Here is a 230,686-nt window from a genome sequence, read left to right on the forward strand (position 1 = left end):
TTTATGATAAACTAGGAGTATTTTCTTCTCCAAGAGTTTGGTGGATGTTTCATGCTATGAGATTCAAAAACATTGCAGTTTTAGATGGAGGATTTCCAGCCTGGAAAAAAGAAGGTGGAGAAACCGAAGAAATGGAACTGAAAGAATATCCAACTGGAAATTTTGAAGCAAAATATCATTACAGTTCTTTTTGTGATAAAAATTATGTGAAAGATACAATTGACGAATTAATGATTACAACTTGTGATGCTCGTCCAGAAGGTCGTTTTTGCGGAACTACACCTGAACCTAGACCAGGATTGAGAGGTGGACATATTCCAAATTCTGTAAATATTCCTTTTACTTCTATTATTAAAGACGGAAAAATTGTATCGAAAGCAGAATTAGAAAAAGCATTTGATGGAATTTCTAAAACACATGAACTAATTTTCTCATGCGGATCTGGAGTTACAGCTTGTATTCTTGCACTTGCTGCAACTATTTTAGGTTATGAAGACATTACAGTTTACGACGGTTCTTGGAGTGAATGGGGAATTCCGAGTGAATTGCCAGTCGTAGAAGGAAAATAATGTTTTTTATAATGGATATTTTTTAAGAAATTTGCCGCTTTTTAAAATCGAGAATATGTTCAGTAAAGAGGAATCGAGAAGATTAAAACAAGAATTTTGGACTTCATTTGGAAAATCATTTCCAAGAAAGTGGATTTTATATAATACAAAAATAAAAGATGTTGCTTTCAAATTTTATTTTGACAGAAAATCTGCGATGGTTGCTCTAGATATCGAATGTAGAGATTTAGAATCTAGAATTCGTTATTATGAAAAATTCGAATCTTTCAAGAAAATTTTGGAAGAAGATTATATCAAAGGTTTGATTTTCGAAGATTGTTATGTTTTAGAGAACGGAAAAGAAATTTCTAGAATTTATATTCAGAAAGATCATGTTTGTATTCACAACAAAAAAACATGGCAAGAAACAATGGAATTCTTAAATGAAAACATGGAAAAGTTTGAAGAATTCTATTATATGTTTGAAGACGTTATAAAAGGATAATTTCCTGTTCCCCTCTTGAGAGGCAGGGCTGTCAAGTTCTAGTTTTATTTATCGATTTTTGATGATCGCTGGCGCGAGTTTGTAACTCGTGACCACACAAATGCTAGAAACAATGGGCACACTTTACAAAAGTGCGCCAGGTTTTTAATTAAAAAATTAGGAGAACCTGACAGCCCTGCTCTTGAGAAGGGCTAGGGGGTGTGTAAATATTTTTTTCGCTAAAAATTGCAAGCATTTTCACATAAATACAATATTTTAAAAATCCTCTTAAGCTTTTGGTTTAAGAGGATTTTTTACAAACTATACTTCACTTTAAACATGATAATTCTTGACATAATATATTCTCTTGCATTAGATGATGAAAGTAAAGTCTGAAAATTTTGTTCTCTATATTTTGTATCTAAAATATTTGTTGCATTTATCTCAAAAGCCCAAGCTGAATCTTCTTTTTGGTATTCTAAATTCGCATTCAGTACAGAAAAATTATTAGAATCATCCAAAACAGAATTTGAAACCGAATTAATACTATAATTTGCTTTAAAATTAAAAGATTTCAAGAAAAAATAATCTAAATCAAAACTCCATAAATTAGTAGAAATCGTTGTTTCAAGATTCGATTTTGCAAAAATTCGGTTTGTAAGAAAATTCACATTCAAATTTGGATATTTTTTAAAATTACTTCTCAAACTTGCTCCGTAACCAAAACTTTTATTTTCATTCTTAATTTTTTCTTCATTGATAAAACTATTATAAACATTATACCCTAAGTTTCCATTTATACTTGAATTAAATTTCCACAATTTAAAATTCAAACCAGCCGTACCATTCAGATATTCATAATCATAAGAAGTAAAATTCAGACTAGAAATATAATCGATTCCTTGCATTTCGAAGAAATTTAAAAATGCTTTTTCCTTTCGGATATAATTCATCGAAGCATTCATTAAAAATGCTTTTTGAAAATTATGTTTCGAATATCTCCATTTAAAATTATGAGTTATTTGATTTCTCAAGTCCGTAACTCCTCTAAAAACGGAATTAAAATTCCGCAATTGATTTCTATTTGAAAGTTTGGAAACATCCAAGAAAAAAGAAGAAGTTTTATAATCAAAAATCATTTTTTGATTTCTTGGCAACGTATATTTTATATTCAAATTTGGCAGAAAAACCAAAGGCTGCTTCGTTGTTTTGTTCGAATAATTTTCAACTTCAAAAAAATGTTTATGAATAAAAATAGAAGGTTTGAAAATAAAATTATTTATCAAAAATTTATATTCTAAACCTAAATGTACATCCAGATTATTTAGCTTGGTTTGATTATCAAAATTTGCATCAAAAAAATCATGAATCGAATTATCTTCTAAAATTTGATACGTTTTTGTTTCAAAATTACTTCTTGTATTTTCAATTCCAAAAGTTGTGTATAAATGCTGTTTATTTGTCAAAATCCAATAATGTTTCAACCTAGAATAAATAGAAATTTTATTAGTTTTCAGATCATTTCTCAAATCAGTTCTTTCTTCTTCTATTACCGGAATAAAAGAATTAAAATCATAATTCTCTGAATTCCAAAATTGATCATTTTTAGCATTTTGATAATCTATTTTTGTAATCCATTTTAATTTATGTTTGGATTTAAAATCTTTATAAAACTTAAATTCATTCGCCCATTTCAGGTCTGAGTTTTGAAGATTTGAATTCAAATTTGAGTTTGTTTCACCAAAATTTGTATTTAAATTTTCTTGATTCTCAGCATCAAAATATTTTAATTTAGAATGATAATGAAATTCTGTATATGGATTCGAAATATATTTCAGTTCTGCTTTTCCAATCGCAAACAAATCTGAGTTTTCTAAGCTATTTAATCTTTTCTCTAATAGATTATTCGAAAAATATTTATTTGTATTTTCTTTTCTGCTTAAACTGTTCGATTTTGAAAAAATTCCATAAGTATTCAAATCTGTTTTTTCACTCAATTCTGAAGAAACATTGAAGGAAGCAAATTGATAATTATTTTGATAAAAATCCTGATTTTGTAGGCTTTTCGTAAAAGATTCGTTGAAAATAGAACGTTGTAAATTTTTATCTTCCATAATTCTCAAACGTCCTCCTTCCAGATTAATATAGTCCAATAAAGTAAAAGATTTTGATCCAGAATTATTAAAATCTATAATGGAATTCACCCTAGTTTTCGGGCTATAATAAAATAATTTAGGTTGTATCTCATATTTATTTTCTATTCCAGGCCCTGCTTCTATTGTTCCAAAATAAAAATTCTTTTTATTCTTTTTCAACTTGATATTCATCACTAATTGTTCCGAATCTTCAACATTTTTTAAAAACGTTACTTCATTATAATTATCCAACATCGTAATACCAGCAACAGCATCTGCTGGTATATTATTCACAGCTATTTTGCTATCTCCTGTAAAAAACTTTTTTCCTTCAACTAAAACTTGATTAACTTTTTTTCCTTTTACAGTAACATTCCCTTCCTTATCTACATTGACCAAAGGAAGTTTTTTCAACACGTCTTTCAGCTTTCGTTCCGAGCCATCTGTATAAGAATCTGTATGAAATGAAACGGTATCTTTTTTCTCAATTACAGCTTGCGTATATTCTAGTTTCACCTCGCCTAATTGCTCCGAAAGTTCTTTTAAAACAATGGTTTGAGTTTTATTTTTAATCGTGTTTAATGGAAAAGAATGCTTTTCATAACCTAAGAAAGTAACATTGATTGTATAATCTATTTTAGATTTCAGATGTAATTCAAAATAACCTTTTTCATCTGTAATGGTAAATTTTGGAGAATCTTCTTTACTCTCCGTATAAACTGTAGCAAATTCTAAAGGGTTTTGAAGCGTATCTCTAACAAAACCCTCTAGTTTTATTTGTTGTCCAAAAGAATAAATTCCTATAAAAAGGAAAATAGCTAAAAATATTTTTTGCATCAAATTTACATTTTCTTCAATAATTCAGTGAAGAACTGTTCACTTTCCTTATCAAATTCTTCCCTTGACACTTTCCTTCCTTTTGTAGGTTTATTGATTTTAAATTTTGGTGTTTTTTTATAAAACTTAATCTTTGTAGCAATAAAATAGATGTCTCCACTTTGAGATTCTAAAACCAAACCTGGAAGCTCATCATATCCTGCTGGTCCGAAAGATCCAGGGATTTCTGGTGTAAACCAAACAATCATTTTTACTTTTTCACGCTTCAAACCTTCTTGTGGTTTTTTAGAATCAAACACTGCTGCCATTTTAGTTCCAATAGCTTTGAAAGCTGTATATCCACTAATTACTTTTTTTTCATTTGTAATTTCCCATTCCCAAGATTTCATAGGTTGAGAAATTATAAGTAATTCTCCTCTATTTTTATTTTGATGTAATTTCTCTTTAGTCTTCAAATTTTTATAAATATTTCCTCTACCGCCACCTTTTGTAATTATCCTACGATTACCTTCTTCTACTGCTAAAGATTTATCAAAATAAAAAATAGATTCTTGACCTATAACTTTTAATATATAATCGTATTCATAATAGATTTTTGGAGGATTAGTAGATAGGTCGTTTTCTTTTTTTTCACCCTTTTTATAAATTACTTCAAAAGAAGCATTTTGAGAAAAAGAATTATTTATAAACAAGACTATCAACCCGATAAAAAGAAATGTTTTTTTCATGTATTTTTTTTAGAAACATAAATCTATAAAAAATCATCGACTTTTCAACAGTAAATTTTCCAACTCCTCCAAGCCAGAAAAACCAATAAATAATCCCTCATTTCTTTCATCTATTTTATTATTGGAAAAGTATTGACTCCAACCTTTTTCGTTTTGATAACAGAAGGTTTTCTTTTGATATTTTACACAAAATCCTAACTCAATTAAAGTTCCGGAAGCTCCGCCAAAGGCTAACACTAAATCTGCGGAACTTATGATGATTGAGTTTCGCATTTCGCCTAAACCTGTTCGGATGGTGATGTCTAAAAAATCATTAGCTAATTTTGTATCTTTTTCTGGGAGAATTCCTACAACTTTTGCTTTTCTATTTTCGTTTTCAAAAACACCTTTAGAAACTGCTTCCATCACGCCGCCTTTTCCTCCATTTAGAATATTGACTTCATATTTTGAAAGCATCTTTCCTACTTGGTAAACAAAATCGTAAAGTTCTTTGGAACATAAATCTTGATTTACACCGATTATTGCAATTTGTAGATTTTTCATTTGGTTGTTTTACGGTAAGTTACAATTTATCTGAAAACTGCGCTAGGGATAGAGGCATTTGTTGGAGCTCTTTTGGCTGCCTGCATTTTTGCAGCCAAAAAGCGACTGCCGAAAGCCCGACATTTTTTCTTTTTTGGCAAAAAAAGAAAGGAATGGAGCGCCCTGATTATTTTGAGTATCCTGTTTCTATCAAATTAGTTTTTGGAATTTCTAATTCTTCTAACAATTGATGGCATTGTCTTTTCAGCTCTTCATTAGTGAATTTATTTTGAAAATCCATCGCTTCTATTTCTAGATATTTTTCTTCATTCGGAAGTAAATCCAAATGTATTTTTATGTTTTTTAGAATGTAAATCTTCCTTCTTTTTTCAATTATGGCAAGTTTCTTATGTTTCTCAAACAATTCTTTTATTTGTTCTTTACTCGGATTTTTATCATATCTGTACACGATAGTTTTCTCAGAATCTTGTTCTTTAATCCTTTGATAATGTGCAATTACATTTTCGATATTTCCAAGTCGAAGTTTCAATTTCCCGCTATCTCCCTGAAAATATTGATCTTTTTGAAAATCTTCTCCTTTATATTCTGCTTTTAAATATTTTAATTTCTCTTCGATTTCTGATAAAGAAGAAATTTTAGCTTTTACGGTAAAGTCTTTATAATTTAATTTTTGCATATTCCTAAAATAAAAAAGGCTCTGAAAATATTCAAAGCCTTTTTTTTATGTTTCATTTCTTTATATGATTTTATTCTTCCGAATCATCCAAAAGTTGGTGTTGGTAAGCTCCTATATCGGGATTTGCGGTACGATCCACACCTAAAATATCAAATGGAACTTGCTGCGCTGTTTGCTGATCTGCTTTGTCCACTACTGGAGAATCTTGCCCGATTACCAATTCGTTTTCATAAGGATCTTTAAACATTGGTTTTTCGTTGAAAATATTATCTTGATAATGTTCAAGGTCTGAGAAATTATATTCTGGAATTTCAGCATAATTCCCTCCAACATCGTTGAACTGAATTAAATTGTTCTTGAAATTATATCCAAATAATGTTTCCTCTACTCTATCAACAATCAGTTCAATATTACTACTTCCAGAGATGATACAGTTTGTGAAATTTGCTTCGTATAAATCTTTTGCAATTTTCGTTTCTATTCCATTTTCTACCACTGTATAATAATTATTGACTAAAACTGCTGGAAATTGGCGCAGACCACTTCTCCAATAATTTGCGAAAGTACATTGTTTGAAATTATAAGTTCCTCCGATAGTTGCTGCTAAAGAAGCATTTCCACTATTATTAATCACAAGGTTTTCTCCAAGAATATTCGCTTCTCTTGCTAAAATTCCGTAGTTGGTATTGTTGTAAATCTGTGTGTTTTTAATAGTTAAATTAGGATCCACTCCGTTTCCGTTAGAATCAATCAATAGTCCGATTGTTGCATTTTTAATCACTGTATGATTAATCTGGTTATCCTGACTTCCTTCTCTTAGCCAAATTGCTCCCCATTGTCCTGCAACATCACTCAAAGCTGGCTCAAGACGATCTCCTTCAATCATAATTTGATTTTCTAGAGTTCCGTTCATGTGCACAGAAGCTTGATTAGAAACCATCAGACCCGAGTTGGCGTGGAAATGAATTTTCGCTCCTTCTTCTACTGTAAGATTTCCACCTTCAGGAACTGCTGCATAACCGTAGACAACATAAGGTTTTTCATCATTCCAAGTAGCATTTTGATCTAAATAAAAACCTTGAATACTTATTTCTTCTCCATCCGCATCTGTTCCGATTGGAATTGTTTCAATCATTCCTTCTGCATTTTTAGAAGGATAAAGGAAATGTGCATCTTGTACAAGCGTCACCAATTTCACATCTTGCTGAAAAGCTTGGCTATCAAAAATAAGAGAATCGGTATAAATAGGGTCTGTTACTGCGTTATAATCAATTGTTGTTTCGATAAACACGAAAATACTGTCCTTTGCTAGGATTTCTATATTTTCAAAACTTTTTCCTGGAATTCCGTCTACATTAATTCTATAGTTTGAATTTTCTCCTCTTCCTAAGCGAATTGAAGGAATAAAAATATCTTCCGAACTATTATTGTAAACTTTAAGATTGTATGTACTAGAACCAATATTTGTAAAAACAGTATCTAGGTAAACGGTGTCTTTTGAAAATCCTAGTCTACTATTATTTTGAACTGTCTCAAAATCTTTTCTACAAGAACCCAAAAACAATAAAGATATAATGGCTAAAAAAGCAAAAATTTGTTTCATATGAATATAAGTTTCATAGCTATAAACTATGTAAGGTATTTTTTATTGTAAAAATTACAAAAAGAAATCACATTCCTTGAAGTAGTGTAGAATGAACTCATTTAAACTTTTTAACTCAAAATTCGTTTAAACGAGTTCAATGTGATTTCTGTGTATATCTTAATTATCTTTTCTTTAATTTGATTTCGAAAAGCTTATCCCAACGTTTTCCAGTAACAAACAGACGATCATTTTCTTTATCATAAGCAATTCCGTTTAATACATCGTCTTGCTTGTCTTTGATATTCATTTTCTCTGCTAATTTTGTCATGTTTGCAACAGCTTCAATCGCTCCAGTTTCTTCATTAATAATAAGAATAGAGTTTTGTTGCCAAACGTTTGCATAAATTTTTCCTTTTACATATTCAAGTTCGTTGATTTTTTCAACTTTTCTTGTATTTGTATAAGCTTCAATATATCCTTCTTCTTTTTGGTTTTCTCCATTTAAGAACCAAATCTTCTCTGTTCCGTCTGATTTGATTAATTTCTTTCCGTCATTTGTTAATCCCCAACCTTCACGGCTTTGTCCATACTTAAAAGTACCTTCTTCTTCAAAAGTTTCAAGATTACGAACAAATCCGATTCCTTTTTTCCAAGTTAATTGGAATATTTTGTCATTAAAAATTGTAATTCCTTCTCCAAAATACTGTTTAGGTAAATCGTATTGTTCTAAAACTTTTCCTGTTTTAAGCTCCACTTTTCTTACAGAAGATTCTCCATACTGTCCAGTTCCTTCATATAAGAAACCATCTCTATATTCTAAACCTTGCGTATATGCTTTAGGATCGTGAGGGTATACATTTACAATTTCAAAATCCATTACTAAAAACGGTGTACTACTTAAGAAATAAGCAGTATTTACTAATTTTTTAGTTTTATTTTCATAGAAAACTACTGCCGAAATAGCGTGTTTTCCAAGCTTATATCCATTAATATCTACTAGCGTTGAAGTTCCTTTAGCCATCGGTAATTTTTTACCATCAATACTAAATTGAACAGAGTCAACAGGTTGATTATTCTCTTCATTTATGCTTAAATTTAACGCTTTATTCGTTTGTATTTTTTTCGGTGCAGTAAGTTTAAATTTATATTCCTTTGTACATGAAGCAAATAGCATTGCAGCTACTCCAACAGTAAATAAATATTTAATAGACATAATTTATTGTGTGTTAATCTTTTGATTTTAGTAAATAAAATTCTTTTTATTTGTTTGTCGTTTCAAAAATATGATTAAATTTGCAGTCTGAAAAATAAATATACACTTAAAAACGAGTTCAGATGAAAAAAGGTATACATCCAGAAAACTATAGAATGATTGCATTTAAAGATATGTCAAATGGAGACGTGTTTTTAACTCGTTCTGTTGCTAACACAAAGGAAACTATCGAGATTGATGGAGTTGAATATCCTTTGATGAAATTAGATATCTCGAGAACATCTCACCCATTCTATACTGGTAAAACGAAACTTATTGATACTGCAGGACGTATTGATAAATTCAAATCTAAATATGCTAAGTTTAAAAAATAATTTAAACTTTGATAACTTATTACAGAAAGCCTTCAGTTTTGGAGGCTTTTTTGTTACTTTAATTTAAAAGAGATTAAAATTATCATATTTTCAAAAAAATGCGATAATTTTACATATACATTGGTTTTATGATTTATGTCATAAAACTGACTTCTTATAGGTCGTACCTTTACAACGTGAAAACTAAAAGACTACATAGCATCCTTTCTATCTTTATATCGTTTAGTATTTTATTCTACTCGATACAAAGCGCTATTATCATTAGTTCTTTTTATTTAAACCAAGAATACATTGCAAAAACCCTTTGTATTCAGAAAGACAACCAACAAGGTTGTAACGGAAAATGTCATTTAATGAAAACCTTAAATGATAATTTTCAACAACAGGATTTACAAAATCCGGAGCAAGAAAAAAATGAAAACTTTCCTGTACTTCGAATGCAACTTCCAGAAGTAATGGAAATCACTTTTCACTCTATTATAAAAAATACTACCAAAACATTTTTCTCTAAGAACAATTCTTGGAAAAACTGTTTACTTCTAGTAGATATTCCACCTCCAAAAGTTTCTTTAGCATAATATTTACTTTATCACAATTTTGATATTTCTATGTTTGTTATAAACACTCATATGATACGATATATTCAAAATTCAAACCTTTACAACCTTTATTGTGTTTATACAAACTAAAGTCGGACTTGTGTACGTAAATATTTTAGATCAAAAAGGCAGCATAAAACTGCTTCAACATTAATTTAAAAATAATTATCAGGTCAAAAATTTGTTGACAAAAACATTTATTGACTTCATGGAATTGATCTGCCTTGTTTTAAAAATTACAAACATTTTAAAATCAATTTCTTAATCTAAAATTATAACCTAAAGAAACTAAAATCATGAAAACGTTAAAATATATATTCCCGATCTTATTCAGTATTTTTTTCATCGCTTGTTCAAATGATGATGATGACGCAACTATAATTCCACCAAACACAGATGATTCTGTAGAACATCTAATGTTGGCTACTACTATTACAAACGATACACACGAAATTGAAGTTTATACAGAAGACGGAAAAATTCACCAAGGTTATACAGAATTTACTTTCAGACTAAAAGATATCGCTACAGAAACTTACATTTCTGATGTAGATTTTTCTTGGACTCCAGTAATGCAAATGCCTTCTATGCAACATTCTTGTCCTACTTCTTCAATTACAAAAGTTGCGGATTCTAAAGCACTCTATACTGCTTACGCTATTTTCCAAATGACTGGAGAAAACGGAATGGGTTGGACATTAAACTTTGAGTATACTACAGGAGGAGAAACTTTTGATGCTTCAAAAGAAATCAACGTAAAAGCTGCTACAAAGAAAAATGTTTCTGTTTTCATGGGAAGTAATGGAACTAAATACATTTTAGGTTTAATCCCTGCAAAATCAGAAATCGGAATCAATGATTTGACTTTAAGTTTACACAAAATGACAAGCATGATGCAGTTTGATGTAATCGAAGATCATTCTATTACTTTAGATCCAAGAATGCCTGCAATGGGAAATCATTCTTCAACAAATAATGTAAACCCTGTATTTGATGCTGCTTCAAAATTATACAAAGGAAAAGTTTCTTTAACAATGACTGGTTACTGGACTTTAAACTTCACTGTTTCTGATGCAGATGATACTTTAATCGCAGGAAATGAAATTACAGAAGACACACCTGAAAGTTCTGTAATGTTAGAAATCGAATTTTAATATTTAAATAAACGCTGCCCTTTTTATCATTTTTCCATCTAGAAAATCCCAGTTTTTTAGATGGAAAACTAAAGGGTGACTACTACAAAACTAATCTGAAAAAATTCAGAAATCATGAAAGCAATAGTAAGTATATTTCTTTTGCTAGGTTGTTTCTACACTAGTTTTTCTCAAGAACAAGAATTTTCAAAAGATTCTATTATAGAATTGGACGATGTGATTGTGATTGGAAAACGTAAATTCAACCACCAGAGATATGAAAAACCACTAGCTTCTCTAGATGAATATTTAGAGAAATCTCGCAAAGTTTCGATGATTAAACGTGGAAATTATGCGTGGGAACCAACATTGAACAGCATGACAAGTGATCGTCTTTCGATTACAATTGACGGAATGCAAATCTTCGGAGCTTGTACAGATAAAATGGATCCGATTACTTCTTATGTAGATATTTCAAACTTAAACGAACTTCAAATTCATTCTGGACAAAAAGGAACCGAATTTTCAAATGCAATTGGTGGAGGAATCAATATGCAATTGAAAAAAGGAAAATTTATCGGAACTGGATTTGGTGGAGCAATTGATTTAGGGTATGAAACCAATGGAAATGGAAAAACAACTGGAGCAGAATTAGATTATTTTGGTGATAAATTCTATTTTAAAGCAAATGGAATGTATCGTGATTATGATAATTATGATGCTGGAGGAAATAAAGAAATTCTGTATTCGCAGTACAAAAAATATAATATTGCAATCAACACTGGAGTGCAAACTTCGGAAAATGGTGTTTTAGACGCTACTTTTATTTATGATGAAGCAAACGATGTTGGATATCCTGCACTACCAATGGATGTTTCTTTAGCGAAAGCACTTATTTCTTCTTTGAATTATACACATAAATATGACAGAGAAGAAGGAATTCTTTCTTGGGAAACAAAAGCATATTACAATACAATTACACACATAATGGATGATTCTGCTCGTCCAAATCTTCAAGTTCGTATGGACATGCCTGGTTGGAGTTCAACATATGGAGCTTATTTTAAATTGAAAGGAAAAAAAGGAAAACATAATTGGTTAGTAAATGCAAATACTTTCTACAACAGAGCTGAAGCAGAAATGACAATGTATGTAGACGGACAAATTCCGATGTATATGGTTACTTGGCCAGATTTAAGAACTTTTGATAAAGGAATTTACGGAGAAGATATTTATCAAATCAATAAAAATAGTTCTTTACAATTTACAGGACGAATTGCACATCACACAAATGAAATCAAAGACGAACAAGGTTTTAAAAGTTTAGAGATTTTTTATCCTGGTTTAGAAAAAACTAGAAATCAGATGTTATTCAGTTCTGGAGTGAATTATACTTTAAACAAAAATAATTTCACTTGGAATCTTGGAGCTGCGTATGGAGAAAGAGCTGCAAACACGAGTGAAGGTTATGGTTTTTTCTTGTTTAATAGTTATGATAATTTTGATTATATCGGAAATTCTGATTTGGCAAAAGAAAAATCTGTAGAATTGAATTTCAAAACTGTTTATGAGAAAAATAAATTCTCTTTAGGTTTTGAAGCTTCTGGTTTTCAAATTTATGATTATATAATAGGTGTGGTTGATGAAGATTTGAGTCCGATGACACTTGGAGCGAATGGAGTTAAGCGTTATACTTCTTTGGAATATGCGAATTTATTTAACGCAAGTATTTTCACAAAAATTCCTTTGTATAAAGGTTTAGATTGGGAAGGAAATATTACATATTCTTATGGAGCTGATAATGATGGAAAAGCACTTCCGTTAATTAGTCCAATTTCTATGAAAAGTAAATTTTCTTACCAATACAAAAAACTTGGTTTAGAATTTTTAACAAAAGCCAACACAGATCAAGTTCGATTTAATGAAGCTTATGGAGAATCACAAACAAAAGGTTTCGTAGTTTTTGATTTAAATACTTCGTACAATCTTAAAATAAAAGAACAAAACATCTTCTTGAAAGCAGGAATCGAAAATATTTTTGATAAAGAATATACAACTTTCGCTGATTGGAACTCTATCCCAAGAAAAGGTAGAAGTTTCTTTATGAATATTTCTTATAAGTTTTAAAAGTATTTCTAAATAGTAATACAACAATTTAAAATTAAAACAATTAACCTGTTTTTTATGATTAAAAATGTTTATCGAAATTTAATCGACCTATTTTTAAAATTATAAAAATACAAGTCTTGATTTTTTTGGTTCGTTTTTTTATCAAGAAAAAAATGAATGAAGAAACTATTAAAAACATTTCTTTGCTTAAAAAGTGTGTTGTTTATTCTTTGCCTTAATACAACACACTTTTTAAAAATATATTAATCACAATACTTTTTCTTAAAAATATTAGATAAAAGAATCATTTCACTTCTACTCTATTCTTTTATTTTAAAAACCTTTAAAAATCTTAATTTTAAGAAAAATTATTAAAATTTTATCTTAACCTTTTTTAACGAAAACACTAACAGTTAGGAATATTTTTTGATTAAATAAAACACTGATAATCAACAATAAAATCTCTATCTTTAAATATATAAAGATTAAAAGGTCTTTTATTTTTACTTTTATGATTTATATCATATAATTGGCACTTTATCCATTCTAACTTTGTAGTGTTCTAAAGCCAGAGAAAATTTAGAATTCAGTTATAAATGTAAAACAATGAATTTGTTCATTGAAACTTCAAACCAATAAAAATGAAAAGTGTAATTAAAATCACAACATTTTTGAGCATGCTACTACTAATTATTAGCTGTGGCTCAAAAGAGGAAAAAAAGACACCTGTAGAATCTAAACCTGTAAAAACAGAAAAACCTGTAAAAATTAACACTTCTGAAGAAGGTACGAATCTACACTATAAAGGAGTTGGAGAAATCAAATCAGTTGAACTAGGAGCAATTGATCAGAAAATGGCAGAACAAGGAAAAGAAATCTTCACAGCAAAATGTTCTGCATGTCACAAAATCGGAAAGAAATTTATCGGACCAGATTTACAAAACGTAATGAAAAGACGTTCGCCAGAATGGGTAATGAACATGATTTTGAATCCTGAAAAAATGACGAAAGAAGACCCAGTTGCGAAACAATTATTGATGGACTTCAACGGAGCTCCAATGGCAAATCAGAACTTGACAAAAGAAGAAACAAGAACTGTTGTTGAATACTTTAGAACTTTACAAAAATAGAATATAAAGTAAATATTATGAAGAAAATAAATGGTTTAATCGGTTTAGTTATTGCAGGTCTCGTGATGTTAACGAGTTGTAATAACTCTGAATCTTCTCCTAAAAAAAGTGGAGGAGCTTTGAAATCTTCAGCTGCTGAAAAAGTATATGTTGCTCCGGGTGAGCATGATGAATTTTATGCTTTTATTTCAGGAGGATTTAGTGGACAACTTTCTGTTTATGGTTTACCTTCAGGAAGATTATTAAAAGTAGTTCCTGTTTTCTCACAAGATCCAGAGAAAGCTTGGGGTTATAATGAAGAGACAAAACCAATGTTGAATACTTCGCATGGTTTTATTCCTTGGGATGATGCCCATCACCCAGACATTTCACAAACGAATGGTCAAGTAGATGGTCGTTATGTTTATATCAATGCCAATAATACACCTCGTATTGCAAAGGTAGATTTATCAACTTTTGAAACTACAGAAATTATTGAGGTTCCAAATAGTGCAGGTAATCACAGTTCTTCTTTCGTTACAGAAAACTCTGAATATGTTGTAGCCGGAACTCGTTTCTCTGTTCCTTTCCCACAAAGAGATATGTCTATTAAAGATTACAAAGGTAATTTTAAAGGTGCTTTATCATTCATCAAATTAGATGAAGAAGATGGAGGAATGGATTTAAGTTTCCAAATTATGATGCCAGGATTTAACTATGATTTATCGCACCCAGGACGTGGAAAATCTCATGGTTGGTTCTTCTTTACAACATATAATACGGAGGAAGCAAATACTTTATTAGAGGTGAATGCATCTCAAAATGATAAAGATTTCATCGCTGCAGTAAACTGGAAAAAAGCAGAAGAATATATCAAAGCTGGAAAATTTAAAACTGTTCCTGCAAACTATGCACACAACGTGTATGACGAAAAAACACATACTGCAACTTCTACAATGAAAAAAGAAGTTAGAATTTTAGATCCAGCAGAATGTCCAGGTTTAGTTTATTTCTTACCAACTCCAAAATCTCCTCACGGATGTGATGTAGATCCAAGTGGTGAGTATATCGTAGGTAATGGTAAATTATCAGCAAACTTAACTGTGCACTCTTTCACAAAAATGTTGAAAGCTATTGAAGATAAGAAATTTGATGGAGAAGCTTATGGAATTCCAATCTTAAAATTTGAAGATGTTTTAGCAGGAGTTGTAGAACAACCAGGATTAGGACCATTACATACAGAGTTTGATGGTAAAGGAAATGCTTATACTACATTCTTTATTTCTTCAGAAGTTGTAAAATGGAAATTAGATACTTGGGAAGTTATTGACCGAAAACCAACATATTATTCAGTTGGACACTTAATGATCCCAGGAGGAAATTCAAGCAAACCATTTGGTAAATATGTGATTGCGATGAATAAAATTACAAAAGATAGATATTTACCAACAGGACCAGAGGTTACACAATCTGCACAACTTTATGATATTACGGGAGAAAAAATGGAATTACTTCTTGATTTCCCTACAATTGGAGAACCGCACTATGCAGCAGGTATTCCAGCAGATTTAGTAAAACCAAGATCTAAACAATATTTCCCATTAGAAGAAAACGAGCATGAATATGCCGTGAAATCTGAAGCAGAAACTAAAGTTGTTCGTAAAGGAAATGAAGTTCATATTTATATGACAATGATTCGTAGTCACTTCGCACCAGATAATATTGAAGGTGTAAAAGTTGGAGACAAAGTTTATTTCCACGTAACAAACTTAGAGCAAGATTACGATGTTCCTCACGGAATCAGTGTAATTGGAGCAAACACTTCAGAGTTATTAATTATGCCAGGGCAAACAGAAACATTTGTTTGGGAACCTAAGCAGGTTGGTGTTTGGCCATTCTATTGTACAGACTTCTGTTCTGCACTTCACCAAGAAATGCAGGGATATGTTAGAGTTTCGCCTAAAGATTCTGACATTGACTTAAGCTGGACTCTAGGAGAATAAATTAAAATTCAATCTCAAGAACTCTGGAAACAGGCGGTAAAACGCCGCCTGTTTTCTTTAAAATGATGTTATTATGAAAATCTCAAAACTAATGATGATTCTTGGAGCAATCTCCATTTTAGGATTATTCGTTTTTCCTCTTTGGAGAATTACATTAGAAGCTCCTCAATATCCAATTCCTTTGGCAATGGATATCTACATCAATGATTTTGCGGATGTTCATCCACATGATATTAAAAACATCAATTTGATGAATCATTATGTTGGAATGCAATATATCCCAGAATCTATTCCAGAGTTTACCATTTTCCCAATCGTTATTGCAGCGATGTCTATTTTAGGAATTGCTGTAGGATTTATCGGAAAGCACAAGTTATTCTTAGCTTGGTTTATTTTGATGCTAGTTTTAGCACTTGCAGGAATGTATGATTTCTATTTGTGGGAACACGATTACGGTCACAATTTAGATCCGCATGCAATTATGAAATTTACGAATAAAGATGGTTCCATTATGGGATTTCAACCTCCTCTTTTTGGTTCTAAAGACATTCTAAACTTCAAAGCGCATTCGTATCCACAACTTGGAGCAGCTTTCTTAGCAGTCGGAATGGCATTATCTTTCTTTTCTTTTTTTGTTGGAAAGAAAAACAAATAACGATTAGATGATGTAAAAACTCGTTTAAGGTTTTAAAGCTCAATTCACCCTTGATTTTTAAACATTAAACAGTTTTTATTAAAAAAATAAATCACAATAAACTATAAAAATAACTTTTATTAGAACTAACATTTTAAGTCTTATAAATAAAAGTTTGAAAAACACACCCCTTGCCCCTCTCAAGAGGGGAATTTAAAAAAGGAAAAAATTGAATTGTGATAATTGTAAAAATTTAAAGTGAAAAGTGATGCGAATATTAATCATAAGTTTAGTCATGTTGTTATTTATTTCTTGTGAAGTAAAACAACAACCAATCGAATATGGAAGCGATGCTTGTCATTTTTGTAAAATGACCATTGTAGACAAACAACACGCTTCTGAACTTGTTACAAATAAAGGAAAAGCTTATAAATTTGATGCTATCGAATGTTTGGTTAATTATATCAATGAAGGTCAAATTTCTTCAGAAGATTTCGGACTTTTATTAGTTTCTAATTATCCAGAAAAAGATCATTTGGTAGATGCAAAAACTGCTACTTATTTGATTAGTGAAAAAATCCCGAGCCCAATGGGATATAATCTTTCTGCTTTTGAAAAGAAAGAAGATGCAACTGCAATGCAAAAAGCAAAAGGAGGACAAATTTTTACTTGGAATGAATTAATTGAAAAAATTAAATAACCAAGTTTTCTAGAATTGTTTTATCGCATTTTGAAAACATTTTTTTTATGGAATTGTGATAAAATTATAAAGCATTTTTTAAACGAATTAATACGGATAAAGATGAAAAATAAACGGAATGCTTTTAGGAAACTTACCATACTTTTTATTGGATTATTTTTTCTAAATCAATTTTCAAGTTTTGCTAAAACCATTGAAGTTTGCGAGTCTTGTGAGAATAAAAGTATAAAAGAAGCTGTTGCTATTTCGGAAGCAAATGATACTATTTTGGTAAAAAAAGGAACGTATCATGAATATAATATTGTCGTAGATAAACCGCTGACAATTATCGGAGAAAATTATCCAATAATTGATGGTGATTTAAAAGGAGAAATTATCACTGTAATTTCAGATAACGTTACGATTGACGGGCTTTTTATTATCAATGTAGGAACAAGTTATACGGAAGATTATGCAGCAATTCGAGTTCGAAGAAGTAAGAACTTTTTGATTCAAAATGTTGTTTTAGAAAGACTTTTCTTCGGAATTTATTTAGAAAAATCTAGAGATGGTAGAGTTTATCACAATAAAATAATTGGAGATGCAAAAGAGGAATATAATTCAGGAAATGGAATCCAATTATGGTATTGTAAGAATATAGAAATCGAGCATAATTTTATAGAACATGTTCGTGATGGAATTTACTTAGAATTCTCTGATTTCTGTACCATAAAAAATAATGTAAGTACACTAAATGTTCGTTACGGATTGCATTTTATGTTTTCGAATGATGATAGTTATGAAGACAATACTTTTGAAAAAAATGGAGCTGGAGTTGCGGTAATGTTTTCCAAACGAATCAAAATGTTGAACAATTCTTTTAGGGAAAATTGGGGTTCTGCTTCTTATGGTTTATTGTTGAAAGAAATCAATGATGCAGAAATTTCAGGAAATACTTTTGAAGAAAATACCATTGGAATCAACATTGAAGGATCCAACAGAGTTTTATATGAAAAGAATACTTTCTTGCAAAATGGTTGGGCTATCAAAGTTCGTGGAGCTTGTTATACCAATACTTTTACCAAAAATAATTTCTTATACAATTCTTTCGATGTTGCATATAACAGTAAAGTAAACGACAATGTTTTTGATAAAAATTATTGGAGTAATTATACTGGTTATGATTTGAATAAAGATGGAATTGGAGATGTTCCTTATCGTCCTGTGAAGTTGTTTTCTTATATCGTAAACGAAACTCCAGAAACGATTGTTTTACTAAGAAGTTTATTCATTGATTTGATTGATTTCTCAGAAAAAGTTTCGCCAATATTCACTCCAGATAATTTAGTAGATAAAAACCCTCTAATACGAAAAATGCCATGATAGAAGTTAGAGATTTACACAAGAAATTCGCAAAAAATAGGGTTTTACAAGGTGTAGAACTTTCTATTCCTAAAGGTGGAATTTTCACCGTTCTTGGACCAAATGGTTCTGGAAAAACAACTTTGATTAAATCCATTCTAGGAATGGTAATTCCAGACAAAGGAACTATCGAAGTTTTTGAACAAAATATTAAAAATAATGCTGCCTATAGAAATCAGATTAATTATTTACCACAAATTGCCAATTTCCCGAGTAATTTAAAAGTAAAGGAATTAATCCGAATGATTAAAGATTTAAGAAAAGATAGCGCAGATGAGAAAGAATTAATCGCTCTTTTCAAACTAGAGCCCTTTCTGAATAAAAAACTCGGAAACTTATCTGGAGGAACAAAACAAAAAGTAAATTTAGTTTTGACTTTTATGTTTGATAGTCCATTAATTATTCTGGACGAGCCAACTACAGGATTAGATCCGATTGCGCTTTTACACCTGAAAGAGCTGATTAATAAAGAAAAAGCGAAAGGAAAAACAATTATGATCACAAGTCATATTATGAGTTTTGTAGAAGATGTTTCAGACGAAATTGTTTTCCTTTTAGAAGGTGTTATTTATTTCAAAGGATCAATTCAGGCCTTGAAAGAAAAAACACAACAAGAAGATTTTGAACACGCAATAGCAACCATTTTAACAGATAATCATCATGCTTAAGATATTAAAATATAGTTTTTTTGACCTGATACGAAGCAGATGGAGTTATGTGTATTTCGCATTTTATCTGTTATTAGGTTTTGTTTTATTGTTTTTGAATAACGATTTATCAAAAGCAATCATCACATTAATGAATGTGATCATCATGCTTGTACCACTTATCGGAACTATTTTCGGAGTGATGTATTTTTATAATTCCAAAGAATTCACAGAATTACTTTTAGCACAACCACTAAAACGAACATCCATTTTTGTTGGGCAATATCTTGGGGTTGCAATTTCTTTAGCTTTAAGTTTAGCTTTAGGTTTAGGAATTCCGTTCGCTATTTATGGATTATTTGCCTCCACAGCAATTTGGAATTTTACCTTATTACTCGTTACGGGAGTATTTTTAACCTTCATATTCACAGCTTTGGCTTTCAACATTGCACTTTCTAATGAAAATAAAATCAAAGGATTCGGGTATGCAATTTTGATGTGGTTATTCTTAGCTGTGATATATGATGGGATATTTTTGATTTCTTTAATCATTTTTCAAGACTATCCGCTTGACAAACTATCCTTAGGAATGTCGATGCTAAACCCAATCGATTTGTCTAGGATTCTAATTTTACTAAAATTAGATATATCTGCACTTCTTGGTTATACTGGAGCAATTTTCAAAAAATTCTTCGGTTCCAACTTTGGAGTAATTATTTCTTTTTTAATGTTATTTATCTGGGTTGCATTGCCGATTTTGAGGATAGTTTTCAAAGCGAAGAAAAAAGATTTTTAGTTTATAAAACCTATTTTATAGTTTGATTTATTTTATTTTCTGATAACATTCAGAAAGACTGGTGCGAAAATAGTCTGAAACTTTCGGGTTTCAGACTATTTTTATTTTTAAAACTTCGTTGCTGGAGTCGCATCTTGAATAATTACAATTGCATCATAACCTTCAATAAACTTTTTAAATCTAGGATTTTCTAAAGCAGAGAATTCTGGAGTATTCGTGATTTTACTCAAATCAACGTACGTATATTTTGAATCAAAAACATCATAAAAATATTCCATCTGTTTTATTTTCTGAAGTGTTGTATTAGGCATAACTTTCAAGGGGCTTCCAGTTTCTCCTGTAATACAAATCACTGCTAAATGAAAAGATTTTTTCTTATTTTCTTTTGCATATTCAAACATTTGCTGCCCGATATCTTCGTTTTTATTACAATGATTTGCCCCAAAACGAAATAAAACCTTTTTACGATTAATGTGTTCCTTATAGTTATTTTTCAAATTCAATTTTAAATCTGAAACTCTCATTTCATGACTTTTTGCCCCACCTCTATAGATATTATTACTTCGATCTAATTTTTCAAAAAAAGAATTTTCCATTTTTTCTTTTTTCATATAATCATAATCCTTCACAAAAGTTTCTGAAATCAAATAAGGCATCGCTTGTTCTCCTTTAATCATTTTATCAAAACCTTGCTCCCAATTTTTAATTACAGTAGCATAAAAATCTTGAAGTTTCTCATCACTCGCATTTTCCTTATGATATCTATAAAGTGTAATATCACTCAAAGCTGAAATTTGATCTAAACCTAGAAAATCTACTTTGTTTTTAATTAAATTTTTCAAAAGCTGAAAATCTTCTTTATGCGAATAAAAAGAAATATTATTTCCATTTTCTTTTAACCAAACATTCAATTTATTTTCATCAGAATTTTCTATTTTTTCTTGTAAAACATCCGCCAGCATAGGCGAAACTTCCATCACAAAAGTTTTGTATTTTCCACGTTTTTGAACAGCATCAATAAATTCTGGAACCTCAGCATTAAAATGACTTTCACCAATCATAAAATAATCGGTTTCTTTTATTTTTTTCTCTAAGGTTTTCCAACCTTCTCCTTTGAATTTACCATCTGATTTTTTTTCAATTACAAAGCTATTTTCAAGGAGTAATTTTTTAAAATTTTCATTTTGAGCAAAAGTCAAAATTGGACACACTAAAATTGTAAGAAATAGTAGTCTTAAATAGTTGTTTTTATTCATTTTTTAGGTATTAAGTTTATATATTTAAATATAGTCTTAAAAACAAGTTACTTATAAATACTTTTTTAACACATTTTAAACTTTATTATGACTTACATTTTAAACCAAAACCAATACTTTTTATTTCAATCCTCTTTCATTTAATGATTTTTATATTTAAATTTAAGGTACTTATTTAGTACAACCTCATTTTATTTACACATTGTCTTATCGAAATATTTCGATTTTCTTTTATATAATTTAAATGAGATGAAGATGCATGTTGATTTTGAGAAAATAAATTATCTAAAAAAAGTAATTTCTCTACTCTTATTATTTTTTATAATCACACCAATATTTGCACAACAAAAAAAGAAAAATCCTTTTGAATTCTTTCTAGATTCAGAGCATAAACGTTGGGTAAAGATTGGAATGTATACACAATTCTGGGGAAGATATATTGATCTAAACCCTGGAAGTGCTATTGATGGTATAGAAAAGAAAGATATTTGGGATATTTCTATTCGTCGTTTTCGTCTTGGAGCACAAATGCAAGCTACTGATAAATTGTTTTTTGTTTTAAATTTTGGAACAAATAATATCAATCAAAATCTAAGAAAAGGAGCTAGTTTAAATATTCTTGATTTAAATGTCACTTATGAACTTAATGATTATTTTAATGTAGGTTTAGGAAAATCTAATTGGGATGGTTTATCTCGTTACACTTCTAGTAGTACGAGTTCTTTAATTGTTAGTGATGCGATTTCTGTTACGGTTCCCGTAAATGGTGTTTTAGATGATTCGGACAGAGAATTGAATGTTTTCTTTAAAGGAAAAGTAAAAAAACTAGATTATCGTTTGGCACTTTCTAAAGGTTTTTACACAGATAACGAATTTGAAAATGAACCAAACCCTATTGGAAATATTGCGAATTTCACAGATACTAAATCTAGATTTAAACTTTCCGGTTATTTCAAATATGAATTTTTAGACCAAGAAAGTAATAAAACTGCAACAAGTCCTGGAACGTATTTAGGTTCTAAAAACATTATGAGTCTTGGAGCTGGTTTTAGTCATTTGGGAGATGGACTTTGGTATTATAATAACGATAGACATATCACTTATGTAGACATGCAACTTTTTGCTGTAGATTTCTTTTTAGATTATGTGGTAAATAAAAGAAAAAATGCGGTTTTCACTTCTTATTTGGCTTTTTTCAATTATGATTTTGGTCCAAATTATGTTCGAAGTGTCGCTGTGAATAATCCTGTAAATTCAAGTTTAGGAAATGTTACGCTGAACGGAAGTGGAAATGCCTTCCCAGTGATTGGAACAGGAAATACTGTCTTTACTCAATTTGGTTTTCTAATACCAAATAAAAATTATCCAAACCAAAAACAACAGCTACAACCATATGTAAATTTTCAATTTTCAGACTTTGAATATCTAGCGGATGAAATGATTTATTTTGATTTTGGAATTAATTGGTTAATCAATAAACATAATTCAAAATTTACTCTAAACTTTCAGAATCGACCAATTTTTGTTGAAAGAAATAATGAACGTGTGGAAGATGAAAGAAAATGGAGTGTTTTGCTTCAATATCAATTTAAAATTTAATCTTTATAAATTATTAACCATATTAAAGCGTGTTTTTATTTATTCATCAATACTACAGATATCATTTAATATAAAAAAGATTCTATAGAAATCTTAGTGGGAAATTTCAAAATAGCGCTGTTTGGAATTTATCATTAATTCAACATAAAAACTACTTACTGTTTATCATCAAAAATTAATTAAGAGCACCTTAAAATAGTTTCATAAAAAAAACTATATTTGGTGAAAAAAATAAATGATATCTTGAATAAATTACATTTAAAATTGCTTAAAATATAATTCTCTATTCTAATAAGTAAATTTCTTAATTGAATTAATACTTATCTAAAAATATATCAAAATTGTTTTTTAGCTTATGAAAAGTAGCTTTTCAATATATAATATTGCTTAAAAGGGGAAACAAATTCTTAACGAAATATACTATTAATTCATTATTTTAAAAAATAAATTTTATGAAAAAACTATTAATTTTTTCTTTGCTTATTATTTCAAATTTTGTTCTAGCACAATCCGAGTCTACAACAAATTTAACCGTAAAAGAAAGCATCGAATACAAGGAAAAAATAAATTCTATTGACATCTTAGCAATACATACTTCTGAATCAGGAAAAACTGCAATTGCTAGAAATGGAAAGAAGAATATTTTTTTTGATATTTTTGATAATAATCTTAATAAAACCTTTTCTAAGACTATAAAAAGCAACCGAAAAGAAAAATATGTTGGTGATTTATACTATAATAATCAATTAAAACTTTTCACAGTATATGCACCGAAAAAAGACGAACGTATTTTATATTGTCATACATTAGATTTAAATTCTACTTCTTATACAAAAACTGTTATTTTTGAAACTACTGTGGAAAAAAAACAAAATTTATTTGGTTCCAGAAAAAATCATAATACTTCTTTTTCTTTATCTCCAAATGGTAAATATTTTGCAATTGCAACAGATAACATTCGTAAAAACAAAAACTCTTACACAATTCGTGTTTTTGATGCAAAAACTGAAAAACTAATTTATACAAAAGCTTACCAAGAAGATATTGAACGTTATTTTATTCATAATGATTTATTTATTGATAATGATGCAACTACTTATTCTTTAGGTAAATTATATTTAAACGATCGTGCTAAAGAAAAGTCGAAAGGAGAGGCAAATTACCAATATATCCTAAATAAAATCTCAAAAGAAAAGAATGAAGAATTAGTAATTGATTTAAAAGAAAAATATATCCAATCTTTAAAAATTTTTCAAGTTAAGGAGCAACTTCAATTGTATGGTTTTTATTCAGAATTAAAAGCTAATCGAATAAAAGGAGGTTGTAGTTTTATAATAAACAAATCGAATCTCAGCTTACAATCTTTAAAATCAAAAGATTTACCTAAGAAAGTTTATGAGGATTTATATGGTTATAGAACAGCTAAAAGAAAAAATAAGAAAAAGAAAGAACTTAAAAACTTTTATATTGATTATATATTGAAAGATAGTAAAGATGGTGTTTATTTAATCGCAGAAGAATTTTTTACTACAACTAGATATGTTAATGCGGGTGTAACAGCAGGAGGATATTATGAAACGATATATCATTACGACGATCTTCTAATTTTAAAATTTGATTCTGCTGGAGATTTAGCTTGGGGTAGAAGTGTTTTTAAAAGAGCTGACACACCTTCTTATAATGCTTTTTTAAAAGATGAAAAATTACACATTATTTTAAATTCTGGTAAAAATTTATCCAAAAAGAAAGATGGAAGAACAAAAATATCTAAAGGTTTTTTTGAGTCTTCTGCTTTGTATGATTTTGAATATTCATCAGACGGTAAAGTTTCTTATAATAAAATACAAGATAATAAAGGAAAAAAATATTATACTCCTTATTATGGAACATACCAATCCGAACGTTTTGTAATGATGAATTCTAGAAAAAAGAAAAAAACTTTTATGATCTTAGAATAAGATATTTGAGTCTGTTTAAATTTGAATAAATCGTTTTCTGCTTTTTATTACTTTTGAAACATCTGTTTTTAAAAAGAAATTTAAACAGACTCTTTCAATAATCATTCAACTTTCTTAAAAATTTACAACATTTCTCATTACATATGAGGGCGTTTTTTTATCATTCCTCCTTTTGTATCTTTTACACTATTCATAACAATAAAAGCATTCGGATCAATTTGATTTATTTCTCTTTGAAACTTGGATACTTCCAGCCTAGTAATCACAGTATATAAAATCGAAACTTCTTTATTTTCTTTGCTATAACCACGAACTCCTTTATAAATCGTTACAGCACGTTTCATTTCATGAATAATATGCGTTCGAATTTCTTCACTATGATCTGAAATAATAGTAATTCCAGTATATTCTTCTATTCCTTCTAAAATAAAATCAATTGTTTTAGAAGCTGTCAAATAAGTCAAAATCGCATAAAGTGCAATCTCAATAGAAAGCACATAAGCTCCAAAACCGAAAATCACCACATTAAAAATCAACACAAAATCACTAATTTTCATATTGAATTTTCTACTTAAATAAATTGCCACAATTTCAGTTCCGTCTAGCACAGCTCCTCCTCGTATGGAGAGTCCAATTCCTAAACCGAGAAAAAATCCACCAAATGCTGCAATCAGAACTTTATCTGAAGTAACTACAGGATAATGGATAAAATGAATAACGGTAGCTAATGTAACAATAGCAATTATACTCTTTATAGCAAAAGTTCTTTCGATATGGAAAAATGCCAAAATTATAAAAGGAACATTCAATAAAATAAGATAAAGTGAAACAGAAATCCCTGTAACTTCTTTTAATAAAAGTGAAATTCCGGTTACCCCTCCATCAATAAAAGAATTTGGAAGTAAAAATCCTTCTAATCCAAATCCTGCAGAAAGAATTCCAAGAATTATAAAAGTAGCATCCGTTAAAAAGCATTTTAGTTTGTATCGAACTTTTGACATTTTTTCTTTTGGGTTTTACTTAAAATTACAAAGAATCTATTTCTCTAAATATTAATTACTTATTAAAAAAGTATTCCAGCATTATATTTTGTATCTTATTATTTCCAAATTATTTTCTCATGAAACGAGATCCAAAATTTATTATCGAAGGTCCAATCAATAAAGTTTTATTCAAACTTACTTGGCCTATGGTTTTTGGTATCATGGGAATCTTCATCTTCAATCTTATTGATACTTTTTTCATTGGTAAACTAGGAGTAGATAATCTCGCTGCAATTAGTTTCACTTTTCCAGTAGTTGCTTTTGTTGGAAGTGTTGCTATGGGAATTGGAATTGGAGCTGCAGCAATCGTATCTAAAAAATTCGTTTCCGAACCGAGAGAAGAAGTTCGAATTTTTGCTTTTGAAACCATACTTCTTGCTCTTTTTGCTGTTTTTATTGTGATGATTATTGGTTTAAATACTATAAATCCTGTCTTTAAATTGTTAGGAGCAAAACCAGAAGAATTAATTCTAATTAATGACTTTATGTCTATTTGGTATTTTGGCACTATTTTTTTGGTAATTCCTCTTGTGGGAAATGGAATTATTCGTGCTACAGGAGATACTTTCACACCAGGAATTGTAATGATGGTTTTTGCAATTTTCAATGCCGCTTTAGATCCTTTTCTAATTTTCGGGATAGGTCCTTTTCCAAAATTAGGAATCAAAGGTGCTGCAATTGCAACCGTTTCAAGCCGAGCAATGATTTCTATTTTTTGTCTATATCTTTTAATCAAACGAGATAATCTTCTTCATATTCATTTTCGAAGTTTTTCTAAAATATTAAATACTTGGAAAAAGATTTTCAGTATTGCAGGGCCATCAGCTATTGGTTTAATTATAACTCCTCTTTCTATTGCAATTGTTACTAAAATTATTTCTGTTTTCGGTAAAGAAGCTGTTGCAGCTTTCGGAATTGTTTCTAAAGTGGAATTATTTGGTTTAATCTTAATAACTGCACTTTCTTCTGTCATGACTATTTTTACTGGACAAAATTTCGGTATGCGAAATTGGAAAAGATTGGAAATTGCAACAAGAAACACCGTAATTTTCTCTCTAATTATGGGAGTATTCTTATTGATTTGTTATAAAATTTTTGCTAGAGATATCGGTAAACTTTTTAGTACAGATACGGAAGTTGTAGAAATCACTGTGCAATATTTTGGAATTGTTTCTTTTAGTTATGGTTTTCAAGGAATTTTCCAACTGAGTTCAGCAATTTTTAATGGTTTAAACAAACCTCTCAATTCTCTTTCGATTGTAATCATTCGAATGATTGTTTTATACGTTCCTCTTACCTACATTCTTTCTAGATTAATTGGAATCAAAGGTATTTTCTGGGGAGTTTTTGGAGCAAATATTCTGGTTGGAATTGTAAGTTATATTTGGATTAAAAAATATATTCAAAGACAACATAACCTTAGCTAGTTCCTATTTTCTCCAACATTCCTTTGAAAATAAATCCATGAAAAGGCAAAACACTGTACCAATACAATCTTCCAGAAATTCCTTTTGGACGAAATGTTGCTGTTTGATGTAAAATATTTTGATCACAAACTTTAAACTCTAGCCAAGCTTCTCCTGGAACTTTCATTTCTGCAAAAAGTAATAATCTTCTTTCTTCTTTGTTTGCATAAATTACTCGCCAGAAATCTAAAGTATCTCCCGCATGTAATTCTGTCGGATTTGTTCTTCCTCTACGAAGTCCAATTCCTCCGACCATTTTATCCATAAAACCACGAATTTTCCACAACCAATTTCCGTAGTACCAACCATGCTTCCCTCCTATTTTCCAAATATTTTTTACAACTCTATCTGAATTATCAATTTCCATTTTTCTTTTATCTACAAAACAACCAAAAGTTGGAACTTGCACATAATTAGAAATATTTTCATTGAAAAGTCCGCTAACTAAAGAATCTTTCCAACTAGAAATAATATGCTGTTGCTCAATTCTGTCAAAAGCTAATTGAATTGCCTCTTTATAAGTCAAAGGTTTTATTCCAAAATAATCCAAAAGATTTAATTGATCTGGATTACAAACAACCTCTACTTTCATACTTTCCACCAAATTCACCGCAAGATTATAAGAAGTAGAAGTCACAAAATACAACCAATAAGAAGAAAGTTTTGGTGTCATTACAGGAAGAATTAAAATATATCGTTTTAACCCACGAACTTCTGCGTATTGTTGCAACATATCTTCATAAGTCAAAACTTCATTCATTCCTACATCAAAACTTCCATCATAGACTTTTTCACATAAAATACATTTTTGCAAAACTGTCAACATATCACGAATTGCAATTGGTTGCGATTTCGTTTTCAACCATCTTGGAGTTACCATCACAGGAAGTTTCTCTACCAAATCACGAATAATCTCAAAAGAAGCACTTCCTGAACCTATAATAATTCCAGCTCTTAGTGTTGTGAGATGAAAAGTTCCTTGATTTAAAACTTCTTCTACATGTTTTCTAGAAATCAAATGTTTAGAAAGATGTTTTTCATTAACAATTCCACTTAGATAAATTACCTGTTCACATGAAGTCGTATTGATATAATCTCTAAAATTTTCCGCAGATTGAATTTCTAAAGATTCGAAATCACCAGAAGTCGCACTCATCGAATGAATCAGATAAAAAGCAACATCAATATCTTGTGGTATTTGTTCTAAAGACTTTTTATCTAAAAAATCAACTTCAATTATTGTCACTTTTTCATCATCTACTTCTTCGTAAGGAAAACGATTTTTATCTCGAACCGTACAAATTACTTCATAGCCGTCTTCTTGCAAAAGAGGTAAAAGTCTTTTTCCAATATAGCCTGTAACACCTGTAAGTAAAACTTTTTTCATAGTTCTAGCTTTTTGATTTCTCGTTTAAAGTTAGAATAAATCTTAAGATTTTTTAGCTAAAGAAAAGTGAATTTTAAAAGGAAGGAAAGTTTAAAGCAAAAAAAAAGCGTCCCGAAGAGATATACGGGAAGCTTTCCATTGGCCTTAATAAAACCACGACATTATAAAAAATGCCAAAACAACACAACTAAACCGCTAATTATTTTGCGGCCTACAAAGATACGCTAATTTTACTAAGTTCCAAACATATCTCAAACAAAATTGAATCTCAAGTAGTTATCTTAATTTAAAAATGAACTTTTTCTAACGATTTATTAATTTTCAACTCATTTTGCGTTCAAAAAACACATAACAATAAAGTTTAAGTGTTAATTTTTTAAATATAACATAAAAATAAAGATTGTGATATTTTCACATATTTTGATACTTTTTTAATAAATCACAAAATACTTTCGAATTTTACACTCTTTATTATTTTATTACATCGTATATTTGCCCCTTATAAAGTTAAACGATTTTAAAAAATAGGCAAAAATGCAATTATCAGAACAAGAGATTGTAAGAAGAGAGTCACTTCAAAAACTTAGAGACTTAGGAATTGATCCGTATCCGGCGGCAGAATTTAAAACTACTGCATACATTAAGGATATCAAGGAAAATTTCGAAGGTTTTGAAGGAAAAGAAGTTGTTCTTGCAGGTAGAATGATGAGCCGTAGAATCATGGGGACTGCGTCTTTTGCAGAGTTAAAAGATTCTACAGGTCGTATGCAAATTTATATTAACAGAGATGAAATCGCTCCGTCTGAAGACAAAACACTTTACAATACTGTATTCAAGAAATTAATGGATATGGGAGACATTATTGGAGTAAAGGGTGAAGTATTCAAAACGAAGGTTGGAGAAACTTCTGTTAAGATAAAGGAATTAACTCTTTTGTCTAAATCGTTACGTCCTTTACCAGCTGTAAAAACAGATGCGGAAGGAAAAGTACATGATGCATTTTCTGATCCAGAATTGAGATACAGACAACGTTATGTAGATTTAATTGTAAATGATCACGTAAAAGATACTTTCATCAAAAGAACAAAAATTACAAACGCAATGCGTCAGTTCTTTAATGAACGTGATTATTTAGAGGTAGAAACTCCTATTTTACAACCAATCCCTGGTGGAGCTGCTGCTCGCCCATTCGTAACACATCATAATGCTTTAGATATTCCTTTATATTTAAGAATTGCGAACGAATTATACTTAAAAAGATTAATCGTTGGTGGTTTTGATGCTGTTTATGAGTTTGCGAAAGATTTCCGTAATGAAGGAATGGACAGAACACACAATCCAGAGTTTACTGTAATGGAACTTTATGTTGCTTACAAAGATTATAACTGGATGATGGGAATGACAGAAGAATTATTAGAAAAAGTAGCTGTAGAAGCAACTGGTAATTCTACTGTAAAAGTTGGAGAAAACGAAATTAGCTTTAAAGCACCTTATCCAAGAGTTCCTATTTTAGAAGCAATTAAAATCCATACTGGGTATGATGTTGCAGGAATGAATGAGGAAGAACTTCGTGAGGTTTGTAAAAAAGTAGATATTCCTGTAGATGAAACAATGGGAGTTGGAAAATTAATCGATGAGTTATTCGGAGAGAAATGTGAGCACCACTATATCCAACCAACATTCATTACAGATTATCCAAAAGAAATGAGTCCTCTTACAAAAGAGCACCGTTCGAATGATAGATTAACAGAGCGTTTTGAGTTAATGGTAAACGGAAAAGAATTAGCAAATGCTTATTCTGAGTTAAATGATCCTATTGACCAAAAAGAGCGTTTTGAAGATCAATTAAAACTTTCTGAAAAAGGAGATGATGAAGCGATGTTTATCGATCAAGATTTCGTTCGTTCATTAGAATACGGAATGCCTCCTACTTCTGGTATCGGAATTGGAATTGACCGTTTAGTAATGTTAATGACGAACAACGCATCTATTCAAGAAGTATTATTCTTCCCACAAATGCGTCCAGAGAAAAAACAAATCACAGTAGAATTAAAAGAAAATGAAAAAGTAGTTTTCGATATTCTTCAAAAAGCTGAGGAGAAAGTTTTATTAAACGAGTTGAAAGAACAAGCTGGGTTGAGCAACAAAGGTTGGGACAAAGCAATGAAAGGTCTTTCAAAACAAAACTTAATTAAGGTTTCTGTAGATGGAGATGCTAAATTTGTAGAAGTTACTGCATAATCCATTTTAAATTATAAAATTAAAGAGTAATCATTCATTTGGTTACTCTTTTTTTTGTCATAAAACTAAAATATTTACGTCTAAAGTAAAATGTTTATATTTACACCCTGATTTTTAGTTAACACCCACACGGAATACTCATTATTAAACTAATTATTATTACATGAAAAAAATTACCCTTTTGATTACTCTTATATCTTCATTTGTTTTTGCTCAAGATCCCACGATTACGGGTTTTGTAGAAGAAACAAGTTTGGATAATCTTACAACTTACGTTCGAGAATTATCTGGAGAAGATCCTACAACAATTTATGGTGAAAACGTTACTATAGAACATAGAGTTAGTAATTATAACAACAATTTATCTGCAGATTATATTAAAGAAAAATTAGAAGATACAGGACTGACTGTTACGGTTCAAAACTATTCAAACTCTGGAAGAAATATTTATGCAACACAATTAGGTACTGTAAATCCTGATGATATTTTTATAGTTTCTGCACACTATGATTCTGTGTCTTATTATTGTGCGGATGACAATGCTAGTGGAGTTGCTGGAGTTTTAGAAGCAGCTAGAATTTTAGCAGATCAATGTTTTGAAAATACAATTATTTATGCACTTTGGGATGAAGAAGAAATCGGTTTAAAAGGAAGTGAGCATTTCTCGGATTATTTCTTTTCTCAAAATAAAAATATTGTTGGAGTTTTAAATATTGATATGATGGGATATGATGGAGATAATGATAAAGTTTTCGACATCGATATTAATAATAACGCTGTTTCTGGTCAAATCAAAGATGATCTTATTTCTTTAGTAGACACTTACAATTTAGATATTACTCCTTTAGTTGTAAACCCTGGAACTTACGCAAGCGACCATGCTTCTTTTTGGGCTAATGATTACGCAGCTGTTCTTCTAGGGGAATCTTGGGAAAACGATGATATCACTCCAGGTTACCATTCTTCACAAGATAGAATTTCTTTATTCAATATGCCTTATTTTCATGAAATGGGGAAATTAATCACTGCTTATTTGGCTACAAAAGGTATTTTATGTGAAGAAGATAATTCAGGTGGAGATGGCGATGGAAACGGCGATGGTGATGGTGACGGAGACGGAGACGGAGACGGAAATGGTGATGGTGATGGTGATGGTGATAACGTAAGTGTTGGAGAATTAGAAGATGTTAAAACTATTTTCTATCCAAATCCTACAAGAGATTCTTTTGCTATGGACTTTAAAACTGAAAAAGATAGAGAAATAAGTGTTTTTTCTATTACAGGAAAAGTAGTTTTAAATTTCAAAAGCAATCAAAAGCATCTTGAAATCAACTTAGAAAACCTTGCATCTGGAAATTATATTATTCAGATAAAAACTACAGATGGTAAGAAACTGAAACTTTACAACATTATTAAAAACTAATATTGTAAACAAAACTTCTAAAACAAAAAACTCATTCTAATTAAAGAATGAGTTTTTTTATATCGTTTAAGTTTTTATTTAACTTCTTGCTAAGAAATCAACTACCAATTTAGAAACTACTTTTTCTGCTACTTTCGCAACTTCTTGTACTTCTTCATGAGAAACTGGTTCTACAAGACCTTCTACTCCTAAATCTGTAATTACAGAAAGCCCCATACATTTCATTCCCATATGTTTTGCAGCGATAACTTCAGGAACTGTAGACATTCCTACAGTATCAGCTCCCATTAGCCTTACCATACGGTATTCTGCTGGAGTTTCAAAAGTTGGTCCTTGTAAAGCAAGGTACACTCCTTCTTGTAATTTCACATTATTTTCAATAGCGATATCTCTTACTAATTGTGCCATTTCTAAATCATATGGCTCATGCATATCTACAAAACGAGGTCCAAAACGTTCGTCATTTGCTCCATTCAAAGGATGTTCTGGCATCATGTTGATATGATCTGTAATTAACATTACATCTCCAACTTTAAATCCAGTTTTTACACCTCCAGATGCATTTGAAACAATCAGTTTTTCTATACCTAAATATTTCATCACACGGATTGGGAAAATTGTATCACTCATTTTCCATCCTTCATAATAATGAAATCTTCCACGCATTGCTAGAACTTTCTTTCCTCCTAATTCTCCAAAAATCAATTCTCCATGATGTCCTTCAACTGTAGACACTGGAAAGTTTACGATTTCGTCATAAGGAATACGTTTTTCTATAGAAATAACATCTACTAAGTTTCCTAATCCTGTTCCTAATACAATTCCAAAATCAGGTGTTGTAATTCCTTTCTCTTGTAAAAACTTAACTGTCTCTTGTACTTTCTCCCACATAATCTAAAATGAGTTTGTTAAATATGTCTTCTCGACTAAAAAAAGTTGTTTTGATAGGTATATAAAATACCTTCTCAAGCTTAACAAAGATACGAACATAATCTTTTTCTGTTGTTAAAATAATCTTTTTTTCTGTCGGAATATCATGATATTTCTCATTGATTTTCAATATATCATGATCCGAAAAATGATGATGATCAGGAAACTCTATATGGTGTAGTTTGACTCCTTTTTTTTCTAAAAAAGAAACTAAAGGTTTTGGTTTTGCAATTCCTGTGACTAAAACAATTTCATAATCTAAAATGTCTGAAAGTTGTATTTTTTCCTCTTGAGAAACCAATGTTTCATCATAAGAAATTTTAGAGAAAAACAATTCCTGATTTGGCTCCAGTTTTAGTTTTTGCTCTATTTTTTTCTGCTCTTCAAAAGAAAGATTTTCGGGACACTTTGTAACGATAATAGCTTTTGCACGTTTTGCTCCACTTTTATATTCACGAAGATTTCCAGCAGGAAGCATAAAATCTTGCGAATACAAACTATCATACGAAGTTAATAAAATATAAAATCCAGCGTTCAACTTTCGGTGTTGAAAAGCATCATCTAATAATACAATTTCAGTTTCAGGTTTTTGCTTTTTAATTTCCTCAATTCCATGTACACGATTTGCATCTACTGCAACCGTAATATGTTGAAATTTTCGAAAATATTGATAAGGTTCGTCTCCAATCATTTCAGCATTTACAGTAGCGTCAGCCATGATAAATCCTTCGGTAGTTCTCTTATACCCTCTACTTAAAACTGCTGTGTGATAGGAATCTTTTAGTAAACGAATTAAATATTCTATCTGTGGTGTTTTTCCTGTTCCTCCTACACTAAGATTTCCGACTACAATTGTAGGAAAATCAAAGGAAGTCGATTTCAAAACTCCAACATCAAAAAGTTTATTTCTAACGGAAGTTACCCCTCCGTATAAAATAGAAAATGGAAATAATATTTTTCGTAACTTTTTCATGTGGCGAAAATACGAAAAATTGAGGTAGAATTATTTTCTTTCACAAGGGTTTTATGGAACTAAATTAAACTTTTTCAATCAAAATTCGTTTAATCCATGTTTATCACTGACTTGTAATAAATTTTAACCTTAACTTAGACTATACTTATTTTTTCTTTCATTATCAGATAAATTTGATTCAGTTCATTTTAAACAAAAGAAAATCAATAGAATATTTTTCATTTTTAACTTGAAGACGAAATTTCACATAAAATCTATTGTTAAAAACATTCAAACTTTAAGACTATTTTTAAAAACTTCTACTTTTCTTCCTAAAATTATAATAAAAAAATAGTGTTCTTAAATTGAGAACTACGATAAAAAAGTATCTTTACGAAAAATAAATAAATCCCAAATTGAAATAAGATAATTTTTCTATTTGGATCATATTTCATTTCCAGATAAAATTTTTAAATATGATTTTAATAGCAGAAGGAGGTTCAACTAAAGTAGATTGGATTGCTTTAAATGACGAAAAAGAAGAGATTTTCCGCTTACGCACAGCAGGATTAAACCCAACCGTATTTTCTAGAGAAATAATTGAGAGTAGAATCGTAAATGATTTTCAATTAGTAAAAGATCGAGAACTTGTCAAAAAAGTATTCTTCTACGGTGCTGGTTGTGGTACGGATACTCCAAAATCTGTTTTGAATGAAATATTAAAGGGTGTTTATTATAATGCTGAAATTGTTATTGGAGATGATATGCTAGGAGCAGTTTATGCAGCATCTCAAGGGCAAAAATCGATTGTTTGTATTTTAGGAACAGGATCTAACAGTTGTTATTTTGATGGGGAAAATGTAGAGCAAAATGCAAAGTCTCTAGGATATATTTTGATGGACGAAGCCAGTGGAAATTATTTTGGAAAACAATTAATTTGTGATTATTATTATCATCGAATGCCAAAAGAAATTGCCGAAAAGTTTGAACAAGCTTATAACCTAGATGCTGATTTTATCAAATATAATCTTTACAGCCTTCCAGACCCGAATGCTTATTTAGCTTCTTTTTCTAAGTTTTTATTCGAACATATTGAAAACTCCTACATTAAACAAATAATGTTAGACGGTTTTGAAAACTTCTTTATGTGTAGAATTCTTCCTTATACTCATGCACATTTAGTTCCAATTTATTTCATTGGTTCTATTGCTTATTATTTTCAAGATGTGTTGGAAACTGTTGCTAGCAAATACAATCTTGAAGTAGCAGGAGTTATTCAAAGTCCAATTGATGATTTAATCACTTATCATAAAAACGAATTGTTATAATTCATTTTTAATTAAAGGAATAATTCTTTCTAAAGCCATACCTCTAGAACCTTTTATCAATATTAATTTATTTTCTAATGTTGATAAAAGCTCTCTATTTTTAGTTTTAAAACTATCAAAATCCTCATATTTAAAAATATTTTCTGAAGACAATTTTGTACCCGAAAAATGTTTTCCCAGTAAAAATATTTTTTCAAAATTATACTCAGAAATTTGTTTTAAAATCTCTTCATGCTCTTCTGCTGACGTCTCTCCTACTTCAAACATATCTCCTAGAAAAACAATTTTTGAACTTCCATTTAACATAGAAAAATTCTCCAAAGCAACTTTCATACTAGAAGGATTTGCATTATAAGCATCAAGAATAATTTGATTTCCATTGATTTCAAGAATTTGAGAACGATTGTTTGTAGGAACATATTTTTCAATAGCTGTTTTCATTAAAGAATTTTCAACTTTAAAATAATGTCCAATAGAAATAGCCGCTGCAATATTTGTATAATTATAGATTCCAATCAAATTACTTTGAATTTCTACACCTTCTAGCTCCAATTTCACAAATGGAGTCAGTTCTTTAAAAATCGTCTTTGGAAGATCGTTTTCAGAACCAAATAATATTCTTTCTATTCCTTCTGATTCTTTCATTTGTCTTTCAATAGAACTATTTACAAACAAAAGTCCATTCGTTTCTTTGATATATCTATAAAGTTCTGTTTTCCCTTTAACAACACCTTCTAAACCACCAAACCCTTCAAGATGTGCTTTTCCAAAATTTGTAATATATCCAAAATTTGGTTTTGCTATTCTACACAAGAAATCTATTTCTTTTTGATGATTCGCTCCCATTTCAACAATTCCAAGCTTAATTTCTGGAGTCATTTGAAGAAGTGTAAGAGGAACACCAATATGATTGTTTAAATTTCCTATAGTAGCATGTGTCTTATATTTTTCAGATAAAACAGCATTGATTAATTCTTTAGAAGTAGTTTTTCCATTACTACCTGTTAGACCTATAATCGGGATTTTTAATTGCTCTCGATGATAAGTTGCAAGCATCTGAAGTGTCTCCAAAACATTATCTACTAATATTGTTTTATCAGAAGAAGCGTATTCTTTTTCATCAACAACAGCATAAGAAGCTCCTTTTTCCAAAGCTTCTATTGCAAACTTATTTCCATTGAAATTTTCTCCTTTTAAAGCAAAATAAATACTATTCTCTCGAATTTTTCTAGTATCCGTGTCCACCAGAAAACTCTCTTTATATAATTGGTAAAGCTCTTCTATTCTCATAATAACAAAAATAAAAAAAGCCTTACGTTTTGTAAGGCTTTTTTTGAATGAATTGAAAAATTCTAAATATTATTTCTTGTTAGGTCCTTTAGTTCCTTGGTGATAAGGAGTTTTACTTGTCTTAGACATTGGTCCTAAACGGTCTGTAGCACAACGGAATCCGATATAGTTATCAGCCATATACTCAGGTAAGAATCTTCTTTGTCCTGGATCTAACCAATACTCTCTATCTTTCCAAGATCCTCCTTTAATTACTCTTGATTGATCAGAGATTAAAGTATTTCTCTTTTCTTTATCGTAAACGTGAGATCTTTGTCCTTCTTCGTCAACTTCACTAGGAATGATTGGGTGGTTATACATTCTAGGCATAGCCTTTCCTTCTCCTTTGAAGTCCTCTTCAGTTTTGTCATAGTGCTTAGTAGAAGCTAAGTCTCCATCTTCAACATCTACGTTGTAAGACTTCTCATAGTTATTTCTCATGTAAGCATCATCTTTAGTAACTGGTACATACTTTAAAGCTCCAGGAATATCTTTAGCAACGATTTTTCCGTTATCTAAAGTATCATACTCCATGTTTTCGTAGTCTACCATTACTACTTTACCTTCATCATCAATTTCTTTCTTAGTGAAAATGTTTCCACGGAAGTAGTTGAAGTCACTTGCTTCACCATCAATAATTGGACGGTAAACATCAGCAACCCATTCAGCTACGTTTCCTGACATATCATATAATCCGAATGCATTTGGAGGGTAGAATTTTACTCTTTGTGTAATATCTGCCTCATCCGAACTCCACTCTGCACGTCCAGAATAATCTCCTTTATATTGCTTAAAGTTGGCTAACTGATCTCCGTGTCCTCTTCTATTTTTATTTCTTGTATATTTTCCACCCCAAGCAAATTTCTTTCTTTCCTTAACGATGTTATACTCTCTTGATTCTACTAAAGATTTAGCAGCATATTCCCATTCTGCTTCTGTTGGTAAACGGAATGAAGTAGATAATACTCCATCTGAAACTTTAGCATGTCTTCCTACGAAAGATCCTTTAGCAGGTCTTTTCTTAAGTTTTTTGTTTGATGGTAATCCTTTTTTGTAAATAGTAGAATCTCCGTCAAATAACATCTTTGGGTTTGCTAAATAAGTTTCTGTAACGAAGTGGTTTTTCCCTTGAACTTTCATAGAGTCTCCTCCATATAAATCATCTAATAAACCTTTGTCCATTAAGATTTTTTCGTTCACACGGTCCGTTCTCCATTTACAGTATTGGTTTGCTTGAATCCAACTAACTCCAACTACTGGATAATCCGCATAAGATGGGTGTCTTAAGTAGTTTTCAGTTAATAATTCGTTGAATCCTAATACATGTCTCCATACTAAAGTATCAGGTAATGCAGACTTGTAAATGTGTTTATAATTTTCTTCTGATGGCGGGAATACTATTTCTAACCATTCTAAGTAGAATAAGTATTCTGCATTTGTTACTTCGGCTTCATCCATATAGAATGAACGAACTTGCTGTTGTACTGGAGTTGTGTTCCAGTCAAACATTACGTCATCCTGAACAGAACCCATTGTAAATGTACCTCCTTCGATAAGAACCATCCCTGGAGGAGTTTCTTGTCCTTTGTAATTTTTGTGAGTTGAGAATCCACCATTTTGTTTATCCTTAGTGGTCCACCCAGTCAATGAAGTACTGTTATTACCAGAATTCTCTTTACTTTTACAGCTGAATAGCGATGCTGCCAAAACAACTGCTAGAAGTAATTTCGATCTTCCAACTAAATTTTTCATATTCATTTCAACATTTAAGGTTTTATTATAAGTAGCGCAATTTACACTAAAAAAATTTTTTTCCAAGAATTTATCTTAATAAAATGTAAAAAAAATTAACATTTATATAGTTAATAACGATTCAATAAATTCTTTATTATGTAAATTGTTCCATATTTATTTAACGATTTTATTGCTAATTTCGTATATGCTAATTTTTTAAATAAATAGTATTTTTTTATTATTCAAAATAAATATCAGCCTTCAAAAATGCATAAATACTAGGATTTCAACTTATTTTTTAATTTATTTTTAGCTTGTTAATTTCTTACTAAAAGATTTTTATCCTAATTATATTTCTTTTAAAAACAAAGAAAACATTTTACAGAAATAGCCTAAATAGATTTTTTATAGGTATTTCAATTTATAGGTATAAAAAATTTAATAATAAATATATATTTGCAATGATTTAATTAAATAACATGTTTTCCCTAGCTCTTTAGGTGAAAATATTTCAATATTAATTTAGTTATTAACTAATAATAAGATTGTTTTTTTTTCGTTTGCTTTACTATGATAAACAAAAGATTTTTTTTACTTGTACTGTTTTTTTCAATGCTTCAATTGACTTTTGGTCAAAACTTTGAAAAAAAAGATATTAACTTGGAGTGGCAAGATAATTATCAAGTTACCTATTCTAATAATTTTAGTTTCAGAACCTCAATCGTTAAAGGTTTTTCTGTTGATTCAGATTTTCTTCCTAATTATTTTAAGCAATGGAAAGTTGCAGCAAATCAGGAAGTAGACGAAGCTTCTTTATCAAATATCTCTTACCAAACTATTGACCCAAAAAGTTTAGGTAATGTAGATTTAAATAAAATTCCTGAAAAAGCATCTTACGAATTAGTTTGTAAAAACCGAAGAAACGAAACTTATCTTATTTTCAATTTAACTCCGATTGTTAAACAAAATGGAGTTTATAAAAAAATCACCTCTTTTTCTATTGAATATAAATTGAAAGGTAAAAGACAAAGAAATTATCGAAACTCAAATACTTCTAATTCTGTTTTAGCAAATGGAAATTGGTATAAATTCGCTATTGATACTTCAGGAGTTTTTAAACTTGACAAAGGATTTATCGAAGGTTTAGGAATCAATTTAAGTGGTGTAGATCCTAAAAATATTCGTATTTATGGAAATGGTGGAAACATGCTTCCTAATACTGTTGGGGATTTTAGACATGATGATCTTCAAGAAAATGCCATTTTTGTAAGTGGAGAAAATGATGGAGTTTTTAATAATGAAGACTACGTTTTATTTTATGCACAGGGTCCACATAATTGGAAACATACAGAAATAGCGGAAACAGAAGAAAATGAAGCTTTTATTTCTTCAAACCATAAACAAAATATTTATTCTGATTTTGCTTATTATTTTATCACAGTAGATCAAGGACAAGGAAAAAGAATCACAACTTTACCTGAAATAACTCAGAATGCTTCTACTACTATTTCTTCTTTTTATGATTTTACTTTTTATGAAAAAGAAAATTATAATATTGCAGCATTAGGAACAGTATGGTTAGGAGAACCATTTAATATAGAAGACAATCAAACTTTTAATATTCCTTTTTCAAACATTGTAAATGATGTAAGAGTTCGAGTAGCGATGGTATCTCAAGCTCCTAACAGTACGCAAGCTAGAATCAAAGCAAATGATCAAAGTCTTTTTAGTTTAAGTTTTGGGAGTACTACTTCTAATATTTATGCAAGAGAAAAAGTTAATAGTAAAAATATCAGTACTAGTGGAAATTCTGTTTCTGTTGCAATAGAATATAGAAATGGAGGAAATCCATCTGCCAGAGGATATTTAGATTATATTGAAATTTCTGGTCTTAAAAATTTACAAAGTATCGGAAAACAATTTTCTTTCCGAAGTTTTGAAGCAAAAAACACGAATGGAGTTGTAAACTTCCAAATACAAAATGGAAATAACATTACTGCAGTTTGGGAAGTTTCAGATAATATAAACCCTCGTTTAGTTCCTATCAATAAATCAGGAAGTACTACAAGTTTTAAAGCTAATGGAAATTCTCTTAAAGAATATGTTGCTTTAGAAAACGATGATTATTACTTACCTACACCGATTGATAACCCACAAGTTGCAAATCAGAACCTACATAGTTTAGAAAATATTGATTATTTAATAATTACTTCTAAAGAACTTGTAGGACAAGCAGAAAGATTAGCAAATCATCATAATACAAATAGTAACTTAAGTACTATTGTGGTTCCTCTTCATCAGATTTATAATGAATTTTCTTCAGGTTCTCCTGATATTACAGGAATTCGTGATTTTGTAAAATTCTTATATGAAAATAATAATGGAACGAATAAACTAAAATATTTATGTCTTTTTGGAGATGCAAGTTATGATTATAAAGATCGTATTCCGAACAACAATAATATCGTACCTTCATTTGAATCTACGGAAAGCTTCAGCTCTAATACTTATATTTCTGATGATTATTATGCAATGTTAGATGATGATGAAGGAACGGTTGATTCAGAAGGAAGATTATCTAAAAATGATCAAATTGATGTAGCTTCAGGTAGATTTTTAGTAACAACAGTAGAAGATGCTAAAAACAGTGTGGACAAAACTTTAAAATATTATAGTGTAGAAGCTTTTGGAAAATGGAGAAATGACATCACTTTAGTTGCTGATGATATTGACGATCCTAATTGGGAAGATCGTTTACAAGGAAGTCAAGAATTAATTGCAAAAAAAATTAGCCTTCAAAAACCACAATTTAATATTAAAAAAATATACGCTGATAGTTATAAACAAGAAATTTCTTCTGGTGGAGAGAGGTACCCTGATGTAAACAAAGCCATAACAGATGCTGTTGAAAAGGGAAATTTATTTATCAATTATTTCGGTCATGGTGGTGAAGACGGATGGGCACATGAGAGAATTCTAGAAATAACGGATTCAAACAATTTAGAAAATCCAACTACATTTCCTTTATTTATTACTATTACTTGTGAGTTCACTAAATTTGATGACCCTGAAAGAAACACTGCTGGAGAATTCACTTTTTGGAATAAAAATGGAGGTGCTACAACTATGATTACTACAACTCGTTCTATCTCTGAACCGGCAGGGAGAATTTTAAATGAACGAATTGTTGATAAACTAACACAAATAGAAGAAAACGATTACACTATTTCTGAAGCTTTAATTGCTTCTAAAAACAGTTATACATACTCAGAAAGATATTATACGTATTTCATTGGGGATCCTGCGATGAAACTGGCAGTTCCTAAAACAGATATTCGTATTACAAAATTAAATGGAAAAAACATTGATGAAGAGTTCGATACTTTAAAAGCTCTTTCACATCCAAAATTCGAAGGAATTGTAACAGATGAAAATGGAAATATTTTGTCTGATTTTAATGGAGAACTTTATGCTACTATTTATGATAAAGCTTTAGCAAAAACAACGTTAGACAATGATCAACATGATATTTTTATGGAATATGAAGCAATTGAAAGTAAAATATTTACTGGAAAAGTTTCTGTTCAAAATGGAAAATTCAATTTAGAATTTATTGTACCAAAAGATATTAAAATTTCTGAAGGAACAGGAAAACTAAGTTTCTATGCTCATAATAATCAAGAAGATAAAACTGGGTATAATTTAGATGTTATTGTTGGAGGTGTGGATGAAAATGCACCTGAAGATAATGAAGGACCTCAAATTAAACTTTTCATGAACGACGAAAGCTTTGTAAGTGGAGGAACAACAAATCAAAGTCCATTATTTTTGGCTTTACTAGAAGATGAAAACGGAATCAATACATCATTTACTGCAGTAGATCATGATATTGTTGCTTTTATTGATGGAGATCAGAATAACCCTATCATCTTGAATGATTTTTATGAAACGGAATTAGACAGTTATAAAGAAGGACGTGTTAGATATCCTTTCAAAGATTTAGACCCAGGACCACATACTTTAACATTAAAAGTTTGGGATACATATAATAATTCGAACGAAGCTTCGTTGAATTTTGTGGTGACACAAGACGTTAACCTTTCTTTAACTAATGTTTTGAATTATCCAAACCCATTTGTAAACTATACAGAGTTTTGGTTCACACATAATAGGCCAAATGAACAATTAGAAACTCAAGTACAAATATTTACAGTTACTGGAAAATTAGTAAAAACTATCAATCAAGTAATTCAAACAGATGGTTTCTTGGCTCGATCTATCACTTGGGATGGTTTAGATGATTTTGGAGATAAAATAGGAAAGGGTGTTTATGTATACAAACTTAAAGTTAAATCACTGGAAGACGGTAGTTCTGCAGAGAAATATGAAAAACTAGTGATACTTCAATAAAAAATTAGATATTTGTTAAGATTAAATCAATTTACTAAATGAAAAAAATATTATTATTCACAGCATTATCTATCCTTGGAGGAAAATTATTTTCACAAGAAATAGATACTAATAAAGAACCAAATCCAATTACAACTGCAGCACCATTTTTATTAATTACTCCTGACGCAAGAGCTGGAGGTATGGGAGATGTTGGTGCTACAACTTCAGCAGATGCACAATCTCAGTTTCATAATCCAGCAAAATATGCTTTCTTAAAAGATCAGTTTGCTGTAGGAGTTAACTATACTCCTTGGTTAAGAGAATTAACAGATGATATTTTCGTAGGAGCTATTGCTTTCGGAAATAGAATTAATGAAAGATCTGCTTGGTCTGCAGGTTTAAGATATTTCAATTTAGGAGAAATCCAATTAACAGATAATATTGGTGCTCCTCAAGGAACATCCAAAATGAACGAATTAGCTCTTAGTGGTGCTTACGCTCTTAAGTTGAGTGAAAAGTATAGTATGGGGGTTGAATTAAAATATGTTCGTTCGGATTTAGGTGTACAATTAACGCAAGGAAACGAAATAAAAGCTGTTAATACATTTACAGTTGGAGTTTCAGGGTACTACCAATCTGATGAGATGCACTTAGGAGATTTCAACGGACGTATTAGAGGAGGATTTAATATTTCAGATATTGGACCAAAAGTTTCTTATGTAGATGGAGGTCAAGAAAGCTTTATGCCAGCTAATTTAAAGTTAGGTGCAGGTTTTGACTTTATCTTAGATAGCTATAACACAATTGGAATTAGTTTAGAAGCTAATAAATTATTAGTACCAACTCCAGATCCAGCTGATCCAACAAAATATGATGATACTGGATTTTTCGAAGGAATCATTAAATCATTTGGAGATGCTCCAGGAGGATTTAGCGAAGAGTTGAAAGAAATCACTTATGGTGTTGCTGCTGAATATTCTTATGATGAGTTATTCTTATTAAGAGCTGGATATTTCCACGAAAATGAATTAAAAGGAGCTAGACAATTTTTTACAACGGGATTAGGATTTAAATTTAAATCTACAAATCTTGATTTATCCTACTTAGTAAACGCAGGAGATGTTGCAAATCCATTAGAAAATACGCTAAGATTCTCTATAGCATTTAATTTCGGTAACTCTTACGAAGATTAAAGAAAAGATTAGTAAATTTGTTCTATAAATTGTATAGACGATGAAACAAATACAAATCACAACTTCGGTTACGGTTTTTGAGAATGTAGATGAGCTACCAAATGATGTAAAAGAGCTGATGAACAAGGCTGTAGAAGCAAGAAAAATTGCTTATGCACCTTATTCGGATTTTGAAGTAGGCGCGGCTTTATTATTGGAAAATGGAGAGGTGATTACAGGAAATAATCAAGAAAATGCAGCTTATCCTTCTGGAATTTGTGCTGAAAGAGTAGCTGTTTGGAAAGCTTCTTCAGAATATCCAGATGAAAAAATCCTGAAAATCGTATTAACAGCGACATCAAGAAAATCTAAAAACACTACTCCTGTTGCACCTTGTGGAGGATGTAGACAAACGCTTTTAGAATACGAACAAAAACAAAACGCACCGATGGAAGTGTATTTTATGGGAGCTGAAGGAGAAATTTATAAGACAAATTCTTTAACAGATTTAGTTCCAATTGCTTTTGGAAAAGCTTTTTTGTAAGATGAAAAAAGACATTCAAAATAGAGAAGATTTATACCTTATAGTAAGTCAATTCTATAAAAAACTATTAAATGATGCAGAAATGCATCATTTTTTTTCTGAGATTGTAGAAAATGATTCTTTAGAAGAGCATTTGCAAGTCTTGGTAGATTTTTGGGATAATATTTTATTCTACTCTAATACCTACAAGAAAAATGCAATGCAACCTCATTTAGAAAAAAATAAACAATTTCCGTTTGAACGTAAACATTTTCAAAAATGGTTGGATTTTTTCAAACAAACAGTTGATGAAAATTTCGAAGGTGAAAATGCACATATCATCAAAAATCGAGCAACTTCTATTGCAACTGTAATGGAAATTAAAGTTTCTCAAATTAGAGATCAAAAAGAAAAAAAATAACAAAAACCTCCTACTCTATCTCAGATTAGGAGGTTTTTTATTTTTAATCGATTTTATCCTATTTAATTTCTTCAGATTTATATTTTTCTTCTCAAATAATCTGTTGATTTTGAAAATAAATTGACAAAAAAAATATTCTTACAAATAAGTAATCTAAATCTTCTTTTTTATATTTCATTGAAAGATTACATATAAAATACTTAAAAAATCCACGATATTTTCATTAGTAATTCTTAAAGAAAGTTAAACATAAGTTAAACACTTTCAGTTATTTGCATTCAAAAATCATTATTACATACCTTTACAACAAGTTAAGATGGTCGGTCATATAATTTATCATAATAGCCATCACATTTTATATTCCTTTACAATATCTAGTGTGATATATTAAGTTTTTATTAAGTCGTAACCTATTTGTTTATATTTTTTTATAAAAAGTATTTTTCATATCCTCAACTATTTATTTTAATTAACACCCCCGACCATCTTTTTTAACTCAACAATTTATGATTCAATTTCTACACTAATTATAAATTCAGCTAATCTTTAAAATTTCATAATCAGCAAAAATCATGCAGTCTTTCTTTTTACATAAAAGATGACCTACCTTTCAAAATAAGTAAACCTCTATTCTTCTAATTATAGAGTATTAATTTAATTACGTAAGTCTTAAAATACAAGCAATTAAAACTAAATAAATATTTTTTTAATCAAAAAGAGGTTGCCCATTACAGACAACCTCTTTTTTTTCTATTAAAAATAACGCTTTATAGCTTTTCAATATTTTCAATTAATACATCCATGAATTTTTGAAGTGGCTTCTTTACCATCATCGCCATCATCGGATTAAAATCTCCTTTGAAGAATAATTGAACATCACTTGAATTTGCATCCACACTTTCAATAGCTCCTATTAAAGAAAAAGAAAGTTTACTGCTTGCTGCTCCTAAAACAATCTTTTCATTTGGAGTTTGTTCATTTAATACTAAACGAATTTCTGGCATCCCTTTCAAACAAAAAAGAAAAGAATCTCCATCTACCTCAAATTTCTCGATATTTTCAGGCATTAATTGCTCAAAGTTTTTTAAATCTGTCAAAAAGTTAAAAATCTCTTCTTGACTTTTTTGAGCCGTAATTTTTTTAGTTTGTAATTCCATAATTGCTTTTTAAAAAATTATTGATTCCAAGTACTTGGACTAAATCTCCATTTTGTTAAAGCTTCTTTTTCTTCAGAATTAATGTAGTGATTATCATTTGCCAATTCTAATAAATGGTCATAATCGCTCAATGTTGTAAGTTCTACATTAGCTTCTTTAAAATTCGTTTTAGCAATATCAAATCCATAAGAAAAAATAGCTACCATACCTTTAACTGTTGCTCCTTCATTACGAAGTGCTTCTACGGCATTTAAACTACTTTTCCCTGTGCTGATTAAATCTTCAATCACAACAACGTTACTTCCTTTTTCTAAAAATCCTTCCACTTGATTCTGACGTCCGTGTTTTTTTGGTTCAGGACGAACATATACGAAAGGAACATTTAAAAATTGAGCAACCAAAACTCCCATTGCAATTGCTCCTGTAGCTACACCAGCAATCACATCTGGTTTACCATAAGTATCCTCAATTATTTTAGCGATGTTTTCTCTAATATAGTTGCGAATTGGGGGAAATGATAAAGTTGTTCTGTTATCACAATAAATTGGAGATTTCCATCCTGAAGCCCAAGTAAAAGGCTCTGACGGTTGTAATTTTATTGCTTTAATTTGCAATAATAGTTCTGCTGTTTTTTTTGCTGTATCTTTGTTCGAAATCATAATGCAAATGTATAAAGTTTTTGTCAATGACTATCCAATTATTTTGACAGATAGTGTAAAAAATTCCGAAAATTCTGACATGATAATCATGAACGAAAATAATGTTCATGAAGTTATTCAAAAAATGTTTAACAACGAAGCAATCGAAGCAACTTTTTATTGCGAAAATCTAGAAAAAGACTGGAAATTATTTCAGAGTTTCTTTAAAATCGAGAAAGCTGCTGGCGGAATTGTTAAAAATGAAAAAGATGAAATTTTATTTATCAAAAGATTCGATAAGTGGGATTTACCAAAAGGAAAAATTGAAAAAGGAGAAACACAAAAAGAAGCTGCAATCCGAGAGGTTGAAGAAGAATGTGGAATAGAAGGTTTAGAAATTTTAAACCAAAACAAAACTACTTACCATATTTTCTCAAGAAAAGAAAAATTAATATTAAAAATTAGCTACTGGTTTGACATGAAATCTTCTTATGATGGGAAACTTACGCCACAATTGGAAGAAGATATCACAGAAGTTATTTTTAAAAATTCTGCACAAAAAGAAACGGCATTGAAAAATACCTATGCAAACATTCGACTTTTATTTGAATAATATTTTTTAATCGTTAATAAACTGATAAATATCTAAATAACAAGTTATTAAAACCCCGCTTTTATTCCTTGGTTTTAATTATAACTATACTTTTGTTATTCACAATAATAGCTGTATTTTTGCAGTCTTTTTGAGTAAAGAATTTTGAATAAAGGTATGACAGAGTTTATTAGAAAAATAACGCCAAACACAAAAGATGATGTTCTTGCAGGAATTACGGTTTCCTTGGCAATGGTTCCGGAAGTTGTTGCTTTCGCTTTTGTGGCACAAATTGATCCAATTGTAGCATTAACCGGTGCATTTATCGTTGGAATTATTACAGCAATCCTTGGAGGTAGACCAGGACTAATTTCTGGAGCTGCTGGGGCAGTTGCCGTAATTTTTGTTGACATGATTGCAAAAGGACATGCAAAAGGTTTAGCTTTTGAAAACCCAATTGACAATATGGGATTCCTGTATCTATTCGGAGCAGTTATCTTGATGGGACTTATACAAATTGCTGCCGGATATTTCAAACTTGGGCGTTTTGTTCGTCTAATACCTCACCCTGTGATGCTTGGTTTCGTAAATGGTTTGGCAATTGTAATTTTCCTTGCGCAATTGAATATGTTTAAACATAAGGTTCCAAATACAGACCCTGATGTTTTAGGTAAATTCCAAGATGTTTGGATGCATGGAACAGAATTGTATACAATGGCTGGATTGGTATTACTTACTATGGCGATTATTTTTGTTTTACCTAAAATTACGAAGAAACTTCCTGCTGCACTTACAGCAATTGTGGTTACAAGTTTGGTTGTAAAATTTGGAAATATAAACGTGTCTACTGTTGGTTCTTATATTATTGAAGGAGGAGGAACAGGATTAAAAGGTTCATTCCCTACTTTCAATACAGAACTTTGGGATAAATTACCTGTTAATTTAGATACTCTATACTTTATTCTTCCTTATGCCTTTTTGGCAGCGTGTGTTGGTCTTATTGAGTCTTTAATGACAATGAACTTAGTAGACGAATTAACAGAAACAAGAGGAGATGGAAATAAAGAATGTATTGCACAAGGTGTTGCAAACGTGACTAGTGGACTTTTCGGAGGAACTGGTGGTTGTGGAATGATTGGGCAAACGATGATTAATATCAACTCAAACGGACGTGGAAGACTGTCAGGAATCATGATGGCACTTACTTTGCTATCATTTATTTTGTTTGCTGATGGAGTAATCGAACAAGTTCCTATTGCTGCCTTAGTTGGAGTAATGTTTATGATGGTAATCGAAACATTTGCTTGGTCTAGTTTACGTATTATTCGTAAAATTCCTATGGCAGATGCTTTTGTTTTAATTGCAGTTTCTGTAATCACGGTTATTTTTGACCTTGCTATTGCGGTATTTGCTGGAGTTATCATTTCTGCATTAGTTTTTGCTTGGGAAAATGCTAAAAGAATTCGTGCTCGTAAGGTTTTCAAGGAAGATGGTACTAAGGTGTATGAAATTTGGGGACCACTTTTCTTTGGATCTGTAACGGCGTTCAACGAAAAATTTGATATTAAAAACGATCCAGAAAAAGTGGAAATTGATTTTATCGAATCAAGAATTAGCGATCATTCTGGAATCGAAGCTATCTATAATTTAGTAGAAAAATATGAAAAAGCGGGAAAAGAAGTAAAATTAAAACACTTGAGCGAAGAATGTAAAGAACTTCTTTGTAAGAGTAATATGAAATTTAATCAGATTATTATGGAGGCAATCGATGATCCACGTTATCATGTAGTAGCGGATCCGGAAGAATTTGCCAAAAAAATATAGAAAAGAAAATGAGATTTTTAAGATTATACTATGAATATTTGAAAAGGACTGGGCTTTTTACTTTTTTAAGAAAAAACTTAAAGAGTCTACTTATTGTTGTTGCTATTGTTGTAGGAATATTCTTCATTATTGAAAAATTTGTTATCACAATGAAAGAAATTTTTCAATTAATTGTAGATAATGTTTCTGATACATTGGTTTATGTGATATTTACAGCGTCTGAGACGGTTCTTGGGCTTATTCCACCTGATCTATTCATTATGTGGAGTAAAACGCAAGGAGAAAGCATTGGAGTCAATCCTTGGTTACTTGTAGGTTTCTTAGCAACACTTTCTTATTTAGGAGGTATTATTGCTTATGCAATAGGAATGAAGATTGAGCATATTCCAAAAATACATTTCTGGGTAACTAAGAAATACAGTGAACTTTTCACAAACCTAAAAAAATGGGGAGGTTTCTTTATTGTAATTGCTGCATTATTACCAATTCCATTTTCTATGGTTACACTAATTTCAGGTATTACAGGTTATTCGTTTAGATGGCTTCTAATCCTAGGATTATTCCGATATGTGAGATTTTTTGTCTATGCAATTTTCTTATTCCAAGCGGTATAAGATTTTGCATCTTTTTATATAAATACACGAAGAAGAAAGCACTCTATTTTTAGAGTGCTTTTTTTATTTTTAAACATAAGCTCCAGAGGAATATGTCAATTCATAACTGTGCGTATAAATTTCGAATACCACACCAAACGGATCTTCTACATAAACCATTTTAAAAGGTTTATCATTTGGATAATATTCTCGGATTGGCATTCTTTGCTTCCCTCCTGCTTCTACAATTCTTTGCGTCAAACTTTCAATATTTGGGTCTTGAACACAAAAATGAAAAAGCCCTGTTCTAAAAGGATTAAAATCTGCTTTCCCTTCTGTTTGCGGGAATTCAAAAAGCTCAATTCCTATTTTGTCTGATGTAGAAAGATGTGCAATTCGGAAACTCTCCCAATCTTCTCCAAAAACATCAATACACATTTTACCGATTGCTGTTTCAGTTTCTTTTTCGACGGTTTCTGGCCCCATTAATAAATACCATCCCATTACTTTTGTGTAGAAAGAAATTGCTTTGTCCAGATCTGGAACTGTAATTCCTATATGTGAAAATGCTCTTGGATAATTCATCTTATCAGTTTTTAAAAAAATTTAAACTTATTTAAGTTACTAAATTTCAAAGACTAATCCGATTTTTAATTTTATTCTCCAGCAAAACTTTTTTTTAAAAAAATAATCATTTTCTATGTTGAAAGTTTTTTTATTCAGATGTACTTTTAGCTTCTTCAGCAGTAATATCTTCTTCAGTAAATCCAATAAAATTTCCTTTAAAATCAACTAAGCCTTTACGTTTCCCAAACTCCACATGAGCTAGTTTCCTTCCAGGATAGATCTTTATTTCGTCAAAAAGAAACTTTATAATAATATTTCCTTCTCCATCAATAGATCCGTATTTTCTTTTTCTGTCTTTTGTTGTTAAAAACACTTTAGTAACACCATTTTTATTAAAATCTTTAATATAACCAAATTGTGGTTCAATTATAAATTCTCCTTTTGTATTAATAATCCCCCATTTATAATCTAACTCTACTTTAGCCAGACCATCTTTATCAAAACTAAATGCCCCATCATATTGAAGAGGAATTACCAACTCTCCTTTTTTATTTATAAACCCCTTTTTTTTATTAATTTCAACAGCAGCGTAAATACCATCTCCAAAACCATAAGCCGAATCAAATTGAAACGGAATTTCTACTTCACCTTTTTTATTCATATATCCAAATTTACCATTTTTTTGAATTGGTACTAAACCACTACTATCAAACGGATAAGGATCACAATAATCTAATTCTAACGGTTGAATAATATTTCCTTTATCATCTATATAACCAAAATAGCCATTTTTAGTAATTCGTGCAATATTTGAATTTCTAAAATCTGTAACTGTTTCATAATATGGCTGAATAAGAACATCTCCTTTCTTATTTATCAAACCTACTCCTTCTTCACTCCAAATAACCGTATATTCATCATCTCCAAATTCTTCTGCATAATCATATTTAAAATCTATAACCACCTCCCCTTTATCATTAATAAAGCCATATCTCCCATTCAATTTAACACATGTTAAATCATTTACACCAAAATTCATAATACTATCGTATATTATATCAAGTAGTATTTCCCCTTTAGCATTAATAATTCCCGATTTTAAATCTCCATAAGAATCTCTTACTTTAACTTTAGTATGTCCTAATTTACAATATGTACTATCAAATTGATCTACAAAATCATATTTAGGTTCTATAACTATTTCTCCATATGTATTGATAAATCCTTCCTTATTATTTACTGTAACAGAAGCTAAATCGGATTTATAAAACTGCCCCATATATGCATAAGTAGGTTCAAGAATAATTTTTCCTTTTTCATTCAACAATCCCCACTTATCATTTTCTTTTACTCTAAATATATCTGGAAAATCATCAAATTTTATTTTTTCATATCTTGGTTCAAGAATAACTTCTCCATCACCATTTAACAATCCCCATTTATCATTTTCTTCACATATAAAAATATTTAATGAATTAATATATTCTACATTTTCATATTTGAGTTCAATAATAATATTACCATTTTCGTCAACAAATCCATATTTATCATTTAAAGCAACTTTAATGCAATCTGGATTTTTATCATACCAAATATTATCATATTCTGGTTCAACAATAACTTTCCCTGAAAAATCCATTAATCCAAAATAATTATCTTTTTGAATCTTTGTATAGTTTCCTGGTTTTAGAATTTCTTTGCTTATATAATCAAATTGTGGCTCAATTATTACATTTCCTTCAGCATCCATATAACCATACTTATAGTTTTCGTCATTAAAAACAAATAAACTTTTAGAATCTTGAGAATAGGAAATTAAACCTTGTAAGATTAAACAAAGTAAGATATAGTTCTTCATAGTTTTTTTTTAAAATTTTAATTCAATAACAGATTGCGATTATTAATCTGCTTTTTTTTAATTTTTTTCAAATATAGAAAATATATCATTTAAGTATTTTAAAAACTCTTTCAAACAAAAAAAACAGCATCTCAAAGCAAGACACTGTTTATTTTATTAATCTTAAAAGATTAAATATTTAATCAATATAAGACATTAATTCTTCTATATTATTTTTTCTAATCAACGTAGCCGCATCATCTCCTATTTCTAAATCATCCGATCCTTCTGTAACTTTAATATCTGTTCTAGCTCCTTTTTCTAAAAGTATTTTTGCTGTATCTATTTTTTTATTCCAAACAGCATATAACAAAGGAGTTCCTTTCGACTCATTTTCTATATCAATGTTTGCTCCAGAAGACAAAAGCATTTCACAAAACTTCGTATCTCCATGATTTGCTGCAATATGTAATGGTGAATTTCCTAGGCTCGTCTGAAAATTATAATCTGCCTTATTTTCTAATAACAACTGAAGCATCTCCTCAGAAATATTGTTACTTGCTGCCAAATACAAAGCTGTTGCTCCATTCGAGTTTACATAATTAATATCTGCTCCATGTTTCAACAAAACATCAATAAAACCAACAGAATCTGTTACCACTGCAATCTGAAAAGCAGTATAATTATAAGCTGTTTCCAAATTCGGATTTGCTCCTCTAGACAGTAACAATTCCAAAATACGTGTATGTTCTTGAAAACTTGTATTTTCCTTTTCTGTAGTAACCCCATCAATAGTTTCTGTAATCGTTACATTATTACTCCAAGAAATAGCATATCTACATAAATAATCCAAAGCAGTCTGTCCATTATTGTCTTTATGATGAATATCAGCTCCATTATCTAAAAGTAATTTTACAACCTCATCAAATCTTCCAATACAAGCTGCCAACAAAGCATTTGTATTTATCGTATTTCCTTTGTCTATTTCTGCACCATGGTCTATCAAAAGCTGAACAGCTTCTAATTTTCCTTCTCTTGCAGCAGTCTCAATCGGCGTATAACCTAAATCTCCTTCATTGTTTAAATTAATATCAGCTCCGTTTGCTATCAAGCATTCCATTACATCTGTATAATTACAAGCGGCCGCTAAAGTAAGAGCCGAACGATCTAAACTGATAAAAGAATTTACGTCAAATTCCTTTGATTCGATAAGTTTTATTATTTCTTCTATATCTCTATAGAGTACTAAATCCACAACTTTATCTTCAATTGTTTCCATATTATTATTTTGATTTTAAGTTTTCATAGTTTGTGTTTTTTAATAGAAATTTTAAATCTATCTAATTCCTTTTAAAAAGAATTTTAAAAAACAATTCATCCAAATATATAAATAACAATCAATTAGTTAAAAGAATAGTCAAGATTTAATTTTAGCGTTGTTTAATCTTTTTTTAAAAGAAAAATTCACATAAATCAAAACATTTACATCTTTATTCATTTTCAACAAGGGGAACTAACAATTATATTATACAAAAGAAGACTATAGGACTAAACTAAAAGATTGTGCAACCATACAAAATGACATTACAAGTAAGAAACTACAAAACACAAAAAAACCATTCCGATAACTCAGAATGGTTTTTCATTTTTTTCAGAGCCTGTTTAAAATTGTATCAGAATTTATTTTAGAACTTATTAAATTGCTATTTTGAAGGCTTTTTTAGAGTGCATAGCATCGCTATGGACGAGAAAAAAGACAAAAAAGAGCTTTTAAGAAGCATCTGAAATTTTTTGATATAAATTTAAACAGGCTCTTATATAGATAAATTAAATTATTCTAGAATAATTCAGGATATTCAGTTGGGTTAGCTTCATTCATGATTGCATAAACAGCTTCAAAAATATCCTCGTGAGATGGCTTACAGAAATAATCTCCATCACTACCATAAGCAGGTCTGTTTGCTTTCGCTGCTAAAGTAGTTGGCTTACTATCTAAGAATCTATAAGCATTTTGGTTCTCTAAAATTTCTTGTAATAAGTATGCTGAAGCTCCTCCAGGAACATCCTCATCAATTACCATTAATCTATTTGTTTTCGCAATACTCTTCACAGTATCGTGATTGATATCAAATGGTAATAAAGATTGTGCATCAATAATTTCAGCCTCAATTCCATATTGCGCTAATTCTTGTGCAGCTTCTTGAACGATTTTTAAAGTAGATCCGTAAGAAACTAAAGTAATATCAGAACCTTCTCTTACAGTTTCTACAACTCCGATTGGTGTTCTTAATTCTCCTAAGTTTGTTGGTAAATCTTCTTTTAAACGGTAACCGTTTAAGTTCTCCACAATTAAAGCTGGCTCATCAGTTTCTAATAAAGTATTATAGAATCCAGCAGCTTTTGTCATGTTTCTTGGAGTTAAAACATACATTCCTCTCAATGATCCTAAGATTGTTGCCATTGGAGAACCTGAATGCCAAATTCCTTCTAAACGGTGTCCACGAGTTCTTACGATAAGTGGTGCTTTTTGCTTTCCAGCCGTTCTATAACGAACTGTAGCTAAATCATCACTCATAATTTGTAAACCATATAATAAATAATCTAAGTATTGAATCTCAGCAATTGGTCTTAAACCTCTCATTGCCATTCCAATTCCTTGACCAATAATTGTAGCCTCACGAATTCCTGCATCTGCCACACGGAACTCTCCATATTTTTCTTGCATTCCTTCTAAACCTTGGTTTACATCTCCAATTTTTCCAGAATCCTCTCCGAAGATTACTACTTCAGGGTGTTTTTCAAAAATTGCATCGAAGTTATCACGCATTACAACACGAGCATCAACAGACTCTCTAGTTTCTCCGTAAGTTGGTAATACCTCCTCTACGTTTAAAACTCCTGTTTCAGTTTCGTTGTATAATTCGCTACTATATTTTGCTTGATTTACAGCTTTATAATTTGCAATCCAGTTGATTAAATTAGTTCTTTCCGCAGTATTTTCAGAACGAACATAACGTAAAGCTTTTCTTGCAGTAGAAAGAATATCTTTTCTTGATGGCTCTACAATTGCATTTAAATCATTTGCTAATTTAGCGATGAAGTTTTTACTTTCACTGCTATCTGCTAAAGCATTAATCACAGCAACTGCTTCTGCTCTTTCTTCTTTTTGAGGATTAGAAAACGCAGCCCAAGCATCTCTTTTTGCTTTAGAAACGATTTTCTTCGCTTCTTTTTCCATCGCAATTAACTCTTCTTCTGATTCTACTAACTTAAGAACATCTTTCTTTCCGTTAGCTTTCTCAAACTCAAGAATCCATTTACGCATTTGTGCAATACAATCGTACTCAGCTTCCCAAGCTAATCTTTCTGTAGATTTATATCTTTCGTGTGATCCTGATGTAGAGTGTCCTTGTGGTTGTGTTAACTCACGAACGTGAATCATTGCAGGAATGTGATTCTCACGTACAAAAGCTGAAGCTTTTTGGTAAGTTTCAACTAAAGTAGCATAATCCCATCCTTTTACAACAAAGATTTCATATCCTTCACCTTTCTCATCTCTTTGGAAACCTTTTAAAATTTCCGAAATATTTTCTTTTGTAGTTTGGTGTTTTGCGTGTACAGAAATTCCATACTCATCATCCCAAACATTGATAATCATAGGTACTTGTAAAACACCAGCAGCATTGATTGTTTCAAAGAATAATCCTTCACTTGTACTAGCATTCCCGATCGTTCCCCATGCAATTTCATCACCATTTTTAGAGAATTTAGTGAATCCTTCTTTTAATCCATCAATATTACGATACATTTTAGAAGCTTGCGCCAATCCTAATAAACGTGGCATTTGTCCTGCTGTAGGAGAAATATCTGAACTAGAATTTTTTTGGCTAGTAAGCTCTTTCCAAGAACCGTCTTCATTTAAACTATGAGTAGCAAAGTGACCTCCCATTTGTCTTCCTGCTGACATTGGATCTGCTTTGATATCTACGTGAGCATATAATCCAGCGAAGAATTGTTGTGGAGTTAATTGTCCGATTGCCATCATAAAAGTTTGATCTCTATAATAACCAGAACGGAAGTCTCCATTTTGGAAAGCTTTCGCCATTGCTAGCTGTGGTACTTCTTTTCCGTCTCCGAAAATTCCGAACTTTGCTTTTCCAGTTAAAACTTCACGACGCCCTAAAAGACTACATTCTCTTGAGATAAGAGCTGTTTTATAGTCGCTTAAAACTTCGGCTTTGAAATCGTTAAATGAAATTTGTTCTTTCTTTATAGTTGAAGATTTTGATGACATAATTTTAATTGCATTAGTGAATAGGGCAAATGTACTATTTTTGAGTCGGAATTAAAAATTGTTTAAAAATTCGAACTATTTTCAGGTTTTTATGAATTATGTTCAACTAAAACTCAATTTTAATAAATTAAATTTAACAAAAACCAAATATCATTAATTATTAATAAAAGCCTCTTCGGAAAAAATTGATAATTTTATTTGGTCGAATTGTTAAAACATAGCGAATTCTTGAAGCATAGCCATGTTGTGCTACTTCCCATCCATTATTTGAATAAAGTGGAAAATAAATCTCTAAGATATTGTGTATGAAATTCAAACGAATTCCATTATCATGTGCAAAAAACACTTTTTCATTTTTATTTTTCAAAAATCCAACATCCTGATAAAACTCTACCCAACGCCATATACCAAGGCTTCCATTCATCGTAGCCATCCACTGATTGGCAAAATTCTGTTCTAGTTTTGATTTAAATCCTCCTTCCGCAGGAATGTATTGTTGACTAAAGAAACCTGTAGATTCAGAACGTCCGAAATAATTGTACTGAAATAAATAATCTGTTGGCCTATCCAAAGCAAAGCTAAAATAATCCGTATGTGTATTATTTTTCAAAAAAGCTCCTGCATATAATCTAAAATCAAAATAATGATTGGTTTCTGACAAAAAACGATAACGAAGATCTAAAGATGTTTTTGCAAAATTATCCGCCAATTGAAAATTGATATTATAACGTAAATCTTCGATAAGTTCCGGTTTAGAAAAAGAATATCCTGCACTAAAAACATTGTATTTATAAGACTCCGGATCATCTTCTAAAACTGGTCCTCGTTCTTTGTCTACAATCACATAGCTTGCATAGAAATTTCTACTCCCAACATCTCTTAAACTTTTTCGTTTTAATTCTATATTTACAAAAGGTGTCAATTTTTTATAAGACAATTCGGGCGCATAATTAAAAGACGAACCTCCTACTCCAAACGAATAACGATAAATATTAGTTTCTTCTGGATAGTATTGATAAATAGCCGATGCAGAACCAACTAATGTATTACTTTTAGTAGCATATAGTGGTGAAAATTTGTACAAGAAATTCTTTTTCAAAATGGCTCCATTACTAAAAGAAGCCCCAAGAGAAATTCCGTCATAATAGTTATATTTAATATTCGGTCTATAGAAAATTTCATTATAATATGGATCTTCCACATCTTTAAAAAGTCTGAATTTAATAGGTCTATTGAATAATTTTGGTTTAATATTTTTCCAATTATCTCTAGAATTCAACTCAGGATATAAAAATTCATAATTCAAGGCAATTTTATCAAAATCTCCCTTTGGAATTCGTACCGTTTTGATAGAATCAACTCCAGTTACCCAAGTTTTATATTTTACTTCTTTATTTTTCACACCATATAAAGCAAGTGGTGCAGTAAATTTTCGTTTATTTTTAATTGTTACTTCAAGAGAATCTCCTACAACTTTTACTTTTTTAATGGTAAAATCTATCTTTTCTTTTGTTTCCAAATAAGTTTTAAAAAACCAATCTAATTTTTTATCCGTTCTATTTAAAACCAATTTTTTAAAATCAGAAGTCTTAGATTTTTTTAAATAATTTTCTTCAAAATATTCTTGAATGCTATTTTTCACAATATCTTTTTCGATATAATTATCCAAATATCTTAAACCTAAACCTGCTTTGTATTTATTAACAATTTTTCGATTAAAATTTGACAAAGAATCTGCTCGCATTTCCAAAGGCTGATCTAGGTTTTTTCGAATTGTGAACTGATATACAAAAGAATATTTATCATTAAAAGAAAGCTTTGAAATATTAAAAGTTCGAACTCCCCAAATTTTAGAAATATTACCAATTGCTTTAATTTCTGGATAAAATTTATTTATATATTCCATCATCAAATAAATCTGAATTCCATCGGCAAGCCAATAATCTTCACGTTTATTAACCAAAACAGTATTCTGAATATATGTTTTACTCAAAATTTTAAAAGACTCAATATCCCATTCAAACGTATTGGAAAATGGTGTCAGAAAAGATGGTAATTGATTAAATCCATACACAGGATTTTTCTGATAAGAAATCTTATTCAACAACATTCGATCATTCGGATATTTTCCTAAATATTCTTCCAAAAAAGAAATAGAACGATTTAGAACAGATGTTTTCAATTGCATGTCTTTCAACTTTGAAGGAAGATTTGTAACCACTGTCACCGAATCCGTATGATATTCTTGATAATCTTGGTTTAAATTAATATTTAATTGAATATCAATTCTATTCTCGCCACTCAAATGATAGGTAGTATGTTCTGGTTTAATCTCTACGGTTCCATTTAAATCTGTATTTAAATTATAAGCATTTGGCACCGTAAAATTGACAATATAATCAGCATAATCCATATACAAATCATCCATATTCAAATTATTCATCAAAATCCAATCATGATTTTCATAGATAGCCGGAACTAAATACCAATAACGAAGATTGAATTTATTTCTTCCCCAACCATAATCTGTAAACTTATCATCTGGTAGTTTTACCTTATAAGTAAAGAAAATAGAAATCTCCTCGTTTGGAAGTAACGGTTTAGGCAATGAAACTTCCAAAATATCTTCATTATCTTTCACTTCTTTCCAATGTAAATCCATAAAATCAGAAGAAATATTATTGATTTTTGTATATCCTAATTCCGACTTTGTAGCAAAATAAAATTTACGTTCATAATCTTCTAAAAGACGATCCGAAAGAGGTGTTTTTTTACTACTAAAACTATTTGGCCAATTGTGAAAAAATATTGTTTGAAGTGTATCTGAAGAATTGTTTTTGTATAAAACTTTTTGCTGAATATTGATTTCTTTCTCTTCTACATCTAACAAAGCATTTATTTCTATTTGATTCTTTTGTGCAAAAGTTCCCGAACAAACTATAAGGAAACAGCTCAAAAGGAATAAAAATCTAATCTTAAAGTACTTCATTAGTTGTATTTTTTTGTAGGTCTTTTCTAAAACTATTAAAGTTTTAATTTATTATCTAAATTTTAATTTTCTATCGTTTTAATTTACAAAAAATATTCCAAAAGCTATTTTACAATTCAATACCTTAAGTTTTTTTTAAGGTTATTTTTTCTATTCGTTTTTCCACAACAAATTAATGATTACTCAAATATCTTCATTTTTGATAGATATTTTTTATTTTAGTCAATATTTTAAATTACTTAAAAATATGATAGAAGAATCTTTGTTGGAGAAATATGGAGCAGAAAAAATTTTAATTGAAAAAGGTGATTTTTTGTTTAAAAAAGATGGTCATGCAAATTTCTTTTATCAAGTTGCTAGCGGAGAAATTAAAATGAATAATTTCAATGATGATGGAAAAGAATTTATTCAAGGAATTTTCAAAAAAGGAAGAAGCTTTGGAGAACCACCACTTTTTAGTGATCGAATTTACCCAGCAAATGCCGAAGCTCTTGTAGATAGTTATGTTTGGAAATTGAGTAAAGATGCTTTTTTTGATTTATTATTTTCCAACCCAAAAGTACATATGGAAGTTACAAGTACTTTAGCAAAAAGGCTTCATTATAAATCAATGGTCCTTTCTGAAATTGCTTCACAAGACCCGGAACATCGTATTCTAAAAGTGATTGATTATTTCAAAATTCACATTGATAAAACACCAAAAGACGAACTTTATAAAGTAAAAATGTCTCGACAACAAATTGCAGATTTAACGGGGCTTCGTGTAGAGACGGTAATTCGAGCAATTAAAACTTTAGAAAAAAAAGGCTTAGTAACTATTGAAAATAGAAAAGTATTTCGATAATTTAAAATCTTCATAAATTCGTATCTTGCACAAAATTTAAAACAAATGACGAAAATACATAAGCTTAGACATTTTTTTGAACAACATGGTTTCGATGTTTCTTCAAGATTTGCAGACAGACTAGGATTAAAGGTTACAAATGTTCGTTTGTTTTTTATTTATATTTCTTTCGTTACACTAGGAGCATCTTTTGCTATTTATATGACATTAGCTTTTCTTTTAAAACTGAAAGATTTGATTTATACCAAAAGAAAATCCGTTTTCGATTTATAATTCACTCCAATTCTTCTTATCTTTAGTAAGATAATACAAATATTAGCCATTAATTCTTTAAAAAAATAACCATTGTTGCTATGCATGCTGTATTTAAAACCAAATTACAGAAAGCAATTTTTTTACTATTCTTAGTAATAATTATAGGTGTTTTAGGTTTCATCTATTGGGCTAATTATTCATTTATCGACGCTTTTTATATGACCATTATTACAGTTTCTACTGTAGGTTTTGGAGAAGTTCACCCGATGGATGCCGATGATAAATTATTTACAGCTTTTCTGATTCTTATTAGTTTAACTGTTTTTGGATATATTATTTCTGTATTGACGGAATACATTGCTAACGGAAAATTTTTAGAAGACATCAAAACAAAAAAAGTGGAAAACCAAATTAAACAACTTGAAAATCATACAATAGTTTGCGGATATGGAAGAAATGGTAGGCAAGCTGTGGAAAAATTAAATCGATTTAAGGAACCTGTTTTAGTAATAGAGAAAGATCCGGAATTGATAAAAAAATTGGAAGAACAAAAAGTTTTACACTTAATTGGTGATGCTACAGAAGATGATATTTTAGAAAAAGCGAAAGTTCAAAATGCTAAAAACCTTATTGCTTCGCTTCCTACAGATGCTTCAAATTTGTATATCGTTCTTTCTGCAAAACAAATAAATCAAAAATTAAATATTGTCAGTAGAGCAAGTTGTGATTCGGCATCGAAAAAAATTAAAATTGCAGGTGCAAATAATGTTATTATGCCAGATCGCTTGGGTGGAGATCACATGGCTTCCCTGATTGTTACTCCAAATGTGGTTCATTTTATTGATAATTTGGCAATTGAAGAAGAATCGCATTCTAATGTAGTTGAAATTCCTGTAAAAAAATTACCTTCTGAATTTATTGGAAAACAATTAAGAATCATTAATGAAAAAACAAAATGTACAGTTATTGGTTATAAAGTAAATGGAAATGATTTTATTGTAAATCCAAATTCTGAAATGCTAATGAAAGAATCAGATTTATTAATTGTTCTTGGACAACATGATCAATTAGAAAATTTATATAATTTGATAAAATAAAAAGCCACTATTTCTAGCGGCTTCTTAAACTATTTAATAATGTTTTTTTCTTAGTTATTTCCAAAAAGTTTCTGTGTCTTTAAACTGATCTAAACCTTTATCTTCTGTTTGATACATATAGCTTTCAGGAAGTAAATCTTTTAAATTTACTGGAGATTCTAAATATTCTTTGTAAACATTCTCTTTAACTTTTAAAGATGCTATTCTTTCCTTTACAAATTGTTTTTGTAGATCGGAATTCAATCCATTTAAAGTTAAATAATAAGTAGCTTCTCCTTCTTTTCCTAAAATCACTCTATAGACTTCATTAATATCTACTGAATTTTTGTTTTCAAAATCTTCAATGAATTTATAAAGATTATAATCGTGGTTTAAGTCTTTTGGACAACATACAGAACCATAGGTTTCTTGATATCGAATAAGTTCAGCATTATTAGCTACTGATTTAGATGATTTACAAGAAACCATAAGTCCTAAAAATAATATTATTGAAAATATTTTGTTCATTTAAAAATTATTTTGAAATCATTACTTTGTCTGCGTAATATTTATCACCAGCAAATACTTTTACAAAATACATTCCATTTTTCAATGAAGAAGTATTTACGATTTCTTCAACTTTTCCGTTCACTCCTAATTCAAATACCATTTTTCCAGTTATGTCAAACATTTGAACTGTGATATTCTCAGAAATGATTTCATTATTCATTTTAATATATAAATGATCTGCTGCTGGATTTGGATATAAATCAAATGCTAACTCAGAAGAAAATTCATTTACAGATACATTATTTTCATTTTTAATGTCTTCAATAACTTGAGGATCAATTTTATCTTCTTCATAGTAAGATAAAACAGTTTCAATATAAGATCTCATTACATCTGTTTGACCTTCAGAGAACATATACATACAAGCGTCATTAGAATAATCCATGAAGTTCATCGTCATATTGATACTACCACATTGATTTACCACTGATGGACATCCATAAGTAGCTGAAGACGCCGATGGTGTATCAGAAATTCCATCATCATTAGAACATCCTCCTTGGTTACCCCAAATGTGTGCTAAATTAAAATGATGCCCTAACTCATGAGTTACTGTACGACCTAAATTAAAAGGAGCTGAAGAAGTAAATTGTCCACAACCTACTGTATTATCTCCAAATGCAAAAGTATTCATTACAATTGCATCTCCTTGTAATGGATTTCCTCCAAGAGGAGAGTAACCTAATAAACCTGCATTAATTGGTTTTACTAAGAAATTTAAATATCCTGCCCAGTTTGTATCACTATCTCCACCATTTCCGAAGTTATAACCAATAGTAACTGCTGGATCTCCTTCTTCTAAATCTGGATCTAAATTTGGATGATTTTCAGTTGCAAGTACAAATCTTACATTAGCTGAACCTGTAGATGAATTTGGATAGTTATCTTCTACATTATCCCAGTTTGAAATGTCAGCATTTGTCCCATTGAAATCGTTATTTAAGATTTCCATTTGTTTTTCTGCTAATTCAACCAAACAATCCCTATTAGATTCTGAACCTGTTGGAAAATGAACAGCAACTGGAATAATTAAAGTTTCTTCATTTCTTCTAGAAGATTTTTGTAAATCTAAGTTTTCAATAAATCTTGCTTGAATTTCATTATGTTGTCTTGCGTACTCCTCATTCTGCATTCTTTCTTCCATATATACATTCGTACCACAACGATCAACTTCTTGTGCAATTGAATTGAAACCTAAAAGAGCTATTAGCCCTGTAAAAAGTAATTTTGTTTTTTTCATGGAGTTTATCTTATAAAAATTGAGAGCACCAATATAGTAATAATAATACATTATTAACATATATATAATGTTTATTATACGAAAAACTAAAATATACTATCATAAGTTTATATTTTTAATCTTAAAACAACTTTTTAATAGTATTTTATTCATAATTAAAACTACAAATTATTAAATAAAATGAAATTTGAAAGTAGAAATATGATTATATATTATACATTTTAAAAACTAATGTATATTATATCACAAATATTAACAAATAGAATAAAATGAGTATTTTTTAAGAATTAATTTTCTCAATATACTCTTTTATCTCAGCATTTTCATAAACTGTTGGGAAGACTATTTCTAAAATTTTGGATTCTTCAGAGTTTAGCTCCAAAGCTTCTTTAAGATAACTTTTAGCAACAATTTTATTTCCTGCTAAAAAATAAACACCACACAAACGAATAGATACTCCTGAATTATCTTTCAGATACTTTTGAGATTTTAATAAAATTTCTAAAGCTTGGTCATACTCTCCAATAAATAAAAGTACATCTGCATAACCTAGCCAGATTTCTTCAGTGTTATCTCTTAAATCAATACATTTTTGAAAAGCAGTAATTGACTCTTCATAGAAGTTTAATCTTAAATTAATCTCCGCATATTTTCTCCAATACTGGGTAGAAACTTCATCTAATTGTAAGACTTTATTTATATAAAAAAGTGCCGTTTGAAAATCTTCTTTATGCGAAGCTAGTAAAGCCAATTTAAACCAACCTTTATCAGAAAGTGGATCTTGTTTTACTGACTTTTTAAAATATTGATACGCTTCTTCTAATTTATCAATCTGAATATAACACTCTCCTATTCTGTAGAAAGTAAATGCATTTGGTTGATCTAATTCAACAGCAATTAAATAATTATTAATTGCTACATCATATTGTTCTAATTTTTCAAGAGTTTTCGCTTTCTCGATATAACCTCCAACGAAAAATTCGTCAATAATCACAGCGTAATCAAATGCTCGTAACGCTTGCTTATATTCTTTTAAAGTAAAATATTGCCTACCTAATTGATGCCAAGCAATCTCAGAATAAGGTTCTTTCTCGATAAAATCTTTCAAAAACTCTACTGCTTCTTTATGCTTTCCTTGCATATCAAAACAATAAATTACATTGTATAAAGAAGGGTAATCTTCTAAGTCTTCATCCAAACATTTGATAAAAAACTCTCTTGCTTGGTCAAATTTATCCAGGTGTAAATATTCGATTCCTAATAAAGAAAAAATATCTGCTGGATCATTAGAATATTCCAATCCAATATGAAGATATTCTATAGCTCTTTCGTGCTTAAATTGGTTAGATAATAAGTTTGCTTTTAAAATGTAGATTTCTTCATTCTTTGGCTCAATAGCATAAATCTCTTTTAAAATAGCATTTGCTTTATCAAATTGCTCTTCAAAAATCAACGTTTCTGCCCAAAGTAAACGTAAAGGAATAGAAGCTGGATGTTGCTCTAAAGCCATCTGAATTGCTTTTTTTGCTAACATCTTTTTACCTGCGTCAAGATAATAGTGAACTATCTCTTCAAACTCTTGAGAGTCGAAAAAATAAATTTCATTAGTCTTTAACATGGATTCAAATTTACTTAAGGCCATGTTATTATTTTCATTAGGCATTTGCTTCATAAAGCTTCACTTATCTTCTTGTAAAGGTAATTTATCTATTTTAGTGTTTTACGCAAATTAAGATTTCTTTTTAACAAAGTAATTAACAAAAATCTTATATTTGCTTTCCAAACAATGTTTGGAACAATTATGAGTCAAAAATTATTACTAAACTCAAAAGAAATACATCTAACTCTTCATCGATTAGCTTGTCAATTAATCGAAAATCACGGTGATTTTTCTAACACTGTTCTTATCGGAATCCAACCTAGAGGGATTTTCCTAGCAGAACGAATTGCAAAAATACTAAAAGAATCTTACCAAATCAAAAATATTCAACTGGGTCAGTTGGATATCACTTTCTACAGAGATGATTTTAGAAGAAGAGACGAACCTTTAAAAGCAAATCAAACCAATATCGACTTTGTAGTAGAAGATAAAAACGTTGTATTTATTGACGATGTTTTATTTTCTGGAAGAAGTATCAATGCTTCTCTTTCTGCGATCCAATCTTTTGGAAGACCGAAAGATGTCGAGTTAATGGTATTAATTGATAGACGTTTTAGTCGTCACTTGCCTATTCAACCTACTTACAGAGGACGTCAAGTAGATGTAATTAATGAAGAAACTGTTGTAGTAAACTGGAACGAAAACAACGAAGAAGACGCAGTTTATATTACCCATAAAAAATAAAAAATGAGCCAACTAAGCACACAACACTTACTAGGAATAAAACATTTAAAAGAAGAGGATATTAATTTGATCTTTGAAACTGCTGATCATTTTAAAGAAGTTATCAACAGGCCAATCAAAAAGGTTCCTTCTCTAAGAGATATTACTATTGCGAATTTATTTTTTGAAAATAGTACGAGAACGAAACTTTCTTTCGAATTGGCTGAAAAACGTCTTTCGGCAGATGTAATCAATTTTTCTGCTTCGCAATCTTCAGTAAAAAAAGGAGAGACACTTATTGACACGGTTAATAATATTCTTTCGATGAAGGTAGATATCGTTGTTATGCGTCATCCAAATGTTGGAGCAGCAGACTTTTTATCAAAACATGTAGATTCAAGAATTGTTAATGCTGGAGACGGTACACATGAACATCCTACACAAGCTTTACTAGATTCTTATTCTATTCGAGAAAAACTAGGAACTGTAAAAGGAAAAAAAGTTGTTATTGTCGGAGATATTCTTCATTCTCGTGTAGCACTTTCTAATATTTATGCCTTAAAACTACAAGGTGCAGAAGTAAAAGTTTGTGGTCCTACTTCTCTAATTCCAAAATACATTAAAGAACTTGGAGTTGGTGTAGAAACAAACTTAAGAAAAGCCTTAGAATGGTGTGATGTTGCAAACATGCTTCGTGTACAAAACGAAAGAATGGATGTAAAATATTTCCCAACAACAAGAGAATATTCACAACTTTTCGGAATTAATAAAGAATTATTAGATTCGTTAAACAAAGATATCGTAATTATGCACCCAGGCCCTATCAATCGTGGTGTTGAAATCACTTCTGATGTTGCCGATTCTAAACAATCAATTATTCTTAATCAGGTAGAAAATGGTGTTGCAGTTCGTATGGCTGTTATCTATCTTTTAGCTGAACAAATCAAAAGAAACTAGTCATGAAGTTAAATAAAACAGAAAAATACACAGAAATAACGTCTGAAACTACTGCTTTTTCAGATTTTTATGCTAATTTTACAAAAGAGTGCCCCAAAACCGAAAATGAAAATACAATTATTAACCTTCTTGCTATTGAAAATATAGAAATCAAGGATATTAATTTATTTTTAGAAATTGCGGAAAAACACCACGAAAATGGCACATCTTTTGTGGTTATTTCCAAAGATTTAAACATTGATGATTTACCGGATGAAATCAACGTTGTTCCAACATTAATCGAAGCTATTGACGTGATTGATATGGAGGAAATGCAAAGAGATTTGTTGAACATGTGATTTTCATCTTAATTTTTTTATAAAAATAGAGATATGAAAAAAACATTACTTTTACTTATATTTTTACTAACGACAGTAACTTTTACTTTCGCACAAAGCGGGCGAAATGAAGTTGCACAAAATATGTCGGTAAACCCACCTGCTTTTTCGAAAGTTGTTGCGTCGCCAAATCCATTGGTTGACAAAACTACGATTACGTTTACAGCTACTAAACGAGAAAAAATGGAGTTTATTGTAAAAAATCTTCTTGGAAGAACTGTTTACAAAGAAGTTCTTTACACAGAAGTAGGAACAAATCGAATCCCTTTTTCAAAAGATGATTTGAAATCAGGAGTTTACCTTTACACTCTTAAAACTTCAGATCAGTCTGTTTCAAAAAGAATTATTATAAAATAATGAGTTTAAAACTTACGATTTTAGGATGCCATTCTGCAACACCAAAAGTAGAATCGCATCCTACTTCTCAAATACTTGAAATAAAAAACCACCTATTTCTTATTGACTGCGGAGAAGGAACACAAGTCCAACTTAGAAAATACGGAGTCAAATTCTCAAAAATCAATCATATTTTCATATCACATCTTCACGGTGATCATTTCTATGGTTTGGTTGGTCTTATCTCTACTTTTAGTCTTTTAAATAGAAGAACGGAACTTCATGTTTATGGTCCGAAAGGAATCAAAGAGCTTATCACCATGCAATTGAAAATGTCTGATTCTTGGACAAATTATCTTTTGATTTTTCACGAATTAGATTCTAAAGAAAGTGTTTTGCTTTTTGAAGATAAAAAAGTGGAAGTTTACACCATTCCTCTAAAACATAGAATTTATGCAAATGGTTTTTTGTTTAAAGAAAAAACAAATGAAGAACGTAAGTTAAACATGACAGAAATCAAGAAGCATAGAGAGATTGAAATCTGTGATTATCACAATTTAAAACGTGGTAGAGATTTCAAAATGGAAAATGGAGATATTATTCCAAATTCAGAACTTACTTTAGATCCTCCAAAAAATCTAAGTTATGCTTTTTGTAGTGATACAATGTATTTTCCACCTGTTATTCCAATCATCGAAAATGTAGATTTATTATATCACGAATCTACTTTCTTGAAGAAAGACGAGGAAGTTGCAGAAAAAACAAAACATTCTACTGCCGAACAAGCTTCTCTTATAGCAAAAGAAGCAAATGTTGGTCAACTTATTCTGGGGCATTATTCTGGTCGTTATAAAAACCTAGAACTTTTTAAAGAAGAGGCACAAGATAATTTCGAAAATGTAATTTTGGCAGAAACAGGAAAAGTTATTGAGTTAAAATAATGCTTCCAAAGCTTTTTCTGTTGTCGGATACTCAAACTCGAATCCTGCATCCATAATTTTTTCGCAAGAAATTCGACTTCCCTTTAAAACCAAATCACTCATTTCGCCCAAAGCTAATTTCAACACAAAACTTGGAACATTTGGAAAGAAATATGGTTTATGAAGTTTCTTTGCTGCTTTTTTATTAAATTCATCTGAAGTGATAAATTCTGGAACAACCGCATTGAAGCTACTATGCAAATTTTGATTGTCTAACAAGAAAAGATACATCTTACATAAATCTTCAATGTGAATCCAAGGAAAATACTGTTTTCCATTTCCTAAAGCAGAACCAACCCCCATTTTAATTGGTTTAATTATTTTTTCTAAAGCTCCTCCTTTTTCACTTAAAACTACACCTGTTCTCACACAAACTATGCGAATTCCAAGTTTTTCAAAAGGATGAATAGCTTTTTCCCAAAGCGTACAACAAGTTCCTAGAAAATCTTTTGATGGCAGATCATTTTCTTTAAAAATATGCTCAGAAGTAATAGAGCCATAATAACCAATTCCAGAAGCAGAAATCATAGTTTTCACTTTATTTGGAAATTTCTTAAACGTATCATACAAAAAATTTGCAGTCTGCACTCTACTATCTATAATTTCCGCTTTTCGTTTTGGTGTCCATTTTTTATCAGCAATTCCACAACCAGCTAAATGAATAATTACAGTAATTTCTTTCAGAATCTCGACATTTTCGATTTCTTGTTTTTCAACATTCCAATAAATCGTTTGATAATCTGATTTAGCATTCTTATTTCTTGTCAAAATATAGATTTCATGTCCATTTTCACTCAAAAGTTTTGCTAATCGATTTCCAATAAGTCCCGTTCCTCCAGTAATTACAATTTTTTCCATTAATTTTTCCAACTATTTTATTGCTTTGATTAAAATATCATAAGGATATGCAATATACTCCGCCCAATATTTCTCTCCAAATTTTTCTTTTCCTTCTTTAGAAATTGTCAATGGAATCCACTTGAAAGACTTAAATCCAACTTCTTTAAAAACCTTCTCATAAATCCTTGGATTCATAAAATAATCTGTAATAAAAATTCTTCCATGATGATCTGGAATAATCTCAATATTCACAGGACTACCATTTATATAATCGTCTTCATCCATTATTATTTCTAATTTGTAGTTTTTATAACGGTTTCGGATATATCCTCTATGGTGAAAATTAAAAGTACAACTCAAGAAAATTCCATCTTCCTTTAAGTTTTCATAAATAACCTCAGCAATTTTTCTTACCTCATCTTCCGTTCTAGCATGATTTAAAAGAAATATAGAAGTAACCATATCAAATTCTTCCAATTTCCCTAAACTTTTCACATTCTTTTCTATAAATGTAACGTTTTCTACTTCTAACATCCTTTTTTTTCGGTTTGCTAGATTAATCATTCTTGGAGACACATCTACACCAATTACTTTTTCAGCTTCGTGTTTTTGAAACAAAAATGCATAATGTCCAGTTCTACAAGCTAAGTCTAATATTTTTTTTCCTTGTATATTTCCCAAATGCATTAAAATAGAAGGTTCTTCAACGTATTTTCTTGTAGGTATTTCGAGCGAAAAATCATACATAATTTCTAACTCTCGTTCCATGGTAGTGTTTTTCATTAGTTAAGATTTAAATTTATTTTAATTTACTGATTTTAAATCTCTTAACCTAAATAATAAAAACAAAAAAACCTACTAAAAATAGTAGGTTTTTCATATACAAAACTTAAACTTCGATTAGAACTATCAAAATCTATTTTTTAAAAACAATATTTATTTTCTTTAATTATTTTTTCTGCAACTTGTCTTTGTAATGCAAAAATATTTGGTTCGTTTACATATTTTGTAAATCGTTTTAAACCTAGAAGTAATAATCTTAAATCATCTCCTTCTGCAAAAGAAATAATCGCTTCTCTTCCACTTCTTTTTGTAGTTTCTACTGTGTGGAATAAATTGATTTTTGCCATTGCAATTTCAGCATCAAAATTCTTATCTGGATTTTGTTTTATCGCTTTTTCTGTTCTTAAAATGGTTGATTCAGCCATATAAATCGTCATCATAATATCCGCAGCTGCCATCAGAACTTGTTGCTGTTCTTCCAATTCCATTCCAAAAGTTTCTACAGCTTTTCCAGCAACCATCAAATAAGCTTTTTTCAATTTTTCTAAAATCTCTTTTTCTTCAGAGAAAAGTTCCGAATAATCTGGAGTATCAAAAGATGGAATCTCTAAAAGTTCATTCGCAACATTCATCGCAGGTCCCATTAAATCAACTTCTCCTTTCATTGCTTTTTTCAACAACATTCCAACTGTCAACATTCTGTTGATTTCATTCGTTCCTTCGTAAATTCTAGAAATTCTAGCATCACGCCAAGCAGATTCCATCGGAGTATCTTCTGAGAATCCCATTCCTCCAAGAATTTGAATTCCTTCATCCGTTATAAATTGAATCGCTTCTGAAGCATATACTTTTAACATCGCACATTCAATTGCATATTCCTCCGCTCCTTTCAATTCTGCTTCTTGATGTGATTTACCTTCAGCAACTAAACTATCAATCTTATCTTGAATATATTTTCCTGTTCTATAAACTCCAGATTCACTAGCATAACATTGTGTTGCCATCTCTGCTAGCTTCTGTTGAATTGCTCCAAAATTTGCAATTGCAGTTTTAAACTGTTTTCTTTCATTTGCATAATTTACAGCATTCGTAATAGTTCTTCTTCCAGCTTCTAAAGTAGCAACTGCTAGTTTAATTCTTCCAATATTTAAAGAATTCAAAGCTATTTTAAACCCTTTATTTCTTTCTGAAAGCATATTTTCTACAGGAACTTTTGTTTCACTAAAGAAAACTTGTCTTGTAGATGATGCTTTAATTCCTAGTTTATGTTCTTCTTCTCCTAAAGTGATTCCATTCGGATTTTCTGAATCATAATCAATAATAAATGCAGAAAGATTTTTATCATCTTCTATTCTTGCAAAAACAATCATCACATGACAAAATCCTGCATTTGAAATCCACATTTTTTGTCCTGTAATAGAATAATACGTTCCATCTTCAGACAAAACAGCTTTTGTTTTTCCTGAATTTGCATCACTTCCTGAGTCAGGTTCTGTCAGACAATAAGAACCAAACCACTCCCCTGTTGCTAATTTTGGAACGTATTTTTGTTTTTGTTCTTCCGTACCATATAAAATGATTGGCATTGTTCCAATTCCTGTGTGAGCTCCAAAAGCCGTACTAAACGAACCTGTTGCTCCAGAAATGAAATCACAAACCAAAAGTGTAGAAATAAAATTCATTCCCAATCCTCCATATTCTTCAGGAACAGAAACTCCTAAAAAACCAAGTTCTCCAGCTTTTTGCATACATTCTTTTGTGAATGTATAATCTTTGTTTTCAAAACGATCTTTATTCGGCCAAAGTTCTCTGTCTACAAACTCAGTTACCGCTTCTTTCATCATTCTTTGTTCTTCAGTAAACTCATTTACTGTAAATATGTCGTCTATTTGAGATTCTTTGATAAGATATTCTCCACCTTTGATAATGCCACTCATGATTCTATATTTTTTAGGTTTTGAAAAGTTTTAGTCTAATAATTCATAAATTCCTGCGGCTCCTTGCCCAGTTCCTACACACATTGTCACCATTCCATACTTATTTTTTCTACGTTTCATTTCGTTGAAAAGTTGTATCGAAAGTTTAGCTCCCGTACATCCAAGTGGATGTCCTAATGCAATTGCTCCTCCGTTTACATTTACAATATCTGGATTCACTCCTAATTCTCTAATAACAGCCAAAGATTGTGAAGCAAAAGCTTCGTTTAACTCAATCAAATCAATATCATTTAGAGACATATTTGCAATTTTCAATGCTTTCGGAATTGCTTTCAATGGTCCAATTCCCATAATACTTGGCGGAACACCAGCAGCAGCATAAGAGACCATTCTTGCAATTGGTTTTAATCCCAATTCATTTACCATTTCTTCACTCATCACTAAAGCGAAAGCAGCACCATCACTCATCTGTGAAGAATTTCCAGCAGTTACACTTCCTCCTTGTGCAAAAACAGGGCGAAGTTTATGTAAAGCTTCTACAGAAGTATCTTTTCTCGGACCTTCATCCACTTCCATAGTATAAGTTCTGGTTTGTCTTTTATCCGAGCTATCCACAAAAATTTGTTCGATAGTAATTGGTGCAATATCATCAACAAATTTTCCTTCTTTCAAAGCATTTAAAGCTTTTTGATGTGAATTGAAAGCAAATAAATCTTGATCTTCACGAGAAACATTGTATTTTTTTGCAACAGCTTCTGCTGTTAATCCCATTCCCCAATAATAATCTTCATGTCCTTCTTTTGCAGCTTTATAATCTGGAACAGGTTTATAACCTCCCATTGGAATATAACTCATACTTTCAGCTCCTCCAGCAATAATACAATCTGCAAATCCTGATTGAATCTTAGAAACAGCCAGACTGATTGTTTCCAAACCTGAAGCACAATATCTATTTACAGTCATTCCTGGAACATCGTCGATATCTAATCCCATCAAAGAAACCAATCTTCCCATGTTTAGACCTTGCTCTGCTTCTGGCATTGCATTTCCAACAATTACATCATCGATTCTTGTTTTATCTAATTCAGGAACTTTACTCAATAAATATTGAATCGTTTCCGCAGCCAATTCGTCAGGTCGTTTGAATCGAAACAAACCTCTAGGAGCTTTTCCAACGGCTGTTCTATATGCTTTTACTATATATGCAGTTTTCATTTTCAGCTTAAATTTTAGTTACGTAATGGCTTTCCTGTTTTCAATGTATGTTGAATTCGCTCTAATGTTTTTCTTTCTGTAAGAAGTGAAAGGAAAGCTTCTCTTTCTAGATTTAATAAGTATTGCTCTGAAACTTTTGATTTTTCAGATAAATCTCCTCCAGACATTACATAAGCAAGTTTATTTGCAATCAATTTATCATGTTCAGATGCAAAATTTCCTTTTTGTAAACTATCTGTTCCAACCAAGAACATTCCTAAAGCTTGTTGTCCAAGAACCTCCACTTTTTCTGGTACTGGTTGTGTATATCCATCTTCTAACATCTGTAAAGCATAACGTTTTGCAGTTGCTAGCTGTCGATCTTTATTTACAACAATAATGTCTTTATTTTTTTGGATATAATTAAAATCTTGTGCTTCATAAGCAGAAGTTGCAACTTTTGCCATCGCTATATTGATAAAACTTTCTCTTAAACGATTTAGTTGCACATCATCTTTTTGGAACAATTCTGAAGTTCTTCGAACCATTTCTTTTGTTCCTCCTCCAGCTGGAATTAATCCAACTCCAAATTCAACTAAACCAATATAAGTTTCTGCAGCTGCAACAACTTTGTCAGCATGTAAAGTCAACTCACATCCTCCTCCAAGTGTCATTCCATGTGGAGCTACAATTGTTGGTATAGAAGAATAACGAAGACGCATCACCGTATTTTGGAAGAAACGAATGCTATAATCCAATTCGTCATATTCTTGCTCAATTGCCATCATAAAAGCCATTGCTAAATTTGCTCCTACAGAAAAATGCTGCGCTTGATTTCCTAAAATCACAGCTTCATATTCTGTTTCTGCTAAATCAATCGCTTTATTAATTCCTTGTAAAACTCCAGCTCCAAGTGTATTCATTTTTGAACGGAATTCTAAGTTTAAAACTCCATCTCCTAAATGTTGGATTTGTGCTTCTTTGTTTTCCCAAATCGTTTTGGTTTCTCTTATATTATTTAAGATTAAGAAACCTTCTTGATTGGCAATTTTCTGGTAAGATTTTGATTTAATATCATAGTATTTCTTTTCTCCATTTTCTACAGAATAAAAAGAAGAAACACCAGAAGCTAACATATCGTTTACCCAATTATTTGGTGTAAATCCTTCTTCTTTCATCCAAGCTAAAGATTTTTCTACACCAACTGCATCCCAAAGTTCAAATGGTCCATTTTCCCAACCAAATCCAGCTTTTACAGCATCATCAATTCGATAAAGTTCATCTGAAATTTCTGGAATTCTATTGGAAACATAAGCAAATAACATCGCTAGAGTTTTTCTAAAAAACTCTCCTGCTTTGTCTTTTCCTTTCACTAAAATTGGAAATCTTTCTAAAACATCATCAATATTTTTCGTAAGCTCTAGGGTAGCAAATTTTGCAGATTTCTTTGGACGATATTCTAAAGTATTTAAGTCTAAAGAAAGAATCTCTTTTTTCCCAGCTTCATTCGTTACTTTCTTATAAAATCCTTGTTTTGTTTTTGAACCTAAAAGATTTTTCTCTACCATTTTATGGATGAATTCTGGCACTTCAAATAAATCTGCCATCTCATCTTCTTTCACATTGTCAGCAATTCCTTTAATTGTATGCACTAAAGTATCTAAACCAACAACATCAACTGTTCGGAAAGTTGCCGATTTCGGACGACCAATTAATGGCCCAGTCAACTTATCAACTTCCTCGATTGTCATATCCAAATCTTTTACAGTTTTCAGAATACTCATGATTCCAAAAACTCCGATTCGGTTTCCAATAAATGCTGGTGTATCTTTTGCTAAAACAGAAGTTTTTCCTAAAAATTTATCTCCATAATGCATCAAGAAATCTACAATTTCTGGTTTACACTTTGGACTTGGAACAACTTCAAATAATCGTAAATATCTTGGGGGATTGAAGAAATGTGTTACTGCAAAATGTTCTTGAAAATCTTCACTTCTTCCTTGACTCATCAAATGAATTGGAATTCCTGAAGTATTTGAAGTAACAATCGTTCCTTTCTTTCTATATTTTTCAATTTGTTCAAAAACAATATTTTTGATTTTCAATTGCTCTGTTACCACCTCAATAATCCAATCTACTTCAGCAATTTTGTGCATATCATCTTCCGTATTTCCAGTTTCGATACGCTCTGCAAAAGATTTATGATAAATTGGAGATGGGTTTGATTTTAAAGCATTTTTTAAGTGCTCGTTTACAATTCTGTCTCGAACAACTTTATCCTCCAAAGACTGACCTTTTTTCTTTTCAATCTCGGTAAGCTCTCTCGGAACTATATCTAACAACAACACTTGTACACCAATATTGGCAAAGTGACAAGCAATTCCTGATCCCATTATTCCTGATCCTATAATTGCAACTTTCTTTATAGATCTTTTTTTCATAAAATGGTTATTATATGGTGATAAGTTTTTTTATAATTATTCATCGAAAATTAATTTATCTACAATCAATCGATTTATTTCTTCGGAAACTTCAAAAAAATGTTTCAGCTTTTCATCTGAAATATGTTCTTTGATTGTATCATTAAATTTTAAAACATACGTTTTGGAAAGCTCTCTTTTCTCAACTCCCAAATCTGTTAACTTGATTAAAACACTTCTTTTGTCTTTCGGATTTTTTTCTCGAAAAATCAATTCTCTTCCTTCCATATCTTTTAATGTTCGAGAAAGACTTGTTGGTTCCATTCCTAATTTTGGTCCCAAATCCGTAGATCGTGTTCCGTTATTTCTATCGATACTTAACAACACAAAAGCAGTTGTCATGGTCGTATCATACTTCGAAGCTTGCTCATTATACATCTTACAAAGCGACTGCCATGTAGTTCTGAGACAATAATCAATAGTTTCTTCTTTTCGCATAGTTCCAAATATAATAAAAAATTACTATGCAAGCATAATAATTTTTACACGTTATTTTAATAGACTGTTAAACCCTATCCTAAAATTTTGTTAATAACTTAAAAATACTAAAATCATTTTTCATATCATATTAATTTTCTATTTTTAGAAAAATACAAAAACCGACGCCTATGTACAATTCGAAAATTACAGGATTAGGATATTATGTTCCTGACAACATAGTAACAAATGACGACTTATCCAAAATGATGGATACAAATGATGAATGGATTCAAGAAAGAACTGGAATAAAAGAAAGAAGATGGATCAAAGAAGGAAGTGAAGATACTACTGCAACAATGGGAGCAAAAGCTGCCAAAATTGCGATTGAAAGAGCAGGATTAACAAAAGACGATATTGATTTTATTGTTTTTGCTACTTTAAGCCCGGATTATTATTTTCCAGGTGGTGGAGTACAAATTCAAGATATGTTAGAGATGCCAACTGTTGGTGCTTTAGATATCCGTAATCAATGTTCTGGTTTTGTTTATGGAATTTCTGTTGCAGATCAATTTATCAAAACTGGAATGTATAAAAATGTTTTAGTTATTGGTTCAGAATTTCATTCGGGAGGATTAGATAAAACTACAAGAGGAAGAAATGTAGCTGTAATTTTTGGTGACGGAGCAGGAGCAGCAGTTTTATCTAGAACAGAAGATAATAATAAAGGTGTACTTTCTACACATTTACATTCGGAAGGAAAATATGCTGAAAAATTAATGGTAAAAGGTCCAAGTATCAGACATTGGGTACCAAAAATTTTAGAAGAAAATAATCCTGAAGATATTTCTTATTATCCATATATGGATGGACAATTTGTTTTCAAACATGCAGTTGTTCGTTTTTCTGAAGTAATTATGGAAGGATTAATGACCAATAATCTGAAACCTACGGATATTGATATGTTGATTCCACATCAAGCTAACTTGAGAATTGCACAATTTATCCAGAAGAAATTCGGATTAGGAAATGATCAAGTTTTCAACAACATTATGAAATATGGAAATACTACTGCAGCATCCGTTGTAATTGCATTAACAGAAGCTTGGGAAACTGGAAAAATTAAAGAAAATGATTTAGTAGTTCTTGCTGCTTTCGGAAGTGGATTCACTTGGGCAAGTGCTGTGATTCGTTGGTAATTTTTACTAGAAAATAATATTAAATAGAAAAGAGGTTGTGTTTTAAAAACGCAACCTCTTTTTCGATTAACCAAAATGCTTATTTAGCATAAAAAAACAAATAATTCAAATAAGTTATAATCTTTATCTATATGTCCATATAATTTCTGTTTAATGTTACTTTTTCTTTTTTTAAAATTTTTTCGGTGTTAAATTATATAGGATAACTTACATTTAATTCTTTTAGTATACTCTTTAGCAAAACTTTAACAAATTTTAGAACATTCCTCCACTACCTCTAGTTTCGTTGTTATCTCTATATTTTCTTTGTCTTGCTTTATTCTTTCCTCCTCCAAATCTGTAAGAGAATCCGATATATGCTGTGTGACTTGGCCATCTGAACTCTCCAGTTTGTGGATATGGACTTAATTTTCCTGGTTCAAAAGCAAATCGCATTGTGTTGAAAATATCATTAAAGTTTGCACTAATAGTACCTTTTCCGTCTAATACTGTATATCTAGCTCCTGTATTTACTCCATACATTGGCTTTGTATTAAATTGTAAACTCTTGTTTGCTCCTCTGTAGAATCCTGTTAATTGGAATCTTAATCTTTTTGAAGCTTTGAATGAGTTACTAAGTCTTGATTCGAAAGCTAAGTTGTCTACCTCAGCATTTTGTAATGCTACAACACCTTTTTCTGTGTTTTGGTATAAGTTAACACTTCCGTTTAATGTCCACCATTTTGCTAATCTATAATATCCTGAAAACTCAAAACCGTAAGCATTATTATCTCCAATATTATTATAAGATAAAATCAATTTCGTTGGATCAACAGCATCTTTTACTACAGTTCTAGAAATATTATCTGTAATTAATCTATAGAAAACTCCAGCAGTAATCGATCCTTTCTTTAATCTTCTTGTATAATTTAATTCTACAGAATTTGTAAACTGAGGATCTAACTCAGGGTTACCAACTGAAATGATAATTGGTGTAGAAAATTCTCTAATAGGATTTACTTGTCCTAAAGATGGTCTGTCAACTCTATAGCTATAGCTTAATTGGAATTGATTTTTATCTGATTGATTAAACGTAAAGAAAGCTGATGGATATACTGTAAAATAATCATCTTCATAAATTTTCTCATTATTTAATTCAGCTTCTACATCATATTTCTCAAAACGAGCTCCAACTTGTGCCATTAATTTTTCAGAAAATGCAACATTATAGTTGAAATACGCAGAGTTGATATATCTGTTATATTTAAAGAATTTATCATCTAAAGGCTCTCCTGATTCGCTTAACTGCGTTGTGATGTTATTATCATCCGACTTTTGTGTTCTTGACTCTACTCCTAATTCTAATTTTGAACTCTCAGAAAGTGGTAACGTATAATCTAAGTTTACAATTAAATTTTCTCCTTTTTTATCAATATCATTAATGAAGTTTAAAGTTCCGTTTGTTGGAAAATTTAACTCATCATAAACAGCATATTCCGTATTATCTGATCTACTATAGTTAGCTTCAAAATCTAAATTGTGTCCTTTTTCATTAAAATCAACTGTATAGTTTAAATTATAAATCTGAGAATAATTATCCGAGTTAATATCATTTAACTGGAAAGTATTAAATTCTGGAGCATTTAAATAACGTAATGCAGTATGTCCATCTGTAGTTCCGTCAATAAAATTTTGTGTTGTATAAAAAGATAAAGTGTTTTTCTCATTGATGTAATAATCTAAACCAGCTTTAATCAAATGTGAAGCATTGTCTGAGTTAAAAGTAAAATCTTGATCAATTGGATCTTCTCCTGCTCTGTTCACATATCCTCCGTTCTTAGAAAGTCCTTTGTTCGCTCCATAGTTTAAGAAGAAGTTTACTTTGTTTACTTTATAGTTTAAATCTAATGAACCATTAAAACGATTTCCTTTACCATAAGTATATCCTGCATTCACATTTCCATTGAATCCCATCATTGAGTTTTTATGTAAAACAATGTTGATAATTCCACTCATACCTTCTGGATTGTATTTCGCAGATGGATTTGTAATTAACTCCACACTTTTAATAGAAGTTGAAGGAATTTGTTGTAATAACTGCTCTACACTTAAAGTTGTTGGTTTTCCGTCTAATAATACACGAACATTATCATTTCCTCTCAAGCTCAAAGATCCAGTTTGCTGATCTACAGCTACCGAAGGAATATTATTTAATACATCCGAAGCAGTTGCTCCTACAGAAGTTAAATCTTTCCCTACATTAATAACCTTTCTATCTACTTTCTGAATAGTTTCCGAAGTTTCTGCTACAATCTCTACTTCTTCCAATTGTGCCGTATCTTCTTCTAAACGAATCGTTCCAAAATCGTGTTTATTTTTATTTAAAGAAATATTGTGTGTACTCGTTCTATATCCTATAAATTGAAACTCTACAATAAGATCTCCATAAACAATATTTTTTACTGTAAACTGCCCATTATCATCTGTAATATCTCCTGTCAAGATTTTACCATCTTTTCCTTTCACAATAATATTTACATACGGAAGTGCTTCTGACGTTACTTTATCAATAATTTTCCCTGTAATTGTTCCTTTCTTGGGTGGTTCTCCGTTTGCAAATGTTGCAACGCTTATAAATAAGCAGCTAAAAAATAATATTAAGTTTTTCATTTCTGGTGTTGGTTTGTTATGTTCTAAAAATTCTAATTCTTTTCCTATTTATTACCTATTACCTTGCAATACATAATAATGATTCTAAATAAGCCTCTTAATCCTCTATTCCTTTCGTAAAATGTATGGTAAGATTTTTAAGAAGTGTACGACTAAAAGACGCAAGGTTGATTTGAATGTTACTATTTTTTTTTACTTTAACAATTCTTTAACAAGAGGTATTATGAAACAAAATGTATTAATTCTCGGAGCATCCTCAAATCCAATGAGATACTCCTATAAAGCAATAGAAATGCTTCAAGAAAAAAATTTCACAATTTTTGCAATTGGCGGAAAAGAAGTTGAAGTAAAAGGTGTAAAAATCTACACGGAAGCGCAAGAAGATTGGAAAGATATTGACACCATCACTATGTATCTAAATACAGCACATCAAAAAATGTATTATGATGAAATTTTAAGAATAAATCCAAGAAGAGTAATTTTCAATCCAGGATCTGAAAATCAAGAGTTAGAAAAATTACTTCAAGAAAATAACATACAAGTGGAAAAAGCTTGTACCTTAGTTTTGTTAAGAACAAATATGTTTTAAAAGTGAAAAGTCAGGAATTATTTTCTGGCTTTTTTTCTTCAATCTCCTCACCCATTTCTTCTCCCCACTCCACAATCAAATCCAAAATAGGAATCAATGTTTTTCCAAAATCAGATAAAGAATATTCAACCTTCAAAGGTGGTTTAGTATTATAAACTTTCTTCAAAATCAAACCATCTTCTTCCAATTGTTTCAACTGCAAACTCAAAGTTCTTTCCGTTATTGTTGGCATCATTCGTTTCAGCTCACTATATCGCTTTACCGAATCTTTGATATAAACCAAAATTACCGTTTTCCATTTTCCTCCAATATAATCCATTGTCAATGAAGTACAACACGGATAAATTTTCTCACCTCTTTTATACATTTTTAAACTATCCTTTTTGACCGTTATTGCAAAATTATACAACCTAGCGTAAATTTGCAACTATAATTTTTATAGTATAAAACTAAAAAACATTCATCATGGAATTTTTAAACAATATTCAAAATAGATATACAACTAAAAAATACGATAACACCAAAAAAGTTTCAGAAGAAGACATCAAGAAGCTAAAACATATTCTTCATCTAAGTCCTTCTTCGATTAACAGCCAACCATGGAATTTCATTTTCGTGTCTGATGAAGAAACAAAAAACAAACTAGCCGATGCTTCTTTTTTCAACGCAGAAAGAATCAAAGATGCTAGTCATGTAGTTGTTTTCAATACTATCAACAACAAATCGTTCTTCGAAAAACAAATCAACGAAAATCTTCCAGAAGGAGCTGTTGGATATTACAATGCTTTCTTAAAAGAAAAACCAGAAACAGAAGTTGTAAATTGGCTTTCGCACCAAGTTTATATCGCGCTTGGAGTATTCTTAAGCGCCTGTGCAAATATGGATATCGACTCTACACCAATGGAAGGAATCGAGCCAGAAAAATATGCAGAAATCTTAAAATTAGACGAACATACACCACTTTTCGCTGTAGCAATTGGTTATCGCGATGAAAATGATGCAAACCAACCAACAATCACAGCAAAACAAAGATTATGTTTTGACGATGTGATCAAATCTATTTAATTTAAATTTCTACTCTTTTTGAAGTAGAACTAAAATAATTTTTAATCAAAAATCGAAGATATTCAAAGGTCTTTCATAATGAGTGTAGTATTTTAATTACGTTAAGAAATTCCGAATCCTTGTAGGAATTTTAGTAATTAAAATACGGTTTTTTGACCTTGTTGTCAAAAAAACACCTGTTATGAAAGTGTCCTTTTTTGGTTCGTTTTTTATTCATCCAATTTTTATTTTATTAAATAGGAATTCATGAATCTAAAGATTTGGACAAGCAAAAAATGAACAAGAACGTGAATAGGATTTCAAAACTTTCTGTATTACCAAAAACTTTTAGGAGCTTCCCTTTCAGGTCGGGCTTTCCGCTACAAGTTTTAAATTTTTCAAAAAAGTTTTTCTAACAAATCCGTGGGCTTCTAAGGTCGCCTCCGTTTTGAAAGAAAAACTAAATTTTGAAAAAAATAAAAGCTTTTCACTCCAATCCCTAAGCCATTTCGAAATAAAATATCTTCTTTATCTTTGAATTTTAAACAAAGAAAATGACAGATATAGAAAAAGAAATTACTACAGAAGACCTAAACGAACTTACAAAAGCAAAACAATTATTAGAAAATCCTGGTTTGGCAGCAAAAATCACCAATTTCATAGGAAAACCTATTGAAAGCGGATTGGACAGTTTACCAAAAAAATGGCAAGGAAAATTAAGCAACATTACAGTAGATTCATTAATGAAAGCAGCAAACGGAGCGATTTTTACCATGAAAGATGTTCCAGGTACAAAAGCTTCTAATGTAAAACACAAATTTGCAGTAGCGCTAAGTGGTGGCGTTGGAGGTTTTTTCGGATTACCAGCTTTAGCAGTTGAACTTCCAGTTTCTACAACTATTATGCTTCGTTCTATTGCCGATATTTCACGTGAACATGGAGAATCTATTTCAGATGTAGATACAAAATTCGCCTGTCTAGAAGTTTTTGCTTTCGGAGGAAATAATATTAATGACGACAATGTACAATCTGGATATTTTACAGTTCGTGCGTCTCTTGCAAGATCTGTTACAGAAGCTAGTAAATACATCATCGAAAAAGGACTTACAGAAAAAGGCGCTCCAATTGTTTTAAAATTTATCACAAAAATTGCAGAACGATTTTCTATTCAAATTACAGAAAAACTAGCTGGTCAAGCAATCCCTCTTATTGGAGCAGCAGGTGGAGCAGCAATTAACACAATGTTCCTAGATCATTTTCAAGATATGGCAACAGGACATTTTATTGTTAGAAAACTAGAAAGAAAATACGGTGAAGAATTCATCAAACAAAAATACCTTGAAATATAAAAACCAAAAGAGGTTGTAACTCCTTACAACCTCTTTTAAATATCAAAAGTAAAGTATTTCACTTTAAAATCAACAACAGCTTATAAGTTCCCCTCTTGAGAGAGGGGCTAGGGGTGTGTATTTTTACACCTCTAACTTACAGCAACTTAATTCAAGTCATCCATTTAATATTATTTACAAAAGAATCTTTAATTCTATTCAACTAAAACTCTCTCCACAAAAACTCTTCTATTTTTAGAATCCATCACAGAAATAAAATAAACACCTTCTTTTATATTTTCTGGTAAAAAAAAAGTGATTTCTTTTGAGTTAAAAATTACTTTTTCATTTAATAATTTTCCATTTAGGTCTAAAAGTTTCACAGAAGACAAATCTAAATTTCCAGAATAATCTAATGTTACTTTTTCTCCAACCACAGGATTTGGATACATAGAGAAATTTTTCTTTTCTAATTCTACAACAGATAGGTTTTCCGAAGTATAGATTGCTTTGTCTCCTTTATTGTTTGTGATGTGTAAATACGTAATTCCATTCTCTTCTATTTCCTCATAGATGTATGGATTATATTCTTCATTATTTTCTTTAAAAAAACCTGTATATTCATCTTCAAAAGGATAGATATTCGTATTTCTTAATTGCATTTTCAGTAGATTATAAAAATCTAATATTGTAAATTGATTTTCTGAGAAATTATATTCAACAATAGCATGCATATTCATTAAACCTGTAAATATTCCGATTTCAAAATTGTTCTCAGAATTACTTTCTAAAAAATATATGTTAGCAATACCATTAGATTCACTTTCAGCAGGAGCAATAAATTCTTCTCCATTTATTATTATTTTTTCAGCAATCCATGTGGTTCCTAATATTTCTTCGCCTTGTGCATTTGTTTTTATAAAACTTATAAGACAAATGAATAGTAGTATTTTTTTCATTTTAGATATATTTAAATTTAGTTTTTACATTTCTTTGTAATTACCTTTCTTCAAATCATCATTTTCATTTTTTCAAAGTAATTTATTGAGTCTAAAATAATTAAATTTTTAAAACAGATACATAAAAAAAGCAGCATTAATAAATACTGCTCTATATTTTGTTGTTTAAATATTTCAAACAAACTTCTCGGCTTCTAATTCTTTCTTGTTTTTTCGTTTAAAAGAACGAACAATCAAACGCGTTCCTTTGTCAAATCGAACATAATTATATACCCAATTAAAGAAAACAACTGTTTTATTTCTAAATCCAACCAAAGACATTAAGTGTACAAACATCCAAACAAACCAAGCAAAAATCCCTTGGAATTTCATTCGTTTTAAATCCACCACAGCTTTGTTTCTTCCCACAGTTGCCATCGAACCTTTATCATGATATTTAAAAGCCTTTAATTCTTTCTTTTCAATCGTTGCAATTAAATTTTTAGCCAAAAGTGTTCCTTGCTGAATTGCAGGTTGTGCCATCATCGGATGTCCTCTTGGCAAATCTTCCGTTTGCATACATGCTACATCTCCAATAGCAAAAACATCTTTTTCTCCTACTACTCTATTATAAACATCTACCTTCACCCTATTCGCCCTCTCTATCACACATCCTTCTGCCAATCCGTCTACTGCTGCTCCCATTACTCCAGCAGCCCAAATCAGTGTTGCTGTATTAAACTTAACTTCTGTATTCGTGCTAACCGTCACACCATCATAGTCTGACACAAAAGTTTTAAAATAAATATTCACTCCAAGTTCTTCCAAAAACTTCCGAGCTTTTGCAGAAGAAACTTCACTCATTGCTTCCAAAACTTTTCCAGCTCCTTCCACAAGGTTAATTTCCATTTCTGTAAAATCTAAATCTGGATAATCTTTTGGTAAAATATTATTTTTCATTTCCGCCAATGCTCCAGCAAGTTCCACTCCTGTTGGTCCTGCTCCTACAACAACGAAATTCATCAATTCTTTCCGCCTTTTTTTATTCTTGGAAAGTACTGCTTCTTCGAAATTTTCTAGAACTAAACTTCTCAAATCTAAGGATTGTGTCAAATCTTTCATTGCCATACTGTATTTGGCAACATTTTTATTTCCAAAAAAATTGGTTTGTGACCCAGTAGCAATAATTAAATAATCATATGACAAAGTTCCTATAGAAGTTTCTAATTCTTTCTTCTCAGAATTAATTTTGGAAACATCTGCCATTCGGAAGTAAAAATCTTTAAAACCTTTTATAATTTTCCGTATTGGAAATGCAATCGAATCTGGTTCTAAACTTGCAGTGGAAACTTGGTAAAGAAGTGGTTGAAAAGTGTGGTAATTGTTTTTGTCTAAAAGGACTACTTGAACGTCCTTATTTTTTAAGCCTTTTGCAATTGCAATGCCTGCAAATCCGGCTCCAATAATGACAACTCTTGGTAAATCGGATTCTGGTATGTTCATAATAAATAAACTATTTTTAGAGCTTATTAATTTACGAAATTCCGCTTATTAAATTGTTAGCATTTTACTAAGAGTCTGTTTTAATTTATTTGAAAGTAGATTTTTAGGTTTTTAAAATTCTATTTTGAAGTATTTTTTTGAATGCATAGCATCGCTATGGATGAAAAAAAATGCAAAAAAGAGTTTTTAAAAAGCGTATAAAATTTTTAAAATAAATTATAATGGACTCTTTTAATCATAAAAAAAGCCCTCAAATTTTGAGGGCTTTGAAATTATATCGATAATAAAATTATTTTACTTCTTCGAAGTCAACATCTTGTACATCATCGTCACCTTTAGCTTCACCTCCAGCGTTAGCTCCTGCAGTTTCTTGTCCTGCTGCTCCAGCTCCGTTAGCTCCAGCTTCTTGTTGTGCTTTGTACATTTCTTCAGAAGCAACTTTCCAAGCTTCGTTAATCTTTTCCATTGCAGCATCAATTGCAGCAACATCTTGAGATTGGTGAGCTTTCTTTAACTCTTCTAAAGCTGTTTCGATTGGCTCTTTCTTATCTGCTGATAATTTGTCACCAAATTCTTTTAATTGCTTCTCCGTTTGGAAAATCATTGAATCAGCTCCGTTGATTTTCTCTACCTTTTCTTTTTCTGCTTTATCTGCTTCAGCATTTGCTTCCGCTTCTTTTCTCATTTTCTCGATTTCTTCTTCTGTTAATCCTGAAGAAGCTTCGATTCGAATATCTTGAGATTTTCCAGTTGCTTTATCTGTAGCAGATACTTTGATGATTCCGTTTGCATCAATATCGAAAGTAACTTCAATTTGAGGAACTCCTCTTTGTGCTGGTGGAATACCTTCTAAATGAAATTTACCAATTGTCTTATTATCTTTTGACATTGGACGCTCTCCTTGTAATACATGAATGTCTACAGCTGGTTGGTTATCAGCAGCAGTTGAGAATACTTGAGATTTCTTTGTTGGAATTGTAGTATTCGCATCAATTAATTTAGTCATTACTCCTCCCATAGTTTCAATTCCTAAAGAAAGTGGAGTTACATCTAATAATAATACGTCTTTTACATCTCCAGTTAATACTCCTCCTTGAATAGCAGCTCCAATCGCAACAACCTCATCAGGATTTACTCCTTTAGATGGTTTCTTACCAAAGAACTTCTCTACTTCTTCTTGGATTTTTGGAATACGAGTAGATCCTCCTACTAAGATAATCTCATCGATATCTGATTTAGATAATCCAGCATCGTTTAATGCTTTTGCTACTGGCTCCATAGAACGAACTACTAAATCGTGTGCTAATTGCTCGAATTTAGCTTTCGTTAAAGTTTTCACTAAGTGCTTAGGTCCTGAAGCAGTTGCAGTAATATAAGGTAAGTTAATCTCTGTTTGTGCACTAGAAGATAACTCAATCTTAGCTTTCTCAGCAGCTTCTTTTAAACGTTGTAATGCCATTGGGTCTTGACGTAAATCAAAGTTTTCTTCCGCTTTGAATTCATCCGCTAACCAATCGATAATTACTTGGTCAAAATCATCTCCTCCTAAGTGCGTATCTCCATTCGTAGATAATACTTCAAATACTCCGTCTCCTAATTCTAGGATAGAGATATCAAAAGTTCCTCCTCCTAAATCGTATACTGCAATTTTCTTGTCCTCATTTAATTTATCTAAACCATAAGCTAAAGCTGCAGCTGTTGGCTCATTGATAATTCTTTCTACTTTTAATCCAGCAATCTCTCCAGCTTCTTTTGTAGCTTGACGTTGTGCATCGTTAAAGTATGCAGGTACAGTAATTACCGCTCTTGTAACTTCTTGTCCTAAATAATCTTCAGCAGTTTTCTTCATTTTTTGAAGTGTCATTGCTGAAATTTCTTGAGGTGTATATAAACGACCATCGATATCCACTCTTGGCGTATCGTTGTCTCCTTTTACTACTTTATATGGTACTCTAGTTGCTTCTTTTTGAGATTCAGAGTATTTGTTCCCCATGAATCTTTTTACAGAATAGATAGTTTTTAGTGGATTCGTTACTGCTTGACGCTTTGCAGGATCTCCAACTTTTCTCTCTCCTCCATCGATGAATGCAACAATAGAAGGAGTCGTTCTTTTTCCTTCTGAATTTGGTATCACTACAGGCTCATTTCCTTCCATTACAGAAACACATGAGTTTGTAGTTCCTAAGTCAATTCCTATAATTTTACTCATAATTCTATATTTTTTTAAATGTCTTAATTTCTAATTTTATAACTGTCTCTATTTAGTCAATATGTATGCCATCCGAAAAAATTGTTTTTTTTGGCATAAAAATATTTTCGCACCCTTTTTTTTATGACAATATGACATTTATCAAATTTATAAATTATAGAAAACTGACAAATTCATAATATTTTATGTCAAAATTTAATTTTATTGTCTAAGAACCAATTTAAATTTATATCAAAACAATTTATATGCTTCTTAAAAGCTCTTTTTTGTCTTTTTTCTCATCCATAGCGATGCTATGTACTCTAAAAAACACTTCAAAATAGCATTTTAATAAACTATAAAATAAATTCTGATACAATTTTAAACTGGCTCTAAAAAAAGCCGCATTTATTTTTGCAGCTTTAAATTACTTCATTCAAGAAGAAAATTTTTTAATTATTTCTGAATTAACATTGTTTTAAATATCTATTCTCTAATACTTTTCAAAAAAGACTCTACAGCAGCCCAATATTCTCGATGATCTGGTTGTGTTTGCCATAAAGCTTTTGAACCATGAACTCCTTTTCCTTTTGGTATAAAACCTACTTTATCTTTGGTAGGAATTGCAACATAAATAGATTTCCAATTCTTTTCTTCATTTCTAGCAGAAGTTATAAATACTGGCACTGTAACTTCCGAAGCATAATCTGCAATTGATTTTCCATTATATTTAAAATATTCTCCTGGAGAAAAAGCCAAAATTGCATCCACATTTTTATCCATTGCTCCTAAAATAAATGTCAACGAAGCTGAGTAAGAACTTCCCCAGATGATTAATTGTTTTGGTTTAAACTCTTTTTCTATATAATTTATCGCAGCTTGCGCATCTTGTAAAGCATCTGGATATTCTGTGGCTTTCCCAGCTTTTTCTGCTGCTAAATGTGTTTCATTTTTTACACCATTTATTTCTTTTCCGGAACGCTGATCGATTGCCAAACAATTATAACCTAAAGCATTTAATTTTGGAGCAATTTCTAAATATTCTCCTCTACTATAACCTGCTTGATGAAATAATAAAATAAACGGATTCTCTTTATTTTTTGTCATATAAAGATTTCCTGTAATTTCAATACCGTCTGAAGAAGGGAATTTTATGGTTTGTGAATTTTTCTTTTCAACAGTTTCTTTATTTATTTCTGTTTTTCCTTTTTCTGTGGAAGTATTACAACTAAACATTATAATAGCAGCAAATACTAAAAATAGTTTTTTGATATTAGACATTTTATAAAAGTTTTAATTAGGTTAATTTTTAAATGGATTTATACATTCTCATAAAAACAATGAAAATATATATTTGAATTAAACATTACCTCGTTTATAATTTCATTTAAAATAAACACACCCCTAGCCCCTCTCAAGAGGGGAATTTTATAATTTATAGATCTTTATATTAAATCAAACGTGATAATATTTATTATAAATTTAAATCTTTTAGTCTAATAACTTTGTATTTACTTTCAAGTAATTCTATAAAAAACGAAAAGCTCCATGATGTTGATTCATGAAGCTTTTCGTTTTATTTTCTCAAAAATATTGAATGGTAAGGAGCAATAAGGATTAAGAGCTTGTTTAAATTTATATCAAAACAATTTATATGCTTCTTAAAAGCTCTTTTTTGTATTTTTTCTCATCCATAGCGATGCTATGCACTCCAAAAAATACTTCAAAATAGCATTTTAATAAACCATCAAATAAATTCTGATACAATTTTAAACAAGCTCAAATACTTTTTGAGAAAAACTGTAAAAAATTGAATTGAATTAAATACTTTTATTTGCTACATCTTGTACTCTTTCAGCTGTATCAAATTTTGAAAGTGTCAAGCGAACAATTGAATTTTCGTTTGCTACTAAATGATGAGGAATCGAAGCTGGCAATGTTACCAAATCTCCTTTTACTAGTTTGTATTCCTCGTTTTCTACACCAAAAACAATTTCTCCTTCAAAGATTTCTACAATAATTGGAAAAGCTGTTTTGTGCTCTTTCATCTCTTGTCCTTTTTGGAAAACAATTCGAATTTCTTTTGAAAATTCTGTTTCTAAAACCATTGTTACATTTGGTTTATTTTCTCCGTAAACAAGATTTTCTACTAATGATGTTTTATTCATAATTCTACTTTTTTGCGTTAGGGATAGGAGCATTTGTTTGAGCTCTTTTGGCTGCCTGCATTTTTGCAGCCAAAAAGCGAGTGCGGATAGCCCGCTCGAACGCCCTATTTATTTTTTTATTTTTAGAACTTGTTTAAATTTATTTTGTCCTATTTTCGAAAATATTAAGATACATAAAAGTTGCCATTTTTCTGGCTCTTCTTTTTGCTGTTTCTGCCAATTCTCCTTCAAAAAGTGCATCCATGTTTTGAAACCAAAGTTGTAGCCAAATTCCGAAATGATATTGTTCAAACGGAAATTTCTCATCTAATTCATGATGCGCTACAAATGGATTGTTTTTATATTTTCTGACAAAAAGAAGATTCGTTTCCCAAAAATCTACCAACTTCTCTGTGTGTTTATCCCAATCCTTTATAGTTTCATTGAAAAAATATCCGATTTCTTCATTCGCTCGTACTTTTTCATAAAAACTACTTACTAAAAGCTGAATATCTTCTCTTGTTTCGATGTCTTTCATTTTTCCTTTAATTCTACATTACAAAGTTAGTCCATGTAAAATAGATGGTTTATGACTTGAATCATATCTTATTAAGAATCATTAAAAATAATTTTCAGTTTCTGATTTGAATCATAAAAACATAATAGTGACAGCAAATACTTTTGCCTTCATAAATAAATCATAAAAACCTCACATAATGAAAAAAATATGGATAGCATTTAGCTTAATGATTATACTTTCGTTTTCTGCACTGATTTGGGTAGGTGTGAAAACATATCAGGAACAGCCACCAATTCCTGAAAAAGTTTTAGTTGAAGAAACGAGTGAAACTTTATTTACAAAAGAACAAATACAAAGAGGACAAAATGTTTGGGAATCCATCGGAGGAATGGAAGTTGGTTCGATTTGGGGACATGGAAGTTATGTAGCGCCAGATTGGAATGCAGATTGGATTCATAAAGAAGCTGTTTATTTATTAGACAAATGGGCTAATGAAGATTATAAAAAGAACTATGAAAACTTACATGAAGAGCAAAAAGCAACTCTGAAAGCTCGTCTGGTTTCGCAAGTAAAAACAAATACTTTTGATTCGAAAAATATTACTATTTCAAAAGATCGAAAAGAGGCTATTGAAAGTAATATGGAACATTACACAAAAATCTTTTCAGAAGGACATGAAAAATATGCGATTCCGAGAGATTTATTGACAGATGTTTCAAAACTTCATGATTTAAATGCTTTTATTTTCTGGTCATCTTGGGCAGCTTCTACCAATAGAATTGATGATAATGTAACTTATACATCTAACTGGCCACACGAACCATTGATTGATAATAAAATCACTACTGGAGCGCAGATGTGGTCTGGATTTTCTATTATTCTTCTATTGTTTTTTGTTGGAATGATGGTTTGGTATTATCTGAAAAATATTCATCAAGAGGATGATCAAATTCTTTCTGATCATGATCCTTTATTAAATATTAAAATATTGCCAGCACAAAGATCTATCTTAAAATATTTCTTCGTAATCAGTTTATTAATTGGATTACAAGTTTTATTAGGAATTGTAACTGTGCATTACGGAGTTGAAGGACAACATTTCTTTGGTTTTGAATTATCACAATATTTACCTTATACAATCTCTAGAACTTGGCACACACAATTAGCGATATTCTGGATTGCAGCTGCTTGGTTAGCAACAGGATTATTTATCGCACCGATGATTAGTGGAAAAACTTTCAAATATGAAAAATTCGGAATCAATTTCTTATTTGTTGCTCTTTTAATCATCGTAGTTGGTTCTATGATTGGAGAATGGCTTGGAGTAAAACAATATTTAGATTTAACAGTTAATTTCTTCTTTGGTCACCAAGGTTATGAATACATGGATTTAGGAAGATTCTGGCAAATACTTCTAGGAGTTGGATTAGTTCTATGGATGGTAATTGTTGGAGCACATATTTTAGTTGGAATTAGAAGAAAAGATAGCTCGAAAAACTTATTGATTTTATTCTTAATCGCAGTAGTTGCTATTGGTTCTTTCTTCTTCTCTGGATTAATGTATGGAGAACACTCTACACTTTCGATGATTAATTATTGGAGATGGTGGTTAGTACATCTTTGGGTAGAAGGATTCTTTGAAGTTTTCGCCACAGTTGTAATTGCTTTCTTATTTGTAAAAATGAAATTACTTCGTCCGAAATCTGCTGGAAAAGCAACTGTTTTATCAGCAATCATTTTCTTATCTGGAGGAATTATTGGAACATTACACCATTTATATTTCTCAGGAACAACAATTCATGCAATAGCACTTGGAGCTACATTTAGTGCTTTAGAAGTTGTGCCATTGACATTAATCGGATTTGAAATCTGGGAAAACTGGAATTTATTAAAAGTAAAAGAATGGGTACAAAGATATAAGTGGCCAATTTATTTCTTCCTTTCAGTTTCTTTCTGGAATATGCTTGGAGCTGGAGTATTTGGTTTCATGATTAATCCGCCAATTGCATTGTATTATGTACAAGGATTAAACACAACAGCAGTACATGCACATACAGCTTTATTTGGAGTTTATGGAATGCTTGGAATGGGATTAGTTTTATTCTGTTTACGAATTATTTCTAAAACAAATTGGAATGAAAAACCATTGAAAATTGCTTTCTGGGCTTTAAATATCGGATTAATTGCAATGGTTGCTTTAAGTCTTTTACCTCAAGGAATTATTCAAACAATGGCTTCTATCGAACATGGATATTGGTATGCAAGAAGTAGTGAAGTTTTATATTCTGACAGTATGCAAATTATCAAATGGTTGCGTGTTGTAGGAGATGTTATTTTCTCTGTAGGAATTGTTTATTTCTGTACGTTTATTGTGAAAGAAACCTTGAATTGTTTTAAAAAATAGTCTTTTTTAGTTTAGAACTTTTTTAAGCTTTTCAACTCAAAATTCGTTTTAAGCATATTCACCACTGGATTGTAAAAATTTTCAACCATAGCTAATGCTATGCTATAAAATTTTTCCTTCACCACTGATAAACATCAGATAAAACTCTTTGTTTTGGTCAAAAAACTTAAATAAGTTCCTAGTTATAGTATGAAAAATCCTTCCTGTTAAGAATGGGAAGGATTTTTCTTTTTGTTTCAATTAATGAGTATTTAATATTATAATTACACACCCCTAGCCCCTCTCAAGAGGGGAAATTAAAAACCTCTTTCAAAAATGATAGAATCACTATCACTTGTTTTTTGTCGCCATTCTTTTAATGGAGCATATTCTGGATCTTTATAAAAATTCATAGCAGCTTCTTTATTCGGAAATTCTACAACTACTACTCTACCTTCTGGAACTTTTCCTTCAATAGTTTCTGGATTTTCATCTACTCCAACAGTAATTCCTCCATGCTTTTCAACAATTGGAACTGCTTTCTCAATATATTCACGATTAAAAGTTTCTAAATCGTTTACTCTTACAAATGCTAACATATACGCTTTCATGATTTCTTGTGTTTTAAATTAATAATACCACAAAGTTATCTTAGCACTACATCCTGTGCATTAATAAATATTAAGAGTTTTGGATTTTATTATTTTTAATTATTAGAGTCTTTTAACAAAAAATCATTTTCTTCACAAGGGTACATATTTTTTATATAAAACACACCATCGTATCTCTTAAACCATTTTTTGTTTTCGTTTAGATGCGAAACACCTTTAAGGTAAATTTTGGTTTCATGGAATGGTGCTAATTTTTGAAAATCAATAAAACCATAATTTATATTCTTCGTATTTATTAAATTTTCTAAACTCTTTTTCTTTGGAGAAGGAATCTTATAATTTTTCAAATCACCATCCCCTTGTGAAATACCATCATAAGAAATAAATCCAACTGTATAAACTTGCTCTTTGTATTTCTCATGAATATATTGTCCAGCAACTTTTATGTATTTAAAAGCTTTTTTATTTGGATTATAACCTCCTCTTTCAAAATGACCATTATGTGTCCAAACAATTATTTTTTTATTAGGATATTTTTTTTCTAAAAGCCAACTTAAATTGTCTGCCATCTGTCGATCTCTTTCTCCACTATATTCATTGTTATTAAAAAAATACCAAGCATTTAATAAAAAGGCTCTAAGATTTTTTATTTCCTGCTGCCAGAAAAATTTATTTTCAATACTACTTTCAGCTAAAGAATTCGCAATAGAATCTATGTATGTCAAACAAAAACTTCGTTTTTTCTTTTTTAGTTTAGTATTATATTCTTTTTGAAGTGTAATTAGAATTGAACTAATAAATTCCTTATAATTTTCGTCTTTAGTAAAATTTAAATCGTTTAATAAGGACTTTAAATCATCTATATATTTTTTTGTAAGAACTCTTTTATGTCGCACATCATATCCACTTAAAATTAAAGGATTTTTCGTCTGTCTTTGTTCTTCCAGATATTCAAATAATTCATCTGCATTGCTACAAGTTGTCCAAAAAGTATAAATAGATTTTTTTAATTGTTCAATACTTTTATTTTCATCCCACCCAAGATTAAGATTATAAAAATCACTTTCAAAAACCAAAACATCAAAATTATGTTTACTGTGTAAATATTTAATTAATCTCGTTTTTGCTTCAAAAGCAGCTCCATCTTTATGTCCTTGTTCACCAAGAAATACAATTCGTTTATTTTTTAGAACTTCTCCAATTGGTTCTAAATCTGAAAACTCTTCATCATCTGGAGAAATTGTTCTTACTTCTGAAGTGTATTTTATAATACTATCTTTTAAAGATTGACTACTTATGGTAAAACTTATACAATAGAAGATTGTGAATAATATTATTCTCATAGTTTAATTTCTTTCTATAAATTATTCTCTCTTATTTTCGTACTAGGAAATATTTCTTCTATATAAAAAATCCCATCATAGCAATTTAACCAATTAAATTTATCAGAAGAATGCATTACTCCTTTCATCTTAAAAAATTGATTTGTATTTTCTATAGATCTAAAATTTATAAACGCATTTTTATAACCTAAATTAAAAATCCAATTTTCAAAACTGTTTCTACTAGGTTTCACTATTTTATAACCTGGTATTTCTCTATAAAGGGATCTTTTAGTATACCCTTTATAAGAATTAAAACCTATAGAATAAACTTCATTTTTTGGAAAGGAATTATATATCATTTCACCAAAGGATTTTGGATAAATTCTCTTATTATTTTTCTTGTAGGTATCTCTTACAATATGTGCATTATGTGCCCATACAATGATTTTTTTATTGGGATATTTATTTTTCACCAACCAAATAAAATTATCAGCCATTTGAGCTTCTCTTTCTGGTAAATGCCACCTATTCTTTGCATCAAATAACCATGCATTCAAAGCATGTTCTTTTAAATTTTGTAAAGACTGTAACAAAAATGAATTTTTAGGTTCTGTTTTTTGTAATTCATTGAAAATATAATCAAGTGTATTTATAAAATCTTTTTGATTTTTCTTGTCAATTTTAACTTCATATTCATCTAGAATAATGTTTTTTAAATTTCTTTTAAAAGAAGAATAATTAGGAATTCGTAAAGTATCTATTCTTTCTGAAATAGAATTTGAAATTTCCTTTATAAATGATATTTTATTACGATGATTTACAGTAGTAATTCGGCTATCAAATCCAGTAATTTCAATTTTACTATTTTTAAGATACTCAAATAATGGATCCATTTCTAAACAATTCGACCAAACAGAATATATATTAGATCTAATAGAATCAATTCCAAATCCTTCTCTAGACAACTTATTAATCGTATAAAAATCACTTTCAAAAGCGAGAACATCAAATCCCTTTTTTTCATGTAAATATTTTATGATTCTAGTTTTAGCTTCAAAGGCTGAGGCATCTCCATGGTCTTGTTCTCCGAGCATTACAATTCTGGATTCTCCAATAGCATTTCCAAGAGACTCTAAATCCGAAAACTCTTTATCATTTGGAGAAATTGTTCTTACTTCAGAAGTATTTTTTATAATATTATCTTTTAAAGATTGACTATTTATTGTAAAACTTATACAATAGAAGATTGCGAATAATATTACCCTCATAGTTTTATATTTTTTTTTCACAATAAAAACGTTAAAATATTAAATATATTTTAACAGGAATAAAACTTTACTTTTTCGAAAAACGAATCTTATCGCCTTTTGCTTTACTTAAAGCTTCAGGTGTAATCCCAAGATAAGAAGCAATCATTCTTTGTGGAACTCTTTTTAATAAATTTGGATATGTTTCTATAAAATGTTCATAACGTTCCAAACCAGAATAACTCATCAACATGATAATCCTTCTCTGCAATACTAATATTCGCTTTGCAATCGCTTTTGCATTTGCTTCAAACTGACTGAAATCTTTTTCTCTTACAATCAATTCTGAATCTTCCAAAGCTTCTACATAAAAATCACAAGGTTCATCACTTTCTACAGCATCTGCAATAATCCAACCTTCTGGAGCGAAAACAAAAATGTACTCTTTTCCTTTATGATCAATTGTATAACTTCTCAAAAGTCCTTTTTGCACTACATAAATCTTTGCATTCAAATCTCCTTTTCGTTGTAGAATTTCTCCTTTTTTTACTTTTATAGTTTTCATTTCTTTTGTCTTTTCTATTTCTTGCTTTAATTTCTACAGAAACTTTGTTTAGAATACAAAAATTATAAAAACTTTCTTGAAATCAATCTTTTCTGGTCTTTATAACAAAAGAACACCTCTTTAAAACTTTGACACTTCGGAGCTTTCTTGTATATTTGTTGCTTCAAAAAAACGATGTAAGACACTATGTTTAATAATTTAAGTGATAAATTAGATAAAGCATTTCATGTATTAAAAGGACATGGAAAAATTACCGAAGTAAATGTAGCTGAGACTTTAAAAGAAGTTAGAAGAGCTTTACTAGATGCCGATGTTAACTTTAAAATTGCAAAAGATTTTACAAAAAGAGTAAAAGAAAAAGCAATTGGACAAGATGTATTAACTACATTGAATCCAGGGCAATTAATGGTTAAGATTGTAAAAGACGAATTAACTGAATTAATGGGTGGTGACTCTGTAGGTATTAATCTTTCAGGAAATCCTTCAATAATTTTGATGTCTGGTCTACAAGGTTCTGGTAAGACTACATTCTCTGGTAAGCTTGCTAATTACTTAAAAACAAAAAAAACTAAACAAGTTCTTTTAGTTGGTTGTGATGTTTATCGTCCTGCCGCTGTAAATCAGCTTCGTGTTGTTGGAGAGCAAATTGGTGTTGAGGTTTATGCTGAAGAAGGAAACCAAAACCCAGTTGAGATTTCTCAAAATGCAATCAAGTATGCAAAAGAAAATGGAAAGAATGTCGTGATCATTGATACAGCTGGACGTTTAGCTGTTGACGAAGAGATGATGACAGAGATTTCTAACATCCATAAAGCAATTGAGCCACAAGAAACTTTATTCGTTGTGGATTCTATGACAGGTCAGGATGCTGTAAATACTGCAAAAGCATTCAACGATGTATTGAACTTTGACGGAGTTGTATTAACAAAGTTAGATGGAGATACTCGTGGTGGAGCTGCATTGACAATTAAATCTGTTGTAAACAAACCAATCAAGTTTATCGGTACTGGTGAGAAAATGGAAGCAATTGATGTTTTCTACCCAAGTCGTATGGCTGACCGTATTCTTGGAATGGGAGATGTTGTTTCTCTTGTAGAAAGAGCACAAGAGCAGTTTGATGAGGAGCAAGCAAGAAAGATTCAAAAGAAAATTGCAAAGAACCAATTTGGTTTTGATGATTTCTTATCGCAAATTCAGCAGATCAAGAAAATGGGTAACATGAAAGATTTACTTGGAATGATCCCAGGAGCTGGAAAAGCGTTAAAAGATGTAGATATTGACGATGATGCTTTCAAAGGAATTGAAGCTATTATTTTCTCAATGACTCCAGACGAAAGACAAAATCCTGCTACAATCAATGCAAGTAGAAAGAAAAGAATCGCAAAAGGTTCTGGAACTTCCGTACAAGAAGTAAATCAACTTCTAAAACAATTCAACCAAATGAGCAAAATGATGAAGATGATGCAAGGTGGTGGCGGAAGAAAAATGATGCAAATGATGAAAAACATGAAATAATAAAAGAAAGCAAGCAACACGCTTGCTTTTTTTATTCGAACTAATTTAAACTATTGAATAAAAACAAAAATTAATCTGTTCTATGTTAGTAATGAAGTAAAAATAAAAGGAGTATAGCATAACTATATGACGTTATTTTTTCGAATTAATAATATAGAAGCTTTAATTGACTTTTTAATGAAATGGATTAAATTAGTTCAACACATAATTACTAACATGAGATGATTTAATTTATTTTCAGTGGATTAAATTATTTCCTTAAAATAACAATACAACTCCATGACAATTTTAGACGGAAAACAAACATCTACTAACATTAAAAATGAGCTAAAAGAAGAAGTTCAATTAAGAAAAGAAAAAGGTTTAAAAGCACCACATTTGGCAGCAGTAATTGTTGGAAATGATGGAGCAAGTATGACTTATGTAAGCAGTAAAGTAAAAGCTTGTGATTTTGTTGGATACGATTCTACTCTTATAGAATTACCATCAGAAACAACTGAAGAAGAATTATTGAACCAAATTTCAGATCTAAACAACAATCCTGATATTGATGGTTTTATCGTTCAGCTTCCTTTACCAAAACATATTGATGAGCAAAAAGTATTGTTAGCAGTAGATCCTGATAAAGATGTTGATGGATTCCATCCTACAAATGTTGGTAAAATGACTTTAAATTTATCTACATTCTTACCAGCTACTCCTTATGGAATCTTAGAATTATTAGAGCGTTATGAGGTAGAAACTTCTGGAAAAAACGTAGTTGTAATTGGAAGAAGTCACATTGTTGGAAGTCCAATGAGTATTTTAATGTCTCAAAAAAGACCAGCAGGAAATGCTACAGTAACAATTACACATTCTAGAACTAAAAATTTAACTGAAATTACAAGAGAAGCTGATATCATTGTGGCTGCACTTGGAAAAGCAGAGTTCTTAACTGGAGATATGGTAAAAGATGGTGTAACGATTATTGATGTTGGAATTACTCGAGTAGAAGATGCTTCTAAAAAACGTGGTTATCGTTTAGCTGGAGATGTTGATTTTGCTTCTGTTAGTCCAAAAGCAGAATTCATCACACCTGTTCCTGGAGGAGTTGGACCAATGACAATTGCAATGTTATTAAAGAATACAATGTTAGCTTGTCAGAGAAGAAACGACTAGTTATTAAACAATAAAATATATTGAAAAGCATTCTTATTAAAGAATGCTTTTTTTATTTAAGCCAAAAAGGAATCTATTTTTGTTTTAATAAAACTTAAATAAATGTTAATATTCTTTTTGTAAAATTTATTCAGTATTAAAAAAAATATATTTGTTTCAAATAATTAAAATACAAATTATGTTTAAAAAAATAGCAACTATCTTTTTAATTGCTGCATCAATTTCGACTGCTGATGCTCAAATTACAACACCTCAACCTAGTCCAAAAAGTTCATTAGAACAAATCGTTGGTATTTCTGAAATTACTGTTGATTATTCTAGACCAGCTACAAGAGGAAGAAAAATCTTTGGAGGTTTAGTACCTTACGGAAAATTATGGAGAACTGGAGCTAACAATAATACAAAAGTTACTTTCAATTCTAATGTATCTGTTGAAGGAGAGTCTATCAAAAAAGGTGCTTATGCTTTATATACTATTCCAAATGAGTCTGACTGGGAAATCATTTTCTATGAAGATACTGACAACTGGGGATTACCAAGAAAATGGGATGAGTCTAAAGTAGCTGCTAAATTTAGAGTTCCTACAATGAAAATTGCAAATGCGGAATCTTTCACAATTGATATTACAGATATCAACATGGGAGGAGCAACAATGAATATTTATTGGGCAACTACTAAAGTAAGTTTCAAAGTTACTGTTCCTACTAGTGAATTAGTAACAGAATCTATTAATGAAATAATGAGTGGACCAAGTGCTGCTGATTATGCAAGTGCTGCTAGATTCTATTTTGATTCAGGAAAAGACACTAAAAAAGCTTTAGAATGGATGAACAAAGCCTTAGAATTAGGTGGAGAGAAATTCTGGTTATTAAGACAAAAGTCTTTAATGCAAGCTAAGTTAGGGGATTATAAAGAAGCAATCGTAACTGCAAAAAGATCTTTAAAATTAGCTAAAGAAAACAAAAATGATGATTACGTAAAAATGAATGAAGACTCTATCAAAGAGTGGAGAAAAAAGTAATTTTCGTTTTAATATAAAATAAAAAAGAGGTTTTCAAATTTGAAAACCTCTTTTTGTTTATTTATGCTTCACCTGTTGGTCCAAAATTCATTGGAATATGTGGTTGATCATAATCTTTAATTTCACCATGAGCTTGTTCGAATTTTTTAACATTCTCAGCTAATGCTTTTGTCAGTCTTTTCGCATGTTGCGGAGTTAAAATAACTCTTGACTTAACTTTCGCTTTAGGTACTCCAGGCATCACACTAATAAAGTCTACTATAAACTCAGAAATTGAGTGGTTAATAATAGCTAAGTTAGCATAAGTTCCTTCAGCAACTTTCTCATCTAACTCGATATTAATTTGTTGCCCGTCGTTTTTTGGTTTATTATCTTCCATTTATTAAAGATTTGAGTCCATTTCTTCTTTAGAACCAACTATAATATTATCATAAATTCTCATTCCAGTACCAGCTGGAATTCTCTTACCAACAATAACATTCTCTTTTAATCCTTCTAAGTAATCTACTTTTCCGTTTACTGCTGCTTCGTTCAGTACTTTTGTAGTTTCCTGGAACGATGCTGCTGAGATGAATGATTTTGTTTGTAATGAAGCTCTTGTAATACCTTGTAAGATTTGCTCTGCTGTTGCAGGTTGTGCATCTCTAGTTACTACTAAGTTCTTGTCATTACGTTTTAAAATTGAGTTTTCATCACGTAATTCACGAGAAGTAATAATTTGTCCTGGTTTCAAGCTATCAGAATCACCAGCATCCTCAACAATCTTCATTCCATAGATAGCATCATTTTGCTGTATGAAATCAGACTTGTGAACTAATTGGTTTTCTAAGAATAAAGTATCTCCAGAATCAATAATTCTTACTTTACGCATCATTTGACGTACTACAACCTCAAAATGCTTATCGTTAATTTTTACCCCCTGAAGTCTATATACCTCTTGAATCTCATTTACTAAGAACTCTTGTACTTTTCCAGGTCCTTGAATATTTAAAATATCTGTTGGTGTAATAGCTCCATCTGATAAAGGCATTCCTGCTTTTACGAAATCGTTTTCTTGTACTAAGATCTGGTTAGAAAGTTTTACTAAGTACTTTTTAACTTCTCCTAATTTAGACTCAACGATGATTTCACGGTTACCACGTTTGATTTTTCCAAACGAAACAACTCCATCAATTTGAGAAACTACAGCTGGGTTAGAAGGGTTACGTGCTTCGAATAACTCTGTTACACGTGGAAGACCTCCTGTAATATCTCCTGCTTTTCCTGATTTACGAGGAATCTTAACAAGAGTTTTACCAGTTTTAATTGTTTCTCCATCTTCGATCATTAAGTGAGCTCCTACAGGTAAAGAATAAGATCTTAATACTTCTCCGTCATTTCCTAAGATTAATAACGTTGGAATAATTTTCTTGTTCTTAGATTCTGTAATAACTTTTTCCTGGTGACCTGTCTGTTCGTCAATCTCAACGTTGTAGTTAACTCCAAGTTCGATATTTTCGAATTGTACGCTTCCTCCAAACTCTGAAACGATTACCCCATTAAATGGATCCCATTGACAAACTACATCACCTTTCTTAATCATTTGGTTTTCATTAATAAAGATATGAGAACCGTAAGGGATATTATTTGTACTTAAAACAAGGTTTGTTTCAGGGTCAATAATCTTAATTTCAGACGTTCTTGAAATTACAATATTAACTTTATTTCCTTGATTATCTTCTCCTTCAACAGTATTTAAATCTTCAATTACTGCTTTTCCAGGGAATTTACTAATCAATTTATTATCTTCAGAAATATTTCCGGCTACCCCTCCAACGTGGAACGTTCTTAATGTAAGCTGTGTTCCTGGCTCTCCAATAGATTGTGCAGCGATAACTCCAACTGCCTCTCCAATTTGAACCATTTTTCTTGTTGAAAGTGATTGTCCATAACACTTAGCACAGATACCTAATTTAGCCTCACAAGTTAAAGCAGTTCTTACTTCAACTGTTTCAATTGGTGATTCTTCAATTTTGGCAACGATTAACTCGTCAATTTCTTCACCTGCGTTTGCATATACTTCTTTAGAAATTGGGTCTACAACATCATTTAATGCTACACGCCCAATAATTCTTTCTCCAAGTGTTTCAACGATCTCGTCATTTTTCTTTAATGCTTGAACATTTAATCCTCTTAAAGTTCCACAATCATCTTCGTTAATAATTACATCTTGTGCAACATCAACTAAACGACGTGTTAAGTATCCGGCATCGGCAGTTTTTAAGGCTGTATCGGCAAGACCTTTACGAGCCCCGTGCGTAGAGATAAAGTATTCAAGAATTGAAAGACCTTCTTTAAAGTTAGAAAGAATCGGGTTTTCAATAATCTCTCCACCTCCAGCAGTAGATTTTTTAGGTTTTGCCATCAGACCACGCATACCAGTTAACTGACGAATCTGCTCTTTCGAACCTCTGGCTCCAGAATCAAGCATCATAAATACAGAGTTGAATCCTTGTTGGTCTTCTCTTAGACGCTTCATTGAAAGCTCTGTTAATTTATTGTTCGTAGATCCCCAGATATCAATCACCTGATTATAACGTTCTTTGTTTGTCAACATACCCATGTTATAACTCATGATGATTTCATCAACCTTCGCGTTAGCTTCAGCAATCATTGTTTCCTTTTCTGGTGGAATAATGATATCACCTAAACTGAATGATAATCCTCCTTGGAATGCATACTTATATCCCATATTTTTAATAGAATCTAAGAATTGTCCTGTCGTTGGAATATCTGTTACCTTTAAGATTCTACCAATGATATCTCTTAAAGATTTTTTATTTAATACTTCATTAATGTATCCTGCTTTCTCTGGTACAACTTCATTTACTAAAACTCTACCTACAGTAGTTTTAATAATTCTTTGTACTCTATCACCATTCTCATCAATGTCCCAAGTTTTTACTTTAATTCCTGCATTTAAGTCAACAGCTTTTTCGTTGAAAGCGATGATTAATTCTTCAGGAGAATAGAAAGTTAAACCTTCTCCTTTAATTGGATATTCAGGAGTAGACTTTCTTTCTTTTGTCATATAGTAAAGACCTAATACCATATCCTGAGAAGGTACAGTAATAGGAGCACCATTTGCTGGATTCAGAATGTTATGTGAAGCTAACATTAATAATTGCGCTTCTAAAATTGCTTCTGGTCCTAATGGTAAGTGAACGGCCATCTGATCTCCATCGAAATCGGCATTGAAGGCAGTACACACTAATGGGTGTAATTGAATTGCTTTTCCTTCAATTAATTTCGGTTGGAATGCCTGAATACCTAAACGGTGAAGTGTAGGGGCACGGTTTAGAAGAACTGGATGTCCTTTTAATACGTTTTCTAAAATATCCCAAACTACTGGCTCACGTTTATCGATAATCTTCTTAGCAGATTTAACCGTTTTTACAATTCCTCTCTCGATTAATTTACGAATAATGAAAGGCTTGTAAAGCTCAGCTGCCATATCTTTTGGTAAACCACACTCATATAATTTTAAAGTTGGTCCTACAACAATTACAGAACGAGCAGAATAATCCACACGCTTACCAAGTAAGTTTTGACGGAAACGACCTTGTTTACCTTTTAATGAATCAGATAAAGATTTTAATGGTCTGTTTGATTCTGTCTTAACAGCAGATGATTTTCTTGTGTTGTCGAATAATGAATCAACTGATTCTTGAAGCATACGTTTTTCATTACGTAAGATTACTTCAGGAGCTTTGATTTCCATTAATCGTTTTAAACGATTGTTACGGATAATTACACGACGGTATAAATCATTTAAATCAGAAGTAGCAAATCTACCTCCATCTAATGGTACAAGAGGACGTAATTCTGGTGGGATTACTGGGATAGCCTTCATAATCATCCACTCAGGTAAGTTCTCTCTATTTTTATTTGCGTCTTTAAAAGCTTGAACAACATTCAAACGTTTTAAAGCTTCTGTTTTTCTTTGTTTAGAAGTTTCAGTGTTTGCTTTGTGTCTTAATTCATAAGATAACTGATCTAAATCAATGTTAGCTAATAAACTAATTAAACACTCTGCTCCCATTTTAGCAACGAATTTCTCAGGATCAGAATCTTCTAAATATTGATTCTCGATTGGAAGAGTCTCTAAAATATCTAAATACTCTTCTTCTGTTAAGAAATCCATTTTTTGTAATGGCACTCCTTCTAAGTTTTTAACTCCAGCTGGATTGATTACTACATATCTTTCGTAGTAGATAATCATATCTAGCTTTTTTGAAGGTAAACCTAAAAGGTATCCCATCTTATTAGGTAATGATCTAAAGTACCAAATGTGAGCTACAGGCACAACTAAATTGATGTGTCCTACTCTATCTCTACGTACTTTCTTTTCAGTTACCTCTACACCACATCGATCACAAACGATTCCCTTGTAACGAATTCTTTTATATTTCCCACAAGCACATTCGTAATCTTTGATAGGTCCAAAAATTCGTTCACAAAATAAACCATCTCTTTCTGGTTTGTGTGTACGATAATTTATAGTTTCTGGTTTTAAAACTTCTCCATTTGAGCTAGATAAAATAGACTCTGGTGAAGATAAACCAATTGAGATTTTATTAAACTTTTTTACAGTGTATTTATCGTTCTTTTTTGCCATGGTATATGGTTTCGATTTGAAATGTAAAAATTCTTCATTGAAATTGAGAGTATTATATTAATATAATACTCTCAATTATTTTAATATTATTCCTCTAGTCTAACGTCTAATCCAAGACCTTTAAGCTCATGCATTAATACATTGAACGATTCTGGAAGACCTGGTTCTGGCATTGTTTCACCTTTCACAATTGCTTCATAAGCTTTTGCTCTACCCATTACATCATCCGACTTAATAGTCAAGATTTCTCTAAGTGTAGAAGATGCTCCATAGGCTTCTAGAGCCCATACCTCCATCTCTCCAAAACGCTGACCTCCAAATTGTGCTTTACCTCCAAGTGGTTGTTGCGTAATTAGTGAGTAAGGACCAATAGAACGAGCATGCATTTTATCATCAATCATGTGACCTAGTTTAATCATATAGATTACTCCTACTGTCGCTGGTTGATCGAATCTTTCTCCTGTTCCTCCATCATATAAGTAAGAATGTCCATATTCTGGAATTCCTGCTTCACTAATGTATCCTGAGATTTGATCAATTGACGCACCATCAAAAATTGGTGTAGCATACTTTGTGTTAAGTTTTTGACCTGCCCATCCAAGTACTGTCTCGTAAATCTGTCCAATATTCATACGCGAAGGTACCCCTAATGGATTTAATACGATATCTACTGGTGTTCCATCTTCTAAGAATGGCATATCTTCTTGACGAACGATACGTGCAACAATACCTTTGTTTCCGTGACGTCCCGCCATTTTATCTCCAACTTTTAATTTACGTTTCTTAGCGATGTAAATCTTAGCTAGTTTTACGATTCCTGATGGTAATTCATCTCCAACAGAGATTGTAAATTTCTCTCTTCTTAAAGCTCCTTGTAAATCACTTACTTTAATTTTGTAATTGTGAACAAGTTCAACAACTAAGCTATTCAAATCTTCATCTGTTGTCCAAGCTCCCTTAGTTAAGTGCGTGTAATCTTGTACTGCATTTAACATTTTAAGAGTAAATTTCTTACCTCTTGGGAATACGTCTTCACCTAAATCATTTTGAACTCCTTGAGAAGTTTTCCCACTAATTAAAGAGAATAATTTTTCAATTAATACTTGTCTTAGTTCTTCAAACTTTCCAGTAAATTTCGCTTCTAATCTTGCGATATCTTCTTTATCTCTAGTTCTCTTCGACTTATCTTTAACAGCTCTCTTGAATAATTTCTTATCAATAACAACTCCTCTTAAAGATGGTGAAGCTTTTAATGAAGCATCTTTTACATCACCTGCTTTATCACCAAAGATCGCACGTAAAAGTTTCTCTTCTGGTGTTGGATCAGATTCTCCTTTTGGTGTAATTTTACCAATAAGAATATCTCCAGGCTTCACTTCAGCTCCAATACGAATCATACCATTTTCATCAAGATCTTTAGTAGCATCTTCACTTACATTTGGAATGTCATTTGTAAGTTCTTCCGCTCCTAATTTAGTATCTCTAACATCTAATGAATACTCATCGATATGAATTGAAGTAAAGATATCTTCTCTTACAACTCTTTCAGAAATTACAATCGCATCCTCGAAGTTATATCCTTTCCAAGGCATGAAGGCAACTTTCATATTTCTACCTAAAGCTAACTCTCCATTTTGCGTTGCATAACCTTCACAAAGTACTTGACCTTCTTCAACTCTATCACCTTTTCTTACAATAGGTTTTAAGTTAATTGAAGTACCTTGGTTAGTTTTTCTAAACTTAATTAAGTTATATTTTGTTATATCATTTTCAAAACTTACTAACTTTTCTTCTTCTGTCTTGTCATAGATAATGTGGATTTCATTTGAATCTACATATTCTACAACTCCATTTCCTTCTGCGTTAATAAGTACTCTTGAATCTTTTGCTACTCTGCGTTCTAATCCAGTTCCAACAATTGGTGCTTCAGGACGTAATAATGGTACTGCCTGACGCATCATGTTTGACCCCATTAAGGCACGGTTGGCATCATCATGCTCTAAGAATGGAATTAAAGAAGCTGAAATAGATGCAATCTGGTTTGGAGAAACATCCATATAGTGTACATCAGTTGGTTCAACTACAGGGAAATCTCCATTCTCACGAATAATTACTTTACTTTCAACAAAACTACCATCTTCATTTAAAGCAATATTCGACTGAGCGATTTTCATTCCTTCTTCCTCTTCTGCACTTAAATATTGTGGTGCTTCAGAGAAATCAACAATCCCATCATTAATTTTATGATAAGGTGTCTCAATGAATCCTAAATTATTTACTTTAGCATAAACAGCTAAAGAAGAAATTAATCCAATATTTGGTCCCTCAGGAGTTTCAATTGGACATAATCTTCCGTAATGTGTATAGTGAACGTCTCGCACCTCGAATCCAGCTCTTTCACGAGAAAGACCTCCAGGTCCTAAGGCAGATAAACGACGCTTATGAGTAATCTCTGCTAATGGATTTGTTTGATCCATGAACTGAGATAACTGGTTTGTTCCGAAGAACGAGTTAATTACAGAAGAAAGTGTTTTAGCATTAATTAAATCAATTGGAGTAAACACCTCATTGTCACGAACATTCATTCTTTCACGAATAGTTCTTGCCATACGAGATAATCCTACACCAAACTGAGCTGCTAATTGCTCACCTACCGTACGAACACGTCTATTTGATAAGTGATCAATATCATCAACTTCAGCTTTAGAGTTGATTAATTTAATTAAGTTTTTGATGATTGTAATGATATCTTCCTTAGTTAAAACTTTGATATCAATATCAACATCTAAACCTAATTTTGTATTCATTCTATAACGACCAACTTCCCCTAAATTATAACGTTGCTCAGAGAAGAATAATTTATCAATAATTCCCTTTGCAGTCTCATAATCTGGCGGTTCAGCGTTACGTAATTGTCTATAAATATGTTCAACAGCCTCTTTTTCAGAGTTTGTTGGATCTTTTTGAAGTGTATTGTGAATAATTGCATAATCTCCAGAGTCATTATCCTCTTTATGCAATAAAATTGTTTTTGTTCCAGCATCAACAATTTCGTCAATATGTTCTTTCTCTAAAATTGTATCACGATCGAAAATAATTTCGTTACGCTCAATTGATACAACCTCTCCAGTATCTTCATCTACGAAATCTTCATGCCAAGTTTTAAGCACACGAGCGGCTAATTTACGTCCTAAGACTTTCTTTAATCCACTCTTAGAAACCTTAATCTCTTCTGCAAGATCAAAAATTTCTAAAATATCTTTATCTCTTTCAAAACCAATAGCTCTGAAAAGAGTAGTTACAGGTAACTTTTTCTTACGATCGATGTAAGCATACATCACCTGATTAATATCTGTAGCAAATTCAATCCATGAACCTTTGAATGGAATAATTCTCGCAGAATAAAGTTTTGTTCCATTCGCGTGGAATGATTGACCGAAGAATACCCCCGGTGAACGGTGTAATTGAGAAACTACAACTCTTTCTGCTCCATTAATCACAAACGTACCACTATGTGTCATATAAGGAATAGTTCCTAAATAAACATCTTGTACGATTGTTTCAAAATCTTCGTGTTCAGGATCTGTACAATAAAGCTTAAGTCTAGCTTTAAGAGGTACACTATAGGTTAATCCTCTTTCAATACATTCTTGAATTGTATAACGAGGGGGGTCAACAAAATAGTCAAGAAACTCTAATACGAATTGATTTCGAGTATCTGTAATTGGAAAATTATCAGAGAAGGTTTTAAACAGTCCTTCATTACTTCTCACTTCAGCTTTCGTCTGTAATTGAAAGAAATCTTGGAATGACTTGATCTGAATATCTAAGAAATCTGGATATTCAGTAGTCAAATTAGCTGATGAAAAGTTTATTCTTTCAGTGCTATTTTTCGTTGCCAATGGACAAAGTGTTTTGATTAATATTTTGTTAAAATATAAGAACGAATATATACGCAAAATGGTTTAGGTCTAAAGGTTATTCACCCAAAGACCTAAACCTAAATGTCTTCTAGACTTAAATATTATTTAAGCTCAACTTCAGCTCCTGCTTCTTCTAATGATTTTTTAAGACCTTCAGCCTCATCTTTAGAAATTCCTTCTTTAACTGGAGCAGGTGTAGAATCAACTACTGCCTTAGCTTCTTTTAATCCTAATCCTGTTAATTCTTTAACTAATTTTACTACAGCTAATTTAGAACCTCCTGCTGCTTTTAAGATTACGTCAAATTCAGTTTTCTCTTCTGCTGCTTCAGCTCCTCCAGCTGGTCCAGCTACTGCTACAGCTGCTGCTGCAGGCTCAATTCCGTACTCCTCTTTTAAAATATCAGCTAACTCATTTACTTCTTTTACTGTTAAGTTAACAAGTTGTTCTGCGAAATCTTTTAAATCTGCCATTTTGTTTTGTTTTAAAAAAATTATTATTTAGTGTATTTGTGCTTTCTTTATTCTTTTTCAGATAAAGTCTTAAGAATACCTGAAAGTTTTGAACCTCCTGATTGTAATGCTGAAACAACATTCTTCGCTGGAGATTGTAATAATCCAATGATATCCGCAATAACTTCTTCCTTAGATTTGATGCTTACTAATGCGTCTAATTGATCATCACCAACATAAACTGCTTCTTCTACGTATGCACCTTTTAATAAAGGCTTTTCTGATTTCTTACGGAAATCTTTGATTACTTTTGCTGGAGCATTTCCAGTTTCAGAAATCATTAAAGAAGTACTTCCTTTTAAAGTAGTAGGTAATTCTCCAAAATCTTTTCCTGAATTTTCCATTGCTTTAGAAAGCAATGTATTTTTAACAACTGCCAATTGAACGTCAGCTTTAAAACAAGCTCTACGTAAATTTGAAGTATCTTGAGCATTCAATCCTGAAATATCTGCTAAATAAAAAATATTTCCTTCAGTTAATTGCGCTGTTAAATCTTCTATAATTGCTGATTTTTCTTCTCTAGTCATAATTAATGAGTTTTAACGAACATTAAACTGTTTTAGGATCAATTGCAACACCTGGACTCATAGTACTTGACATAGAGATACTCTTAATGTAAGTTCCTTTAGCTGCAGTTGGTTTTAATTTAATAATCGTTTGAATTAATTCATTTGCATTTTCAGTGATCTTTTGAGCATCAAAAGATGCTTTACCGATCGCAGCGTGAACGATTCCAGTTCTATCAACTTTAAAGTCAATTTTACCAGCCTTCACATCTTTAACTGCTTTTGCAATATCCATAGTTACTGTACCAGTCTTAGGGTTTGGCATTAAACCTCTAGGTCCTAAAATTCTACCTAATGGTCCTAATTTACCCATTACACTTGGCATAGTAATAATTACATCAACATCTGTCCAACCACCTTTGATTTTTTGTAAATATTCATCTAAACCAACGTAGTCAGCTCCTGCTTCTTTCGCATCTGCTTCTTTATCAGGAGTTACTAATGCTAATACTTTTACATCTTTTCCAGTTCCGTGAGGTAATGTTACAACCCCTCTAACCATTTGATTTGCCTTACGAGGATCAACTCCTAATCTTACAGCTAAATCTACAGATGCGTCAAAGTTTACATTTGTAATATCTTTTACTAATGCAGCAGCTTCTTCTAAACTGTATGCTTTTGTTGCATCAACTTTACTTACAGCTTCCTTTTGCTTTTTTGTTAATTTTGCCATCTCTAATAAATGTTATTAAGATTTTTGTGGAGCATCTCCAGTTACTGTTAGACCCATTGAACGAGCAGTTCCAGCAATCATAGACATTGCAGATTCGATAGTGAAAGCATTTAAATCTGCCATCTTATCTTCTGCGATAACTTTAATTTGATCCCATGAAACACTTGCTACTTTGTTACGGTTTGGCTCTCCAGAACCTTTTTTAATTTTTGCTGCTTCTAATAATTGTACTGCAGCTGGTGGAGTTTTAACAACGAAGTCAAATGATTTATCAGTGTAAACTGTAATTACAACTGGTAAAACTTTTCCTTGCTTATCTTGAGTTCTTGCATTAAACTGCTTACAGAACTCCATAATGTTAACTCCGGCAGCACCTAAAGCAGGTCCTACTGGTGGCGAAGGATTAGCTGCTCCTCCACGCACTTGTAATTTTACTACCTTACTTACTTCTTTTGCCATTTCTTAAAACTTTTGTGAGATATTACATATAGGTGGAAGCTGTCGTAATATCATTATTATTTAATGTAACAATTATGAAATTTTCTCTACTTGCATGTAGCTAAGCTCTAATGGTGTCTTTCTTCCGAAAATCTTAACCATTACCTTTAATTTACGCTTTTCTTCGTTAATCTCCTCAATAGTTCCATCAAAACCGTTGAAAGCTCCATCTGTAACCTTCACAATTTCTCCTACCATATAAGGGATCGCTACATTTTCGTTTTTAACAGATAATTCGTCTACTTTACCAAGTAGTCTATTAATTTCTGATTTACGCAAAGGCACAGGGTCTCCTCCTTTAGTTTCACCTAAAAAACCAATAACTCCTGGCACAGATTTGATAATATGAGGTATTTCTCCTGTAAGGTTTGCTTCAATCATTACATATCCTGGGAAATAAATTCTATCTTTATGAATTTTCTTTCCATTACGGACTTGAATGACCTTCTCTGTTGGAACTAAAACCTGGTCTATATAATCAGAAATCTCTAATCTAGAGATTTCATTTTCGATATAATTTTTGACCTTATTTTCTTGACCTCCAATTGCCCTAACAACATACCATTTTTTAACAGATTCAGTCATATCAATTTTAATTAAAATAGTTCGAAATATTTTTCTAAACCGAATTGAAAAACCTTATCAACAATAAAAACAGCAATCGCAAAGATTACTGTGAATATTGCTACTGTTACAGTAGACTTTTGAGCCTCAGACCAAGAGATCCAAGTAACTTCTGTATTAAGTTCTTCAAATGATTCTTTAATATATTTTACAATACTCATATTACATCATTTTTGCACGGGTAGAGAGACTCGAACTCACGACACCTGGTTTTGGAGACCAGTGCTCTACCAACTGAGCTATACCCGTATTTATAAAAGGTGCTTCGCTTTTATTATAAGGAAGCACCCTTATATTTATTTTTATATCTTATGATTATAAGATTTCAGTTACCTGACCTGCTCCTACTGTTCTTCCTCCTTCACGGATTGCGAAACGTAATCCTACGTTCATTGCAATCGGTTGAATTAAGTCAACATTGATAGTTAAGTTATCTCCTGGCATTACCATTTCAACTCCATCAGGTAAAGAAATATTTCCTGTTACATCAGTTGTACGTACGTAGAACTGTGGACGGTAGTTGTTGTGGAATGGAGTGTGACGTCCACCTTCTTCTTTCTTAAGGATATAAACCTCAGCTTTGAATTTATCGTGTGGAGTTACAGAACCTGGCTTACAGATTACCATTCCTCTTTTGATATCTTCTTTGTTAATACCTCTTAATAAGATACCTGCGTTATCTCCAGCCTCACCTCTATCTAAGATTTGACGGAACATTTCGATACCTGTAATAGTAGAAGTTAATTTCTCAGCTCCCATTCCAATGATATCAACAGCATCTCCTGTATTAGCAATTCCTGTCTCGATACGTCCTGTAGCTACAGTTCCACGACCAGTAATAGAGAATACATCCTCGATTGGCATTAAGAAATCTTTGTCAATCTCTCTTAATGGCTCCTCGATCCAAGCATCAACAGCATCCATTAATTGCATGATAGAATCAACCCATTTCTCGTCATTATTTAATCCACCTAATGCAGATCCTGGGATTACTGGAGTGTTATCACCATCATAGTCATAGAAGTCTAATAATTCTCTAACTTCCATTTCTACTAACTCTAATAACTCTTCATCATCAACCATATCCACTTTGTTTAAGAAAACAACCATACGTGGAATTCCAACCTGACGTCCTAATAAGATGTGCTCACGAGTTTGTGGCATTGGTCCATCTGTAGCAGCAACTACTAAGATAGCTCCATCCATTTGAGCAGCTCCAGTTACCATGTTCTTTACGTAATCGGCGTGACCTGGACAGTCAACGTGTGCATAGTGACGGTTAGCTGTTTGATATTCTACGTGAGAAGTGTTAATTGTAATACCTCTTTCTTTCTCTTCTGGAGCGTTATCGATTTGATCGAAATCTTGCTTCTCAGAAAGTCCTTTATTTGCTAATACTGTAGTAATAGCAGCAGTTAATGTAGTTTTACCGTGGTCAACGTGTCCGATAGTACCAATATTCAAGTGTGGTTTCGAACGATCAAAAGTTTCTTTTGCCATGATTACCTAGTTTTTATACTTAGTTATATATTAGTGTTCTTACTATTTTTATAACTCTTTAAATTCGTTAAAAATTTTTTAGATTAAGAAATCTTAGAGCGGGAGACCGGGTTCGAACCGGCGACATTCAGCTTGGAAGGCTGACGCTCTACCAACTGAGCTACTCCCGCTTATAATCTAAAATTATTTTTAACTATTTCAAAGATTTTGAGCCGATAGAGGGACTCGAACCCACGACCTGCTGATTACAAATCAGCTGCTCTAGCCAGCTGAGCTATATCGGCTTTTCGTTAGCTTCAAATATTTCGTTGTTGCTAACGGTTTGCAAATGTAATACGTTTTATGAATCCTGCAAACTTTTTTTCATTTTTTTTTGTTTTTTTTTACACGTGAGTTCCTCTTTGTCTCTCCTTATGCTTTTCTAACTGACGTTTCAACGCATCTACACAAAGCGCAGCTCCTTCCTCAAATGACTTAGATTGCTTTTTTACAATCATCTCATCACCAGGCACATTAACCTTAATTTCCGCTACCTTATTTTCCTTTTCGCTTGTTTGTTGAACCTTTAAAAATACTTCAGCATCTATAATTTTGTCATAAAATTTTTCTAATCCTTCAACTTTCTTTTCAATGAATGCTACTAAGTCTTTATCCGCATTGAAATTAACTGACTGAAATAATATTTTCATAATTCTAACTATTTTTTATGCTCCTTGGGTGAGCATGGTTATATAATTCTTTTAACTTTCCTAGACTAGTTTTTGTATATACTTGTGTCGACGCTAGACTAGCATGCCCCAATAATTCTTTTACAGAGTTCAAATCTGCTCCTTCGTTTAATAAATGTGTTGCAAACGAATGTCGAATAATATGTGGACTTTGTTTTAACTTCGAAGATACACCCCTAAAGTAACTATTTATCGTGCGATACACAAGCATTTCATACATTTTTTCACCTTTTTTTGTAATGAAAAGAAAAGTGTTTTTACTCGGTATTTTATTACGTTCTATTATATAAGCACTTAGCTTTTTCATGGTAGATTCGAATAATGGAATTATTCGCTCCTTATTTCGTTTTCCAAGTACTTTTATTTGTTTTAATGAAAAATCTATAGAATCGATGGTCAAATTAATTAATTCTGATCGTCGAATTCCTGTTACATATAAAAGTTCAATTAAAACATGATTTCGAAAACTCTCAAAATCGTTTTGGTCATAAGGCACAGAAAGTACTTCTTCTACCTCCTTTTTAGAAAAGGGTACTTGTACTTTTTTAGATACTTTTAAAGATTTATGTTTTGCAAGTGGATTTTCTGAAATCTGATTCGTTTTCAGTAAATATTTAAAATAAGCCTTCAGAGAGCTTATCTTTCTATTTGTAGTTCTATTTTCAACTCCAGTATTAACAATACTGACAATACAGAATCTTAATTCTGCATAACTAAGTTTTTTTAATTCTTGATTATATGTATTTGTTGCTATTTCTTGAAAATTTTTCAGATCATTTTCATAAGCAACTACTGTATGCAACGAATATTTTTTTTCGTGCTTTAGATAATCTATGAAAGGTTGAATACTCATAAATAAAAAAATCCGTTAGGAAAACAAAGATAGTATTTACCTTTATTATTCACTAACGGATTTTTTATATAAGTTTGTTAATATTCTAAAAATATCAAACTTTAAAATATTAAGCTTGCTCTTCTGCTGTTCTTAATCTTTGGACGTATTGAGCCTTGATGCTTTCTTTACGATTCGCAACTGATGGCTTCACGAAATGTTTACGAGCACGTAGATTTCTCATCGTTTTCGTACGGTCGAATTTTCTCTTGTAACGTTTTAACGCTCTGTCGATATTTTCTCCTTCTTTTATCGGGATGATTAACATATGTTTGCACCTCCTTTCATATCGTCTCCTTTAAGTTTAATTTTGAGAGTGCAAATATATAATTATTTTTTATTTTCAAGCTTAAATTATTATTTTTTTAAAACCTATTTTTAAACTCTATAAATCAAACTATTAAACATAAAAAAAGTACTTCTAAAAAAACAAGAAGTACTTCTATTTAATATTTTAACCTATGATTATGCGTTCAAAATTGTTCTTGAAATAACTAGTTTTTGAATTTCTGTAGTTCCTTCTCCAATAGTACATAATTTCGCATCACGGTAGAACTTCTCTACTGGGAAATCTTTTGTATATCCATATCCTCCATGAATTTGGATAGCTTCATTTGCAACTTTTACACAAACTTCTGAAGAATACATTTTTGCCATCGCTCCAATCTTTGTCATTCTTCTCCCTTCGTTCTTCATAAATGCCGCTTTATGAATTAATAACTCAGACGCTTCAATTTCTGTAGCCATATCCGCCAATTTGAATCCGATTGCTTGGAATTTTCCGATTGTTTTTCCGAACTGCTCTCTTTCGTTTGCATATTTTACAGCAGCTTCATAAGCTCCTTTTGCAATACCTAAAGAAAGTGCTCCAATTGAAATTCTTCCTCCATCTAACACTTTAAGCGCTTGAACGAATCCTTCTCCTTCATTTCCTAACATATTATCTTTATGAATACGACAGTTATCAAAGATCAATTCTGCTGTTTCAGAAGCTCTCATTCCTAATTTGTTCTCTTTTTTTCCAGAAGAGAATCCTGGTGTTCCTTTTTCAATAACAAAAGCAGACATTCCGTGAGAATCTCCTTTTTCTCCAGTTCTAGCAATTACTACAGCTACATCACCACTAATAGCGTGAGTAATGAAGTTTTTTGCTCCATTTAAAACATAATAATCTCCATCTTTCACAGCAGTAGTGTTCATTCCTCCTGCATCTGATCCTGTATTGTGCTCTGTTAATCCCCAAGCTCCAATCCACTCTGCAGTTGCTAATTTAGGTAGCCATCTTTTCTTTTGTTCTTCATTACCAAACTGTAAGATATGTCCTGTACAAAGTGAGTTATGTGCAGCAACAGATAATCCGATTGAAGAATCAACTTTTGAAATCTCTTCGATGATTCTTACATAATCATGATAATCTAATCCTGAACCTCCATATTCTTCTGGTACAAGTACACCCATGAATCCCATTTTTCCAAGTTCTTTAAATAATTCAACTGGAAAATGTTGAGCCTCGTCCCATTCCATTATATTTGGAGTAATGTGTTGCGCAGCAAAATCTCTTATCGATTGGGCAATCATTTCCTGCGTTTCCGTGTAATCAAAATTCATATATCTCTTTATTTTAATAAGTATTCTTATTTTAGAATTTATAACTCAATGGTAGAATTTTTATTGAGCATCCAAATATAACGCTATTCTATCAAATTTTTCAATAGGAAAACCCTCAATTTTCTTAAATTCTTCTATTGTATTAATTCTCAAAACAGATTCTCGATATTTTACTATCTTTTTTGTTAATTCGTAGTCAACATAGGGAATTTTTAAAATTTCTTTAAACGATGCGCCATTGACATCTATTTTCTGAATGGTAGGTTGTTCTAAAACTTGATAATATTCCAAAATATTCTCAACAACTTCAGGTCGGAGTCCCCAAACCTCGCTTAGTTGGTCATTATAACTATATCCTTGAATTTTGTTTTTATATGTCAAAATTCTTTCCGCCAACTTCTCTCCTATTCCATTGATCTTTTGTAATTCTTCTTTTGTAGCAGTATTAATTCCTTTAACGGTTAAAGAATTATTTTTTAAAGGCAAATTATTAGATTTTGTTTTAGAGTAAAAATCTTTCTTAGTGGTTTTAGATTTTTGTGTCCATTCAGGGAATTTAAAATGTTTTTCAAGTGCTATAAGTAAAGTATCATGAACTTGTGTTATTTCTTGAAATTCTTTAGCAGAATTTACAAACTTCCCTGTTTCTCGAAAATCCTGTAGTCTTTTTATTTCTTCTACAGACATTCCTAGTAAATATCCTTTATAGTCAGAAATAAAGTTTGGATTGAAAGGTTTAATCTGGTTTTTCTTTTCTTCTAATTCTTTTTCAGCAAGCTTTTGTAGAGAATCAATCTCTCTAATCATTTCTTTTTGTTCCTCTGTATATTCTGTTGTTTTTATTTCTTTCGTATATCTAAAAACAAATAAAAGTAATTGAACAAAAATGATTAGTATCAATAAATAAAAAATCCCATTTCGTTGGTTTTTATTATACCAGAAATGGGATTTTTTAAGTTTCATATTTTATCGTTTTACTTCTTTGAAATCGCTTTTTTATATTTAGCTAGTTCATCTCGTACTTTAGGTGATAAAATAATCAGACCAATAATATTCGGGAATACCATCGCAAAAATCATTGCATCTGAGAAATCAATCACTGCTCCTAATGTTGCTGCTGAACCAATTACTACGAATATAAGAAATATTATTTTATATGTAATATCTGAACCTTTACTTTTTCCAAATACGAATTTCCAAGCTTGTAATCCGTAGTAAGACCAAGATAACATCGTTGAAAATGCAAATAATACAACTGCAATAGTTAAGATAATAGAGAAGTGAGGAATTACAGCATCAAAAGCTTCAGATGTAATATCAACTCCACCTAAATGAGCTCCTGTGATATTCATAATTACATTATCATCTGCATCTAAATTACCATAAGTAAATAAATCATATTGTGCATTTGTGATAATTAATACTAAAGCAGTCATTGTACAAATGATTACTGTATCAATAAATGGCTCTAATAAAGCAACAATTCCTTCTGAAGCTGGAAAGTTTGTTTTTACTGCTGAGTGCGCAATTGCTGCAGATCCAACTCCTGCTTCATTTGAAAATGCTGAACGTTTAAACCCAACTATAAGTACTCCAACGAACCCACCAAATGCCGCACTTGGATTAAATGCTCCTTCTATAATTAATCCAAACGCCGTTGGTATTGCAGAAAAGTTCATCCCTAAAATTACTAAAGCAGCTAATACATAAATTCCTGCCATGAAAGGAACAACTTTCTCTGTTACAGCTCCAATTCTTTTGATTCCTCCAATAATCACGATACCTACTAAAACGGCCATGATAATTCCGAAATATAAAGAAGCATTCGGATATTCTTTAGGAGCTAAACCTAATAACTTCGTAAACTGAGATGCAGCTTGGTTAGCTTGGAACATGTTTCCTCCACCAAATGAACCTCCAATACACATTATTGCGAAGAAGAAACCTAATCCTTTTCCTAATTTACCAAATCCTTTTTCTTTTAATCCTTTTGTTAAATAATACATCGGTCCTCCATAAACAGAACCATCTGCATCAACATCACGATATTTTACACCCAAAGTACATTCTACAAACTTAGATGCCATACCTAAAAATCCTGCGATGATCATCCAAAATGTAGCTCCCGGTCCTCCTAATGCAATTGCAATCGCAACCCCACCAATATTTCCTAAACCTACTGTTGCAGAAAGTGCTGCTGTTAAAGCTTGGAAGTGAGAAACTTCTCCTTCTGCTTTTTCTCCTTTTGGAGCTTCTCCTTCTGGAGTTTGCGAATCAACATCATCATAATCTCCTTTAATTAGTTTTATAGCAGTTTTAATTAAAGTAAAGTTTGCTCCTTTAAAATATATTGTAAAGAAAATTGCCCCTAAAACCAAAATGATTAAAACAATAGGAATTCCTTTAATTTTCTCAGAAATATCTAGAGGTATTTGATAAAAAACAATGTCAGATACAGGCTTTGCAATTCCTTTAAACCATTCATTAATTTTATCTGCTGTGGACGGCTCTTTTGTAACCTCCTGCGAAAAAGCAAAAAAAGGTGCAAAAATTGCAAGTATTAGTAGAAATTTTTCCTTCATAATTCTATAAATAATGTGTATTTTAAATTTTTGAAGCACGCAATATCTTAAAAAAATGAAGTAGGGACAAATTTTTTGTTGTTAAAATATTAATGTATGTTAAATAATTAGATAATATACAATTTACATATCATTTAATCATTTCATTTTACATTATTCGCAAAGCAATTTTCTTTTAAAAAAGTTAATAAGTTAAAATTTTCTTAAAACCTAGAAAATAACTCTACTCCAAAACTTTAAAATTGAAACTTTCGGAGTAGAGCAAAAACTAATATTATTTCATATTCTCAATATCAGATATAAAAGTGTCTATTTGTTCTTTTGTTACGTTTGGCATACAAATAATATGTGATTGTCCTTTTTCTGTTGCTAATTGCCATTTTTCGCAAACTGATTCTTGTGGTGATGGGAAAACTACTGTAATCGCATTCGTATTTCTCCAAGCTTTGATACCAATTTCATTTAACCGATCACAAGCATATTCTGCAATTTTCAAACTATGAATCGTACGATCTTCAAAACCTTCTAATCCTAATTTCTTAATCGCATACCAAATAAATAAAGGACTATGTCCATTTCTCGATCCTGTAATCGTAGCATCCGAGCTTCCGATATAAGCGATATTTCTTGCAATTCTATCTCTATTTTCTTTTCGAACAATTACAACTCCACAAGGAATTGGTGAACCAATAAATTTATGTCCACTCACAGAAATACTATCTACTCCATCTACAAAATCAAAATGAGGGCGTGGATAAATAAAAGGTGCAAAACCTCCAGCTAAAGCAGCATCTCCATGAATATAATGTTTCTGAATTGCTAACTCTTCCATCATTCCTTTGATGATTTTTGTATCATCTTTTGCTTCTGTCATTGTAGTTCCAATATTTGCTACCACAATTGCCGGACGATGTCTATTATATTGTAACATATTTCTCAAATCTTCATAATCGATTTCTCCATTTTCTTGAGATTTGATGATAACATAATCAATATTTAATAATGTTACGTTTTTCTGTACACTATAGTGTGTGTCTTCAGAGAAATAAACAATTCCTTTCGGATACAATTCTCTTGCAAGATATAGTCCATAAAGATTTCCTTCCGAACCTCCATTCGTTACATATCCCCAAGAATTTTCTGGTTTTATACGAAATAATTCTGCGAAAAAACGAACTACTTCTCTCTCCATTGCTCTAGAATCTACTTTGTAAGTTGATTTTCCAAAAGGATCTCCAATATTATTCATCGGAAATTGTAGGAAAGGTAATAACTCCGAATAATCGAAATCTTTTGAAACTGGATAACCAATAAAGTTCTCCGTAGTTTCATTTATTTCTTTATATAACTCAGATAACTGATTTTTAACTTCTTTCTGCTCCAACATCTCAGATTAATTTTCTGCAAATTTAACCCAAATAGATTTTTAACTAAAATTATTGTTATTTTTAAGAATATAAACCTATGCAATCGACTTTAAACAGAATTTAATTACTTTTACAATTCTAAATATTCTTAAAAAACAGAAAATAAATCTACATGGACGCTATTGATAAAAAAATATTGATGCTTTTACAAGAAAATGCAAAACTAAATAGTAAAGAAATTGCTAATAAAATCGGGCTTTCTACGACTCCAACCTATGAAAGAATTAAACGTCTAGAAAAGAATGGTTTCATTAAAAAATACATCGCAATCGTAGATAAAAAGCTAATTGGAAAAAAATTGGAAGTTTTTTGTCAAGTTTCTTTACAACAACATTCAAAAAGATTTTTAGAAGTATTTGAAAGAGAAATTCGAAAAATTTCGTACGTAATGGAATGTTATCATATTGCTGGAAATTACGATTATCTTTTAAAATTAATTGTTTCGGATATGGAAGAATACCAACAATTCATTATGATTCATTTGGCTTCCATCGAAAATATTTCTAATGTTCAAAGTTCCTTTGTTCTAACTGAAATAAAAAATGATTTAAAGTTTGAATTAGAGTAGTTTGCATCTTGATTTTCTTCTCAATTTTAATTATACTTGTAAAAAAAATTGAGATGAAAAATTTGCTATTCCTTCTTTTCAGTTATTTTGTTTCTTTTATTTCATTTGGTCAAAATATTACAGGTTTTGTTTATGATGCTAAAACCAAAAATCCGATAGAAAGTGCGACAGCATATTTTGACGGAACTACTATGGGAGACGCTACAGACGAAAACGGTTATTTTGAAATACCAAATGCTTTTTCGGTGGAATCTGTGATGATTATTTCCATTCTTGGTTATGAAACACAATATATTCCTTTCGAAAATATTCAAAAAGAAATGAAAATATATCTAAACGAATCTTCTTTTGATTTGGAAGAAGTGAGTTTGGATGCAGATAATATGTCTAGAGAAGAAAAAATGAAATACTTCAAAAAAGAGTTTTTGGGTAAAAATTTTGAATCTTCTTCGCTTCAAATATTAAATGAAAAAAAAATAATTCTACGTTATTTTTCAGAGGATAATACTATTTCTGCTTCTTGCCCTGAAGCTTTAGTTATCAAAAACGATATTCTTGGCTATAATATCAGCTATAATTTGATTTCTTTCGATATTCAATTAGAAAATGGCTATAAAGGGAAAAAATATATCAAATCTGTTCTGTTTACAGGTACTTCTTACTTTTCTAACATTGAAAATTTAAAGAAAAAACATCTTAAAAAAAGAAAAAAAGCATATTTAGGTTCTAGACTTCATTTCCTTCGAAGTTTGGTTCGTGGTGATTTTGTAGAACATAAATTTAATTTTATCCATAACGGATTTACTTTTAAAAATCCTGAAAACTTTATTCAAAAAAAGCAACAAACAGAAGAAGCAACGATTTTTGAACTTCAAGAGAAAAGAATTGCTATTCTCTATAATAATGACAAACAATCTGTCCTAGAAATTCGCGAAAAAGACAAAACATTCTCTGTAGATTCTTTTGGAAATATTTCACCTCCTAATAAGGTTCTTTTTGGTGGTGAAATGAGTTTTAAGCGAATTGGAGAAATGTTACCTCTCGATTATCAACTAGAAAATTAATTTTTAAAACCAAAATACTATGAAAAAAATCTTATTTCTTACATTTTTTATTATTTGCAAAAGTAATTTTGGCTCAAACATTCTCTGGTTATGTTTTAGATAAAAAAACTAAAAAACCAATTGAAAACGTAACTGTATATTTTACAGGAACTACTCTAGGAGATGCCACCGACGAAAATGGTTATTATGAAATCGATAATAAATTTTCGGTAAAAGCAAATCTGCTTGTTTCTGTTATGGGTTATCAAAAAGTGTTGATTGAGCAAAAAAACATCAAACCTGTAATGAAAATTTATCTTGAAGAAGAAATCGAAACTAATGAAGCCGTAACAATCAATGCTGTAAAAGTCAAAAGAGATCATACATTGAGAATTTTCAAAGAAGAATTTCTTGGTAAACATCATGATTCTCCTTACTTAAAAATCTTAAATGAGCATAAAATCAAATTTAATATCACCAGTGATTCTACTTTGATAGCAAGATGTGATGAACCAATCATCATCGAAAACAAAAGACTTGGTTATAAAATGAAGTATGATTTAATCACTTTTGAAGCTAAACTTTACCTTCGAAGATATCCTTATAATGTGGGATCTGTAAACTTTGCAGGTTTTTGTTTTTTTAATGATTTGAAAAATTTAAAGAAAAAACATTTTAAAAGAAGACGCGAAGCTTATTTAGGTTCTAAACTTCATTTCTTCCGAAGTTTGGTTCGTGGTGATTTTGAAGAACATAAATTTAATTTTACCCATAACGGAATTACTTTTAAAAATCCTGAAAACTTCATTCAAAAAAAGCAACGTACAGAAGAAACAACGGTTTTTGAACTTCAAGAGGAAACAATTGCTGTTCTCTATAATAATGACAAACAATCTATCCTAGAAATTCGTGAAAAAGACAAAACATTCTCTGTAGATTCTTTTGGAAATATTTCTCCTCCTAATAAGGTTCTTTTTGGTGGTGAAATGAGTTTTAAGCGAGTTGGAGAAATGTTGCCTCTCGATTTTCAACTAGAAAATTAATTTTTAAAACCAAAATACTATGAAAAAAATCTTATTTCTTACTTATTTACTATTTGCAAAAGTGATTTTTGCTCAAACATTCTCTGGTTATGTTTTAGATAAAAAAACTAAAAAACCAATTGAAAACGTAACTGTATATTTTACAGGAACTACACTAGGAGATGCCACTGACGAAAATGGTTATTATAAAATCAATAATAAATTTTAGGTAAAAGCAGATCTGCTTGTTTCTGTTTTGGGTTATCAAAAAGTGTTGATTGAGCAAAAAAACATCAAACCTGTGATGAAAATTTATCTTGAAGAAGAAATTGAAACTATTGGAACTGTAACAATCAATGCTGTGAAAGTGAAAAGAGATCATACATTGAGAATTTTCAAAGAAGAGTTTCTTGGTAAACATCATGATTCTCCTTACTTAAAAATCTTAAATGAGCATAAAATCAAATTTAATATCACTAGCGATTCTACTTTGATAGCAAGATGTGATGAACCAATCATCATCGAAAACAAAAGACTTGGTTATAAAATGAAGTATGATTTAATCACTTTTGAAGCTAAACTTTACCTTCGAACATATCCTTATAAAGCGGAATCTGTACATTTTGCTGGTTTTTGTTTTTTTAATGATTTGAAAAATTTAAAGAAAAAACATTTTAAAAGAAGACGCGAAGCTTATTTAGGTTCAAGTAAACATTTCATCAAAAGTCTTTATAATAATACTTTGGAACTAAACAAGTATCATATAATGCTAAACGAAAGTGGAAAAATTGAAAGTCTTTACACTTTAGTCGAACAAAGTAAAAATGAAAAAACTTACAAAATGCTGATTCCACGAGTTTACCTACATTATAATAGAGAGTTTTGTTCTAGTTTTGAGTTAAATGAAGATGGGCAAGATACTTTTACTATTGATAAATTCGGTAATATTTCTCCAGCTGGTAGAATTCTTTTTACTGGCGAACTTGGTGCGAAACGTATGGGAGAAGCTCTTCCTGATGATTATCAATTTCAATAAAAACATAAAAGTTCGGAAATTTCCGAACTTTTTTATTTTCCACGAATCAGAGAATCTCCAATTTGACAATGTAAACATCGCTGATTTTCGCAATAGTAGTTTTTAAGCTGAATCAAAGCTTGAGATTCATAAGAGTTTTCAGAATCTACATTTAAATCTTCGAACTTAGAAATAATTCGATTTTTCTCCGCTTTTATACCTTTTGCCAAACGTAATATTTCATCTTCATCAAATTTCCCTACATGATTTAAATACACAAATCTGAAAGGAATCACAGTATTAATAAGGAGTAAATCAATAAAAGCCTTAGTTAGTTTTTTCGATTGAGATTTCGAACTTTCTGTTTTAAAAGTATAATGTGATTTCCAATAAGCAGAAGTTTCTACCGTAAAAATATTATAATATTCTTCAATTTCTGTAAAATCCATCAATTTTGAAAAAAGGTTTTGCTCTCGATGATAAAGGTTTGCTAACTGCGAAAGTCGAATTGTAGGAAAATTAACTGGACGCAATCTGAAAAATTTCACTTGTCCTTCAAAAATTGGTTGAATTCCATATTTCGTTCTCAGATAAGCATATTCTTTTTGCATCTTTTTATAAGTAACATCTTCAATTGGTTCATTCAACATTCCTGCTTGTCCAAATAATAAAGACTCTAAAGATTCCAACTTTGCACTTTCTTTTCTTAAAATAGAAAAATCAAAAGAGTTTGCTAAGTTCAAAAAAGCATCTGCATTGGCTTTTAAACCAAAATTCTTTGCCAACATTTTAAACAAAACTGCTTCCCAATCAAATTTTGTTTTTTCTAAATATTCTCGAATTACAAATGATTTTTGCTCCAATCGTTCGAAATACAATCTTTCTAACCAATTTGAAAAAGTAAAATTTGAAACTGAAGAAATTTCATTTTCACAAACAATCCATTTATCTCGATGAAACTGAATTTTATTATAATTCTCTAACAACTCCTTCCCTACCAAATCTTTCAATTCTAAAGTTGGAATTTTCGAATTATTTTCTCTAAATATTTCCGAGTCATGATTCCAGACAACATGCAGAATTACATTATCGTAACTAGAATCTGTTTCATGGTTATGCGCATACCAATCCGAAGAATTCAAATGAATCTCAACATTTCCTGCCCAAAGCTGTTCATCAATATGAAGTTTTGCATTAAAAAAATCTGGTCCACTATCGTAGTTTTGTGTCCCAACATATTCTATTTTTATTTTTTCCTTTTCAGTTGTTTCTAAAGAAAGTGCATTAAACAACTTGTATTTCCAGACATAATGTAAAAAATCTTCCTTCATAGAATTGATTTTAGATTTTTGAAGATACAAATTTTTATTTTAAACACTGAAATACAATAACTTAAAACCCGTAGACTTAAATAATTTTACTATTATTTTCAAAAATTATAGTTTCATAAGTAAATTCAATAAAAAACTACTACTCTCCTACTGTTTTTACTATATTTTTGAGCTTCAAAAGAGATAATTATGCACATTATTGAAAGTTTACAATGGCGTTATGCAACTAAAAAATTTGACGCTACTAAAAAACTAACTTCAGAGCAAATCGAAGTATTAAAAAACGCTTTTAGCCTTACAGCTACTTCTTTTGGTTTACAGCCAATCAAATTAGTTGTAATCGAAAATAAAGAAATCAGAGAATCTTTAGTAGAACATAGTTTTAATCAAAGACAAGTTGCGGATGCTTCGCATTTATTAGTGATTTGTATTCAAGATGATTTTACTACAGAAGATATCGAGAAATATTTCTCATTAGTAAAAGATGTTCGCCAAACTCCAGACGAGATTTTAAATCCTTTTAAAGATTATTTAGTTGATACTTTTTCTTCTAAAACAAAAGAGGACATGCATACTTCATTTAAAAACCAAGCTTATATCGCTTTAGGAAATCTTTTAAATGTTTGTGCTGTTGAGAAAATCGATTCTTGTCCGATGGAAGGATTTAACCCAGAAAAATATGATGAAGTTTTAGATTTAAAATCACATAATTTAAAATCTGCACTTATTTTACCAGTAGGTCACAGAGCAGAAGATGACTTCATGAAAGACTTAAAGAAAGTTCGCAAACCACTTGATAAATCAATTATTGAAATTAAATAAGTATTGTATTTTTTATAATTGAATTTTTTGTAAGAAAAGACTGTCTTGAAAAAGGCGGTCTTTTTTATAGAATTAATTCATAAACCTTTATTTTTTTCAAGATTATCCAAATCAAGAATTTAGTATCTTTAATAGACTCTAAATCAAAAGAATTATGGATAGCAAGAATTTTTCTTTGAATAATGGTATAGAAATTCCTTCGGTAGCAACAGGAACTTGGAAACTAGAAGAAAATCAATTAGAAGATATTTTTGAAATAGCATACGATGCTGGTTATCGACATATTGATGCAGCTACAATTTATAAGAATGAAGATGCAGTTGGACAAGCTTTGAAGGCGTTACAACTTCCAAGAAAAGAAATGTTTTTGACTACAAAACTTTGGAATACCAATCAAACTTTTGAGGATACTCTGAAAGCTTTTGAACAATCTTTGCAAAATTTACAAACCGATTATATTGACCTTTACCTCATCCATTGGCCAGGTAGCTACGAAAGAATTCTAGAAGTTTGGCGTGCTATGGAGTATTTATATCACGAAGGAAGAATTCGCGCAATTGGTGTTTCCAATTTTAATGTGCATCATATCGACTTACTTTTAAAACATACTTCTATAAAACCTACCGTAAACCAAGTCGAATGTCATCCATATTATCAAAATGCTTTCTTGAACGAATATTGTCAAAAACATGAAATTTTACTTTCTGCCTATGCTCCACTGATGAGTTGGAATGTAAAAGAATTGATTCAAAACGAAACTTTAATTGATTTAGGAAAAAAATATCAAAAAACTCCAGCTCAAATTGCACTTCGTTGGATGATTCAAAGAGAAATTATTGTCATTCCTCGTTCCAAAAATCCAAAAAGAATTGTAGAAAACATTCGTATTTTCGATTTCGAACTTTCAGAAGAAGATATGTATCGAATTCGTTGCGAAAACCGTGGATTGAGATATTTCACAGAACCAGATAACATGGATTTTGGTTTTCTTGAAGACACAAATGGAGGAAGTAACGGACCAAAAAATTAGATTTTTAATTTTCTTAATTTGGAGCTTCCCATTTTTCTTCGTTTCCAAAAAACTCAGAAAAAGGTCGGGCTTTCCGCTATATCTTTTTTGCCAAAGCAACTTGATGAAGAAAAGCAAAAAAGGATACCGCTACAATCCCTAAGCCGAAGATTCTGCTATTAAGGATAGTTTTGGAGTGATCTATTTTTCTTTTTCACTAGCGCGAGTTTGCAAACGTGATGACACAAATACTAGAAACAATGGGCACACTTTACAAAAGTGCGCCAGAGTATGAAGTCGAAGCCCCGAATAAAAAACTCAAAAAATCTAAATATATCCAAATACAACAATCCGATTTTGACTCCGCTCAATCTCCGAAATAAAATAAGGTGGCTGAGCGAAGCCGAAATCCCGACTTTCTAACAACAAACTTTTAAATAATAAAACAACTCTTTTTATCTTTGAAGAAATTTCAAAAAAACGATTTATGTTTTCACCTTTCGATTTACAATTCAAAATTCAAGGAAAACAATTTGATTCTGTAGAAGAACTTTTACATTTCTCAGAAACCTTACCAAAAGATGTTTCTCAATTTCTACAAAACTGGTTTGATTCTTCAGATACGATTACTGTAAAAACTTCTGGTTCTACAGGAGCTCCGAAACTAATTTCTTTGAAAAAAGAACAAATGATTGAAAGTGCGAAAGCAACAGGACTTTTTTTTGATTTACAAAAAGACACTAAAGCCCTTCTAAATCTTTCCGCAGATTATATTGCTGGAAAAATGATGTTGGTTCGCACTATGGTTTTAGGTTGGCATTTGACAATAGTTTCTCCTGAATCAAATCCCTTGAAAAATTTATCGGAAACTTTTGATTTCGGAGCGATGGTTCCATTACAACTTCATGAAAGTTTGAATGAAATTTCTCAAATTAAAAAAATCATTATTGGCGGTGGAGCAGTATCTCCGGAATTACAGAAAAAAATCCAAAATGTCTCTTCTGAAATTTATGCTACTTACGGAATGACGGAAACCATTACGCATATTGCAGCAAAGAAATTAAACCATATTCAAACAAAAGAAGATTCTTATTATCAAATTTTGCCAAATATTTCCATTTCAAAAGACGAAAGAGATTGTTTGGTAATTGATGCTTCAAAAATATCTGATGAAAAAGTAATTACAAATGACCTTGTAAACATCATTGACGAAAAACATTTCGAATGGTTAGGAAGATTTGATTCTGTAATAAATAGCGGAGGAATAAAGTTGATTCCAGAACAAATTGAAGCAAAACTATCTGAAATAATAGAGTCTCGATTTTTTGTTTCAGGAATTTTAGATGAAAAACTTGGAGAGAAATTAGTTTTAATCATCGAAGGAAAAAAAACAGAAAAATTGGAATCTGAAATTTTAAACAAAATCAAAAGTTCAGATTCTTTAAACAAATTTGAAAAACCAAAAGAAATCTATTTTATAGAAAAATTTGTAGAAACAGAAACAAAAAAAATCCAACGAAAAAGAACGTTGGATTTAGGTAACATTTAGTAATTTGAATTTAAATCAATTTCAATTAATTTAAAACAAAGATTATTCCAAAATTTTGGTTTTATGTTAAAATGATATTTTATTCATTAAACATTATCATGTAAAACTTTATAAGAAAGACTTATTTAATCTAAAACACACCCCTAGCCCCTCTCGAGAGGGGGAATTTGATAATCTTTATATTTAAAACATAATAAAGTCTAACAAGTTTATATATAAAAAAATCTCCTCGATTTGAGGAGATTTTTTTAGTTTTTATGTGAAAGTTTTTACATTTCCATTGAGTGATATACATTTTGTACATCATCATCATCTTCTAATTTTTCTAAAAGCTTTTCAACTTCTGCTTGTTGCTCTTCAGATAACTTTTTAGTTGTTGTAGGAATTCTTTCAAATCCAGAAGAAATAATTTCGATTTCATTTTCCTCTAAATATTTCTGAATTGCTCCAAATTTCTCGAAAGGTGCGTAAATTAATACTCCATCCTCATCAGCAAAAACTTCTTCTACATCAAAATCAATAACTTCTAATTCGAACTCTTCTAAATCCATTTTGATATCTTCAGCTTTCACACGGAAATTACAAGTGTGATCAAACATAAAGATTACCGAACCAGAAGTTCCAAAAGTTCCGTTACATTTATTAAATGCAGCACGAACATTTGCTACTGTTCTGTTGTTGTTATCTGTTGCAGTTTCTACAACGATTGCAATTCCATGAGGAGCATATCCTTCAAAAAGAACTTCCTTATAGTTTGCAGTATCTTTGTCTGTTGCTTTCTTAATTGCACGTTCTACATTATCCTTAGGCATGTTTGCAGCCTTAGCATTTTGCATCACGGCTCTTAAACGAGAATTTGTTTCTGGATTTGGTCCTCCTTCTTTTACCGCCATTACGATATCTTTACCGATTCTTGTAAAAGTCTTAGCCATTGCAGACCAACGTTTCATTTTTCTTGCTTTTCTAAATTCAAATGCTCTTCCCATTTCTAAGTATGTAGTTTATGTAAAACAGTTATTCTTAAAACTGTATAATATTAAATATTTTTAAAGTTGAACAAAAGTAACTTATTCCTTTGGGTTTTACAATTTTTTATTTTGATAAGATAAATTTACTACGACGCAATTTGTCGTTTTGGAGACATAAATTTGAAATACAAAAACATAGTAAGTCTGTAATTGAAAGAATTCTTTTTTAGTAAAGAAAAAAGGATGTTTTTTAAATATTCGTCCATAATATTTTTCATCTATTTTTTCCAAATCAAAACGAATTATTCTTTCACAAAGAAACTTGAGGAACTCCCTATTTATCCTCAAGTTTTCTTTTTTTGATAAATTCTTAATCCTTTTTGAAATTTTATAAAAAAAAGGAACTTTTATTGAAATTCAATTTTCAGTAATTAAACTTCTATCAAAATTTTAAAATATTGCATTTTGAGCTAAAAATGCTTGTTTATCATTTGCTAATTTTAAACTTTCCTACTAATTTAGACCCTTCAAAAAGATAATGAAAATGAATAGTAATTACATGGAGTTTCAAATGGAAAATAGGTATGCAGAACAAATTCTCTACACTTTGTATGGAATTATTGGCTCGGCGACCAAACTCTATGAGGATATTGATTTTAACTTCAAAATTAATACAAATACTAACGAAACTTATCTTTTAAAAGTAAGTAGGGGAAAATTTGATAATGGATATTTAGATTATCAACTTCAATTACTACAATACTTTCAGGCTACCAATAAAAAACTTAATACGCCAATTGCAATTCCGGACAGAAATGGAAGTCCTATCAGTAGTTTTATTGATGATTTTGCAAATGAGCATAAAGTTAGACTTCTTACTTATTTGGAAGGAAATAGTTGGGTGGATGTTCCTGAGAAAAATTCCAATTTATATAGAAAACTAGGAAAACAATGTGCCTTATCGATAAAAGCTCTTTCAGGTTTTGATCATATTAAAGCACATAGAAGATTTGATCTTGACATTTTGGAAGGAAACTGGACTAGAAATCATTTCTCCTTATTTAACAAAGAAGAACAAACAATTCTGGTTCATTTCTTAGAAAAATTCAATGGAGAATTAGAGAATATTCAGAAACTACGAAAAGGAATCATTCATAATAATATGCATGATGGTAATATTCTTGTAGAAAACATTGAAGAGAATCCTACAATTTTTTCTGTTGTAAATTATAAAAATGCAATTTATTCTACTTCTATAAACGAACTTGCAGTTGCCATTGCTTATGTTCTTTATGGAAAAAACGAAATATTGAATATTGCGCTCCCTATAATTGAAGGTTTTCATAAAAAACTTTTAATCCAAGAAGATGAACTAAAATATCTTCCGACATTAATCAGCATGCGTTTGATTATTAATTTGGTGAAAGCTAAAATGAGTTTGGAAGAAAACCCGAATGATAAAGAATTAAAACAATTGATTGAAGCTATTTGGACACCTCTAAAAAGTCTTCATCAATTAAATGAAAACTTTATTGTTTATAGTTTCAGAAAGCAATGTAATTATCCTGCACACCCAAATTATTATAAGTTTAAGAAGTGGGCTATGAAAAATAGTCAAGGTATCGAAAACTTGTTCCCTTCTTTAAACAAAACAGATTATACGTTTATAGATATGAGCGTAGATAGTAATTGGGATGCAAAAAGATATGAAAACAAAAGAGTAGCCAAAGCAGAGCTAACTAAATTCAAGAAAAAATATCCAGAATCAATTATTACGGGAGGTTATTTGGAAGAAAGATGTGTTTATGACACAGAAGCTTATAAAAACGAAAATGATAACTCTTACCGTTCTATTCATCTTGGTGTTGATTTTTGGGTAAAAGAAGATACTCCTGTTCATGCTCTTTATGATGGAAAGGTCGTTATTTTACACAATAATTCGGAAGATAAAGATTATGGACCAACGATTGTTTTAGAACATAAAGCAGATCGAATTTTTACTTTCTATACTTTATATGGACATCTTACTCGAGATTCTTTAAACTTCTTAAAAGTTGGAAAAAGAATTAAAAAAGGAGATGTTGTAGGATATATTGGTCATGATAATGAAAATGGAAATTGGTTGCCACATTTACACTTTCAAATTATTTTAGATTTACTAGGAAATACTACAAACTTCCCTGGTGTTGCTTTTAAAAATGAAAGATCTACTTGGAAAAACATTTGTCCAAACCCGATGCTTTTATTAAAAAATAAAAAGACCAACACACAGATGAATCTAAATTTAGAATTTTAACTTTTTTAACTGTTTGTTTGTGAATGATATTATAATGATTTATGTTTGAAGAAATCATTATAAAATTTTACATATGAAAGCAGTATTTACACTTTTATTTTCATTGGTATTTTTTGTTTCATTCGGACAAACTTTCGAATTAAACCCAAAAACTAAAAAATACGAACAAAAAGGAGAAATCGTTTTTGAAAACACTCCAAAAGAAGATCTATATAAAATTGCTACAGGATGGATCAAACATGGCTACAAAGACTTAAGACATGAAGTAAAGAAAAGAAATTCAGAAGCTGGAGTAATCAAAATCAAAGGAAACTACAGAACAGATTTATTGGTTAAAAAAGGAATGATTGGACACAATTTAACTTTTACAGTTTCTGATAATAAAATTTCTTATATCATCACAGATTTTGAATATTTCTCTACAAAATCAGGTAGAATCAAATTTGAGAGTAAAAAACTTCCTTCTAAAAGAAAATTAATACAAGAAGCAAAAAAGAATATTTCAGCAAAACTAAGTATGTTGAAAAATGAATAAACAAAAAAAGCTCAGTCAAATAGTTGAACTGAGCTTTTTTATTGAACACTAAATATGTTTTTATTTCTTTGGATTTACAATTGTTAATTCTTTCATGATATTTTGAGCATCCGCATATTTATCAATAATAAATAATACATATCTCATATCAACAGAAATGTTTCTACATAAATCTGGAGAGTATTGAATATCACTCATTGTCCCTTCCCAAACTCTATCGAAGTTAATTCCAATTAAGTTTCCGTTGGCATCTACTACCGGAGAACCTGAGTTTCCTTGTGTTGTATGATTTGATGCTAAGAAACAAATTGGCATTTTTCCAGACTCATCAGCATATTCACCGTATCCTTTTGCTTTATAAATATCTAAAAGTTTTTTAGGCAATCCAAATTCATGATCATTTGGAACATATTTACGTATAGCTTCTTTTAAATAAGAAAAAGGCTCATATGAAAATACTGGAATTGGTGCATATCCTTGAACTTGCCCGTAAGCAACACGCAAAGTTCTATTAGCATCTGGAGAGAAACGTTCATTAGGGAATACGATAGGTAATGATTTAATGTACTCTTTCTTTAAAGCAATTAATTTATCATTATTCTTTCTTGTTTCAGCTAAAATAGTAGAAAAGAATACATCAAATGCACTCCTAAAAGCTGCATAAACAGGATCTTTTCTTAAACTAGAAATAATTTCTGTTGAACTTCCACTCATTAATTGTTTGAAATCTTCGTAAGAATGAAGTTTAGACTCTTTAAACATTTTTTCTAAAGTCTCGTCTACATTTACACCTTCAAAATATTTAGGCAAAAATTCTTTTGGAGTATATTTTATATAGTTTTTTAAAGATTTTTCAGTAATTAATCTTCCTATTCTTTTATCGTAATTCTTGTAAAAATACTTTGCACCATGTACTAATCCATCTTTAGAGTTTTTAATGTTTTCTTCATTTTCATGTAACATCATTTTTTCAAAATTCACGATTCCGTATAAAAATTCAAATTGTGAATTTGTAAAAAACATACTTTGTAAAAATGCATGTCTACCAATTAAATACTTTTCATTTTCTTTATGAATTTTATTCATATCCGAAATAAGATTCGCATATTGTTTTAATCCTTTCTTTTTAACTTCAGCGATATATTTTGCTTCTATCTTTCTTCTTTTAGCAATTGCTTCTGTATTATCAATACCTTGAGTTTCTCCAACCATCTTTTTCCAATCATTCGTAATACTGTTAAATGAAGAAATATACTTAATCTTTAGGTTAGGATCTTGATGCATTTCATAATCTAAAATCTTAATTGCATCTTCTCTAATATTTACTGCTAAAGGATTTATAATATGAACTTTTTGCTCAATAGCATCTGCTGTCAAATATTCATTAGTAGTAGCTGGGAAACCTAAAACCATTGTGAAATCTCCTTTTGAAACTCCTCCTTTAGAAACTGGTAAAAAATGTTTAGGCTTATAAGGTACATTATCTTTAGAGTATTTAGCTGGTCTATTATTTTTATCTGCATAAACTCTAAATAAAGCAAAATCTCCAGAGTGTCTTGGCCAAGTCCAGTTATCAGTATCAGATCCAAACTCAGCAATTGTAGAAGGAGGTGCTCCTACTAAACGAACATCTTGAAATGTTTCTTTAATAAAAAGAATATACTGATTCCCTTCATAAAAAGGTCTAATCTCAATTGTTTGCCAAGGTTCCATTTGGGTTTCACTTCTTACCTTGTCGATATTCTTTCTAATTGCTTTTTTATATTCTGATTGTGCTAACTGCTTACTCACTCCATCTAAAATTTTTGAAGAAACATCTTCAATTTTTACAATTAGAGTAACTGATAAATTATCATTTTTTAATTCTTCACTTTTATTTTTAGCCCAATAACCATCTTCAATATAATTGTTTTCAATCGTACTATGATCTTGGATTTCTCCTAAACCACAGTGATGATTTGTAAATAGTAATCCTTCATCAGATACAAATTCACCCGTACATCCAAAACCAAACTGCACAACTGCATCTTTAAGACTAGAATTATTTATATCGTAAATATCTGAGAGTTCCATTTTCATTCCCAGAGATTCCATTTCATTTCCATTAATTCCTTCTAGAAGCGAAGGTAACCACATACCACCCCTTTGTGCTGAAACATGGGAGATGATAAATAAACAAGATAATAGGAGTATTTTTTTCATTTTAAGTTTTGTTAAAGCAAGACAAATATAATAGAAAAGGTTAAAAATTTTTAAATAATGTTATATTTTTAGTTAAAAAAAGAAATAATTTTATTTTTTTTTATTTTATGAATTATATATGTACATATTTTAAAAATTATTCATTATTTATTACACTATTTTAAATTTTATATATAATATAAAAATCTTAATAATTTTAAGAAAGATCTATTGATATAAACAATTTTTAAACAAAAAAAGCCTATCTGAATTCAGATAGGCTCTTCCTTATATTTTTTTAAGAAATTTATTGAGGAACATTCACTAAGTCCATTTCTTTAACTAAATGAGTAGCTCCCGCATATTTATCAATAATAAACATTACGTAACGGATATCTACCATGATATTTCTACAAATTTCTGGATCAAAATTCATATCACTCATCGTTCCTTCCCATACCCTATCGAAGTTTAATCCTATTAAATTTCCATTTGCATCAATCGCTGGACTTCCAGAATTCCCTCCTGTTGTATGGTTTGTTCCGATGAAACAAACAGGCATTTTACCATCATATCCATAAACTCCATAATCTTTTTCCTTATATAATTTTTGAAGTTTTTTAGGTACATCAAACTCATAATCTCCAGGAACATATTTTTCCATCACTCCACTTAAATGCGTAACTGGCTGATAGTAAATTGGATCTCTTGGAGAATATCCTTTAACTTGCCCATACGCTACACGAAGTGTACTGTTTGCATCTGGAAAGAATTGTTTATCAGGGAAAGCAGTCATTAACGCCTTCATGTATTGTTTCTGCTTATTAGAGATTTGTTTCTTTAAAGCACGATAATCTGGGTTGATTACTTCAAAGTATTGTTTTGATAAAATTTTACCTAATTGATACCCTGGATCTTGGTTAATTTTTGCAATCACTTCTTTTGAAGTTCCTGATAATAATTCTTTTACAGACTCATGAGAAACTAATGCAGATTGTGCATAAATCTTATCAGATAAAGCTTTGTAATTCACTCCTTCTAATTCAGCATTTAAATACTTTTTAGGAATTTTAGTTACATAAAGTTCTAATAATTTTTCAAAAACAGGTCTATCTACCTTAGCTAAGTAGTTCTTATATTTTCCTTCAAATTGCTTTAAAGTATTTGCTCTAGCTTTTTCAAAAGCTTCTTCTCCATTCTTTGCTGCATTTTCTAATCTGTAGATATTAAATGAAATATTTAATAATTCTACATTCCAATATGCAACTTCAATCCAATAATCTCTTGCAATAGATACATTTTGGATATCTGCATATAAAAGATTAAAATCATGTAATAGATTTTTATAATCAGCTAGTTCAGGATTTTCATTTACTCTTTGTAAAAATTGTTTTTCAAATTGCTTTCTTGCATTAATTGCATCAGACTTCTCGATACCTTGAGATTCTCCAATCCATTTTTTCCAGTAATTTGCAATACTTGCATATTTAGAAGCATACTTTAATTTGATATTTCTATCATTTCTCATGAAATTATCTACAATCTTTAAAGCTTGTTCTCTAATTTCAATTTTTACAGGGTTTAAAACATTTGCTGTTTGATCAATAGCAACTGCTGGTAAATATTCATTTGTTCTTCCTGGGAATCCAAAAATTAATGTAAAATCATTTTCTTGAACTCCTCCTAAAGAAATTGGTAAATGATGTTTTGGTTGGTAAGGAACATTATCTGTAGAATATTCTGCTGGTCTGTTATTTTTATCAGCATAAATTCTAAATAATGCAAAATCTCCTGTATGTCTTGGCCATACCCAGTTATCTGTATCAGATCCGAATTTTCCGATTGATGAAGGTGGTGCTCCAACTAAACGAACATCTTTAAAAGTTTCTTTTACAAAAAGAATATATTGATTTCCTTCAAAAAATGATTTGATTTCGATAGTTTGCCACTCTTCTTTAGAGAAACTATTTCTTAAACTTTCCATGTTTTTAGAAATAATCTCACTTTTTGTTTTAGAATCTGCCATACCTTCTGTTCCTTTCATCACATCAGCAGTAACATCTTCTATTCTTTTAATGAATGATACCTCTAAATCTGGATTTGACAATTCTTCATCTCTTGTCATAGCCCAAAAACCATCTTGTAAATAATCATTCTCTATTGAAGAATGTTGTTGAATTTCTCCAAATCCACAGTGATGATTTGTTAATAAAAGTCCTTCTTTAGAAATAACCTCCGAAGTACACCCTCCTCCAAAATGTGCAATCGCATCTTTTAGACTTGAATTGTTCATATCATAAATATCTGATATGCTCATTTTCATACCTAAAGACTTCATCTCTTTTTCATTAAATCCGTTTAATAAAGACGGAACCCACATTCCTCCTTGTTGCGCGGAAACTTGAATCGCAAATAGTAATAATAATAAGTGTAATTTAATCTTCATCTTCTCGAGTTTTGTGTCTGCAAATATACATTGCTTTTTTTTTAAAAAAACAATTATAAGTCAACTATTTAACATATATAACGGTCGTTTATGCTTGATTCTTACAACTTTTTTCCTATTTTCGCCTAAATTTCGACAAAGACATGGAAAAAACATCAACAGTTACTCCATTAATAACTAATAATGCAGTTGTTTTTGGTATATTAATGTTAGTCTTAGCATTTATATTTTATACATCATCAAAAAAAGAAGGATTTTGGAACAAATTCTACAAAATTTTCCCAGCACTTTTGATGGCATATTTTATACCAGCACTTTTAAGTACAGTAGGTCTTGTTTCCGCAGAACATTCTAAAATTCTTTATTTTGTTGCAAGTAGATATCTTTTACCTGCTTCTCTTGTACTTATGACTTTAAGTATTGATTTAAAAGCAGTTTTCAATTTGGGTCCAAAGGCATTAATTATGTTTTTGACAGGAACTGTCGGAATTATTTTAGGAGGACCTGTTGCTATTTTACTTGTTTCAATGGTAAACCCTGGTTTAGTTGGTGGTGCTGATACTGCAGAAGTTTGGCGTGGTCTTGCTACAATTGCAGGAAGCTGGATTGGAGGAAATGCAAACCAAACAGCTATGTTAGAAGTATATGGATACCCTCAGAATTTATATGGAGCAATGGTTTTAATTGATGTTGTTGTTGCAAACATCTGGATGGCTTTCTTATTAATGGGTATTAATAAATCTGATAAAATTGATAATTGGCTTAAAGCAGATAATACAGCAATTGAGCATTTAAAGAAAAAAGTAATGAACTACTCAAGTTCTTTAACTAGAAATCCTTCACTTACAGACTACATGATTATTTTAGGATTAGCATTTGGAGCTGTAGGTTTTGCACATTTTGGAGCTGATGAAATTACTGTTTTCTTAAAAGATAATTTTACAGCAGTAAATGATAAAACATCTTCATTTTCTACATTCGGAAGTCACTTCTTTTGGTTAGTTTCTATTGCTACTATTTGTGGAATAGCACTTTCATTTACAAAAGCAAGAACTTACGAAGGTGCTGGAGCTAGTAAATTAGGTTCTTTATTTATCTTTATACTAGTTACAACTATTGGAATGAAAATGGATCTGACTACAATATTTGAAAATAAAGGTCTTTTAGTAATTGGATTAATATGGATGTTATTCCACGTTGGTTTACTTTTCTTAGTAGCAAAACTAATCAGAGCACCTTATTTCTTCTTAGCTGTAGGAAGTAAAGCAAATGTTGGAGGGGCTGCTTCTGCACCAGTTGTAGCATCTGCTTTCCACCCGTCTTTAGCATCTGTTGGAGTTCTATTAGCTGTATTTGGTTATGTAATCGGAACTGTTGGAGCTTTATTCTCTGCAGAGTTAATGAGAATTGTTTCTCCATAATTTTAAACTTGAAAAAATAAATTTTACTATAAATAACATGAAAAGAATAATTTTTGCTTTTGCATTTTTAAGCGTACTTATCTATAGCTGTACTGCAAAAAAAGAAGGAAACATGGTCGTAGATGTTGCGATCAATGGATTAAAGAAAGGAACTGTGTATCTTCAAAAAATAGAAAATGATTCTTTAGTAAGTATTGATTCTGTAAAACTTCAAAATAAAGGTGAATTCCAATTGGCATCAAATATTGAGTCGCCACAAGTGTTTTTTATTACTTTAAAAGAAGCTCCAGACGAAAAAATTCAGTTTTTTGGAGATTACGGAACAATCAAAATTACTAGTAAATTAGATCGTTTTGCTACCTCAGCAAAAGTATCTGGTTCAAAAACTCAGGATATTTTATATAAATATGATACAATCATGGATTCTTTTAATAATAAAAGACTTCAGTATATCAAAAATAACTTCGAGGCTGAAAAAGCAAAAGATACTGCAAAAGTAAATAAGCTTTCAAAAGATTATGATAATCTTGTTCTAAGAAAGTATAAGTATACTTTGAACTTCGTATTTAAACACAAAGATTCGGATGTTGCTCCTTATTTAACATTGACAGAGCTTTATGATGCACAAACAGTTTGGTTAGATTCTATTTATAAATCTTTAAAACCAGAAGTGCAACAATCTCTTTATGGTAAGAAATTAGATTCTTATATAGAAAAAATAAAAGCTGAAGAGGCTAAATAATATAAAACATATATTTAAAAGAAAAAGCGAAGTTTTCTGTAAACTTCGCTTTTTTTTATCTCATTTTTAAGCTCCAAAGAAAAGTATAAGAAGCTACCATTTGATTTTCTTCATTATAACCACAAGAGCTTATTTTCACTGTTACCGCCTCTCCTGTTTCTTGCATTTGTTTAATTGCTTCCTCAATTTTTTCTTCATCTTCACAAATAAAAGTAATTCTTCCTTTTGCTTTTTTCAAAAAATCTCCTTGATGAGAGACTACTAAAGTTGATATTGATTTTTTGGTTTCTTGTGTTTTTTTTAAAACCAAAACTCCTGTAGTCAATTCTGCTGCCATAGAAAGTACGGCAAAATAAATGGAATTAAACGGATTTTGATTCAACCATTTGAACTTTACTCCTACTTCACATTTCGTATTTTCAATAGTTTTTATTCGAACTCCAGCCAAATATGCTAAGGGAACTTTAAACATCAAAAATTTATTATACTTTTTTACTAAAGCTGATTCACTCATATAATTCACTGGTTTTAAGCACAATTTAAAGAAAATAAACCTAAAGTACAATTCTTTTTAAATGTTAAAGAATTGTTAATTTATAGTACTATGTTTTGCATAATACTATTTAAAATATATATATTTGTATAACATTAAAAGAAAAAGTCATTATGAACGATAAAAATTTTGCACAAATAATACATTTATCAGCCTTTTCAGGTTTGATAATTCCTTTTGGAAATATCATAGTACCATTGATATTATGGCTTTTCAAAAGAGACCAATCATTTTTCATCAACCAACATGGAAAAGACGTTTTAAATTTTCAGACAAGTATTTCGATATATTATATTATCGCAAGTATTATCTCTGTACCATTTTTTGTTATAACCTTCGGATTAGGGTATTTTCTTTCCCTTATAATGTTAGGTGTGTCTTTATTAATTGTTGCTATTCTGGTGATTAATGCAAGTAAGAAAGCTAACAATGGTTATTATTATAAATATCCATTTTCTCTTTCAATTTTTAAATAATCTTAAACAAAAATGATGAACACATGAAAATTGAAAATACAAAAGCACAAATGCGTAAAGGAGTCTTGGAGTACTGTATTCTTTCTCTGTTAAAAGACAACGACGCATATACATCTGAAATTTTGGCACAACTAAAAGAAGCCAAAATGATTGTAGTAGAAGGGACAATTTACCCACTTTTGACAAGACTAAAAAACGCAGGTTTACTTGCATATAGATGGGAAGAATCAACTTCCGGACCACCAAGAAAATATTATGCTTTGACAGAAACAGGCAATGATTTTTTAACTGAATTACAAAGCACTTGGAATGAATTAACAACAGCTGTAGATAACCTAACCAAAGAAAAAACAAACGAAAATGAATAAAACAGTAAATATAAATTTAGGAGGAGTATTCTTTCATATAGACGAAGATGCTTATGAGATGCTCAAAAACTATCTGGATTCGATACGTTTCTCTTTAAGAAATGATCCAGAAGGATTAGAAGAAATATTAAACGATATTGAAGCCAGAATTTGCGAATTACTTTCAGAAAAAGTAAAAGATAGTCGTCAAGTTGTAAAAACAACAGATATTGAAGAAGTAATCTCAATCATGGGGCAACCTGAAGATTATTCTATGGAAGAGGATACTACTAATTTTTCATCTGATACTACAGAAGAAGAATCAAGAGGAAGTAAGAAAAGGAAATATAAAAAGAAATTTTTCCGTGATGGTGAAGATAAATTCATCGGAGGAGTTTCTGCAGGATTTGCACATTATATTGGTGTAGAACCTATCTGGATTCGTATTATATTAATTGTTTTAACTTTTGTTAGTTTTGGATCAACTGTTTTAGTGTATTTACTATTATGGATTTTATTACCAGAAGCGAAAACTACATCAGAAAAGCTTCAAATGCGTGGAGAGGATATTAACATATCCAATATTCAAAAAACAGTTTCTGAAAATGTAGATAAAATATCAAAAAACGTAGAAGATTTCGGAAAAAAGATTAAAAAAAAAGATTTTTCGGGATATGAAAACAAAATAAGAAATAACTCTCAAAGATTCTTTGGAACGATTGGTAATGTCATGAAAGGTATCTTGATTGGTTTAAGAAAATTTATTGGAATCGTTCTTTTAATTGGTGCGATCTTTATGATTGCAAACTTAGTTATCGCTTTATTTTCAGTAAATACTTTAAATCATTTTGGAATATTCCAAGAAGCATTCGTGTATAATTCACCTTTCTTTTTTGAAAATACGTATCCACTTTGGATAATTTCTACAATGATTTTCATTTTAGCTTTAATCCCTTGTATTTTCTGGTTATTATTAAGTTTAAGAATTATTTCATCTAATTTTAAAGGATTTAATCTTCCTACAGTTTTAAGTCTTGTTGGTCTTTGGTTTATTTCTTTATTATTTGTGATATATTCTGGAATTGAATTCTCTAGGTATTCTAGTACAGATGGTATTACAAAAGACGAAAATGAATTAATATTACAAAAAAAGGATACTATTATAATAAAAGCTATTGGTAATAAAAAAATTGGTCCTTATTCTAAATTTAATAGAAGAAATAAGAATCAAATTTTTATTGATGAAGGTGTTGAAAAAAAATACTCAAATAATCTTTATATTAATGTTGGAAAAAGTAATGATAATGAATCTTTAATTATTGTTAAGAAAAAGTCAGAAGGAGTTAATTTATCTCAAGCACAAGCAAATTCAGAAGAAATAAACTATAATTATAAATTTGACAATAATACATTGTTTTTAGATGGGTATTTTTTGAGTCCCTATAAATATAAATCAATAAGTGAATATGTAAGCTTAAACATTATTATTCCTGAAGGAAGTATCGTTTATTTTGATAAATCTGTTAAAAACCTTCTTTATAAGGTCGATAATCTACAAGATATTTATGATCAAAATATGGTAAATCATTATTTTATCATGACTAAAGAAGGGCTTGAATGTTTGGACTGTCCTGAAGATGACTATCGTAATGATGATTATATCAAAACTAAAAAAGATACTATTTCGATTAAAGTAGATATTGAATAAAAAATTCTGTTTGTTTTTTGGGGTTTATGGCTATAAAACCCGTTGATTGTGAGGTGTTTCTTCTCATGGTACAAATTGTTTAGAAACACCGAGCAATATTTTTTTAAAAAAATTGTCACAAACAAAAAAACAATAAGTCTTTAGAAAAAGAAATAATCTAACCTAAAAATGAAATTATGAAAATTCAAAAATTAATCGGAATACTAGTACTTTTTATCACTATATCAGCTTGTGGTCAAAGAATTAAAGGAAATGGTCAACCAACCAAAGAATCGAGAACTTTAAACCAAAGTTTTTCACAAATAAAAGTGCAACAAGGAATTCAAGTTTACCTTACACAAGATCCGGATGTAAAATTAGAAGTAGAAGCAGATTCTAATGTCATCGAACACTTAAAAACAGAAGTTAAAAATGGAAAATTAAAAATCTATTTTGACGAAGATGTTAAAAAAGTAAGAACTAAAAACGTTTACTTATCTGCACCAGAAATTGTTTCTATCAAAGCTTCATCTGGAGCTGGAGTAAAATCTGAAAACACTATCAAATCAGATAACCTTAGTCTTGATTCTTCTTCAGGTGGAAATATTAATTTAACTGTTCATTCAGAAAATTTAAATTGTGAAACTTCTAGCGGATCAGTTATCAAAGTAAGAGGAGATGCTGAAAATATTGATGTAGATGCTTCTTCAGGTAGTGTGATTCAGTGTAAAGAATTAGAATCTAAAAACTGTAAAGCAGATGTTTCTTCTGGAGCAAATATTTATGTAAATGTTTCAAATTCTTTCAAAGGAAGTGCTTCTTCTGGAGGGTATATCAAATGTAAAGGAGACCCAGAATTCAAAGATAAGCGTACCTCATCAGGGGGAGCAATCAAATTTTAACTAACTATATAAAATGACAAAAAAACTATTATTACTAAGTTTATTTACAGCAATTTCGATTGCAAGTTTTGGTCAAACTGTAAATAAAAATACTTTAAAAGCTATTAAAGAAAATAACACAAAAGTTATTGAAAAAATTCAAAAAGAAAACTACAACAAATGTTTTCAAATTAAAAATAGCAATAGTACTTACACGTATTTAACCATAAGTATTAAACTTGAAAACATCGATGCTGTAAAACATTTAGTTAATAATGGTGCTGACGTAGAAAAAGTTTGTAGAAGTAAAACTCCTTTAATGTATGCTGTAAAATATGGAAACCTAGAAATGGTTAAGTTTTTATTGGCAAATGGAGCAGATAAAAATGCTCAAAACAAAAAAGGATTTACTGCCTTAGACTACGCAAAAAAATATAGGCATTCAAAAATTGAAGAATATTTGAATAACTACACAAATTAATCAACCAAAATTTACTTTTTTTCATTGTATTAAAAAAGCTACTTAGTTATTAAGTAGCTTTTTTATTTTTATTTTCTTGGTAAAAATACCTCAGCAATCATACATCTTGCTCCTCCTCCACCGTAATACTCTATGGTATCAAGTGGTGAAGCTAAAATCTCACAATGTTTTTCAATAGAATTAATCTGATTTTTAGTCAATGAATCTTTAGCTTGTTGACTCATCACCAAGAATTTTTCCCCATTTTCTCCTTCTACCTGAATTACATTTCCTGCTAAATGATGCATTTGTTTTTCTGTAATCGAAATAATTTCTTTCCCTGAATCTTTCAATTGAGAAGTAACTAATTTCTTTTCTTTTTTAGCTTTAATAGATTCCAAACAAACTATTGCAAAAGAATCTGCAACACTCATCATTACGTTTGTATGATAAATTTCGTGTTTCGCTCCATTATAGTTTTGATAAGCATAAAAAATCACAGGTAAGTACCCAAAATCCTCACAAAAATCGATAAATAAATCTTCATCTGTTCTTTGTGAAATACAAGCATACGCTATTTTGTTTACTCTATCTAAGATAAAACTTCCTGTTCCTTCTAAAAAAATATCGTCAAACTCTGCTTCAGAATAGTCAACTACATTTTCGATATGAAAACCTTTTTCTTCCAATAGATCTAGAACATCTTCTCGTTTTTCTTTTCTTCTGTTTTCTGCAAACATTGGATAAATTCCAACATCTCCATTTTGGTGAAAAGAAATCCAGTTATTTGGAAAAATTGCATCTGGACTTTCAGAATTGTCTTCTAAAACAATAACTTCCACTCCATGAGATCTTAAATTTGAAACAAACAAATCAAATTCCTCTTGTGCTTTTGCTAAAATTGTTGCAGGAAGTACATTTCCTTCGTTCTTTTGAAAAAAATTATTTTTCGCAGTCTCCGCATTCCATCCAAAATAAGACGGACGCACCATCATAATCGTGTTTGTTGTTTGCTTCATTTTTTTATCTTAATCTAATGTTTCTTTAATTTTCTCAGAGATATCATGTAGAACATCAAATGCTGCATGAGCCATTCTGTTTTCAGTATCTAAAGTTGGATTCACTTCTACTACCTCAAAACAAGCAACTTTATTTGTTGCTACGAAAGCTGCAATAATATCTTTAATCTCAAACTGATCATATCCTCTAGAAACAGGTGTTCCAGTTCCTTTAGAAATAATATCACAATCCATACTATCCACATCAAAAGAGATATAAATCAAATCACAATCTTGTAATTTTGCAACAGCTTCCTCCAAACAAAGACGGAAACCTCTATAACGCATTTCTTCTACAGTGTAATTTTTGATTCCTAATTTCTCAATGATATAATCTTCTGGCTCTTCAGTATCACGAACTCCGAAATAAACTACATCTTTGGCAGCAACCTTTGGAGCAATTCCTCCAATACTTTTCATTGCATCCCATTGCGCAACTGTGTCCGCATTTGGTTCATTAATTTGTCTGTCCATGTTATCTTCAGCAAGAGCAGCTGCTAAAGGCATTCCATGAACATTTCCTGAAGGAGTTGTATATGGCGAGTGAATATCTGCGTGTGCATCAATCCAAACAACACCAATTCTTTTCTCTGGAAAAGCATTTTTCACCCCACTAATTGTTCCTAAAGCAGAAGAGTGATCTCCAGATAAAACTAATGGAAATTCATTTCCTTCTAATACTGATTTTACAGTATAATTTAATCTTGTACAAACAGAAACAATATTCTTGATTCTCTTTGCTTTTGGAGTATTTACTTCTTTATAAATCGCTTCATTTTCAGTCTCTACATCCACAAATTCAAATTGATTGAAATAATGATTGTTTTCGTTAATTGCAGCAATTTCCATTGCATCAATTCCCATATCAGAACCTCTTGTTCCAGCTCCAATATCAGAACGATTTTTAATTATTTTTATATTCTTCATTGCTAATTCTATAAGTTATTCTAGTAGTCACAAAAGTACGAGATTTTAGATATAAAAAAAACCTCATATAGTAACATATGAGGCTTTTAAGCTTTTTATTCTGAAAGATATTATCTATCTCCCATTGTTGTAAACTCTCTAAGATTTTCTCCAGTATAGATTTGTCTTGGTCTACCGATTGGCTCTCCGTTAAGACGCATTTCTCTCCATTGAGCAATCCATCCTGGTAAACGTCCGATAGCAAACATAACTGTGAACATTTCTGTTGGTATTCCTAAAGCTTTGTAGATAATTCCAGAGTAGAAATCTACGTTTGGATATAATTTACGAGCTTTGAAATACTCATCATTTAATGCTACTTCCTCTAATTTCTTAGCGATATCTAAGATAGGATCTTCGATTCCTAATTCTTGTAATACCTCGTCAGCAGCTTTCTTGATGATTCTTGCACGTGGATCGAAGTTTTTATAAACTCTGTGTCCGAATCCCATTAAACGGAAAGGATCGTTTTTATCCTTAGCTTTCAGTACGAATTTATCAACATCTCCTCCGTCAGCTTGGATTTGCTCTAACATTTCAATAACCGCTTGGTTAGCTCCTCCATGAAGTGGTCCCCATAAAGCAGAAACTCCAGCAGAAATAGAAGCGAATAATCCTGCGTGAGCAGAACCAACGATTCTTACTGTAGATGTAGAACAGTTTTGTTCGTGATCAGCGTGTAAGATTAATAATTTATCTAATGCTTTAGCAACAGTAGGATTGATTTTGTATTCCTCTGTTGGTTTTCTGAACATTAATTGCATTAAATTTTCGATAAATCCTAAAGAGTTGTCAGCGTAGTTTAAAGGATGTCCTTGATTTTTACGGTGTGCCCAAGAAGCTAATACAGGGAATTTACTTAATAATTTAACGATTGCCTTGTACATATCCTCTTCAGATTCAACATTTACTGACTTTGGATTGAAAGCAGTAAGAGCTGAAGTTAATGAAGAAACAATTCCCATAGGGTGTGCCTTTCTTGGGAAACCATCTAAGATGTTTTTCATTTCTTCGTTTACAAGAGAATGCTTCTTTATGTCATTATCAAATTTAGATAACTGAGCAGTTGTAGGTAATTCACCAAAGATTAATAAATACATTACTTCTAAGAAAGAAGACTTTTCAGCCAAATCTTCAATAGAGTATCCTCTGTAACGTAAAATACCTTTTTCACCATCCAAAAATGTAATACCACTAAAACAAGATCCTGTATTCTTATAACCTGGATCGATAGTAATCACATTTCCTTCAGTTGTACCTCTCAAAGCTTTAATATCAATGGCAAGCTCGTTTTCACTTCCTTTTACAACTGGAAATTCATACACCTTACCATCTATTTCTAATTTTGCTATATCTGACATAATTTATCTTAATTTAAACTTTATTCTTTACGATGCACGAAAATACAATATTTAATTGTTTTTTCTATACAATTATTCAAAAAAAAACATTAATTTATTCAGAGTTTAACAAACGAAATCACTTAATGTTATCCGTTATATAGCTTTTAGAACAATTAATTAAAATATAGTTAAAAAAATTATAAACGCATTGATAACATTAAGTGATTTAGTATCAATTATTTTATGTAAAATATTGTTTTACATTTTCACTTTGAAAGCATTATTCTTAGGAAAATACGCTGTTTCAGCTAATTCTTCCTCAATTCTTAGTAATTGATTGTACTTCGCCATTCTATCTGATCTTGAAGCAGAACCAGTTTTGATTTGACCAGTATTTAAAGCTACAGCTAAATCAGCAATTGTACTATCTTCAGTTTCTCCAGAACGATGAGACATTACTGAAGTCATTCCTGCATTGTGTGCCATATTTACAGCTGCAATAGTCTCCGTTAATGTTCCAATTTGGTTTACTTTGATTAAGATAGAATTTGCAGATTTTTGCTCAATTCCTTTTGATAATCTTTCCACATTAGTTACGAATAAATCATCTCCAACAATCTGAACTCTTTCTCCAACTGTTTCATGTAATTTATTCCATCCATTCCAATCATTTTCATCCATTCCATCTTCGATAGAAATAATTGGATATTTCTCTGTTAATTTAGCTAAATATGCAGATTGCTCTTCAGAAGTACGGATTGCTCCAGTTTCTCCTTCGAACTTAGTATAATCATATTTACCATCCACATAGAATTCAGATGCAGCAACATCTAAAGCTAATAAGATATCTTCTTTTGGCTTATATCCTGCATTTTCGATAGCTTTCATTACTGTATCTAAAGCATCTTCTGTACCTTCAAAACTTGGAGCAAATCCTCCTTCGTCTCCTACAGCTGTACTTAAGTTTCTATCGTGTAAGATTTTCTTTAAGTGATGAAAAATTTCACTTCCCATTTTTAATGACTCAGCAAAGTTTGAAGCATTTACTGGCATAATCATAAATTCTTGGAAAGCAATTGGAGCGTCTGAGTGCGAACCTCCATTGATGATGTTCATCATTGGAACTGGTAATGTATTTGCACTAACTCCTCCTACATATCTATACAATGGTAATCCTAATTCTTGTGCTGCTGCTCTTGCTGCTGCTAAAGAAACTCCTAAAATTGCATTTGCTCCTAACTTTGCTTTGTTTGGAGTACCATCCAACTCAATCATTGTTTGGTCAATTGCATTTTGTTCAAAAACAGAAAAACCTAATAGTGCTGGAGCAATAAGTTCATTTACATTATTTACTGCGTTCAACACACCTTTTCCCATATAATCAGATCCTCCATCTCTCAATTCTACTGCTTCATATTCTCCTGTTGAAGCACCAGATGGAACAGCAGCTCTACCTAAAGAACCGTTTTCTGTAATTACATCTACTTCAACTGTTGGATTCCCTCTAGAATCAAAAATTTGACGCGCATGGATGTTAATTATAATACTCATAACTATTAATTTTTATGTTTTGTTATATTTTCGATAAATTGGTCAAATAAATACGTAGAATCATTTGGTCCAGGACTTGCTTCTGGGTGATATTGAACAGAGAAACAATTCTTGTTTTTCATACGCATTCCTGCTAAAGTATCATCATTTAAATGAACATGAGTTACTTCCATTTCTTCACTATCTTCAACTTGCTTTCTATCAGCAACGAATCCGTGATTTTGTGAAGTAATTTCTCCTTTACCAGTAAGTAAATTTTTAACAGGGTGATTTATTCCACGGTGACCATTATGCATTTTGAAAGTTGAAATTCCATTTGCTAATGCAATAATTTGGTGCCCTAAACAAATTCCAAATAAAGGTAAGTCTTTTTCGATAATTTTACTAGCAACTTCCTGTGCACTTTTTAATGGTTCTGGATCTCCAGGTCCATTTGATAAAAAGTATCCATCAGGATTAAATGAAGCTAAATCTTCAAAAGACGCATCGTATGGGAATACTTTAATATAACAATCTCTTGAAGCTAAATTTCTTAAGATATTTGTTTTAATTCCTAAATCTAAAGCAGAAACTTTGTATTTCGCATCTTCATTTCCGAAGAAATAAGGAACTTTTGTAGAAACCTTAGAAGCAAGTTCTAATCCTACCATATTAGGGATATTTGCTAATTCCTTCTTTAATTCCTCAATGTTTGTATTTGTAGAAATAACAGCATTCATCGCTCCTTTATCTCTCACATATCTTACTACAGCTCTAGTATCAACATCAGAAATTGCAACTACATTTTGTTTCTTGAAATAATTTTCAAGAGAATCTGTTGCTTTTTCTCTAGAATATTCAAAACTAAAATTACGACAGATTAATCCTGAAATTTTAACTGAATCAGATTCCACATCTTCCTCTTCTTGTACTCCGTAATTTCCAATATGAGCATTTGTAGTAACCATTAATTGCCCAAAATAAGAAGGGTCTGTAAAAATTTCTTGATATCCAGTAGTACCAGTGTTAAAACAGATTTCACCGAAAGCTGTACCTTCAATTCCGATTGATTTTCCTTCGAATACAGTTCCGTCTTCTAATAATAAAATAGCTTTGTTGTGTTGTGTGTATTTCATATTTTAAAATGGATTTTCAAATGTTCAAATATAAAAAAAAGGATAAGCTTAAAAACGCTTATCCTTTTAAATTTTATTAATGCAAATACATTAATTTTCTTCTTTAGTTTCTTCAACTTCTATTGCTGGAGCTTCAACCTGAGTTTCAGCAGAAGCTTTAGATCTACTTCTACGAGTAGTTTTCTTCTTCTTCTTACCGTTAGGGTTGTAAACTTCGTTATAATCAACAAACTCGATCATTGCCATTGGAGCGTTATCTCCTTGACGATTACCTAATTTGATGATACGTAAGTATCCTCCTGGACGGTCACCAACTTTTACTGAAATTTCTTTGAATAATTCAGTAACAGCATATTTATTTCTTAAGTAACTAAATACAACTCTTCTGTTGTGTGTAGTATCCTCTTTTGATTTTGTAACTAAAGGCTCAACAAACTGACGTAAAGCTTTAGCTTTAGCAACAGTTGTATTGATACGCTTGTGCTCGATTAAAGAACAAGCCATATTTGCTAACATCGCTTTTCTATGCGCTGTCTTTCTTCCTAAGTGGTTGAATTTTTTCCCGTGTCTCATCGTTATTCTTACTTGGGTTCAGAAATTAATCCTTATCTAATTTATACTTACTTAAATCCATACCGAAATGTAACCCCTTATTATGAACTAGTTCATCTAATTCTGTAAGTGATTTCTTACCGAAATTACGGAATTTCATTAAGTCATTTTTATTGAATGAAACTAAGTCACCTAAAGTTTCAACTTCAGCCGCTTTTAAACAATTTAGTGCTCTTACAGATAAATCCATATCCACTAATTTTGTTTTTAATAACTGTCTCATGTGAAGAGATTCTTCATCATAAGTTTCAGTTTGAGCAATTTCATCAGCTTCCAATGTAATTCTCTCATCTGAGAATAACATGAAATGATGAATCAAAATCTTAGCTGCTTCAGTTAAAGCATCTTTTGGAGTAATAGATCCATCAGTAATAATATCAAAAACCAGTTTTTCGTAATCTGTTTTTTGTTCTACACGATAATTTTCAATCGCGTATTTTACATTTTTAATTGGAGTAAAAATAGAGTCCGTGAAAATAGTACCAATTGGTGCTCCGGATTTCTTATTTTCTTCCGATGGAACAAATCCTCTACCTTTTTCAATGGTAATCTCCATATCAATCTTCACAGATTTTTCCATGTTACAGATTACTAAGTCAGGATTTAATACTTGGAAACCAGAAATAAATTTCTGAAAATCACCAGCAGTAAGTTGATCTTGACCTGTTACAGAAATAGTTACAGTTTCTCTATCAGAATCTTCAATTTGCTTCTTAAAACGTACTTGCTTTAGGTTTAGGATGATTTCGGTAACATCTTCAACCACACCTTTGATTGTAGAGAATTCATGCTCTACAGATTCTATACGTACAGAAGTTATTGCAAATCCTTCTAAAGAAGAAAGTAAAACTCTTCTTAATGCGTTACCTACCGTTAATCCGAAACCAGGCTCTAACGGTCTGAATTCAAATCTACCTTCAAAGTCGGTAGAGTTTATCATGATAACTTTATCGGGCTTTTGAAAATTTAAAATTGCCATAGTTGGACTGGTCTTTTTTAAAAATTATTTAGAGTATAACTCTACTATTAATTGTTCTTTGATATTCTCTGGGATTTGAAGTCTTTCAGGTACACTTACAAAAGTACCTTCAACTTTATCAGAGTTCCAAGTAAGCCACTCGTATGATTCACTTCTATTAGCTAAAGAATTTTCAATTGCTTCTAAAGATTTAGATTTCTCTCTAACAGCAATAACATCTCCAGCTTTAAGTCTGTAAGATGGAATGTTTACTAACTCACCATTTACAGTAATATGTCTATGAGATACTAATTGACGTGCAGCTCTACGTGTTGGAGCAATTCCTAAACGGAAAACTACGTTGTCTAAACGAGACTCACATAATTGAAGTAAGATTTCACCAGTAATTCCTTTACTACTAGATGCTTTTTCAAATAATCTACGGAATTGACGCTCTAAAATACCATAAGTATACTTAGCTTTTTGCTTTTCTTGTAACTGAATAGCATACTCAGATTTTTTAGCTCTTCTTTTTGCATTTCCATGTTGTCCTGGAGGGAAATTTCTTTTTTCAAAAGATTTATCATCTCCGAAGATCGCTTCACCAAACTTACGAGCAATCTTAGTCTTTGGTCCTGTATATCTTGCCATTTCTATTATTATTATAAATAGGAATTATGAATTAAGGCATTTCCTTCGATAATTTCGTTCCTATTTTTAAAATTAATTAAATTCTTTTATTAAACTCTTCTTCTCTTTGGAGGTCTACATCCATTGTGTGGTAATGGAGTAACATCAATAATTTCAGTTACTTCAATTCCTGCATTGTGAATAGATCTGATCGCAGATTCTCTACCATTTCCAGGTCCTTTCACATATACTTTAACCTTTCTTAAACCTGCTTCGTGAGCTACAGCAGCACAGTCTTCAGCAGCTGTTTGTGCAGCATAAGGAGTGTTCTTTTTAGAACCTCTGAATCCCATCTTTCCAGCAGTTGACCAAGAAATTACGTCTCCTTTCTTATTCGTTAAAGAAATAATGATATTATTAAAAGAAGCTGTAATGTGTGCCTCACCAATTGCTTCAACAACAACTTTACGTTTTTTCGAATTTGATTTTGCCATAATTCCTAGTTATTATTTAGTTGCTTTCTTTTTGTTAGCCACTGTTTTTCTCTTACCTTTTCTAGTTCTAGAATTGTTTTTAGTTCTTTGTCCTCTTAAAGGTAAACTATTTCTGTGACGGATACCTCTATTACATCCAATATCCATTAAACGCTTAATATTTAACTGAATCTCAGAACGTAATTCTCCTTCTAAAGTATACTCTCCGATTTGCTCTCTAATACGAGAAATCTCATCATCAGACCAATCTTGAACTTTTGTATTTTCGTCTACTTTTGCAACAGCTAAAATTTCTTTAGCTCTACTGCTACCAATTCCAAAAATATAGGTTAAAGAAATAACTCCTCTTTTATTCTTTGGTATATCAATTCCTGCTATTCTTGCCATAACTATCCTTGTCTTTGTTTAAATCTAGGATTCTTTTTATTGATTACATATAATCTGCCTTTTCTACGCACAATCTTGCACTCGGCACTTCTTTTCTTTAATGATGCTCTTACTTTCATCGTTTAATCTTTAGTATCTATAAGTAATTCTTGCTTTTGTAAGGTCATAAGGGCTCATCTCTAATTTTACCTTATCTCCTGGTAATAATTTGATATAATGCATACGCATTTTACCCGAAATATGAGCTGTAACTATGTGTCCATTTTCTAATTCAACACGGAACATTGCATTTGACAATGCTTCCGTGATTGTTCCATCTTGCTGTATTGCTGCTTGTTTAGCCATTATGCTACTGATTTTCTTTTACTTCCTGTCTTCATTAATCCATCATAATGACGGTTCAATAAGTGAGAATTAATTTGTTGAATAGTATCAATTGCAACTCCAACCATAATGATTAAAGACGTTCCTCCATAAAAAATAGCCCAAGATTGTGTAATTCCAAACTTAAATGCTATCGCAGGTAAGATTGCTAATAAAGCTAACATCAAAGATCCTGGTAATGTAATTTTCGATAAAATCGAATCTAACATACTTGCAGTCTCTTCTCCTGGTCTAACACCTGGAATAAATCCATTGTTTCTCTTTAAATCTTCTGCCATTTTGTTTGTAGGAATTGTAATTGCCGTATAGAAATAACTAAATATAATTATTAATAAGGCAAATACCAAATTATATCCTAATCCATTTATATCGCTAAAACTAGTTGCTATTGATTTAATACTAGAATCATCATTAACTTGATTAGCAATAGCTCCTGGAACAAACATAATTGCTTGAGCAAAAATGATTGGCATTACACCTGCTGAATTTAATTTCAATGGAATATATTCTCTAGCACCTGCAACATCTTTCACATCTCCAGCAATAGTCTTACGAGCATATTGCACTCCAATCTTTCTAACTGCAGTTACTAGTAAAATACAAGCTAAAATTACAGCAAACCAAACAACTACTTCAATTAAGATCATTATTGCACCTCCTGTTGATCCTGCAATACGAGAAGTAAACTCCTGTACGAAAGCTCCAGGGAAACGTGCAATAATTCCGATCATAATTAAAAGTGAAATACCGTTTCCAATACCCTTATCTGTAATTTTTTCTCCAAGCCACATTGCGAAAATAGTACCTGAAGTTAAAAGTACCATTGACGAAATCCAAAACATTCCACCACTTAAATACATTGCTGATTCTGGGATTAAGCTACTTAAATTTGTAATATAAGCAGGTCCTTGAACAGCAGTAATCAGAATCGTTAACCAACGTGTAATTTGGTTAATTTTCTTTCTTCCACTCTCTCCATCTTTCTGTAATTTTTGTAAATAAGGAACCGCAATTCCCATTAACTGAACTACAATCGAAGCAGAAATATAGGGCATAATTCCTAATGCCATTATGGATGCTTGTGCGAATGCTCCTCCTGTGAACATATTTAAAATGCTCAACAGTCCTCCTTCTCCTGTTTGATTTTGTAGCGCTGCTTGAGCTGATGCTACATCAATACCGGGTAAGGAAACTTGAGCCGCAAAGCGGTAAATTACCATGAATATTAATGTTAGAACGATCTTAGTTTTAAGCTCTTCTATTTTTGAAATGTCTTTTATGGCTTGAATAAATTTTTTCATTTAAGGTATTTCTTATAAAGTAATTACTTCTCCTCCCGCAGCTTCTACAGCAGCTTTAGCTGTTGCAGTAAACTTGTGAGCTGAGATTTTTAATTTTGCTTTTAACTCTCCTCTACCTAATATCTTAACTAGATCATTCTTACGAGCTAATCTGTTTGCAACGATTACTTCCATATCTAAAGTATCAGTAATTCTTCCTTGCTCAACTAACTCTTGAATTCTATCTAAGTTAATACCAACATACTCCTTACGGTTGATGTTTGTAAATCCAAACTTAGGTACACGTCTTTGAAGTGGCATTTGTCCTCCCTCAAATCCGATTTTACGAGAATATCCTGAACGAGATTTAGCTCCTTTGTGTCCTCTTGTAGCAGTACCACCTTTTCCAGAACCTTCACCTCTACCTACTCTCTTTCCTTTTCTGATTACAGAACCTTCAGCAGGTTTTAAGTTGTTTAAAATCATAACGTTTCAGATTTCTTATTTAACTTCCTCAACAGAAATTAAGTGTTTAACTTTGTTTACCATTCCAAGGATAGTAGGTGTAGCGTCGTGTTCTACTACTTGGTTCATTTTACGTAATCCTAAAGCCTCTAAAGTTCTTTTTTGATCTTGAGGACGGTTGATTTCGCTTCTAACTTTTGTTACTCTGATCTTTGCCATTTTCCTTAGTTATTAACCGTTAAAAACTTTTGATAAAGAAATTCCTCTTTGTTTAGCGATTGCTTCAGCACTACGTAATTGTAATAACGCATCAAAAGTAGCTTTAACTACGTTATGAGCATTTGAAGATCCTTGAGACTTTGATAATACATCATGTACACCAACTGACTCAAGTACCGCACGTACAGCTCCTCCGGCAATTACTCCCGTACCATGAGATGCAGGTTGTAAGTATACTCTAGCTCCTCCAAATTTACCTTTTTGTTCATGTGGTAAAGTATGGTTGATAATAGGAATTCTTACTAAATTTTTCTTTGCATCTTCTATAGCTTTAGCGATTGCAGAAGCAACATCTTTAGATTTACCTAAACCATGTCCTACAACACCGTTTCCATCACCTACAACAACAATAGCAGAAAAACCAAATGTTCTACCTCCTTTTGTTACTTTAGTTACTCTGTTAACACCTACTAAGTGATCTTGTAATTCTAAACCACTTGGCTTAACTCGTTCTACGTTTTTATATTTTTGAAACATAATCTTTGTTAAAATTTTAATCCTGCTTCTCTCGCAGCGTCAGCTAGAGTTTTAACTCTACCATGATACAAATATCCATTTCTATCGAATGCACAAGTTTCAATCCCTGCTTTGATTGCACCTTCAGCAATTGCTTTACCAACTTTGGCAGCCATTTCTGATTTAGTACCTTCAGCAGCTAGTGCTTTATCTCTTGATGAAACAGAAACGATAGTTGTTCCTGTTGTGTCATCAATTAATTGAGCATAAATTTCTTTATTACTTCTGAATACAGATAACCTAGGTTTTTGGCTAGTTCCAGAAACAATCTTTCTAATTCTACGCTTAATTCTTTGTCTTCTTTCAAGCTTTGATAATGCCATAATACTATTAATTATGCAGATTTACCTGCTTTTCTTCTTAATACTTCTCCTACAAATTTAACTCCTTTTCCTTTGTACGGCTCAGGCTTACGGAAAGAACGAATCTTTGCAGCTACTTGTCCTACCAATTGCTTATCGAAAGAAGTTAACTTAACGATTGGATTTTTACCTTTTTCAGATATAGTCTCAACTTTTACTTCAGGAGCTAAGTCGATAACGATGTTATGTGAAAAACCTAAGGCTAAATCTAATTTTTGACCTTGGTTGCTAGCTCTATATCCAACTCCTACTAACTCTAATGAAATTGTGAATCCTTTAGAAACACCTTCCATCATGTTGTTAATTAAAGCTCTATATAAACCGTGCTTAGCTCTATGATCTTTAGATTCAGATGGTCTCTCTAAAACGATTTGACCATCTTCTTCTTTTACTGTGATATCTTTTATTTCTTGAGATAACTCTCCCAATTTTCCTTTTACTGTAACCTCGTTACCGTTGATAGTAACAGTTACACCTTCTGGTATCGCGATTGGGCTTTTTCCTATTCTTGACATCTCTACTAAATTATTTTAATATACGTAACACAATACTTCTCCACCTACGTTTTCTTGACGAGCTTTTTTGTTCGTCATTACTCCTTTAGATGTTGAAACGATTGCAATTCCAAGTCCGTTTAATACTCTAGGCATTTCACTAGCACTTGCATACTTACGTAAACCAGGTTTACTAATACGTTCAATATGTTTGATTACAGGCTCTTTAGTTTCCTTATCATATTTTAAGGCAATCTTGATAGTTCCTTGAACACCTTCGTTCATGAACTTGTAGCTTAAAACATAACCTTGATCAAACAAGATCTTAGTGATTTCCTGCTTCAATTTAGAAGTTGGAATTTCAACTACTCTATGTCCTGCACTTACCGCGTTTCTAACTCTAGTTAGATAATCTGCTATTGGATCTGTGTACATCTTCTTACTATTTAATTAGTTTACCAACTTGCTTTTTTAACTCCTGGTATTAATCCTTGATTTGCCATTTCACGGAAAGTCACACGAGAAATTCCGAATTGACGCATATACCCTTTTGGTCTTCCTGTTAATTTACAACGATTGTGTAAACGTACTGGTGAAGCATTTTTAGGTAACTTTTGTAAACCTTCATAGTCTCCAGCAGCTTTTAACGCTTTTCTTTTCTCAGCGTACTTATCAACAGTTTTTTGTCTTTTAACCTCACGGGCTTTCATTGATTCTTTAGCCATTCCTTAACTCTTTTTAAATGGTAATCCTAATTCGCCTAATAATGATTTTGCTTCCTTGTCCGTTTGAGCAGATGTTACGAAAGTAATATCCATCCCTCCAATTTTGTTTACTTTGTCAATATCAATTTCTGGGAAAATGATTTGCTCAGTAATACCTAAATTGTAGTTTCCACGTCCGTCAAAACCGTTCGCTTTAATACCGTCAAAATCTCTTACACGTGGTAATGAGATAGTGATTAATCTATCTAAGAATTCATACATTCTTTCTCCTCTTAACGTAACTTTTGCTCCAATTGGCATCCCTTTACGTAATTTGAAAGTTGCAACATCCTTCTTAGAAATAGTTGCTACTGCTTTTTGACCTGTAATTTTAGTCAATTCTTCAACAGCGTGATCTATTAATTTTTTATCGGCAACTGCAGCACCAACACCTTTAGAAACAACAATCTTTTCTAATTTTGGTACTTGCATTACATTTTTGTATCCGAATTCTTCTGTAAGAGCAGAAATTATTCTACTCTTATATTCTCCTTTAAGTCTTGGTATATAACTCATGATTATATAGCTTTATCAGATTTTTTTGAAACCCTAACTTTTTTATCACCTTCCATTTTAAACTTAACTTTAGTAGTTTCTCCGTTTTCTACTAACATTAAGTTTGAAATATGTAAAGAAGCTTCTTTCTTTACAATTCCTCCTTGTGGACTTTGAGCGCTAGGTTTAGTATGCTTAGATATCATGTTAACACCTTCAACAATAGCTCTGTTTTTTGCTGGGAAAACTCTTGAAACTTTTCCTTCTTCACCTTTGTGATCTCCAGCAATAACTCTTACTAAATCTCCTGATTTGATCTTTAATTTTGCCATTTTACTCTAAATTTATTAAAGCACTTCAGGTGCTAATGATACAATTTTCATGAATTGTTTCTCACGAAGTTCTCTAGCAACTGGACCAAATACACGTGTTCCTCTCATCTCCTCAGTTGGATTTAATAATACACATGCATTGTCATCAAATCTGATATATGATCCGTCTTTACGTCTAACTTCTTTCTTTGTACGAACTACAACTGCTCTTGAAACTTGTCCTTTCTTTACGTTTCCGTTAGGTGCAGCATCCTTTACAGTAACTACAATTTTATCACCAACAGAAGCGTAACGTTTTTTTGTTCCTCCTAAAACGCGGATAACTAAAACCTCTTTAGCTCCAGTATTATCTGCTACTCTTAATCTTGATTCAGTCTGTAACATAATTATTTAGCTCTTTCAATGATTTCTACTAATCTCCAACGTTTAGATTTACTCATTGGACGTGTCTCCATTATCTTAACAGTGTCTCCAATGTTACAATCATTTGTCTCATCGTGTGCAACATATTTTTTTGTCTTTAACACGAATTTACCGTACATAGGGTGTTTTACTCTTGTTACCTCTGAAACAACGATAGATTTCTCCATTTTGTTACTTGTAACTACACCTATTCTCTCTTTTCTAAGATTTCTTTTTTCCATCTTGTCGAGTACAATTATTGTAATTCTCTTTTAGTTAATTCCGTAGCAATTTTTGCCACAGTTCTTCTAAGGGCTCTGATTTGCATTGGAGCGTCCAATGGTGAAATTGTATGAGCCATCTTCAGATCAGTATAATCCTTTTTCAACGCACTAAGTTTATCTTGTAACTCAGCTGTTGATAATTCTTTTATTTCTGATTGTTTCATTTCTTAAATCAATTAAGCGTTATCAAAATCCCTAGCTACAACAAACTTAGTCTTTACTGGAAGTTTTTGTGCCGCTAAACGTAAAGCCTCTTTTGCGATTTCCATTGGTACTCCACCAACTTCAAACATGATTCTTCCTGGTTTAACTACAGCAACAAAATATTCTGGAGCTCCCTTACCTTTACCCATACGTACTTCTAAAGGCTTTTTAGTAATTGGCTTGTCTGGGAATATTTTAATCCATAATTGTCCCTCTCTCTTCATGTAACGAGTAGCTGCGATACGCGCTGCCTCGATTTGGCGAGCTGTAATCAAATCTTGTTCTAAAGCTTTGATACCGAACATTCCATTTGAAAGTTGATGCCCTCTTTGAGAGTTTCCTTTCATGTTCCCTTTCGCCTTCTGTACTTTACGATATTTTACTCTTTTTGGCTGTAACATCTTAAATACTAAATTTTAAAATTATTTTCTACGACGAGATTTTTGATTTCTACCTGATTTACCTCCTTGTTTCTTAGATAATCCTACTAATGGAGATAATTCTCTTTTACCATAAACCTCACCTTTCATGATCCATACTTTAACTCCGATTCTTCCGTAAGTAGTATGAGATTCAACAAGTGCATAATCAATATCAGCTCTAAAAGTAGAAAGAGGGATTCTACCTTCTTTATAGTGCTCAGAACGTGCCATTTCAGCTCCGTTTAAACGACCTGAAATTTGAACTTTGATCCCTTCTGCGTTCATACGCATTGCAGCAGCAATAGCCATCTTGATTGCTCTTCTGTATGAAATACGATTTTCAATCTGACGAGCAATAGAAGCAGCTACTAAATTTGCATCAAGTTCTGGACGCTTGATTTCAAAGATATTAATTTGTACTTCTTTGTTTGTAATTTTCTTAAGCTCCTCTTTAATCTTGTCTACCTCTTGTCCACCTTTTCCGATAATGATACCAGGTCTAGCAGTAGTGATAGTAACGGTTACAAGTTTAAGTGTACGCTCAATAATAATTCTAGAAACACTTGCTTTATATAATCTTGCGCTAAGATATTTTCTAATTTTCGCGTCTTCAGCAATCTTATCACCGTAGTTGTTTCCTCCGTACCAGTTAGATTCCCATCCTCTGATGATTCCTAAACGATTTCCTATTGGATTAGTCTTTTGTCCCATTTCTACTTATGATTAATTGCTTTCAACATTTTTATTACCTAACACCATAGTCACGTGATTAGAACGTTTTCTAATTCTATGTGCACGACCTTGTGGTGCTGGTCTTAATCTTTTTAACATCGCTGCGCTGTCAACATATATTTCTTTAACGTATAATTCAGCATCCTCAATGCTTAAATCTTCGTTTTTAGCTTGCCAGTTTGCAATTGCAGATAATAATAATTTCTCTAAGTTTACTGAAGATGCTTTAGGATTAAATTTTAAAATCTGTAAAGCTTTCTCTACTTCAACTCCTCTAATTAAATCTGCCACCAAACGCATTTTTCTTGGTGATGTAGGACAGCCATTAAGCTTTGCAAAAGCAGTATGCTTTTTTGCTTCTTTTATCTGTTGTGCTCTTAATTTTTTACGAACTCCCATGATTTCCTACTATTTTTTACCTTTATTTTTCTTATCCGCACCGTGTCCTCTAAATGAACGAGTTGGTGAAAATTCTCCTAATTTATGACCTACCATATTCTCTGTTACATATACAGGAACGAATTGACGTCCGTTATGTACAGCGATAGTTTGCCCAACAAAATCAGGTGTAATCATTGATGCTCTAGACCATGTCTTGATCACAGATTTCTTACCTGACTCAATATTTGCTTGAACTTTCTTATCTAAACTAATAGATACGAATGGTCCTTTCTTTAATGAACGTGCCATATCTTAATTATTTTTTTCTACGTTCTATAATATACTTGTTACTCGCCTTAGTCTTAGATCTTGTCTTGAATCCTTTAGCAGGTACTCCATTTCTAGATCTTGGATGTCCTCCAGAAGAACGTCCTTCACCACCTCCCATTGGGTGATCAACTGGGTTCATACGAACAGGGTTCGTTCTTGGTCTTCTTCCTAACCATCTGCTTCTACCTGCTTTACCAGATACTAATAACTGGTGATCTGAGTTAGAAACAACTCCGATAGTAGCGTAACAAGTTACAAGGATTAATCTAGTCTCTCCTGATGGTAACTTTACTGTAGCATACTTACCATCTCTCGCCATTAATTGAGCAAAAGAACCTGCACTACGAGCCATAATAGCTCCTTGTCCTGGTCTTAACTCGATACAAGAAATTGTAGTTCCTAAAGGTATATTGCTTAAAGGCATAGTATTTCCAATCTCTGGAGCTACTTCTTCACCTGAAACAACAGTTTGACCAACTTTTAAACCACCTTGTGCGATGATATAACGCTTCTCACCATCTACATAGTTTAATAAAGCGATAAAAGCAGTACGATTTGGATCGTACTCAATAGTTTTTACTGTTGCAGGTACACCATGCTTATCTCTTTTGAAATCGATAATACGGTATTTTTTCTTATGACCACCACCTAAGTAGCGCATAGTCATTTTACCTTTGTTGTTTCGACCACCAGATCTTTTTTTCGGAGCTAATAAACTTTTCTCCGGCTTGTCAGTAGTAATGGCGTCGAAACCATTTACTACTCTAAAACGCTGACCTGGCGTTACTGGTTTTAATTTTCTAACTGACATTTGTTATCTTCTCTTAGATATTGTTATAAAAATCAATAGTTTCTCCTTCTGCTAACTGAACAATTGCTTTTTTGTATCCTCCTTTAACAGCCTCAGACATACCTTTTTTAGTATACTTTGTTGTTCTTTGAGTAGGATAGTTCATTGTTCTTACAGCCTCAACTGAAACTCCGTAAGTAGTTTCAACTGCAGCCTTAATTTGAATTTTATTAGCATTCTTGTTTACAACAAAACCATAACGATTATTTAATTCGCTATCGTTTGTTATCTTTTCCGTAATAATAGGTTTAATTAAAATACTCATTGCGTTGACCTATTTGCTTAAATTTGATTCAATTCCTTCCACAGTACTTTCTAAAAGTACAACCTTGTTAGCATTCAAAATTTCGTAAGTACTTAATAATGAGCTATTTACAGATTTTACCTTTTTCAAATTACGTGACGACAAATATACATTATTATTTGATTCACCCAACACAAAAAGAGATTTAATATTATCTAACTCAAATGTTTTCAAAATATTAACAAATTTCTTTGTACTTGGAGTTTCTAAATTAAAATCTTCAACTACTAATAAATTGTTCTCTTTTGCTTGAATACTTAATGCAGATTTACGAGCTAATCTCTTTAAGTTTTTGTTTAATTTGAAAGAGTAGTTTCTTGGTCTTGGTCCAAAAATTCTACCTCCTCCTCTAAACACAGGAGATTTGATAGATCCTGCACGTGCAGTACCTGTTCCTTTTTGCTTCTTAATTTTTCTTGTACTACCAGCGATCTCAGCTCTTTCTTTAGCTTTGTGAGTTCCTTGTCTTCTATTTGCTAAGTGTTGCTTAACATCTAAATAGATTGCATGATCATTCGGCTCGATAGCAAAGATAGAATCAGAAAGTTCTACTTGTCTTCCTGTTTCTTTTCCATTTATATCTAAAACTGCTACTTTCATTATTTTTCAATGATTAGGTAAGAGTTTTTGTGTCCAGGAACTGCTCCTTTAACTACTAATAAATTCTTATCAGCTACTACTTTTAAAACTCTTAAGTTTTGAACTTTAACTTTATCTCCACCCATTCTTCCTGCCATACGCATTCCTTTGAATACTCTTGCAGGATAAGATGCAGCTCCAATAGAACCAGGTGCTCTTAAACGGTTATGCTGACCGTGAGTTGCTTGTCCAACTCCAGCAAATCCGTGACGTTTTACAACCCCTTGGAATCCTTTACCTTTAGAAACTCCTGATACATCAACGAATTCCCCTTCAGCAAAGTGCTCAACAGTGATTGAATCACCTAATTTATATTCTTCTTCAAATCCTTGAAATTCAACAACTCTCTTCTTAGCAGTAGTTCCTGCTTTTTTGAAGTGACCTTCTAAAGCTTTTGTAGTATGCTTTTCAGATTTGTCATCGAAACCAAGTTGTAACGCATTATACCCGTCAACCTCTTCGGTTCTGACTTGGGTAACCACACAAGGACCAGCTTCTATAACTGTACATGGAATATTTTTTCCATTTTCGTCAAAAAGACTAGTCATCCCGATTTTTCTTCCTATTAACCCAGACATTATTTATAAAATTTATTATTATTTATTATTATTTCGCAGAAGAAGTTACCTAGAAACCTAGGTAACTTTTATTCTACTTTTGTTTTTTATCAAACTTTGATTTCCACTTCAACTCCTGAAGGTAATTCCAATTTCATTAAAGCATCAATAGTCTTAGAAGAAGAACTATAGATATCTAATAATCTTTTGTAAGAACTTAATTGGAATTGCTCTCTAGATTTCTTGTTTACGTGTGGAGAACGTAATACAGTGAAAATCTTTTTATTTGTTGGTAAAGGAATTGGCCCGTTAATAACAGCTCCTGTATTCTTTACTGTCTTTACGATTTTCTCAGCAGATTTGTCTACTAAGTTGTGATCGTATGATTTTAATTTTATTCTGATTTTTTGACTCATTGTTTCTAACTTTAGCTATTAACCTTTCGCTTTCTCAATTACTTCCTCTTGGATGTTAGAAGGAGTTTGTGCATAGTGAGAGAATACCATTGATGATGTTGCTCTACCTGATGTTAATGTTCTTAATGTAGTTACATATCCAAACATTTCAGATAATGGAACATCAGCTCTTACAACTTTAGCTCCAGACTTATCATCCATACTATTCACTTGTCCTCTACGACGGTTTAAATCTCCTACTACATCTCCCATGTTCTCTTCTGGAGTAACAACTTCTAAACTCATGATTGGCTCTAAGATCACAGCACCTGCAGCTTTCGCTCCAGACTTATATCCTAACTTAGCAGCTAATTCGAAAGAAAGTTGATCTGAATCCACAGGGTGGAAAGATCCATCCTTAAGAGTAACTTTCATAGAATCCATTACGAATCCAGCTAAAGGTCCATTTTGCATTGCCTCTTTGAATCCTTTTTCTACTGAAGGAATGAATTCTTTAGGAATACGTCCACCTTTAATCTCATCAACAAACTGTAAACCTGGTCCTTTGAAGTCTTCATCAGCTTTACCCATTTCGAATACGATATCTCCAAATTTACCACGTCCTCCAGATTGCTTCTTATAAGTCTCTCTAAGTTCTGTAGTATTCATGAATGCTTCTTTGTACTCTACTTGTGGCTCACCTTGAGTTACTTCAACTTTGAACTCACGTTTTAAACGGTCAACGATGATATCTAAGTGAAGCTCTCCCATTCCTGAAATTACTGTTTGACCTGAAGCCTCATCAGTTTTTACTTGGAATGTTGGATCTTCTTCTGCTAATTTAGCTAAAGCTAAACCTAATTTTTCAACATCAGCTTTAGTTTTTGGCTCAACAGCAATACCAATTACTGGATCAGGGAAATCCATACTTTCTAATACAATAGGAGCTTCTTGAGCACATAATGTATCTCCAGTTTTGATATCCTTAAATCCTACAGCAGCTCCAATATCTCCAGCTTCGATATACTCGATAGCGTTTTGTTTATTTGAGTGCATTTGGTAGATACGAGAAATACGTTCTTTTTTACCAGAACGAGAATTCCAAACGTAAGATCCTGCATCTAATCTTCCAGAATAAGCACGGAAGAAAGCTAAACGTCCTACGAAAGGATCTGTAGCAATCTTAAATGCTAATGCTGAGAAAGGATCATTTACATCTGGTTTACGAGAAGTTTCCTCTTCAGTCTTAGGGTTAGTTCCTACAATATCATCTTTATCTAAAGGAGAAGGTAAATATCTACAAACTGCGTCTAATAAGAATTGAACTCCTTTATTTTTAAATGCAGATCCACAGATCATTGGAATGATAGCCATATCCATTACAGCAGCTCTTAAAGCAGCATGTACTTCATCTTCTGTAATTGAATCTTCATCTTCCATAAACTTCTCTAAAAGATTGTCATCATAAGCAGCAACCTCCTCGATTAATAAAGCCCTGTACTCAGCAGCTTCTTCTTTTAAGTCTTCAGGAATTTCAATAATATCAAAAGTAGATCCTTTAGTTTCATCATGCCATACAATAGCTCTGTTTTTAACTAAATCAATCACTCCTCTAAAATCAGCTTCATCTCCAATTGGTAAAACAATAGGAACAGCATTAGAACCTAACATTTCTTTAACTTGTTTACACACGTTTAAGAAGTTAGCTCCCTGACGGTCCATCTTGTTTACAAATCCCATTCTTGGAACTTTGTAGTTATCAGCTAATCTCCAGTTAGTTTCAGATTGAGGCTCAACACCATCAACTGCACTAAATAAGAAAACTAATCCATCAAGAACTCTCAAAGAACGGTTTACCTCTACTGTAAAGTCAACGTGACCTGGAGTATCAATAATGTTAAAGTGGTATCCTTTAGCATCACTAGTTGGCTTCCCGTTTTCAGTTGGGAACTGCCAAGTACAAGTAGTTGCAGCAGATGTAATTGTAATTCCTCTTTCTTGCTCTTGTTCCATCCAGTCCATTGTAGCAGCACCATCATGTACTTCTCCAATTTTATGAGAAACTCCAGTATAATAAAGGACACGTTCTGTTGTTGTAGTCTTACCAGCATCAATATGCGCAGCAATACCAATATTTCTTGTGTATTTTAAATCTCTTGCCATGGTTAATTTATATTAGAATCTAAAGTGTGAGAAAGCTTTATTAGCGTCCGCCATTTTGTGAACATCAACTCTTTTCTTAACAGCAGCACCTTCTTCTTTAGCAGCAGCTAAAATCTCTGCAGCTAATCTTTGAGCCATTGATTTTTCATTACGCTTTCTAGCGAAAAGAATTAACCATTTAATAGCCATAGATACTTTTCTATCTGGTCTAATTTGCATTGGAATTTGGAATGTAGCTCCTCCAACACGACGACTACGTACTTCTACGTGAGGCATAACGTTAGATAATGCATCTTTCCAAATTTCTAAACTAGATTTTTCTTCATCTTGTTTCTTCGCTTCTACGATATCTAATGCATCGTAAAATACTTTAAAAGCTACAGACTTCTTTCCGTCCCACATTAACATGTTTACGAATCTTGTTACTAACTGATCGTTAAACTTTGGATCTGGTAAAAGAACTCTTTTTTTCGCTCTTCTTTTTCTCATGTTGTTTCTTTAAAAAATTAAAAATTTACTTCTTAGGACGTTTTGTACCATATTTAGATCGACGTTGAGTTCTTCCTTCAACACCAGCAGTATCTAATGCTCCACGAACGATGTGGTATCTTACCCCTGGTAAATCTTTAACTCTTCCTCCCCTAACTAATACTATCGAGTGCTCTTGTAAATTATGTCCTTCTCCTGGGATGTAAGCATTTACCTCATTACCGTTAGTTAAACGAACTCTGGCAACTTTACGCATTGCAGAGTTTGGTTTCTTAGGCGTTGTAGTATAAACACGTGTACATACTCCTCTTCTTTGAGGACATGAATTTAAAGCAGCCGATTTACTCTTCTTAGTTATTGTGGTTCTTCCCTTGCGTACTAATTGTTGAATAGTTGGCATACTAAAATTATATTAATTACGTTTTTATTTTATTAATTCTCTGTTTTTTAGAGTGTGCAAATGTATGAATTTTTTCTCTTTAATCAAACTCGATAGTATTAAATTTTAAATTCTTAACATTTTATTCTTACTTTCGCAAAAATAACAACAAGTACTTAGGTGAAAAATCTTAATATCAAACTTTTATACTTCCTTATTAGTAGCTTTTTTCTTTTCATTTCTACTGATTTTTATGGTCAAACTTACATTTTGAAGGCGTTAAATTCGACAAAAAAGAATTTAAATGAGAGTAATTCTATTACGTATAAAAACCATTTTAAAGAGAAAGATTCTCTTCTAAAAGAAGTCGTGTTAATTCAAGAAAAATTACAATCTCAAGGATACTTTAACGTAAGTTTAATACATCAAGAAATCATCCAGGATACAACTTTAGTTCAATTTAAGCTTGGACAAAAGACTGACACCATAAAAATTCATGTAAAAAAAGAAGATTTAGCTTATTTTGACAAAAAAGATTGGGATATTTCGAAAGACAATACATTTATTGTTGCACCTGAAAAATTAGAGAAATTATTAAATACTATTGTTTCTTCTTTTGAAAATAACGGATTCACTTTTTCTAATGTTTCTCTAAACAATATTTATTTAGATAAAAATATAATGGAAGCTGATTTGGTTATAGAAAAGTCTACATTCAGGAAAATTGATACTGTAATTATTGAAGGTTATAAAAATTTCCCAAGATCTTTTGTAAAACATAAATTGAGGTTAAAAAAAGGAAGTTCTTTTAGTAAAGAGAAATTAACCAACGCTTCTAAAATTTTAAACTCTATTCCATTTGTACAAGAAATTAAATCTCCTCAAATATTATTTACAAAAGACACCACTGCGGTTTATCTTTATTTAAAAAAACAAAATAGAAATGTTTTTGATGGACTTATAGGTTTAAATTCAGATGAAGAAAGTGGAAAAATAAAATTTAATGGACATTTAAGATTAGAGTTATATAATTTATTTAATAATGGAGAGGAAATAAAAATTCGTTGGGAAAGTCAACCTGATGAAAAGACCTTATTAAATATAGGTGCAAAAATTCCATATATTTTTAATTCCCCTATTTCACCTGAAGCCAATTTGGAAATTTACAAACAAGATAGTTCATTTGTTTCTACAAAATTTAATTTCGGATTGACTTATAGCTTAAATGCACAAAATGAACTTGGAGGATATTACAGTTCTGAAAGCTCTTCGAACTTATTGAATTCTACTTTGGCAAATCAAACTTTTGAAGATTTTGATAATCAATTTTATGGTTTACGATATCGAAATATTAATTATAATAATTCGATACTTCAGCCTTTAAAATTTTATTTTGAAATAAGTCCGTCTATTGGAACTCGAAAAGCAAAAGAAAATTTAACCCAACAAAAAATCACTCTTAAATCCTTTTATCTATGGCAATTAAATAGAAGAAATTTTATTTTTCTTCAAAATCAATCAGCACATTTAAATTCCACAGATTATATTTTAAATGAATTATTTAGAATTGGAGGAGCAAGTTCTTTAAGAGGTTTTAATGAAAATAGTATTTTTGCATCTTCCTACAGTATTTTTAATATCGAATACCGTTATTTACTTTCCAATTTATCTTATTTATATAGTATCACAGATTTTGCATATATAAATAATGAATTAGATGAAATTTCTTCTAACGGTTATGGTCTAGGGATTGGGTACGTTTATTTTAAAAATAATAGCAAGATTAACCTTAGTTACGCCATTGGAAGCTTTCAAAATCAAAATTTTAACATTAATAATTCTAAATTTCACATTAAATTCTCCTATTTTTTCTAGTAAACACTAACAATACACAACTATTTGATATTGTTTAACTTAAAATTGTTTTATTTAACATTTTTTTATAATTTCTAGGTAGTAATTAATCAAACAATTTTACCAATGAAATTATTAATACGTAAAAATCTTGTGTGGGTACTTATTTTTGTGCTTTCGCAGGTTTGTTTTGCACAAACCAAAACAATTACTGGTACTGTTAGTGATGAAACTGGACCTATTCCAGGAGTTAACATTATTATTAAAGGAACTTCTACCGGTACAAACACAAATTTTGAAGGAAACTTCGAAATCGAGGCATCTCCAGACGATGTTTTAATATTCACATATGTGGGATATAAAGATATTGAAAGAGTTGTTGGAGATAACACTGAGTTTTTTATAACTCTTGTTGAAGACACAGAAGCTTTAGACGAAGTAGTAGTAACCGCACTAGGTGTTTCTAGGGACAAGAAATCACTAGGGTATGCTACTCAAGAAGTTAAAGGAGATGATGTTAATACTGTAAAAAGTGGAAACTTTGCAAACGCTCTTTCTGGAAAAGTTTCTGGGGTACAAATTAAAACCAATAATAATATTGGTGGATCAACAAATGTCGTAATTCGTGGAGTTTCTTCTTTAACAGGAAACAATCAAGCATTATTTGTGGTTGATGGTGTTCCTATTGACAATTCAAATACAAATGGTGTTAATCAAGAAACTGGTCGAGGTGGTTATGATTTTGGAAATGCGGCTTCAGATATCAACCCTGAAGATATAGCATCTATAAATGTATTAAAAGGTGCAGCTGCTTCTGCCTTATACGGTTCTCGTGCTGCAAATGGTGTTGTTATTATTACAACAAAAAAAGGTAGTAAAAACCAAGGTATAGGAGTAACTATTAATTCAGGTATTTCTACAGGTAGTATTGATAAAACTACATTTCCTAAATATCAAAAGCAATATGGAGCTGGATACGGGCCTTATTATGATGGACCAGGAAATCACTGGTTCGAAGTGGATTTAACTGGCGATGGTATTTTAGATCAAGTAGTCCCTGTAAGTGAAGATGGATCTTATGGTGCTGCTTTTGATCCAAATTTACAAGTTTACCATTGGAACTCTTTAGACCCTGAACTTCCAACTCACTTACAAAAAAGTCCATGGGTATATCCTGAAAATGATCCATTAGAATTTTTTGAAACTCCTGTAACATATACAAATAGTTTTAGCTTAGATGGAGGAAGTGAGACTGGTTCTTTCAGGTTAGCTTATACAAAATTTAACCAAGAAGGAATTCTACCTAATAGTGTCTTAAATAAAGATATCATCAATTTTAATGGTAGTAATAACTTTACAGATAAATTTCAAGCTTCTATAAATGTAAGCTATAACAGAACAAAAGGTCGAGGTAGAAACTCAACAGGTTATAGTGATAATATTATGTCAATGTTTAGACAATGGTGGCAAACTAATGTCGATGTTAAACAACAAAAAGATGCTTATAATCTTACTAAAAGAAATGTCACATGGAACTATGCTTATCCTACCGATTTAAAACCTATTTATTGGGATAACCCATACTGGCAACGATATGAAAACTACGAAACAGATATTAGAGATAGGATTTTCGGAAATATTGCAATGACTTATGAAATAACAGATTGGGTTAATGTTTTTGGAAGAGTTTCTGTAGACTCATATCGAGAAATGCAAGAAGAAAGAATTGCTATTGGATCACAAAGAGTTTCTGAGTATAGCAGATACAATAGGAATTACTCTGAATTCAATTATGATCTGATGTTTAATTTTGATTATAACATCAGTGAAAAACTTCATATAAAAGGAATAATTGGAGGAAATTTAAGAAGGCAAGAAATCAATTCAATTGATGCATCAACAAATGGAGGTTTAATAGTTCCTGGACTATATACTTTAGCAAATTCAGCTAATCAAATTTTAGATCCAATTGAAGCTAAATTAAGAAAAGAAATTGGTGGTGTATATGCTAGTGCTTCACTAGGGTATGATAATTTCATATTCTTAGATGCTACTTTTAGAAGAGATCAATCTTCTACTATAATATATAACGATGGTGCTTTCAACTACCCATCAGTAGCAACAAGTTTTGTTTTTTCAAACTTAACCGAAGCTTCATGGCTTTCATTTGGTAAAGTTCGTTTAAACTATGCTGAAGTTGGAAACGATGCTCCTATTTATTCAACATATGACACTTATGTAAAATCAGATAGGTTTGAAGGAGAAACATTATATTCAGTTTCAGGAGTGAAAAAAAATGAAGATTTAAGGCCTGAAAGATCATTGAGTTGGGAAGCTGGTTTAAATATGGATTTTATTGGAAAACGTGTTGGTTTTGATTTATCTCTTTATAATACGAAAGTAAAAGATCAGATCTTAAATGTAGCACTTTCTCCAACATCAGGATTTGGAAGTAAATTCGTAAATGCTGGAGAAATTCAAAATAAAGGTATTGAATTAAACTTATACGGATCCCCAATTAAAACGGATCATTTCAAATGGAATATCAATATTAACTGGGCTAAAAATGAAAACAAAGTAAATGAGTTATTTGATGATGTAGAAAATCTGCAATTAGGAGACTTTCAAGGAGGTGTTACTATCAACGCTATGATTGGGCAAGCTTATGGTGTAATTCAAGGTACTGATTACGTTTATCATGAAAATGGTCAAAAAATAGTAGATGAAGATACTGGTTATTACTTAAGAACTACTACTTCTGATAATGTAATTGGAAATGTTACACCTGATTGGAATGCAGGGATAACAAACAGTTTAAGCTACAAAGATTTTTCATTAAGTTTTTTAATTGATATTCAACAAGGAGGAGATGTATTCTCATTAGATCAGTATTATGGTCGTGCAACAGGTTTATATGAAGAAACAGCATTTATTAATGACTTAGGAAACCCTGTAAGGAATCCGAATGATGATGGAGGTGGATTTATTAATCCAGGTGTTAATCCTGATGGAACTCCTAATACTACCAGGGCAAGTGCTGATTCTTTTGGATCTTGGGGATATAGAAGACTACCAAATAAAGCATTTGTATACGATGCTTCTTATGTAAAATTAAGAGAGATTTCTTTATCATATAATTTTAAAGACCTTATCAAAGATAAATTTATAAAAGACTTAGTAGTAACACTTACTGGATCTAATCTATGGATTATCAGTAAAAATCTACCACATGCTGATCCTGAAGCAGGCTTAAGTTCTGGAAATTTACAAGGATTCCAAAGTGGACCTCTTCCAACAACTAGAACTTATGGATTTAATGTTAAATTAAGATTCTAAAAAACAAATTATGAAAAAAATATACATATATATAATCATCTCATTTTTTATTCTTGGTTGTACAAAAGACCTTCAAGAATTAAATATAGACCCTAAGAATCCGCAGACGGTTCCTAGTGCTACTTTATTTTCAAATGCAGAAAAGAATTTAGTAGATCATTTAACAACACCAAATGTTAACATTAACGTTCTTCGATTATTTTCTCAATACTGGACACAAACGACCTATATTGATGAATCAAATTATGATATTACTACTAGAACTATTCCTGATAATGTATTTAATAGACTTTATCTTGGTGTTCTTAAAGATTTAGATGAAACCAAAGTTGTAATTAATAAGGAACCTATAGATGTAAATAATCCAAATGCTGAAATCGAACGTAAAAATCAACTAGCAATTATTGAAATTTTAAATGTATATACTTATCAAGTTTTGGTTGATATTTTTGGAAATGTTCCTTATACAGAGGCATTAGACATAGAAAATCCTCTACCAAAATACGATGATGCATTAACAATTTATAAAGATTTATTATCAAGATTAAATACTGCAATTTCAAATTTAGATACTTCGAAAGACAGTTTTGGTCCTGCTGATCTTATATATAATGGAAATACTCAAATGTGGCATAAATTTGCCAATTCTATAAAAATAAGACTTGCAATGAGATTAGCTGATGTTTCTTCTGAAACAAGTGCTATAACAACTGCTTTGAATGAAGCTGTTCCAAATGCTTTTATGTCTAACGCAGATAATGCTATATTTCAATATTCTAAATTACCACCAAATACAAATCCAATTTGGATAAACTTAGTACAATCAGGAAGGCATGATTATGTTCCTGCAAATACAATTGTTGATAAAATGAATACTCTAGAAGACCCACGAAGAATGTTGTATTTTGATGGAAACATCAAAGACGACAATGATAATGTGATTTATAAAGGAGGTATTTATGGGGCAAGTAATAGTTATAACAATTATACTCATGTTGCTTCTCAAGTAGAAGCTCCTGATGCAAGAGGTATTCTGATGACCTTCACTGATGTATCTTTCTTTTTAGCAGAAGCAGCTGAAAGAGGGTTTTATGGATCTTCAAGTGATGCTATAGCACACTATGATCTTGCAATTACAGAATCTATTTTATATTGGGGAGGAACAGTTGAAAATGCAATTGACTATTTAGCAAACCCAGATGTGAATTATAATACTGCTAGTGGTGATTATAAAGAGAAAATAGGTACTCAAAAATGGCTAGCTCTTTACAATAGAGGTTTTGAAGGATGGACAGAATATCGAAGATTAGATTATCCGATGTTAGTTGCTCCTGATGGCGCTCAAGTAGATATTGTACCTACTAGATACACTTACCCTATTAATGAGCAAACATTAAATCCACAAAATTACCAAGCAGCTTCTAGTGCAATAGGTGGAGATTTATTAACAACAAAACTTTTCTGGGATAAAAATTAATTTTACCCTAAATAAAATCAATAAAAAACCCGAGTATTTTACTCGGGTTTTCTTTTAAAATATATTTTATTTTTAATTCAATACATGAACATTTAAATCTTTATCATATTGAAGGATAAAAGTTCCTTGGTTTTCAAAACTAATTGAAGGATTTTTTTTGTAATCAAACATAGTCCCAACTCTTCTTGAAACTCCGTCTTCTACTGCTCCATAAATAGAACCATTACTTAATAATCTAACTAAAGAATCATAAGTTGTATCAAATCCTTGTACCGAAAACCTACTTGGCGTTCTATGGTATTTTTGACGGTAACTCTCATAAAATGCTTTTACATTTTCATCTTCCATATTGATATAATTCTGAGTTGGAAAAGTGAAATTCAACTTTCCTAATAAATTAACATCAATAAAATTGAAATTCTTTTGTTTCACTAAGGACATCAATTGTATATCATAAAAATCTGCATCATCATCACTATCAATATTCATAGGTATAAATTCTTCCTCAACATCATATAATCTTCCAATATTTAACAGCTTAAGGTGATTTAAGACACTTATAATCACTTTATCTTTCGTAGTAACTATAATTAAATTTTCTTTCTTTGGATCTAAGCTATCAAGTAATTCTTTATTCTTAATATAACTTTCTTCTTTCGGAATTACTTTTACAACTGAAGCTGTACTATCTTTACTTTTTAATTGAGATTCTATTAAATCTAATAATTTATTATTTTCCATTTTTCCATCACCTAAAAGGATGATGTTTTGACTTGGATAATAAGAATTAAACATATAGTCTAAAATAGAAACTTGTAATTCTGTTTGGTTTGGAGCTGCTTTTATTAAATTTCTAGCATGAAAAATATGATTATCCTTTTTAGAATACCAAGGAACAACTACAGGAACTGTTCTATTCGTATTAGCTACATAACTAGCATATTTTAAATGTAAAGGTCCAACAAAAATATCTGCTCTAGACAAATCATTTTCTTCATTGATTTTCTTTAATTGATCTATCGATTTTTCTGTATCAAAAACATGTATATTAATTTTTGCACCTTGAGATCTTAAAGAATCTACTGCTTCCATTGCTCCTAAATAAAAATCAGTTGATGCAGAAAGTAATGAAGGTTTGCTAGATGGTGCTTTAAAATACCTTTGAGTTAAAGTATCACTCAATTTAGATATTTTGAACGGTAACATCAAATATGCATTTACTTCTCTAGAAGTATCAATAGAATCCATAAATACTTTTTGCTGCATATATGAAGTTGTTTCTACTTCTTCACTTACTATTATTTCTTGTTCAAGTTTTAAACCTTCAATTAATTCTGGATTTAACTCAATTAATTTTTCTTTTGTAGTATTATATTTCTTAGTAAGACTATAAAAAGTATCACCTTTTACAACAGTATGATACTCTTTCTTAACATTTTTCATTCCCCCTCTTGGCTGAACTGTTACAGTTCTTTCCACCATCATAGGAATTTTAAGTTTTTGATTAAAATCTAATTCATCAGATTTTAAACCATTAGCAATTATTATTGAATCTAAAGAAACATTGTATTTCTTAGATAAAGCATATAAATTATCTCCTAACTTAACTGTATGGATCGAATCTATATGTTTCATAACTTTTTTTGTTATCGGCCTAGTTCTAATATTTGAGACTTTAGTAAAATCTCCATCAGAATTTTCTTTTCTTGACTCAAGTTTTTCTTGTAATATTTCCAGCTGATCTTTCTTATTACTTGTTGAACTTGGTTCAAGAACAACTTCTTCCTTTGTATTATTTTCATCATAACTCTTATTAGGAATTATAATAATCGAATTTACTCTAGGATTTTCATCAACATCTGGATTCAGTCTTAAAAGATCCTTTTCCTTCAAATCATTATCTTTTGCGATACTTTCTATCGTTTCTCCCTTCTTTACACGATATGATAAATATTTCTTACCTGTCTGTGCGTTAACAGAAATTAAAGTGCAAAAAAATACTAAAAGAAGAAGTTGTAATTTTTTCATAATCTATGATTTTTTATTCCCATTCAATTGTTGCAGGTGGTTTCGAGCTTATGTCATAAACAACTCTATTTACACCTCTAACCTTGTTTATTATTTCGTTTGATATTTTTCTTAAAAATTCATAAGGTAAATCTACCCAGTCTGCTGTCATTCCATCTGTAGACTCTACAGCTCTAAGTGCCACTACCTTTTCGTATGTTCTTTCGTCTCCCATAACCCCAACAGATTCTACTGGAAGAAGCATAGCTCCCGCTTGCCAAACGTCGTCATACAAATTCCATTCCTTTAATCCATTTATGAAAATAAAATCTACTTCTTGTAAGATTTTCACCTTCTCATGAGTTACATCTCCAAGGATTCTAATCCCTAATCCTGGTCCTGGGAATGGGTGTCTACCTAATAAATCTTCATGAATCCCTAAAGATTTTCCAACTCTACGAACTTCATCTTTAAATAACATTCTTAGAGGCTCTACAACTTTAAGCTTCATGTAGTCAGGAAGACCACCTACATTGTGGTGTGATTTAATTGTAGCAGAAGGTCCACCAGTTGCAGAAACAGATTCGATTACATCAGGATAAATAGTTCCTTGACCCAACCATTTAGCATTTTCTACTTTGTGTGATTCTTCGTCAAATACTTCAATAAAAACACGACCAATTATTTTTCTTTTTTGTTCTGGTTCAGTTACACCTTCAAGAGCTGAAATAAATTTATCAGATGCATCTACACCTTTTACATTTAATCCCATTCCTTCGTATTGTTTTAATACGCTCTCGAATTCTCCTTTTCTTAGAAGTCCATTATTTACAAAAATTCCTTGTAAATTATCTCCAATTGCTTTGTTTAATAAAACAGCTGCAACTGTAGAATCAACTCCTCCAGAAAGACCTAATATTACTTTCTCATCTCCAATCTTTTCTTTTAAATCAGAAACAGTATCTTCAATAAAAGAACTTGGTGTCCAATCTTGAGAAACTCCTGCGATATTTACTAAGAAATTTTCTAAAAGTTGTTTCCCATCTGTTGAATGATATACTTCTGGATGAAACTGAATTGCGTAAGTGTTTTCACCTTCAATTTTATAAGCAGCATTTTCTACATCTTTTGTCGAAGCAATCATTTTATAATGACCTGGTAATTCTGTGATTGTGTCACTATGACTCATCCAAACTTGACTACCATTGTCTATATTTTGGAATAGTTCACTTCCTTCTTCAATAAAAGTTAAATGAGCTCTTCCATACTCTCTTGTTTTTGAAGGAGCTACTTTCCCTCCAAAGAAGTGAGCTAAATATTGGGCTCCATAACATACAGCTAATAAAGGTAATTTCCCTTTGATATTATCTAAATTAGGGTGAAGAACATCTTCTCCTCTAACAGAGTTTGGACTTCCCGATAAGATAATAGCTTTATATTCTGAAGTGTTATCCAATACAAAATTGTATGGTTTTATTTCGCAAAATATGTTGAGTTCTCTAACTCGACGTGCAATTAATTGCGTGTATTGCGATCCGAAATCTAATATTAGTACTTTGTGTTGCATTCGCAAAAGTAAAATAATTTCAAAAATTAGATGTTCTTTTGTTCATAATTTTTATCTATAATATTTAATTTTAAAAAAAATGAACAGTATACCTTGTTTTTTTATTGAGAATTAGTGTTTTATAAAAAATAAATTTAATTATTATTAACGATAATAGCTTAATTTTTAAATTATAAAAGTTTATTTAAATAATCATATATGTTAATAAGCAAAAATCTATTTATTGATTAAAGTTAATAATTAAATTTTTAAACACCTAAGAATTAAATCAATAAAAAAAGAGATTATTTACAATAAATAACCTCTTTTATAAAATATTATTATACTTTTTATGAATTAAGCATTGCCCAAAGTTTATCTTTCAACTCTGTAATACCATAATTGGTTACAGAAGAAATATAAATATGTTCCAAATCTTTTGGTAATTCAGCAGTCAATTCTTCTTTCAACTCTTCATCCAACATATCCGATTTTGTAATTGCTAATAATCTTTCTTTATCTAACAATTCTGGATTATGCTTTTTCAATTCATTTAATAAGATTTCATATTCTTTTTGAACATCATCCGAATCAGCAGGAATCATGAATAACAAAGTAGAATTTCGCTCAATATGGCGTAAGAAACGATGTCCTAAACCTTTTCCTTCTGCCGCTCCTTCGATAATTCCAGGAATATCTGCCATCACAAAAGATTGATAATTTCTATACTGTACAATTCCTAAGTTTGGTTTTAAAGTCGTAAACTCATAATCTGCAATCTTAGGTCTTGCTGAAGTAATCACAGATAGTAAAGTCGATTTTCCAGCATTTGGAAATCCTACTAAACCAACATCAGCTAAAAGTTTCAACTCGATTAAAAACCATCCCTCTTCTGCAGGAATTCCAGGTTGTGCATAACGAGGTGTCTGGTTTGTAGAAGATTTGAAGTGCCAGTTTCCTTTTCCTCCTTTTCCACCTTCACAGATGATAATTTCTTGCTGATCTTCTGTTAATTCATATAGAACTTGGTTTGTTTCTCCATCACGAATAATTGTACCTAATGGAACATCAATATAAACATCATTTCCATCTTTCCCAGTACTTCTACTCGCACTTCCGTCACCTCCTTGATCTGCTTTAAAATGTTTTTTAAATTTTAAATGATATAAAGTCCACATATCTTTTGTCGCACGAACAATCACGTGTCCTCCACGACCTCCATCTCCTCCGTCTGGACCACCTTTATCTATATATTTTTCTCGGTGTAGGTGCATAGATCCTTTTCCACCTTTTCCAGATTTCGCATGGATTTTTACATAATCTACAAAATTCCCTTCTGTCATATCTCTATATCTTTTATGATAAAAACAATTTTAATTTATTTGGATTATAAACTATCAATAACGTTACTTAAACGACCTGTAATATCTTCAATACTTCCAACACCATCTACTCCATAATACTCATCTTTCGCATCGTAGTAATCTTTTAATACAGCTGTTTTCGTGTTGTATTCTTCGAAACGATTTTTGATTTTAGAAACATCTTGATCATCTGTTCTTCCACTAGTTTTTCCTCTTTCTAAGATTCTATCAACTAATAAATCTTCTGGTACTTCTAAAGCAACCATTCCGTTGATTTGAGAACCTTTTGTTTCTAAAAATTTATCTAGAGCAACAGCTTGTGATTCTGTTCTTGGAAAACCATCAAAAATAAACCCTTGCGCTTCTGCATTTTTGTTTACTTCTGCTTCTAACATGCTAATAGTAACTTCGTCTGGAACTAAGTTTCCGTCATCCATGTAAGTTTTAGCTAATTTCCCTAGTTCAGTTTCATTTTTGATGTTATATCTGAAAACATCTCCAGTTGAAATGTGTACAAGGTTGTATTTATCTTTTAAAATTTCAGCTTGTGTTCCTTTTCCTGCACCTGGAGGTCCAAATAATACGATGTTTGTCATTTTTCTTGGTGTTGTCAATTTATAAATTGAAGCTAAATTTCTTCCCAAACCATCGTAATCCAATCCATAACCAACGATAAAATCATCTGGAATTTCCATTCCAACATAATCTACTGGTAAATCTTTTTGATACACATCTGGTTTCAAGAATAAAGTAGCTGTCTTTAATTCTTTTAAGTTTTTGTCTGCAAAAATTCGGTGTAATTCCTCTAAAGTATTTCCTGTATCAATAATATCTTCAAGAATAATAACTGTTCTTCCAGTTAAATCTTCGTTGATACCTACTAATTGTTTTACTTTTCCAGTACTAGATGTACCGTGATAAGAGGCTAATTTTAGAAATGAAATTTCACAAGGAGCGCTATACTCTCTAATAAAATCGGCTACAAATAAGAAACATCCATTTAAAATTCCAATAAATAAGGGCGTTTCATCTTTATGATCTTCTTCTACTTGTTTTGCTAGAGAAATTACAGCTTCTCTAATCTTCTCCTCTGAGATGTACTGCTCAAAATACTTGTCATGTAGTTTTATCATTTCCTCAAATTTTACAATTCCCTACAAAGTTAAAGAATACCATAAATAATTCCATACGAATTTTGTTATATATAATTCAAAAACAGTATGTAAAGAACCTAATTAGTAATTTAGTTGTGTGTGTTGTTGTTTTTTAAAAAAAATAAAAACCGTTTTGATCGAAATCAAAACGGTTTTGCAAATATAGTTATTTGATTTTATTTTTCTTCGTTCTTTTCTTTTTTAGTTGTATCGAACATTACTGGTGTTGCAACAAATAAAGAAGAATAAGTACCTGTGATAACCCCTACGATAAGAGCAAACATGAATCCTTTAATAGAATCTCCTCCAAATAAGAAGATAGCTAATAATACGATTAATGTTGTGATAGAAGTATTAATTGTTCTTCCTAAAGTACTACTTAATGCTTTGTTTACTGTAGTTGGGAAGTTCCAATTGTTATCTAATTTAGAGAACTCTCTAATTCTATCGAAAATTACCACGGTATCATTGATCGAGTATCCAACTACTGTTAATACAGCTGCAATGAATGATTCATCAACTTCTAAATCGAATGGTAAGAATTTGTATAAGATAGAGAACACAGATAATACGATTAATACATCGTGTACTACTGCTACGATTGCTCCAGCAGAGTATGATACTTTCTTGAATCGGATAAAGATGTATAAGAAAATTACGATGATTGATCCTAAAATAGCCCATTTAGCAGCAGTTTTAATATCATCTGCAATTGATGGCTCTACTTTGATAGAACTCATAATACCATCAGTTTGTCCTTCATATCCACCTTTAAATTGGTCAAAAGTCATTCCTTCTGGTAAGAAAGATTTTAATCCATCATATAATAATTCTTGTACTTTATTATCAACTTCTGGTCCGTTTTCTTCAATCATGAAGTTTGTAGTAATCTTTAACTGATCTGGTGTTCCATAAGTTTTAACCTCTGGAGCTCCATTAAACTCATCTTGTAAAGCTTCAGCAACTTCTGTTGCACTTACAACTTTATCAAACTTCACAGTGTAAGAACGTCCTCCGTCAAAATCAACTCCGTATTTTAATCCTTGAGTAGATAAAGAAACAATTCCAGCAATAATAATAACTGAAGAAATTACATAAGCAATCTTACGTTTCTTTAAGAAATCAATATCGATATTTTTGAACCATCCTTTTGTCATACTAGTAACAAATTCTAATGGCTTGTTCTTCACAACATTTCCATCAACTAATAATCTTGTAATAAAGATTGCAGTGAATAATGAAGTTAAAATACCTACAATTAATGTATAAGCGAATCCTTTTACAGGTCCAGTTCCAAATGAATATAAGATAAATCCAGTTAATAATGTAGTAACGTTCGCATCTAAAATTGAAGATAAAGCTCCATTAAATCCGTCTTTTACAGCATCATTAAATGTTTTACCTCCATTTAATTCTTCTTTAATTCGTTCGAAAATCAGTACGTTCGCATCCACCGACATACCAATTGTCAAAATAATACCCGCAATTCCAGGTAATGTTAATACAGCTCCAAATGCTGTTAATACACCAAAGATAAATAAGATGTTTACTGCTAATGCGATATCAGCATAAACTCCTGCTTTTCCGTAGTATACAATCATCCAAACTAATACTAAAGCTAATGCTAATAAGAATGAGTTTACAGAAGCATCAATTGCTTTTTGACCTAAAGATGGTCCAACAACTTCTGATTGGATAATATGAGCAGCAGCAGGTAATTTACCAGCTTTTAATACGTTTGCTAAATCTTGTGCTTCCGTAATTGTAAAGTTTCCTGTAATAGCAGTACTACCTCCTGTAATTGCATCGTTAATTCTTGGTGCAGTGTAAACATAATTATCAAGAACAACTGCTACGAAATTTCCAACATTTTGTCCTGTTAATTTTGCCCACTCTTTTGTACCTCTAGAGTTCATTGTCATACTTACTTGAGGATTTGCTCCAAATTGGTCAAATTGTTGGTAAGCATCATCAATTACATCTCCTTCAAGTGGTGCTTTATCTTCTCTATTTGACTTGATAGCATATAAAGTAATATTGTCTGAGTCTTTATTAGGTTTTGCATCCCATAAAAACTTCACATATCTCATGTTTGCAGGTAATAAAGCTCTTACTTGTCTCTCTTTAAAGAACTTGTTTACTTTTGCAGTATCCGAAATTTTTGCATAACCAACTACAGAAGAAACTTGGTTTGCTCCTTGTGGAATGTTTGGTAATAAATATGTGAATAAGTTCTTTTGATTATTAACATCTAATGAATCTGAAACTTGTCCTAATAAGTTATCGATATCATCCGTTTTTGTTGAATCTTTAGCAACTTCTGTTTCTTCAGTTGAGTTTCCTTCTTCTTTTGCTTTGATTAACTCAGCAACTTTTGTGTTTGCAGCAAAAAAGAATTGAGACATTTCAGCATTTGTATATACTTCCCAGAATTGTAATTCTGCTGTACTTTGTAATAATACTTTAACACGTTCAATATCTTTCGCTCCTGGTAATTCGATTTGAATTCTTCCTGACTTACCAATTCTTTGAATATCTGGTTGTGTAACTCCAAATTTATCAATTCTTGATCTTAATACTTGGAAAGCAGTACTAATAGATGCAGAAACTTCTCCTTCGATGATAGGCTCTACTTCAGTATTTGACATTTTGAAGTTAATTCTATCTCTCAATTGTTTGTTTCCAAAAATAGAAGGATCGCTTAATTTTACAGAACCTTTACTAGTTTCTTCGAAAGCTTTGAAGAATAAGTTTAAATAAGTGTCATCACTTGATTTTTGAGCCTCATCTGCTTTTGCTAAAGCTTGTAAGAAAGCTTCATTTTTTGAATCATTTGATAATCCTACTAAGATATCTTTTACAGAAACTTGTAAAATAGCGTTGATTCCTCCTTTTAAATCTAATCCTAAGTTGATTGATTTATCCTTAATATCGTTATAAGTAAAAGAAGTAAATCCTAAATCAATTGCAGGTTGGCTTGCAACAGAATCTAAATAAATTCTTTCAAAATTATCTATACTCCTAGCATTTCCATCTACAGCGTGCTCTTTTGCATAAGCTTTCGCTTGATCTTCTATCTTATTCGTAAAAAATGTAAAAGATAACTGGTATAAACTTACTATTCCGAAGAGAATAGCAAATACCTTAATAAGTCCTTTGTTTTGCATCCTTTTATTTTAATTTAAATCTACTTAAATGTTCTAAACGTGCAAATATATAATTTCAAATAGGAAAAGCCAATTTTTTTTAGTTTTTATCTTACAGCTTTAATTATCTGCAAATTATTGAGTTTTATGGTCGATTATTTAATTAATTCCAAATATTTTTAGCAATGTTTAAAAAAACGGTATTATTTTATGATTTTATTCTGAAATGAATATTCTAGTTAGGATAAATTCAAAATGTAACAGTTTTAAGAATTATTAACATAAATCTCAAATACTGATTTTCAAGGATTTTCTAAATTATTTTCTTCATTTTTTTGCATCAAAATCTTCTTTTTCAACTCAAAAAAAGTATAAAACTTCCATTTTTTCTCTTTTTCTTTCTCAAAAATGATTCTTTTCAAAATTTAATTTCTTTAAAAAAACGTATTACAATCCATACTTTTCAACCCAAAACTAAATATCTTCCTCCTTCAAACTACATTAATAAATTTGAGTATTTTTGTAAAAAATTAAAATCATGGATTTAAAGTTAATACCAAATATAAAACACGCTGAATCAGATAATTTCTTTTTACTAGCAGGACCTTGTGCTATTGAAGGAGAAGAAATGGCAATGCGAATTGCAGAACATATTTTAAAAGTTACGGACAAATTAGAGATTCCAACAATTTTCAAAGGAAGTTTCAAAAAAGCAAATCGTTCTAGAATTGACAGTTTTACTGGAATTGGAGATGAGAAAGCTTTAGAGATTTTAAAGAAAGTTGGAGAAAAATTTGGAGTACCAACAGTAACAGATATTCACGAAGCTAGCGATGCTGCTTTTGCTGCACAATATGTGGATGTTCTTCAGATTCCTGCATTTTTAGTTCGTCAAACAGATCTTGTGGTTGCTGCGGCAAAAACAGGAAAAGTGGTGAATTTGAAAAAAGGACAATTTATGAGTCCTGATGCGATGAAACATGCAGTTCAGAAAGTTTTAGATTCTGGAAATACGCAAGTGACCATCACAGACAGAGGAACAATGTTTGGTTATCAAGATATGATTGTAGATTTCAGAGGAATTCCTGAAATGCAAAAATATGCTCCAACTATTTTAGATATCACACATTCATTGCAACAGCCAAATCAGGCTAGTGGAGTAACTGGAGGAAAGCCAGAATTAATCGAAACAATTGCTAGAGCTGGTATTGCTGCTGGAGTTGACGGATTATTCTTAGAAACTCATTTTGATCCTGCAAATGCAAAATCAGATGGAGCAAATATGTTAGACCTTCAACATTTTGAAAAATTAATGACAAACTTAACAGCGATTCGTAAAGTTGTAAAGAGTTTATAAAATATTCTTTCTAACCCTTCTAAAAAGAAGGGTTTTTTTATTTTTTCAATAAAGAAATTTGTCCAAGATGGTAATAAGCATGCTCAATCATTCCTTCAATATTTCTTTGATAATCTCCATATTCTTTTTTAAAAAATGGTTTTGAAAGTTTTTCTTCTTCAAGATTTTCAACAAATACAGCAAATTTTTCTGCATTTTTAATCAAATCATTTTTTAATAAGTTCCAATCTTCTTCAGAATTTACAGGAATCATATCAAAACTATTTTTATCTGAAATCTCTAGTTTTCCTGTTTCAAAAAAGTAATTAATTCCAGAGATGTAATAATTCACATGGAAAGTTAAAATCGCAATTGAATTTAAATTTTCAACTTTCTTAATTGCTTGTTTCCAATCAATATCTTTTAAAGTTTCTTGATAATTTGTATTGGCAATCCATTTTCCATTTAGTAAAACTTCTCTAAACCTATCAGCTAATTTTTTAGAATTTGTCATGAATATTTTTTAAAATTGTTTGCTCAAAAATAAATAATATGAAAATAAAACTACTCTTATTCAGCTTAATACTTCAAAGCTGTTTCCTTTTCGCTCAAACAAAGAAAAAATATCCAAAAGTAGAAAAGCGATTTTCTCATGTAATGAAAACGTATAATCTTGAGAATGAAAAACCAATAATACATTTTTCTTTTTATGATTTAGATACTTTTTCCATAGAACTTTATGAATTAAATTCTGAAGAACTACCTTTTTTCAGAGATTTAAAAAGATACAACTATCGACAAAATGGTTATTATAAAAATGGTATGGGAGAATCGAAAAGTGAACAAAAGGAATTGGAGTTTATTCAAAAAATGGAACCTGTAGAAGTTTATCAACTAAATACTACTCAAAAAAAAGAATTAGAATTTGAGTTGCCTAAGTTGAAAAAAGGAAATTATCTTTTAGTTTTTTATGAAGGAACAAAAAGAGAAAATATCGGTTTAGAATTAATTACTGTTGATGATTACGAAATAGTAAAAGGTAGATATCATAATAATTATTTTATTCAATTCATACAAAATCAAAAATTATTAAAAAACACTTCTGTCGAATTTTCAGATAAGAATAATTTAGTTTCTCATAAAAATAAAACAAATGAATTTGGTCAAATATTCTATAAGGATTTATTAAAAGAAAAAGTTGTAATCAACAAATTAGATACAATAAATACTAAGTTTAATGAAGGATCTGATAGATATAGTAATGTAGGAGAAGAACATTCTGAAACAATGAGTGTATTCTTTTTTGAAAAAGAAGTATTTCAACCAAAAGATACTTTACGCTTTAAGGCAATCCTTTTTGAAAAATTTAAAAGAAATATTACTCCTATTCAAAATAAAGAATTGGAAGTAAAAATTAGTGGTTCTTGTAGTTCAGCTTTTAACGGTAAAAGATCTCAAAAATTGACCACAAATGAAAAAGGAATTATAGAAGGGTATTTTATCATTCCTGAAACAGAAGGAGAATTTTATGTTTACATAAAGAGCGAAGGAATTCGGAATCAAATGCCAAATCTTGTAGTGAGAGATAAAGAGTCTGAAAAAAAATATAAAATTGAACAAGAAAATCGTAAAAAAGAACTAGAAAAAGATATTGAAGTTTTAAGAATTGATGTTGAAAAAAGAATTGACAGGCAAGATGAATTAAAATTAAGTTTTAGAAATGAAGTTATAGAAACTAAAATTTCTTTAGATGGGACTTTAAAAATCTTTGAATTAGATAGATCTGAGCGAATTGATACACTTTTAGAATATGACTATTTTATGGGTGAAGAATCTCCTGTTTTTAAAAGATATTTTCCCAATGAGTATTTTAATAATTATGATGATTACTCTAAATGGGAGTCTGGAAATTTGGTTTTTGAAAAAAAATTAAACACAGAAAAAGAAAAAAGTATTTCTATAAAAAAACATAAAAACTGGAAACTTGGGAAATATAAAATTGTGTTTGAAAATGAAAAAGGCGAAAAAGTATATGAGTATTTTGAAATAGACGATTTCGATTCTGATAAGTTAATTAATGAAAAATTATTTACAATAAGAGCCGAGAATAAAATTTATCATAAAAAAGAAAAGGTCCGTGTTAGATTTGGTTCTTCTTTTAAAAATGTAAAAGTTTTGCTTACAGAAGTTCAAAATGGAAAAGTGATAAAACAAGAATTAATTCCTTTAAATCAAAACACAAAATATTTAGACTTTAAAGATTTAGAAAAAAGTGAAAATGTACATATTCACTACCAAGTTTTTAAAGAAAGTGAATACCTTTCTGGAAGTTTAAAAATCAATCTTTTTAAAGACGACTACTATTATTTTGGTAAAAATGGAGAAAATAAAATTGTATTTAAAAAAAGTATTTTTGATTTTCTTCAGCAAATAGACGATTTTTCAAATTATCCAATTTTTACTAAATATTATATAATCAACGATGATGAAATTTATAGAACAGATTTTATAGAATCTTTAAGTGAAAAGATTACGGAAATGTATGGTAGAGGAAAGGTTTATAAAATCATAAAACATTAATTTTTTCGTTTTTGTAACAAATCATAAGAATAGAAGTCTGATTTAAAAATGAAATTAATTATTACGATGAAAAATATTAAAAGAAAATTATGGGTTTCTTTGGCTGCTCTAGTACTTACGGGAAGTGTCTTTGCGCAAGTATCTAAAAAAGACCAAAAAATTCTGAACAAAATAGTAACAGTACCTTATGTAACAGAACGAGTTTCTACTTTAGCTTCTGATGAAATGGAAGGAAGAAAAATTGGAACAGAAGGAGTTGAAAAAGCTGCGAATTATATTGAGAAAAACTTCAAAAAAATTGGTTTAAAACCTTTTGAAAACAAATCTTATCGTCAGAAATTTGTTACCAATGATATTCCAATGGAAAATGTTATTGGAATTTTAGAAGGAAAATCTAAGAAAGACGAATATGTGATTTATTCTGCGCATTATGATCATATTGGTTATTCTGGAGGAACAGAAAAAGAACACATCGCAAATGGTGCTGATGATAATGCTTCTGGAGTAACGGCTTTATTTGCTTTGGCAAAATATTTTAAGAAAGTTGGAAATGAAAGAACAATTATTTTCATCGCTTTTTCTGGGGAAGAATCTGGACTTTTAGGTTCAAAACATTATGCTACTACAATTGATCCAGCGAAAATCGTAGCTGGAATTAATATTGAAATGATTGGAAAAGTTTTTAACGAAGGAGAAAAAAATGCTTTCTTAACAGGTTTTGATCGTTCAAGTTTAGGAACTTTAATTCAAGAAAATTTAGAAGGAACGGATTATAAATTAATTCCAGATCCTTATACAAAATTCAAATTATTTTATCGTTCGGACAATGCTCCTTTAGCAAAATTAGGTGTGCCTGCACATACTTTTTCTTCGGATGCAATTGACAAAGACAAACATTACCACCAAGTAACAGATGAAGTAGAAACTTTAAACATGGAAAATTTGGTAGATATGATAAAACTTATTGCTCTTGGAACACAAGATATCGTGAACGGAAAAGACACACCTTCTAGAGTAAAATAAAAATTTAATTTTGGGTCGATAAACTCCTTTCTTTCCTTTTTGGGAGAAAGGAGTTTTTTTATTGGTTATTTTGTAATAAAAATGTTTACCGGAACTTTATCGACCTATTTTTAAAATTGTAAAAATCAAGAATTTTGAAAAAAAATAGACGAAAAACTGTCTGAGCAAAGCGAGTTTTTTTCGTCTTTTTCAAAATTCTTGATTTTTGATTTTAAAAATAAAGTCTTGATTTTTTTGATTCGTTTTTTTATCAAGAAAAAAATGAATATAAAATGTGAATAGGATGTGGAAATTTTGTTAGAAATAGACAATCTTAACTTTAGCATAGAATTATGCTAAATTAATATTTCCTTTCTAAGAAATTGAAACAGATTTATTTTAAAATATAACAAATGTTATAGTTATTTCTCTTTTTGCTGTTTACCTTTGCAATATGAAAGTAGATTATATTATTGTTGGTTTAGGTTTGGCAGGACTAGCTTTTGCTGAGCAATTAAGAGAGCATGGTAAAACATTTGTTGTTTTTGAAGATAATTCTCAAACGTCTTCTAATGTTGCAGGAGGAATGTATAATCCTGTTATTTTAAAAAGGTTTACACCAGTTTGGAATGCTGTTTCGCAATTGGATATTGCAATGCCTTTTTATAAAAAACTGGAAGAAAAATTTAATTCTCAATACGATTATCCTGTTGCAATACAGAGAAGTTTTAAATCTATTGAAGAACAAAATAATTGGTTTGCCACTTGTGATCATCCAGCACTTTCAGAATTTATGATTCCTAAAGTTTTTCCTAATGATAATGAAGCTGTAAATGCTCCGTTCGGTTTTGGAAAATTGCAACATACAGGAAGAGTTTACACAAAGAAACTATTAAACGATTATAAATCTTACCTGAAAGAATCAGACAGTATTCGAGAAGAGTCTTTTGATTATGAGAAATTAGTTTTCACTGATGAAAAGGTAAAATATAATGACATCATAGCTTCCAAAGTTGTTTTTTGTGAAGGATTTGGTTTAAAACAAAATCCGTTTTTCAATTACCTTCCAATGCAAGAAGCCAAAGGAGAATTAATAACTATCAAAGCTCTAGATTTAAATATTGATTATTTATTAAAATCAGCTGTTTTTGTACTGCCACTTGGAGATGATTTATATAAAGTTGGAGCAACTTTCAACTGGAAAGACAAAACCTTAGAACCAAGCGAAGAAGGAAGAAAAGAATTGGTAGAAAAATTAGAAACTGTAATTAATGTTCCTTTTGAGATTATAGATCAAACAGCAGGAATTCGTCCTACAGTAAAAGATAGAAGACCTTTGGTAGGAATGCATCCACAATACAAAGCTCTCGCTGTTTTAAATGGTTTAGGAACTCGTGGTGTAATGATTGCTCCAACAGCAGCAAAAATGCTTTTTGAACTTTTAGAAGAAAATAAAGAAATCGATCAAGAATATTCTATTGAAAGATTTGAAAAATAAAAAAAGGGAACTGATTTAGTTCCCTTTTCTATTTTTATCACTAGTTTTTGATAAATTTCTTTCTCATTATTTTCCCATCAATTTCTGCTTCTATAAAATACATTCCATTTGTTAAATCTGAAATAATTATAGAAGAAGTGTTTTCTTTAATTTCTTTTACAACATTTCCTCTTATCGAAATTATTTTTAAGCTTTCAATCTCTTGGTTTACGTTTGATTTAATATTCAGAATATTATTTGATGGATTTGGGAATATTGAGAATAAATTTTCTTTACTAAAAGAATCAATATCTAATTTCACTCCTCCTTCTTGATAACCATATTCTGTTAAACCATCTTTAATTCCATCTATAAAACTAAAAGCTTCTGTTTGATCTGTTTCTTCATTATATGCTACGATACCTTCTCCAGGATTTTCAGGATCAGGAACAAAAAGAAAAAAAGTTGGAATCCCAGTAATTTGATAAGTATTATAAAGTAAACTTATTGTAGTTTGATTATCTCCTATACTTTTTGCACAAGTAGGATATGACAAACCTAATTCCTCATCCCAATTTGAAACTGTCTCGCAATCAGCTGGTGATTGATCATTTTTTTGCGTTAAAATTCCAAGAAAAATAACATCTTCTTGATTCTCTCCATATAATTCATATAAATCTTGAAAATATGGTGCTTTAATTTTACACGGATAACACCATTCAGCTCCAATTTCAACTACTACAGATTTACCTTCAGCTAATAATTCATGTAAATTATACGTTTGTTCATGGCAATCCTCAAGAGTCCAATTTGGAACGTTACTTTGTGAAAATGAAAAAAAAGCTATCGATAAACAAAAGATAAATAGTATTTTTTTAATCATAATGTAAATTTTTAAGGTTAATTTTCACAAATTAATAAATTTATATTTCATTTAAAATACTTTTATATAATTTAAAATAAATCTAATTATGAATAATATAAATATTTAACATTTAATCTTTTAAAAACCTAAATTTAGCTAACCCATTCTTATGTTTAATTTCAATAAAATAAACTCCTGAAGATAATTCTCCAATGTTTATTGATTTAACCTCATTTTTAATAGATTTGAGAACTTCTCCTCTAACAGAAAAAATAGAAATTGATTCAATTTCAACAGAAGCACCTGATTCTATAAAGATTTTTTCATTAGCTGGATTTGGGAATATTAAAAATTCATCTTCCAATGAAAAACTTTCTGTATTCAGATTTCCTTCTTCTTTTTCATATCCATTATTTAATAAAGCTGTTTTGATTCCATTATAATATCCCATACTGCTAGTATTATCATCATAAATCACAATTCCTTTTGTTGGATCATTTGGGTCTGGCATAAAAGCAATAAAATATGGAATTCCGTAAACTTCATAAATATCAGCAATTTCCATCATGATATTTGCATTGTTTCCAATTCCTGCAGGAAGTGTTGGATATGTTAGATTGAATTGCTCATCCCATTCGTGAACTGTTTCACAACTTGCAAGATTATAGCTATTATCTTCAAACATTAATCCAAAAAATAAAACATCAAATTGATTTTGTCCAAAATACTCATATAAATCCTGAATTCCTTGTGTCGCAGATTGACATGGTCCACACCATTGCGAACCTAAATCTAAAACAATTGCTTTTCCTTCTGAAAATAACTCACTGAAAGTATATTCGTTTCCATCACAATCTTCCATAGTAAAGTTTGGTGGAGCTTGACTAAAAATTAAAAATGAATTTAAAAATAGCGTAAGTAAAAGTAATTTTTTCTTCATAAAAAAAAGTTTTGATAAAGTGTTATTTAATTTAATAAGTTGTGGCTAAATTAAATTTTACACTTCTACAAAACCAATTAATTATCAATACTTTACAAAAACAATAGAAATGTTAAAATAGTATAGGTTTTTACTTTTTAGGACCTCTTCTAGTTGGATTATATTTCACGAAAATATTAATCCAAATCAATCTTGATAATCTTAAATTTAATGGCATAGACACCACCAATGCTACAACTATTGCATAAAAACACTGAAGTAAAGTAAGATCAACCATAAATTTTCCGATTACGAAAGCTGCTACTCCAATGGCTACAGTTAATCCATAATTAACATACATCGCTCCGTAGAAAAAAGATGGTTCAATCATGTATTTCAGACCACAGTTACTACAAGTATCATTTGTCTTTAAAATCTTCTTCGGATTCAAAGTCAAATTATACGCAAAGAAATCACCTTCTTGACATCGTGGACATTTATTTTTGAAAATACTATAAAAAATAGATCCTTTTTTCATCTTTTTCTGCTTGGTTTAGTTATGGTTTTTGTAGTAAAATAGAAAGAATTATTCTATTTGTTTCATTTCATTACTGAAAATAAAATAATAGTTTTGCAAAGTTAAGCTTTTATTTACAGAGCTGCTTTTAACATTCTCAGAAAAATCTGTGAAAACAAACAAAAATCAGTTCTAAATCAAATTACAAATTCATGGTTAATATACATAACGTAACAGTTACTTTTGGAGGAGAAGATTTATTTTCAGGAATCACTTTTAAACTTAGTGCAGGAAATAGAGTTGGACTTGTTGGAAAAAATGGAGCAGGAAAATCTACTTTATTAAAAGTTTTGGCAAAAGATATTGAACACGATGGTGGAACAATGGCTTTTGATAAAGATGTGAAAATCGGTTTTCTTCGTCAGGATATTGATTTTGTAAAAGGAAGAACGATTTTAGAAGAAGCGTACCAAGCTTTTACAGAAATCAAAGAACTAGAAAAACAGTTAGATGCTATTAATAATGAATTAGTTTCAAGAACAGATTATGAAAGTGAAGCTTACAATGATATCATTGTAAAATTAAACGAAACTACTGCGAGATACGAACTTCTTGGTGGATATAATTATAAAGGAGAAACGGAAAAAATTCTTCAAGGTTTAGGTTTTAAAAGAGAAGATTTCGACAAACTTACAGATACATTTTCTGGAGGTTGGAGAATGCGAATCGAGTTGGCGAAATTACTTTTACAAAAAAACGATATTCTTCTTCTGGATGAGCCAACCAACCACTTAGATATCGAATCGATTATTTGGTTAGAAGGATTTTTGAAAAATTTCCCTGGAGTTGTAGTTTTAGTTTCGCACGATAAAATGTTCTTGGATAATGTTACGAATCGTACAATTGAAATTTCTCTTGGAAGTATTTATGATTACAAAAAACCGTATTCTCAATATTTAGTTTTAAGAAAAGAAATTAGAGATCAGCAGTTAAAAGAGCAAAAAAATCAGGAGAAAGAAATAAAGCAAACAGAACAATTAATCGAGAAATTTAGGGCAAAAGCAAACAAAGCTTCAATGGCGCAATCTCTTATCAAAAAATTAGATAGAGTAGATCGAATTGAAGTAGATGTGGAAGATAATGCTGTGATGAATGTACAGTTTCCACTTTCTAAGCAACCTGGAAAAATTGTCGTTACTGCGGAAAATGTTTCTAAAAATTATGGAGAAAAAAATATTCTTCATGATGTAAACTTGATGATTGAAAGAGGAAGTAAAATTGCTTTTGTTGGACAAAATGGTCAAGGAAAATCTACTTTAGCAAAAATTATTATCGAAGAATTGGAGCATGAAGGAAACATGAAACTTGGACATAATGTGGAAATCGGATATTTTGCGCAAAATCAAGCAGATTATCTAGATGGAGAAAAGACATTATTACAAACCATGGAAGATGCTGCGAATGATAATAACAGAATCAAGGTTCGTGATATGCTTGGTTCTTTCTTATTTAGTGGTGATGATGTAGAGAAAAAAGTAAAAGTGCTTTCTGGAGGAGAAAGAAATCGTTTGGCTTTGTGTAAAATGTTATTAGAACCTTTCAATGTTTTAGTAATGGATGAGCCGACGAACCACTTGGACATTGCTTCTAAAAATGTATTGAAAAAAGCTTTATTAAACTTCGAAGGAACGTTAATTTTAGTTTCACACGATCGTGATTTCTTACAAGGTTTAACTACAAAAGTTTTCGGATTTAAAGACAAAGTAATCAAAGAATATCTTGGTGATATTGATTATTATTTAGAAGAACATAAAATGGAAAATCTTCGTGAAGCGGAAATGAGAACAAAAGTTTCTTCAGAAAAAGATTTAACCAAAAAAGAAGCTTATCAGGCACAAAAAGCTTCGAGTAAAGAAATTAAACAAATCAAAAATAAAATTTCTAAAGCAGAAAAAGAGATTGCAAAACTAGAAACAGAAATTGAAGCGGATGATGCAAACTTAGCCGCAAATTTTGAAGAAGTTTCTGCAAATCCTGATTTCTTCAAAGAATATGAAGCAAAGAAGAAAAAGCTAGAAGATTTGATGGAAGAATGGGAATTATTAGAAGAAAAACTAGCAGAAATAGAAGGATAAACGGATAAAATAGTTGTATGATTTTTTCAGAAGATAAAGAGAGTCGAATTCAGCATATTGAGCTTTCTGAAATAAAAGATAGTGGCGTTTCGTTATATATAAAACGAGAAGATGAATTGCATACGTTTGTTTCTGGAAATAAATTTCGAAAACTGAAATACAACATTTTTGAAGCACAGAAGCAAAACAAAAAAGTTCTTTTGACTTTTGGTGGAGCTTATTCCAATCATATTGCTGCGACAGCTTCTGCTGGAAATCTTTGTGGATTTAAAACTATTGGAATTATTCGTGGAGAAGAATTAGCGAATGATTTGGAAAAAATTTTAGCTACCAATCCAACATTGAAATTTGCTGTAGAAAATGGAATGCAGTTAGAATTTGTTACCAGATCAGCTTATCGAGAAAAAAATACGGATGAATTTATTCAAAAATTAAAAGAGAAATTCGGAGATTTTTATTTAGTTCCAGAAGGAGGTACAAATAATTTGGCTGTAAAAGGCTGTGAAGAAATTTTGACAGAAAAGGATGCTGAGTTTGATTATATCTGTTGTGCAATAGGAACAGGAGGAACTATTTCTGGAATTATTAATTCAACTAAAGAACATCAAAAAGTTTTAGGTTTCCCTGCTCTAAAAGGCGCGTTTTTACAAAACGACATCAAAAAACTTATTAACAATAAAAAAGAAAATTGGCAACTAATTCATAACTATAATTTTGGAGGTTATGGAAAAATTAACAAAGAGTTGATTATTTTTATAAATAATTTTATCTTTCAGACCAATATTCCATTAGACCCAGTTTATACTGGAAAAATGGTTTTTGGTGTTGTAGATTTAATCAAACAGAACTATTTTAAAGAAGGTTCCAAAATTCTTTTAATACATTCTGGAGGGCTTCAAGGAATTGAAGGAATGAATAAGTTATTAACAAAAAAGAACTTACCTCTGATTAATTTTAACCCAAAATAATATTCATTTAAAAGAAACATTACATAGAATAAAAAATTACACAAAACTCAACTTAACCAAACGAAGCTTATGAATTTTAAACAACTATTCTTATCTGCTTTTGCATGCATTTTATTGATCTCTTGTGGCAGTTCCAAAAAAGCTGCTTCCAACTCAACAAATGTTACTAGCAGACCTGAAAAAAGATATACAAACTTGGAATTGACCACTATGTATATTGAAACGTACAGGAAGATTGCAATCGACGAAATGAAAAAGTATGGAGTTCCTGCGAGTATTACCTTAGCACAAGGTATTTTAGAGTCAGGAAGAGGGCAAAGTAAATTAGCTTCAAAATCTAACAATCACTTCGGTGTGAAATGTCATAAAGACTGGAAAGGACCAAAAGTATATCATGATGATGATAGAAAAGGAGAATGTTTTAGGAAATATAAACATCCTAAATATTCTTTCCGTGATCATTCTTTATTTTTAGTAGAAAGAGATCGTTATTCGTTCTTATTCGAATATAAAGTAACGGATTACAAAAGATGGGCAAAAGGTCTTAAAAAAGCTGGTTATGCTACAGATCCAAAATATCCTGCTAAGCTAATTTCTATCATTGAAAAGTATGAATTACATAAATATGATAAAAATGTAAAAGCTACGCATGTAAAGGACAAGAAATTAACTAGCTCTGGAAAAACTCATGTTGTTAAAAAAGGAGATACTTTATATAAAATCTCTCAAAAATATGGAGGTATTAAAGTTGAAGCGATTAAGAAATTAAACAACTTAAAATCGAACAACTTACATATTGGACAAAAATTGAAAATTCCAGCAAAATAAAACATTAAAAAACTCTCCTAATTGGAGAGTTTTTTATTTCTAAATATTAGAAAAATTCAATAATATCTGCTATAAAAAAGTACATATATACAAAGCTTAACACTAGCTTTAATAATGTAGAAAATATAAAACCTACAAAACTCCCCCAAGCAGCTCTTAAAGCTCTTTTATGATCACTCGAATTCTTGATCAACTCTCCTACAAAAGCTCCGATAAAAGGTCCGATTATAACTCCTAGAAAGTTAAAGAAAATCATTCCTACAAATAATCCGATAATACTTCCCCAGACGCCATATTTGGTTCCGCCATATTTTTTTGTACCCAAAGCCGGAATAACATAATCTAAAACCGTAACTACAATTGCTATCAAAGCAGTAATGATTATAAATTTATTTTGGAAAGGAATAAATTCTGTAAAATTCACTAGTAAAAGTCCTACCCAACTCATAATTGGTCCTGGAATTCCTGGAACTATTGCTCCTACGATTCCTAAAACAATAAATATTGAACCAATAACAATCAAAACGATATCCATAATTTTCTTTTACATTTAATTTTTTGATAATTGAAGCACAATATACTTAAATGTTTTTTTAAATTTATAACGTAAGTATTTTCTTTTAAATGAAGGAATAAATGTAATTTTGAAGAAATTTGTATTATGATGAACAAGGAAGGTTATTTTATTCTGTTTTTACTTCTTTTTATCTCCTGTAAGCCTGAGAAAAAAGATTTGAAACAACAAGAGAATGTACAGGAAGAAATTAATATCGATTCGATTATAAAAAATCAGAACATCGACGCTTTTCCTTTGTTTACAGATTGTGAGAACAAGGAAATGTCTTTAGAAGAACAAAAAATGTGTTTTATCAATTATATTTCGCAAAAGATTTATAATTCTTTAAACAGTCAAAATTTTGAATCTGAAAATGCGGTAAATGATACTATTTTTATCAAAATGAAAGTAGATACTTTGGGTAGTTCTCATTTGGTAGATCTGGTTTTAAAAGAACAATTAAAAGAAGAATTTCCAAAAATTGATAGTATCCTGATAGAAACTATTGAACTAATTCCTCCAGCAAAACCAGCAACGGCAAGAGGAACTCCAACTAATTTAGAATTTGAAATTCCGATAATAATTAAAAACTAATAAAAAAATCCGAGCTCTAATGAACTCGGATTTTTTATATAATATATTTTTAAAACTTCTTAAGAAAGTCCAGAGATAACTCCATTGTTATCAATATCCATTCCTTCTGAAGCTGGTACACCTGGTAATCCTGGCATACGCATCATTTTTCCTAAGATTGGAATTACGAAACGAGCTCCTGCTGCAATTTCGATTTCACGAACTGTAACTCTAAATCCTGTTGGTCTTCCAATTAATTTATCGTTATCAGAGAAAGATTTTTGAGTTTTCGCCATACATACAGCAAAATCATTAAATCCTAATCTATCAATTCTCTTTAAGTTTAAGATTGCTTTTGGTTCAAAATCTACACCTTCTGCTCCGTAAATTTCACGAGCAATTGTTTCGATTTTTTCTTTGATTGGACTATTCCAGTCATATAAAGGTTTGAATTCAGAAGCTTTATTTTCCACAACATTTACTACTGCTTCCGCTAATTTCTTCGTTCCTTCTCCTCCTTTTGCCCATCCTTCAGACACTACTGCTTGTACTCCTAAAGAAGCACATTTCTCGATGATGAAGTTTACTTCTTCCTCAGAATCAGAAATGAATGAATTTAATGCAACAACTGGCTCAATGTTAAACTTACGAATGTTCTCGATATGTTTCTCTAAGTTTTTGAATCCTTCTGTTACTCTTTCTACTGATGGTGTGTTGTACTCTTCTTTCTTCGCTCCTCCGTGGTGACGTAGCGCACGAATTGTAGCAACTAATACTACTGCTTTTGGATTTAATCCAGCAGCTTGACATTTGATATCTAAGAATTTCTCTGCTCCTAAATCTGCTCCAAATCCTGCTTCTGTAACAACATAATCAGAAAGAGAAAGTCCCATTTTCGTAGCAATAATAGTGTTTGTTCCTTGTGCAATATTTGCGAAAGGTCCACCGTGGATAATTGCTGGGTTCTTTTCTAAAGTTTGCACTAAGTTTGGCTTAATAGCATCTTTTAATAAGATTGCCATTGCATTTTCAGCTTTTAAATCACGAGCGAAAACCGGTTTTTTATCGAATGTAAATCCAACAAAAATATCTCCTAAACGTTGTTTTAAATCTTCAAAACTAGTAGCCATACAAAGAATTGCCATAACCTCAGAAGCTGGAGTAATATTGAATCCGTCTTCTCTTGGAATTCCATTTGCAGTTCCACCTAAACCGATAGTGATTTGACGTAAAGCACGATCATTCATATCGATTACACGTTTCCAAAGAATTGTTCTTGGATCAATGTTTAAATTGTTTACTTTACTTTGAATATTGTTATCAATTAAAGCAGCTAATAAGTTATTTGCTTTTTCAACAGCATTGAAATCTCCAGTAAAGTGTAAGTTGATATCCTCCATTGGAACAACTTGAGAATGTCCACCTCCGGCAGCACCACCTTTAATACCAAAAACAGGACCTAAAGAAGGCTCACGAAGTACAACTGTAGCTTGCTTTCCAACTTTGTTTAATCCTTCTGTTAATCCAATAGAAACTGTAGTTTTCCCCTCTCCTGCTGGAGTTGGAGTTAAAGCTGTTACTAAGATTAAGTTGTTGTTTTTGATTTTATCTTCATCAATTAAATCTAAAGGAAGTTTCGCTTTGTACTTTCCGTACATTTCGATATTATCTTCTTCAATATTCAATTTTTCGGCTATATTCTTAATGTGCGTCAACTCTGTTTGTTGAGCAATCTCAATATCTGTTAAAAATTCCATTTTCTATAAAATTTAGTATCGCAATTTAATAAATTGAAATTTAGCAAAAAAGACATTTGTCATGGATTCTAGTATTTTTTGTTTTTTAAACGCAAATTGTTTAATAATTTAAAATATTAAGTAGAATGCAAATTATTTAACAAATAAAATAGATAAATAGCAGAATTTATCACATTTTAAAAAAACACGCTTTTATTTACATCCAGAATATCCTTAAAAATTGGTTCTTAACTAAGATTTTTACTCTAAATTTGGATAAATCTTAAAACAAAAAACATCGAAGCTCTAAAAAAAATATTAAACCAAATTCTACCTATTGAAAATGAAGATTGGGAAGCTATAAAACCCCACCTTTACACTAAAGAATTTTCGGATAATGAAATGCTTCTTTCCCCACCAAATGTTTGCTCTTTTATCGCATTTATCAAAAGTGGTTCGGTTCGTTCTTTTTTTATGGATGATCAATTGGAAGAAACCAATCTTTTACTTCGATCTGAAAACGAATTCATCACAGATTACGAAAGTTTTATCGGACAAACCTCAGCAAATCTTCACATTCAGGGAATAGACAAAGGAGAAATTATTTTTTTAGATTATCATGGTTTACAAAAGCTTTATGAAACTTCTTTTTATTGGAATAAATTCGGAAGAATTATCAGTGAGCAAATATTTTTAAATAGTAAAAGAAGAACTGAACAAATGCTATTTATGACGCCAAAAGAACGTTATTTACTTTTAATGGAAACACAGCCTGATTTTTTTCAGAAATATGCTTTAAAACATATCGCAAGCTATTTAGGAATTAAACCTCAATCTTTGAGTAGAATCAGAAAACAGCTTTCTTCACATTAATTAACCAAAGTTAATTAACACATCCAGTATTTTGAATGAAATTTGTCTAAAATAAATTCACAACTATGACAAATAAAACATTTCAAAAAATCGCAGGAATCACGATGATTCTTACAGGTTCTGGACATCTAATCACTCATTTTATTTTCGAACTTTCAGAAAACCCTTTTCCAGAATTAAGAGCTTTAATGGAAGGTTCTATTTCAGAATTAGGCTCAAATATTTCCGTACTGGATTTCCACAACGGTTTTAGTCTGACAATGGGAATTTTACTTCTTGCTTTCGGAATTCATATTCTTAGATCTAAAACCAAAAATGATCTTCTGATACAATCTATTCTCGGAGGAATTATTCTGACCATCGCACTACTCTATTTCCCGGAATTTGTGATTGCTCTTCTTAGTATTTCTTTCATTTCTCTTCTTATTTCTATTTTCAAAACCAAAGAAATTCAACATACCTAAAAACAAAAAACGCTATTCTAATATGGAATAGCGTTTTATTTTATCTTGGAGCTTCCCTTTCAGGTCGGGCTTTCCGCTATATCTTTTTTGCTAATTCAACCTAATGAAGAAAGGCAAAAAAGGATGCCGCTACTATCCCTAAGCCATTAATTACTTTATCTCCACTCTCACCCCTTTCGTATGACTAGAAAACTCCGGAGCATACATACTCTGAATGGTTGTAATACCACTAGAAAATTGACCAGCATTGTTTGCTCTCACATTATATTCTAAAACATAGTTCCCTTTTCTAATTAATGAGAAAAAGAAATTCGTACTAGCGTCTTTCGTACTTTGATAATAACCAAGACCTCCTTGCCATTTATATTCCGAAATCACATCTACTGGTTCAAATCCTGAAGCTCGCATATCTTTCATATGTACAAAATCTATATCTCTATCAGTTTTTAAAATGATTCGTATCGTTACTAAATCTCCAACTTTTATCGGAGTATCTTTTGTAATTTTCACAAATTTATTTCCTTCAGAAGTATTTTTATTTAGAAATAATTCTTTTTGAACCGAAAGCCCTGTTTCAGCAGTTTCTATCTTATCTAAATCTTCAAAATATTGCCAATACAATCCTCCCCAAGCAATTCCTTCATCTTTCTTTTTAATCGTTACCTCAGCCATTTCTGGTTTAATTTCATTTTTAAACCAAGATTTTTTAATATATCCAATTTTAGCTTCTAACTCTTCAATATTTCCTTTTGTAGGTTTTATTTTTTCTTGTCCAACTTTTAACACCATAGATCTTTCACTTTTGATCCAATCATAATTGGTCAACATCAATGCGTAGATTGCTCTCGTTGTCGCTTTTGTTGTCTCCCAATTATTGGTTTGTTTTCTCTTTAATAACCATTGTTTTATACCATTTACAAATTTTGAATCTTTATCAATTTCATAAAAAGCTTCTAGCAACAAACATTGTGTTTCTATTGACGATTGATACCAATACCAGCTAGATCCATTTGATTTCCAATAAATTCCTAATTCTTCATTCGAAATACTTCTTTCCTTTAATGATTTTAGAATTGTTTTTGCAGTTTGTTCCTCTCCTATTCTATTAAAATATAAAGCCAATTTTGCTTGCGATCCTAAATTCAATTTCATCCAACTCTTTTTAAACAAAGAAGAAAAATAATGTAATTCCTTTTTATTATTTTCATCTATCGCTGTATTAAAACTCTTCAAATACAAATAAGAAATCACAAAATCTTTATCATAATAAATATCCTTTTTATCTTCATTTTTCTGAATCTTATTATAAAGTTCTCTAATTTCTAAATCCACAAACGATTTACTGTCATATAAAAAACTTATTTCTTCATCTGCTAGTTCTACTCCTATTTTCTTCAATTGCTCTAAACCAATCGCAATATGTAATGTAATTTTAGGGCTAATCATTTCTTTAGAAAACCATCCGAATCCTCCATGATGGTTTTGTAACTTTTTCAACCTTTCAATATATCCTAATCTTGCAGTTTTTAAAGAAGTTGAATCTAGTAACTTCCCTATATCTTGCTTCCATTCTTTCTCAGTTCTAGCTTTATTTAACCAAGGAGATTCTTCTAATAAAATAGATTTTAAATTTTTATTTTTATCTAAATTTGATTTCAACCCTTCTATATTTTCCCATTGTTTAAAAATCGATTTTATCTCAGGATTTTCTTCAAATAAATGGGTTGCTAAAAGATTTGCATACAATTTTGAAAAAGTTTGCTCACTACAATTATATTGATAATTCATCAAATATGGTAGCGTCTGAATTGCTTCCCAAATAGGATTTGAATTCACATCCACCATTAACTGATAATTTGTTCTAGTATCAGAATTTGTTTCTTTTAATTTTTCAAGAGTAAAAGTTTTCGTGTCTTTTCCATTTACCCAAATTGGTAAGGGTTCTGTCACTAATTTTCTATTAGAAAGAACAAGTAATTCATTTTGTTCACCATCCGAAAACTCTGGTGTATTTGCTATAATTCTATATCTAATAATTTCTACTCCTTCTGGAATATTAAATTTCCAACTCTTGAAAGTATTTCCATTTTTTTCTAAATAAAAATCTTTTTCAAGTTCTGTATTTCCTGCTAATTTATCTATAGATTCTCCTGTAATTCCATTAAACAATTCTAATTTGACTTTCCCTTTCAACTTTTTATCATGTAAACTAGAAATTTTTGTTCTAAATTCTACCGTATCTTTTTCTCTAAAAAACCTTGGTGGATTTGGAAAAACCATCAAATTCTTTTGCGTAACAACATCCAAGTAATTTAAACCATATTTCATTTCTTCTGTATGCGCAAACATTTGCAAACACCATTTTGTCAAACCTTCTGGCGCATCAAATTCTATAGAAACTATTCCGTTTTGATCTGTTTTCAGTTCAGGATAAAAGAATGCTGTTTCTTGAAAGTTTTTTCTAATTTTTAATTCTGGAGAATTTCTATTCTGTATTGTATCAATCGTCTTCTTTTTCACATAGCCTAAACTCAGCTCCTCAAGCACATTTCCAGATTTCAATTCTACATTTAAAACGGTGTACAAATCAGAAACCACTACCTCTTCATCATTATACCCTACATAGCTAAATACTAAAATATCCCCCGGAATTGCTTCAATTGAATAATTTCCATCAAAATCGGTTTCCGTACCAATATTTGTCCCTTTTATTATAACAGATGCGATAGGTAAAGCTCCATCTCTATCCGAAACAGTACCTGTTACTGTTATGAAATTATCTTTACTTTTTTCTTTTTTTCTTTTTTGCAAAAGTTCTAGATTCCTTTTTGAATCTTTTTTAGCAAGCTCAATTCTTTCTTTTTGAATATAATTCAATAAATTATTGCGTATACTGTAACAAGGAGTATATAAACTTGATTCATTAAAATGATAAGAAAAATCTTCTTCATAATCTCTTCTCGCATATTTAATTAATTCATCCGTCCAGTAATTATCTAAATAATCATCCAAATAATCTAAAGATTGATCGTACATAGAAGCCATCACTTCTACTTTTGGAAATTTATTTTTAGAGTTTACTATTTGAAAAGACCATTTTTGTTTTTCCCCTGGTTTTATTTTATCTCTAAAAGTTATGGTTTTGAATTTTAATTTTTCATTTTTCTGTGTTTTCACTAAAACCTTAACTGTCTTGTGTTGATAACAACCTTTGTAAACCCAATAATAATCGATAAAAACACTTCTAGTCTTTCCTATAATTTCTGTCGGAATTCGAACAGTTTTTGATTCATTTGAAAGGTGAATTACTCTAATATCTTCAGGAGTATCTATCTGGTTTACATGAAAATTCAAATAAAAATTTTCTAAACCAGAACTCAATTTTAAAATAATATCTTCTCCTTCTTCAACTTCTTTCTCTATAATATTAAAATCAAAAAAGTTATTGTTTATTTTCTCATCAGAACCTAAGTTTAAAACTTTTATCTCTTTTGTCATTTTAGCAACATATCCTTTATAATTTTCAGATTCAAATTCTAAAATATACTCACCATTTTTCCAATCTAAAAGAGCACCTAACTCTACAAAACTTGATATTTCTGTATCAAATGAAATTTCTTTTATAAAAGCTCCTTTTTGAGATTCTTCATCCATAAATCCATAATTCAAATACGGAAATAAAGCTCTATGTTCCTCCTCTGAAAGAACAGGAGCATCTGCAAAATAATTCTTCTTAAAATAATTACTAGTTTCATAATCATTTGTCCAATAACCAGAAATTAAATTATTTTCTTTCGTTTTTTTCTTATAAACTCTTATTTTTCCTTGTCCTTTAATTTCATTCCTATCTGCATTAAATAAACCAACTTCTATTCTAGAATTATTTTTTTCTTTAATAAAAACATCCGAAGTTTTAATTTTAAAATCAAATGGTATTTCTGAGATTTTTTTACGGAAATTAGCCTCTACAGTTTCTCCATTTAAATCTGACACTTCCACTTTTAGTTTATAGTAAATCTTCTCTATTTTTAATTTATTTTCAGAAAAGAACTTAATTTCAAATTCACCAAAAGCATTTGTTCGAACACTGTCCATAGTTCTTTTATCATGGGTTCCCATTTCCGAATAACCACTTTCTTCTAAAACATAAGACACTTTTGTATTACTCAAAGCATTTCCTGCAAAATTGGAAACTTTTCCTTTAATCGTAATTGTGTCATTAAATCGAGAAATATCTTTATTAGACAAAAAATCTATTATTGTCTTTTTCCTTTTATATTCCTCCACATGAAAGTCATAAGGTTCTGTTTCTATATCATCTAAAAACTCATCCCAAAACTCTTCATCTTCTTCCACATCATAATCATCTTCTATTTCAATTTCAAACCTTCCTGTAGCAATATTTTGAGGAAGTAAAAATTCTCCATTTATGGATCCAAAATCATTTGATTTCAATTTTAACTCAGCAATTTTTCTTCTATTCTTATCTAATAAATACGCAACAAAATGTCTATTTTTAATTACTTTTTTGGAAACTGTATTCTCAGCAGATTCTATATAATAAGCAATTCCTTTAAAATATATTTTCTGATTTGGTCTGTATATTCTTCTATCTGTAAAAACGTGAATAAACCCTATTCTTTCTATTTCTGCTTCTTTTTCTGCTTCAGATTTCTCCACATAATTATTCAACGAAAAATTCTCAATAGTTAAAGTCTCTTCTCCATTTGCAATTTCTATAGAACTCAAAATTCTCAAATAGTCTTTTTTTAAACCTGTTTTGTTTACATAAACAAAAGCACCTTTTTCATTAGTTTTTAAAATAGTGTCTTTTATTATTCTGACACTTTTAATAGAATCTCTATTTATTTTTTTATCATACGTGTAAACTCTATTGTTATAAAATTTCACTTCACAATCTTCTATTGGTTTACCTGTTTTTCGATCTGATATTTGAAACGTGTAAACTTCTGACGGATCTCTATAGACATTTAAAAACAAATCTGTAACCGTAAAATAATTTGAAATAGAATTTTTAAAATCTCTTGTATCACTTACAGAAATACAATATTTCCCATAATCTAATGTTGGAATTAAAAACTCTGTTGTATGCTTTTCTAAGTCATTTTTAAGAATTTTGCATTCTTTTTGAACAATTAAATTCAACTCGCTTTCTTCTAATTTTTCAATAGGTTTTTTAAAATCTTTCAGCTTATAAATCTTATAAAATACGGTATCTATACTATTATAAGTAACAAACAATTTGGAAGGCGAATTGGAAGGTATAAACTCTTTAGTTTTAATTTCTAAAAATGGTTTTGAAAACTCAGAAATTGCTTCTGACAACTTCTCCATTTTACTCGCTGTAGGATATTTTTCAATATAATCTTTACATAAATTTGAAATATATAATTTAGTCCACTTTGGTTTTTCTTCAAAAGGATCAATATCCTCTCTTGTTAAAGCTATTTCTGCTATTTCTAATAAAATCAACCCAGAACTTTCTATGTTTTTATTTTGCTTATATAAATGCATCAAAACATCTAATAATTCATCTTCATTTCTCCAATAATCATTCGAATATTTTAATCTTTCTAAATTCCAAAAAACAAGAGCAAAATCATTATTGTTTGTTTGATGATGACTCAGAATATCTTGATATAATTGAAAAACTGGGTTCTTATATTCTGATTTTAAAAACTCTTCTAAACTTATAGTTTCTCTATTGCTTCTATCATTATTTCGTTTCGAATTTTCGATATATGTAAAGAAATAAAAATCATATAAACTAAGTTTAGTCAAATCATCATTCAAATTCCCATCATAGATTATTTTAAAATCTTGAAGTGAAAATTTTAATAGCAAATCTTTATTACTTTTTATTTCAGATAACAATTTATCTATTTCTTTTTCAAAACGATTATAATTCCATTTTGAAAAATCTTCAGAATTTTCAGTAACCTCATCAGGAGCTTTACTTAAATAAAATTTATTTGCCTTTATATAATCACTATAAACAGTTGCTAATTCAAGCTGAAACATCAATTTATACAAATCTCTATTATCATCTATTTCTTGTCTTAAATAATCAATAATAGCTCTTGTACCATCTTCTGAAGTTTGCTGTATCAGATTAATTCTATCCAATTTAGCTTTCAAATAATTTAGCGTATCTTTTTTCCTTTTCGATTTCCGAATAATTTTATCCGAAATTTTCAGAGCAGACTTTGGCATTTCTTGTTCCTTGAAACTTTCATATTCTTGCCATAGTTTACTATAATCATATTTTTGAGCAACACAAAAAGAAATGTTGAAAACCAACATTGTAAATAGGAGTAATTTTATTTTCATATATTATTTTTTAACAATTTGGCTCTAAAGTAAAAAACTCTATCCAATTAAGAATAGAGTTTTTAAGGTTTTTAGGATCGTGATTTTTACTTTATCTCCACACGAGTTCCTTTCGTATGACTAGAAAATTCCGGAGCATACATATTTTGAATTGTCGTTATTCCATTAGAGAAATTTCCAGCATTATTCGCTCTTAAATCATATTCGAAAATATAAGTTCCTTCTTCAACCCTCGAAAAAAAGAAATTTGTACTTGCATCTCTTGTACTTTCAAAATACCCCAAACCATCTTGCCACTTATATTGCGAAATCGTATTTACAGGCTCAAACCCAGAAGCTCGCATATCTTTCATATGGATGAAATCCATATCTCTATCTGCTTTCAGAATAATTCTCACCGTAACCAAATCTCCTACTTTCACAGGATTTTCTTTCGTTATTTCCTGTAAGACATCTCCTCTATTTGTTGTCTTTTTGATGTATAATTTTTTCTCAATAGAAAGTCCTGTTTTAGCATTTTCTATTTTATCCAAATCTTCAAAATATTGCCAATACATCGCTCCCCAAGCAATTCCTCTTCCATTCTTCTTTACAGTTATTGTTCCTAGTTCTGAATTTATTTCTTCTTTCTTCCAAACCATTTTTAAAGTTCCAACAGGATCCATCAAGTCTTGATTTTCTTTTTGATTAAAATCCAACTGTTTCTTGCCAATTTTCACTTTTAGATTTTTACCATTTTCTTGCCATTTTGTTCCTGAAGATACCAAAGCATAAATAGCAGAAGTTGTTTCCTTCGTTGTTCCCCAACGATTTGTCTGTTTATTCTTTAACAACCATTGTTTTAATCCTTCCAAAAATTTCTTATCAGAATCCATTTCTGCAAAAGCTTCAATCATTAAAGCTTGATTCTCTACAGGATTATCATACCAAAAGCTGTAATAATTAATTCTATCACTCTTCCAATAAATTCCTAATTCTTCATCAGAAAAACTTTTTTCTTTCAATGATTTCTTTATAGCAGAGGCTATTTTCTTTTCATTATTTCGATGAAAATAAAGTGCAATTTTTACCATCGAAGCATAACTTCTATTTTTCCAATATTCCTTAGCTTGACTTTCAAAATAAGCAATAGCTTCACTTGTTTTTAAACCTCTTTCAACATCAAAACTTTTTAAATATAAATAAGAAATGATAAAATCAGATAAATGATTAAGACCTTCATTAAAATCATTATCTACTTTTAATATTTTATAATATTTTTTTTCAATGATTTTATCTAAATACAAACTTCCTTTTTCTACAATTTCTAATTGTTCGTCAGACAATTTTACTCCTAATTTTTGCAGATGTTTAAAACCTGTTACAATATGTAAAGTAATGCGATCATTCACATATGTACCTCCAGAAAACCAAGGAAAACCTCCTTCAGCAAATTGCATTTGTTTTAATTTATCTGTAAACTTTTGCTCTTGATTTTTTAGCTCAGTTAATTCAAATAATTGTGCAATTCTTTTTCTTTGTTCCTCTTCTGATTTTGCAGCTTGTAACCACGGAGTTTCTTCAATCAAAATCGATTTTAATTCTTGATTTTTTTCCAATTCAGAAGTCAAACCTCCTGAATTAATCCAATCTTTTAATACTTTTTGAATTTCTGGATTCTGATCTAAAAGTGTTCTTGCTAAAATATTGGAATATAATTTTGAAAACGTCTGCTCTGAACAATCATAAGGATATTCCATCAAGTATGGTAAAGATTGAATTGCTTCCCAAATTGAATTGGAATTTAACTCTAAAATCAATTGATGATTTTTCATAGAAGAAGATTCTGCATTCTTTAATTTCTCAAAAGTAAAAGATTTCTTTTCCTTAGAATTTACCCAAATCGGTAACGTTTCTGTCATCAATTTTCTATTAGTCAATACAGGAATTTCATTTTGTTCTCCATCTGAATATTTTGGAGTTTCTGCGATGATTCTATATCGGATTTTCTGTAAACCATCAGGAATATAAAATTTCCAACTTTTAGAAACACTTCCCTTTTCACTTAAAACAAAACTTTTTTCAAAATCATAATTTCCTAAAGTACCATCAATCGGTTTTCCTGTAATTCCATCAAAGAGTTCTAATCTTACATTTCCTTCTAATTTTTCATCAACTAAACTCGAAATTTTCGCTTGAAACTGAATCGTATCTTGTTCTCTCACAAACCTTGGAGCATTCGGAAAAACCATTAAATTCTTCTGCGTTACAACCTCCAGTTGTTTAATCGCATAATTCAAATCTTTGGTATGTGCTAATAATTGCAATTTCCATCTTGTCAGTGCTTCTGGACTTTCAAATTCAAAAGAAACTTTTCCGTTTTTATCGGTTTTTAAATTTGGATAGAAAAAAGCTGTTTCTTGTAAGTTTTTACGAATTTGAACTGGAAGTTTTTCAACTTTTAAAGTATCTGAAGCAGAGCTTTTTGAATAACCTATACTGATTTCTTCCAATGCATTTTCTATATTTCCTTCCATCGTAACACTAATATTACTATAAAAACCTGAAACACGATACTCCATAGTTTCATAGCCCATAAAACTAAAGACAACTGTATCTCCTGCTTCTACTTCTATTTCAAACTCTCCATCTATATTTGTTGTTGTTCCTCTTTTTGTTCCAGAAATTATTACATCTGCATATGCCAAAGGTTCCATATTCATATCTTTATCATGCATCAAACCTTTCAGTATAAACTTTTTCCCTTGTTGTTCTTTTGGTATTTGATTACTTTCTATAATAGTGAAGAATTTATCCCTTTGAAGTTCTTTTAATTCAAAATCTTGAAAAGATAAATAATAATTTGAATTATATAAACGGTATGAAGATCCAAGATACCAATGATTTGTCAGTTCCTTCCAACGATGTTCACCTAAAACATCTAAAGAAAGATCATACATCGAAGCTAAAACTTCTGATTTTACAGGTTTATTATTTTGATTTAAAACCTCAAAGGTCCATTTTTCTTTCGCTCCAGGTTTTAATTTATCTCTAAATGTTTTTGTTTTTATTTCAAGTACATCTTCCTTCTCTTCTGCAATTTTTATAAAAAAGTTACCCGATTTTATTTCACCACTATACACCCAATAATATTCAATCCAAACTTCCTCATTTACATGATAATCATTTGTAGGAATTCTAAATTCTTTGATTTCTTTATTAATAGGAATTACATTATAACTCAATTCTTTCCATTGTGACTTTACAAAAACATGAACTTGTAAATCTGGTTGATTTGAATTTAATTTTAAAACGATATCTTCTCCTTTTTGATATTCTTTTTTTGTAGTCCATACCAATCCAAAAAAATCTTTTACAGGTTCTTTGCTGGTATCACTTAGTAATGCAAACTCCCTAGTTACTGTAAAAACTCTATTTTTGATCGAATCTGTTTCAAGTTCTATAATATATTTTCCTAGTTCTAAATTGGACAAATCTCCCAGCTTTAACTCTCTAGATTTTTCAGTATCAAAATCTAAATCCAACACCAAAGCTCCTTTTTTCTGTTTCTTAGAATAAGCGAAATTTGGAAATAATGTATCATGTTCTTCTTTACTCAGATAAAATACTTCTTCATAATACTTTTTTTCATCTCGATTAAAACGTTTTCCCCACTGAATATCTAATTTCCCCAATCCTGAAGAAATATCTTTATAAATCTTCACTTTTCCTTTTACAGGAGAATGTTTACGATTTGAATTAGTTATATTAAGCACTATACTATTATCCAAATTTTCTCTTTTCATTTTCTTTGGATAATACATATAAATTGTCAAATCATCATCAACATAAAGTCTTTCCTCAATAGAATGTGTTTCCCCTTTTTCATCAGTGGCAGTAATTTCTATTTCAAAACTTCTATCTAAATCATCTGGAACAAACCAAAATTCAAAATTCCCATCTTGGTCCGTTTGTACTATCCCATTATCTACACCATCTTTATAATCAATCTTATATTGCACATCTATATTTTGCAACTTATCTCCAGAAAAATTATCTAAATATCCTTTAACTTTAACAGAGTCTTTGTAAGAAAATAATTCTGTTATAGGCAAAAGTTCTATTTTAAATTTCGGTCTTTTATATTCTTCTACTTGAATCTGAAGTTCTTCCTCAAAACCAAAATCATCTTCGTAATATTTATCTATATATCTATCATCATAATTTCCATCTGTATCTAAATAAATAGTGTATTCTCCCAACAAAACATCTTTTGGAATTTTAAAAGTTCCATTTAAAGAACCAAAATCATTTGTTTTCAAATGTTTTTTATCTACTTCTTCTCCATTTGCATCTTTCAGAAAAACTGTAAAATGTTTATTAGAAATTGGTTTTTTGGTTATTTTCCCTTTATTTCTATTGACAAAAAAAGCCAAAGCTTTAAAATGAACTTCCTGATTTGGTCTATAAATTTTTCTATCTGCAAAAATCTCAAAAACTACTCCTTTTTCCTTTTTCTTATATTCTGTTTCATGATAAACCGGATATTCACCACCTAAAATAGAATGCAGCTGATAAACTTTATCATCTTTTGTAAATTCAATAATCACAGGAACTCCACTATAATATTCCGAGTCGATTTTACCAATATCAATAAACCCTTTTTCATCCAAATTGATTTTGGTATCAATTTTGGCAATTCTTGATTTAATTTCAAAATTTTTAGAAAAGCTATCCCTAATTTTTTGGTTATTATAAACTCGAACAGAAATATCATTTAACACCTTTCCCGTTTTCGCATTGATTATTTGATTGTTAAAAATTAAAGAATAATTTGACACATCCAATTCAACTGTTTTAGAATTTGAAAATTTATCATTTACACTATATTCTATAAAATAATCTCCTTTTTCTAACGCAGGAATTGGTAGTTCTATAAAACTTTTCTGAATTTGACTCTTTTGCTTTAAATCATATTTTTTTTCATGAATAAGTGTCGCCTTTTTCAAGTCTAATTCTCCTAAATTAGATCTATATATTTTCAGATAAAGAGAATCTACATTTTTATATTTCACTAAAATTTTGGAAGCAGAATCCTCAAGTATATTTTTATTTGTACTTATATCTAGAAAAGGAGTTCTAAAGGAATTATAAAATTTATCATAAGCTTTTACCACCTCAGCATCCGGAAAATTCTTCTTAAAACCCTCCATCAAAAACTCAATCCTTTTCATGTATTTTAGTTCTTTTTCAAGATCATCATGAAAAGAAATCATCCGAATCTGATGTATAGCTTCCTCCATGATCAACCCAGCTTCTTTAAGCTCTTTATTTTCCTCAAAAAAAACCAACAAAACATCCAATAATTCCTCTGATTCTATTTCCTCTCCAGTAAAAGCCAAACGCTCCAAATTCCAATAAAAATTTTTCATCTTATTCTCTTGACTAAACTTAAGACCTTCCTGATAAAGTTCTAGAACCTTATTTCTTTGCTTCGTTTTCAAAAAAGCTTCCTGCTCATGAATTTTAGATAAATATTTCAAGGAATAAATTTCCTCCAAAGCATAGATATATTCAAAAAGAAAAACTTCATACAAAGTAAAATCTACCTCATCGTCCCAATCAGCAAAATATCCTAAATATTCATATTTTTCAACTGAAGAAGCTGCTAACATTTCTTTATTAGAATACAATTCTTCACACAATTTCCCAATCTCTTTATCAAACGTATTCTTATCCCAAGTATCAATATCCTCACTCTCGTTTTCTTCCATAAGCGTTCGTGTTTCTCGATAAAAATTCTCAGGATAATTATCTATATATATCCTCGCCAACTCAAGTTGGTAAGCAAGTTTTACAACACCAGAATTCTTAGCAATTTCTTTTTTCAAAAAAGCAACAACATCCATATCACCATTTTCAGAAATTTCTGCTAGAATTTCAATTTTCTCCAAATTTGCTTCAAAAAGGCCTCCAGCATCTTTTCTCTTTTCCGCTTTCTGCACAATTTTATCCAAAACCTTTAACGCAGATTTCGGTAATTCTTCATCTTGATATTTCTCAACTTTATCCCAAAGTCTTTCATAACTATATTTTTGCGAAAACCCGACAAAAACATTGAATACAAGAAGTAAAAGAAGTAAGTATTTTTTCATATTATTTGTTTTTTAGCAATCAAGCCAAAAATAAAAAACTCTACCCGATAATGAGTAGAGTTTTATATAAACTATAGATTAAATATTTTTCTTGGAGCTTCTTTAAATTAGGATACTACAAAAGAAATAATATAATTTCATATCGCTATTTACTATTTACTAAATTGCGTAGCTAACAAAAGAATTAATACTTATGAAAAAATTTAAATTATTGCTATGTATATTTTTGAGTATAATTTCATTTAATGGAATCTCTCAGAATCAAGAAGACTATAAAATATTGCTAACAGAACCATATAAAGGAAAAGAAAAAATCAACAAATCTTCAGGAGTTCAAAATTTAGGATCCGGTAAAAGTTTTATCTTGTTTTATACAAAAAAAGGATACGAATTTTCAATTTATGAAGGTTCAAAATATATTTTAAGCAAAAATTTAAAAGCTACTAAAAATGAAGTTTTACTAGGAGAAGCCTTTTTAAATAGAAAATATCATTTGTTTACAATTCAACAAAAAGGGAAAAAGAATAATATTATCATGTCTCATTCATTCAATGTAGACACAAACGAACTTATAAGTGAGAAAATTGCGGATATTGGTGAAAGAAATAAAGATTTAAATTCATTTAATCTCTCTGCCAACAATAAATATTTAGCTTTTATTTCTACGAAAAAAAATTCAAATCGTGATTTAGAATATCGATTAGAAGTATTAAACATTGAAAAAAAAGAATTACAAAGTAGTTCTTTACTTTATTCTAAAGGAAAAAAAAATAAAGGATGGACAACTCTATATACACCTAAAATTAATAATCAAGGAGAAGCATATGCATTAGTAAAAAAAACATTTACGAAAAAAGAACGAAAAAAGTTTAATTTAAAAGATGGGTTAACAATCTATAGAGTGATTGATTCTAAACTACAAAAATTAAACATTCCTTTTGAAGAAAAATATAACGAAAGTGAATTTGATATAATTGATGGAAAAAATGAAATTACTTTAGTAAGTTTCACTTCTCATGAAACGCAAACAGCAAATATTGCAGGGTATTTTTCTTTTATTATTTCAAAAAATGATTTCACATTAAAAGATCAGGTATTTATAGAAATTCCAGATAAAGTACTACAAGAATTTTATGGAGAAGAAAATCTTACTGCTAAACAACAAAAATCAAAATCAAAAGAATTAACCGATTATAAATTTCGTGAATCTTTTAAAGACAGTCAAGGGAACAAATATATAATTGCCGAAAAAGAAATTAAAAAATCAATGAATGGTGGTTTTTATACCTATTGGAGTGATTTAATTGTTTTAAAAGTAAATACTGATAATTCAATAGAATGGGGAGATTTAATCCCTAAACTAGATGCTAAACCTATTCATAAAGCTTTCATTAAAAATGATTTATTACACATTGTAATTCAAATAGATGGAGAAATTAAAGCAACAAATGATGATATTGTGTTTGGGATGGGATTTATGAAAACTGAATTTGTATATATCTTAACATATCAAAAAGATGGAAAAATTAAATATCAAAAAGTAGCTACTAATAAAAAAAGAGGTAAATACAACCCTTATAAAGGAATTTTTAATGATGATAAATTCTCTATAAAAAATACAACTTCAAAGAAATTCCAATTATTAATAATTGAATAAAAAAATATTCAAAGTCTACTTTTAACTTTCAAATGTGATCCAAAGAAAACTTAATAACAACTAGATTTATAAAAACAAAAAAATCCGAGCTACAAACTCGGATTTTTTTATAGTAATTTAAATTTATTCTTACTTTATCTCCACTCTCACACCTTCCGAATTACTAGAAAATTCTGGAGCATACATACTTTGAATCGTTGTAATTCCATTAGAGAAATCTCCAGCATTATTTGCTCTTACATTATATTCAAAAACATACGTTCCTTTTCGCACTTTTGAGAAGAAAAAGTTCGTACTTGCATCTTTTGTACTTTGGTAATAACCAAGACCACCTTGCCATTTATATTCCGAAATCACATCTACAGGTTCAAAACCTGAAGCTCGCATGTCTTTCATATGTACAAAATCCATATCTCTGTCTGCTTTCAGAATAATCCTCACTGTAACTAAATCTCCTACTTTCACAGGATTTTCTTTTGTGATTTTCTTCAAAATATCTCCTTCTGTAGTAACTTTCTTTATAAATAATTCTTTCTGAATCGAAAGTCCAGTTTCCGAAGTCGTAATTTTATCCAAATCTTCAAAATATTGCCAATACAAAGCTCCCCAAGCAATTCCTTCACCTTTTTTCTCTAAAGTCACTTCTGCCATTTCTGGTTGAATTTCCGTTTTCGACCAAGTTTCTTTAAAATATCCTGTTCCTGCTTCTGGTTTTTGAGCTTCCAACTTAGAAATATCTAAAGTTTGATTTCCAATTTTCACTCCAACATTTTCTTCATTTTCTGTCCATTTCGTTCCTGTAGAAACCAAAGCATAAATAGCTTCTGTAGTCGCTTTTGTCGTTACCCAACGATTTGTTTGCTTATTTTTCAATAACCATTGTTTTAAACCATCTACAAACTTTGTATCCGAATCAATCTCAGCAAAAGTTTCAATCAATAAAGCTTGCGTTTCTATCGGAGCTTGATACCAATACCAACTCGAAACATTTTTCTTCCAATAGGTTCCTAATTCTTCATTATTAGTACTTCTTTCCTTTAAAGATTTCAAGATATTTTTAGCATTTTTAGTATTTCCATATCTAGAGAAAAACAGTGCTATTTTACCTTGTGCACCAAGATTTGTTTTCAACCAATATTTTTCAGCTTGTTTTGTATAATACACTAAAGCTTCTTGATTATCTTGGTTTTTACTTGGTTTAAAACTGCATAAATACAAATAAGAAATCACTTCATTGGTCAAATGATTTTGCGCCAAATACTTTTTCGGATTTTTATGTTTTTCAGCATTCTTTAGAAGCTTTTCATAGTCTTCTATCAAGTTTTTATCTAGATAGGTTTTTGCTTTTTCAAAAATCTTAGATTCTTTTTCATCTAAGATAACTCCCATTTTTTGAAGATGTGCAAAACCTGTAGCAATATGTAATGTAATTCGATCATTCACTCGATCATTTCCGCTAAACCAAGGGAATCCTCCATTTTCTAATTGCATTTGTTCCAATTTCAGAATCGTATTTTGCTGCGCATTTTTCAGTTGATTTAACTCAAATAATAATGCTATTCGCTTTTTCTGTTCCGTTTCCGATTGTGCTTCTCTCAGCCAAGGTGTTTCTTCAATCAATAATGATTTTAATTCTTGGTTTTTCTCCAAATTAGAAAGCAAAGCTTCTGTATTATTCCATTGTTCAAAAACTCTTTGAATTTTCGGATGCTGATTCAAAATCTGGCTTGCTAAAGCATTCGCATAAAATCTTGAAAAAGTTTGCTCACTACACTCATATGGATATTCCATTAAATAAGGTAAAGATTGAATCGCATACCAAATCGGATTGGAAGTTACTTCTAAAGTCAGTTTATAATTTGTTCTTGTTTCTGAATTTGTATTTTTTAGTTTGTCTAAAGTAAATGTTTTCGTTTCGTTTGAATTTACCCACATCGGTAAAGTTTCTGTCACCAACATTCTATTCGATAAAACAGGAAGTGTATTTTGTTCTCCATCCGAAAAAGTAGAAGTTTCTGCCACTACTCTATACTGAATCGCTTGGATTCCTTCTGGAATTTTAATATTCCAATTCACAGCAATATTTCCGTTAGCTGCTACCGAAAAATCTTTCTCAAAATCCGAATTATCTAATAAATGATTAATTGGTTTTTCTGTAATTCCATCAAAGAATTCTAAACGTGCTTTTCCTTCTAATTTTTCATCGCTTAAACTTGCAATTTTCGTTGTAAAAGTCATCGCATCTCCTTCTCTAAAAAATCTTGGAGCATTCGGAATTACCATCAATTCTTTTTGAGTAACTGTGGTTAATTCTTCAATTTTATAAACCACATCTTTTGTATGTGCTAATAATTGTAGTTTCCATTTTGTCAAAGCTTCAGGACTTGTAAACTCAAATTGTACATTCCCATCTTTGTCTGTTCGTAACTGAGGATAAAAGAAAGCGGTTTCTTGAAGGTTTTTACGAATTTGGATTGGTTGTTTTTTGGGGTTTGAGCTCTTATTTTTTTCAATTCCTACAAGTTTTTCAACTGCTGCTTCTGCTTTTGAAACTCCTTTTCTACCTAAATTATCAGATCTAATTTGTTCATCTTCTCCTATAGCTCCTAATAAAACTTCAGCTTCAAGCTCAGAATCACTTTCAGTACTCCACGTAGCTTCTCCACTATAATCTCCTTTGTATTGTTTATAATTCGCTAACAGAGCATGTCTTTCATTTTTCAAAGAACTATATACAACTCCATCAAAATTAGATGTATTAAATCGATCAAAACTTTGAGAAACACTAAATTTATACTTATTTTTTATCATGAAACTTTTAGACTCACTTCCAAAAGAAAAATAATTATCTGATTTAAAATCACTGTAAGCATATTTTTGTCTAGGAAAAGAATGAAAATACCAATCATGACTTTTTAATTGATCCAAAGAAGCATCATACATACTAGCCAAAAATTCTGAAGCAACTACATTGTTCTCATCATTTAAAATGGTAAAAGACCAAGTTTCTTTTTTTCCTGGCTCCAATTTATCTCTAAACGTTTTTGCAATAATTTGTAATTCCTTTCTTTTCGGATTATCTATAATAATTCTTTCTGAACCATTTCCTGAAGAATTAAAATTGACCCAAGAATAATGTACAAAGAAATCTGTTTTTTGATTTTCAGGAATTTCAATAGTAATTTCTTTTATCCTATTCGAAAGTTTTACAATTTCTTCCTTTATAATTTTCTGATCATTTTCAACTCTTATTGTCACAAACATTTCTGGAGAAGCAGAACCAATTTTCAATTTTACTTTCTCTCCTTTCTTATAAGATTTCTTATTTGTTTGAATCGTAAACAATTCATTATTTAAAACTTTTTTCGATTTCGGATTATTCAACTCGAAATAAGATTCTTCTTTTATTTTAAGATCATTTTTATCTGCAACTTCAACTTCTATCAGATATTTACCAAGTTTCCAATTCTTAAAACTTGGTAAACTAATTTCTTCCGATTCTTTTGTATCAAATTCTTTTTCAAAAACAACTTTTCCTTTTTTCCAATCTTTAAAATCAGATTGATTTCCATAAAAATCATGTGGAAAAAGTTGATTAAATTCTTCTTCAGAATACATTGGGAAATCTGGTGCACTCCAAGTTCGATTTCTAGCTAATTTTGGAGATTCTAAAGCATAAATTTTCATTTTACCAGATGCAGTAGCTTTTTCTCCATTTAAGTTGGTAACATTTAATTTAATCTTCGCATCTTTAGTTTTAATAAAATAAATAGGTTTGTTTTCAATAGCAACTTCATAAGATTGATATCCCACTTTTACATTTGTATTTGCAGTATGCGTTTCTCCATTAATATCTGTCACCGAAACTTCCACAGAATAATTAAAAACAGGTAAAAAATCTTTTGCATAATTTTCATCGGGAACTGCTTTAAACGGAATTGTGTAATTCCCCTCTACATCCGTTATAACTTCTCCAATTGCAATTTGCTGTGCAGGAGAATAACCAAATCCATTCGTTCGATAGTACCAATAAGGCAAATTCACAGTTCTATTTACACTATAAGTCACTTTCGCCTCCGAAATCGCACTTCCCGAAAAAGCTTTTGCATTTCCTTTTACAAAAACACTATCATTAACCTGATAAGTCTTTTTAATTGGTAAAATTTCTGTTTCAAATTTTGGTCTTTTATATTCCTCTACACTGAAAGAAGCTCTATTATATTCTAGATTAAGAGAATTTTCTTTTTCACTTTTAATAATTTGTATTGAATATTGTCCTGTCAATCCACCAGTAGGTAATTGAAAGACTCCAGCAAAAGAACCAAATTCATTTGTTTTAAAATCTAATTTCTGAACTTCTTCATAATTAGCATTTTTTAAAATCGCCTGAAATTGTTTTCCTTCTAAAACATTTGTTTCATTTCCTTTTTCTGTGAAAGCAATCGTTTTAAAATAAACTGTTTGCCCAGGTCGATAAATACTTCTATCCGTAAAAGTAAAAGCATGCACTTTTAATGGTTCTTCTTTATTATTTGAAGTATTCTTATGTGATCGATATTGATTTAAATTTCCAAAAAAAGCTTCGTCTTTATCTGAGTAAACTCGAAATTTTAAATTGTAATAATTATTGCTAGAAGTATTCATAAATGAAAACTCCCCATTTTTATCTGTAATAAAACCTTTGTCTAATGGCTTTTCTTTATTTTCACTTGTCAAATGAACTTTCGCGTTCGAAATCGGTTTTCCAGTATTTCGATCTACAACTTGATAAATATAAGTTCCTTCATTTTCATTTTGAATTAAAGACAGATTTGTTACCTGAAAAATATTATAACTAAAATCTTTAAAATTTTCAGAAGAACTAAAGGCTAAAACATATCTTCCATTTCCTAGAGGAGGAATTAAAGCTTCTGTAGTATGAATCTGAAAATCTTCAATATCTTTTAAAGAATAATGTAATTTTTCTAAAGGTGTTTTCTTTTTTAAATACGTTTTTATAGTATCTTTCCTATTATAATTATATCTATATTTCTCTATAAATTTTAAATCTTCTTCATCAACTTTTATAATTCTAAAATAAATATCTTTTGTGTTTTTATACGAAATTAAAACCTTAGAATTTTGCTCTATTGGTAAAAATCTTTCTTGCTGAATATTTATATAATCATTTTTTATACTTTTCAATAAAACCTTACAATCCTTCGTATACTTTCCTTTTCTATTTTTTGCAACTACTGTTTCACAAATTGCAACAGCCTCCTTCAGCTTCCACTGATATTTTGGATTTGAAATTGAATATTGATTTCCTTGTCCTCTATAAAAAGATGCTAATTCATAAGAAATTAAAGCAAAAGCATTTGTGTTTTTATTTTTGTTTAAAAATGTTTTTAAAGCTTCTTCATAATCCTGCTCTTTATCTGCATAATTTGTGTGATTTCTTACATATTTCATACGCTCGATGTTTACCATCGCTAGAGGTAAATCATTTTTATTTCCTTTATGAAAAGACAATAAATCTTGGTATAATTTTAAAGATTTCACTTCTTGAGAAAGAGTATCTTTTGAAGTAATTTTCAATTTTACGAAAGTATCTATATTTGAAAAATATTTTTTATCATTTATCAGAAAAGCATCCTTTGGTTTTGTGATAGTACTTTCACTATGATTAAAAAAAGTTAAAGCATTATGCGCTAAAAAATCATATAAAGTAGGACGATATATCTTCGATCCTTTTATATTTACAAGCATTGCTTCATAATCTTTCAACTTGATTTTTTTCAAAGCATCAGGCTTTTCTAAACTTTCAGAATATAAATTTTCTACAACTTCCAAAAACTTATAAGCATCCCAAGTTTTAAAATCCTCATCTTTTATAGATTCATTTCTTGTTCTGTTATAATGCCTATATCTATTTCTTTGAAAATAATCCCAATATGTTTTTGCTAAAATATTCTCTAAAATAGCATTTACAGGAAATTCTTGATCTTTAATTTGTTCTTTTAAAAAGTCTATTGATTTAGTTTCAGAATTTTCTTCAAAAGCAGTTCTAAAGTGATTCTTTGCCAGAATTACTTTAACAATTTGCGGTTTGTTATTCTCTTTTTGAACCACTGTAAAAAGAGAATCAAGAGTTTTCATAGCCGACTTGGGTAAACCTTTCTTTTCTAATTCGGTAATTTTTTTCCAAGTTTTTTTATACTCTTTTTGTTGTGCAAAAATGGTACTAACACTAAACAATAGGAGGAATAGTAATTTATTAAGCTTCATAAAATCTAATTTGGTTTTTCAATAAAATATTAAATTCCAAAAACCATGCAATTTTTGAAAATTTCAAAAGTGAATTTACAAATTAAATCCTATAAAACTGATTTAAATACAATTAAGAGATTTAAAACAAAAAAAGCTATTCTCAGAACGAGAATAGCTTTTTTAAGTTTGGTTAGTTATAGTTATTTGAGAAAATTCTATTTAATAAGTATAAACTCTGATCTACGGTTTTTAGCATGTTGCTCATCCGTACATTTATTACAGTCTTCTACTGGTTTTGACTCTCCGTATCCAACAGAAACTAATCTATCTTCCGCAATTCCTTGCTCTACGAAATAATCTTTAACAGCATTTGCTCTTCTTGCAGATAAGCTCATGTTGTATTTATCAGAACCTCTATTATCTGTATGAGAACCAACTTCTACTCTGAACGTTTTATGTTCTTTCATAAAGTTGATGATTCTGTCTAATTCTGTTTTTGATTCTTCTACTAAGATAGCTTTATCAAACTCGAAATAGATTGGATTTGTATCTAACTTTGGATCTTCAACTACTTGGATTAATTTAAGAACAATATTCTGCTCTACATTTCCTTTCTTTCCAGTTGCAAATTCAACTTCAGCTGGATCATAAGTTACTTTAGAACCTTCTAATTTATACTCAGAAGTCGGTTGAATTTCAAATGCGAAAGCTCCATCAGCTCCAACTGTTGTTTTAGCGATTTCTCTTCCTGCATTGTCATACATTACAACATCAGCTCCAGGTAATAATTCTCCTGTTTTGCTGTCTTGTGCAACTCCTTCTACGAAATAAATTTGCTTACGATCTACACGATAGATATCATCAGATCCTTTTCCACCTGCTCTGTTTGAAGATAAGAAACCTTTTTCTGTAGCTTCATCATAGATAAATCCGAAATCATCTTTGTTGGAGTTGATTACGTTTCCTAAGTTTTCAGCTTTAGAATAAGAATTTCCGTTGATTTCACTTTTGAAAACATCTAATCCTCCAAGAGTAATGTGACCATTAGAAGCGAAGTATAAATTATCTTCATCACTTACGAATGGAAATTGCTCTCTACTTTCAGTATTTACATTTGGCCCTAAGTTTTTAGGCTCTCCAAAAGATCCATCTTTATTGATGTCTACAACAAAAATATCCCAATTTCCTTGCGTTCCAGGCATGTCTGAAGCGAAGTATAATTTTGTGTTATTTTTGTTTAAAGCTGGATGTGCAGCAGAATATCCTTCTTTATTGAAAGAAACTTCAATTGCTTTAGACCATTCTCCTCCAACTTTTGAAGACTTAAAGATTTTCATGTGAGAAATCTTATCTCCTTTTCTGTTTTTAGGCTTTACGTTTCTTGAGAAATAGATTGTGTTTCCGTCTCCACTGAAAGTAACTCCTCCTTCGTGAGCTGCTGAATTAATTTCTTTCGAGAAAGCAACTGCTCCTGAAGCATCTCCTTCTTCGTCAACTTCTGCAACAAATAAGTCTAAATAATTCTCATTATTCCACTTATATTTTTTTCCAGAAACTCCTCCATCTCTTGAAGATGAGAAAACAATTTGGTTTGCATTAAAAGCTGCTCCCCATTCAGAATCTTTTGTACTTACAGAACTATTTGTTACAATATAAGGACGTCTTTCTGATTTTTCTTTCTTTTCAAAATACGCTAAAGTACTAGGAACTGTTTGTGTTTTTCCTGTTTTAGCATTGTATTTTTGAAGAATTTTATCCGCCTTTGCATAGTCTTTATTTCCTTTTAAAGCCATTGCATAACGGTGTAAATGCTCCGCATCTACTTGCTCTGGATATAACTCTAAAGCTTGCGCATAATATTTTGCAGCATTATTAGTTTTTCCATTATAGTAGTAACAGTCTCCTAATTTTTCTAATAAATCTAAAGACTTGTTTTCTTTTACTTCTTTTTCGTAAATCTCAGCTGCTCTTACATACTGCGCTTTACCAAAATATTTGTCCGCACGCTTTTGTGCTCCACTTTGTGCATTAGCATACTGAGATGCTGCTGCCAAAATACATATAGATAGTATAACTTTTTTCATGATAATCGTTGTTTTGAATTAGAAGAATCTTGGTGATTTATCGTATCCTCTTGTAGAAGTATCGATATTAAATAACAAGAAAATTTCATGTGTTGAACCTGCGTAGTCTTTGAAATCTGAATTTGTGTAATCATACGCATATCCTAATCTTACGATATCTGTGATTTTAAAGTTTACAAGTCCACTGAAAGCATCTTCAAAACGGTATCCAGCTCCAAATTCAACAAAATTGTTGTATAAGAAGTTAGCTGTTAAATCAAATGATAAAGGCTCTCCTGCCATGTATTTTGCCATGAAAGCTGGTTTGAATTTCCATTTTGAAGCAAGATCAAATACATATCCCCCTGTTAAGAATGTATTTGCTTCTCTAGCCCAAAGATTATCTTTGTCTGTTGTATCTAAATGTGGTTGTGGAATAAATGTTGGAATAGATAAACCTACATAGAATTTATCTGAGTTAAAATAAACCCCAGCTCCTAAATTGAAATATGTTTTATTTAAATCTTCTGCGAAATCTGGATCTGGATCAATTGTGATTAATTTTGAAATAGTAGCATCATATAATGAAACCCCTGCTTTTAATCCAAAAGATAAATGTAAATCGTTTGCAAAGTTTAATTTATATGCAAAATCTGCTGTAATTACATTTTCTTTTACAATATCTCCAACGTTATCATTCATGAATGATAAACCAACTTCTACATTATCATTTACTGGCATATGAACGAATCCTGTGAATGTTTTAGGTCCACCATCCACATCAGTCCATTGTGTACGATATAATGCTCCGAAATTTAATATGTTTTCTGTTCCAGTTGTGTAGGCTGGATTCACGATACTCATGTTATACATATATTGTGTAAACTGAGGATCTTGCTGTGCAAATGACTTTGCTGCAAAGAATGCAGCAAAGACAAATAATAGTAACTTTTGTTTCATGTGTTATCTTTTCTCTCTATTGTTTGTTAGAATTATCTATTTAAGTATAATCTTCCTTGGTATGGTTCAGTTTCTCCATCATTGAAGTTTACTACAATAAAGTATACTCCTGCAGGTGCTCTTGTATCATCTCCATTTAACTGTCCATTCCAATCCGCTTTACTTGCATCTTGAGTGTATACTACATTCCCCCAACGATTAAAGAATTCTATTTTAAAGTTTGGATATCTTGTTCTGATATTAACAATTTCAAATGTATCATTTACACCATTTCCATTTGGAGAAAATCCTTCTGGAATAATAAATTCACAGTTTTCATCTTCGATTGGGTTAACAATTGCATTAAAAGATAATGGCTCAGTTCTACATCCGTTTTCTTTATTTACTAAAACAAAAGAAATTGTTTCTAAATTAGGATTTGTGTTTGTATAAGGATTTGGAAGTGGACTTGATAATTCATTTCCAGCCTCATCAAAATACAATACATCTACATCTTGTCCTCCTACAATTGTTTCATGAATTCCTGTAGTATCAAACTCTGTAATTCCATCAGTATTATCATCACATTCTACAATATCATTTGGTACATTGATATCAAATTGTACTTGATAAATTTCTAACTTGAAAGTTCTTGTTGAAATACATCCATCATCTGTAGAAACAGTAGCAGTAATTGTTTCTTCATCAGCAATTGTATTTGTTAATGTTTGTGGTAAAGTTTCATAAGTATTTCCACTTTCATCTGTATAAGAAAATTGGAAGTTTCCAGATAATCCATCTACTAAAGAAGCTTCAACTCCTGTAGTATCAAAATCTCCAAATCCGTTTCCATTATCACAAGCATATAAAGTATCTACAGTATTTAATTCTAACTGATCTACAATTAAAGTAACTGTTGTTTCACTCTCACACTCAGTAATATTACTTACAGCTTTAACTGTAATTACTTCTTCGTTTGCAATTACATTTTCATATAAAACAGAAAGGTCTGTAATTTCATCTCCATTTCCATCATAATATGTAAACACTAATTCATCTGTAGGGTGTTGATCAATAATTGATTGCTCAATTCCTGATAAATCAAATTGTTGAATTCCATCATCATTAGTATCACATAATTGGATATCATTCATTGCAGCTAATTCTAAATCTGAAAACTCAACAGTGAATTCTTTTGTAGCTGTTTTTAATGTTCCATCAGATTGTAAATAAGTAATCGTAACAGTATAAGTTGTAGTTTCTGTAGGAGATAATACAATTTCAGCTCCTGATTCAATTACATTCCCATCTGAATCTGTCCAAGTAATAGTCTCAACTTCTTCATCGATAGAAATAACTCCACTTGGTGTAAATCTCCAACCTTCATTATAAGCTTCCCATTGACTAGTGTTTCTATCTGGAGCTACAATTGCTTGTGTTCCATCTCCATTTTGAATACCTACTACTGCATTACCTTGATTCCATTGGTCACACATTGGTTTTGACTTCAAATAAACATCAATAATGTTTGTTGCTTCATATAAAACAATTTGCTGTGTAGTTTCATAGTCTGAACAGGCTCCGCTAAAATGCTTAATCTTATAATAATTTGCAACTAAGGCTCTAAAAGGTGCCTCTCCAACTACATAATAATTAAAACTATTTTGTCCTAAGTTATCAATAGTAATATCAATATCATGATAAGCTCCAAAAATAGTATTTGTTGGTAAAGCTGTTGAAGGTAATTCTTGAGTAAAACTCCAGTTATTATATGCATCAAATAAACTAGAGTCAAATGTTACTTGTCCATTTGTACCAACTGCAGCTTCATCAAAAATTTGTCCAAAATAGTCGAACGTAAAACCTAAAGCAATTCCTTCCGTCCATATATCATCAACTAAATCTTCTAATTCAGTTCCTCCAGTAAAAGGGTAAGGTGGTGCAAAAGGAATTGAAGTTACTTCATAATTTTCTGTTGTACCTACATCAAAGAAATCTAATGTTAAAGTAGTAGATGGTGCATTACAACCAACTATTAAATTTCCTTCAATATCAATCCCGTCCAATGGACTTTGAATTGATTGCGAATATCCCTTAAATCCGATAAGAGATAGTGATAGCAAAAAAAATGCCGTGTAATTTTTTATCATAGGATTATCTTTTTATAAAAATTAGTTTGCTAATATAAAAAATATGTCTTTATTAATATTAAAAAGGTTAAAAAATCATTATTTTTTTATTTTTATTTATAAAAAAATCGCTTTTCTCACATATAGGTGTTTTTTTTTAAAAATATAATAATTTAAATGAGAAATAAAATTTAATTATTACCATTTTAACCTTATTTTTAATTGTTTATCAATTATTTTTCATTAATAATATTCAATATGTTAGAATAGTAAATCATCACTAAAAAAACACTAAAACAACATTTATTATCTAGCCTAAATTGTATATGAATCTTTTTAATCTGAAACTTAAATTTGAATAATATTTTTATACTAGAAATTTGATTTAACCACGAATAAGTCGAATATTTGTAATACATTTTTACATTAGAAATCATTTTATATGAATATACATTTTATAGCAATTGGAGGAAGTGCGATGCATAATCTAGCTATTTCTTTAAAGAAAAAAGGACATACTATTTCTGGAAGTGACGACACTATTTTTGAACCATCTAAAAGTCGTCTACAAAAACAAGATTTATTACCTGAACAATTTGGGTGGTTTCCTGAAAAAATAACATCAAATCTAGACGCAATCATTTTAGGAATGCATGCAAAAGAAAATAATCCAGAATTATTAAAAGCACAAGAACTAGGTATCAAAGTATATTCATATCCTGAGTTTATATATGAACAATCTAAAGATAAAACACGTGTTGTAATTGGAGGTTCACATGGTAAAACAACGATCACGGCTATGATTCTTCATGTTTTGAATTATCATGGAATGGAAGTTGACTATATGGTAGGTGCACAATTGGATGGTTTTGACACAATGGTAAACCTAACAAATGATAATGAATTTATTATTCTTGAAGGTGATGAGTACTTATCTTCTCCTATTGATAGAAGACCTAAATTTCATCTTTACAAACCAAATATTGCTCTAATAAGTGGTATTTCTTGGGATCATATAAATGTATTTCCAACAAAAGAAAATTATAATGAACAATTTAAAACCTTTGTGGACTCCATTACAAATGGTGGTATTTTAGTTTATAATGAAGATGATACTGAATTATCTGAAATCGTTGAAAGTTCTGAAAATCCTATCAAAAAATACCCATATCAAACACCTGAATATTCTATAGAAGATGGTATCACATATCTTGATACATTTGACGGAATGGTACCTCTTGAAGTATTTGGAAAACATAATTTACAAAACATTGCAGGTGCAAAATGGATTTGCCAATGTATTGGAATTGGAGAAGAAGAATTTTACGAAGCTATCTCTTCTTTCAAAGGCGCAAATAAAAGATTAGAAAAAATTTATTCAGATAAAAACACAACAATTTTCAAGGATTTTGCGCATTCTCCTTCTAAAGTTGAAGCAACTACAAATGCTGTAAAAGAGCAATACACTTCAAGAAAAGTGATTGCTTGTTTTGAATTACATACTTATAGTAGTCTTAGTTCTGAGTTTTTAAATAACTATAAAAACAGTTTAGATAAAGCTGATGAAGCTATTGTATTCTTTGATCTTGAAGCTTTAAAAATCAAAGAAAAAAATATTCTAGATACTGAAGAAATTAAAAATGCATTTAACCATCCTAATCTAAAAGTATTTTCAAATACTAACGATTTAAAGGATCATATTGACTCTTTAAAACTAGAAAACTCAATTTTATTAATGATGAGTTCTGGAAACTACGGAGGATTAAATCTTCTTGAAATTATAAAATAAAAAAAGGGATTTTATAATCCCTTTTTTCTAATATTCTATAACGAAGCAATCTGGAAATTGATCTTTTATTTTCACTTTTGCTTCGTTCGCTTTTTCCTTCGATTTGAAGTTACCTAAAGTAAGCTTATAAAACTTTTTATCATCTTTTTTATCAACTTTTACATGTACTTCATAAGAAAACATTTCTTTCAGTTTGGTTGAAACTTCCATAAGGTTTACCATTTCAAGGTAATTTCCAATTTGAACTCCAAACCCTTTTACATTCACTTTCTTAGAATCTAGAACATAATATTGGAGATGATTAAAATTTACTTCTTCATTTTTCTTTTCTTTTACAAGTTTTGAATCACTTACAACTTCTTTTACTAATTCTTCTTTCTTTTTAATTGTATCTTTTGCTACTTCAAATACTTCTTCTTCAGTAATTTCTGAATTTTCAATTTCTTCGATTAAAACTTCTGCTAAGCCTTTTTTTACAAAACCTAATTCCTGCGCAGCAACTTTACTTAAATCAATTATCCTTCCAGTTGATTTTCTTGGACCTCTATCATTAATTCGAACAATAACTGATTTATCATTTTCTGGATTTGTCACTTTAACGAAAGTTCCAAACGGCAAAGTTAAATGTGCAGCTGTAAATTTAGAATTTGAAAATATCTCTCCACTAGCAGTGGTTGCTCCATTTAGTTTATCACCATAATACGAAGCTTCTCCTTTTGCTTTATATCCATTTTGAGCAAAAGTATTAATACATAAAATATACAGTATTATCTGTAATGCATTTTTCATATAATTATCAATTAAATTGTTTGATTTCAATTTTTAGTAAGTGAGGGGGAAGAGTGAAAATAAATGCTAATAAAATATTAGCATTTATATTTTTTATAGTCTTTGTCTTACAGCTTCATATAGAAAAGCTCCACAAGCTACAGAAACATTTAAGGAACTTATTTCTCCATATAAAGGTAATTTTGCTTTAGCATCCACAATCTTTAGCACTGAAGGATTTACTCCTCTATCTTCAGAACCCATTATAATCGCTGTTCCTTTATTTAAATCAACTTCATATAAAGTGTTCTCTGTTTTTTCAGTTGCAGCTACAGATTGAATCTCATAAGATTGCATTAAAAATAAAGCATCTTTTATATGATCAACTTTACAAATTGGTAATTTAAAAGCTGCTCCTGCTGAAGTTTTAATAGCATCTGCATTTAATGAAGCACTCCCTGCTTTTGGTACAATAATAGCATCTACCCCAGTACATTCTGCCGTTCTGATAATTGAACCATAATTTCTTACATCTGTAATATGATCTAAAATTAAGAATAATGGTTTTTCTTTTTTAGAACATATTTCATCAATCAATACTTCCGCTTCATGATATTTGATTGGAGATATCTGTGCTACTACACCTTGATGGTTTTGATTTTTAGACAATCTATCTAATTTCTCTACAGGCACAAAACTAGTTGCAATATTATGCTCTTTAATAAGTCCATTTAACTCATTATATAAACTTCCTGTAAGTCCTTTCTGCATAAATGCCTTCTCAACTGTTTTCCCTGCTTGAATAGCCTCAATTACAGCTCTTAAACCAAATATTTTACTCAATGATTTTTCCATTTTGCAAAGGTATACTAAATTATAAAAATGGAGTCTATTTTTTAAACAAAAAAACCACCTCTTTCGAGATGGTTTTTTATATTTCATTCAAAGATAAAATAATTATCTTGTGTAAACTGTTGTTCCTTCAATTGCTCCTGGAGGTGGGTAACCAAAATCACCACTCCATATAAGAGTAATTGTATCATTTTCTGGGTCATAAGTTCCTTCGTACGTAATCGTATCAGGACCTCCACCTTCTCCACCTGAGTAACCAGATAAGAAGCTACCACTAAATGCTCCACATGCATCACTATTTAAATCTTCTTCTATTAGTTGTTCAGAACCAAAAATTAAAGTATATCCTCCACCACTAACGTCTGAAAATTTAAAAGTACCATCTCCATTCGAAGTAATTGTTGCTACTCCTGTTAACGGACCATTCCATTCAGGAGAACCAAATCCATGAGATCCAGTTGTAGAGTAATTCCATTGCCCACTTAAATTAGCGGCTTCTAAATCAATAGGTTCACAAGTTAATTGTTGAAAATTTAGAGTATATGTTAATCCTACAAAACTATTCTCAATAGGAAATAAATTTGGATGATCTGAATCTAAATCTAAAACTATTTTGAAATTCTCAGCAATTGCTACTGCTGGATCATAATTAAGAGTAACATCAACAAATCCTCCTATTTCATTTGCAGGGACTACAAAAGATGCTTCATTTATACTATAGCTAGACGCTGGTGCTGTTGTTGCATCCTCATCAACAGTAATTTTAAACTTTCTATCTGCATTATAAAAATGAGATGCTGCAACTGGAATTTTAACTGTTGCTTCACCTTGACTTTCAATTACAATATGATTACCTGAATCTGAATTGAAGTATAAAGATGCTAATCTTTCTTGTGATAAATCTACATCAGTATCATCATCACTACACGATGTAAAAATCATCGCAAAAGCAAATAATATGCTTAAATATTTTAATGTTAATTTTTTCATGATTTTTTTATTTTAGAATCCTAAATTAATTGTTACAACATCATATATTTCATTCTCACTAGCTTCATTTACAAAATATAATACGTAATGAGCAGTAACTGTTTTTCCACAGGTATCAAATGAAGATGCTGGGTATTCACTAGAATCATAAGCGTGAGCTTCCATAATTCTTAATTCTTTGTTGTCATATGTTGCAAAGTAAGAATCATTTCCTTGACCAGCTATAGAAATTGTTGGATTATTAAAATCTGAGTTATCTAATGTAAAGAAAGCAAACCCTTGATTTTCTGGATATTCATATGTACCTCCTGCAGTTGCAGCTAAAATTACATTATATAAATTAGTTAATTTATAAGTAACTATTTGAGTTCCTTCTCCTGAAGACACAATAGATTGAACTTCAGATCCGAAAACATCACCATTGTAAATATCAATAGAAGCTTCTGATCTAGCTCCTGGTGTTTTAGGTGTTTCTGGTGTTCCTCCAAACTCTTCTGCAAATAAAGCACATTCATCAGTATCGATAAACAATTCAAAAGAGCTATTATTTTTAGCTTCTCCTGGATATCCAAATGTGATATTATTATTAGAATTTGTTAATGTAAATACTAATGACTTATTATCATCTGTAACTGCATTATCTTTTACCATTACTTTTAAAGTATCAGTTAACTGACGAGTAGCGGGATCAAAACTAAATGCTGATTTACCATCAACAATCTCATAATCAGCTGAAGTGATATTATTTTCTGTAATAGAAAAATCTACAGTTGTATTAGATGAATTATTTGAATTCGCATAAAATGCAACGATTTCAATTATTTCAGAACTTGTTTCAATTGTTTGTGCATTATTTGTTTCGAAAGCTGCAAAAGCACTTCCTGGAAACTCAAGCACATCAGCAGTAACCTCTCTATCATCACAAGAAATTAATGATAGCCCTACTGCTGCTGTTAATATTGATGATTTTATAAATTGTTTCATTTTTTCCTAGTTTAAAATTAGTAACCTGGATTTTGTTCAAGATTAGGGTTTGCTTGTATTGCTCCTAAACTT

196 protein-coding genes and 3 tRNA genes (2 of these 199 running past the window's edge) are annotated in these 230,686 nt (G+C 30.5%); 74 read left to right on the plus strand and 125 right to left on the minus strand.

The window, feature by feature from the left end:
* Together I0K12_RS01290 and I0K12_RS01295 are read left to right on the plus strand one after the other, a co-directional pair.
* On the plus strand, window positions 1–569 hold the 3' portion of the coding sequence (locus tag I0K12_RS01290) for a sulfurtransferase (RefSeq protein WP_196885091.1). 277 nt of this gene lie to the left of the window's left edge; the window shows 569 of its 846 coding nt (coding positions 278–846); the start codon falls outside the window, past its left edge; it ends in the stop codon at window positions 567–569.
* 55 nt (window positions 570–624) lie between these two features.
* On the plus strand, window positions 625–1,053 hold the full coding sequence (locus I0K12_RS01295; RefSeq protein ID WP_196885092.1) for a DUF4268 domain-containing protein: 429 nt from the start codon (window positions 625–627) through the stop codon (window positions 1,051–1,053).
* A gap of 293 nt (window positions 1,054–1,346) precedes the next feature.
* Here I0K12_RS01295 and I0K12_RS01300 read toward each other — a convergent pair whose 3' ends face one another.
* The 6 genes from I0K12_RS01300 to I0K12_RS01325 form a co-directional block, all read right to left on the minus strand.
* Window positions 1,347–4,004 carry a carboxypeptidase-like regulatory domain-containing protein gene (locus I0K12_RS01300; RefSeq protein ID WP_196885093.1) on the minus strand — a complete coding sequence of 886 codons (2,658 nt, stop codon included), beginning with the start codon at window positions 4,002–4,004 and terminating at the stop codon, window positions 1,347–1,349.
* 5 nt (window positions 4,005–4,009) lie between these two features.
* A complete protein-coding gene (locus tag I0K12_RS01305) occupies window positions 4,010–4,732 on the minus strand; it encodes a GLPGLI family protein (RefSeq protein WP_196885094.1) in 723 nt (240 codons plus the stop codon).
* A 33-nt stretch (window positions 4,733–4,765) separates the two neighbouring features.
* Entirely contained in the window at window positions 4,766–5,275 is a 510-nt protein-coding gene (locus I0K12_RS01310; RefSeq protein WP_196885095.1) for a TIGR00725 family protein, read from the minus strand.
* A gap of 166 nt (window positions 5,276–5,441) precedes the next feature.
* Entirely contained in the window at window positions 5,442–5,951 is a 510-nt protein-coding gene (locus I0K12_RS01315; RefSeq protein ID WP_196885096.1) for a hypothetical protein, read from the minus strand.
* A 70-nt stretch (window positions 5,952–6,021) separates the two neighbouring features.
* Complete coding sequence (locus tag I0K12_RS01320; RefSeq protein WP_196885097.1) at window positions 6,022–7,554, minus strand: right-handed parallel beta-helix repeat-containing protein; 1,533 nt, start codon at window positions 7,552–7,554, stop codon at window positions 6,022–6,024.
* A gap of 163 nt (window positions 7,555–7,717) precedes the next feature.
* On the minus strand, window positions 7,718–8,749 hold the full coding sequence (locus tag I0K12_RS01325; RefSeq protein WP_196885098.1) for a glutaminyl-peptide cyclotransferase: 1,032 nt from the start codon (window positions 8,747–8,749) through the stop codon (window positions 7,718–7,720).
* Window positions 8,750–8,871: 122 nt separating this feature from the next.
* Here I0K12_RS01325 and I0K12_RS01330 point away from each other — a divergent pair, with 122 nt between their 5' ends.
* The 11 genes from I0K12_RS01330 to I0K12_RS01380 all read left to right on the plus strand — a co-directional run bounded on the left by I0K12_RS01330 (window position 8,872) and on the right by I0K12_RS01380 (window position 20,254).
* A complete protein-coding gene (locus I0K12_RS01330; RefSeq protein WP_196885099.1) occupies window positions 8,872–9,123 on the plus strand; it encodes a type B 50S ribosomal protein L31 in 252 nt (83 codons plus the stop codon).
* 353 nt (window positions 9,124–9,476) lie between these two features.
* Window positions 9,477–9,701, plus strand: a complete 225-nt coding sequence (locus tag I0K12_RS01335) for a hypothetical protein (RefSeq protein ID WP_196885100.1) — start codon at window positions 9,477–9,479, stop codon at window positions 9,699–9,701.
* A gap of 317 nt (window positions 9,702–10,018) precedes the next feature.
* The gene (locus I0K12_RS01340; RefSeq protein WP_196885101.1) at window positions 10,019–10,876 is read left to right on the plus strand and encodes a hypothetical protein; all 858 of its coding nucleotides are present in this window, start codon (window positions 10,019–10,021) and stop codon (window positions 10,874–10,876) included.
* 114 nt (window positions 10,877–10,990) lie between these two features.
* Complete coding sequence (locus tag I0K12_RS01345; protein ID WP_231372677.1) at window positions 10,991–12,982, plus strand: TonB-dependent receptor plug domain-containing protein; 1,992 nt, start codon at window positions 10,991–10,993, stop codon at window positions 12,980–12,982.
* A 623-nt stretch (window positions 12,983–13,605) separates the two neighbouring features.
* Entirely contained in the window at window positions 13,606–14,094 is a 489-nt protein-coding gene (locus tag I0K12_RS01350) for a c-type cytochrome (RefSeq protein WP_196885102.1), read from the plus strand.
* A 17-nt stretch (window positions 14,095–14,111) separates the two neighbouring features.
* The gene (gene nosZ, locus I0K12_RS01355) at window positions 14,112–16,076 is read left to right on the plus strand and encodes a Sec-dependent nitrous-oxide reductase (protein ID WP_196885103.1); all 1,965 of its coding nucleotides are present in this window, start codon (window positions 14,112–14,114) and stop codon (window positions 16,074–16,076) included.
* 73 nt (window positions 16,077–16,149) lie between these two features.
* Window positions 16,150–16,731: a hypothetical protein gene (locus I0K12_RS01360; RefSeq protein WP_196885104.1), complete on the plus strand. Its 582-nt coding sequence runs from the start codon at window positions 16,150–16,152 to the stop codon at window positions 16,729–16,731.
* Between the two features lie 247 nt (window positions 16,732–16,978).
* Window positions 16,979–17,410, plus strand: a complete 432-nt coding sequence (locus I0K12_RS01365) for a nitrous oxide reductase accessory protein NosL (RefSeq protein WP_196885105.1) — start codon at window positions 16,979–16,981, stop codon at window positions 17,408–17,410.
* A 102-nt stretch (window positions 17,411–17,512) separates the two neighbouring features.
* Complete coding sequence (locus I0K12_RS01370; protein ID WP_196885106.1) at window positions 17,513–18,772, plus strand: nitrous oxide reductase family maturation protein NosD; 1,260 nt, start codon at window positions 17,513–17,515, stop codon at window positions 18,770–18,772.
* Complete coding sequence (locus tag I0K12_RS01375; RefSeq protein WP_196885107.1) at window positions 18,769–19,479, plus strand: ABC transporter ATP-binding protein; 711 nt, start codon at window positions 18,769–18,771, stop codon at window positions 19,477–19,479. The genes I0K12_RS01370 and I0K12_RS01375 overlap by 4 nt, the downstream gene beginning before the upstream one ends.
* Entirely contained in the window at window positions 19,472–20,254 is a 783-nt protein-coding gene (locus I0K12_RS01380; protein WP_196885108.1) for an ABC transporter permease, read from the plus strand. Before I0K12_RS01375 ends, I0K12_RS01380 begins: the two co-directional genes overlap by 8 nt.
* A gap of 107 nt (window positions 20,255–20,361) precedes the next feature.
* Here the strand turns inward: I0K12_RS01380 and I0K12_RS01385 are convergent, their stop codons facing one another.
* On the minus strand, window positions 20,362–21,510 hold the full coding sequence (locus tag I0K12_RS01385) for a hypothetical protein (protein ID WP_196885109.1): 1,149 nt from the start codon (window positions 21,508–21,510) through the stop codon (window positions 20,362–20,364).
* A gap of 255 nt (window positions 21,511–21,765) precedes the next feature.
* On the opposite strand from I0K12_RS01385, the gene I0K12_RS01390 reads away from it, so the two are divergent.
* Window positions 21,766–23,109, plus strand: a complete 1,344-nt coding sequence (locus I0K12_RS01390) for a porin (RefSeq protein WP_196885110.1) — start codon at window positions 21,766–21,768, stop codon at window positions 23,107–23,109.
* Between the two features lie 452 nt (window positions 23,110–23,561).
* Window positions 23,562–25,067 (plus strand): hypothetical protein, encoded by a 1,506-nt coding sequence (locus tag I0K12_RS01395; protein ID WP_196885111.1) that lies wholly within the window; start codon window positions 23,562–23,564, stop codon window positions 25,065–25,067.
* Window positions 25,068–25,204: 137 nt separating this feature from the next.
* Here I0K12_RS01395 and I0K12_RS01400 read toward each other — a convergent pair whose 3' ends face one another.
* The gene (locus I0K12_RS01400) at window positions 25,205–26,068 is read right to left on the minus strand and encodes a YitT family protein (RefSeq protein ID WP_196885112.1); all 864 of its coding nucleotides are present in this window, start codon (window positions 26,066–26,068) and stop codon (window positions 25,205–25,207) included.
* A gap of 119 nt (window positions 26,069–26,187) precedes the next feature.
* Here I0K12_RS01400 and I0K12_RS01405 point away from each other — a divergent pair, with 119 nt between their 5' ends.
* Complete coding sequence (locus I0K12_RS01405) at window positions 26,188–27,537, plus strand: MATE family efflux transporter (protein WP_196885113.1); 1,350 nt, start codon at window positions 26,188–26,190, stop codon at window positions 27,535–27,537.
* Here I0K12_RS01405 and I0K12_RS01410 read toward each other — a convergent pair.
* On the minus strand, window positions 27,530–28,963 hold the full coding sequence (locus I0K12_RS01410; RefSeq protein WP_196885114.1) for an SDR family oxidoreductase: 1,434 nt from the start codon (window positions 28,961–28,963) through the stop codon (window positions 27,530–27,532). The two genes, I0K12_RS01405 and I0K12_RS01410, sit on opposite strands and share 8 nt — an antisense overlap.
* A 534-nt stretch (window positions 28,964–29,497) precedes the next feature.
* On the opposite strand from I0K12_RS01410, the gene lysS reads away from it, so the two are divergent.
* The gene (lysS, locus tag I0K12_RS01415; protein ID WP_196885115.1) at window positions 29,498–31,204 is read left to right on the plus strand and encodes a lysine--tRNA ligase; all 1,707 of its coding nucleotides are present in this window, start codon (window positions 29,498–29,500) and stop codon (window positions 31,202–31,204) included.
* A 163-nt stretch (window positions 31,205–31,367) separates the two neighbouring features.
* Complete coding sequence (locus tag I0K12_RS01420; RefSeq protein WP_196885116.1) at window positions 31,368–32,627, plus strand: M28 family peptidase; 1,260 nt, start codon at window positions 31,368–31,370, stop codon at window positions 32,625–32,627.
* Between the two features lie 78 nt (window positions 32,628–32,705).
* Here the strand turns inward: I0K12_RS01420 and I0K12_RS01425 are convergent, their stop codons facing one another.
* Window positions 32,706–33,518 (minus strand): purine-nucleoside phosphorylase, encoded by an 813-nt coding sequence (locus I0K12_RS01425; RefSeq protein WP_196885117.1) that lies wholly within the window; start codon window positions 33,516–33,518, stop codon window positions 32,706–32,708.
* The gene (gene lpxK, locus I0K12_RS01430) at window positions 33,490–34,530 is read right to left on the minus strand and encodes a tetraacyldisaccharide 4'-kinase (protein ID WP_196885118.1); all 1,041 of its coding nucleotides are present in this window, start codon (window positions 34,528–34,530) and stop codon (window positions 33,490–33,492) included. The genes I0K12_RS01425 and lpxK overlap by 29 nt, the downstream gene beginning before the upstream one ends.
* 455 nt (window positions 34,531–34,985) lie before the next feature.
* Between lpxK and I0K12_RS01435 the strand changes: the two genes are divergently transcribed.
* On the plus strand, window positions 34,986–35,837 hold the full coding sequence (locus I0K12_RS01435; RefSeq protein WP_196885119.1) for an N-acetylglucosamine kinase: 852 nt from the start codon (window positions 34,986–34,988) through the stop codon (window positions 35,835–35,837).
* Here I0K12_RS01435 and I0K12_RS01440 read toward each other — a convergent pair.
* Window positions 35,832–37,127, minus strand: a complete 1,296-nt coding sequence (locus I0K12_RS01440; RefSeq protein ID WP_196885120.1) for a UDP-N-acetylmuramoyl-tripeptide--D-alanyl-D-alanine ligase — start codon at window positions 37,125–37,127, stop codon at window positions 35,832–35,834. The two genes, I0K12_RS01435 and I0K12_RS01440, sit on opposite strands and share 6 nt — an antisense overlap.
* Window positions 37,128–37,196: 69 nt before the next feature.
* A complete protein-coding gene (gene gldJ, locus I0K12_RS01445; RefSeq protein WP_196885121.1) occupies window positions 37,197–38,918 on the minus strand; it encodes a gliding motility lipoprotein GldJ in 1,722 nt (573 codons plus the stop codon).
* A 642-nt stretch (window positions 38,919–39,560) separates the two neighbouring features.
* Between gldJ and porU the strand changes: the two genes are divergently transcribed.
* The 4 genes from porU to I0K12_RS01465 are packed head-to-tail and all read left to right on the plus strand — an operon-like array spanning window position 39,561 to window position 45,408.
* On the plus strand, window positions 39,561–43,310 hold the full coding sequence (gene porU, locus I0K12_RS01450; RefSeq protein ID WP_231372678.1) for a type IX secretion system sortase PorU: 3,750 nt from the start codon (window positions 39,561–39,563) through the stop codon (window positions 43,308–43,310).
* 38 nt (window positions 43,311–43,348) lie between these two features.
* A complete protein-coding gene (gene porV / locus I0K12_RS01455) occupies window positions 43,349–44,485 on the plus strand; it encodes a type IX secretion system outer membrane channel protein PorV (protein WP_196885123.1) in 1,137 nt (378 codons plus the stop codon).
* A gap of 40 nt (window positions 44,486–44,525) precedes the next feature.
* Window positions 44,526–45,008: a cytidine deaminase gene (gene cdd, locus I0K12_RS01460; protein ID WP_196885124.1), complete on the plus strand. Its 483-nt coding sequence runs from the start codon at window positions 44,526–44,528 to the stop codon at window positions 45,006–45,008.
* A gap of 1 nt (window position 45,009) precedes the next feature.
* On the plus strand, window positions 45,010–45,408 hold the full coding sequence (locus I0K12_RS01465; protein WP_196885125.1) for a group III truncated hemoglobin: 399 nt from the start codon (window positions 45,010–45,012) through the stop codon (window positions 45,406–45,408).
* Window positions 45,409–46,175: 767 nt separating this feature from the next.
* Here I0K12_RS01465 and I0K12_RS01470 read toward each other — a convergent pair.
* Together I0K12_RS01470 and pyrE are read right to left on the minus strand one after the other, a co-directional pair.
* Window positions 46,176–46,565 (minus strand): SRPBCC family protein, encoded by a 390-nt coding sequence (locus I0K12_RS01470; RefSeq protein WP_196885126.1) that lies wholly within the window; start codon window positions 46,563–46,565, stop codon window positions 46,176–46,178.
* 17 nt (window positions 46,566–46,582) lie between these two features.
* Window positions 46,583–47,224 (minus strand): orotate phosphoribosyltransferase, encoded by a 642-nt coding sequence (gene pyrE, locus I0K12_RS01475; RefSeq protein WP_196885127.1) that lies wholly within the window; start codon window positions 47,222–47,224, stop codon window positions 46,583–46,585.
* 7 nt (window positions 47,225–47,231) lie between these two features.
* On the opposite strand from pyrE, the gene I0K12_RS01480 reads away from it, so the two are divergent.
* The 3 genes from I0K12_RS01480 to I0K12_RS01490 all read left to right on the plus strand — a co-directional run bounded on the left by I0K12_RS01480 (window position 47,232) and on the right by I0K12_RS01490 (window position 50,233).
* On the plus strand, window positions 47,232–47,816 hold the full coding sequence (locus I0K12_RS01480) for an NUDIX hydrolase (protein ID WP_196885128.1): 585 nt from the start codon (window positions 47,232–47,234) through the stop codon (window positions 47,814–47,816).
* 156 nt (window positions 47,817–47,972) lie between these two features.
* Window positions 47,973–49,619: a SulP family inorganic anion transporter gene (locus I0K12_RS01485; protein ID WP_196885129.1), complete on the plus strand. Its 1,647-nt coding sequence runs from the start codon at window positions 47,973–47,975 to the stop codon at window positions 49,617–49,619.
* A 149-nt stretch (window positions 49,620–49,768) separates the two neighbouring features.
* Window positions 49,769–50,233, plus strand: a complete 465-nt coding sequence (locus tag I0K12_RS01490; RefSeq protein WP_196885130.1) for a YqaA family protein — start codon at window positions 49,769–49,771, stop codon at window positions 50,231–50,233.
* 69 nt (window positions 50,234–50,302) lie between these two features.
* Here the strand turns inward: I0K12_RS01490 and I0K12_RS01495 are convergent, their stop codons facing one another.
* The 5 genes from I0K12_RS01495 to I0K12_RS01515 all read right to left on the minus strand — a co-directional run bounded on the left by I0K12_RS01495 (window position 50,303) and on the right by I0K12_RS01515 (window position 59,899).
* Window positions 50,303–50,797: a lactoylglutathione lyase family protein gene (locus tag I0K12_RS01495; protein ID WP_196885131.1), complete on the minus strand. Its 495-nt coding sequence runs from the start codon at window positions 50,795–50,797 to the stop codon at window positions 50,303–50,305.
* A gap of 130 nt (window positions 50,798–50,927) precedes the next feature.
* Entirely contained in the window at window positions 50,928–52,637 is a 1,710-nt protein-coding gene (locus I0K12_RS01500; protein WP_196885132.1) for a WG repeat-containing protein, read from the minus strand.
* A 178-nt stretch (window positions 52,638–52,815) separates the two neighbouring features.
* A complete protein-coding gene (locus I0K12_RS01505) occupies window positions 52,816–53,895 on the minus strand; it encodes an ankyrin repeat domain-containing protein (protein WP_196885133.1) in 1,080 nt (359 codons plus the stop codon).
* Window positions 53,896–54,453: 558 nt separating this feature from the next.
* On the minus strand, window positions 54,454–56,910 hold the full coding sequence (locus I0K12_RS01510; RefSeq protein WP_196885134.1) for a thiamine pyrophosphate-dependent enzyme: 2,457 nt from the start codon (window positions 56,908–56,910) through the stop codon (window positions 54,454–54,456).
* Window positions 56,911–57,070: 160 nt separating this feature from the next.
* The gene (locus I0K12_RS01515) at window positions 57,071–59,899 is read right to left on the minus strand and encodes an aminopeptidase (protein WP_196885135.1); all 2,829 of its coding nucleotides are present in this window, start codon (window positions 59,897–59,899) and stop codon (window positions 57,071–57,073) included.
* Window positions 59,900–60,146: 247 nt separating this feature from the next.
* Between I0K12_RS01515 and I0K12_RS01520 the strand changes: the two genes are divergently transcribed.
* The 3 genes from I0K12_RS01520 to I0K12_RS01530 all read left to right on the plus strand — a co-directional run bounded on the left by I0K12_RS01520 (window position 60,147) and on the right by I0K12_RS01530 (window position 62,095).
* The gene (locus I0K12_RS01520; RefSeq protein ID WP_196885136.1) at window positions 60,147–60,743 is read left to right on the plus strand and encodes a Crp/Fnr family transcriptional regulator; all 597 of its coding nucleotides are present in this window, start codon (window positions 60,147–60,149) and stop codon (window positions 60,741–60,743) included.
* A 45-nt stretch (window positions 60,744–60,788) separates the two neighbouring features.
* Complete coding sequence (locus I0K12_RS01525) at window positions 60,789–61,016, plus strand: PspC domain-containing protein (RefSeq protein ID WP_196885137.1); 228 nt, start codon at window positions 60,789–60,791, stop codon at window positions 61,014–61,016.
* An 80-nt stretch (window positions 61,017–61,096) separates the two neighbouring features.
* The gene (locus I0K12_RS01530; protein ID WP_196885138.1) at window positions 61,097–62,095 is read left to right on the plus strand and encodes a potassium channel family protein; all 999 of its coding nucleotides are present in this window, start codon (window positions 61,097–61,099) and stop codon (window positions 62,093–62,095) included.
* A gap of 54 nt (window positions 62,096–62,149) precedes the next feature.
* Here the strand turns inward: I0K12_RS01530 and I0K12_RS01535 are convergent, their stop codons facing one another.
* The 3 genes from I0K12_RS01535 to I0K12_RS01545 form a co-directional block, all read right to left on the minus strand.
* On the minus strand, window positions 62,150–62,602 hold the full coding sequence (locus I0K12_RS01535; RefSeq protein WP_196885139.1) for a hypothetical protein: 453 nt from the start codon (window positions 62,600–62,602) through the stop codon (window positions 62,150–62,152).
* A 7-nt stretch (window positions 62,603–62,609) separates the two neighbouring features.
* The gene (locus I0K12_RS01540) at window positions 62,610–63,884 is read right to left on the minus strand and encodes a zinc-dependent metalloprotease (RefSeq protein WP_231372679.1); all 1,275 of its coding nucleotides are present in this window, start codon (window positions 63,882–63,884) and stop codon (window positions 62,610–62,612) included.
* A gap of 280 nt (window positions 63,885–64,164) precedes the next feature.
* On the minus strand, window positions 64,165–65,502 hold the full coding sequence (locus I0K12_RS01545; protein ID WP_231372680.1) for a tetratricopeptide repeat protein: 1,338 nt from the start codon (window positions 65,500–65,502) through the stop codon (window positions 64,165–64,167).
* A gap of 183 nt (window positions 65,503–65,685) precedes the next feature.
* Here I0K12_RS01545 and pyrR point away from each other — a divergent pair, with 183 nt between their 5' ends.
* The 5 genes from pyrR to I0K12_RS01570 are packed head-to-tail and all read left to right on the plus strand — an operon-like array spanning window position 65,686 to window position 68,818.
* Window positions 65,686–66,228 (plus strand): bifunctional pyr operon transcriptional regulator/uracil phosphoribosyltransferase PyrR, encoded by a 543-nt coding sequence (gene pyrR, locus I0K12_RS01550; RefSeq protein ID WP_196885587.1) that lies wholly within the window; start codon window positions 65,686–65,688, stop codon window positions 66,226–66,228.
* Between the two features lie 3 nt (window positions 66,229–66,231).
* Window positions 66,232–67,164: an aspartate carbamoyltransferase catalytic subunit gene (locus tag I0K12_RS01555; RefSeq protein WP_196885142.1), complete on the plus strand. Its 933-nt coding sequence runs from the start codon at window positions 66,232–66,234 to the stop codon at window positions 67,162–67,164.
* Window positions 67,165–67,166: 2 nt separating this feature from the next.
* The gene (locus I0K12_RS01560) at window positions 67,167–67,502 is read left to right on the plus strand and encodes a ribonuclease Z (RefSeq protein ID WP_196885143.1); all 336 of its coding nucleotides are present in this window, start codon (window positions 67,167–67,169) and stop codon (window positions 67,500–67,502) included.
* Window positions 67,503–67,535: 33 nt separating this feature from the next.
* On the plus strand, window positions 67,536–67,898 hold the full coding sequence (locus tag I0K12_RS01565; RefSeq protein ID WP_196885144.1) for a T9SS type A sorting domain-containing protein: 363 nt from the start codon (window positions 67,536–67,538) through the stop codon (window positions 67,896–67,898).
* The gene (locus tag I0K12_RS01570) at window positions 67,898–68,818 is read left to right on the plus strand and encodes a ribonuclease Z (protein WP_196885145.1); all 921 of its coding nucleotides are present in this window, start codon (window positions 67,898–67,900) and stop codon (window positions 68,816–68,818) included. The genes I0K12_RS01565 and I0K12_RS01570 overlap by 1 nt, the downstream gene beginning before the upstream one ends.
* Here the strand turns inward: I0K12_RS01570 and I0K12_RS01575 are convergent.
* The 6 genes from I0K12_RS01575 to I0K12_RS01600 all read right to left on the minus strand — a co-directional run bounded on the left by I0K12_RS01575 (window position 68,810) and on the right by I0K12_RS01600 (window position 76,529).
* Window positions 68,810–69,715: a TIGR01777 family oxidoreductase gene (locus I0K12_RS01575; RefSeq protein ID WP_196885146.1), complete on the minus strand. Its 906-nt coding sequence runs from the start codon at window positions 69,713–69,715 to the stop codon at window positions 68,810–68,812. The genes I0K12_RS01570 and I0K12_RS01575 overlap by 9 nt on opposite strands.
* Window positions 69,716–69,727: 12 nt before the next feature.
* Window positions 69,728–70,480: a class I SAM-dependent methyltransferase gene (locus tag I0K12_RS01580; protein WP_196885147.1), complete on the minus strand. Its 753-nt coding sequence runs from the start codon at window positions 70,478–70,480 to the stop codon at window positions 69,728–69,730.
* Window positions 70,481–70,620: 140 nt separating this feature from the next.
* Window positions 70,621–72,417, minus strand: coding sequence for an acyl-CoA dehydrogenase family protein (locus I0K12_RS01585; RefSeq protein WP_196885148.1), 1,797 nt, complete (start codon window positions 72,415–72,417; stop codon window positions 70,621–70,623).
* A 30-nt stretch (window positions 72,418–72,447) separates the two neighbouring features.
* Window positions 72,448–73,632, minus strand: coding sequence for an acetyl-CoA C-acyltransferase (locus I0K12_RS01590; RefSeq protein WP_196885149.1), 1,185 nt, complete (start codon window positions 73,630–73,632; stop codon window positions 72,448–72,450).
* 14 nt (window positions 73,633–73,646) lie between these two features.
* Window positions 73,647–76,052 (minus strand): 3-hydroxyacyl-CoA dehydrogenase/enoyl-CoA hydratase family protein, encoded by a 2,406-nt coding sequence (locus I0K12_RS01595; protein WP_196885150.1) that lies wholly within the window; start codon window positions 76,050–76,052, stop codon window positions 73,647–73,649.
* A gap of 36 nt (window positions 76,053–76,088) precedes the next feature.
* A complete protein-coding gene (locus I0K12_RS01600) occupies window positions 76,089–76,529 on the minus strand; it encodes a MarR family winged helix-turn-helix transcriptional regulator (protein ID WP_196885151.1) in 441 nt (146 codons plus the stop codon).
* A gap of 170 nt (window positions 76,530–76,699) precedes the next feature.
* On the opposite strand from I0K12_RS01600, the gene I0K12_RS01605 reads away from it, so the two are divergent.
* A complete protein-coding gene (locus tag I0K12_RS01605) occupies window positions 76,700–77,707 on the plus strand; it encodes a 3-oxoacyl-ACP synthase III family protein (protein WP_196885152.1) in 1,008 nt (335 codons plus the stop codon).
* 255 nt (window positions 77,708–77,962) lie between these two features.
* Here I0K12_RS01605 and I0K12_RS01610 read toward each other — a convergent pair whose 3' ends face one another.
* Window positions 77,963–80,356 carry an outer membrane beta-barrel family protein gene (locus I0K12_RS01610; protein WP_196885153.1) on the minus strand — a complete coding sequence of 798 codons (2,394 nt, stop codon included), beginning with the start codon at window positions 80,354–80,356 and terminating at the stop codon, window positions 77,963–77,965.
* 223 nt (window positions 80,357–80,579) lie between these two features.
* Here I0K12_RS01610 and I0K12_RS01615 point away from each other — a divergent pair, with 223 nt between their 5' ends.
* Entirely contained in the window at window positions 80,580–80,945 is a 366-nt protein-coding gene (locus I0K12_RS01615; RefSeq protein ID WP_196885154.1) for a CoA-binding protein, read from the plus strand.
* A 10-nt stretch (window positions 80,946–80,955) separates the two neighbouring features.
* Here the strand turns inward: I0K12_RS01615 and I0K12_RS01620 are convergent, their stop codons facing one another.
* Entirely contained in the window at window positions 80,956–81,312 is a 357-nt protein-coding gene (locus tag I0K12_RS01620; protein ID WP_196885155.1) for a winged helix-turn-helix transcriptional regulator, read from the minus strand.
* Window positions 81,313–81,410: 98 nt separating this feature from the next.
* On the opposite strand from I0K12_RS01620, the gene I0K12_RS01625 reads away from it, so the two are divergent.
* Window positions 81,411–82,010: an NAD(P)H-dependent oxidoreductase gene (locus I0K12_RS01625; RefSeq protein WP_196885156.1), complete on the plus strand. Its 600-nt coding sequence runs from the start codon at window positions 81,411–81,413 to the stop codon at window positions 82,008–82,010.
* Between the two features lie 533 nt (window positions 82,011–82,543).
* Entirely contained in the window at window positions 82,544–83,338 is a 795-nt protein-coding gene (locus I0K12_RS01630) for an EcsC family protein (RefSeq protein WP_196885157.1), read from the plus strand.
* A 194-nt stretch (window positions 83,339–83,532) separates the two neighbouring features.
* Here the strand turns inward: I0K12_RS01630 and I0K12_RS01635 are convergent, their stop codons facing one another.
* From I0K12_RS01635 to I0K12_RS01660, 6 genes are all read right to left on the minus strand, one after another.
* Window positions 83,533–84,276: a T9SS type A sorting domain-containing protein gene (locus I0K12_RS01635; protein WP_196885158.1), complete on the minus strand. Its 744-nt coding sequence runs from the start codon at window positions 84,274–84,276 to the stop codon at window positions 83,533–83,535.
* 174 nt (window positions 84,277–84,450) lie between these two features.
* Complete coding sequence (locus I0K12_RS01640; protein WP_196885159.1) at window positions 84,451–85,758, minus strand: NAD(P)/FAD-dependent oxidoreductase; 1,308 nt, start codon at window positions 85,756–85,758, stop codon at window positions 84,451–84,453.
* Window positions 85,759–86,047: 289 nt separating this feature from the next.
* On the minus strand, window positions 86,048–87,967 hold the full coding sequence (gene dnaK / locus I0K12_RS01645) for a molecular chaperone DnaK (protein ID WP_196885160.1): 1,920 nt from the start codon (window positions 87,965–87,967) through the stop codon (window positions 86,048–86,050).
* 465 nt (window positions 87,968–88,432) lie between these two features.
* The gene (locus I0K12_RS01650; RefSeq protein ID WP_196885161.1) at window positions 88,433–89,227 is read right to left on the minus strand and encodes an alpha/beta hydrolase; all 795 of its coding nucleotides are present in this window, start codon (window positions 89,225–89,227) and stop codon (window positions 88,433–88,435) included.
* A gap of 539 nt (window positions 89,228–89,766) precedes the next feature.
* Window positions 89,767–90,114 carry a cupin domain-containing protein gene (locus tag I0K12_RS01655; RefSeq protein ID WP_196885162.1) on the minus strand — a complete coding sequence of 116 codons (348 nt, stop codon included), beginning with the start codon at window positions 90,112–90,114 and terminating at the stop codon, window positions 89,767–89,769.
* A gap of 139 nt (window positions 90,115–90,253) precedes the next feature.
* Window positions 90,254–90,631, minus strand: coding sequence for a group III truncated hemoglobin (locus I0K12_RS01660; RefSeq protein WP_196885163.1), 378 nt, complete (start codon window positions 90,629–90,631; stop codon window positions 90,254–90,256).
* A gap of 178 nt (window positions 90,632–90,809) precedes the next feature.
* Here I0K12_RS01660 and I0K12_RS01665 point away from each other — a divergent pair, with 178 nt between their 5' ends.
* Window positions 90,810–93,017, plus strand: a complete 2,208-nt coding sequence (locus I0K12_RS01665; RefSeq protein ID WP_196885164.1) for a nitric-oxide reductase large subunit — start codon at window positions 90,810–90,812, stop codon at window positions 93,015–93,017.
* Window positions 93,018–93,313: 296 nt separating this feature from the next.
* Here the strand turns inward: I0K12_RS01665 and I0K12_RS01670 are convergent, their stop codons facing one another.
* From I0K12_RS01670 to I0K12_RS01685, 4 genes are all read right to left on the minus strand, one after another.
* A complete protein-coding gene (locus I0K12_RS01670; RefSeq protein WP_196885165.1) occupies window positions 93,314–93,607 on the minus strand; it encodes a DUF1330 domain-containing protein in 294 nt (97 codons plus the stop codon).
* A gap of 95 nt (window positions 93,608–93,702) precedes the next feature.
* On the minus strand, window positions 93,703–94,950 hold the full coding sequence (locus tag I0K12_RS01675; protein WP_196885166.1) for an erythromycin esterase family protein: 1,248 nt from the start codon (window positions 94,948–94,950) through the stop codon (window positions 93,703–93,705).
* A gap of 14 nt (window positions 94,951–94,964) precedes the next feature.
* Complete coding sequence (locus I0K12_RS01680) at window positions 94,965–96,200, minus strand: erythromycin esterase family protein (protein ID WP_196885167.1); 1,236 nt, start codon at window positions 96,198–96,200, stop codon at window positions 94,965–94,967.
* A gap of 67 nt (window positions 96,201–96,267) precedes the next feature.
* Window positions 96,268–96,744 (minus strand): Crp/Fnr family transcriptional regulator, encoded by a 477-nt coding sequence (locus I0K12_RS01685; protein WP_196885168.1) that lies wholly within the window; start codon window positions 96,742–96,744, stop codon window positions 96,268–96,270.
* Between the two features lie 186 nt (window positions 96,745–96,930).
* Here I0K12_RS01685 and ffh point away from each other — a divergent pair, with 186 nt between their 5' ends.
* The 3 genes from ffh to I0K12_RS01700 all read left to right on the plus strand — a co-directional run bounded on the left by ffh (window position 96,931) and on the right by I0K12_RS01700 (window position 100,438).
* A complete protein-coding gene (ffh, locus tag I0K12_RS01690; RefSeq protein WP_196885169.1) occupies window positions 96,931–98,259 on the plus strand; it encodes a signal recognition particle protein in 1,329 nt (442 codons plus the stop codon).
* A 279-nt stretch (window positions 98,260–98,538) separates the two neighbouring features.
* Window positions 98,539–99,417: a bifunctional methylenetetrahydrofolate dehydrogenase/methenyltetrahydrofolate cyclohydrolase FolD gene (gene folD / locus I0K12_RS01695; protein ID WP_196885170.1), complete on the plus strand. Its 879-nt coding sequence runs from the start codon at window positions 98,539–98,541 to the stop codon at window positions 99,415–99,417.
* A gap of 178 nt (window positions 99,418–99,595) precedes the next feature.
* On the plus strand, window positions 99,596–100,438 hold the full coding sequence (locus I0K12_RS01700; protein ID WP_196885171.1) for a DUF2911 domain-containing protein: 843 nt from the start codon (window positions 99,596–99,598) through the stop codon (window positions 100,436–100,438).
* 61 nt (window positions 100,439–100,499) lie between these two features.
* On the opposite strand, the gene I0K12_RS01705 is transcribed toward I0K12_RS01700, so the two are convergent.
* The 20 genes from I0K12_RS01705 to I0K12_RS01800 form a co-directional block, all read right to left on the minus strand.
* Window positions 100,500–100,817, minus strand: a complete 318-nt coding sequence (locus I0K12_RS01705; protein WP_196885172.1) for a DUF3467 domain-containing protein — start codon at window positions 100,815–100,817, stop codon at window positions 100,500–100,502.
* Window positions 100,818–100,820: 3 nt separating this feature from the next.
* Window positions 100,821–105,095, minus strand: coding sequence for a DNA-directed RNA polymerase subunit beta' (rpoC, locus tag I0K12_RS01710; protein ID WP_196885173.1), 4,275 nt, complete (start codon window positions 105,093–105,095; stop codon window positions 100,821–100,823).
* An 86-nt stretch (window positions 105,096–105,181) separates the two neighbouring features.
* Complete coding sequence (gene rpoB / locus I0K12_RS01715; RefSeq protein ID WP_196885174.1) at window positions 105,182–108,997, minus strand: DNA-directed RNA polymerase subunit beta; 3,816 nt, start codon at window positions 108,995–108,997, stop codon at window positions 105,182–105,184.
* Between the two features lie 122 nt (window positions 108,998–109,119).
* Window positions 109,120–109,491, minus strand: coding sequence for a 50S ribosomal protein L7/L12 (gene rplL, locus I0K12_RS01720; protein ID WP_196885175.1), 372 nt, complete (start codon window positions 109,489–109,491; stop codon window positions 109,120–109,122).
* Between the two features lie 47 nt (window positions 109,492–109,538).
* Window positions 109,539–110,057, minus strand: coding sequence for a 50S ribosomal protein L10 (gene rplJ / locus I0K12_RS01725; protein WP_196885176.1), 519 nt, complete (start codon window positions 110,055–110,057; stop codon window positions 109,539–109,541).
* A gap of 22 nt (window positions 110,058–110,079) precedes the next feature.
* Window positions 110,080–110,769: a 50S ribosomal protein L1 gene (gene rplA, locus I0K12_RS01730; RefSeq protein WP_196885177.1), complete on the minus strand. Its 690-nt coding sequence runs from the start codon at window positions 110,767–110,769 to the stop codon at window positions 110,080–110,082.
* 15 nt (window positions 110,770–110,784) lie between these two features.
* On the minus strand, window positions 110,785–111,228 hold the full coding sequence (gene rplK, locus I0K12_RS01735) for a 50S ribosomal protein L11 (protein WP_196885178.1): 444 nt from the start codon (window positions 111,226–111,228) through the stop codon (window positions 110,785–110,787).
* Window positions 111,229–111,300: 72 nt separating this feature from the next.
* The gene (gene nusG, locus I0K12_RS01740) at window positions 111,301–111,852 is read right to left on the minus strand and encodes a transcription termination/antitermination protein NusG (protein ID WP_196885179.1); all 552 of its coding nucleotides are present in this window, start codon (window positions 111,850–111,852) and stop codon (window positions 111,301–111,303) included.
* Window positions 111,853–111,863: 11 nt separating this feature from the next.
* Entirely contained in the window at window positions 111,864–112,052 is a 189-nt protein-coding gene (secE, locus tag I0K12_RS01745; protein ID WP_196885180.1) for a preprotein translocase subunit SecE, read from the minus strand.
* Between the two features lie 15 nt (window positions 112,053–112,067).
* Window positions 112,068–112,140 (minus strand) — tRNA-Trp (locus tag I0K12_RS01750).
* 66 nt (window positions 112,141–112,206) lie between these two features.
* The gene (tuf, locus tag I0K12_RS01755; RefSeq protein ID WP_196885181.1) at window positions 112,207–113,391 is read right to left on the minus strand and encodes an elongation factor Tu; all 1,185 of its coding nucleotides are present in this window, start codon (window positions 113,389–113,391) and stop codon (window positions 112,207–112,209) included.
* 97 nt (window positions 113,392–113,488) lie between these two features.
* Window positions 113,489–113,561, minus strand: a tRNA-Gly gene (locus I0K12_RS01760).
* Window positions 113,562–113,601: 40 nt separating this feature from the next.
* A tRNA-Thr gene (locus I0K12_RS01765) sits at window positions 113,602–113,675 on the minus strand.
* A gap of 99 nt (window positions 113,676–113,774) precedes the next feature.
* Entirely contained in the window at window positions 113,775–114,080 is a 306-nt protein-coding gene (hpf, locus tag I0K12_RS01770; RefSeq protein ID WP_196885182.1) for a ribosome hibernation-promoting factor, HPF/YfiA family, read from the minus strand.
* 4 nt (window positions 114,081–114,084) lie between these two features.
* Window positions 114,085–114,972 (minus strand): tyrosine-type recombinase/integrase, encoded by an 888-nt coding sequence (locus tag I0K12_RS01775; RefSeq protein ID WP_196885183.1) that lies wholly within the window; start codon window positions 114,970–114,972, stop codon window positions 114,085–114,087.
* A gap of 109 nt (window positions 114,973–115,081) precedes the next feature.
* A complete protein-coding gene (gene rpsU / locus I0K12_RS01780; RefSeq protein ID WP_196885184.1) occupies window positions 115,082–115,279 on the minus strand; it encodes a 30S ribosomal protein S21 in 198 nt (65 codons plus the stop codon).
* A gap of 197 nt (window positions 115,280–115,476) precedes the next feature.
* On the minus strand, window positions 115,477–116,619 hold the full coding sequence (locus I0K12_RS01785) for an acyl-CoA dehydrogenase family protein (RefSeq protein ID WP_196885185.1): 1,143 nt from the start codon (window positions 116,617–116,619) through the stop codon (window positions 115,477–115,479).
* Between the two features lie 60 nt (window positions 116,620–116,679).
* On the minus strand, window positions 116,680–117,582 hold the full coding sequence (locus tag I0K12_RS01790) for a ComEA family DNA-binding protein (RefSeq protein WP_196885186.1): 903 nt from the start codon (window positions 117,580–117,582) through the stop codon (window positions 116,680–116,682).
* 11 nt (window positions 117,583–117,593) lie between these two features.
* Entirely contained in the window at window positions 117,594–119,201 is a 1,608-nt protein-coding gene (locus I0K12_RS01795) for an alanine/glycine:cation symporter family protein (protein WP_196885187.1), read from the minus strand.
* Between the two features lie 274 nt (window positions 119,202–119,475).
* Window positions 119,476–120,588: a histidine decarboxylase gene (locus I0K12_RS01800; RefSeq protein ID WP_196885188.1), complete on the minus strand. Its 1,113-nt coding sequence runs from the start codon at window positions 120,586–120,588 to the stop codon at window positions 119,476–119,478.
* A 152-nt stretch (window positions 120,589–120,740) separates the two neighbouring features.
* On the opposite strand from I0K12_RS01800, the gene I0K12_RS01805 reads away from it, so the two are divergent.
* The 5 genes from I0K12_RS01805 to I0K12_RS01825 all read left to right on the plus strand — a co-directional run bounded on the left by I0K12_RS01805 (window position 120,741) and on the right by I0K12_RS01825 (window position 124,297).
* Window positions 120,741–121,196: an Lrp/AsnC family transcriptional regulator gene (locus I0K12_RS01805; RefSeq protein ID WP_196885189.1), complete on the plus strand. Its 456-nt coding sequence runs from the start codon at window positions 120,741–120,743 to the stop codon at window positions 121,194–121,196.
* A 53-nt stretch (window positions 121,197–121,249) separates the two neighbouring features.
* Window positions 121,250–122,260 carry a carboxypeptidase-like regulatory domain-containing protein gene (locus I0K12_RS01810; protein WP_196885190.1) on the plus strand — a complete coding sequence of 337 codons (1,011 nt, stop codon included), beginning with the start codon at window positions 121,250–121,252 and terminating at the stop codon, window positions 122,258–122,260.
* A 68-nt stretch (window positions 122,261–122,328) separates the two neighbouring features.
* Window positions 122,329–123,282: a carboxypeptidase-like regulatory domain-containing protein gene (locus I0K12_RS01815; RefSeq protein WP_196885191.1), complete on the plus strand. Its 954-nt coding sequence runs from the start codon at window positions 122,329–122,331 to the stop codon at window positions 123,280–123,282.
* Window positions 123,283–123,301: 19 nt separating this feature from the next.
* Window positions 123,302–123,490 carry a carboxypeptidase-like regulatory domain-containing protein gene (locus I0K12_RS01820; RefSeq protein ID WP_196885192.1) on the plus strand — a complete coding sequence of 63 codons (189 nt, stop codon included), beginning with the start codon at window positions 123,302–123,304 and terminating at the stop codon, window positions 123,488–123,490.
* 75 nt (window positions 123,491–123,565) lie between these two features.
* Complete coding sequence (locus I0K12_RS01825; protein WP_196885193.1) at window positions 123,566–124,297, plus strand: hypothetical protein; 732 nt, start codon at window positions 123,566–123,568, stop codon at window positions 124,295–124,297.
* A gap of 32 nt (window positions 124,298–124,329) precedes the next feature.
* Here the strand turns inward: I0K12_RS01825 and I0K12_RS01830 are convergent, their stop codons facing one another.
* Entirely contained in the window at window positions 124,330–125,607 is a 1,278-nt protein-coding gene (locus I0K12_RS01830; RefSeq protein WP_196885194.1) for a DUF2851 family protein, read from the minus strand.
* A gap of 189 nt (window positions 125,608–125,796) precedes the next feature.
* Here I0K12_RS01830 and I0K12_RS01835 point away from each other — a divergent pair, with 189 nt between their 5' ends.
* From I0K12_RS01835 to I0K12_RS01845, 3 genes are all read left to right on the plus strand, one after another.
* Window positions 125,797–126,429 (plus strand): NAD(P)H-dependent oxidoreductase, encoded by a 633-nt coding sequence (locus tag I0K12_RS01835; RefSeq protein WP_196885195.1) that lies wholly within the window; start codon window positions 125,797–125,799, stop codon window positions 126,427–126,429.
* Between the two features lie 154 nt (window positions 126,430–126,583).
* Complete coding sequence (locus I0K12_RS01840) at window positions 126,584–127,459, plus strand: aldo/keto reductase (protein ID WP_196885196.1); 876 nt, start codon at window positions 126,584–126,586, stop codon at window positions 127,457–127,459.
* Window positions 127,460–127,925: 466 nt separating this feature from the next.
* On the plus strand, window positions 127,926–128,987 hold the full coding sequence (locus I0K12_RS01845; RefSeq protein WP_196885197.1) for an AMP-binding protein: 1,062 nt from the start codon (window positions 127,926–127,928) through the stop codon (window positions 128,985–128,987).
* Window positions 128,988–129,256: 269 nt separating this feature from the next.
* On the opposite strand, the gene I0K12_RS01850 is transcribed toward I0K12_RS01845, so the two are convergent.
* A complete protein-coding gene (locus I0K12_RS01850; protein ID WP_196885198.1) occupies window positions 129,257–129,973 on the minus strand; it encodes a YebC/PmpR family DNA-binding transcriptional regulator in 717 nt (238 codons plus the stop codon).
* Window positions 129,974–130,499: 526 nt separating this feature from the next.
* Here I0K12_RS01850 and I0K12_RS01855 point away from each other — a divergent pair.
* Together I0K12_RS01855 and I0K12_RS01860 are read left to right on the plus strand one after the other, a co-directional pair.
* Window positions 130,500–132,251 (plus strand): peptidoglycan DD-metalloendopeptidase family protein, encoded by a 1,752-nt coding sequence (locus I0K12_RS01855; protein ID WP_196885199.1) that lies wholly within the window; start codon window positions 130,500–130,502, stop codon window positions 132,249–132,251.
* A 73-nt stretch (window positions 132,252–132,324) separates the two neighbouring features.
* Entirely contained in the window at window positions 132,325–132,786 is a 462-nt protein-coding gene (locus tag I0K12_RS01860) for a DUF4468 domain-containing protein (RefSeq protein WP_196885200.1), read from the plus strand.
* A 60-nt stretch (window positions 132,787–132,846) separates the two neighbouring features.
* Here the strand turns inward: I0K12_RS01860 and I0K12_RS01865 are convergent, their stop codons facing one another.
* Entirely contained in the window at window positions 132,847–134,988 is a 2,142-nt protein-coding gene (locus tag I0K12_RS01865) for a S46 family peptidase (RefSeq protein ID WP_196885201.1), read from the minus strand.
* Window positions 134,989–135,274: 286 nt separating this feature from the next.
* Complete coding sequence (locus tag I0K12_RS01870; protein WP_196885202.1) at window positions 135,275–137,413, minus strand: S46 family peptidase; 2,139 nt, start codon at window positions 137,411–137,413, stop codon at window positions 135,275–135,277.
* A 143-nt stretch (window positions 137,414–137,556) separates the two neighbouring features.
* Between I0K12_RS01870 and I0K12_RS01875 the strand changes: the two genes are divergently transcribed.
* Window positions 137,557–138,834: a DUF819 domain-containing protein gene (locus tag I0K12_RS01875; protein WP_196885203.1), complete on the plus strand. Its 1,278-nt coding sequence runs from the start codon at window positions 137,557–137,559 to the stop codon at window positions 138,832–138,834.
* A 37-nt stretch (window positions 138,835–138,871) separates the two neighbouring features.
* Window positions 138,872–139,576: a DUF4369 domain-containing protein gene (locus tag I0K12_RS01880; protein WP_196885204.1), complete on the plus strand. Its 705-nt coding sequence runs from the start codon at window positions 138,872–138,874 to the stop codon at window positions 139,574–139,576.
* A 55-nt stretch (window positions 139,577–139,631) separates the two neighbouring features.
* On the opposite strand, the gene I0K12_RS01885 is transcribed toward I0K12_RS01880, so the two are convergent.
* A complete protein-coding gene (locus I0K12_RS01885; RefSeq protein WP_196885205.1) occupies window positions 139,632–140,090 on the minus strand; it encodes a DUF4442 domain-containing protein in 459 nt (152 codons plus the stop codon).
* 152 nt (window positions 140,091–140,242) lie between these two features.
* Here I0K12_RS01885 and I0K12_RS01890 point away from each other — a divergent pair, with 152 nt between their 5' ends.
* The 5 genes from I0K12_RS01890 to I0K12_RS01910 all read left to right on the plus strand — a co-directional run bounded on the left by I0K12_RS01890 (window position 140,243) and on the right by I0K12_RS01910 (window position 144,001).
* Window positions 140,243–140,605 carry a DUF4870 domain-containing protein gene (locus I0K12_RS01890; protein ID WP_196885206.1) on the plus strand — a complete coding sequence of 121 codons (363 nt, stop codon included), beginning with the start codon at window positions 140,243–140,245 and terminating at the stop codon, window positions 140,603–140,605.
* A gap of 23 nt (window positions 140,606–140,628) precedes the next feature.
* Complete coding sequence (locus I0K12_RS01895) at window positions 140,629–140,973, plus strand: PadR family transcriptional regulator (protein ID WP_196885207.1); 345 nt, start codon at window positions 140,629–140,631, stop codon at window positions 140,971–140,973.
* On the plus strand, window positions 140,966–142,660 hold the full coding sequence (locus tag I0K12_RS01900) for a PspC domain-containing protein (protein ID WP_196885208.1): 1,695 nt from the start codon (window positions 140,966–140,968) through the stop codon (window positions 142,658–142,660). The genes I0K12_RS01895 and I0K12_RS01900 overlap by 8 nt, the downstream gene beginning before the upstream one ends.
* Before the next feature lie 176 nt (window positions 142,661–142,836).
* Entirely contained in the window at window positions 142,837–143,541 is a 705-nt protein-coding gene (locus tag I0K12_RS01905) for a head GIN domain-containing protein (protein ID WP_196885209.1), read from the plus strand.
* A 13-nt stretch (window positions 143,542–143,554) separates the two neighbouring features.
* Window positions 143,555–144,001: an ankyrin repeat domain-containing protein gene (locus I0K12_RS01910; protein WP_196885210.1), complete on the plus strand. Its 447-nt coding sequence runs from the start codon at window positions 143,555–143,557 to the stop codon at window positions 143,999–144,001.
* A 68-nt stretch (window positions 144,002–144,069) separates the two neighbouring features.
* On the opposite strand, the gene ctlX is transcribed toward I0K12_RS01910, so the two are convergent.
* The 37 genes from ctlX to rpsL all read right to left on the minus strand — a co-directional run bounded on the left by ctlX (window position 144,070) and on the right by rpsL (window position 167,017).
* Window positions 144,070–144,999: a citrulline utilization hydrolase CtlX gene (gene ctlX, locus I0K12_RS01915; RefSeq protein ID WP_196885211.1), complete on the minus strand. Its 930-nt coding sequence runs from the start codon at window positions 144,997–144,999 to the stop codon at window positions 144,070–144,072.
* 9 nt (window positions 145,000–145,008) lie between these two features.
* Window positions 145,009–145,965, minus strand: a complete 957-nt coding sequence (locus I0K12_RS01920; RefSeq protein WP_196885212.1) for an arginase — start codon at window positions 145,963–145,965, stop codon at window positions 145,009–145,011.
* A 110-nt stretch (window positions 145,966–146,075) separates the two neighbouring features.
* The gene (locus I0K12_RS01925; RefSeq protein WP_196885213.1) at window positions 146,076–147,365 is read right to left on the minus strand and encodes a citrate synthase; all 1,290 of its coding nucleotides are present in this window, start codon (window positions 147,363–147,365) and stop codon (window positions 146,076–146,078) included.
* 240 nt (window positions 147,366–147,605) lie between these two features.
* On the minus strand, window positions 147,606–148,898 hold the full coding sequence (gene eno, locus I0K12_RS01930; protein ID WP_196885214.1) for a phosphopyruvate hydratase: 1,293 nt from the start codon (window positions 148,896–148,898) through the stop codon (window positions 147,606–147,608).
* A gap of 5 nt (window positions 148,899–148,903) precedes the next feature.
* Window positions 148,904–150,013 (minus strand): glutamine-hydrolyzing carbamoyl-phosphate synthase small subunit, encoded by a 1,110-nt coding sequence (gene carA / locus I0K12_RS01935; RefSeq protein ID WP_196885215.1) that lies wholly within the window; start codon window positions 150,011–150,013, stop codon window positions 148,904–148,906.
* A gap of 90 nt (window positions 150,014–150,103) precedes the next feature.
* A complete protein-coding gene (gene rplQ / locus I0K12_RS01940) occupies window positions 150,104–150,586 on the minus strand; it encodes a 50S ribosomal protein L17 (protein ID WP_196885216.1) in 483 nt (160 codons plus the stop codon).
* Between the two features lie 25 nt (window positions 150,587–150,611).
* Window positions 150,612–151,604, minus strand: a complete 993-nt coding sequence (locus I0K12_RS01945; protein WP_196885217.1) for a DNA-directed RNA polymerase subunit alpha — start codon at window positions 151,602–151,604, stop codon at window positions 150,612–150,614.
* Between the two features lie 24 nt (window positions 151,605–151,628).
* Entirely contained in the window at window positions 151,629–152,234 is a 606-nt protein-coding gene (rpsD, locus tag I0K12_RS01950) for a 30S ribosomal protein S4 (RefSeq protein WP_196885218.1), read from the minus strand.
* An 89-nt stretch (window positions 152,235–152,323) separates the two neighbouring features.
* Window positions 152,324–152,707, minus strand: coding sequence for a 30S ribosomal protein S11 (rpsK, locus tag I0K12_RS01955; protein ID WP_196885219.1), 384 nt, complete (start codon window positions 152,705–152,707; stop codon window positions 152,324–152,326).
* Between the two features lie 12 nt (window positions 152,708–152,719).
* Window positions 152,720–153,094: a 30S ribosomal protein S13 gene (gene rpsM, locus I0K12_RS01960; RefSeq protein WP_196885220.1), complete on the minus strand. Its 375-nt coding sequence runs from the start codon at window positions 153,092–153,094 to the stop codon at window positions 152,720–152,722.
* A 2-nt stretch (window positions 153,095–153,096) separates the two neighbouring features.
* Window positions 153,097–153,213, minus strand: coding sequence for a type B 50S ribosomal protein L36 (gene ykgO, locus I0K12_RS01965; RefSeq protein ID WP_073316873.1), 117 nt, complete (start codon window positions 153,211–153,213; stop codon window positions 153,097–153,099).
* A 10-nt stretch (window positions 153,214–153,223) separates the two neighbouring features.
* A complete protein-coding gene (gene infA / locus I0K12_RS01970; protein WP_152285504.1) occupies window positions 153,224–153,439 on the minus strand; it encodes a translation initiation factor IF-1 in 216 nt (71 codons plus the stop codon).
* Window positions 153,439–154,779: a preprotein translocase subunit SecY gene (secY, locus tag I0K12_RS01975; protein WP_196885221.1), complete on the minus strand. Its 1,341-nt coding sequence runs from the start codon at window positions 154,777–154,779 to the stop codon at window positions 153,439–153,441. The genes infA and secY overlap by 1 nt, the downstream gene beginning before the upstream one ends.
* A 12-nt stretch (window positions 154,780–154,791) precedes the next feature.
* The gene (gene rplO / locus I0K12_RS01980) at window positions 154,792–155,244 is read right to left on the minus strand and encodes a 50S ribosomal protein L15 (RefSeq protein WP_196885222.1); all 453 of its coding nucleotides are present in this window, start codon (window positions 155,242–155,244) and stop codon (window positions 154,792–154,794) included.
* A gap of 15 nt (window positions 155,245–155,259) precedes the next feature.
* A complete protein-coding gene (gene rpmD, locus I0K12_RS01985; protein ID WP_196885223.1) occupies window positions 155,260–155,442 on the minus strand; it encodes a 50S ribosomal protein L30 in 183 nt (60 codons plus the stop codon).
* A 12-nt stretch (window positions 155,443–155,454) separates the two neighbouring features.
* Window positions 155,455–155,979, minus strand: a complete 525-nt coding sequence (gene rpsE, locus I0K12_RS01990; protein ID WP_196885224.1) for a 30S ribosomal protein S5 — start codon at window positions 155,977–155,979, stop codon at window positions 155,455–155,457.
* An 8-nt stretch (window positions 155,980–155,987) separates the two neighbouring features.
* On the minus strand, window positions 155,988–156,341 hold the full coding sequence (gene rplR / locus I0K12_RS01995) for a 50S ribosomal protein L18 (protein WP_196885225.1): 354 nt from the start codon (window positions 156,339–156,341) through the stop codon (window positions 155,988–155,990).
* A gap of 11 nt (window positions 156,342–156,352) precedes the next feature.
* Window positions 156,353–156,895, minus strand: a complete 543-nt coding sequence (rplF, locus tag I0K12_RS02000; RefSeq protein WP_196885226.1) for a 50S ribosomal protein L6 — start codon at window positions 156,893–156,895, stop codon at window positions 156,353–156,355.
* Window positions 156,896–156,910: 15 nt separating this feature from the next.
* Window positions 156,911–157,309 carry a 30S ribosomal protein S8 gene (rpsH, locus tag I0K12_RS02005; protein ID WP_196885227.1) on the minus strand — a complete coding sequence of 133 codons (399 nt, stop codon included), beginning with the start codon at window positions 157,307–157,309 and terminating at the stop codon, window positions 156,911–156,913.
* 20 nt (window positions 157,310–157,329) lie between these two features.
* The gene (rpsN, locus tag I0K12_RS02010) at window positions 157,330–157,599 is read right to left on the minus strand and encodes a 30S ribosomal protein S14 (protein WP_196885228.1); all 270 of its coding nucleotides are present in this window, start codon (window positions 157,597–157,599) and stop codon (window positions 157,330–157,332) included.
* Window positions 157,600–157,602: 3 nt separating this feature from the next.
* Window positions 157,603–158,154, minus strand: a complete 552-nt coding sequence (gene rplE / locus I0K12_RS02015; RefSeq protein WP_196885229.1) for a 50S ribosomal protein L5 — start codon at window positions 158,152–158,154, stop codon at window positions 157,603–157,605.
* 2 nt (window positions 158,155–158,156) lie between these two features.
* Entirely contained in the window at window positions 158,157–158,465 is a 309-nt protein-coding gene (gene rplX, locus I0K12_RS02020) for a 50S ribosomal protein L24 (RefSeq protein WP_196885230.1), read from the minus strand.
* A 15-nt stretch (window positions 158,466–158,480) separates the two neighbouring features.
* Window positions 158,481–158,849: a 50S ribosomal protein L14 gene (gene rplN, locus I0K12_RS02025; protein WP_196885231.1), complete on the minus strand. Its 369-nt coding sequence runs from the start codon at window positions 158,847–158,849 to the stop codon at window positions 158,481–158,483.
* A gap of 2 nt (window positions 158,850–158,851) precedes the next feature.
* Window positions 158,852–159,109, minus strand: a complete 258-nt coding sequence (rpsQ, locus tag I0K12_RS02030) for a 30S ribosomal protein S17 (RefSeq protein ID WP_196885232.1) — start codon at window positions 159,107–159,109, stop codon at window positions 158,852–158,854.
* Window positions 159,110–159,123: 14 nt separating this feature from the next.
* Window positions 159,124–159,315: a 50S ribosomal protein L29 gene (gene rpmC, locus I0K12_RS02035; RefSeq protein WP_196885233.1), complete on the minus strand. Its 192-nt coding sequence runs from the start codon at window positions 159,313–159,315 to the stop codon at window positions 159,124–159,126.
* Window positions 159,316–159,327: 12 nt separating this feature from the next.
* A complete protein-coding gene (gene rplP, locus I0K12_RS02040; protein WP_196885234.1) occupies window positions 159,328–159,756 on the minus strand; it encodes a 50S ribosomal protein L16 in 429 nt (142 codons plus the stop codon).
* A 21-nt stretch (window positions 159,757–159,777) separates the two neighbouring features.
* Complete coding sequence (gene rpsC / locus I0K12_RS02045) at window positions 159,778–160,488, minus strand: 30S ribosomal protein S3 (protein ID WP_196885235.1); 711 nt, start codon at window positions 160,486–160,488, stop codon at window positions 159,778–159,780.
* A gap of 12 nt (window positions 160,489–160,500) precedes the next feature.
* Window positions 160,501–160,908: a 50S ribosomal protein L22 gene (rplV, locus tag I0K12_RS02050; protein WP_196885236.1), complete on the minus strand. Its 408-nt coding sequence runs from the start codon at window positions 160,906–160,908 to the stop codon at window positions 160,501–160,503.
* Window positions 160,909–160,917: 9 nt separating this feature from the next.
* A complete protein-coding gene (gene rpsS, locus I0K12_RS02055) occupies window positions 160,918–161,199 on the minus strand; it encodes a 30S ribosomal protein S19 (RefSeq protein ID WP_196885237.1) in 282 nt (93 codons plus the stop codon).
* 7 nt (window positions 161,200–161,206) lie between these two features.
* Window positions 161,207–162,031 carry a 50S ribosomal protein L2 gene (gene rplB / locus I0K12_RS02060; RefSeq protein WP_196885238.1) on the minus strand — a complete coding sequence of 275 codons (825 nt, stop codon included), beginning with the start codon at window positions 162,029–162,031 and terminating at the stop codon, window positions 161,207–161,209.
* A gap of 13 nt (window positions 162,032–162,044) precedes the next feature.
* Complete coding sequence (gene rplW / locus I0K12_RS02065; RefSeq protein WP_196885239.1) at window positions 162,045–162,335, minus strand: 50S ribosomal protein L23; 291 nt, start codon at window positions 162,333–162,335, stop codon at window positions 162,045–162,047.
* 9 nt (window positions 162,336–162,344) lie between these two features.
* Window positions 162,345–162,974, minus strand: coding sequence for a 50S ribosomal protein L4 (gene rplD / locus I0K12_RS02070; protein WP_196885240.1), 630 nt, complete (start codon window positions 162,972–162,974; stop codon window positions 162,345–162,347).
* The gene (gene rplC, locus I0K12_RS02075; protein ID WP_196885241.1) at window positions 162,974–163,591 is read right to left on the minus strand and encodes a 50S ribosomal protein L3; all 618 of its coding nucleotides are present in this window, start codon (window positions 163,589–163,591) and stop codon (window positions 162,974–162,976) included. Before rplC ends, rplD begins: the two co-directional genes overlap by 1 nt.
* An 89-nt stretch (window positions 163,592–163,680) precedes the next feature.
* Complete coding sequence (gene rpsJ, locus I0K12_RS02080; protein ID WP_196885242.1) at window positions 163,681–163,986, minus strand: 30S ribosomal protein S10; 306 nt, start codon at window positions 163,984–163,986, stop codon at window positions 163,681–163,683.
* Between the two features lie 18 nt (window positions 163,987–164,004).
* On the minus strand, window positions 164,005–166,128 hold the full coding sequence (gene fusA / locus I0K12_RS02085; protein ID WP_196885243.1) for an elongation factor G: 2,124 nt from the start codon (window positions 166,126–166,128) through the stop codon (window positions 164,005–164,007).
* Between the two features lie 12 nt (window positions 166,129–166,140).
* Entirely contained in the window at window positions 166,141–166,617 is a 477-nt protein-coding gene (gene rpsG / locus I0K12_RS02090; RefSeq protein WP_196885244.1) for a 30S ribosomal protein S7, read from the minus strand.
* Between the two features lie 25 nt (window positions 166,618–166,642).
* Window positions 166,643–167,017: a 30S ribosomal protein S12 gene (rpsL, locus tag I0K12_RS02095; protein ID WP_196885245.1), complete on the minus strand. Its 375-nt coding sequence runs from the start codon at window positions 167,015–167,017 to the stop codon at window positions 166,643–166,645.
* A gap of 249 nt (window positions 167,018–167,266) precedes the next feature.
* Here rpsL and I0K12_RS02100 point away from each other — a divergent pair, with 249 nt between their 5' ends.
* The 3 genes from I0K12_RS02100 (at window position 167,267) to I0K12_RS02110 (ending at window position 173,663) form a co-directional block, all read left to right on the plus strand.
* Window positions 167,267–168,871: a POTRA domain-containing protein gene (locus I0K12_RS02100; protein ID WP_196885246.1), complete on the plus strand. Its 1,605-nt coding sequence runs from the start codon at window positions 167,267–167,269 to the stop codon at window positions 168,869–168,871.
* Between the two features lie 105 nt (window positions 168,872–168,976).
* Window positions 168,977–172,186 (plus strand): SusC/RagA family TonB-linked outer membrane protein, encoded by a 3,210-nt coding sequence (locus I0K12_RS02105; RefSeq protein WP_196885247.1) that lies wholly within the window; start codon window positions 168,977–168,979, stop codon window positions 172,184–172,186.
* Between the two features lie 10 nt (window positions 172,187–172,196).
* Window positions 172,197–173,663, plus strand: a complete 1,467-nt coding sequence (locus I0K12_RS02110) for a SusD/RagB family nutrient-binding outer membrane lipoprotein (protein ID WP_196885248.1) — start codon at window positions 172,197–172,199, stop codon at window positions 173,661–173,663.
* A 72-nt stretch (window positions 173,664–173,735) separates the two neighbouring features.
* On the opposite strand, the gene I0K12_RS02115 is transcribed toward I0K12_RS02110, so the two are convergent.
* From I0K12_RS02115 to secDF, 5 genes are all read right to left on the minus strand, one after another.
* Entirely contained in the window at window positions 173,736–175,691 is a 1,956-nt protein-coding gene (locus I0K12_RS02115) for a LysM peptidoglycan-binding domain-containing protein (RefSeq protein ID WP_196885249.1), read from the minus strand.
* 13 nt (window positions 175,692–175,704) lie between these two features.
* Complete coding sequence (gene guaA, locus I0K12_RS02120; RefSeq protein WP_196885250.1) at window positions 175,705–177,237, minus strand: glutamine-hydrolyzing GMP synthase; 1,533 nt, start codon at window positions 177,235–177,237, stop codon at window positions 175,705–175,707.
* Between the two features lie 329 nt (window positions 177,238–177,566).
* Window positions 177,567–178,559 (minus strand): GTPase ObgE, encoded by a 993-nt coding sequence (gene obgE, locus I0K12_RS02125; RefSeq protein WP_196885251.1) that lies wholly within the window; start codon window positions 178,557–178,559, stop codon window positions 177,567–177,569.
* 44 nt (window positions 178,560–178,603) lie between these two features.
* Complete coding sequence (locus I0K12_RS02130; protein ID WP_196885252.1) at window positions 178,604–179,713, minus strand: adenylate kinase; 1,110 nt, start codon at window positions 179,711–179,713, stop codon at window positions 178,604–178,606.
* Between the two features lie 197 nt (window positions 179,714–179,910).
* Entirely contained in the window at window positions 179,911–182,901 is a 2,991-nt protein-coding gene (secDF, locus tag I0K12_RS02135; RefSeq protein WP_196885253.1) for a protein translocase subunit SecDF, read from the minus strand.
* Window positions 182,902–183,418: 517 nt separating this feature from the next.
* Here secDF and kdsA point away from each other — a divergent pair.
* Complete coding sequence (kdsA, locus tag I0K12_RS02140) at window positions 183,419–184,237, plus strand: 3-deoxy-8-phosphooctulonate synthase (protein WP_196885254.1); 819 nt, start codon at window positions 183,419–183,421, stop codon at window positions 184,235–184,237.
* A 37-nt stretch (window positions 184,238–184,274) separates the two neighbouring features.
* Here the strand turns inward: kdsA and I0K12_RS02145 are convergent, their stop codons facing one another.
* Complete coding sequence (locus tag I0K12_RS02145; RefSeq protein WP_196885255.1) at window positions 184,275–184,730, minus strand: DUF1572 domain-containing protein; 456 nt, start codon at window positions 184,728–184,730, stop codon at window positions 184,275–184,277.
* A 38-nt stretch (window positions 184,731–184,768) separates the two neighbouring features.
* Here I0K12_RS02145 and I0K12_RS02150 point away from each other — a divergent pair, with 38 nt between their 5' ends.
* The 3 genes from I0K12_RS02150 to I0K12_RS02160 all read left to right on the plus strand — a co-directional run bounded on the left by I0K12_RS02150 (window position 184,769) and on the right by I0K12_RS02160 (window position 189,296).
* Window positions 184,769–186,796, plus strand: coding sequence for a hypothetical protein (locus I0K12_RS02150; RefSeq protein ID WP_196885256.1), 2,028 nt, complete (start codon window positions 184,769–184,771; stop codon window positions 186,794–186,796).
* 48 nt (window positions 186,797–186,844) lie between these two features.
* Entirely contained in the window at window positions 186,845–187,819 is a 975-nt protein-coding gene (locus tag I0K12_RS02155) for a M28 family peptidase (protein WP_231372681.1), read from the plus strand.
* Between the two features lie 433 nt (window positions 187,820–188,252).
* Window positions 188,253–189,296, plus strand: a complete 1,044-nt coding sequence (locus I0K12_RS02160) for an NAD(P)/FAD-dependent oxidoreductase (protein ID WP_196885257.1) — start codon at window positions 188,253–188,255, stop codon at window positions 189,294–189,296.
* Between the two features lie 40 nt (window positions 189,297–189,336).
* On the opposite strand, the gene I0K12_RS02165 is transcribed toward I0K12_RS02160, so the two are convergent.
* From I0K12_RS02165 to I0K12_RS02175, 3 genes are all read right to left on the minus strand, one after another.
* Complete coding sequence (locus I0K12_RS02165) at window positions 189,337–190,158, minus strand: T9SS type A sorting domain-containing protein (RefSeq protein WP_196885258.1); 822 nt, start codon at window positions 190,156–190,158, stop codon at window positions 189,337–189,339.
* A gap of 112 nt (window positions 190,159–190,270) precedes the next feature.
* Window positions 190,271–191,080, minus strand: a complete 810-nt coding sequence (locus tag I0K12_RS02170; protein WP_196885259.1) for a T9SS type A sorting domain-containing protein — start codon at window positions 191,078–191,080, stop codon at window positions 190,271–190,273.
* 130 nt (window positions 191,081–191,210) lie between these two features.
* On the minus strand, window positions 191,211–191,597 hold the full coding sequence (locus I0K12_RS02175) for a DUF983 domain-containing protein (protein WP_196885260.1): 387 nt from the start codon (window positions 191,595–191,597) through the stop codon (window positions 191,211–191,213).
* Window positions 191,598–191,788: 191 nt separating this feature from the next.
* Between I0K12_RS02175 and I0K12_RS02180 the strand changes: the two genes are divergently transcribed.
* From I0K12_RS02180 to I0K12_RS02190, 3 genes are all read left to right on the plus strand, one after another.
* Window positions 191,789–193,711, plus strand: coding sequence for an ABC-F family ATP-binding cassette domain-containing protein (locus I0K12_RS02180; RefSeq protein WP_196885261.1), 1,923 nt, complete (start codon window positions 191,789–191,791; stop codon window positions 193,709–193,711).
* A gap of 17 nt (window positions 193,712–193,728) precedes the next feature.
* Entirely contained in the window at window positions 193,729–194,679 is a 951-nt protein-coding gene (locus tag I0K12_RS02185; RefSeq protein WP_196885262.1) for a 1-aminocyclopropane-1-carboxylate deaminase/D-cysteine desulfhydrase, read from the plus strand.
* 69 nt (window positions 194,680–194,748) lie between these two features.
* Window positions 194,749–195,507 (plus strand): glucosaminidase domain-containing protein, encoded by a 759-nt coding sequence (locus I0K12_RS02190; RefSeq protein WP_196885263.1) that lies wholly within the window; start codon window positions 194,749–194,751, stop codon window positions 195,505–195,507.
* Between the two features lie 46 nt (window positions 195,508–195,553).
* On the opposite strand, the gene I0K12_RS02195 is transcribed toward I0K12_RS02190, so the two are convergent.
* Window positions 195,554–196,042: a DUF456 domain-containing protein gene (locus tag I0K12_RS02195; protein WP_196885264.1), complete on the minus strand. Its 489-nt coding sequence runs from the start codon at window positions 196,040–196,042 to the stop codon at window positions 195,554–195,556.
* 126 nt (window positions 196,043–196,168) lie between these two features.
* Here I0K12_RS02195 and I0K12_RS02200 point away from each other — a divergent pair, with 126 nt between their 5' ends.
* Complete coding sequence (locus I0K12_RS02200) at window positions 196,169–196,657, plus strand: hypothetical protein (protein WP_196885265.1); 489 nt, start codon at window positions 196,169–196,171, stop codon at window positions 196,655–196,657.
* A gap of 59 nt (window positions 196,658–196,716) precedes the next feature.
* Here the strand turns inward: I0K12_RS02200 and I0K12_RS02205 are convergent, their stop codons facing one another.
* The gene (locus tag I0K12_RS02205) at window positions 196,717–198,393 is read right to left on the minus strand and encodes a formate--tetrahydrofolate ligase (protein ID WP_196885266.1); all 1,677 of its coding nucleotides are present in this window, start codon (window positions 198,391–198,393) and stop codon (window positions 196,717–196,719) included.
* Between the two features lie 381 nt (window positions 198,394–198,774).
* Here I0K12_RS02205 and I0K12_RS02210 point away from each other — a divergent pair, with 381 nt between their 5' ends.
* Both I0K12_RS02210 and I0K12_RS02215 read left to right on the plus strand, forming a co-directional pair.
* Window positions 198,775–199,245 (plus strand): Crp/Fnr family transcriptional regulator, encoded by a 471-nt coding sequence (locus I0K12_RS02210; protein WP_196885267.1) that lies wholly within the window; start codon window positions 198,775–198,777, stop codon window positions 199,243–199,245.
* Between the two features lie 65 nt (window positions 199,246–199,310).
* Window positions 199,311–199,709 carry an LIC_13387 family protein gene (locus I0K12_RS02215; protein WP_196885268.1) on the plus strand — a complete coding sequence of 133 codons (399 nt, stop codon included), beginning with the start codon at window positions 199,311–199,313 and terminating at the stop codon, window positions 199,707–199,709.
* A gap of 150 nt (window positions 199,710–199,859) precedes the next feature.
* Here the strand turns inward: I0K12_RS02215 and I0K12_RS02220 are convergent, their stop codons facing one another.
* The gene (locus I0K12_RS02220; RefSeq protein WP_196885269.1) at window positions 199,860–206,060 is read right to left on the minus strand and encodes an alpha-2-macroglobulin family protein; all 6,201 of its coding nucleotides are present in this window, start codon (window positions 206,058–206,060) and stop codon (window positions 199,860–199,862) included.
* An 86-nt stretch (window positions 206,061–206,146) separates the two neighbouring features.
* Window positions 206,147–212,194 carry an alpha-2-macroglobulin family protein gene (locus I0K12_RS02225; protein WP_196885270.1) on the minus strand — a complete coding sequence of 2,016 codons (6,048 nt, stop codon included), beginning with the start codon at window positions 212,192–212,194 and terminating at the stop codon, window positions 206,147–206,149.
* A gap of 193 nt (window positions 212,195–212,387) precedes the next feature.
* On the opposite strand from I0K12_RS02225, the gene I0K12_RS02230 reads away from it, so the two are divergent.
* Window positions 212,388–213,851, plus strand: a complete 1,464-nt coding sequence (locus tag I0K12_RS02230; protein WP_196885271.1) for a hypothetical protein — start codon at window positions 212,388–212,390, stop codon at window positions 213,849–213,851.
* 129 nt (window positions 213,852–213,980) lie between these two features.
* On the opposite strand, the gene I0K12_RS02235 is transcribed toward I0K12_RS02230, so the two are convergent.
* The 4 genes from I0K12_RS02235 to I0K12_RS02250 all read right to left on the minus strand — a co-directional run bounded on the left by I0K12_RS02235 (window position 213,981) and on the right by I0K12_RS02250 (window position 225,252).
* Window positions 213,981–220,118: an alpha-2-macroglobulin family protein gene (locus I0K12_RS02235; protein WP_196885272.1), complete on the minus strand. Its 6,138-nt coding sequence runs from the start codon at window positions 220,116–220,118 to the stop codon at window positions 213,981–213,983.
* Between the two features lie 197 nt (window positions 220,119–220,315).
* Entirely contained in the window at window positions 220,316–222,184 is a 1,869-nt protein-coding gene (locus tag I0K12_RS02240) for an OmpA family protein (protein WP_196885273.1), read from the minus strand.
* An 18-nt stretch (window positions 222,185–222,202) separates the two neighbouring features.
* On the minus strand, window positions 222,203–223,123 hold the full coding sequence (locus I0K12_RS02245) for a type IX secretion system membrane protein PorP/SprF (RefSeq protein WP_196885274.1): 921 nt from the start codon (window positions 223,121–223,123) through the stop codon (window positions 222,203–222,205).
* Window positions 223,124–223,155: 32 nt separating this feature from the next.
* Window positions 223,156–225,252, minus strand: coding sequence for a gliding motility-associated C-terminal domain-containing protein (locus I0K12_RS02250; RefSeq protein WP_196885275.1), 2,097 nt, complete (start codon window positions 225,250–225,252; stop codon window positions 223,156–223,158).
* Between the two features lie 421 nt (window positions 225,253–225,673).
* Here I0K12_RS02250 and I0K12_RS02255 point away from each other — a divergent pair, with 421 nt between their 5' ends.
* Window positions 225,674–227,020, plus strand: a complete 1,347-nt coding sequence (locus I0K12_RS02255) for a UDP-N-acetylmuramate--L-alanine ligase (RefSeq protein ID WP_196885276.1) — start codon at window positions 225,674–225,676, stop codon at window positions 227,018–227,020.
* A 27-nt stretch (window positions 227,021–227,047) separates the two neighbouring features.
* On the opposite strand, the gene I0K12_RS02260 is transcribed toward I0K12_RS02255, so the two are convergent.
* From I0K12_RS02260 to I0K12_RS02280, 5 genes are all read right to left on the minus strand, one after another.
* On the minus strand, window positions 227,048–227,839 hold the full coding sequence (locus tag I0K12_RS02260; protein WP_196885277.1) for a septal ring lytic transglycosylase RlpA family protein: 792 nt from the start codon (window positions 227,837–227,839) through the stop codon (window positions 227,048–227,050).
* 63 nt (window positions 227,840–227,902) lie between these two features.
* Window positions 227,903–228,643 carry a 23S rRNA (guanosine(2251)-2'-O)-methyltransferase RlmB gene (gene rlmB, locus I0K12_RS02265; RefSeq protein ID WP_196885278.1) on the minus strand — a complete coding sequence of 247 codons (741 nt, stop codon included), beginning with the start codon at window positions 228,641–228,643 and terminating at the stop codon, window positions 227,903–227,905.
* 102 nt (window positions 228,644–228,745) lie between these two features.
* Window positions 228,746–229,630, minus strand: coding sequence for a hypothetical protein (locus I0K12_RS02270; RefSeq protein ID WP_196885279.1), 885 nt, complete (start codon window positions 229,628–229,630; stop codon window positions 228,746–228,748).
* Between the two features lie 12 nt (window positions 229,631–229,642).
* Entirely contained in the window at window positions 229,643–230,614 is a 972-nt protein-coding gene (locus I0K12_RS02275; RefSeq protein WP_196885280.1) for a hypothetical protein, read from the minus strand.
* A 17-nt stretch (window positions 230,615–230,631) separates the two neighbouring features.
* A protein-coding gene (locus I0K12_RS02280; RefSeq protein ID WP_196885281.1) for a RagB/SusD family nutrient uptake outer membrane protein crosses the window boundary here: on the minus strand, window positions 230,632–230,686 show its 3' end. 1,358 nt of this gene lie beyond the right edge of the window; the window shows 55 of its 1,413 coding nt (coding positions 1,359–1,413); its start codon lies off the right edge, out of view; the stop codon is at window positions 230,632–230,634.

Origin of the sequence: Aureivirga sp. CE67 (assembly GCF_015767245.1) — a bacterium.
Lineage (GTDB): Bacteria > Bacteroidota > Bacteroidia > Flavobacteriales > Flavobacteriaceae > Aureivirga.

What these genes read in the sequence shown, in the direction of transcription:
- I0K12_RS01295 (WP_196885092.1), top strand. Translation starts at nt 625, where the DNA reads ATGTTCAGTAAAGAGGAATCGAGAAGATTAAAACAAGAATTTTGGACT.
- I0K12_RS01300 (WP_196885093.1), bottom strand. Translation starts at nt 4,004, where the DNA reads ATGCAAAAAATATTTTTAGCTATTTTCCTTTTTATAGGAATTTATTCT.
- I0K12_RS01305 (WP_196885094.1), bottom strand. Translation starts at nt 4,732, where the DNA reads ATGAAAAAAACATTTCTTTTTATCGGGTTGATAGTCTTGTTTATAAAT.
- I0K12_RS01310 (WP_196885095.1), bottom strand. Translation starts at nt 5,275, where the DNA reads ATGAAAAATCTACAAATTGCAATAATCGGTGTAAATCAAGATTTATGT.
- I0K12_RS01315 (WP_196885096.1), bottom strand. Translation starts at nt 5,951, where the DNA reads ATGCAAAAATTAAATTATAAAGACTTTACCGTAAAAGCTAAAATTTCT.
- I0K12_RS01320 (WP_196885097.1), bottom strand. Translation starts at nt 7,554, where the DNA reads ATGAAACAAATTTTTGCTTTTTTAGCCATTATATCTTTATTGTTTTTG.
- I0K12_RS01325 (WP_196885098.1), bottom strand. Translation starts at nt 8,749, where the DNA reads ATGTCTATTAAATATTTATTTACTGTTGGAGTAGCTGCAATGCTATTT.
- I0K12_RS01330 (WP_196885099.1), top strand. Translation starts at nt 8,872, where the DNA reads ATGAAAAAAGGTATACATCCAGAAAACTATAGAATGATTGCATTTAAA.
- I0K12_RS01335 (WP_196885100.1), top strand. Translation starts at nt 9,477, where the DNA reads ATGAAAACCTTAAATGATAATTTTCAACAACAGGATTTACAAAATCCG.
- I0K12_RS01340 (WP_196885101.1), top strand. Translation starts at nt 10,019, where the DNA reads ATGAAAACGTTAAAATATATATTCCCGATCTTATTCAGTATTTTTTTC.
- I0K12_RS01345 (WP_231372677.1), top strand. Translation starts at nt 10,991, where the DNA reads ATGAAAGCAATAGTAAGTATATTTCTTTTGCTAGGTTGTTTCTACACT.
- I0K12_RS01350 (WP_196885102.1), top strand. Translation starts at nt 13,606, where the DNA reads ATGAAAAGTGTAATTAAAATCACAACATTTTTGAGCATGCTACTACTA.
- nosZ (WP_196885103.1), top strand. Translation starts at nt 14,112, where the DNA reads ATGAAGAAAATAAATGGTTTAATCGGTTTAGTTATTGCAGGTCTCGTG.
- I0K12_RS01360 (WP_196885104.1), top strand. Translation starts at nt 16,150, where the DNA reads ATGAAAATCTCAAAACTAATGATGATTCTTGGAGCAATCTCCATTTTA.
- I0K12_RS01365 (WP_196885105.1), top strand. Translation starts at nt 16,979, where the DNA reads ATGCGAATATTAATCATAAGTTTAGTCATGTTGTTATTTATTTCTTGT.
- I0K12_RS01370 (WP_196885106.1), top strand. Translation starts at nt 17,513, where the DNA reads ATGAAAAATAAACGGAATGCTTTTAGGAAACTTACCATACTTTTTATT.
- I0K12_RS01375 (WP_196885107.1), top strand. Translation starts at nt 18,769, where the DNA reads ATGATAGAAGTTAGAGATTTACACAAGAAATTCGCAAAAAATAGGGTT.
- I0K12_RS01380 (WP_196885108.1), top strand. Translation starts at nt 19,472, where the DNA reads ATGCTTAAGATATTAAAATATAGTTTTTTTGACCTGATACGAAGCAGA.
- I0K12_RS01385 (WP_196885109.1), bottom strand. Translation starts at nt 21,510, where the DNA reads ATGAATAAAAACAACTATTTAAGACTACTATTTCTTACAATTTTAGTG.
- I0K12_RS01390 (WP_196885110.1), top strand. Translation starts at nt 21,766, where the DNA reads ATGCATGTTGATTTTGAGAAAATAAATTATCTAAAAAAAGTAATTTCT.
- I0K12_RS01395 (WP_196885111.1), top strand. Translation starts at nt 23,562, where the DNA reads ATGAAAAAACTATTAATTTTTTCTTTGCTTATTATTTCAAATTTTGTT.
- I0K12_RS01400 (WP_196885112.1), bottom strand. Translation starts at nt 26,068, where the DNA reads ATGTCAAAAGTTCGATACAAACTAAAATGCTTTTTAACGGATGCTACT.
- I0K12_RS01405 (WP_196885113.1), top strand. Translation starts at nt 26,188, where the DNA reads ATGAAACGAGATCCAAAATTTATTATCGAAGGTCCAATCAATAAAGTT.
- I0K12_RS01410 (WP_196885114.1), bottom strand. Translation starts at nt 28,963, where the DNA reads ATGAAAAAAGTTTTACTTACAGGTGTTACAGGCTATATTGGAAAAAGA.
- lysS (WP_196885115.1), top strand. Translation starts at nt 29,498, where the DNA reads ATGCAATTATCAGAACAAGAGATTGTAAGAAGAGAGTCACTTCAAAAA.
- I0K12_RS01420 (WP_196885116.1), top strand. Translation starts at nt 31,368, where the DNA reads ATGAAAAAAATTACCCTTTTGATTACTCTTATATCTTCATTTGTTTTT.
- I0K12_RS01425 (WP_196885117.1), bottom strand. Translation starts at nt 33,518, where the DNA reads ATGTGGGAGAAAGTACAAGAGACAGTTAAGTTTTTACAAGAGAAAGGA.
- lpxK (WP_196885118.1), bottom strand. Translation starts at nt 34,530, where the DNA reads ATGAAAAAGTTACGAAAAATATTATTTCCATTTTCTATTTTATACGGA.
- I0K12_RS01435 (WP_196885119.1), top strand. Translation starts at nt 34,986, where the DNA reads ATGATTTTAATAGCAGAAGGAGGTTCAACTAAAGTAGATTGGATTGCT.
- I0K12_RS01440 (WP_196885120.1), bottom strand. Translation starts at nt 37,127, where the DNA reads ATGAGAATAGAAGAGCTTTACCAATTATATAAAGAGAGTTTTCTGGTG.
- gldJ (WP_196885121.1), bottom strand. Translation starts at nt 38,918, where the DNA reads ATGAAAAATTTAGTTGGAAGATCGAAATTACTTCTAGCAGTTGTTTTG.
- porV (WP_196885123.1), top strand. Translation starts at nt 43,349, where the DNA reads ATGAAAAAAATATTATTATTCACAGCATTATCTATCCTTGGAGGAAAA.
- cdd (WP_196885124.1), top strand. Translation starts at nt 44,526, where the DNA reads ATGAAACAAATACAAATCACAACTTCGGTTACGGTTTTTGAGAATGTA.
- I0K12_RS01465 (WP_196885125.1), top strand. Translation starts at nt 45,010, where the DNA reads ATGAAAAAAGACATTCAAAATAGAGAAGATTTATACCTTATAGTAAGT.
- I0K12_RS01470 (WP_196885126.1), bottom strand. Translation starts at nt 46,565, where the DNA reads ATGGAATTACAAACTAAAAAAATTACGGCTCAAAAAAGTCAAGAAGAG.
- pyrE (WP_196885127.1), bottom strand. Translation starts at nt 47,224, where the DNA reads ATGATTTCGAACAAAGATACAGCAAAAAAAACAGCAGAACTATTATTG.
- I0K12_RS01480 (WP_196885128.1), top strand. Translation starts at nt 47,232, where the DNA reads ATGTATAAAGTTTTTGTCAATGACTATCCAATTATTTTGACAGATAGT.
- I0K12_RS01485 (WP_196885129.1), top strand. Translation starts at nt 47,973, where the DNA reads ATGACAGAGTTTATTAGAAAAATAACGCCAAACACAAAAGATGATGTT.
- I0K12_RS01490 (WP_196885130.1), top strand. Translation starts at nt 49,769, where the DNA reads ATGAAAGAAATTTTTCAATTAATTGTAGATAATGTTTCTGATACATTG.
- I0K12_RS01495 (WP_196885131.1), bottom strand. Translation starts at nt 50,797, where the DNA reads ATGAATTATCCAAGAGCATTTTCACATATAGGAATTACAGTTCCAGAT.
- I0K12_RS01500 (WP_196885132.1), bottom strand. Translation starts at nt 52,637, where the DNA reads ATGAAGAACTATATCTTACTTTGTTTAATCTTACAAGGTTTAATTTCC.
- I0K12_RS01505 (WP_196885133.1), bottom strand. Translation starts at nt 53,895, where the DNA reads ATGGAAACAATTGAAGATAAAGTTGTGGATTTAGTACTCTATAGAGAT.
- I0K12_RS01510 (WP_196885134.1), bottom strand. Translation starts at nt 56,910, where the DNA reads ATGTCATCAAAATCTTCAACTATAAAGAAAGAACAAATTTCATTTAAC.
- I0K12_RS01515 (WP_196885135.1), bottom strand. Translation starts at nt 59,899, where the DNA reads ATGAAGTACTTTAAGATTAGATTTTTATTCCTTTTGAGCTGTTTCCTT.
- I0K12_RS01520 (WP_196885136.1), top strand. Translation starts at nt 60,147, where the DNA reads ATGATAGAAGAATCTTTGTTGGAGAAATATGGAGCAGAAAAAATTTTA.
- I0K12_RS01525 (WP_196885137.1), top strand. Translation starts at nt 60,789, where the DNA reads ATGACGAAAATACATAAGCTTAGACATTTTTTTGAACAACATGGTTTC.
- I0K12_RS01530 (WP_196885138.1), top strand. Translation starts at nt 61,097, where the DNA reads ATGCATGCTGTATTTAAAACCAAATTACAGAAAGCAATTTTTTTACTA.
- I0K12_RS01535 (WP_196885139.1), bottom strand. Translation starts at nt 62,602, where the DNA reads ATGAACAAAATATTTTCAATAATATTATTTTTAGGACTTATGGTTTCT.
- I0K12_RS01540 (WP_231372679.1), bottom strand. Translation starts at nt 63,884, where the DNA reads ATGAAAAAAACAAAATTACTTTTTACAGGGCTAATAGCTCTTTTAGGT.
- I0K12_RS01545 (WP_231372680.1), bottom strand. Translation starts at nt 65,502, where the DNA reads ATGTTAAAGACTAATGAAATTTATTTTTTCGACTCTCAAGAGTTTGAA.
- pyrR (WP_196885587.1), top strand. Translation starts at nt 65,686, where the DNA reads ATGAGTCAAAAATTATTACTAAACTCAAAAGAAATACATCTAACTCTT.
- I0K12_RS01555 (WP_196885142.1), top strand. Translation starts at nt 66,232, where the DNA reads ATGAGCCAACTAAGCACACAACACTTACTAGGAATAAAACATTTAAAA.
- I0K12_RS01560 (WP_196885143.1), top strand. Translation starts at nt 67,167, where the DNA reads ATGAAGTTAAATAAAACAGAAAAATACACAGAAATAACGTCTGAAACT.
- I0K12_RS01565 (WP_196885144.1), top strand. Translation starts at nt 67,536, where the DNA reads ATGAAAAAAACATTACTTTTACTTATATTTTTACTAACGACAGTAACT.
- I0K12_RS01570 (WP_196885145.1), top strand. Translation starts at nt 67,898, where the DNA reads ATGAGTTTAAAACTTACGATTTTAGGATGCCATTCTGCAACACCAAAA.
- I0K12_RS01575 (WP_196885146.1), bottom strand. Translation starts at nt 69,715, where the DNA reads ATGGAAAAAATTGTAATTACTGGAGGAACGGGACTTATTGGAAATCGA.
- I0K12_RS01580 (WP_196885147.1), bottom strand. Translation starts at nt 70,480, where the DNA reads ATGAAAAACACTACCATGGAACGAGAGTTAGAAATTATGTATGATTTT.
- I0K12_RS01585 (WP_196885148.1), bottom strand. Translation starts at nt 72,417, where the DNA reads ATGAGTGGCATTATCAAAGGTGGAGAATATCTTATCAAAGAATCTCAA.
- I0K12_RS01590 (WP_196885149.1), bottom strand. Translation starts at nt 73,632, where the DNA reads ATGAAAACTGCATATATAGTAAAAGCATATAGAACAGCCGTTGGAAAA.
- I0K12_RS01595 (WP_196885150.1), bottom strand. Translation starts at nt 76,052, where the DNA reads ATGAAAAAAAGATCTATAAAGAAAGTTGCAATTATAGGATCAGGAATA.
- I0K12_RS01600 (WP_196885151.1), bottom strand. Translation starts at nt 76,529, where the DNA reads ATGCGAAAAGAAGAAACTATTGATTATTGTCTCAGAACTACATGGCAG.
- I0K12_RS01605 (WP_196885152.1), top strand. Translation starts at nt 76,700, where the DNA reads ATGTACAATTCGAAAATTACAGGATTAGGATATTATGTTCCTGACAAC.
- I0K12_RS01610 (WP_196885153.1), bottom strand. Translation starts at nt 80,356, where the DNA reads ATGAAAAACTTAATATTATTTTTTAGCTGCTTATTTATAAGCGTTGCA.
- I0K12_RS01615 (WP_196885154.1), top strand. Translation starts at nt 80,580, where the DNA reads ATGAAACAAAATGTATTAATTCTCGGAGCATCCTCAAATCCAATGAGA.
- I0K12_RS01620 (WP_196885155.1), bottom strand. Translation starts at nt 81,312, where the DNA reads ATGTATAAAAGAGGTGAGAAAATTTATCCGTGTTGTACTTCATTGACA.
- I0K12_RS01625 (WP_196885156.1), top strand. Translation starts at nt 81,411, where the DNA reads ATGGAATTTTTAAACAATATTCAAAATAGATATACAACTAAAAAATAC.
- I0K12_RS01630 (WP_196885157.1), top strand. Translation starts at nt 82,544, where the DNA reads ATGACAGATATAGAAAAAGAAATTACTACAGAAGACCTAAACGAACTT.
- I0K12_RS01635 (WP_196885158.1), bottom strand. Translation starts at nt 84,276, where the DNA reads ATGAAAAAAATACTACTATTCATTTGTCTTATAAGTTTTATAAAAACA.
- I0K12_RS01640 (WP_196885159.1), bottom strand. Translation starts at nt 85,758, where the DNA reads ATGAACATACCAGAATCCGATTTACCAAGAGTTGTCATTATTGGAGCC.
- dnaK (WP_196885160.1), bottom strand. Translation starts at nt 87,967, where the DNA reads ATGAGTAAAATTATAGGAATTGACTTAGGAACTACAAACTCATGTGTT.
- I0K12_RS01650 (WP_196885161.1), bottom strand. Translation starts at nt 89,227, where the DNA reads ATGTCTAATATCAAAAAACTATTTTTAGTATTTGCTGCTATTATAATG.
- I0K12_RS01655 (WP_196885162.1), bottom strand. Translation starts at nt 90,114, where the DNA reads ATGAATAAAACATCATTAGTAGAAAATCTTGTTTACGGAGAAAATAAA.
- I0K12_RS01660 (WP_196885163.1), bottom strand. Translation starts at nt 90,631, where the DNA reads ATGAAAGACATCGAAACAAGAGAAGATATTCAGCTTTTAGTAAGTAGT.
- I0K12_RS01665 (WP_196885164.1), top strand. Translation starts at nt 90,810, where the DNA reads ATGAAAAAAATATGGATAGCATTTAGCTTAATGATTATACTTTCGTTT.
- I0K12_RS01670 (WP_196885165.1), bottom strand. Translation starts at nt 93,607, where the DNA reads ATGAAAGCGTATATGTTAGCATTTGTAAGAGTAAACGATTTAGAAACT.
- I0K12_RS01675 (WP_196885166.1), bottom strand. Translation starts at nt 94,950, where the DNA reads ATGAGAATAATATTATTCACAATCTTCTATTGTATAAGTTTTACCATA.
- I0K12_RS01680 (WP_196885167.1), bottom strand. Translation starts at nt 96,200, where the DNA reads ATGAGGGTAATATTATTCGCAATCTTCTATTGTATAAGTTTTACAATA.
- I0K12_RS01685 (WP_196885168.1), bottom strand. Translation starts at nt 96,744, where the DNA reads ATGAAAACTATAAAAGTAAAAAAAGGAGAAATTCTACAACGAAAAGGA.
- ffh (WP_196885169.1), top strand. Translation starts at nt 96,931, where the DNA reads ATGTTTAATAATTTAAGTGATAAATTAGATAAAGCATTTCATGTATTA.
- folD (WP_196885170.1), top strand. Translation starts at nt 98,539, where the DNA reads ATGACAATTTTAGACGGAAAACAAACATCTACTAACATTAAAAATGAG.
- I0K12_RS01700 (WP_196885171.1), top strand. Translation starts at nt 99,596, where the DNA reads ATGTTTAAAAAAATAGCAACTATCTTTTTAATTGCTGCATCAATTTCG.
- I0K12_RS01705 (WP_196885172.1), bottom strand. Translation starts at nt 100,817, where the DNA reads ATGGAAGATAATAAACCAAAAAACGACGGGCAACAAATTAATATCGAG.
- rpoC (WP_196885173.1), bottom strand. Translation starts at nt 105,095, where the DNA reads ATGGCAAAAAAGAACGATAAATACACTGTAAAAAAGTTTAATAAAATC.
- rplL (WP_196885175.1), bottom strand. Translation starts at nt 109,491, where the DNA reads ATGGCAGATTTAAAAGATTTCGCAGAACAACTTGTTAACTTAACAGTA.
- rplJ (WP_196885176.1), bottom strand. Translation starts at nt 110,057, where the DNA reads ATGACTAGAGAAGAAAAATCAGCAATTATAGAAGATTTAACAGCGCAA.
- rplA (WP_196885177.1), bottom strand. Translation starts at nt 110,769, where the DNA reads ATGGCAAAATTAACAAAAAAGCAAAAGGAAGCTGTAAGTAAAGTTGAT.
- rplK (WP_196885178.1), bottom strand. Translation starts at nt 111,228, where the DNA reads ATGGCAAAAGAAGTAAGTAAGGTAGTAAAATTACAAGTGCGTGGAGGA.
- nusG (WP_196885179.1), bottom strand. Translation starts at nt 111,852, where the DNA reads ATGACTGAATCTGTTAAAAAATGGTATGTTGTTAGGGCAATTGGAGGT.
- secE (WP_196885180.1), bottom strand. Translation starts at nt 112,052, where the DNA reads ATGAGTATTGTAAAATATATTAAAGAATCATTTGAAGAACTTAATACA.
- tuf (WP_196885181.1), bottom strand. Translation starts at nt 113,391, where the DNA reads ATGGCAAAAGAAACTTTTGATCGTTCGAAACCACACTTGAATATTGGT.
- hpf (WP_196885182.1), bottom strand. Translation starts at nt 114,080, where the DNA reads ATGAAAATATTATTTCAGTCAGTTAATTTCAATGCGGATAAAGACTTA.
- I0K12_RS01775 (WP_196885183.1), bottom strand. Translation starts at nt 114,972, where the DNA reads ATGAGTATTCAACCTTTCATAGATTATCTAAAGCACGAAAAAAAATAT.
- rpsU (WP_196885184.1), bottom strand. Translation starts at nt 115,279, where the DNA reads ATGTTAATCATCCCGATAAAAGAAGGAGAAAATATCGACAGAGCGTTA.
- I0K12_RS01785 (WP_196885185.1), bottom strand. Translation starts at nt 116,619, where the DNA reads ATGAATTTTGATTACACGGAAACGCAGGAAATGATTGCCCAATCGATA.
- I0K12_RS01790 (WP_196885186.1), bottom strand. Translation starts at nt 117,582, where the DNA reads ATGAAACTTAAAAAATCCCATTTCTGGTATAATAAAAACCAACGAAAT.
- I0K12_RS01795 (WP_196885187.1), bottom strand. Translation starts at nt 119,201, where the DNA reads ATGAAGGAAAAATTTCTACTAATACTTGCAATTTTTGCACCTTTTTTT.
- I0K12_RS01800 (WP_196885188.1), bottom strand. Translation starts at nt 120,588, where the DNA reads ATGTTGGAGCAGAAAGAAGTTAAAAATCAGTTATCTGAGTTATATAAA.
- I0K12_RS01805 (WP_196885189.1), top strand. Translation starts at nt 120,741, where the DNA reads ATGGACGCTATTGATAAAAAAATATTGATGCTTTTACAAGAAAATGCA.
- I0K12_RS01810 (WP_196885190.1), top strand. Translation starts at nt 121,250, where the DNA reads ATGAAAAATTTGCTATTCCTTCTTTTCAGTTATTTTGTTTCTTTTATT.
- I0K12_RS01820 (WP_196885192.1), top strand. Translation starts at nt 123,302, where the DNA reads ATGAAAAAAATCTTATTTCTTACTTATTTACTATTTGCAAAAGTGATT.
- I0K12_RS01825 (WP_196885193.1), top strand. Translation starts at nt 123,566, where the DNA reads ATGAAAATTTATCTTGAAGAAGAAATTGAAACTATTGGAACTGTAACA.
- I0K12_RS01830 (WP_196885194.1), bottom strand. Translation starts at nt 125,607, where the DNA reads ATGAAGGAAGATTTTTTACATTATGTCTGGAAATACAAGTTGTTTAAT.
- I0K12_RS01835 (WP_196885195.1), top strand. Translation starts at nt 125,797, where the DNA reads ATGCACATTATTGAAAGTTTACAATGGCGTTATGCAACTAAAAAATTT.
- I0K12_RS01840 (WP_196885196.1), top strand. Translation starts at nt 126,584, where the DNA reads ATGGATAGCAAGAATTTTTCTTTGAATAATGGTATAGAAATTCCTTCG.
- I0K12_RS01845 (WP_196885197.1), top strand. Translation starts at nt 127,926, where the DNA reads ATGTTTTCACCTTTCGATTTACAATTCAAAATTCAAGGAAAACAATTT.
- I0K12_RS01850 (WP_196885198.1), bottom strand. Translation starts at nt 129,973, where the DNA reads ATGGGAAGAGCATTTGAATTTAGAAAAGCAAGAAAAATGAAACGTTGG.
- I0K12_RS01855 (WP_196885199.1), top strand. Translation starts at nt 130,500, where the DNA reads ATGAATAGTAATTACATGGAGTTTCAAATGGAAAATAGGTATGCAGAA.
- I0K12_RS01860 (WP_196885200.1), top strand. Translation starts at nt 132,325, where the DNA reads ATGAAAGCAGTATTTACACTTTTATTTTCATTGGTATTTTTTGTTTCA.
- I0K12_RS01865 (WP_196885201.1), bottom strand. Translation starts at nt 134,988, where the DNA reads ATGAAAAAAATACTCCTATTATCTTGTTTATTTATCATCTCCCATGTT.
- I0K12_RS01870 (WP_196885202.1), bottom strand. Translation starts at nt 137,413, where the DNA reads ATGAAGATTAAATTACACTTATTATTATTACTATTTGCGATTCAAGTT.
- I0K12_RS01875 (WP_196885203.1), top strand. Translation starts at nt 137,557, where the DNA reads ATGGAAAAAACATCAACAGTTACTCCATTAATAACTAATAATGCAGTT.
- I0K12_RS01880 (WP_196885204.1), top strand. Translation starts at nt 138,872, where the DNA reads ATGAAAAGAATAATTTTTGCTTTTGCATTTTTAAGCGTACTTATCTAT.
- I0K12_RS01885 (WP_196885205.1), bottom strand. Translation starts at nt 140,090, where the DNA reads ATGAGTGAATCAGCTTTAGTAAAAAAGTATAATAAATTTTTGATGTTT.
- I0K12_RS01890 (WP_196885206.1), top strand. Translation starts at nt 140,243, where the DNA reads ATGAACGATAAAAATTTTGCACAAATAATACATTTATCAGCCTTTTCA.
- I0K12_RS01895 (WP_196885207.1), top strand. Translation starts at nt 140,629, where the DNA reads ATGAAAATTGAAAATACAAAAGCACAAATGCGTAAAGGAGTCTTGGAG.
- I0K12_RS01900 (WP_196885208.1), top strand. Translation starts at nt 140,966, where the DNA reads ATGAATAAAACAGTAAATATAAATTTAGGAGGAGTATTCTTTCATATA.
- I0K12_RS01905 (WP_196885209.1), top strand. Translation starts at nt 142,837, where the DNA reads ATGAAAATTCAAAAATTAATCGGAATACTAGTACTTTTTATCACTATA.
- I0K12_RS01910 (WP_196885210.1), top strand. Translation starts at nt 143,555, where the DNA reads ATGACAAAAAAACTATTATTACTAAGTTTATTTACAGCAATTTCGATT.
- ctlX (WP_196885211.1), bottom strand. Translation starts at nt 144,999, where the DNA reads ATGAAGCAAACAACAAACACGATTATGATGGTGCGTCCGTCTTATTTT.
- I0K12_RS01920 (WP_196885212.1), bottom strand. Translation starts at nt 145,965, where the DNA reads ATGAAGAATATAAAAATAATTAAAAATCGTTCTGATATTGGAGCTGGA.
- I0K12_RS01925 (WP_196885213.1), bottom strand. Translation starts at nt 147,365, where the DNA reads ATGTCAGATATAGCAAAATTAGAAATAGATGGTAAGGTGTATGAATTT.
- eno (WP_196885214.1), bottom strand. Translation starts at nt 148,898, where the DNA reads ATGAGTATTATAATTAACATCCATGCGCGTCAAATTTTTGATTCTAGA.
- carA (WP_196885215.1), bottom strand. Translation starts at nt 150,013, where the DNA reads ATGAAATACACACAACACAACAAAGCTATTTTATTATTAGAAGACGGA.
- rplQ (WP_196885216.1), bottom strand. Translation starts at nt 150,586, where the DNA reads ATGAGACACGGGAAAAAATTCAACCACTTAGGAAGAAAGACAGCGCAT.
- I0K12_RS01945 (WP_196885217.1), bottom strand. Translation starts at nt 151,604, where the DNA reads ATGGCAATTTTAAATTTTCAAAAGCCCGATAAAGTTATCATGATAAAC.
- rpsD (WP_196885218.1), bottom strand. Translation starts at nt 152,234, where the DNA reads ATGGCAAGATATACAGGACCAAAGACTAAGATTGCTCGTAAGTTTGGT.
- rpsK (WP_196885219.1), bottom strand. Translation starts at nt 152,707, where the DNA reads ATGGCAAAATCAAATTCGAAAAAACGTAAAGTTGTTGTTGAAGCAATT.
- rpsM (WP_196885220.1), bottom strand. Translation starts at nt 153,094, where the DNA reads ATGGCAAGAATAGCAGGAATTGATATACCAAAGAATAAAAGAGGAGTT.
- ykgO (WP_073316873.1), bottom strand. Translation starts at nt 153,213, where the DNA reads ATGAAAGTAAGAGCATCATTAAAGAAAAGAAGTGCCGAGTGCAAGATT.
- infA (WP_152285504.1), bottom strand. Translation starts at nt 153,439, where the DNA reads ATGGCTAAACAAGCAGCAATACAGCAAGATGGAACAATCACGGAAGCA.
- secY (WP_196885221.1), bottom strand. Translation starts at nt 154,779, where the DNA reads ATGAAAAAATTTATTCAAGCCATAAAAGACATTTCAAAAATAGAAGAG.
- rplO (WP_196885222.1), bottom strand. Translation starts at nt 155,244, where the DNA reads ATGATTTTAAACAACTTAAAACCTGCTGAAGGTTCTGTAATCAGAAAA.
- rpmD (WP_196885223.1), bottom strand. Translation starts at nt 155,442, where the DNA reads ATGGCAAAGATCAGAGTAACAAAAGTTAGAAGCGAAATCAACCGTCCT.
- rpsE (WP_196885224.1), bottom strand. Translation starts at nt 155,979, where the DNA reads ATGTTTCAAAAATATAAAAACGTAGAACGAGTTAAGCCAAGTGGTTTA.
- rplR (WP_196885225.1), bottom strand. Translation starts at nt 156,341, where the DNA reads ATGGCATTATCAAAGCTTGAAAGAAGACAAAGAATTAAGCGTAGAATT.
- rplF (WP_196885226.1), bottom strand. Translation starts at nt 156,895, where the DNA reads ATGTCAAGAATAGGAAAAAGCCCAATCGCGATACCAGAAGGTGTAACT.
- rpsH (WP_196885227.1), bottom strand. Translation starts at nt 157,309, where the DNA reads ATGTACACAGATCCAATAGCAGATTATCTAACTAGAGTTAGAAACGCG.
- rpsN (WP_196885228.1), bottom strand. Translation starts at nt 157,599, where the DNA reads ATGGCTAAAGAATCAATGAAAGCCCGTGAGGTTAAAAGACAAAAAACT.
- rplE (WP_196885229.1), bottom strand. Translation starts at nt 158,154, where the DNA reads ATGAGTTATATACCAAGACTTAAAGGAGAATATAAGAGTAGAATAATT.
- rplX (WP_196885230.1), bottom strand. Translation starts at nt 158,465, where the DNA reads ATGGCAAAATTAAAGATCAAATCAGGAGATTTAGTAAGAGTTATTGCT.
- rplN (WP_196885231.1), bottom strand. Translation starts at nt 158,849, where the DNA reads ATGTTACAGACTGAATCAAGATTAAGAGTAGCAGATAATACTGGAGCT.
- rpsQ (WP_196885232.1), bottom strand. Translation starts at nt 159,109, where the DNA reads ATGGAAAAAAGAAATCTTAGAAAAGAGAGAATAGGTGTAGTTACAAGT.
- rpmC (WP_196885233.1), bottom strand. Translation starts at nt 159,315, where the DNA reads ATGAAACAATCAGAAATAAAAGAATTATCAACAGCTGAGTTACAAGAT.
- rplP (WP_196885234.1), bottom strand. Translation starts at nt 159,756, where the DNA reads ATGTTACAGCCAAAAAGAGTAAAATATCGTAAAGTACAGAAGGCGAAA.
- rpsC (WP_196885235.1), bottom strand. Translation starts at nt 160,488, where the DNA reads ATGGGACAAAAGACTAATCCAATAGGAAATCGTTTAGGAATCATCAGA.
- rplV (WP_196885236.1), bottom strand. Translation starts at nt 160,908, where the DNA reads ATGGGAGTTCGTAAAAAATTAAGAGCACAACAGATAAAAGAAGCAAAA.
- rpsS (WP_196885237.1), bottom strand. Translation starts at nt 161,199, where the DNA reads ATGGCACGTTCATTAAAGAAAGGACCATTCGTATCTATTAGTTTAGAT.
- rplB (WP_196885238.1), bottom strand. Translation starts at nt 162,031, where the DNA reads ATGTCAGTTAGAAAATTAAAACCAGTAACGCCAGGTCAGCGTTTTAGA.
- rplW (WP_196885239.1), bottom strand. Translation starts at nt 162,335, where the DNA reads ATGAGTATTTTAATTAAACCTATTATTACGGAAAAGATAACAAACGAT.
- rplD (WP_196885240.1), bottom strand. Translation starts at nt 162,974, where the DNA reads ATGAAAGTAGCAGTTTTAGATATAAATGGAAAAGAAACAGGAAGACAA.
- rplC (WP_196885241.1), bottom strand. Translation starts at nt 163,591, where the DNA reads ATGTCTGGGTTAATAGGAAGAAAAATCGGGATGACTAGTCTTTTTGAC.
- rpsJ (WP_196885242.1), bottom strand. Translation starts at nt 163,986, where the DNA reads ATGAGTCAAAAAATCAGAATAAAATTAAAATCATACGATCACAACTTA.
- fusA (WP_196885243.1), bottom strand. Translation starts at nt 166,128, where the DNA reads ATGGCAAGAGATTTAAAATACACAAGAAATATTGGTATTGCTGCGCAT.
- rpsG (WP_196885244.1), bottom strand. Translation starts at nt 166,617, where the DNA reads ATGAGAAAAAGAAGAGCGAAAAAAAGAGTTCTTTTACCAGATCCAAAG.
- rpsL (WP_196885245.1), bottom strand. Translation starts at nt 167,017, where the DNA reads ATGCCAACTATTCAACAATTAGTACGCAAGGGAAGAACCACAATAACT.
- I0K12_RS02105 (WP_196885247.1), top strand. Translation starts at nt 168,977, where the DNA reads ATGAAATTATTAATACGTAAAAATCTTGTGTGGGTACTTATTTTTGTG.
- I0K12_RS02110 (WP_196885248.1), top strand. Translation starts at nt 172,197, where the DNA reads ATGAAAAAAATATACATATATATAATCATCTCATTTTTTATTCTTGGT.
- I0K12_RS02115 (WP_196885249.1), bottom strand. Translation starts at nt 175,691, where the DNA reads ATGAAAAAATTACAACTTCTTCTTTTAGTATTTTTTTGCACTTTAATT.
- guaA (WP_196885250.1), bottom strand. Translation starts at nt 177,237, where the DNA reads ATGCAACACAAAGTACTAATATTAGATTTCGGATCGCAATACACGCAA.
- obgE (WP_196885251.1), bottom strand. Translation starts at nt 178,559, where the DNA reads ATGACAGAAGGGAATTTTGTAGATTATGTAAAAATCCATGCGAAATCT.
- I0K12_RS02130 (WP_196885252.1), bottom strand. Translation starts at nt 179,713, where the DNA reads ATGATAAAACTACATGACAAGTATTTTGAGCAGTACATCTCAGAGGAG.
- secDF (WP_196885253.1), bottom strand. Translation starts at nt 182,901, where the DNA reads ATGCAAAACAAAGGACTTATTAAGGTATTTGCTATTCTCTTCGGAATA.
- kdsA (WP_196885254.1), top strand. Translation starts at nt 183,419, where the DNA reads ATGGATTTAAAGTTAATACCAAATATAAAACACGCTGAATCAGATAAT.
- I0K12_RS02145 (WP_196885255.1), bottom strand. Translation starts at nt 184,730, where the DNA reads ATGACAAATTCTAAAAAATTAGCTGATAGGTTTAGAGAAGTTTTACTA.
- I0K12_RS02150 (WP_196885256.1), top strand. Translation starts at nt 184,769, where the DNA reads ATGAAAATAAAACTACTCTTATTCAGCTTAATACTTCAAAGCTGTTTC.
- I0K12_RS02155 (WP_231372681.1), top strand. Translation starts at nt 186,845, where the DNA reads ATGAAATTAATTATTACGATGAAAAATATTAAAAGAAAATTATGGGTT.
- I0K12_RS02160 (WP_196885257.1), top strand. Translation starts at nt 188,253, where the DNA reads ATGAAAGTAGATTATATTATTGTTGGTTTAGGTTTGGCAGGACTAGCT.
- I0K12_RS02165 (WP_196885258.1), bottom strand. Translation starts at nt 190,158, where the DNA reads ATGATTAAAAAAATACTATTTATCTTTTGTTTATCGATAGCTTTTTTT.
- I0K12_RS02170 (WP_196885259.1), bottom strand. Translation starts at nt 191,080, where the DNA reads ATGAAGAAAAAATTACTTTTACTTACGCTATTTTTAAATTCATTTTTA.
- I0K12_RS02175 (WP_196885260.1), bottom strand. Translation starts at nt 191,597, where the DNA reads ATGAAAAAAGGATCTATTTTTTATAGTATTTTCAAAAATAAATGTCCA.
- I0K12_RS02180 (WP_196885261.1), top strand. Translation starts at nt 191,789, where the DNA reads ATGGTTAATATACATAACGTAACAGTTACTTTTGGAGGAGAAGATTTA.
- I0K12_RS02185 (WP_196885262.1), top strand. Translation starts at nt 193,729, where the DNA reads ATGATTTTTTCAGAAGATAAAGAGAGTCGAATTCAGCATATTGAGCTT.
- I0K12_RS02190 (WP_196885263.1), top strand. Translation starts at nt 194,749, where the DNA reads ATGAATTTTAAACAACTATTCTTATCTGCTTTTGCATGCATTTTATTG.
- I0K12_RS02195 (WP_196885264.1), bottom strand. Translation starts at nt 196,042, where the DNA reads ATGGATATCGTTTTGATTGTTATTGGTTCAATATTTATTGTTTTAGGA.
- I0K12_RS02200 (WP_196885265.1), top strand. Translation starts at nt 196,169, where the DNA reads ATGATGAACAAGGAAGGTTATTTTATTCTGTTTTTACTTCTTTTTATC.
- I0K12_RS02205 (WP_196885266.1), bottom strand. Translation starts at nt 198,393, where the DNA reads ATGGAATTTTTAACAGATATTGAGATTGCTCAACAAACAGAGTTGACG.
- I0K12_RS02210 (WP_196885267.1), top strand. Translation starts at nt 198,775, where the DNA reads ATGCTTCTTTCCCCACCAAATGTTTGCTCTTTTATCGCATTTATCAAA.
- I0K12_RS02215 (WP_196885268.1), top strand. Translation starts at nt 199,311, where the DNA reads ATGACAAATAAAACATTTCAAAAAATCGCAGGAATCACGATGATTCTT.
- I0K12_RS02220 (WP_196885269.1), bottom strand. Translation starts at nt 206,060, where the DNA reads ATGAAAATAAAATTACTCCTATTTACAATGTTGGTTTTCAACATTTCT.
- I0K12_RS02225 (WP_196885270.1), bottom strand. Translation starts at nt 212,194, where the DNA reads ATGAAAAAATACTTACTTCTTTTACTTCTTGTATTCAATGTTTTTGTC.
- I0K12_RS02230 (WP_196885271.1), top strand. Translation starts at nt 212,388, where the DNA reads ATGAAAAAATTTAAATTATTGCTATGTATATTTTTGAGTATAATTTCA.
- I0K12_RS02235 (WP_196885272.1), bottom strand. Translation starts at nt 220,118, where the DNA reads ATGAAGCTTAATAAATTACTATTCCTCCTATTGTTTAGTGTTAGTACC.
- I0K12_RS02240 (WP_196885273.1), bottom strand. Translation starts at nt 222,184, where the DNA reads ATGAAAAAAGTTATACTATCTATATGTATTTTGGCAGCAGCATCTCAG.
- I0K12_RS02245 (WP_196885274.1), bottom strand. Translation starts at nt 223,123, where the DNA reads ATGAAACAAAAGTTACTATTATTTGTCTTTGCTGCATTCTTTGCAGCA.
- I0K12_RS02250 (WP_196885275.1), bottom strand. Translation starts at nt 225,252, where the DNA reads ATGATAAAAAATTACACGGCATTTTTTTTGCTATCACTATCTCTTATC.
- I0K12_RS02255 (WP_196885276.1), top strand. Translation starts at nt 225,674, where the DNA reads ATGAATATACATTTTATAGCAATTGGAGGAAGTGCGATGCATAATCTA.
- rlmB (WP_196885278.1), bottom strand. Translation starts at nt 228,643, where the DNA reads ATGGAAAAATCATTGAGTAAAATATTTGGTTTAAGAGCTGTAATTGAG.
- I0K12_RS02270 (WP_196885279.1), bottom strand. Translation starts at nt 229,630, where the DNA reads ATGAAAAAATTAACATTAAAATATTTAAGCATATTATTTGCTTTTGCG.
- I0K12_RS02275 (WP_196885280.1), bottom strand. Translation starts at nt 230,614, where the DNA reads ATGAAACAATTTATAAAATCATCAATATTAACAGCAGCAGTAGGGCTA.